Source organism: Halomonas sp. ATBC28, from assembly GCF_005937175.1.
In the GTDB taxonomy this organism is placed as follows: domain Bacteria; phylum Pseudomonadota; class Gammaproteobacteria; order Pseudomonadales; family Halomonadaceae; genus Vreelandella; species Vreelandella titanicae.
The window spans coordinates 56,100-235,357 of record NZ_VCQL01000009.1 but is presented as its reverse complement, the minus strand read 5'-3'; the positions used below and the strand labels follow the sequence as shown (position 1 = coordinate 235,357).

Below are 179,258 nucleotides of genomic sequence, written 5' to 3'. Positions count from 1 at the left end.
GAGTCTTTCTCTTCTTGTTCTGGTACTCGGCTTCGGAGAAGGTGATTTGATCCATGGCAGCACTGAATCCTATGCAGTTGACGATAGCCGTATTATCACTGATGGCAGTGACTTTTTCAGAGCTTCCTTAGCTTTTGTGAAAAAATCGTTAATCAATTCTATGTAATCCCAGCTTAAATCTTTCATTTCCTTAATCATTGTTTTTTTCTTTTCAATATCAGCATTTCTGTCTGAAATAAAAACTGACATATATGTTAACAACCCAGCTATTGCTGCTGCGCTTAATATTGTAAAAACTTCAGCATCCACTTCAATAAAAAAAGCTAGACTCAAACCAATCCAGAAAAACAAAATAATATTAAGAACCAAGCCGCTCATATCAACAACCCTCTATTAAATAACTGGAAAAGTCCCGCCAATTCCAACTTTTAAAAATAAAAAACTGAAACACTTATTCATAATGCTTTTGTTAACCGTAAACCCCCAAATCCTCCTTATCCAATTCTTCTATCAAACCAAGTTCAAATTTTATCTTCCTTGCTTCCAGCCTTTCTCTTTCCGCTCTAGCTCCATAATACTGTTTCTTAGATCTTGCAACCCTCACACTCTCATCCACAAGCTTTTTTGTAATTAAGCACATAAACACAGCAGCACCATATAAAAATAACAAGCGACACCAAGAGTAAAATATCAATAAAAACCGCGTAATAAATTGCCTGTTGTAGTCCTGCGTCAAGATCTCTTAATGCACTAACAAACATTCTGTCGAAGCTCTCCACTACTTATTCCTCTTACGTCTTTTCTTTTTCCATTTTTTTAATAGCTTACTCTCAATCCAGATATAAAAAATGGCCATCCCACCAAACAGGATCGCCATTTTTAAAATCTGATGAAATGCTTCTCTCGCTTCATCCACAACATTTAGTCCCCTTACTGCCCTTATCCACAATGCCTGCCCCCTGGAGACCATCTATCCACAACCCGTTGCGCTAGTTGGTACCCGTCCCTGTTTTCTTCAAATTCGCGGCACGCTCTATCCCGGGGCTTCTAAATGATTCGCTCACGAAGCCTGCCGGGTTAAGTCATGAAAGTGTACGCCCGTGGCTTTGATGACCGCAGTCATAGTGCGCAAGGTAGGGTTCCCCTTAGGCGATAACGCGCGATACAGGCTTTCCCTTGATAGCTTGGCCCGTTCAGCAACGACTGCCATACCACCCTGGGCCTCCACCACATGGCGAAGCGCCATAAGAAAAGCTGTTTCTCCGCCTTCCTCATCCAACTCATCAAAAGCGGTGCGTAGATAATCGACAGCCATATCAGGATCTTCACGAAGCATGGTAATCACAGCATCATCATGGCTTTTCATTTCTTCAACCTCTTACGGTAGTCCACTAAAAATGCCTTCGCCTGTTCAATATCAGCCTGCTGGCGTTTTTTAGTACCTCCGGTTAATAGAAGAACTAACCGTCTTCCCACTTTAGCGTAATAGACGCGATAGCCTGGGCCATAGTCGATACGAAGCTCCATCACACCGTCGCCGACGCTTTTAGTATCGCCCGCATTACCGGCTACAAGCCGGTTAAGGCGCGTTAATACGCGCATAGCAGCTTGCCGGTCTTTCGCCTTGGTAGCATCTAACCAAGCTTGGAAGGGATCATGACCATCCGCGGTCAAGTAATGCGAGAGTGACGTCATAAAAACAATGTAGCCTAAAAGCTACAACTTTGCAGACGCCAACTACTATATTTGTGCTGGTGCGACCAAAACGCGACCAAAGAATATAAATGGAGGAATGACAGGCACAAAAAAAGGCGCCTAAGCGCCTGATTTTAAAGATGGTGCCGGTAGCCAGACTCGAACTGGCACACCCGTAAAGGCGGCGGATTTTGAATCCGCTGCGTCTACCAATTCCGCCATACCGGCAATGGATGCGCATTATACGTAATTAACGAGGTAGGTCAATCACATTGACTGACTTTATGCAGCCAAAGCGCTATCCTATGCCGCCTGTTTGATCAATGTTAAGAGTTATACGCCATGCAGCGCGCGGATTTTCATTACGAACTACCCGACGAATTAATTGCTCGCTACCCTTCTGAACAGCGTAGCGACTGCCGTTTGCTGTGCGTGGATGGCCAGAGCGGCGCGCTGGAACACCGCCGCTTTCCCGATTTGCTTGAGCTTCTGGAGCCCGGCGACCTGTTGGTGTTTAACGACACCCGGGTGATTCCGGCGCGCCTGCACGGCCATAAGGCCAGCGGCGGCAAAGTGGAGATGTTACTGGAGCGCCCGCTGGATGCTCACCGTGGCTTGGCGCATATTCGTTCGAGTAAGTCGCCGAAGCCCGGCACCGAGCTGATTTTCGAGGGCGATATTCACGCCATCGTAGAAGGCCGCCGTGATGCCCTGTTCGAGCTGCGCTTTTTGGGCGATACGCCGATGATTGCGCTGCTCGAAAAGCACGGCCATATGCCGCTGCCACCGTATATTACCCGCGAAGACGAACTCAGCGACCGTGAGCGTTACCAAACCGTCTATGCCCGGCGTGATGGTGCAGTAGCGGCGCCGACCGCCGGGCTGCATTTTGATCAGCCACTGCTGGACGCCCTTGCAGATAAAGGCATTAACCGTGCCTTTGTGACGCTGCATGTGGGCGCGGGCACTTTTCAGCCGGTGCGCGTCGACAACATCCTTGAACACCATATGCACAGCGAGTGGATTGAGGTCACGGAAGCTACCTGCCAGCAAGTGCGCGAGACCCTGGCAGCAGGCAAGCGGGTGGTGGCAGTGGGCACCACCAGCGTGCGCTGCCTGGAAAGCGCCTGCATGAAAAGTAGCGACGGACAGATCGCGCCTTATAGTGGCGATACCGACATTTTCATCTACCCCGGTTACCAGTGGCGCTGCGTGGATGCTTTAATTACCAATTTCCACCTACCGGAATCGACGCTGCTAATGCTGGTGTCCTCCTTCGTGGGCTATGACACCATCATGCACGCCTATCAACGGGCAGTGGCCGAGCGCTATGCGTTTTTTAGCTATGGCGACGCCATGCTGTTGACCCGCTAGGTATTGCTGCTGATTGTTGACCCGCTTGCCCTGCACCCGTCGCGCCAAACGAACGAGATTAACGAGTTACTTTATATGCGAAACGAATGCTTTATGCGCTTTGAGCGCCTGGCCGACGATGGCCGTGCGCGCCGTGGCCGCCTCCACTTCCCCCGTGGCACAGTGGAGACCCCGGCGTTTATGCCAGTAGGCACCTACGGCACGGTGAAAGGCATGACGCCGGATTCCGTCAAAGAGATCGGCGCCGAAATCATCCTCGGCAACACCTTTCACCTGTGGCTGCGCCCTGGCACCGAGGTGATTGAAGCTCACGGCGACCTGCATGACTTCGCCCAGTGGGACAAACCGATTCTGACCGACTCCGGCGGTTTTCAGGTCTTCTCCCTCGGTGAGACGCGCAAGATCACCGAGCAGGGCGTGCACTTCCGCTCGCCTGTGGATGGCAGCAAAGTCTTTATGGGCCCGGAAGAGTCCATGGCGGTTCAGCGTTCGCTGGGCTCCGATGTGGTGATGATCTTTGACGAGTGCACGCCCTACCCGGCCACGTTTGACGAAGCCGAGAAATCCATGGAGCTGTCGCTGCGCTGGGCCAAACGCTCGCGTGATGCCCACGGCGACTCCCCTTCCGCGCTGTTTGGTATTATTCAAGGCGGCATGCACCCTGAGCTGCGCGAACGCTCACTCAAAGGGCTGCTGGAAATCGGCTTTGATGGTTTGGCGATTGGCGGGCTTTCCGTCGGCGAACCGAAAGAAGAGATGATCAAGGTGCTCGACTACCTGCCCACCTGGATGCCCGATGAGATGCCTCGCTACCTAATGGGCGTCGGCAAACCCGAAGACCTGGTGGAAGGCGTGCGCCGGGGTGTGGATATGTTCGATTGCGTAATGCCCACCCGCAACGCGCGTAACGGCCACCTGTTCACCTCGGAAGGCACGGTCAAAATTCGTAACGCCAAGCACCGTTTTGATACCCGCCCGCTCGATGAAGAGTGCGATTGCCATACTTGCCAGAATTTCTCACGGGGCTACTTGCACCATTTGGATCGCTGCAATGAAATGCTCGGCTCGATGCTCAACACCATCCACAACTTACGTTACTACCAGCGTGTGATGGCCGATTTGCGCGCGGCAATTGAAGCGGGTACATTGACGACCTTTGTGGAAGGCTTCTATGCACGGCGTGGCTTGCCAGTGCCTCCGCTAAGCCAGCCCTGACGAATTAATCGCCACGCGCCTTGGCGCGTGGTTTAAACTGTTTGGCTATGTTTTAAAAACTATGCTTTAAAAACCATGTTTTCAAAACCAAGCTTTCAAAAACCAAGCATCTAAAAACCTAAGCTTTTCTAACTCAGGAGTTCTCTGCAATGCTGGATTTCTTCATCTCACCAGCCCATGCCCAAGAAGCCGCTGCTGGCGGTGGTATTGCGCAAATCGTCATGCTGGTCGGTTTCGTGCTGATTTTCTACTTCCTGTTGTGGCGCCCGCAAGCCAAGCGCGCCAAGCAGCACAAGCAGCTGGTCACCAACTTGGACAAAGGCGATGAGATCGTTATTGGCGGCGGTTTGGTAGGTCGGATCACTAAGGTGAGCGACGAATTCCTGACCATCGAGATCTCTGAAGGCACCGAAGTTAACGTGCAGAAGAACGCCGTTGCCGCCGTACTGCCTAAAGGCACCATCAAGTCCATCTAAACCTTGTAATACCCCTGCCGAGCCAGTGCCAGCCACCCCGGCAGGGGTGACATGGTATGAATGATGGTGAACTTTGCTGTGCGCGGCGTGTCCGTGCACAGCATTCCGTTTGTAATTGAAGGCAGGGCTTGCATGCTCAACCGTTACCCCCTGTGGAAGTATCTGCTGATACTGGTCGTCCTGGTGGTTGGCCTTATCTACTCGCTTCCCAATCTATTCCCCGAAGATCCCGCCATCCAAATTAGCAGCGCCCAAGGCGACTCGCTGGATGCGCGTCAGATAGACCGTGTTGAAACCGCGCTCAGCGAACACGATATTGAGATCAAAGCCCTCGAAGAAGAGAACGGGCAGTGGCTTATTCGTTTACGCCACGATGACGATCAACTGCCTGCTCGCGACATTGCCGCTGACCTTTTAGGCGATGATGCGACGGTAGCGCTAAACCTCGCCGAAGCAACGCCAGAATGGCTACAGGCATTCTCTGCTTCCCCCATGACGCTGGGCCTTGATTTGCGTGGTGGCGTGCACTTCCTGCTCGAAGTGGATATGGAAGCCGCGCTTACCCAGCGCCTGGAAGTCAACGCCAGCGCCATGCGTGAGCTGCTACGCGACGAGCGGATTCGCTATCGTAATACCGATATCGAGGAGCGCACGCTGTCGATCGATTTTGCCAGCGCCGAAGACCGCGATACAGCCCGCAGCCTGATCAGCCGTGACTTTCCTGAGTTTGAATACAGCAGTGAAGGCGATGGCCGCGCTTCAACGCTGGTAATGACGCTTAGCGATCAATCGGTAAACGAAATTCAGGATTACGCGATCAACCAGAACTTGACCACCCTACGCAACCGGGTCAACGAACTGGGTGTCGCGGAGCCCATGGTGCAGCGCCAAGGCCCCAACCAGATCGTGGTGGAGCTGCCGGGCATCCAGGACACCGTGGCGGCCAAGCGTATTGTCGGCGCAACGGCGAACCTGGAGTTCCGCCTGGAAGCGCGCAACGATACGCCGGATAACGAAACGGAAACCCTCACCTTCCGAAATGAGCCTTCGCGCTCTGCCGAGCTAATGCGCGACGTGATCATTACCGGCGATAGCGTCTCCAGTGCCAGCAACAGCTTTGATGAGAATGGTCGCCCGCAGGTCAATATTGATCTGGACGGCACCGGCGGCACGCTAATGAACCGCGCCACACGCACCAATATCGGCCGCAATATGGCGGTGCTGTTCATCGAGCATAAGAGTGAAGACACCGTGGTGGTCGACCCGGAAACGGGCGAAGAGACCATTGAGCGGGAGCCTTACGTTGAGCGCGGCCTGATCAGTTTGGCCACTATTCAAAGTGCGCTTGGCAACAGCTTCCGGATCACCGGTTTGGATTCGCCGACAGAAGCCGCTGAGCTGGCGTTGCTGCTGCGTTCGGGCTCCCTTGCGGCTCCCATCTACTTCGTCCAAGAACGCACCATTGGGCCAAGCCTGGGCGCTGAAAACATTGAGCGGGGCCTGCTCTCGGTACAGATTGGCTTGCTGCTGGTCGTGCTGTTTATGCTGGTGCGCTATAAGGTGTTTGGCGTGTTTGCCAATATCGCCCTGGCGCTGAACTTAACACTGCTGGTCGCGGTGATGTCGATGCTGGGCGCCACGCTGACGCTGCCAGGTATTGCCGGTATCGTACTGACACTGGGCATGGCGGTAGATGCCAACGTGCTGATTTTCGAGCGAATACGTGAAGAGCTGCGTAACGGCATGTCAGTTCAGCAAGCGATCCAAGCCGGCTATGAGCGCGCCTTCACCTCCATCGTCGACGCTAACATCACCACGCTGCTGGTGGCCGTTATCCTGTTCTCGATTGGCTCCGGCCCGGTGAAAGGGTTCGCCGTCACGCTCTCTATCGGCATTTTGACGTCGCTGTTCACCGCTCTGATGGTGACTCGCGCCATGGTCAACTTGGCCTATGGCAGCAAACCCGTCAAAAAGCTGTGGATTTAAAGAGCATGGATTTGAAAAGCATGAATTTAAACCACGTGCTTAGCCCAGAACTGAAGAGGTGGTAATGAAACCCCTATCACACCTGCGAATCGACTTTATGGGACGGCGCAACATCGCGTTTGCCGTCTCCGCTGTGTTACTGATCGTGTCGATTGGCGCCATCCTGTTCCAGCAGCTCAACCTAGGGCTGGACTTTACTGGCGGTACGCTGATTGAGGTGCGCTACGGCGCTGCGCCCTCCCTGGACGCTATTCGTGTGCTGCTCGAAGAGAGCGGCTTTCAAGATGTCTCGGTGCAAACCTTTGGGGCATCAACCGAAGTCTTGATTCGTCTCCAGCAGGCGTTTGACGCTGATGTAGGCGGCGAGGTAGTAAACCTGCTACGCGCGAGTGGTAATAGCGTTGACCTTGTTCGCTCTGAGTTTGTTGGTTCCCAGGTAGGTGACCAACTGCGTGACCAGAGTGGATTGGGTCTGCTGGTAGCGCTCGGCGTGGTCATGCTCTATGTGGCCTTCCGCTTTCAGTACAAGTTTGCGATTGGCGCACTGCTGGCACTGCTGCACGATGTGATTATCGTAGTGGGCGTGTTCGCTCTGTTTCAGCTCGATTTCGACCTTACCGTATTGGCAGCCATCCTGGCAGTTATCGGCTACTCGTTGAACGATACCATCGTGGTTTATGATCGCGTCCGCGAAGCCATCCGCACTTCGCGTATCGACGATATGCCGCAGATCTTCAACGAAGCGATTAACGCCACGCTCTCGCGCACCTTGGCAACCTCGGGCACCACCATTCTGGTACTGCTCGCTCTGCTGCTATTGGGCGGGGATATGATTGAGAATTTCGCCATTGCGCTGCTGGTCGGCATCGTTGTGGGTACGTTCTCGTCTATCTATATTGCTGCGGCGCTACTGCTACCACTGAAGCTGTCGCGAGAAGATTTGATTCCCACCAAGAAAGAGTTCGACGAAGAAGAGGAAGAGCTGCCTTAACGGCGCATCTCTATACTCCTCTTATTTAGCCTACAAAAAAGCCCCTGCTGGGAATCCAGCAGGGGCTTTTTTTGTCTTTAAAAACGGTCGTCTTTAAAGCTTTTATCTTTAAAAGCTTAGCATTGCTACTTAAAAGTGCGGCGTGAGCTGCTTGATCAGCGCTTTATAGAGACGCGGCCCGGCTGCCATTAGCTGCCCTTCCACTTTCACCGTGGGCTGGCCGTCCGGCGTACCCATCAAGGCGCCCGCCTCTTTCAGGAACAGCGTGCCTACCAGCATATCCTGCTCTTCCAGGCCGAGCACAAAAGCGCTATCCACTCGCCCAGTGGCCAACTCGCACAAATCCAGCAGCCCACAGCCGGTGGCCAGCAGGTTTTCTACCTGTGGGGCAAGCTGCTGTGAAACGGTTAAATAAGCAGGTAAATTGCGCGGGCGAAGCCAAACTTCCGGCAGGCTCATGGCCATACGCGTGCCGCTAATAGCGGTAGGCTTGCTAACGCGCATGCGCTTGTCGTTGTGCTGGGCGCCGCGGCCGCGGCTGGCGATATATTCATCGTCGGCGAACGGACAGATAATCACCGCGTGTTCGGGACGACCTTTGATAAGACACACCACTGAGAGTGCAAAGCCCTTGCCGGCAACGGCTAAATTAGAGTAGCCGTGCATCGGTTCAATTTTCCAGACGATATCCGCGCCTTCGCCTTCACCCGCGCGGTGCGGGGAAAAGCGGCCGGTAACACCGTGCTGGGGATAACCGCGCTCCAACTGCTGAACAATCGTCGCTTCGGCCTTGCGCGCCGTCTCGTCGAGTAGGCGGTCAAGGTTAAATTCATCGTGCGCGTTTTCAATACGTTCGCGTACGCGTAGGAAGTGCTCAACAGCGCCGCGTGCAGCACGCAGCGTAAATTGGACCATCGGATTCATGATCGGGCCTTGTGACAGTGATGTTAAAGAACGTGATGCTAATCATAGAGCATAAGTAGGCGCAGGTGCCGCCTTTGGCGCGCAATTCTAGCAGACCACTCTCGGGCATACCACCGACTCATGCTAGACTGCGCGCTTTACGCGATAATAATCACCCTCTTTATTCACCGAGCCTTATCATGCTTGAGCGCATTCGCATTGTTCTTATCGGCACCAGCCATCCCGGCAATATCGGCGGCGTGGCACGCGCCATGCACAATATGGGCCTGGCAGATTTAGCCCTCGTTGCCCCCCGCTGTGAAGTGATTACCCAGGACAGCATTTCCCGTGCCTCCGGCGCTGACCACCTCCTTCATCAAGCCAGTGTGCATGCCTCACTGGAAGAGGCGGTAGCTGATTGCACTCTGGCCGTGGGCGCCAGTGCGCGCTCACGCACTCTGCCCTGGCCGATGCTCTCACCGCGGGAGTTAGCTGACCGGCTGCCCGCCGAGTGCCAGGCTGCTGAGTCCCGCGTGGCGCTGGTATTCGGGCGCGAGGACAGCGGCCTTACCAATGCTGAATTACAGCGCTGCCACGCACATGTGCATATTCCTACCAATGCCGACTTTAGCTCACTCAATTTGGCCGCAGCGGTTCAGGTGCTTGCCTATGAGTGTCGCATGGCGTGGCTAAGCCAATCAGATGGCCAAGCGGATGCACCTCCAACTGTGCCAAATGATGACGATGATCTGGCCACCCACGCCGAGCTAGAGCGCTACTTTGAGCACTTAGAGCGCACGCTGATTGGTATTGACTTCCACGACCCTGATCAGCCACGACAGCTAATGGCGAGACTGCGCCGCTTGTACCTGCGCGCTCGCCCAGAACGCATGGAAATGAATATTTTGCGTGGAATTCTGTCGGCTACCGAAAAGGCTGCGAACACCAAGCCACCCAAGCCGTAATTTATTAGGCTGGAAACGCTAAGCTTGAAGTTGATGCTGCGTGCCCCAACTTCGCTATTCTGCTAACGTGATTTCTCTATTGATATTCCAAGAACCGGCGATATTTCAAAAATCCGTTCTAATAGTTCAATAGCTAGACGCCGCCTTATATAACGCCAAGGAACACCTCATGTTTCAACGTCTACGTGAAGACATCAACAGCGTATTTGACCGCGACCCGGCCGCACGTAACTTTCTTGAGGTGCTGACCAACTATCCTGGCCTGCACGCCCTCCTGCTGCATCGCTGCGGCCACTGGCTGTGGAAAAAAAACCTCAAGTGGCTAGCGCGGACGCTATCGACGTTTTCACGCTGGCTCACCGGCATTGAAATTCACCCTGGCGCCACGATTGGTCGGCGGTTTTTTATTGATCACGGCATGGGTGTGGTGATTGGCGAAACGGCGCTGGTGGGCGATAACGTAACGCTCTATCAAGGTGTCACCCTGGGCGGCACCAGCTGGAACAAAGGCAAGCGCCATCCCACCTTGGGGGATGGCGTGATTGTCGGTGCGGGCGCCAAAATACTGGGGCCCTTTACGGTCGGCGCTGGAGCGAAAATTGGCTCTAATGCCGTGGTCACCAAAGAAGTACCGCCGGGCGCCACGGTGGTAGGTATTCCCGGTAAAATCGTTAAACGCGCCGACCCCGATGTGGAAGAAGCACTGGATGTCGACCCCGCCCGACGCGAAGCCATCTGCCAAAAATTTGGCTTTGACGCCTACGGCGTCAGCCAGGACATGCCCGACCCCGTAGCCCGTTCGATGCAGGCAATGCTCGACCATATGCACGCCGTGGATGAGCGCATTGAGCGCATGTGCTCTACCCTGCGTAAGCTAGATGACAACTACCGTGACGGCCAGTTACCGGCGCTGCGCGATGAAGATTTTGCCGATATTCTGGACGAGAACGATACCGGCTGCACCGGCGTTGGCAAGCACTCGGCCACTCCACCATCAGCCGAGCAAGAAACGCTGCCGCCGCGTAATGGTTGACCAAAGCACTCAGGTTTTCCCATAATGGCAGCACATTTGCCGTTAGTGCGCTGAGCTTTCAGCGTCGAGGGGCTTGCCATGCGCTTGACCACTAAAGGCCGTTACGCCGTTACCGCCATGCTCGATTTAGCCTTGCATGCCCACAACGGCCCGACCAGCCTAAGCGATATCTCCCAGCGTCAAGAGATATCGCTCTCCTATTTAGAGCAGCTTTTTGCTCGCCTGCGCCGTGCAGGCTTGGTCAACAGCGTGCGCGGCCCAGGCGGCGGCTATCTGCTTTCGCAGCCTGCGGACGCGATTAGCGTTTCAAAGGTGATTGACGCAGTAAATGAAAGCGTTGATGCCACCCGTTGCCAGGGGCTCTCTGACTGCCAACAGGGTGACACCTGCTTGACCCACCATTTGTGGTGCGAGCTCTCCGTGCAGATACGCCATTTTCTTGACGATATGACCCTGGCACAACTGATGCTGCGTCCTGATGTCATACGTATTGCGTCGCGACAGAAACAGCGTGCCGAGGCAGGCATTCTCGCCTCTTCACCCTGACCCCACGACACAAACCCGATTACCTTGATCGATCAACCGCTGGAACGTAACGATGACCACACCCACGCTGCCCATTTACCTGGATTACGCCGCCACCGCGCCGGCGGATGCTCGCGTGGTTGAGGTTATGCAACGCTACCTGACGGTTGACCAGCTATTTGCCAACCCGGCTTCGCGCAGCCATATGCTGGGCTGGCAGGCAGAGCAGGTGATTGAGCAGGCGCGCCGCCAGGTGGCCGATGCCATTGGCGCCGACCCGAGAGAGATCGTCTGGACCAGCGGCGCCACCGAAGCTGACAACCTAGCGCTGATTGGTTTTATGCGCGCCAACCGCGAGCGTGGCCTACACTTGGTGACCTCGACGATTGAGCATAAAGCCATCGTTGACACTGCCCATGCGCTGGAGAAAGAGGGCTTTGAGATTACCTGGCTAACGCCGGGCCAGGATGGCCGTATTGACCCCGAACAGCTGCGCGCAGCGATGCGCGATGACACCGCGCTGGTTTCATTAATGGCGGTTAACAACGAACTGGGCAGTATCAACGATATCTCGGCTCTAGCGGCCGTTGCCCATGAGTTTGGCGCGGCGTTTCATACGGATGCTGCCCAGGCGGTGGGGCGTATTCCCTTAGACGTAGTGGCTCAGCAGATCGACCTGATGTCGCTGTCCGGCCATAAAACTTACGGCCCTAAAGGCGTCGGGGCGCTTTATGTGAAGCGCCACCCGGACATCCGCGTTGAGGCGCTGATACATGGCGGCGGTCATGAGCGCGGTATGCGCTCTGGCACCCTGCCGACACACCAAATTGCTGGCATGGGTGAAGCCTTTGCACTGATGCAGCAGCAGTACGACGAAGACAACGTCCATATTATGGGCTTGCAGCAGCGCTTTCTGCGTGGCCTGGAGGGGCTTGACGGTGTGTTCTCGAACACGCCGCTGAATGACACTGAAAAGCGAGCAGTACCCAACATTCTCAATCTGGCATTCGAAGGTGTCGACGGCGAGTCACTGCTGATGGCGTTGCGCGATGTAGCGGTCTCCACCGGATCGGCGTGCAACTCGGCCAGCGTCGACCCGTCCTATGTGCTGCTCGGCATCGGCACACCACGCTCGCTGGCGCTCTCATCGCTGCGTTTTAGCTTCGGGCGCTTTACCACCGAAGCCGACATTGATCATGCGCTAACGCTCATACGCCATGCGGTGAGCGGTTTACGTACACCGCCCCGTCAAGCGGCTGACTAGCTGACTATTTTTAAGGAGGACGCCTCATGGCAACACTCAATATTACCCCGGCTGCCGCACAACAGATTCGTCACGTGCTCGACGAGCGCGGCCAAGGCCTCGGCCTGCGCGTCTCGGTCAAGCCAAGCGGTTGCTCTGGCTATAGCTACGTGCTCGATTTTGCCGACACCGTCAGTGACGAAGAAGTCCATTTTGAAGCCCACGGTGCCAGCGTCTATGTCGCTCCCGATGCGGTAGAGATGCTTAACGGTAGCGAAGTGGATTACGTCAGCGAAGGGCTGAACCGCTTTTTCCGCTTCAACAACCCTAACGTCAAAGATGAGTGTGGCTGCGGTGAGAGCTTTACCGTCTAAGCATTGCTTGGTCAGCTTCATCGCCGGTATTCATACCCCGGCTTAAGCGCTATAATCACGCCCCTGGATACACAAGCGCAGGCAGCCGGGTTACGCCCGCATGCTTTTTTGACACATTAGCGTTTAAAAACGCTAGCTGCCGAAGCGCTATTAACTGAATCATTTTCTGGGCCGCCCTGGCCTTCTAGGGCGGCACTTTTTGCTTAAGCCTTTTTAAGGAGACCATTTACATGGCTACTGAACGCACTCTTTCTATTATCAAGCCTGATGCCGTTGCCAAGAATGCTATCGGTGACATCATTGCTCGCTTCGAAAAAGCGGGTCTAAAAGTCGTCGCAGCCAAAATGGTTCATCTCTCTGAAGAGAAGGCTGGCGGCTTCTACGCAGAACACAAAGAGCGTCCGTTCTTTAAAGACCTGGTTGGCTTCATGACCTCTGGGCCGGTGGTTGTACAAGTGCTTGAAGGTGAAGGCGCCATCGCTAAAAACCGTGACCTGATGGGTGCGACCAACCCGAAAGAAGCGGCACCCGGCACTATTCGCGCCGATTTTGCGGAAACAATTGACGCCAATGCTGTCCATGGTTCTGATTCTCCGGAAAGCGCTGAGCGCGAAATTAGCTACTTCTTTGGCAACGACGAAATCTGCCCGCGCTAAGCCTTTAAGGTAGCGCCGCCGAATCAACTTTCGTTGCCGGCCATTTTGCGGGGGCTAGTCCCCCGCCCCTTTCTATAACGCTGACCGCCATGACCACCACTGTAGCCCAACACACGCCCGCCCCACATACTGACGCCGCCAGCAAGCCTGCTGCAAAAGCGACGCCTGAGCGTCAAAACCTGCTTGGCATGTCCCGCGAGCAGATGGAAGCCTTCTTTTTGTCGATCGGCGAAAAGAAGTTCCGTGCCGCGCAGCTAATGAAGTGGATTCACCAGGAAGGCAGCGATGACTTTGCTGCCATGACGAACCTTTCCAAAGCACTGCGTGAAAAACTGGCCCGGCTGGCAGAAATTCGTGGCCCAGGGGTAATTTATGAGGGTACTTCCAGCGACGGCACCCGTAAGTGGGTGCTGGAAGTGGAAGACGGCAGTTATGTAGAAACGGTACTGATCCCGGCGGAGAACGGTAAGCGCCGCACGCTATGCGTTTCCTCCCAGGTCGGCTGCTCGCTGGACTGCAGCTTCTGCTCCACCGGCAAGCAGGGGTTTCAGCGCAACTTAACCGCTGCTGAAATTATCGGCCAGGTATGGGTCGCTCAGCGCAGCGTTGGCCCGCGGCGTGATACGGCGAACCGTCCGGTGACCAACGTAGTGATGATGGGCATGGGCGAACCGTTGCTCAACTTCGATAACGTTGTGCCTGCCATGAAGCTGATGCTCGACGACAACGGCTATGGCCTGTCCAAGCGCCGCGTGACGCTGTCGACCTCTGGCGTGGTGCCGATGATCGACAAACTTGGCGATGAAATGGACGTTAGCTTGGCGATTTCGCTGCATGCGTCTACGGACGAGTTGCGCAATGAGCTGGTGCCCATCAACCGTAAGTACAATATTCGCACGTTGCTGGATGCTTGCCACCGCTACCTTTCCAAATGCCCGGACAATCGTCAGGTCACCATTGAGTACACGCTGATCAAGGACGTCAACGATCAGCAGGAACACGCCGAGCAGCTTGCTGCATTGCTTAAAGAGCTGCCGTGTAAGATCAACCTGATCCCGTTTAACCCGTTCCCAAACTCTGGGTACGAAAAACCGTCGCGTAATCAGGTTATGCGCTTCCAGCAGTGGTTGTATGATTTAGGCTACAACGCCACGGTTAGAACAACCCGAGGTGAAGATATTGATGCTGCCTGTGGCCAGCTCGTTGGTCGCGTGAAAGACCGCACCAAACGCAGCGCGCGCTATATCCAGTCAGTACAGCTCGACGCGGACTAGGGGGGTGGAGTGTCGAAAACCGGGCTTATCTTGACTTCCGCTTGGCACGGCGCTTTGATGGTCACGGTTTTTATTTAGATTAGCACTGCTGTTTGTATGTATTGCCTTACTCGCAGTTGGACGTTCACCACAAGAGGATTTACATGATCGCTCACCGCAGGCGCCAACACCCATCGCGGGTGCCCATGCTCACCGTGCTTATCGGTAGCTTGTGGCTAGCCGGCTGTGCCTCGTCCAACAACCTTTCACCACAAGCTACCCCCGCGGCGGCAGAAGCCTATACCCAGCTTGGCGTCGCCTATTTAGAGCGCGATAATCTTCCCCGCGCTCTCAACGCACTGGATCGGGCACTTGAAATTGCCCCACACCATGCAGAAGCGCTGCAAGCACTGGCACTGGTTTATCAACGCCAGGGCGAAAGTGCACTTGCCAACGACTATTTTCAACAGGCGGTGAATGCCGAGCCTGACTTCACCCGCGCCCGCAACAACTATGCGGCGTTCTTGTTCAGTCAGGGCCAGTTAAACGCCGCCTGTGAGCAGTTAGAAACCGCATCACAGGATGCCCAGTACGCCAACCGTGCCCAGCTATTTACTAATTTAGGGCAGTGTTATCTGGCGCTGGAAGAATTTGATAAGGCGCGCGCTCGATTGGAGCGCGCGCAAAGTATTGATCCGCGTAATTCACGCGGCTATTTAATGTTAGCTGAACTCGAATATTCGCAGGGCAATTACTCTCAGGCCTGGGCACCGCTGCAAACCTATTTACAGCTCGCCGAGCCCAACCAAGCAGCGCTAAGAATGGCGGTTGATATCGCTCATTCACGCGGCGAGCATAGCGTCGCCGCCGAATACCAGCGCCTGCTTGGCAACGACTGACTGATTGACGCCCTGATCACCGCTTATTTAATGAAGGATGCTCAGCCATGAGCGATACACAGTCACAAGAAAACGTCATTGATAGTCCTAACACTAGCGCCTCTCCTGGCGAACTTCTTGCTCGCCAGCGCGAGCAGCTTGGTATTCCGCTCGCCGATGCGGCCCGGGCGCTCAACCTGCGCCCCGCCGTGGTGGGAGGGCTTGAGCAGGATGACTACCAAGAGATCCCTGTCGCCGCTTATCGACGCGGCTACCTGCGCTCTTACGCTAAATACCTGGGCATGGATGACCGGCTGGTGCTTGAAGCTTATCAAGCCCGCAGCGGCGGTAGCGACACCGAACGCCAAGTTACCCCGGTCTCCACGGCGAGGCCACCCTCCCGTATTGGCGCCTGGCTGTTCAAGTTGGTGACTTTGCTGGTAATTGTGGGTCTTATCGCGGTGACCGTGATGTGGTGGCAAAGCCGGGGTGGCAATGAGCCGCCGGGCTTTGGCTCAACCTCCCCGGAAGAGACCGCTACCGCCCCGGCAGAGCCGACCAGTGAACCCGCTGAAACAGCAGAGAGTACGGATTCAAGCTTCACCAGTGGCGATGAAAGCGCGACGCTGCCCAGTAATGCCACCAACGTCACGCCTTCACCGACGGCTGCGCAAGAACAAGCGCCCAGCGATCAAGCTGATGTTGACGCAGTGACTGGCCTCGACGAATCCGCACTGGATAGCACCACCGATACGGCCAGCACCGCCGACGATAGCAATGAGCCTAGCAGGCCTGAGCAAAGCAGTATTGAAGAGAGCGATACTGATAGCGAACAAAACGCTGCCGCCGAGCAAACCGCCAATGCCAACGTCCTCGAACTGACGTTTAACGAGCAGTCGTGGACGGAAATTTTTGATGCCACCAACCAGCGCGTCTTCGTGGGCCTACAAACGCCCGGCACCTCGACAACCGTCGAGGGTGAGCCTCCGTTTCGCTTAACCGTAGGTAATGCCACCGGCGTTGAGCTGCGCTACCAAGGCGAGGAAGTTGATCTTCCCGCCCGCGCAGGCGCCAACAATGTTGCCCGATTCACCTTGGGAGAGTGACCCGTCTTATGCACGCCCCTTCTCCGATAAAACGCCGCCATTCCCGCCAGATTCAGGTTGGAAACGTCGCGGTGGGCGGTGATGCCCCCATTGCCGTTCAAAGCATGACCAATACCAACACGTTGGATGTCGCCGCGACCGTGGCCCAGATCCAGCAGTTGGAAAAAGCCGGTGCGGATATCGTACGCGTTTCAGTACCTGATATGGACGCCGCCGAAACCTTTGGTCAGATCAAAAAACTCGTCAATGTACCGCTCGTTGCCGATATCCATTTTGATTACAAAATTGCCCTACGCGTCGCCGAACTCGGCGTCGACTGCCTGCGCATCAACCCAGGTAACATCGGCCGTGAAGACCGCGTACGCGCGGTGGTTAGCGCGGCCCGCGATCATGGCATTCCGATCCGGATTGGCGTCAACGCAGGGTCGTTGGAAAAAGATCTGCAGAAGAAATATGGCGAACCCACGCCAGCAGCGCTGGTGGAGTCTGCCATGCGCCATATTGACTACCTGGATCGCCTGGACTTCCCCGACTTCAAAGTCAGCGTCAAAGCCTCGGATGTATTTATGGCCGTGGCCGCCTATCGCGACCTTGCCGCACGCATCGAGCAGCCGCTGCACTTAGGGATTACCGAAGCGGGAGGTCTGCGCTCGGGCACGGTCAAGTCATCGATTGGTCTGGGTATGCTACTGATGGACGGAATCGGCGACACGATCCGCGTCTCGCTGGCAGCAGACCCGGTGGAAGAGATCAAGGTCGGCTTTGATATGCTCCGCAGCCTCAAGCTGCGCTCGAAAGGCATCAACTTTATTGCCTGCCCCAGCTGTTCGCGCCAGAACTTCGACGTCATTGACACCATGAACCAGCTCGAAGAGCGGCTGGAAGACGTAATGACACCGCTCAACGTCTCGGTGATCGGCTGCGTGGTCAATGGCCCCGGCGAAGCCAAAGAGACCGATATCGGCCTGACCGGCGGTAGTCCCGCTAACCTGGTGTATATCGACGGCAAGCCCGCCAGCAAGCTGCGCAACGACCACTTGGTAGATGATCTCGAGCAGCTGATTCGCGAAAAAGTGCGCGAAAAACAGCAGCAGCAAGACGATATGATTGCCCGCAGCGTTTAGCTGGGGCTGGCTGCCAGCCTGGGTGCGCCACGCCTGATGGCAGAATAAGGAGTTTTCTTTGAGCAAGTCCGCCGTTAAAAAAATTCAAGCCATTCGTGGTATGAACGACCTACTGCCCAGCGATAGCCCACGCTGGCAATTTTTTGAAGCCAAAGTACGCCAGCTAATGCTGCGTTACGGTTTTAATGAAATCCGCACGCCTATCGTTGAGCAAACCGCGCTGTTTGCACGCTCTATCGGTGAAGTTACCGATATCGTCGAAAAAGAGATGTACACCTTCGATGATCGCAACAGCGAGAGTTTGACCCTGCGTCCCGAAGGCACTGCCAGCTGCGTGCGCGCGGCCATGGAGCACGGCCTGCTGTATAACCAAACTCAGCGGTTGTGGTACCAGGGGCCGATGTTTCGCTATGAGCGCCCGCAAAAAGGCCGTTACCGCCAATTCCACCAGATCGGCGTCGAGACCTTCGGTTTTGATGGCCCGGATATCGACGCCGAGGTGATCTTGCTTTCAGCGCGCCTGTGGCAGGAACTCGGCTTGATGGAGCACGTTACCCTGGAGCTAAACTCGCTAGGTTCATCAGAGGCGCGGGCAGCCTACCGAGATACGCTGGTGGCCTACTTTGAGCAGCACCTAGACGCTCTCGATGAAGACTCCAAACGCCGCTTGACCAGCAACCCGCTGCGTATTCTCGACTCCAAAAATCCGGCCATGGCGGAGATGCTCGACGGCGCGCCGCAGTTGATGGATCACCTGGATGCCGAATCCCAGGAACACTTTGAGCAGCTCACGAAGATGCTTGAAGCAGCAGGCATTGACTATGTGATCAACCCACGCTTAGTGCGCGGGCTCGACTACTACTGCCGCACCGTGTTCGAGTGGACCACGACTGCGCTGGGCAGCCAGGGCACCGTGTGTGCAGGCGGACGCTACGACGGCCTAGTCGAACAGCTGGGCGGCAAGCCTACCCCAGCGGTAGGCTTTGCCATGGGCATTGAGCGGCTGATTCTGCTACTCGACACCCTGGAACTGATTCCTGAGAACGCCCTTGGCGGCTGCGATGTCTATTTGCTGCCCATGGATGATACCGCCACCACGGCAGCGATCACCCTGGCCGAGCAACTGCGTGGCGAGCTGCCTGAACTGCGTCTACAGCTTCATTGCGGCGGCGGCAGCTTTAAAAGCCGAATCAAAAAAGCCGACAAGAGCGCTGCTACGATAGCCATACTGATCGGTGAAGATGAAATCGCGACGCAGTCGGCAACGGTCAAGTTTCTGCGCGATGACCGCGAACAGCAAAGCGTTCCTCAAGCCGCATTAGGCCGCACGCTGGGCGAGCTTTTAACGGCTAACGCATAAGCCCTGCAGGCTGCCTGCTTGCATGCGACGGTCTAAACATACGACTTTAGAAGAAAGGAGCCCGCCCGTGGTGGAGCTGAGAAGCGAAGAAGAACAGCTAGACGCCGTCAAGCGCTGGTGGAAAGAGAACGGCATGTCGTTGATTGCAGGCGCTGTCCTGGCGGCGGCCGGGGTGTTCGGCTGGAATGCCTGGCAGAACTATCAGCAAGGCCAGGCTGAAGCGGCCTCCATGCGCTATCAGCAGTTAGTCAATATGACCGCTGGCAACGAGCTTGACGAGGAGCAACTAGCAAGCGCGCGGGAAATGGTTAGCGAACTGACCGACGAGCATGGCGATACGCTCTACGCCGAACTCGCCCTGCTGCTCGACGCCCGCTTGGCTGTTCAGCAAGGCGACTTGGAAGCAGCACGCACCGCACTGGAAAGCGCAGCCGATTCCTCGCGCCGCTATGTGCAAAGCTTGGCGTGGCTACGTTTAGCCCGTATCGAGCTTGCCGACGGTAACCCTAAACAGGCGCATGCGCTGTTAGACGAGCCGATTAGTGATGCGCTAGCGGCCCAAAAAGCTAACGTGCGCGGCGATGCGTTCGCCGCCCAAGGCGACACCGAGGCGGCCCGCGATGCCTGGGAAACCGCTCTAGAAGTGTCTCAAACCAAAGACCAGCCGCTTTACGGCGTGCAGTTCAAGCTTGACGATCTCGGCGCTGAGGAGGCGACACAATGACTTTTGGTATCCCAACGAAACAGCTAGTACGCGCAAGCTTAGGCGCGCTGTCGCTGGCACTGCTGGTCGGTTGCGCGAGTAAAGGCGAGCCTGCCTATACCCCCAAAGAGCTGCGTAGTTTCGACGAGACCTCCTCGCTGGAAACTCAGTGGCGGCGCAACGTGGGCGATGGCCTGGGCCATGCCCGTTACCCCATCGCGCCTTCCCGTGAAGGCGACACCGTGTTTGCGGCCGATGTCGAAGGCGTGGTGATGGCGATGGATGCCAACAGCGGCGACGTCGAGTGGGAAATCGACCTTGATACCCCTATTTCCAGCGCGCTAACGGCAATTGCCGGTCAGGTTTATCTGGCCACCGGTAACGGCGAAGTGATCACGCTGGATCAACGTGACGGCAGCGAAGAATGGCGCTCGCGGGTATCCAGCGAAGTGCTTGCCGCGCCCCAGGCCAACCAGCAACTGCTGGTCGTGCAAAGTGTCGATGGCCGTGTGACTGCCTTGGATCGCGCCACTGGTGAAGAGCGCTGGGTATACACCAGTTCGCAGCCGTCACTCACCCTGCGCGGTACCGGTACACCGATGGTCATTGATCCAGTCAGCTTTGTTGGCCTGGCCAATGGCCGCCTGGCCACGCTGGATAACCGCAGCGGCCAGCCGCTATGGGAAATGCAGATTGCCACCCCCCAAGGGCGTAGTGAAGTGGAACGCCTGGTCGATCTTTCCGGCCAGCCGATCATCAGCCCCGATGGCCGCCTGTTCGTGACCAGCTATAACGGCCGCGTGGTGGCGCTGGAAGCAACTCAAGGCGACGTACTTTGGGAAGCGGATCTCTCCAGTCGCCATACCCCGATTCTGGTCGGCGACTTCCTGTTTGTGGTCACCGATGACAGCCAAGTCGTCGCCCTCGACGCTAACAACGGCCGCGAAATTTGGCGCAACGACGATTTAGAAGATCGTTGGTTGACCGCCCCCGCCTTCGCCGATGGCCGTTTAGTGTTCGGCGATTTTGAAGGTTATGTTCACCTGATCGACGCTCGCGAAGGCGATATCGTGGGTCGCACTCGCGTGCACAGCTCGGGCATCAGCGTACGCCCGGTCACTGAAGGCAGCACCATTCATGTTCAGGCCAACAATGGTCGCCTGGAAACCCTGGAAGTCACTCCATGACACCCGTCATTGCTTTAGTCGGTCGCCCCAATGTGGGTAAATCGACGCTGTTTAACCGCCTAACGCGCTCGCGTGATGCCCTGGTGGCCGACTTTCCCGGCCTCACCCGCGACCGTAAGTACGGCAATGGCATGCTGGGCGATAAGGTCTATACGGTTATCGACACTGGCGGTATCAGCGGTGACGAAGAAGGTATCGACGCCGCCATGGCGGAGCAGTCACTCGCCGCCATTGATGAAGCCGATATCGTGCTGTTTATGGTCGACGCTCGCGCCGGCCTTATCGCCGCTGACCAAGCGATTGCCAACCACCTGCGGGTTAACCAGAAAAAAACCTGGCTGGTGGTGAATAAAACCGATGGGTTAGAAGAGCATTCGGCAATGGGCGACTTTTGGTCGCTCGGCCTAGGCGACCCCTGGCCAATTGCTGCCGCCCACGGGCGCAACGTTTCCACCCTGATAGATGTGGTGCTCGAACCGTTTCCGGAGCGCGATGCCAGCATTCCTGCCGACACCGGCAGTAAAGGCGTTCGCATCGGCGTGATTGGCCGCCCGAACGTGGGCAAATCGACTCTGGTCAATCGCCTGCTGGGCGAAGATCGGGTCGTCGTGTTTGATGAGGCGGGCACTACCCGCGATGCTATCGAGATTCCTTTTGAGCGCCGCGGCAAGCCCTATGTGCTGATTGATACCGCGGGTATTCGGCGGCGCAAGAACGTGCGCGAAATCGCCGAGAAATTCTCCATCATCAAGACGCTGGATGCGATCAAAGAGTCCCATGTGGTGATCATGGTACTGGATGGCTCCAGCGGTCTGGTGGAGCAGGATTTGCACCTGCTCGACTACGTGTTGACCACCGGTCGTGCCCTGGTGCTTGCAGTCAACAAGTGGGACGGCCTGGAGACCGAAGCCAAGGACAAAATGCGCACTGAAGTGAAGCGCCGCCTGGGCTTTGCGGATTATGCCGAGCTGCACTTCATCTCTGCTCTACACGGCACGGCAGTGGGGGATCTCTACCCCTCGATTGATCGCGCCTTTGACGCCGCTAACGCCCACTGGTCGACCAACCGCCTCACTACCCTGCTACAGGACGCGGTAAGCCAAAACCCACCGCCGATGGTACACGGTCGACGCATTAAACTGCGGATGGCTCACCAGGGTGGCAGCAACCCGCCGATTATCGTCGTCCACGGCAACCAAACCGAGGCGTTGCCAGAAGCCTATCGTCGCTATTTGACCAACACCTTCCGCAAGGTGCTCAAGGTACGCGGCACGCCAATTCGCTTTGAGTTCCGCTCGGGCAGTAACCCGTTCGATGACATGGCGGGCGCCAGCGACAAAGAGAAAGCTAAAAAGCGCGAGCTTAATCGCACCAAAGAGGCGCGTAAAAGCCGTCGTTAAACGCCTTATTAGCTGCCTTTTGAATTCGCCCGCTTGTATCATCAAGCGGGCGTTTTGGTTCTAGCCTTAAATAGGCGCTTGAACACGTAAATTCTGTTGACAGAAAATAGCTTCAGCCCTCAAATAGCCGCGCTTATTAGCCCGAAGCTAACAAGCTTGCATCAGCACTTTACACTTAGCGTCGTTACCCCACTGCTTACGTCCTACTTAAGGGGACTCTTATCTTATGCTTTATATTGCTCGCTACTGGCGCTGGCTGACCTTGTTTGGCGTTGCCAGCCTACTCACGGGTTGTCTCGCCCTCCCCCAAACCGGTTTGTTTGCGTTTCGTTTGGCGGTGACCTCTCTGGGGGTTGAGGATGTTCGCATTGGCCCTTACAGCATTAATGCGGGGCTAGACACCAGCGATTTAACCAGCCTGATTGCGTCTAGCCTTGGTGCCGGTAGCCTGCCCGTTCAGGCCACCATTGCCATGGGGCTGGGCTTACCTGCGGGCATGCCACCGGTGGAGATGTCAGGCTTTCGCTGGGCGCTGGATATGCCGGGCGTTGATCCTGTGGAAGGTAACTATGAACAGGACGTCACGCTGACCTCTGGCGATGATGCTAATTTACGCCTACCGGTTGCCTTTGATGTACTCGCCACCGACACCCAACGCCTGGCCCCCATGCTGGAGCTTGCCAGCCAGTTGGCGTCTCAAGGCGAGCTACCGCCTGGCAGTCAACTGGCCATCACGCCTGGGGATCTACGCGGGTTGGGTATGAAACTACCGTCAGGATTATTAACGCCGACAATTCGTTTAAACGTAGGTGCCGATGGGCAGCTAGTACCCCAGCGCTAAGGGTTTATGTCTAGGAGCTTGCAGCCAATCGTCTGCGGCCTAGCCTTGGTTCAGAGGGGACTCAATTCAGCACCCATGCTCAACCACTAGGTGGGTTATGATGGGGGATTGATTTACTGCTATCAGCGGTTATCTTGTGTGCAAGAAACTCTTTCGTCTATAAGGAAACCGACTCATGCGCTGGCTTCGCCCTCTCGCTGTTACCGCACTATGTGCGTCTATCGCCGCTTGTACCACCTCGCCCACCGGACGCTCGCAACTGCTGTTGCTCTCTGATAGCGAATTGAATGAGATGGGGCGCCAAGCGTTCACTCAATATCAGCAGGAGCTGCCCACGGCGGGCCAGGCCAGCCACCGCTATGTGCAGTGTATTGCCGATGCCATCGTGGCGGAACTCCCCGCCGAACAGCGGCAGCTAGACTGGCAAATTCGCGTATTTGAGTCCGAACAGCCCAACGCGTTCGCGCTTCCCGGCGGCTATATGGGCGTGAATACCGGCATGCTGGATATTGCCACGACCCAGGATCAGCTTGCTTCCGTTATCGGTCACGAAATTGGTCACGTACTGGCCAACCATGCCAATGAGCGCGCCTCCACCGAGAGCGCCACCTCATTAGGCCTGTCGGTGATTTCCAGCACCTCTGGCATGCAGTCTGCCGGTGGCCAGCAACTCATGGGCGTGCTCGGCATGGGCGCACAGTACGGCATCGTACTTCCCTTCTCCCGGGCCCATGAGAGTGAGGCCGATGTGATTGGTTTGGATCTCATGGCTCAAGCCGGTTTCAATCCCCGTGAGAGCGTGACCCTTTGGGAAAATATGCAGGCGGCCACAGGTGGCGGTGCGCCCCCCGAGTGGATGTCGACTCACCCTGGCCAAGGCCAGCGTATTCAAGGGCTGCAGGGTAATATGGATCAAGCACTTGCCTTGTACGAGCAGGCTCGCAGCAATGGTCGTACACCCAACTGCCCGCGTCCTTAACGGCTCTTGAGGTTTAAATGATTAAGCTGGGATTACTGCTACTGGTACTGCCGCTGTTTGTGCTGATGGGCGTGTATTTCTGGGAGCTAAACGACGTACGCGCGTGCCAGCTTGATGGCGGCCATTGGGACTATATCGAGAGTGCCTGTAGAGACACCCCGCAACCGTTTGTCTCCTGGCTGGAGCGTTCGCCGCTGTTAGTCAATGGCGGCATGCTGCTCTCGGTGGTGGGGCTGGTGATGTGCACGGTGGGCTTGTACGTCAAACGCACTAAGTGAAACGTTATTAGTGGCATCAATAAAGGCAGGGGCGGATACAGTATCCGCCCCCGCTTTTTTAGCAGCGTTAGTTGGATGCGGCTATGAATAGTTAAGTGATTGGCGCAGCATTTCTCGCACAGGCGCGGTTTCAGGGCGCACATTACGCCACAGAAAAAACGACTCGGCGGCCTGCTCGACCAGCATGCCTAAGCCGTCAAGCAACTTCGCGCCGTGCGGGCCTGCCCACTGTAAAAATACCGTCGGCTCGGCCCCGTACATCATGTCGTAGGCCCAGGCATTGGTATTGAACAACGTATCAGGCAACGGCGGTAAATCGCCTGATAGGCTGGCACTGGTGCCGTTAATCACCACATCAAAAGTGCCATTAACGGTATCAAAACCACCGCCGTGGATAGGCCCTAGATCAGCAAAATCGCTGGCCAGCTGCTCGGCCTTGGCGGCGGTGCGGTTGACCACGACGATTTCACTGGGCTGCTCGGCAAGCAGGGGCTCCAGAATGCCGCGCACGGCGCCGCCTGCGCCTACCACCAAAATGCGCTTTTCTGCTAACGCCACACGGTGATAGGCCAAATCGCGCACTAGGCCAATGCCATCGGTAGTATCGCCGTAGGTACGGCCATTACCACCCAGAATCAGAGTATTCACCGCCCCTGCACGACGGGCGCGGTGGCTCAAGGTGTCGCACAGCGCAAAAGCATCGCCCTTGAACGGCACGGTAACGTTGGCGCCACGCCCGCCCGCGTCGATAAACGCCCGCCACGCACCTGCAAAACCATCCACCGGTGCTTCTTCAGCGGTGTACTCAAGGGCCTGCTGGGCTTGATGGGCAAACTCAGCGTGGATCTGCGGGGATTTGGAGTGTTTGACCGGGTTGCCAAACACGCAGTAGCGATCGGTCATGAGAGCTCTCCGCTTTTTCCTTGACCTGCATCCTCAGCGAATTCACCGAGCCAGTCGCGGGGGTATAAGAAATCCTGCAAACGCGCTTCGGGACTGCCGGGCTCTGGCTCAAAGGCGTACTCCCAGCGCGCCATTGGCGGCATTGACATCAAAATTGACTCCGTGCGCCCGCCGCTCTGCAAGCCAAATAGCGTGCCGCGATCCCACACCAGGTTGAACTCCACGTAGCGGCCACGGCGGTAAAGCTGGAAGTCGCGCTCCCGCTCGCCCCAGGCGTCATTTTTACGGCGCTCAACGATGGGCAAATAAGCCGCTAAGAAACTGTCGCCCACCGCGCGCTGAACGGCAAAACAATCGGCAAACTCACCTTCGTTCAGGTCATCGAAAAACAGCCCACCGACGCCGCGGGTTTCATCGCGGTGCTTAAGGTAAAAGTACTCGTCGCACCAGGCCTTATAGCGCGCATAAACATCATCGCCAAAGGGGTCGCAGGCGGCTTTTGCCACCCGGTGCCAGTGCACCACGTCTTCCATCACGGGATAAAACGGCGTTAAGTCAAAACCGCCGCCAAACCACCACACCGGCGGCTCGCCGGCTTTCTCGGCAATAAAGAAGCGCACGTTGCCATGGCTGGTAGGCACATGGGGGTTTTCCGGGTGCAGCACCCAGGAAACGCCCACCGCGTGGAAGCTGCGACCAGCCAGTTCAGGGCGCGCGGCGGTGGCCGAAGGCGGCAGCTGGGTGCCATAGACATGGGAGAAGTTGACGCCGCCTTTTTCAAATACGCCGCCATGGGTCATCACCCGTGATCGACCACCACCGCCCTCGGCACGCTCCCAGCTATCTTCTTGGAACTGGGCAGCGCCATCGGCTTTTGCCAATCCAGCGCAGAGCCGATCCTGCAGATCAAGAAGGTAGCGTTTAACGTCATCAAGGTGCTCGTGGGCCACGGTAACTCCTGGGGGCATTGGTGAGTCGTAATGGGTGAGTCGTAATGGGTGAGTGGTGAATAGTTGGAGAGCCGGTTTAAGAACGCATGATTTTACCGGTGGCTAGGTCTCTAATAGTGCTGGGTTTGGCATTGCCACCCAGCTCGCCTTGCACTATATAGGCCACTTCATCAGCAAAGATGTCAGTAATCTCGGCGGCGCTCATCGCGGGCGGTTCCCCCGAACGGTTGGCCGAGGTTGATACCAACGGACCACCGAAAGCTTCGCACAGGGCTTTCATCACCGGGTGGTCGGTCACCCGCAGCGCTACGCGCTCGTGGGCGCCACGCACTAGCCCATGGCTGCGGCCATAATCAGGCACTAGCCAGGTATTGGGCCCCGGCCAGCTTGCCGCAAGAGGAGCATGCATCGCGAGGGGAAGCTGGCTCAACCAGGGGTGGAACTGGCCAATATTGGCAGCAACAAGGATGACGCCCTTGGCAGGGTCGCGCTCTTTCATGCGCATTAGATGGGCTAAGGCTGCGTCGTTTTCGGGGTCACAGCTGAGCCCCCAAACCGCTTCAGTGGGACAGGCAATCACTCCCCCACTACGCAGCGCGCTAATCGCAGGGGCTAGATCGGTCGCCAAACTCATGCTCTCTCCTCACGGCTAACAGGCCTTTAATGACTTTATCCTATCATGGCCGCGGCAACCGCACCCAGCCTCCCGCCTGCTGTGCAACCCAGCCTTCTAACTCCAGCATCAGTAGGCGCTGCTGGCAGTCGCTGACCGTCACGCCAGTGGCGTGCACCAAGAGATCAATAGGCGTCGGCGTGGCCGATAATGACGCTAATAAGGAATCGGGCAAGCTATTGTCAGACAAGCTATCAGGTAGCGGTTCTGGCTCAGATGGCTGTTCTTCCGTCTCAGGCGGGATAAACGCCTCCGCCCAGTGGCCAAGATCAGCGATGATATCGTCGACACTACAGGCCAGGTGTGCACTGCCCTGACGCAGTAGTGTCAAGCAGCCACGGGCCTGTACATTGTGTAGCGAACCGGGCAGCACAAACAGTTCGCGATTTTGCTCTAGAGTAAGCCGTGCACTGACCAGCGAGCCGCTTTTTTCGGTGGCTTCGACCACTAGGGTACCGAGCGAGAGGCCGGTAACGATTCGGTTGCGCCGCGGGAAAAATGCCGGGCGGGCCAGCGTACCTGGTGGATGTTCCGACACCACCAGGCCACCGGGTAGAGAACTAAGCTGCTCGTGAAGATCACGGTGGGAGGCAGGATAGATCACATCCACACCGCAGCCGAGTACAGCAATCGTGCGCCCGCCGGCATTTAGGGCCGCTCGCTGGGCCACGCCGTCAACGCCCAAGGCCATACCGCTGACCACGCACCAGCCGCGGCGGGCTAGATCGCGTGCGAAGGTTTGGGCGTTATGGGTGCCTTCGCCGGTGGGGCGACGAGTGCCTACCATGGCAAGTTTGGGGCCCTCCAGGGCGCTAAGATCACCCTGGGCCCAGAGCACCACAGGCGGGTCGGGCAATTCATTTAACAGCGCAGGCCAAGCGGGGTGATCTCGATGCAGCACATGGCGACTTGGGCCGCTTCGCTGCCACGCCAGGGTTTCATCAACCACATTTTGCAACGGGCTGCGCGTGGGATGTTCAAGCCACAGGCGCAACTCGCTGGCAGCACGGCTCGGCAGTGCTGCCAGCCAGCCTTCCGGCCACTGCGGCTGACGGGCTAATAATTGCGCGATACGCAGCGCCCCCATACCCGGCAACGCATTGACCACCAGCCACGCCTGGGCGTCCATACTTCCTCCTTTTAAACGTCTTTGTGTGCCGCCTGTTAGTTCGTCGCTGACCCAACCCCATCGCCCACTTCCAGTATCCGGGACGCCTGCATCACCAAGGCATAGCTGACGCGACCATAGGGCTTGAAGACCATCACACTGCCCGCCTCTGTGCTGGGCAGTTGCACCAGCTCCTGGGTACGTGGGTCGTTGATCAGTTCACCCTGCTGATTGACTCGCAGCACATGCCCCGCCTGCAAACCATCCAGGGTGCCAAGATCCAGCGCAACGATCTGAAAACGGCCAATAAAACGCACGCCACCTGGCACGGCAATAACATGACCCTCAACCGCATTGGGCGGCGCGCGGGGCATAAACTCACGGCTCAGCTCGCGCTCCTCCAAGGGCAACACAATATCGTTAACCCGCACTTCCTGATGGGAACTAACGACTTCAAGCTGCGCAATATCGCCTTCACTGCTGACGTGGCGAGCGATGCCAACGTTGATCAGCTCTAAGCCCAGCGGCGTGCCATCCATTGCCAGGTAGGGCTCCGACTGCCGATAGATACCCACCTGACCATGGTGTGGCACAACGCCACGCACGTATAACCTATCTCCCGCACCACTGATCAAGCGGCGATCATCTCCCGCCACTACGTAAGCCAGTTCCTGCAACGCCTCGGTATCATCGACGACGCGGTGTTCGCGCAGAAAGGCTCGTGCTTCCTCCAAGGCGATGGGCTCGATCGCTTCACGATGGGGCAAGGTACGCACCTGAGGCGAGAGTGTAATCACTGTCTGATCACGCTCCCAAGCGGTGGCATCAATACTCACCAGCACCACTGCGCTCAGCAGCAAACCACTCAAAGCCCTCCGGTAGGCGTGTTGTTTTGCCGCCATCCAGTTCTCCCAAGAAAATGCATCACTCTTAGTTCCATGTCGAAGCGCTGCATAAGCGCAGTCATTCTGTTGCTGCTGAAACCCAGTGCGTATCGGGCGCCCATGCCCAGAAACGTTGACAGCATGATATAGTGACCCATCATAAAGTACCTAGGTTAGAAGACGCTCGTCACTACCTAGCTTGACTTAATTTAGACTCAGCATAACGGTGATTGTAACGCCATGGCCAAACTTCCTATTCTTGAATTCCCCGATGAGCGCCTGCGCACCAAGGCCGCTCCGGTGGAAACCGTCGACGATGAGGTACGCCAGCTCGTCGACGATATGCTGGAGACCATGTATGACGCCCGTGGTATCGGTCTAGCCGCGACCCAGATCGATGTCCATCGCCGTATTGTCGTCATGGATGTCAGCGACGATAACTCCCAGCCGCTGGTGCTCATCAACCCGCGCTATACACCCATTGGCGACGAGAAAGAGCCACTATCGGAAGGCTGCCTGTCGATTCCCGAGCACTACGCCGAAGTGCCGCGCTATCTTAAGGTGCAGCTCAACGCGCTGGATCGTAATGGCGAGGCCTATGAGTTAGAGGCAGAGGGTCTGCTGGCACACTGTATTCAGCACGAGTACGACCACCTTGAGGGTGTGCTGTTTGTTGACTACTTGTCGCCGCTAAAGCGCGACCGTATCCGCAAAAAAATGCAGAAACGCCACAAGCAGATGCAGGACGCCTAACACTTCTCTCATTCACGCCAGGTAGCCCTCTTTATATGTCACGATTGCGCGTTGTTTTTGCTGGCACACCTGAATTCGCCGCCTCTAGCCTTGCCGCGCTGCTGGAAAGCCAGCACGAGGTGGTGGCGGTGTATACCCAACCCGATCGCCCCGCTGGCCGCGGCCGTAAGCTAACGCCCAGCCCGGTCAAACAGCTGGCTCTGGAACACAGCCTGCCTGTCTATCAGCCTCAGACGTTAAAGCAACCCGAGGCTCAAGCCGAGCTGGCCGCGCTCAATGCCGACATTATGGTCGTTGTGGCCTATGGACTGCTGCTTCCTCAGGCCGTGTTGGACATACCGCGTCTCGGCTGCGTTAACGTTCACGCTTCGCTGCTGCCCCGCTGGCGCGGCGCTGCCCCCATACAGCGGGCGATCGAGGCGGGTGATAGCGTATCGGGTGTAACTATCATGCAGATGGATGCTGGCCTGGATACCGGGGCGATGCTCACGGAAGTGCGCACGCCCATTACGAACCGCACCACCGGCGGCGATTTGCACGACCGTCTCGCGATTCAAGGCGCCAATGCGTTGATCAACACGCTGGATGCCCTGGCCACCGGCACCGCGCATGCCACGCCTCAGCCCGAGGAAGGCGTCACCTATGCCGCCAAGCTGAGCAAAGCGGAAGCCGAGCTCGACTTTGCCCAGCCCGCCCAGCAGTTAGCCAGCAAAATTCGCGCTTTTAACCCCTGGCCGGTGGCTTGGTGCGCATTAGGCGATGATCGCCTGCGGCTGCTAATGGCGAACGTAGAAGAGGGCGATCAGCCAGCCTGCGAGCCCGGCATGCTACTAGACCACGGCGACGATCATCTGCGGATTGCCTGTGGGGAAAACGGCAGCGAGGTACTTTGTGTGACCAGCGCACAGCTGCCCGGCGGTAAAGCCATGGACGTGCGTGACTTACTCAATGCCCGCCACGCGCGCCTTGCTACCGGTACTCGTCTTGGTAAACCAGCGGCTCAGGCCAGCGAAGGAGAAACACCATGAGCCAAAAGCGCTCCCCCCAAGGCGGCAGTGGTCAGGAAGTCCGCGCCGCGGCGGCTCGCGCGCTGGCCCCGGTGCTCAGCGACCAAGGCTCACTGGCGGGGCTGGATGAGCACAGCGTGGTGGCTCGCGACCGCGGGCTGCTCAAAGAGCTCTGCTTTGGCACCTGCCGCCGCTTACCGCGTCTGGAAGCCTTAGCGGGCACATTACTTAAGCAACCGTTTAAAAAGCGCGACAGCGATGTTCAGGCGCTGCTGCTGCTGGGTATTTACCAGTTGTTGTACATGCGCATTCCAGCCCACGCGGCAGTAGGTGAAACCGCGGGCGCTGCGCGCTTGCTGAATAAGGAGTGGGCCACCCGCGTGTTAAATGGCTGTTTGCGGCGATTGCAGCGCGAATCCGAGGCGCTCCAGGCCCAAGTAGACCGGGATGAGAGCGTCGCGTTAGAACATCCACCCTGGCTACTTAACGCCTTGCGTCAGGCATGGCCAGAGCAGTGGCGGGCGATTGTCGAAGCCAACAACCAGTCAGGCCCGATGACGTTGAGAGTGAATCAGCACCACAACGATCGTGAAGCCTACTTGTCGCAGTTGACCGAGCAGGGGTTGAGTGGTCACCTGTGCCCCCACGCCCCAGACGCCATCACGCTGGAAACACCCTGCGATGTCACGGCGCTGCCTGGCTTCGAAGCGGGACATATTAGCGTTCAGGACGAGGCCGCCCAACTCTCGGCAGTACTGCTGGGGCCCGTGCTTGCGCCACGGCCAGGTGCACATGTTCTGGATGCTTGCTGCGCCCCCGGCGGCAAAACGGCCCATTTGCTCGAACTGTTCGACATCAATCTTACCGCTATCGATAGCGATAATCAGCGCCTGGCACGGGTGGAAGATACCCTTACCCGACTAGGCGTAGAGGCCGTTCTCCAACACGCCGATGCGACCGAGCGCGACTGGTGGAGCGGCACGCCGTTTGATGCCATCCTGCTCGACGCCCCTTGCTCTGGCACCGGTGTTATCCGCCGTCACCCGGATATCAAGAAGCTGCGGCGCAAAGACGATATCCGGCCGCTGGCCAAGCTTCAACGTCAGCTGTTAGACAACCTTTGGCCGATGCTGCGCGAAGGTGGCACCCTGCTCTACGCCACCTGCTCGGTGCTTCCGGAAGAGAACAGTGAGCAGATTGAGGCATTTCTCGCCCGCACCCCTGACGCCCATGTCACCACGCCTAACGATGTTGCCTGGGGCATTTCCAGCGGCGCGGGTCGCCAGCTGTTTCCAGCCCAGAACAGTCACGATGGCTTTTTTTATGCCAGACTAGAGAAGCGCACTGCCTAGGCGCTCACTGATGTCGGGGGCAGTGATTTCATGACAAGGAAGGAGGTACTATGAGTCATCATACTTACAAGCACGTGGAATTGACCGGCTCTTCCGAGAAGGGCATTGAGGAAGCGGTTCAGAATGCACTGGCCAAGGCGTCAGAAACGATTAAGCACATGCGCTGGCTGGAAGTAGTCGATACCCGTGGCCATATTGAAGATGGCCAAGTGGCCCACTGGCAGGTAACGGTTAAAGTCGGCTTTACGCTAGAGTAATCCCCACCTGCTTTTCGGCGGCGGCTGGTTTACACTGGCCGCCGTCTTTATTGCAGCGCATGATAGACGTACCTGAACGACCATTTACGTCTTCAACGTCAGGACTGAGTCCTAAGACCGTCTCCTGGTCTTAACGATATTGCGCTGGCGCTTTTAATGGAACCGATGCTCAGCAATGAAAATCATCATTCTCGGCGCCGGCCAGGTCGGCGGCACACTGGCAGAACACCTCGCCCGCGAGGAGAACGACATCACTGTCGTTGACACTGACGCCAAAAAACTTCGTGAGCTGCATACCAAACTCGATATCCGCACCGTTACCGGGGCGGGCTCCTACCCCATTGTGCTACGTCAGGCAGGCTGCGAAGACGCTGATATGTTGATCGCTGTGACCAACAGCGATGAGATCAATATGATCGCCTGCCAGGTCGCCCACACGCTATTTCGCACCCCGACCAAGATTGCCCGTGTACGCGCCACCGCCTACTTGACCCGTAAAGGGCTCTTCGCCCACGAAGCGATTCCCATTGATGTACTCATCAGCCCAGAGCAGGTGGTGACCGACCATGTACGCCGCCTGATCGAACACCCAGGCGCCTTGCAGGTCTTGGAGTTTGCCGGTGGCCTGGTACAGCTGGTGGCGGTGAAAGCGTTCTACGGTGGCCCGCTGGTGGGCCAGGATTTGGCCTTTCTGCGCCGCCATATGCCCAACGTGGATACCCGGGTGGCGGCGATTTACCGCCGTAACCGCCCAATCATTCCCCGTGGCGATACGGTCATCGAGGCTGACGACGAGGTGTTCTTCCTCGCCGCCCGCCGGGATATTCGCGCAGTGATGAGCGAGCTGCGCCGGGTCGAGCGGGACTTCCGTCGGGTCGTGATCGCCGGGGGTGGCAATATCGGCGAGCGGCTGGCGGAGCATTTGGAGCATAGCCACCAGGTCAAGATCATCGAGCACAGCCTGGAGCGCTGCACCACCCTCTCCGAGCGACTGGATCGCACCGTGGTGCTCCACGGCAGTGCCACCAGCAAGCGCTTGCTGGAAGAGGAGAATATCGAAGAGTGCGATATCTTCTGCGCGCTGACCAACGACGACGAAGTCAATATCATGTCGTCGCTACTCGCCAAGCGTTTGGGGGCGAAGAAGGTGCTGACGCTGATCAACAACGCCGCTTACGTGGATTTGGTGCAGGGGGGCGAGATCGATATCGCTATTTCTCCCCAGCAGGCGACCATCGGCAGCTTGCTCACCCACGTGCGTCGGGGTGATATCGTCAACGTTCACTCGCTGCGCCGGGGCGCCGCCGAGGCCATTGAAGCCATCGCCCACGGCGATAAGCAGTCCTCCAAGGTGGTCGGGCGTACCATCCGCGAGATCGACCTGCCCGAGGGCACCACCATCGGTGCGATTGTGCGCGGCAAGGAAGTCATTATCGCCCACGGCGACGTGATGGTTGAGAGCGGTGACCACGTGATTCTATTTGTGATCGACAAGCGCCGCATTCGCGATGTGGAGCGCCTGTTCCAAGTCGGCTTAACGTTCTTTTGATAACCCTCGAACCACGGCCACTGGCTGCTAATAACAGGAGCATGCGACAACCATGAGTCTGCGGGTTATTTTGCGCATTTTGGGGCTGCTGCTGATGCTCTTCAGCCTTACCATGCTCCCCCCAACGCTGATTTCACTCTGGTTTCGTGACGGCGTGTGGAGTGCCTTTATTAGCGGTATTGCGATTTCGGTGGTGACGGGATTACTGCTTTACCTTCCCAATCGACGCTCGCAAAAAGAGCTGCGTATCCGCGACGGCTTTATTATCGCCGCGATGTTCTGGACGGTGCTGGCGCTGTTCGGCTCACTGCCGCTGATGCTATTCGGCGAAGGTTCTCTCGGCGTCACCGATGCGGTATTTGAGTCGTTCTCCGGTTTAACCACTACCGGCGCCACGGTGATTACCGGCATCGATTTTCTACCCGAGTCGATTCTCTACTATCGCCAGCAGCTCCAGTGGCTGGGCGGCATGGGGATCGTCGTTTTGGCCGTCGCCATTTTGCCCACCCTCGGCGTGGGCGGTATGGCGCTGTATCGCACCGAGATTCCTGGGCCGCTGAAAGACTCCAAGCTCACACCACGCATCACCGAAACCGCCAAGGCGCTATGGTATATCTACGCCACGCTCACCCTGGCCTGCATGATCGCCTATATGTTAGCGGGCATGAGCTGGTTCGATGCCTTGAGCCATAGCTTTTCCACCGTCGCCATTGGTGGCTTCTCCACTCACGACGCCAGCATCGGCTATTTCGATAGCGCTACCATCGAGATGATATGCGTGGGTTTTATGTTGATTTCGGCGTTCAGCTTTAGCCTACACTTTATCGCTTGGCGTGAAAAAAGCCTGATGCACTACTTTCACGACCCCGAAGCGCGCTTTTTGATGCTATTTCTACTCGCCCTGTCCGTGGTCACCGTGCTCTCTCTGTGGTTAACCGACACCTACGACACCGCGCGCGGTCTGAGACACGGGGTTTTCCAAGTCGTGTCGGTGGCCACCACAGCAGGCTTCAGCGTTGCCGACTTTTCCATGTGGCCCGGCGCCCTGCCCTTTTTACTGTTTGTGGCAGCCTTTGTTGGCGGCTGCTCCGGCTCTACCGGTGGCGGCATGAAGGTGATAAGGATCATTCTGATCCTCAAGCAGGGCATGCGTGAAATCATGCGATTGATCCACCCCAATGCGGTGATTGCGGTCAAAGTAGGTAAAGTCAGTGTCCCCGACAGCATTGCTCAAGCGGTATGGGGGTTCTTTTCAGTCTACGTGATGCTGTTCTTTTTAATGCTAGTGGGCGTCATGGCAACCGGGGTTGATCAGGTCACAGCCTGGTCGACGGTGGGCTCGGCCCTCAATAATCTCGGCCCTGCACTGGGTGAATCCCACACTCACTATGGCGACATGCCTAGCTTGGCGAAATGGATACTGGTCATGGCTATGCTGCTCGGTCGCCTGGAAATTTTTACGGTACTGGTGCTGTTTACCCCCGCTTTCTGGCGGCGTTAAGCGCTTCACGCCTGCCCCCCCCTTATTGATCGATTTGAGAGCTGTTAATGAACCACGAAGATACATCTCACGACGAAACGCCCAACGCAGAAGCGGAGTCGCTGGCTGAAACACCGACTTCGCTGCCAGCCACCAGCGGGCCGTTAAAAACAATCACTGTCGGTGAAACCCGCTACACGCTGCTGGGCACGGCCCATGTGTCGGCGGAAAGTGCCGACGACGTGCATGCGCTATTGGCAAGCGGCGCCTTTGATGCAGTGGCCATTGAGTTATGTGACGCCCGCCACCACAGCATGTCCAACCCGGATGCCATGGGCGAGCAGGATCTATTCCAAGTCTTTAAACAAGGTAAAGCGGGCATGGTGGCCGCAAGCCTGGCGCTGGGCGCCTTTCAGCAACGGATTGCCGATCAATCCGGCATTCAGCCGGGGGCCGAAATGCGTGCGGCAGTTGAGGAAGCTAACCGACTGAAACTGCCGCTGTTGCTGGTTGACCGCGATGTCGGCGTAACGCTGAAACGCATTTACAGCAATGTGCCCTGGTGGCAGCGCTTCTCGCTGTTTTCAGGCCTGCTTGGCAGCGTGTTATCGCGTCAGGATGTCTCCAAAGAGGACATCGAAAAGCTCAAAGAGGGCGATATGCTGGAGGCCACCTTCAGCGAGTTTGCCGCCGAATCCGAAGCGCTCTATACACCGTTGATTCGCGAGCGCGACCGCTATATGGCGTTACGCTTAGCCGAAGACGCGCCGCCGGGGCGCTACCAGCACGTGTTAGTAGTACTCGGCGCAGGCCACCTCAAAGGTACTGGCGAACATCTGGAAACACCGCTGCCAGCCGAGCCAAAGGTAGAGCGCGAAACACTGGAAGCCACCCCGCCACCGTCCAAGCTTTGGAAAGCGCTGCCGTGGCTGATTACCGCGTTGGTGCTTACCGGCTTTGCGATTGGTTTTTCACGTAACACCGACCTTGGCTGGCAACTGGTGCTTGAGTGGTTCTTGATTAACGGTATTCTCTCTGGCGGTGCGACGATTATCGCCATGGCGCACCCGGTGACCGTGATTGCCACCTTCTTTGCCGCGCCGCTCACCTCGCTGAACCCCACCATCGGCGCTGGATTTGTGGCCGCTGGGGTTGAGCTCTTTATGCGCAAACCCAAAGTGCGCGATTTTTCATCGCTACGCCACGATGTCACGCAGTTGAAAGGCTGGTGGAAAAACCGTGTCTCGCGCACCCTGCTGGTGTTTATTCTCGCCACGCTAGGCTCCGCGGTGGGCACCTGGGTGGCCGGATTCAGAATCGCCGGTGCTCTGTTTGGCGGCTAGGCGCCGCATCGCTGCAGTAGGCGGGTCGATTTTGTGATGCAATCGGCTCGCCGCATAACTATCGTTAAATACCTCAAAGTAGTCATCCAGCACGTCCGCAGCAACTGTATCCCCACCCTGGCGCAGCAGCTCGATAGCCACTTCCGCAGTACAAAGGTGCGATTTTGACGCCGGTTTGCGCAGCCGGTAGCGCGTCTCACGCTCGGTTCTCAATGGCAGCACGGGCAAAGCATCCAGATAAGCGCTTTTACGGAACATGCGCCGCGCCTGACGCCAGGTGCCATCCAAAATGATAAACACCGGAATGCGCGCCTGGGCTTTCGCCGCATGCACCGCGTCTATGCCAACCACCCGATCCGCATAGTCGGGCTGATCATCGGGAAAGATCACAAAGGGCGCGTAAAGAGGATCTTTCAACAACGCGGCCAGCTGTGCATCCGGCGCCGTGCGGTACCAGGTAAACACTTGGGTCGTCGTGATCACATCACCAATCAAACGCCCGGTGTTGGTTGGCTTGTAATGCTCCAAGGGGTGGGTCAATAACCACACCTGAGCATGGCTCTCCGCCTTCACCTGATAGGGGCACAGGCAATTCAGTACGGGGAGCTGACAGTTATCGCAGCGGGTGACAAAACTGCCCCGCGCCTTGAACTCGCGCCGCGGCGGACGCGGATGTTCAGCGGCTGAATCATGATTCACAGAGCTCTCGTCAACAGAGCTATCAACATCAGACATCCACGCTCCAGAATGTGAAAAAGGGCGCAGAGTATAAATGAGCGCATCATCTTTTGACGAATGTTTCCACCACCACCGTAAACCTAAAAAATCTTCAACGTTGACACCCAAAGCGCAACGCCGCTAAAGTCTCGTCAACTATTAAAGGTAAAAAGGTTTACACCATGACCGTGCATCACGAACAGCTTCTTCATGCGCAGCGCCACGACTGGACGCTGGATGAGATCAACGCGCTTTTCGCGCTGCCGTTCAATGACCTGCTGTTTCAAGCCCAGCAGGTTCACCGTGCCCACTTCGATGCTAACGCGGTGCAGGTCTCTACCCTGCTGTCGATCAAGACCGGCGCCTGCCCCGAAGACTGCAAATACTGTCCCCAATCCGGCCACTACAACACTCAGCTGGAAAAAGAGAAGCTGCTGGAAATTGAAAAGGTCGTCGAACAAGCCAAGGCAGCGAAAGAGGCAGGTGCCAGCCGTTTTTGCATGGGCGCCGCCTGGCGAAGCCCGCGGGATAAAGATCTACTGCTGGTCGAAGAGATGGTTCGTCAGGTGAAAGCCGTGGGCCTTGAAACCTGCATGACGCTGGGGATGGTCGACGGCGAACAGGCCAGTCGATTGGCCACGGCAGGGCTCGATTACTACAACCACAACCTGGATACCTCGCCGGAGTTCTACGGCGAGATCATTACCACCCGCACCTACAGCGACCGGCTGGAAACGCTCTCCAACGTGCGCGATGCGGGCATGAAGGTCTGCTCTGGCGGGATTCTCGGCATGGGTGAAGATGCCAAAGACCGTAGCGCCCTGTTGCAACAGCTGGCCAAGCTCTCACCGCACCCTGAATCCGTGCCGATCAATATGCTGGTGAAAGTGCCCGGCACGCCGCTGGAAAATGTTGAAGATTTAGACCCCATCGAGTTCATACGCGCCATTGCGGTCGCCCGCATTATGATGCCGCAAAGCCATGTGCGGCTCTCCGCTGGCCGCGAGCAGATGAACGAATCGACCCAGGCGCTGGCGTTCTTGGCAGGCGCCAACTCGATCTTCTATGGCGACAAACTGCTGACCACTGGTAACCCCCAAGTGGATCGTGACCGTGCGCTGTTTACCAAGCTGGGCCTGCACCCTGAGAAGCGCGAGACCTGCGAAAGCGAAGATACTCAAGCGGCTCGCCTTGCCCAACAGGCACAGCAGCAGGTGCACGCCGAAAGGGTTGCCGAGCTGGCGGTAGACGCCAGTGTCTGAAGCGTGGCAACAGCGTCTGGCCGACGCCCGCGCTCATCGTCAACAGACGGAGCGCTGGCGAACTCGTCAGGTAGCCAAAAACAATACCCTCGACTTTGCAGGTAACGACTACCTGGGCCTCACCCTAGACCCTCGCGTGTGTGAAGCCCAGGCGGAAGGCGCGCGCCGGTTTGGCGCGGGTGCAGGTGCTTCGCACTTGGTCAGCGGTCATCTAGAGATTCACGACGCTCTGGAAGAAGCGCTAGCACGCTGGACAGGCCGCGAACGTGCGCTGCTGTTTTCTACCGGTTATATGGCCAATCTCGGCGTGCTGCAAGCGCTGGCAGATCGCCATACCGCTATTTTCCAGGATCGCCTCAACCACGCATCACTAATTGATGGCGCCGCGTTAAGCGGTGCCCGCTCGCGGCGCTTTCATCACCGCGATGCCATTGATCTGGAAAGCCTGCTGGTGCGCAGTGAGTGCGCGCACAAGCTCGTGGTCAGCGATGGTGTTTTCAGTATGGATGGCGATATCGCCGACATCGCCACGCTGGTCGAAGTCAGTCAGAAGCACAGCGCCTGGCTGATGATCGATGATGCCCACGGCGTAGGCGTGCTAGGCGACAATGCCAGCGGCTGCGTGGGCAACACCTGGAGTAGTAAGGACGTGCCGATTTTGGTCGGCACGTTAGGAAAAGCATTAGGCACCGCCGGGGCATTTGTTGCTGGCAATACCGAGTTAATCGATCACCTGATTCAGTTTTCACGCAGCTATGTCTATACCACCGCCCAGCCGCCGGCCATCGCCGCCGCGACGTTAAAAGCGCTGGAGATCGTTCAGGGAGAACCGGAACGCCGCGCCCAGCTAAACGCCAATATCGCTTACTTTCGCAATGAGGCGCTGCACCTGGGGCTACCTCTCAGCGATTCGGCCACCCCCATTCAGCCGCTGATCCTGGGCGATGAAGCGCGCACCCTAGGCTGGGCAGTACAGCTCCAGCAAAAGGGGATCCAAGTGGGGGCGATTAGACCGCCAACGGTGCCCAAGGGTGAAGCCCGTCTGCGGGTGACGTTAAGCGCTCGCCATCAGCACGACGATATTGACCAGCTATTAGCCGCGCTCCACCACTGCCAGCATCAAGAGGCGTTATGCAGCCCCTGCGCTTAATCCTGCTCTCCGGCTGGGGAATCGACCAGCGTATTTGGCAGCCGCTTGAGGCGTACTGGCCCACTCACCTATCTTCCCAGGCGGTGGAGTGGCCCGGCTACGGCGATGCACCCCCGCTGAGGGCGAACGCTACGCTGGAAGAGTTGGCAGACGCTATGGTCGAGCCGTTAACCAGCAATGCAGTCTGGGTCGGCTGGTCATTGGGCGGACTACTTGCTACGGCACTACTGGCGTATCTTCCCCCACCTCGGGGCCTGATTCTGCTCGGTGCGGGGGAGACGTTCTGTGTCAAAGGCGAGGTCAGCGCCAAAGGTGGCGTCACTAGCGCCAAGCTGAGTGCCTTCCAACGCGCCTTTCAGCGCGACCCCACCGCGACCTGGCAACACTTTTTGCGCTGGCAGACCCAAGGTGAGCCCGGCCCCCGGCAAGTTCACCGGCAACTGCGTGATTTATTGGGCGATACACCGCCTGCCGACAGCCCCACCTTGGCTACCGGCCTACACTGGCTGGCAACCATTGATAATCGCCCACGCCTAGCGGCGCCCCCTTGCCCAGTGGTACGTCTCATCGGCGACCATGATCCATTCATCAGCCCCGCCCAGCGCCGCCTAAGCAAGCCCCTAAGCGATGTCGGCCACTGCCCGATGCTCTCGCAGCCCCAGGCACTCGCAGCAACGATTGGCCATCATGCCAGACAGATGACTGACGTCAGTACGGCGGTTTTATGAACGATCTAACGCTGAAGGCTGAGGTTAACTGGCAGGCACGGGTCGCCCACGCTTTCTCCCGGGCCGCTCCCCGCTACGATGCGCTAGCCACAGCACAACGCCACATAGGCGAGAAGCTTTGGGGTTCGTTACCTCCACACGCTTTTAACGTGTTGGATATGGGGTGTGGTACCGGCTACTGGACACAGCGGTTGGCTGAACGTTACCCGAATGCTCGTACAACGGGGTTAGATTTAGCCCCCGGCATGCTGGAACAGGCCCGCCAGCGCCACGGTGAAAGCATTCATTGGCAACCGGGAGACGCCGCGGCACTGCCGTTTGGTAAGCATGCATTTGATCTGGTGTTTTCCAACTTGGCGGTGCAGTGGTGCCCCGACATTGGCGCGGTGATGGAGCAGCTTTACCGGGTCCTCACGCCCGGGGGATTGGCGCATATTACGACGCTGCTGCCAGGAACGTTAAAAGAAGTTGGCCATGCCTGGCAGAGACCCGAAGCGCTGCTGCAAACGTCTGATCGCGCCAGCGTCGAGAGAGCCATCGGCGAAAGCGGCTTAACCATCACCCGGCAGACGGCCAGCGTTGAGCGCTTCTATTACCCTGACTTGAAGGCGGTAATGGCGTCCATCAAAGGTGTCGGCGCCCAGATTGCCCGGCCACAAGCCAGCCTTAGTCGAAATGACATCGCCGCCGCACAAGCGCGCTTTGAACAACTCCGCCAACCGGAAGGCCTACCCGTGAGTTACCACTGCTTAACGCTGCAATTGGAAAAATCGCTATGAACGTCTGGTTTGTGACTGGCACCGATACCGATGCGGGTAAAACATTGGTGACCAGCGGATTGCTATATACCGCCCGCCAACAGCAGTTGAGCACGCTGGGCTTAAAACCTATCGCCTCAGGCAGCCAAGCGACGCCTGAAGGCCTGCAAAATAGTGATGCTCTCGCCCTTCAGCATCAAAGCGTGCCGCCGGTCGACTACGCCACGGTGAATCCCATCGCCTTTGCCCCCGCCATTGCGCCTCTCCTCGCTGCGTTAGAGGCGGGTCAGCCGCTTGAGATTAGCACCATCGTTAGCTTGCTGCGCGAAACGCTTAGCCAAACACCCAGAGACATCACTCTGATTGAAGGCGCCGGCGGCTGGCGCGTACCGTTAAACGAACAGGAAGATTTTGCCGACCTGGCGATGGCGCTTGAGCTACCGGTGATTCTGGTGGTTGGCCTAAAGCTGGGCTGCTTGAATCATGCCCGCTTAACCGCAGAAGCCATTCGCGCCGACGGCTTGGTATTAGCCGGCTGGGCAGGCAGCGTGGTAGACCCCACTTTTGCGGCTGACACAGCCCGCTTTGAGGCCAATATTGCCCATCTAAACGCCAAGCTGGCGGCTCCCTGTTTAGGCATTATTCCCCATCTAGATGCCCCCAGTGCCGCGACTGCCGCCCCCTACCTATCCCTGGAGCCGTTATGAACACGCCGGTTTGGCATCCTTATGCACACCTAAAAACCCAGACACCCGCCCCCAAGGTAGTCGGCGGCGACGGCGTTCACTTTGTGCTTGAGAGCGGCGAACACCTGCTGGACGCCACCTGCTCCTGGTGGTGCATGATCCACGGTTACGGCCACCCGCGCTTGGTGGCGGCCATTCGCGAACAGGCAGGCGAGCTGTGCCACGTGATGCTTGGCGGCTTGACGCATGAGCCCGCCGATCAATTAGCTCGTGAACTGGTGCGCATTACCCCCGCCGGGCTGAATCATGTGTTCTATTCGGACAGCGGCTCGGTGGGTATGGAAGTGGCGATGAAAATGGCCCTCCAGTACCAAGTGCTTACCGGCCACCCCCGAAAACAAAAGATGCTCTCGTTGATGAAGGCGTACCACGGTGACACCACCGGATGCATGGCGGTGTGCGACCCAGAAGAAGGCATGCATAGCCTGTTCGCCAGTCTGCTCCCCCAGCACCATTTCGCCCCGGCGCCCACGGCCCCTTTTGATGCCACCGCTGAACAGGTCGAGCACGACCTTAGCGCCCTGCGCAGTGTACTTGAGCGCCACCATGAAGAGATCGCTGCACTGCTGATGGAGCCCCTGTTACAAGCGGCAGGCGGGCTCAACATGACCTCGCCAGACTATGTTACTGGCGCCAGGGAACTGTGCGATGAGTTTGGGGTGCTGTTGATTTTTGACGAAGTCGCCACCGGCTTTGGCCGCACCGGCAAACTGTTTGCCGCCGACCATTCGGGCATCACTCCGGATATCATGGTGCTCTCCAAAGGTTTGACCGGCGGCTATTTGGGTCACGCCGCTACGCTCGCCACAGATCGTGTCCATGACGCCTTTGTCGGCGACAGCCCTTATCACGCCTTTATGCACGGGCCTACCTTTATGGGCAACCCGTTGGCCTGCCGCGTGGCATTAGAGAGTCTGCGCGTCTTCGAGGAAGAGAATTACCTGAACAAGATTGCCAAGCTCAGCCAGCAGTTGCAACGTGAGCTACTTGAAGACCAAGCGCTGAATGCACATCCGGCCGTGGCTGACGTTCGAGTCCTTGGCGCCACCGCCGTAATCGAAGCGCACTCCGCCGAGGCGCTGAAAGGCGTAGGTGACTTCGCCCAGGAGCGAGGCGTGTGGCTGCGCCCCATTGGCCGCTGGCTGTATACCATGCCCGCCTACATCACCTCGGAAGCGGAAATTACCCAGATTACCGAGGTGATGAAAACGTGGTTTTTGGATCAAAAATAAGCGGCTCAAGACAATAACAAATTACCCTGCTGCTTCCAGCGATTCACTAGCGCCGGAACGCCCTCACCGGCGGTAGTGTTAATTGCCAACACCCCTGGCGGGCTGAGCCTATCCGCTTCCGGGTCGACCAATGCGCAGGGGGTATCGTAGTCGATGTAGGATAATAGCGATGCCGCAGGCATAACCGCCAGCGAGGTGCCCACGACCAGTAAAAAATCAGCCTGGCTAACAAGCTCACAGGCATCTTGAAACAGCGGCACCGACTCGCCAAACCAGACCACGTCGGGCCGAAGTTGGCTGCCCTTGTCGCACACGTTGCCCAGTTCGATGCCACCTTTCGGCAGCGGGTAGCGCATACGCCCATCAATTGACGAACGTGCTTTTAAAATCTCGCCGTGTAGATGTAATACATGGCGAGAGCCTGCACGCTCATGAAGGTCATCAATATTTTGGGTAATGATACTGACGCTAAAGCCACCTTGCTCCAGGGCAGCCAGTGCTTTATGGGCGGCGTTGGGCTTGGCACGACGGATCTGCTCACGGCGCTGATTATAGAAATCCAATACCTGCTGCGGATTCCGCTGCCACGCTTGGGGGGTGGCCACCTCCTCGACCGGATGATTCTCCCACAGACCATCACTAGCGCGGAAGGTTTTAATCCCGCTCTCGGCGCTGATCCCCGAGCCGGTAAATACCACCAAATGCGGGCTTGCTGCCATGCTTACCTCGTCGTTTATGTTCCACCGTACCTTAAATAGAGGCCTAATATACTAGCTGGCCGATACTGCCCGCAAAACGCTGCTTATTGCGGTAAGGGTAAACGTCGATGACACTGCCATCGATGATGGCCTGCTGCAGTTCCAGCCAGTATTCCGGATCAAATAGCTCGGGGTGCTGCGCCATGAACATATCGCGCAGCGCCTTATTAGCGAACATGAAAGGGCCAAACTCCTCTGGAAAAATATCGTTAGGGCCGATGGACAACGTATCGCCCCCTTGGAAGTCATTACCCTGGGACTTGGGTATATGCCGAAAACGACACTCGGTGAGGTAGCAGACCTCATCGTAGTCGTAGAAGATCACCCTTCCATGGCGTGTAACGCCAAAATTTTTCAGCAGCATGTCACCGGGAAAGATATTCGCCGCGGCCATTTGCTTAATGGCATTACCGTAATCCTTAAGCACCATCTCCTTCTCTGGGTCACTACACTGTTCCAGGTAGATGTTCAGCGGCGTCATCATGCGCTCGGTATAGCAGTGTTTGATAATCACCTTATCGTCTTTCAACACAACGGTTGAAGGAGCCACTTCCAATAAATGCTCCAGACACTCCGGCGCAAAATGATCCTGGCGGACAATAAAATTGGAGAACTCTTGAGTATCGGCCATGCGCCCTACCCGGTCGTGGCGCTTTACTAGCCGATACTTTTCGCGCACTACGGCGTGGGTTACGTCTTTGGCCGGATCGAATTTATCTTTAATGATTTTAAAGACGGTGCGAAAGCTAGGCATTACAAAAACCGCCATCACCATGCCGCGCACGCCTGGGGCGATAATAAACTGATCCTCGCGCTTCGCCACCTGACGATTCAGCGCCCGAAAAAACTCGGTTTTACCATGTTTGAAAAAGCCGATGGCAGCGTAGAGCTCGCCTTCCGGTTTGTGCGGCATCAGCTGCTGCAGGTAATCGACAAACTCCCTGGGTACCGCTACCTCAACCTGGAAATAGGCGCGGGTGAAGGAGAAAATAATCGACACCTCGTCGGTTTCGATCAGTACCGTATCCAGGTGTAGGCAAGGGTCGCCCCCCTGCTGCTCACCAAACCCTTCGCCATGGAGTACCGGCAGCACCAGAGGCACCTGCTCGCCGCCGCCCAGGATTCGCCCCACCAAATAGGCGCCTTTATTGCGATAAAAGACGCTATTCAGCAACTCGATTTCAGCATCACCGGCGTTCAAAATCGCCGTGGGTAAGTGCTGCTGTAAGAAGGTGGCGCCGAGATGAGTATCCTGATCTATTTCTGCAAAGCGATTTTCGAAGGGGGCATCGATAAGCGCCCATTTGAGGGCAGCCTGCCAGTCGCCATTAACCTGTTTGCGACGGCATAGGTCAATTCCCGAGCGGTGGGCGGCATCCTCCCGGGAGCTATACACAAACATCCAGTCGTTGCGGATATGGCGATGATGGAAAATAGCGCAGAACAGCGAGTTAAAGAAGGTTTCAGCGAGCTCATAATCGAGTCGGTGACTGATCAACTCAGCATAGTGGTTGCGCGCCTCGCGCCAGCACTCGCAGTGAGAAACCACTTCAGGGTCAAAGGTACGCTTTAAACGCCCCAGAGTGTCATCAATCTTTTCCTTATAAAGGTTGATACGCTCGGCGGATGCCTGCTGCGTTTCGCGCCACGCCGCGTCACGGAAACGGCGGCTGGCATCGGCAGTGATCTCTTTAAAACGCTCGCGATACTCATCGAAGCCATGCAAAATCGTCGTCGCTAAGCGGTACGCAGGTGAGTGCTTCACGGGCTGGGCTCCTGTTGATTTCCGCTAGCGTTGCCTAACGGTAAACTACATACGAGACGACCTTGGTTGGGTAGCCCATTTTTAGCGCACCAACGCAATACGTTTGAGCCGTAAGCAAAAAGGCCCCGCGGTGCGGTCAGCAATTAAAAAGCCGAGTTGGTGAATCTCGCTTGGCGTTACTGCTGGAGCGTCACTCAGTAGCGTTCCCCGCCGCACCGCTTCAAAAGCATCCCATGAGAAGTGCAGCGTCTCCCAGGCATCTTGAGAAGGCGTAAACTTCACTCGGTACGCTGAGGCATTGCCAAGGGAGGTGCTTTTCAGGCGCAACTGATAGGTACGCCCATCGCCGCGCACGGTCAGCGCTATTCCCTGGGCATCCGCCAGGGTTGGTTCAAAACCGTTGGGTTCCCGGCGAACGGAGGCAAAGCCACCGCCGTTTTCAAGTGACACCTCGCCATGAAAATATCCTTCGCCATCAGTAACGCGAAAAGCGCTCCTTGAAACGCCTCCCATTACGCCATCATCAACGGCATACCAGCGTTGCTGCTCACTGGGACGATCAAATGTCAACGTCATGATGACTCCTTATCATTAGCCAAAAAAGCCTCTTTGCCGCAGGGCAAAGAGGCTTATTCAGACTAGGCGATTAACCTCGCAAATTACAGCTTCGCTGTCGTGACCGCTGGGTCTACATCACTACCTTCCAGATCTTCAGGTGACGCGACCACCAGCGCAAACTCCTCATCGGCGGTTTTCGCTACGAGGTGATGCTTGCTGTAGAGGAAGAAGTAGGCTGCGCCAACAATGAACAGCACGATGGTGTAGTTAAAGGCGCGTGGGTCGAAGGCGTATACCCCGGTGAGCGCAACCAGGGAGAGCACCAGTGCAATCCCTGAGGTGACGACACCGCCAGGGGTTTTATACGGGCGCGGCAGGTCGGGTTGTTTTACCCGCAGTAGAATATGGCTGAGTGCCATGAGCGCATAAGAGATCGTCGCACCGACCACGGCCATGCCCAGCATCAGATCGCCTTCACCGCTCAGCGACACCAGAAAGCCAAACACGCCGGGCACGATCAGGGCAAGATAAGGCACTTTACGGCCACTGGTCAGCGACAGTGCCTTGGGGAGATACCCCGCCCGTGAGAGCGCAAACACCAACCGGCTGTAGCCATAAATAATCGAAAAGAAGGAAGCAATCAGCCCCGCCAGACCCAGCACGTTCACCACGGTTGCTAGGGTCGGATTACCCGCTGCATTCAACGCATCCACCAGCGGTACGCCGCTTTGACCGATCATCTCGGCACCCGCCGCACCGGCTAGTAGCACCACGACTAACAGCGCGGTGAAGAGCAGGAACAGCATCGCGCCGATAATGCCTTTGGGCATGTCCCGGGCAGGATCTTTAGCCTCTTCGGCCGCGAGCGGTACGCCCTCTACCGCTAGGAACAGCCACATACCAAAGGGTAGTGCCGCCCAAACGCCGTACCAACCAAAAGGCATAAAGGTGCTCGCACCTGCCGCATCGGTGGGGGCAATATCAAACAGGTTGGCGGCATCAAAATCTCCGATCAGTGCGACGGCGGTGGCCAGGATGGCAAACACTGCCAAGCCACTGATGACCATCATGACTTTTAGCGCTTCCCCCACACCCGCCAGGTGAATGCCGATAAACAATGCGTAGAAAATGAGGTAGATCAGCGGGCCATTGATACCCAGCAACGACTCTACGGCGGCACCAATGAAGATCACAATGGCCGCCGGTGCCAGGGCATACTCAATCAATACGGCCAGCCCAGTTAGATAGCCGCCAGCAGGCCCCATTGCCTGACGGGCAAAGCTGTAGCCGCCCCCAGCCGCGGGTATCGCCGCCGACATTTCGGCAAGTGACAGCACCAGTGCCAGATACATTAACGCCATCAGGCACGCGGCTATTGCAAAGCCACCCCAGCCAGCTTCAGCAATACCAAAGTTCCACCCGGCGAAATCACCGGAAATTACGTAGGAAACCCCAAGGCCCGCCAGCAACATCCAGCCAGCGGTGCCTTTGCGCAGTTGGCGTTTTGCCAGATACGCCTGATCTATCGTTGGTTGTGTCATCGTTTTGCCCTTTAAGTGTGGAACGAAATCGTCGTCAGCGGCGTGCTGTGGTTTACCAACGTTGTTCCGTTTTGTTGTGTGATCGTTGTTATAGGGTGTCGCTTGTTAGGTGACGTTAATCTGCCACCAGGAAGTTACGCGTCGAACCTGATGCGGAGTCTCCTTCTAGCACATCGTCTTCACTGCGGTCTTTCAACTTAACGCCCGACAATTTGCGCTGGCGGGCCTCTTTTAACAGCAGAAAGAAGCGTCTGGCGGCCTCCTCCACTTGCAAACCTGCCGGACGCACATTGGAAATGCAGTTGCGCCGGTCGTCCCTTAATCCAGGTTCGGGCGCCCAGGTCATGTAAAGCCCCAGGCTATCCGGCGAGCTTAGCCCCGGTCGTTCGCCGATCATGACGAGCACGGCGTCGGCATTGAGCAGGGCGCCAATTTCGTCGCCAATCGCTACCCGCCCCTGCTCCACAATGGTCAGCGGCGCTAGCTGCCAGTCGGCAGCATCGCCGCTCAGCATCTGATAAAGCGCGCCAAGAAACGGAGCACTGTTTTGCTGTACAGCCAACGCCGAAAGCCCATCGACCACAACAATCGCAAGGTCATAACGCTGCTGAGACGCGGCGGTTTTCTGGAGGTGCTCACGGGCTTCGTCGTTAAGGCGACGGCCATAGTCGGGCCGCTGCAGGTACGTGGCACGATCCTGGGCATGGCTGTGCAAGCGTAGCGGTGTCTCAGTCAAACTCAGGGTTTGGGACAGCTCGGTAGAAAGCGCTTCCACATCCAGCGGACAGTGAACCGCATCCTGTGCTTGGGCGTGAGCCAACTGAAATGCCAGCAACTTGCTGGTCGGCAGGCTGACCCCAGCGCGCCCCAGGCCAATTCGCGCGTCGGTAAAGGCATTCAGCCGCTCCCAGGGGTTCTCCACCACGATGGGGGATGATGGATCATGTGCCATGGCGCGGCTCCTTGGGGAGGTGGTACAGACTTTTGGCAAAGGCGGCCGGAAGCTGGTCATTGAGCCGGTGGGTGCTGACATCCTGGAAAATCTTCATCTCTTCGAGCCAGCGCTCGAACTCCGGCGCAGCCTTCAGCCCCAGTACCCGCCATGCATAGAGCGCATCGTGAAAGGAAGTAGTCTGGTAATTGAGCATGATGTCGTCGGAGCCGGGGATACCCATGATGAAATTGCAGCCCGCCACGCCGAGTAGCGTGAGCAGGTTATCCATATCATTCTGATCGGCTTCGGCATGATTGGTGTAGCAGACATCGCAGCCCATGGGCACGCCCAACAGCTTGCCGCAGAAGTGGTCTTCAAGGCCTGCACGGGTGATCTCCTTGCCGTCGAACAGGTACTCCGGACCGATAAAACCCACCACAGTGTTCACTAACAAAGGCTTGAACTTGCGTGCGACGGCGTAGGCGCGAGCTTCGCAGGTTTGCTGGTCGAGCCCGTGGTGAGCGTCGGCAGAGAGCGAGCTGCCCTGGCCGGTTTCGAAATACATGACGTTGCGCCCCACCGTACCGCGATTGAGCGACTGTGCCGCTGCTTCAGCTTCGGCGAGAGTACTCAAGTCAAAGCCAAAGCTGCGGTTGGTGGCCTCAGTGCCGCCGATCGACTGGAAGACCAGATCCACCGGGGCGCCCTGCTCGATCGCTTCCAGCGTATTCGTTACATGGGTAAGCACACAGGACTGGGTGGGGATTTGATACTTCTGGATCACTTCATCCATCAAGCGCATCAGCTTGACGCTCTGAGCGACGTTATCCGTCGCGGGGTTGATGCCAATCACCGCGTCGCCGCTGCCATAGAGCAGGCCATCCAGAATGCTGGCCGCAATACCGGTCACATCATCGGTGGGGTGATTTGGCTGGAGCCGCGTTGAAAGCCGCCCCGGCAGACCAATCGTATTACGAAAGGCGGTGGTGACCCGACACTTTTTGGCCACCAGAATCAAATCCTGATTGCGCATCAGCTTGCTGACGGCAGCGGCCATTTCGGGGGTAATCCCCGCTTTTACTTCTGCTAACACCTCACTGGTAGCGTGGTCGGAGAGCAGCCAGTTACGAAAATCGCCGACGGTGAGGTGACGGAGGGGAGCGAAAGCGTCGGCGTCATGGTCATCGATAATCAGCCGAGTGATTTCATCCTCTTCGTAGGGGATCAAGACCTCGTTCAAAAAGGTGGTGAGCGGGAGTTCAGCCAATACCATCTGAGCGACCACGCGCTCTTCAGCGCTCTCCGCCATTACTCCGGCCAAACGGTCGCCGGAACGGGGCGGTGTGGCTTTAGCCATTAGCTCTGCCAGGCTTGCAAAGCGATAGCTGCGGCTCCCCACCGTCGTGTGATAGGTCTGCGTCATGGGGCCTTCCTTTTTTATATTTCAATTTCTACGTATATTTCAGACACAGCGTCACGGCATGCGCGTTGAGGTATAAAACTTGCTTGTTTCTACCATAGCGCTATCACTAGAAAGGGAGTATCGAGTTTTGGCAAACCCTTCAATATTTAATAAATTCAAATAAATACAAAAAGTTAAGGCGTTAACCAGGCAGTATTGGGCGCGTATTACGTCTCGAGGAGATACCCATGACCACGCTCGACAGCGCATTTGCACCAAAAAGATGCGTCCAGGAAGCGTTTGATGCTGATGAGCACGCGCAAAACCTGACGCGTTGGCAACAGGAGTACGACCAGCTCAGTCCTGGCAGTTTCTATGGTCGCCTGGATGAAGTGGCATTAGAGACGATGCAGGTGTTTAAGGAGTACACCGGGCAAGCGCTACGCCAGGACTGTCGGGTATGGCCAAATTCGCTGTGGATTGGGATTCCCACTACTCGTCAAGGCACGCGTATCAATGGTCAAACGCTTAGCGCGGGCGAGGTGATGTGCCGCCCCGGCGGGCGGGATTTTGAACTGGTTACCCCACAGGCCTTCGATATATATGGGCTGGTGATCCAGTTGCCCGCATTGACCGCGGCGGCTAAACGGCAGGGGGTGCGCCTGGATAAACGCTGGCAAGTAAAGCCGCGTCGGCAAGCGGCTGGCGAAACGCTCAATGCGGTGTCATTTCTTATTGAACGTCTCCTCACCAGCCAGACCTTGGCGATCGCTAGCCATATTCATCAAGACATTCTGCTGATGGCGTTACTCGAACTGCTGCAGGGCGAGCAGCCTGGAGCAGAGCTGCCACCCAGTTACACTCATCGTAAGGAAGTGGTAGACCGGGTTAAACGCTATGTTGATGAGCACTTGGATGGCCCGGTGACGATGGAGGAGCTTTGTCAGCTCACTCACGTTAGCCGCCGCACCCTGCAGTACAGCTTTACCACCATCCTGGGCATCAGCCCGCTGCAGTTTTTACGCCTGACCCGGCTGAACCGCGTGCGCCGGGCGCTGCGGACGGCATCTCCGCAACAATCGGTCACGGAAATAGCCACCTACTGGGGTTTTTGGCACTTGGGACAGTTCGCCCACGACTACAAGCAGCAGTTCGGAGAGAGCCCATCGCAAACGCTCAGTGCGAAAACGTTATGAGCGAGTCAGTGAATAGCGGCAAATACAAGCCAGCCTCTCAGCCGGCCTGATTAAATGCGAGAGTAGCTAAAAAAGAGCGTCTGCCTAGTTAAAGGTTGGGAGGTGCTTGGATTCACGGCCTGGCAGACCACAGTCAAACCAACTGTGATGTGCCTTGCTGTCTTCCCAAATGTGGTAGTGCAGTTGCGACATCATCACCGGGTCATCTAGAAAATCCAAACGCTCCAGCTTACTCATTGCCGCAGGCCCCATCCTGACTCCGCGTGCAACCCGCTCGGCCCGACGTTGGCGTATTGGCTCGGCATCGGTATGCCGTGATGTGCCTAAAGCAGTAGCCAACGCATTCGGCACAGGATCTACCACCATTTGGGCAAAAGACGGCGCCGCCATTCCTGTATTCATGCGGGAAAGCAACCTCACCATGCGCCGCAGCACACGGGGCGGCTGTGTTTCTTCGGGGATCCGGAAAAGCCGCTTTTGAAAGCAGAACCACCCTAACGAGACACGGCTCGACAGTGCCGATACCGGGATAGACAGCATCAAAGCGACGACGATGGGCGAGAGCCACCACAGAAATGTAGGCTCCATAACGTAAACACCCGCTGCCCACACAACCCCTATTAGGGTTTGACTCCAATGTGCGCGGAACGCATCCCCCCACGTCGTGTCGCTATTTTCACGTGATGGTGAGCGCCATTGAACCGCCCACCCCATCAATGACGTCAGTACAAAGCGGGTGTGAAACAGCATCCTTACCGGCGCTAATAGCATCGAGAATAGCGACTCGAGAATCATACTTTCCAATACCTTAAGAGGCCCGCCAAATTGACGACTCCCCTGTATCCACACCAGCAATACGCTGAGTAGCTTAGGCAAGAACAGCAGTAACGCCGTCACACCAAACAACCCCACCGCTAAGGTTGGATTCCATTGTGGCCAAACAGGAAACAACATTCCCGGCTCAGGAAAGTAGTCGGGCGTGCTAAAGGTATGCACTGCTAAAAGCGCGGTCGAAAGCACTAAAAAAAGACACCATAGCGGCGCGGAAAGATAAGACATTAAACCGGTCAGGAAAACGGCACGGTGGACGGGGTGGATGCCTTGCGAGAAAAACAGCCGGAAGTTCATCAAATTTCCGTGGCACCAGCGTCTGTCGCGATTGAGTTCATCGAGCAGGTTAGGTGGCATTTCTTCAAAGCTGCCTTCCAATTTGTAGGCAATCCATACCCCCCAACCGGCTCGCCGCATCAGCGCCGCCTCAACAAAATCATGGGATAGTATCTCCCCAGACATCGAGCCTTTACCGGGCAGTGGCGCCAGGATGCAGTGCTGCATAAACGGGGCGAGGCGAATGATCGCGTTATGGCCCCAGTAATGCGACTCACCCAATTGCCAAAAATGGAGCCCGGCAGTAAACAGCGGTCCATACACTCGTGTCGCAAACTGTTGCATCCGAGCGTACAGATTGAGGCGCCCCGAAGCGCGTGGCGCTGTTTGGATAATGCCGACCCTGGAGTGCACCTCCATCATTTGCACCAGTCGCGTCAGGCATTTGCCGCTCATGACACTATCGGCGTCCAACACCACCATATAACGATAGAGCACCCCCCAGCGGCGGCAAAAATCGTCGAGATTACCGCTCTTGCGTTTGACTCGACGCTGTCGGCGGCGATAGAAAACCTGACCGAAAGCATCCAGATCACGACACAACACCAGCCAGGCATAGGTTTCTTGAATGGCAATATCGGGATCGGACGTATCGCTCAGAATAAAGATGTCGAAATGCCGGTCATTACCCGTACTGCGCAGGGATTCCAGGGTGGCGCGCACCCCGGCAAAGACCCTGGCAACATCCTCGTTACAGATTGGCACCAATAGTGCTGTGCGTGCCTCATCATCAATCGGCTCGTCGCCCACCTCGCTGTCAATGGCGTAGCGGTCATGGCTTCGTAATAGCTGGAAAAATCCCATCAAGGCAGTCCAAAACCCGGCGGATACCCAGGCGAATAGCAACACAAATAACGACAGGATAGCTATCTCAAGCCACTGCAGGCCCTGGCCAGGGAGGACAGTACGCATCTGATTGGCAGCGATGATACTTTGACCGAAAATCAGCACTAGCAAAACCCAGCGTCGCCTAGTGGCGACCCACTTCCAGGACGCGGAGGGTGACTCTCTTCTGCGCCGACGAAAATCACCATTTGCCCAGCGCTTGAAGCGGCGACCAATATTCACGAAAGGATTGGTCGACCACTGCTGGGGCGCCAACGGCGTTCGCTTCATCGGTGGCGCAGTTTGCAGGCGGGTAATACCGGAGGTGTCCGTAGACAGCACGTCTGGCGGCGCTAGCGGCGGCTCTGCATAGGCAAGCGCCAGGCGCCGACCTACTGACAGCGCTGCAGGATCACTATTGTCACCTCTCTGCCAATTACCATCCCCATCACTATCCTCGCTCAACGCAGCGTGTAGCGACGCCATGTCGTGCTTATCAAGATCACCGACCAGAAACTTGTAGCGCTCCTTACGATTCTGGGTCTCCAACGCCAAGCGCTCTAAATAAATATCCGTTGGCGTTGCCTGCGATGAAGACATCATTTCAGCCATTAGCAGGCAGCCTGTAGTACCAGGTTTCGGACATTTGCTTGCCATCGAGCATTAGCTTGGCCCTGATATCCAAGGGCTGGCTGCCATTATTCCGCTTCACATTGACAAATACACGCCAACCGTTGGTCGCTGGGTTATGAACAACGCGGCTAGTCGCCAATTCTCCATTATCGCCCACGCTTGCCTCAACGGTCATATTTGCATCGCTGCCGATACCGGAAAGCGAGGGCCCGATAAAATCGAGGACAAAAGCGAGTGTCCCGTCGGGCTCGCGCACTAGGTTATCGCGCATCACCTCTCCCCGTGAGCGACGTGTTTCTTCAACCCAGGCAAGCTGAGGATCAAGGTGGCGGCTTTCATTGGTTGTGAACGTAATACGGTAATCGAATGCCAGCGGTGTTCCCGGCTCATGGGGTTCATCAGACAGCCACATCGAGACGATATTATCGTTGGTCTCGTTGTCAGTCGGAATCTGAATCAGCTCAACGCTACCCGCCCCCCATTCGTTTTGTGGCTCGACCCAGGCGCTTGGGCGCAGATCATAACGTGCAGCAATATCCTGATAATCGCTAAAATTGTGGCCACGCTGCATCAAGCCATAACCGCGTAACTGAGGTGTTGCATGCCTATTCATCATCAATCTGGCCGGATTGGCTAGCGGGCGCCACAGCCAGCCATTCTGCGCATCATTGATCAAAAGGCCATTAGAATCATGGATTGCCGGGATATAGTGTTGTGTCGAAGAGGGCTGCTCTGGGCCGTAAAGATACATGCTGGTGAGTGGAGCTATCCCTAGTTTCTCGACAGCCCGACGCAAATATAACCGCGACTGTACGTCGACTATAGTGTCTTCTCCGGGACGCAGCACGAAGCGGTATGCACCGGTCACGCTAGGTGAGTCAAGCAGTGCGAAAATAGTCAAGTACTGGCTTTCCGGGCCAGGTTCGACGATCCATATTTCCTTGAAGCGAGGGAACTCCTCGCCCGAAGGTAGCCCTGTATCAACGGCAAGTCCTCGCCCGGAAAGCCCATAAACCTGCCCTTCGCCAATAGCGCGAAAATAGCTAGCCCCCAGAAAGACCATCACCTCATCTTTGCGATCACCTTCATTGAGTGCATGGTTGATCCTGACCCCGGCAATACCAATGCCACCGCTATTCTTCACTTCGTCGGAGATGCCTAAATCACCGTAGGTAAAATCATCCGGATTATAGGCAAAGCCATGTACCCCCCCCTCCTGATCAACGCTGTTTAATTGGATGGCACTGTCATAATGCATACCCTCATGGATAAAGCTCAGGGTGAACGGTGCGCCTTTACCGCTCCACACATCGCGATCTCGCTTGAACTGTATTTGCGAATACTCCATATAGCTGAGTTCGCGCAGCTCATCAGGCAAAGATGTTTCCGGGGCTCGGTAGCCCTGCTGGGCTAGTTCCTCTGCTTTTCTAGCGACATCATCGAAGCCAAATGCAAAAGCCTCAAGAGGGATGCTTCCAACCAGCAGGCCACCCAGAACGGCGACTGAAAAAAAACCTTTGCAGCTTGAAAATTTACTTAACCGGGTCGATCCACTCATTTAGCGTCATGCTCCTGTACAATCCTTTGACTAAATTCAAATTCGCTTACTTGCCGAATCGACATACGAAAGAGTCCATTCGATCAGCTAAATGCGTCCTTTTGATTTTCTCACCATCCTAAAGCGCACCTCGAGCGTATGTGAAGATGAGGTTACGTTTTAGGTATAGCATGAGTCTAGACTACTTGGCACCCCGACTAACCGGGCTTTTTGAAAGGGTTGAGGCTAAAATTAGAATGGGCTCGATTCGTTGAACCGGGAGAACAGGCGCTACCTTAAGCTTATTGTCTATTATAGATAGCAGTTTGGTGGGCGCCCTTCAAAAACGCTCAATGCAAAAACGACCTACTCACCTAGCGCAGCCAGCGTTGGGCAAACTCTTTAGCTGCCAATGGCCGATCAAAGTAGTAGCCTTGGCCCTGGGCACAGCCCATTGCAAGCAATGCGTTAATCTGGTTTTGGTTCTCAATCCCTTCCGCAATGGTTTCAAGGCCCAGCGTGTTTGCCATGGCAATGATCGTTGCCACAATGACACGGTCGTTGTCGCTGGTGAGCATATCGCGGACGAAGGAGATATCGATTTTAATTTTATCGGCGGCGAAGCGCTTTAGGTAGGCAAGCGACGAATACCCGGTGCCAAAGTCATCAATGGAAAGCCCTAACCCTTTGCTCTTTAACACTTCGGTCATAGCAATCGCTTTTTCAGGATTCTCCATGATACCGCTTTCGGTAATTTCCAGGCTAAGTTGTGACGCCTCAACGCCAAAGTCGACACAGCAACCGAGCAGGCCAGTCACCAAATCATCCTCTTCAAACTGCTGGGCGGCAATATTAATCGCTAACTGGCCAGGCATAGAGCGCCCCTGCTCTCGCCATGCGGCAAGTTGCCTGCAGGCTTCCTCTATCACCCAACTGCCGAGCGCGACAATCATGCCGCGCTCCTCGGCAATAGGAATAAATTTACCCGGTGAAACGTCACCCAGTTCCTCATCGTGCCACCGACACAGCGCCTCAGCGCCAATTAACTGGCCGGTGTGCAAATCTACCTGGGGCTGAAAGTGCAGGCTCAGCTGTTTTTCGGCAATGGCGGACGCCAGGCGTTTGGCGATATGCAACTGTTCAGCCACAACGCGCCCCATCCAGGGTTCAAATACACATACGGGAAGCTTTTGCCGCTTGGCTTGATGCATGGCAATGTCGGCGTGTTTCAACAGCTCTAATGGCATTGCCGCATGCTGAGGATATAGCGCCAGACCGATTCCCACAGAAAGCTCAAAGGAGTGTTGCTCAACAATAAACGGTTGCGCGATGCTGTCGCACAATTGCTGAGCTGTGGCTAACGCGCTGCTTGCCTCAACACCAGGGCAAACCACCACAAACTCATCACCAGCTAAGCGTGCTAAATACTGTCCCTCCGTCAACGAAGCTGCAAAGCGCTCGGCCACGGCCTTTAGGACTAAATCGCCCAGGTCATGCCCAGCGGTATCATTGATCTCTTTGAAATGATTAAGATCCAGTAGCAATAGCGCCAATTCAGTGGTCTGCGTATCGGCGACCACTCGCTCTAAGTGGCGCATAAAGGCAGCACGGTTGGGCAATTGAGTCCCCGAATCAGAAAAAGCCAATTGGCGAATGCGTACTTCGTCTTGTTGGCGTTCAAGCTCTGAAGCGGCCCGCGCAGCAAATATCTGCAAGACATTGCGCACAACATCCACATCGTCCAGCGGCTTCTTAAACATGACGCCAATAAGCCCCATCGGCTGACCATGGCTATCATCCAGCCGCCGCCCAACATAGCCGTTTACCCACGAAAGCGCCCCGTTGGTTTCAGCAGGCAGCCTAATGGCGGCGCCCTCGTGAACGATACACTCTTGCTCCACCATTACCTTATGGCAAGGAACGCCGGGAAGATAATAAGCAAAATTATCCTGGCACTGACCATTTACATACAGCGTTAAGGTATGCGCGATATCGGAATCCTGCTCGTCCAGTAGCGCTATAAACCCCACTTCAGCGGATAACGCTTCGGCCATATGGGCGGTTAGCCGGCGCAGAAACGCTTCGCCATTCTCAGCTGAGACCGCAGTTGCCAAGCTAACAACGGCGTGTTGAAAGCGTTGCTGCTCATTAATGGTGTTGATCAGGGCGGTGTTGTGTCGACCAATGCGCTGCAACGCCTGCTGTTTATATAACAGACGTTCGCGCGTTTGGCTTTCTGCTAACTGACGCGCCAACTCTGCGCCAGCCAACGCCGCAGAGATACGTAACACTTCATCGGCATAAGAAGGAAGCTCCAGGACGGATGAGTGCATTAGCGCAATAGCCCCCAAAAAGCCGCCACCAGGCGCTGCGATGGAGATACCCAAATACCCCTAACGCTCAGGGAGTCCAGCCGCTGATCATCCGGGAACTGCTGACGAGCAGAAGCAGGCACAAACAACCGTGAGTGTTCCGCGACCTGTTGGCATGGCGTGCTTTGTAGTGAATACGGAGCTGTCTCAATGAACTCACCCTGAGACCACGCTGCCAATGTGCTCACAGTGCCCTGGCGGCTATCGACATATTCAACAACGGCATGATCAACGCCAAGGATACCCGTCAGGGATCGCACAAGGTGTTGAAAAAAGCCCTCTTCACTGACGCAGGTCAACTTATCCGCCAACTGTCGAAAAATCTCTGGTGCAGAAGTAGGGAGCATGTTATTAAGCGCCTTCGGATTTACACATCAAGCTTCTCTCCCGCTCTTGCTGAACAGTATTTAAAAAAAACGCACCGATCCGCCGCATAAACGCCATTCGGTAACCGATCAACGACTAAAGTTTATAAACGCCTAAAGCTTACAAAAGAAAAACCACCCAACATTCAACACCTCACAATCTTCTTTCATAAGATTTTAAACAACCTTCAAACAACCAAAGCAACTTGAACATTAACACTGAAAGCATATTGATAACTTACACTACTAAAGCTGCCCTCAGTTATATGCTTTATAGCTTCGGGCATTTCCACCTATCACACCTATGCTTTTTATTTTTTTTTGGCTACCCAATTAAATCATTACCCCTTAATTACACATTTCACGGCGTAACCAAACGAAACAAAAAGTAACTACAGGCATCCAAATCAACCTTAGAAGATGATATTCAACCTAAACAGTCCTTCATGTCAATAGGTCGTTCCTCAACCATCTAGGTCTAATGGAGGACATTGTGAATAAAACAGAACAGAAACGGCTTGCAGGCAGTATCGGCCGGGCAATTGCCAAACAGCGGGTTCGCAGTCAATTGACCCAAGAGGAAGTTGCTGAGCGCCTAGGTGTTGGTAACGAAGCCGTTTCGCGCATCGAGCGCGGGCGGGTGATCCCCAACATTGTGCGCTTAATAGAGCTTGCTGAAATTTTCAACTGCGAGGCAGCTGAGTTATTTGGGCAAGCCAGTTTTCATATCGATGATCAGTCAAGCAGAATGAAACAGCTTTTAGAGCCTTTAAATCAAAATGATCGACAGCTAGTTATCGATATTGTTGAAAGCTTAACTACACGCCTACAAAAAGGGTAATCAAACACAATGACAAAATCTTATCTCTACAACTTTAAGACCAATCAAAAATTACTACAAAAAATCAACCAAAGGATCACTATAATGTTTGCTATTTCATAAACCCCACACAATAAATTTGATAAGGTGATAATATTAGCCATATAAAATAAATCATCCAACATGAGCACGCTTTATTGGTTGAATGATTGCTTTCATGCTATAGGTAGTCTGATGTAAATAGTCGACACCCGGCATTCAGCAATCGCAGCGTTGAGCTGCAAAGGGGCGTTATGTTCAACACCACCGCGTGGAATCGCCTTCGCTACACCGTTTACGCACCTTTCTACGATGCGGTCGCCGCCCGTGCGTTTCGTAGGCCACGGCGTATTGCGCTTGGACAAGTAGATTGGGAGCCTGGTATGCGGGTGCTGCTGGTAGGGGCTGGCACAGGGTTAGACCTGCCTTTTCTGCCTCATGACATCGAATTGCACGCCACCGATATCGCTCCGGCCATGGTGAAGCGCACGGCAAAAAGAGCCGAGGAGCTTCGCCACGATGTGGAATGTAGTGTGATGGATGCCGAGGCGCTCAACTACCCCGATGAGCACTTTGAGGCCGTCATCATGCATCTGATTATTGCGGTAATGCCTGATCCACAGCGAGGGCTTGCCGAAGCGTACCGCGTGTTAAAACCCGGTGGGCAGCTGTGCGTAATGGATAAGTTCCAGCCAGACGGTCAATCTGTGGGCGCGGGCCGACGTCTTCTGAATGGAGTCACATCGGCACTTGCCACCGACATTACACGCCAAGCACAGCCACTGCTCAGCGAAGCTGGGTTTCAGATTCACCACGACGAACCGGTGCTAATGAATGGTCTGTTCCGTGCACTCCTGGCCGTCAAGCCCGCTCCGTCTAGCCGCTAAGCGTGTGACTTTTTACCGCTACGCACAGGCTAGCGATTGCTAATCAAACTATCTAAGCTGTCTGGCTAATTTACCGATACCACTCGGATTCAAGCCAATGACAGTCCACTCCTCTAACCGCACCGGCAAGCTGCTTTTTGCCCTGCTTAGCCGCTTACACCTATATATTGGCCTCTTCGTCGGCCCTTTTATTCTTATCGCGGCACTGTCTGGTATCGCTTACTTGCTTAGCCCACCACTTGAAGAGTGGCTCTACCATGACACCCTGTATGGCGCTACTCAGGGCGAGCCTCATTCACTTGCCGAACAGATCACTACGGCCCAGCAATACCTGGGCGAACCAACCCTGCCCAGCGCGGTGCGCCCTGCACCGGCGTTAGGCGACACCACCCGACTCATGTTTAGCGAGCCAGGGCTGGGGCCTTCTGAACATCGGGCGCTGTTTGTCGACCCCATTACCCTGAAAGTCACCGGTGATACGACGGTTTATGGTACCAGCGGTATTTTACCGCTGCGCACCGCGATCGATCATTTTCACCGCCAGCTGTTAATGGGCGAGATGGGGCGTCTCTATAGTGAGCTGGCTGCCTCATGGCTTTGGCTTGCCGCGCTGGGTGGCATAACGCTGTGGATTCGCCAACGCCGCACACTGAAAGCACTGTCAGGCGCCCACACCACACGCCAGCGCCACGCAACACTTGGCGTAGTGCTTTCCTTCGGGCTGCTGTTCTTTTCGGCAACGGGGCTCACTTGGTCACAGTGGGCAGGGAGCAATATTGCGGAACTTCGTCATGCCTGGGGCTGGGGCACGCCAAGTGCCTCAACGGCACTGATCGATACCGATAGCCAGGTAGCCGATGAACATGCTGAGCATCACGGCCATATGGCAATGGTGGCCACGTCTATCACGTTAGAGGACTTTGACCAGGCGCTGAGCGCTGCTCGTAAGGCGGGGCTTAGCGCAGCGCGCATCCAACTAACGCCTCCGAGCAGTTCCCAGGAGGCATGGCGGGTAGCGGAAATTGATCGCCAGTGGCCTACGCAGGTAGACCAGGTGGCACTGCATCCGCAAAGCATGGCTGTGACCGATCAAACCGACTTTACCACCTTCCCACTAGCCGCCAAGCTCACCCGCTGGGGGATTGATCTGCATATGGGCGTACTGTTTGGTATCGCGAATCAAATAGTGCTGGCGTTGATCGCCGCGGGGCTTGTGACGCTGATGGTATGGGGTTACGTAATGGCGTGGCGGCGGCTACGCACGGCGAGTGGTCAGCGCTTCCCAACGGTGACTGAACCCTGGCTAATGCTTCCGCTTACGACCCAACTCGGCGTGCTGTTCGTCGCTATCACGCTTGGCGTAGCTCTGCCCGTACTGGGTGTAAGCCTGGCGATTTTCATCGTGATTGATGCGCTGCGCTGGTCTATTAAAAAGCGCTACACTGCCCGCAGACTTAATACCCACCAATAACATACCTTGAGGTGAACGATGCCAAAAGCCCCCGTTAAGCGCTTTCGCCGCTTACCCGATGACGAACAGTCACGCGTTATAGAAATGGCCTGGGAAGACCGCACGCCGTTTGAAGCGATCGAAACGCTGTTTGGGCTTGCCGAGCCCGATGTGATTGAGGTGATGCGCCACCAGCTTAAACCCGCCTCGTTTCGTTTATGGCGCACACGTGTCACCGGCCGCGCCACCAAACACCAAGCTCTGCGCTCGCCGGATGTTCTACGTGGATATTGCCCAACGCAATATAAGCGCTGAAATCCACTAGGCTTTGTACGAAAACTGACTCGACCTCCTCTGAAACAAATCTTCCTCTAAGCATCTAAATTGTTATATTATCACATAACATAAACCCATTTAGAGGTGCCCTAGCAATGACCGCATTTTCTCCCCTGCCCGTGACGGTGCTCTCGGGCTTTCTAGGTGCCGGTAAAACCACCGTGCTTAATCATATTCTCGCCAACCGTGAAGGCCGCCGCGTCGCGGTCATTGTGAACGATATGAGCGAGGTAAATATCGACGGTGCACTGGTGCGCGGTGGCCCTGGTGAGTCGACGCTGGATGGTAATGTTGCTCTGAACCGCTCTGAAGAGCGTTTAGTAGAGATGAGCAATGGCTGCATCTGCTGCACCCTGCGCGAAGACCTGCTGGAAGAAGTCAGCCAGTTGGCCCGGGAAGGCAAGTTCGATTACCTGGTCATTGAGTCCACCGGGATTTCCGAACCGCTGCCCGTGGCGGAAACCTTCACTTTTGCAGATGAAAGCGGCCAGAGCCTCTCCCACGTCGCCCGGCTGGATACGCTGGTCACCGTCGTTGATGGCGCCAACTTTCTTGAACAGTACCGCGAAGCGCAAAGCCTCACCGAAGCGGGCGAAAGCTTAGGCGAGGATGACGAGCGCAATGTCGCTGACTTGCTGGTCGATCAAATCGAGTTTTGCAATGTGCTGCTGATCAGCAAAACTGACCTGATCAATGAGAAAGAGTTGGAGGCGCTGAAGGCTATCCTGCACTCGCTGAACCCCGACGCGGAACTGGTGCCGATCACTCAAGGCGGCGTGCCGCTCGATAAAGTACTGGATACCGGCAAGTTCAATTTCGAGCGTGCCCAGTTGGCACCGGGCTTGCTAAAAGAGATGCGCGGCGAGCATGTGCCAGAGACCGAAGAGTACGGTATTGGCAGCTTTGCCTATCACGCCCGCCGCCCCTTCCATCCACAGAAATTTCATGACCTGCTCAACCAGGAGTGGTTTGGTAAGGGCCTGCTGCGCTCGAAAGGCTTCTTCTGGCTCGCCACTCGCCCCCAATCCGCCGGTCAATGGAGCCAGGCAGGCGGCATCGCCCACCACGGCCCAGCCGGGATATTCTGGAAGGCGATTCCCGAAGAGCGTTGGCCAACGGATCCCGAAACGCGTCAGTTTATTATGGAAAAGTGGCAGGAGCCGTTTGGCGATATGCGCCAGGAGCTGGTCTTTATCGGTCAGAACCTGGAACAAGATAAAATGCGTGAAGCGCTGGATGGCTGCCTGATAAGCGAAGCGGAACTACTGCAAGGCATGAACGCGTGGAAGAAACTGCCCGATCCATTCCCGTCCTGGGAATAAGTAAGAGCTAATAACGCTTAAACGCAAAGAGAGGCCGCAGCCTCTCTCTTTTTTACTACCTGCACTTTTCTTGCTAAAAGCTCTATTGCAGCATACTGGGCAACCAAGTCGCGAGGCCCGGAAACACTATCAGCACTGCGACCAGCAGCATCGAACAAAGAATGTAGGGAATCGCTGCCGAGTATATTTCTCTCATGGTAGTACCTGCCGGTGCGACCCCTTTCATGACAAACAACAAAAGACCCAAGGGCGGCGTTGAGAAGCTAATTTCAAGCGCCAGTAGAACAACGATACCGAACCACACCAAATCAAACCCAAGCGCCTGGGCGAGCGGGAAAAAGATCGGCACGGTCAGCATCATGATAGAGATCTGCTCCATAAAGGTGCCCAGCACCAGTAGCACCGCAAACATCGCCAGGAGCATCAGAATCGGCGACAGATCGAAACTGGTCGCCCAGCCGATCAAGCCACCCGAAGCGCCTGAGAAACCAAGCAACTGACTGAAGGTAGCCGAGCCAAACACGATCAGGTAGGCCATCAGCGTGACTTTTAATGCCCCGGTGACCGAAAGTTTAAACGCCTCCCAGGTCATGCAGCGGAAAATAAACGCCAGGATAATCACACCTAGCGCGCCAAAGGCTGCAGCCTCTGACGGCGTGGCAAACCCAATCAGCATTAATGTGACGATAATCACCATCACGCTGAGCATGGGTAGAATATCGGTCACGATCAGTTTGAGCTTCGCGCTCAGCGGCACCGGCTCAAGCTCATAATTCGGGGCGGCCTGAGGATCCAGCTTGGTCTGAATAAAAATGGTCGCGATATAGAACCCCGCCAGCGTTAGCCCCGGCAAGATACCGGCAATAAGCAGCGCGCCAATATCCACTTTTGCCAAGGTTGCTAACAACACTGCCAGCGCAGAAGGCGGAATAATAATCGCCAGGCCGCCAGTGCCCAGAATCGGGCCAATCGCCATTTTCTTTTTATAGCCCCGCCGCTCCATTTCTGGCACCAGTAGCGAACCCATTAATGCCGTAGAGCCCATGGAGGAGCCACTGAGAGTGGAGAAAGCCGTCCCACCCACCACTGTTACGTAAGATAAACGCCCCGGCACCTTGCCCATTAGCTGGTCAATAGCGTTGAACATTTTCATGCCTAGACCAGTGCGGAAAAACAGCTCGCCCATCAACAGAAACAGCGGAATGGGCACCAAATTAAAACTGGATAGTGCGCCGAAACCGTTGTTGAGCATCTGCAAGATGCCGGTTTGGCCGCCCATAAAGTGCCAGGCACCAATCACATTGGCGGCCAAAAAGGCCAGGGCAATGGGGGTGCCAATCGCCATAAAGATCAAAATCAACGAGAGCAGGAAAGCGAGTGCAAAGTACCATTCCATTATTCTTTAATCCCCGCTTCGCCGCTGTGAAGAATTTCATGGCCCACCACAAAGCGGCCAAATTCGATCGCCATCAGGGTAAAGCTGATGGGGAAAACAATGGTCAGTATCCATTTCGGCACAAAGAAAGCCCGCACGTCATAGTCAGTGCGCTCGATATTAAGCAGCACCAGATCAAGCCCCTTCCACGCCAGCACGCCGCACACCACGACACAGAGCAGCGCTACCCCTCGGCTGAGGATATTTAGCGCTGCTGGCGGCAACACCGAGGTCAGTAGTTCAATATGCACATGCCCTTTTTGGCGCACCAGCCAGGGAGCCCCGAGTAGAGTGAGGTAGAACATGGCGTACTCGGTGGAGAGAAAAAACCATGCAGAGGGCTGAAGACCTAAGTTACGAATCACCACCGAAAGCACCACGGCCACCATCAGCCAAACCAGCATGATGGCGGCCAGCAGGGCCATGCCGTTGAGCAGCAGCAGATAGCCGCGTTGTGCGTAGCGCATAAAAAACCCTAGAAAATAAGCCACACAAATAGGGCGCTCGACCGCTCGGCGCCCCTACGTTTCTATAGATCGTTGAATTTTTCGATCAGCGTATCGTAGTGCTCAAGCCCCATGGGGTGGCGCTCCATCTGGCCACGCATACGTTCCCAGGTGGCATCCCGGGCAGCGTCTGAGAATCGCTGTGCTGCTTCGCCTTCCAGGGTGATGACCTGCATGCCATCGGCCTCAAGCTGAGCCTGTTGCTCGTTGGCTAATTCAGCCAGTTGTTCGGCGCTGTCGCGCTCATGCTCAATGGCGACTTCCTGAAGAATTTGCTGCGACTCTTCGCTGAGCTGGTTCCACTTATCCAGGTTAACGATCACCCCCATATCGGTGGAGAAGAAGGCAGGGTCAACCCGATAGTTAAGAAAACGATCCCAATTTAGGTCTTTCAGGCCAATTTGAGTCCAGCCAGTCGCGTTCACTACACCCCGCTCCAGGGCCGCGTAAACATCGGTGGTCGGCAGGCTGATTGGCTGAGCGCCCAGGTAGTCCTGGAAGAAGGCGTCATACACCGGATTACTGCGTAGGCGTAGGCCCGAAACGTTTAGGTTACCTTCGCCATCGACGGTGGGCTCATCAATGGTGTAGAAGTTGTAGCTGACCCCGCTGTCGAACCAGCCCAGATAGTAGGTGCCCATCTTCTCCTGATGAATTTCATTAAGCAGGTCGATGCCGCCATTTTCGCGTGCGTAGATAGCGTTAGTGTTCGAGGCGACCATGGCATCGCGCTCTGGTACGGTACCTGCGTAGAAGCTCGCAGCGGTGTAGGCCATATCGACCACGCCGTTGCGAACTGCGTCGGGCTGCTCGGAAAGGCCAATCACTTCAGGGCCGCCGCGTACGTTAATTTGCACCACACCTTCACCGCGTTCGTTCACCTTATCGACGAACTCTAAAAAGCTCTGGGTATAGATCAACGAGGGGGGAAATGCATGCACTGCGTTAATTTGATCAACGGCCAGCACTTGAGTGGAAGCCAGGGCAGTTAGCACGCCCAGGGTAAGGGTTACTTTTTTCATTAGTTTGTCTCCTGCACAAGATAATTTGCGTTATAGCGTTTTTGTTTCTAAACCGTTTTTATAAGCTGCTGTTTATTAACCCTTCTTATCAACGTCTGTTGCAAACGTGCGTGCTGTTGTTAGCAATATACTTCCAGGCCGTTTCTACCCCTTGCTGATAAGGGTACTCTCTGGCGGCTGAGCCGCTGTCCAAGGGAACTGTGCCGTGTACTGTGCTGAGAAATCAGTAATGGTGTCAGCATGCTGGCGGGTCATATCAATATCATCCCAACCGTTAAGCAGCTTGGTGCGCCAAACCGGGCTAATTGAAAAGCTGACTTCTACTTCGGCGACACGGACGACCTGCTTGTCTAAGTCAACGTGTATCGCCGCCGGTGCATCGCCAAGCGCTGATAACAAACGCTCGGCTTCATCCTCTTCCACCACCGCAGGCAGTAAGCCATTATTGACGGCGTTAGACGCAAAAATATCGCCAAAGCTTGGCGCCACCACGCAGCGAAAGCCGTAATCGACCAGTGCATAGACTGCCGCTTCCCGCGATGACCCCGCGCCAAAGTTGCGGCGACTAACCATCACTTCAGCCTCGGCAGCATTAGGGCGATGAAGAATAAACTCTTCGTCCGGTGTGCCCTGCTCGTCGTGGCGAACGTCGTAAAGTAGAAACTGACCGTAGCCGACGCTGCGTGGCTCTTTCATAAAGCGCGCGGGAATCAACTGATCGGTATCCACGTTAGCCGCGGCAAGGGCAACGCCAAGGGTGTCTAGTACGGTAATAGGTTGCATTAGTGCGCTCCTGAAGCCTGAACGGATGAATCAGCGCCTGCTGTTAACGTACGCACATCGGTTAGCCGCCCACTCACCGCCGCAGCGGCGACCATAGCGGGTGACATCAGGTGAGTACGTGCGCCGGGCCCCTGGCGGCCCTTGAAGTTGCGATTGGTGGTCGAAGCGCAGCGCTCGCCGCTGGCCACTAAATCACCGTTCATGCCTACGCACATGGAGCAGCCGGAGTGTCGCCACTCAAGCCCTGCGTCGATAAAGATACGGTCTAACCCTTCAGCTTCGGCCTGGATTTTCACCAGCGTTGAGCCAGGCGAGACCATACCGGGCACACGACTTTTTTGCCCTGCCAGCACGGCGGCAGCGGCCCGTAAATCTTCAATACGCGCGTTGGTACAAGAGCCGATAAAGACTCGATCAATGTTGATATCGGTGAGTTTTTGGCCCGCCGTTAAGCCCATATAGGCCAAGCTCTCCCGAGCCTGGCGCGCTTTCGCGGGATCACTCAATTGCTCAGGATCGGGCACAGCGCGATCAATCGGCAGCGCTTCTTCGGGTGAGACGCCCCACGTCACCGTCGGCGCGATTTCGTCCGCATGCAGCGTCACTTCAAGATCAAAACGGGCGCCTGGGTCGCTGTAGAGCGTGGCCCAATAGGTGCAGGCTTGCTCGAAGGCTCGCCCTTTCGGACTCCAGGGGCGGTCACGCAAATAGTCGAAGGTGATTTGGTCTGGGGCAATCATGCCGCAGCGACCGCCGCCCTCAATGGAGAGATTACACAGCGTAAGCCGCGCTTCCATGGAGAGCGAGCGGATCGCCTCACCAGCGTACTCAATGGCGTAGCCGCGAGCACCGTCGGCACCCAGGCGCGCAATCCAGGTCAGCGCAATATCTTTAGCGGTGATGCCCTCGGCGAGTTGACCCTCGACGGTAATCCGCATCACCTTGGGTTTGCTTTGCCACAGGGTTTGGGTGGCCAGTACGTGGGCCACTTCCGAGGCACCAATGCCAAAGGCAATGCTGCCAAAGGCGCCGTGGGTGGCGGTGTGGCTATCGCCGCAGACCATCACCATGCCGGGCTGGGTAAGCCCCTGTTCAGGCCCAAGCACATGCACAATGCCCTGGCGCGGGTCGTCTAAACCAAACAGCGTCACCCCGTGCTGCTGAGTATTGTGGGAGAGCTGCTCAATCATTGAGCGCACTTTGGGGTCGGCAACACCTGCCAGGTCGCGGGTCAGCGTTGGTACGTAGTGGTCAGCAATACCAAAGGTTAAATCGGGCCGGGCAACGGGCAACTGGCGTTCAGCCAGCTTATTGAACGCATGGAAGGAGCCTTCATGGACAAAGTGGCGGTCAATCCACAGCAGGCTCTGACCGCTTTCACTACGGTGAACCTCGTGGGCGCGCCAAACTTTGTCAAACAGCGTTGTTGGGGTACTCATGGTCGTCGCTCGTTGCCTCGGCCTTCGTTAGACTTATCGTTCTCACCCAATACAACTAGCGCAATTTCACAACACAGGTCAAATGTATTTTTTGTAATTTTAAATCTGTATTAAATCTAATACATTAAAAAACAGCCCAATCACTCTACTCAGCCTTCCCGCTGGTCGGCATTCCGCCCACCTTGGGCTCCCAGTAGCGGGAGTTATCGTCACCGTTACGCTCCAGGTCAATTTGAAAACGATAACGATCAGGACGATAGAGCGCATCCAAGTGCTCGACGCCTCGGCCCTGCTCGTCGTACACCACACGGGTCAGTGAAATCAGCGGCGAGCCAACGGCAACATCCAGCGCTTCCGCGACCTCGTGACTGGCCAGAGTGGCGGAAATCGATTGGGAAGCGTGATCAACTTTCACGCCGCTACGCTCCAGCAGTACAAACAGCGGCGTATTGGCTAAATCCATCTCGTTGTAGTGTAGGGCAATCGCTTCCGGCACATGGGTTACCAAATGGGAAAATGGCTTGTCGTCGACCATGCGGACACGAACCGAACGCTGCACCTTACCACTCGGCCCCATGCCTAACCGCTCGCGAATCATTTCCGGTGGCAGCACATAAGCAAACTCCAGCAGCCGCACCTGAGAAGCCTGGCTCATCTTGACCATATTGGGCATTAGGTTAGACACGCTGGCAGTCATCACCGTGGCGTCCAGCGGCTGCTCCAGCACCACCGTACCCACGCCTGCTTTACGCTCTACCATGCCTGTCGCTTGTAGCGCTTCCATGGCACGCCGAACGGTCACCCGCGACACCCCATGCTGCTCCGCCAGTTTATTTTCGCCGGGCAATTTACTGCCCGCAGGCAGCCGCCCGCTCAAGATTGCGTCTTTCAACAGCAGGTAGATGCGATGTGATTTAGTGCCGCCCACCGCGGAGGATTGTGCCTCACTCATCCACACCTCTCCTCAAAATGTTGTTCAAAAAATTCATGTCAGGCTTGACGCAGGGATAATAATAGACATAAAAATGTATTATATATAATACATATTGAAAGCTAATCAATAACACAGCTGCTGCCCTTTGAGAGCCATTATTACAGAACCAGTGCTCTTAAGTATCACTAACTGGGTGGCCTCATATTCGCCGCTGACGCTTACTTAAAACAGATGAGATCGCTATGACACGCCCACACCGCTCTTCAAACCAGGCTTCACAGCACGTTTCACAACAGTCCGCCCAGCTTAGACAGCAACTGAAAGATAGCTCCATTGTGGTCGCCCCCGGTGTGTTTGATGCGTTAGGCGCATCCCTAGCTGAGCAAGCGGGCTTCGATACGGTCTACCTTTCCGGCGCCAGTCTGGCTTACACCCAACTGGGGCGGCCGGATATTGGCCTGCTCAGCATTACTGAAATTTGCACCGCCATGTCGCATATTCGCGAGCGCACCAATTTATCCGTGGTCGTGGATTGCGACACCGGCTTTGGTAACGCCATGAACGTGATGCGCAGCGTTAGACTGCTGGAGCGCGCTGGCGCTAACGCCATTCAGCTTGAGGATCAAACCTACCCCAAGCGCTGCGGTCACTTGCGCGGTAAAACCCTGGTCTCCAAAAGCGAAATGGTCGGTAAGTTGCATGCCGCACTGGACGCCCGTGAAAATGACAACACACTTATTATTGGCCGAACCGATGCGCTGGGCGTGGAAGGCACCGACAGCGCCATTGAGCGCGCCCAAGCCTATTATGAAGCTGGCGTGGATATGCTGTTTATCGAAGGTATCCGTAGTGACGAAGATATCAGCAAAATCATGACCCAGTTCAAAGGCAAGGTGCCCATCATGGCCAATATGGTCGAGGGGGGTGACACGCCGCTGCAGAACGCTCAGGCGCTTGAAGACCTAGGCTTCTCGCTGGTGATTTTCCCCGGCGCACTGGTGCGGGCGATTACCCACATGGCCAGCCGTTTCTTTGCCACGCTTAAGCAGGATGGCACCACCGATGCCTTCCGCGACCAAATGCTCGATTTCAAACAGCTTAACGACTATTTAGGCACCCAGGCGATGCTGGAGCTCGGCGAGCAGTACGACAATCGCTAGTGCCTCTCATCAAACCGTGCCCAATATTTATAAGTGCGAATAAATAACTATTCAGGAGACGACGATGCAGACCACCGACAAAACGGCGAGAGAGATTTTTAACGACGTCATGGCCAACCCTCAGCGGGTACCCTTTGGCTTTGGCAACAAAGCGGTGCTGGTGAATGTCGACCCACAAAAGGCCTATACCCGCACCGATCTCTTCAAAACCGCCTATGAAACAGACCCCAAGCAGTTGGAGTACACCAACCAACTGGCCCGCGGTTTTCGGGAGAAAGGCTGGCCGGTGGTTTGGACCCACGTGGCGTTTCTAGACTCCGCCGAAGACGCCGGGGTTTGGGGTACTCGTACCGATACGCCTGATTCGTTGCAAAACATTAAGTATGGCTCTGAACGCGCTGAATTCGACGAGCGCTGCGAGATAGACCGCAGCCGTGATGTGATCTACACCAAGCGTATGCCCTCGGCATTTTTTGAAACGCCGCTGCAGTCGCTGCTGGTGTGGCATCAGATCGATACGGTGATCATCACAGGCGGCTCTACTTCCGGCTGCATTCGCGCCACCGCCGTGGAGAGCCTGTCCCGGGGCTACCGCACCATCGTGCCCATGGAGTGCGTCGCGGATAAACACGAAAGCTATCACTACGCCAACCTGACCGACCTGCATCTCAAGTATGCCGACGTTCTGCCGGTTGCCAATGTACTCGAATGGCTAAATGGCAACACCTAAGGACTACCAAGTTTCAAAGGAGCCGGTTATGAAAGAGTCACTAGGCGTTTACGACTACTGGGCCTACGACCAACGCCCTAAAATCGAGTGGCCAGGAGGCGCCAAGGTGGCCTTCTGGGTCGCACCCAATATCGAGTATTACGAACTCGACCCACCGCTGAACCCCCAGCGTAACCCTTGGCCGCATCCGCACCCTTCGGTACCCGGCTACAGCATTCGCGATTACGGCAACCGGGTTGGCCACCAGCGCCAGATGACCCTGCTGGATAAGTACGGCATTCGTGGCTCGGTGTCACTTTCGGTCGCACTGTGCGAGCACCACCCCGAGATTATCCAGATGTGCAAAGAGCGCGACTGGGAGTTTTTCAGCCACGGCATTTACAACACCCGCTACACCTATGGGTTGAGCGAAGCCCAGGAGCGGGCAATGATCCGTGACAGCATGGAGACCATTTACCGCCATACTGGCCAGGCTTGTGCAGGTTATCTGGCGCCCGCGCTTTCCCATTCAGAGCGCACCCTGGATCTATTTGCCGAAGTGGGCGAAGAGTTATTCGGTGACAAAGGAGGGATTTACACCTGTGATCTCTTCCACGATGACCAGCCGACGCCGGTCAGCGTTCGCTCCGGCAAACGTTTTATCTCCATGCCTTACTCGCTGGAGATGAACGACACCATCGTCTACGCGGTGAATAAAGTAGAGCCGCGCCAGTACGCCACCATGCTCAAGCGCCACTTTGACCGCCTCTATGCCGAGGGCGCGGAGTCCGGCACAGTGATGTGCATTCCCACTCATAACTATCAGGTGAGCTGCCCGCATCGTATTAAGGCGTTCGAAGAGGCGCTGGAGTACATCACCGGCCACCCGGATGTGTGGGTCGCTACCGGGCGCGAGATTGCTGATTACTACTTGGCCAACTATTACGATGCCGCTCTCGACAGTATTGCGGCCCAGGCCGCCACCGCAGGCAAACAGGGGTAACGCTATGGCGCTTAACAACGACTATCTCGACTACCCCCACCGCAATCACGGCTACGATCACAAGCGCTATGAATGGTCGATGCTGAGCGAGCGTGCCCCGATCACCTGGCCTGAAGGCAAAACCCTGGCGGTGTGGGTCAATATTTCGCTGCAGTTTTACCCGTTAAACCAGCGCGGCAAGCCGTTTAAAGTACCTAACGGCATGACAATGCCCTACCCGGACTTGCGCCACTTCTCACTGCGGGATTACGGCAACCGCGTGGGGATATATCGGGTGCTCAAAGCGCTGGCAGCGCACAACATCACACCCACCTTTGCGATCAACGCGCAGCTGGCGGAGCAGACCCCCTATCTGGTGCAGCGCCTAAAAGAGCACGGCGGTGAATTTATCGCCCACGGCTGGAATATGGATCACCTGCACTACGGCGGCCAACCGATTGAAGAAGAGGCCGAGCTGGTCAAACGCTCCGTGGAGACCCTGCGACGCGTGACCGGCCAACCCGTTCGCGGCTGGCTAAGCCCCGCCAAGCACCAGAGCTTCAACACTCCCGACCTGCTGGCAGAAAACGGCATCGAATACTGTGCCGACTGGGTCAACGACGATATGCCCTACGCTTTTCATAGCCAATCAGGCCCCTTGATGATGATGCCACTGGCCACCGAGATCGAGGACCAGTTTGTGATCGGCCAGAACCTGCACTCGGAGGATTCCTGGGTGACTCAGGTGAAAGACGCTTTCGACTTCCTGTTGGCAGAGTCCCGCGAGCAGGGCGGGCGGCTGTTTGCGCTGAACCTGCACCCCTGGTTGGTGGGCCAGCCCCACCGCATTGCCTGCCTGGAAGAGGTGCTGGCCCATATCAGCGGGCACCCAAAAGTATGGCAGGCCCCGGCGGGCGAGATTCTTGATGCGTTTCATCGTGCAGCGGAGCAGGCGTAATGGCGATACTTCCCTATAACAACGACAGCTTTGATGCCCATCTGCCGTTACTGATTATTGGCGCTGGGGCCTGTGGCTTGGTCGCCGCACTGGCTGCCCAAGAGGCGGGTGTGGAGCTGGCGGTGCTGGAGCGCGACGCGCTACCCCGCGGCAGCACGGCGATGTCGTCGGGTTTTATTCCTGCTGCTAATACGCGCTTTCAGCATGAGCTTGGCGTCACGGATTCCGCCGAAGTCATGGCAGAGGATATCCAGAAGAAGAATGGCTTTGAGGCAGACCCAGCCATTGTCGAACTACTCGCTACTCAATCAGGCCACACCATCGAGTGGCTGGCGGGTGAGCACGGCGTGCCCTTTGAGCTGGTGGAGGGCTTTCTCTACCCCGGCCACCGCCACCTGCGCATGCATGCTACGCCACGGCGAACCGGTGAAGAGCTAATGGGGGCGCTGCTCAATGCCGCCGAAGCGGCAGGCATTGATATTTTGGCCCAGGCGCGAGTAGTGGATTTGCACGTTGATGACACTCAGCGAGTGCGGGGCGTAACCATTGAGCGCCCGGATGGCAGTCGCGAAAGCATTGGCTGCGACGCGCTGATTCTGGCCTGCAACGGCTACGGCGGTAATGTTGAACTGGTAGAGCGCTATCTGCCCACGCTCAAACACGCGCTCTACTACGGCCATGAGGGAAACCAGGGCGATGCACTGCTGTGGGGGCAGGCCATGGGCGCCAGTACAAAAGATCTGGGTGCATGCCAGGGCCATGGTTCGCTCGCCACCCCTCACCAAACGCTGATTAGTTGGGCACTGATGATGCAAGGGGGCATTCAAGTCAATCTTAAGGGCGAGCGCTTTTCTAACGAGCACGGCGGCTATTCAGAACAAGCCGCCAAGGTCTTGGCACAGCCAGAGCAAGTGGCTTGGAATCTGTATGACGCCCGCATTCATGAGTCCGCTCAAGCCTTCGAGGATTACCGTAATGCCCAGGAGAGCGGCGCGGTAAGAAGCTTTGCCAGCCTTGAAGAGATGGCCGCTGGCTTGAGCCTGCCACTAGCCACACTGCAGACTACTTTCATGGAGATGCAGCAGCATGCAGAGCAGCAAATGGCGGATGCGTTTGGCCGCCGTTTTGAAGCGGCGAACCTGCTCAAGCCACCCTACTACGCTATTCGTGTCACCGGAGCGCTGTTTCATACCCAGGGTGGTTTAGAAGTGAATCGCACCGCGCGCGTGCTCAATATCCAAGGTCAGGCGCTGCCCAACCTGTTCGCCGCAGGCGGTGCTGCTCGCGGCGTTTCAGGCTCCAACGACAGCGGCTACCTTTCTGGCAATGGACTGCTGAGCGCCGTTGTACTGGGGGCTGTAGCGGGCAGAAGTGCCGCTGATTTTTTGCACCTCAAGCTAGGTTCCGCTGTGCTGCCTTAGCGCTTTGACCTGTTGCTCTGCACAGGTCTAAGCACCAAGTGCTGTTTCAGCCCACTGGCGCACCTCAGGATAAGCGCGCTGCTCGAAAATCGCGAAACCGTTAAGGCTTCGGGCTTTGAGCGGGGTGAAAATCGGCATGGTTAAACCGCACAAAAAGTGTGCCACCCGTTGGGCACTTGGCGGCTGGCCGAACTGCTCGATGTGGCGCTGAATCAGCGGCGTGGCATAGCACTGAAAATCAGCAGCGGTTAGTTCAGGCTGTGGAGCTGCATCCGGTAGTTTTACCGGATGGCCGTAACACACCGAGCAGTGGCCACAGTGGCCCTCCTCACTCTGAAGGGGGGCATTAAACGTACTATCGCCAAAGTGCTCTGCCAGCCGCCGCGTTAGGCAGCTCTCCGACTCAAATAGCGCCAGCATCGATTGCAGCCGCGCAATTTCGATGCGCTCACGATGCAAGCACTCGTCATATAGTTGGCTCACCAGCGTCTCAATGGCAAAACCGGGCTGACACACCTCGTAAACGTCAGTCATCCGCTTGCCTTCCAGAGTTAGCCAGCCCTTATCTTGAAAGTACTCAAGGGCAGTGATCACTCGAGCGCGGGAGGCGTCGATCTGCTGAGCTAGCCCCGCTTGGTGTAGGCGATCAAAATCCACCGTCCCCCAGGTGCGAGCGATAGGAATATTATCGACCAGCAAACGCACAAAGGCCGCCCGTTCACCTTGAAAGCGGCCCACCAGAAGTTCTGGTTCGATGTGATAGCGCAACCGATACTCGGCGAGAAACGCAAAGCGCGGGGCAATAATGCCGTGCATCTCCAGCCGTACCAGCAGCGTCTTTAGCGGCAGCGGGCGGATATTGGTATCCCGGGAAAGCGTATTCAGCAGCACCTCCCACTGGCGATCTGCCGATTGGCCTGCCGCAGCGATCTCTTCCAGCAGGCGGTAGATGCCCGCGTATTCGGGTGTATCGCCGTAAACGAAGTTTTCCAGCACCCGCAAGCCATCCCGCCCGGCCATGGTCAGGCAGGTAGAAGGCAGGCCATCACGCCCTGCTCGACCAATCTCCTGGCTGTAGTTCTCGATGGATTTGGGCAGGTCATAGTGCACCACGTTGCGAATATCTCCCTTATCGATGCCCATCCCAAAGGCGATGGTGGCCACGATGCAGGGCGATTCACCACCCATAAACTGGCGCTGAATTTCATCCCGCCGCTGGGAATCTAACCCAGCATGGTACGCCTGGGCGACGATGCCCTGGGCCGTCAGCGCGTTCGCCACACGTTCAGCGGTTTGTTGCAGGGTGACGTAAATAATCGTTGGCGCTTCGCTGCCCGACTGCATCTGGGGTTTAAGCCACTCAATCAACTGCTGCTGACGATCCTCCATAGCGGGTGCCACCAGCAGTTCGAGATTAGGGCGGTAAAAGCCGGTGGTGATGACGTTCTCTGGCGCGATAGCAAACTTCTCGCCCATATCGGCAATCACCGTGGGTGTCGCAGTGGCGGTAAGCAGCAGCACCTGGGGAATGGCAAAATCGCGCTGGTAATCCGGCAGCTTCAAATAATCAGGGCGGAAGTTATGCCCCCACTCGGAGAGGCAGTGGGCTTCATCGACTACCAGCAGCGATATCTGAACCTGGCGCAGAAAGTGGCGAAAGCGCTCGTTCTTAAGCCGCTCCACCGAGATCATCAGGATTTTCAGCTCACCGCTTTTAGCGCGCTCCATGACATCGCGCGTCGTTTCGCGGTCTTGAGTGGAATCAATGCTAGCGGCAGCCACGCCATGGCGGGTTAGAAAAGAGTGCTGATCCTGCATCAGCGCCAGCAGCGGTGACACCACCAGGGTGAGATGCGGCAGATGCAGCGCCGGGAGCTGGTAGCAAAGCGACTTTCCCGCACCGGTGGCGAAAATCGCCGCCGTGGAGTGGCCATCCAACACCCTGGACACCACCGCCTGCTGGCCGCCACGAAAGTCGTCAAAACCGAATACGTCTTTCAGCGTTTGCTGGGGTGATATAGGGGGCATGAATACTCCTTGATAGCGGACTTCCGACTTAAAACGCTTTCTCCAGCGCAAAGCGCGGCTGGGTGAGACCTTCTTTAGTCACCGTTTCAACAAACATGTCGCGCGGGCGCACCCAGAGGCCGTATTCACCGTAGAGGGCACGGTAGACGACCAGGGGCTCTTCGCTTTCGCTGTGCTGAGCAGTGCCAAGTACTTCGTAGAGGCTGCCTTTGTAGTGGCGGTAAATACCGGGAACGGGCGCGGTCATTCGGTTTCCTCTTGAGTGGCGTTTGCGGCAGTTGGCTGGTTGGCTTTTTTGGCCAAGCGTTCCAGCACTTTTGAGGCGGCGACGAAGCCAAAGGTGCCGGTCAGAAATGTGGCGGCGCCAAAGCCAGAGGCGCAGTCCAAGCGCGTGGCGTCACCACTGCCGGGCTTTTGCAGGCAGACTTCACCGTCGGCGCCGGGATAGATCAACTGCTCGTCGGAGTAGACGCACTCCACCGAGAAGCGCCGCTTGGGGTTGCGGGAGAAGCCGTAGTCCCGACGCAGCCGGGAGCGCACCTTGGATAACAGCGGGTCGTGCTCGGTGCGCGTCAAATCAGCGACTTGAATACGCGTCGGGTCGGTCTGCCCGCCCGCCGCGCCGGTAACGGTAATGGGTATTTTGCGCCGCTTGCACCAGGCGATTAGCGCGGCTTTGGCAATCACGCTGTCGATGGCATCCACCACGTGGTCAGCGTCATCAGGAATCCGCTCGGCCAGGTTGGTGGGTGTGACGAAGGCGGTGTCGACCACAATCTCGATTTCTGGAGCAATCAAGCGGCAGCGTTCGGCAAGCACTTCCACCTTGGGCTGACCAATGGTGCCATCCAGGGCGTGGAGCTGGCGGTTGACGTTGGAGACGCAGACGTCGTCCAGATCAATCAACGTCAGCTTGCCAATGCCCGAGCGTGCAAGTGCCTCCACCGTCCAACTGCCTACCCCGCCGACGCCCACCACCACCACGTGGGCATGACGAAACGTCGCGGCTGCATGCTGGCCATAAAGACGGCGAATGCCGCCAAAGCGAAACTCATAGTCACTTGATGAGTCGGCAGTGGCAGCCGATGACGGGTTCAATGACACAGTGGAGGACATAGCAGACTCACTTATAGCGCTTGGAGGGCTGAAGGCGTTTTCTGGGGCGGGGTACGCACGCTGTCCATCGGCAAATGCCCTGCCCAACCAAGCTGATTAAACAGCGCAATCATGGTCTCATCCAAAGCGCAGCTCAACTGCACGCGCTTGTCTAACAGCGGATGGTCAAAGGCCAAATAGGTGGCCGCCAGCAGTAAGCGCGGCGCCCCCATCTGCTCGGCAAAAAAACGGTTGTGGACACTTTTACCGTGCTTGGCATCGCCAATAATCGGATAGCCCCGCCGGGAGAGGTGGCGGCGAATCTGGTGACGCCGACCGGTTAGCGGCCGCGCCTCCACCAGTGAGTAACGCGCCACCGGGTAGCGGTCGACCTGCACCGGCAGCTCGACGCTATCCAGGCGGCGAATATCGGTCATCGCGGGCATAGCGGGCATTTCCGCCTTAGGCCGCGTACCGTCTTCTTCCCTCAGTGGGTAATCCAATCGCTCATTCTCCGGCGCTTTACCGCGCACCACCGCCAAGTAGCGCTTTTCCACCTGGCGCTCGCTAAACGCATCGCTGAGCAGGCCAGCCACTGCCGACGAGAGAGCAAATACCATTACCCCAGAGGTCGGCCGATCCAGCCGGTGAACGGGGTAAACCCGCTTGCCAAGCTGGTCGCGTAAGCGTTGAAGCAGAAATTCGGTTTCACCACGCGCCAACGCCGAGCGATGCACCAAAAGCCCTGACGGCTTATGCACCGCGACGAGATACTCATCCTGATAGAGGATGTTGAGTGGCGTCATAACGCTCCCCGGTTAAAGCTAACAATCTAAACAGGGCGCCATTGTCGCGGCTGGGAAGCTGGATGTCATCAGTGGTTGGCGGTATTAGATGAGCCATTGGAGAAAACGGGCGATCAATATAACTTCGACACCCCCAGTTGCACCTGATTGCGATCATAACTATACAAGTCGATGTTGCTGCGCCGGGATGAGCGAATCAAAGTAAGTTCGGGTGAAAAACCGTTAAATATCCAGCGGCGATTGGTCAGCCGCAACCTGGTGCGCCATAGATCGTCGCGTCGCTCTACACCAAAGGCCGGTGTCACGTCATCATAGCGAGCGTGGAGATACTCCGGCTGAACCAGTGCCGTTAGGCCACCGAACAACTCCCGGTAGTATCCTACGCCACCTCGGTAAACAGTATTGCTGAGCATATCGAGTTCGGTCGATTCCCTGGACACCCCTAGCAGCCCGATGACGCCGCTTGAGGGTGTCAGCGCGAATTGCCCACTGCCCAGCCAACTGGTACGGGTGCCGTCTAGACTACTAGTTTCATCGTGACGCACCCACTGGTGCTCTAGAGACGTATTCAAGCGTGTGCGAGAAGATGGGTAGTAGGTCAATTCCTGGCGAACGCCCGCACCGTGGTTGTAGGGCTCGTTACCATACCAGCGGTGGAAACCGGTCAGCAGCGTGCTAAGTTCAAGATCGCCGAGCTGAAATTTAGGCCCGATATGCACATTGGCAAGCGTGTCGTCAAAGTCGCCACCGCGATAGTCGGTGCGATACAGATTACCGCCAAGCCGCAAGCGAGTATTGTCGGCAATATGCGGTGTCCATTCTGCACTCGTGTTCAGCAGCAAACCAATGCCCGTCTGGCGCTTGGCATTTTCGGAGAGCTCAAACGGCAGGCCGAAGATGCTGATTTCCTCGATACTCGGGGCGGCATTGATATTGGTATCCGGTGCCATGGCCACGGAGACATCCCAGGTGAATGTTTGGCGCTGGCGAATAGCGCCTAAGTAGCGGTCAATATTTATATTGACCTCGGCTGGTAGATTCCCGCTACGTGCGAAACGGAACTGACGCCCCGCATCGCGGTAATCGCCACTCTCGAAAAGCGCGCGACCAAGCTCAAGGCGAACACGCACCGCCTGGGGGTCGCGAATCAGAATCTCGCGAAAATAGTTACTGGCGTTCTCGAAGTTTTGCTCAGCCATGGCCAGCATGCCAAGCAGAAAGGCGATATCGTTGTTGTTGGCAAAGCGCTCGCGCGCTTCGAGCAAAATGGCCTTGGCCTGCGCATTTTCGCCCTGCCCCATAAGGCGTGTGGCCGCCACGGCAGCGGCTGGGATTTCGCGATTGGTGTCGTTATTGCGTCCGGTAGAATCGGCAGAAGAGGAACCAATAAAGCACCAGCAAACCATAACGGTGGTCATAAAGCGGCAAATAGACATAACTAAGTCCTTATTCGGATGAGGAACAGACCAATGCGCCGTTATCTAACTATAAAAAAGCCCCATCCGAACGGATGGGGCGGTATGGCTAGCGTTTCTGCTTAGTTTTTCTTAACGCCAAAGGATCCGTATGCAGCGCTTCCGTTAGGGTCTTTCACTGACCAAACGCCAGCTGCTTCGGCGGCCTCTGGACCGTAAAAACGGCCACGCAGCTCACCTTCCGAATCAGTGCTCAAACTCGCTGCATTGCCGGGTGACGATATCACTTCGGTTATGCCCGCAAAACGGTTGCCGCTATCATCAAGCCCCCCGGCGAGATTGATATCATTCCAGGGCAGGTCAGCAGTGTCAGTATCACGCTCTATAGCATTCATATTGGTCAAACTGCCGTTCAAAGTTTTATCTGCGAAGTTCACACTCAGATTCGCCTGACCAACCAAATCTCGGGCCAAACCATTATCGATAATAACAGTACCACTCGTTGCCCCGCTGTACTCGGCCGAACCTGTCGTGGGCATATCCATAGAGTGAGTGTCATACCCACTAGCAAAGAAACTACCGTCAGAGTCACCACCGCTGTTACGAATCAACCATTCGCCGAAAACCGCGTAGTTTAGTGAGCCATCAAGGAACTGCTGCGAATTATCCTCCATAGATCGCAGCTTAACGTCATTATCTTCACCGTTAAAAAAGTCATAAGGTAGGTCACCTTCAGTAAAATCTCTATCTTCGATGCCGGCGATTGGCGCGTTCAAACGGACTCTTGACCGACCATCTGAATCATTAGGCAGGACTTCGATCATTGCTGCGTGATCCAGCACAGGCTGCTGGTTGATAGCGATACCACTGCTAGAAGGGGTTGCGTTTATGCTAACGCTGTCTAGGTGGAACTCTTCCCCAACAGGTATAGCTTCAACGGGATTGATGGTCTTGTAGGTGAAGTCCTGACCACCATCACCTTGGCCTGCATCCCCGCCATCCGAGCCACCGCCGTCTGTACCGCCACCATCAGAGCCCGAACCACCACCATCAGTCCCGCCGCCACCGCCGCCTGTGCCCTCGCCCGGATTTAAGGGTTGGCTAGAGCTGTCGTTGCTGGAGCAACCGGTCATGGCAACAATGGCCAGGGCCAGTAGAGAAAGTTTTAGCACCGAGCCGTTCTTATCAATACGTTGCATATTGGTGTCCCCTTATGATTGCTATTTTGCTTTTAGACTCGTCGCAATGACTTAAGAAGCCTCTTACTTCAGCCATTGCTTAATTTGAAAACCATTACCTTAGAATCTTCTTACGGAGTGTAATCATTTCACGTCGAGCCTAGGCAAACTGAAGTAAAGCACGCCTCATCTATTTAAAAATCACTCATATGGGTGAAGAATTTAAAAAATGATTAATGATTAACCTCTATTACTTAGATGGGGGATATACGCATTTATCAGGGCTCCAATTGAGGCCTGGGATAAGCTTTTAAAGTGAGGTATATTTTGTCTTAATAGCTTATACCGACACTCACTACATAGGGGCTGAGGTCGTGTACAACAAAGAAAAGACCACATCTACACTTCTGCATGCGCTATATGACAACGTCACTTGTCCCGACGGCTGGGTTCCTTTTCTGCAACAGATTGCCGTTCACTTTGACTCTCCTTCGGCAACACTGCGTATCACTGATCGCGAAAACCCCGTCGTCCACCAATCCTTTGCCACAGGCCTAGACCAAGGCCTTGATTATGATCATGAGGCTGTCATTTTTGACCCTTTCCGCGCATCGTTAGCTAACGGCCCTTTAGGTAAAGTACATACCAGTAGCGAGATTATTTCTGACCGGGCGTTTGAGTATTGCGATCACTATCAATTATTTTTTCGCCCTAATGGCAATTTTTATGCCATGGGCACCCAATTTGAACGCGATGAATCGTCTGCTATGCATATTGGCATACACCGACCGCGTAGCCGGGGTATGTTTACCCAGCAGGAGAAGGCACAGCTAGAAGATTTGAGCGGGCATTTTCGCCGTGTGGTTCAGTTAACGCGGCTTACCAACCAAGTCCAGGTCGCATTAACACAAGCGCACAATGCCTTTAATGCTCTTTCCTTTGGGGTCTGGATGTTCGACTCAGAGCTTCGCTGTCAATGGCACAATCGAGCTGCTGAAGATGCGCTTACCGCCCACTGTTTTGGGCTACGGCAGCGTAATGGCCAATTAACCATTGATGAGAGCACAGCCGGTGCGGCACTTATGCAAGCATCACGTAAGTTAAAAAAAGGAGAAAGCCAATGCGAGAGTGTGCAGCTAAGTGCCTCTGGTGCTTCACTGATACTTTTTGGTAGCCGCATGGCAGCTCTTCCTTCCTCCTGGAAGGTGGGCCACAACGCCAACATTATCGTCTTTTTACTTGACCCTCATATGGCTGTCCCTCTGGATCATGCACGCCTAAAAAACCTCTACTCACTGACGGCAGCAGAAGCGCGTCTGGTCGATTTATTAGTTCGAGGTCTTGACGTCACTGAGGCTAGTGCTTGCCTGCATGTAACGACACACACTACTCGCTCGCAATTAAAATCAATCATGCAAAAAACTGAAGTCACCCGTCAGCCTGACTTAATGAGAAAATTACTGCTTAGCGGTGGATTAGTTAATTATGAGTAGTCATGAGATGAAAGTTCACCGCATTCCCAGGGAGAGTGGTCGTTTTTTGAGTTTCATGGAGACAGGCCCCTCAGATGCACCGGTTTGGTTTTACTTTCACGGCATTCCTGGTTCCCAAAAAGAAGTATTAATGGCAACTACCAGCAATAGAACTGGAAGCGTACGGCTAATTGCCATAGACCGCCCAGGATATGGTGACTCCACTCAATGGCAGAGCTACAGTTTTAGCGACCACGCAGACGATGTGCAGGCAGTGGCAGAGTATCTTCAAATTAATGCATTTTCTCTATTAGGTTTTTCTGGAGGTGGCGTGTTTGCCATGGCCACCGCCCAGGCCCTCAAAGGCAGGATTCAAAGAGTAATTCTTGTGGGAACGCCTTGTGTACCAATGCTTGACTCACCTTTTAAGCACGCGGGAAGGTTGACTGCCCAGGTATGGCATGCAGCACTGACCGCTCCCAAGGATTTAGCCTCCCAATTGGCAACCTTAACAGTCAACAGCAACCTACTGACTGACGCTTTAATGGACTCCCTAAGCGACATGGAACAACAATCCCTACAAATCTCGCGAGTCTATACAGCATTTCAAGACAACCTGGCAGCAGCTACACAACAAGGCGACATGATAGCGGCTGAAAGTATTGTTAGAGACACACAGTTGATGGTAAAGGATTGGCCATTCAATCTCGAGAACATGGCGATCTCAGTAGAGATATTTCACGGTGAGCAAGATAACTTAGTGCATCTTGAACACGGCCAAGCCCTCGCGTCATCCATTCCTGGATCTACTCTAACGACTCTATCTAAATCAGGGCATTACGACACATTGATTAAAGCCTGTGGGCTAAGAATTCAATATTAGGGAAGCCGTCCCCTTTAATCGCGCAGGCTTCGGCAGTAGCGATGAGAGCTAAGATGTGACGGTTATTAAGCGGCGGTTATCAGTGGTCTCGCTTGAGTTGTTTCAATCGACAGTTGACCCTGGCGGGTGAGGCAAAAGCGGCAGTTGCCCAGGCGGTATATGCTCTTTTAGAAATGCTAAAAATGCCTGCGTCGCCGTCGGTAATGTGCGCTTGGCAAGAGTCTGGACTTCAATAAAGCGCAAATCCATGCCTTGGTCACGAATAGGAATGGCGACCACACGCTGTTGATGGATGCGATAACGAACGGATATTTCGCCAGCAAGCGCTACCCCTCCGCCAAGCATGGCAAAATTGATTAAAGCCTCGGTGTAATCGCTGCTAAAAATTGATTCAAACGCCAGGTTTTGACGGCTACAGCAGATATCAAACAGCTGGCGCAGGGTCGTGTCTGGCGAGGGTAACGCCAGCGGATAGTGCTGAAGCTGCGCCAGCGAAATATGTTTTTTAACGGCAAGCTCATGGTGCGGAGAAACCAGCGCCATAATCGGCGCGGGCTGCCTAAGGGCAACGGTAATATCTGCTTCGGGTTTGAGGCTAAAGGTAATGCCGATATCCGCATCGCCTTCCCTCACATGCCGGGTCGCCTGGGCGGGTGGCCCCACCATTAGGTGGAAATGAATACCGCTGTAACGCTTGCGAAAAGCCGCAATTGCCGCGGGTAAAAAATCGACCGCAAACCCTTCTGAACTGGCGAGACGCACCTTGCCCCGCTGCAACCCCCGCAGCGCCAGGATTTCACTGCCAATACGGTCTGCCTCAAGCTGCATATGGCGGGCATGCATCGCCAGCAACTCTCCTGCCGCGCTGGGCACCATACCGCGCGCACGACGCTCAAACAGCAGCGTATCCAGCTCGCTTTCCAGCCGGGCAATCTGACGGCTAATGGCGGAGGGCGCCACATTTAGCTTCCCTGAGGCTTCACTAATAGAGCCACAGCGAACCACCTCGAGAAAGTAACGTAACGCCGTTTCTTGTAACACGCGTGGATTCATAGTGGCTCCCCCTCACCATAAACATTGCCAAAACGGCAATGATAAGTTCTAAACATTGCACTTGTGGCACTCCTAAGCAATAGATTAGTTTTAATTCAAGGCGGCGGCTCATCTAAAAAACAACAAGCCTCGCCAGTACGCCAAACGCTCATAACCTTCCCTTATTAAAAAACGAGGTATGGCATGCAAACATCGAGAACTCTTTATTGCGTTACGTCACTTGCTTTACTCAGCATCGCGACACCCGCATTAGCTGGCAAGGCCAACGATACGCTGGTCTATGCCTCTGACAGCGAACCTGAAAACGTTAGCCCCTACCATAACAACCTGCGTGAAGGGGTTATTCTCGCCCATTTGGCCTGGGACACGCTGATTTACCGCAACCCGCAAACCAACGAGTACGAGCCGCGCTTGGCCACCGAATGGGAATGGGCCGATGATAAAACCCTGGATCTTGTGCTGCGCGAAGGCGTGACCTTTCACAACGGCGAAGCCTTCAACGCTGACGATGTGGCATTCACTTTCAACTATGCAGTGTCCCCCGAATCCCGCGTGGTGACACGCCAAAATGTTGATTGGATTGAAAGCGTTGAGAAACTGGATGACTATCAGGTGCGCATCCACCTCAAAGAGCCTTTCCCCGCAGCCCTTGAGTACCTTTCCGGCCCAATGCCAATTTACCCCGATGAGTATTTTCAGGAAGTGGGTATTGAAGGCTTCAGTCGTGAACCCGTAGGTACCGGCCCTTACCGGATTACCAACGTCCGCCCCGGGGATGGCGTTAGCCTAACTCGCTTTGATGACTACTTTGCCGACAGTCCCATTGGTCAGCCGGAGATCGCCAATATCGAGTTCAAGGCCATTGCCGATGCGGACTCACGTATGGCGCAATTAATGTCAGGGCAAGTCGATTGGATCTGGCGTGTACCTGCTGATCAAGCTGAGTCGTTAAGCGGTATGCCTCAGCTTAGCGTGCTTGGCGGCGAAACCATGCGGGTGGGTTATATCGGGCTGGATGCCGCAACACGGGAAGATTCACCGCTAAATGACCTTCGCGTACGCCAAGCCATCAATCATGCGATGAACAGAGAAGGCCTGGCTAACGATTTGGTGCGTGGCGGCAGCCAGCCTCTGTATGCCCCCTGCTTTCCCACCCAGTTCGGCTGTGAAACGCAGAACGTCATCGAGTATGAGTACGACCCTGACAAAGCCCGCGAACTACTCGCCGAGGCCGGTTACGCCGATGGCTTCGACATTGACCTTCACGCCTACCGTGAACGTGACTACGCCGAAGCGATGATTGGCGACCTGCGTGCAGTGGGCATCAATGCCAACCTGCGCTTTATGACCTCCCCCGCGTTGCTGGAGCTTCAGCGCAACGGTCAAACCGATATGTCGTTCAAAGCCTGGGGCTCCTTCTCTATTAACGATGTCTCGGCGTTCGTCAGCGTCTACTTCACAGGCGGCATTGACGATCTCTGGCAGGACACTCAGGTGCAGGAGTGGTTACAAGTCGCCGATACCTCGGTAGATCCTGATGTACGCTTAGAGCACTACCAAAAAGCGTTCGCCCGCATTTCCGAGCAAGCGTACTGGGCACCGTTGTTTTCCTACTCCACCTACTACGCCCACACCGCTGATCTCGACTTCACTGCCTACCCTGATGAACTCCCCCGCTTCTACGAGGCGAGCTGGAAATAACGTTACCGATGGCATCTGATCGAGTTAACGGCAGCCGTGGAAATCACCACGGCTAGCCTTCCACAGCGAGGGAGTGATGCTTTATGTGGGCATTTGTTTTCAAGCGCACGCTAATAGCGCTTAGCGTCGCTCTGACTATTTCGGTTCTCTGCTTTAGTCTGCTGCAGCTCTCGGGTGACTTGGCGCTCTCCATTGGTGGCCCCGAGGCCACCGCCGAGCAGGTAGAACAAATCCGCGTTGATTACGGCCTGGACCGCCCGGTGATTCAGCAATTTACCACTTGGCTGTGGGGAGCCGTGCAGCTCGACTTTGGGCGTTCATATTACTACCAAAGCGAGGTAATGGATCTAGTCGTTGAGCGACTACCGGTGACGATGACCCTAGGAATATTGGCCTTGGCGATTGCGCTGGGCGTGTCTATTCCCCTCGGTGTGGTCGCCGCGCTCAAACGTGGCAGCTGGATAGACCGTATGGCCATGGCGATTGCGGTCACCGGCCAGGCAATGCCCAACTTCTGGTTTGGCTTAACGCTGATCATCGTGTTTGCCGTCAAGCTGCAGTGGTTTCCAGCCGCAGGTAGCGATAGCTGGCAAGGCTTTGTGCTACCGGCCGTTGCACTGGGCTATTACGCCACCCCCGCCATGATGCGCCTGACCCGCAGCGGCATGCTGGAAGTACTGGAGGCAGACTACATTCGCACCGCCCGGGCCAAGGGTCTGCGCACCGGCACGGTGATCTTCAAACACGCCTTGCGCAATGCGGTGATCCCGGTGGTCGCTCTGGCCGCCGTGGAGCTCGGGTTTATGCTCGGCGGGTCAGTGGTTATCGAAACCGTGTTTTCACTACGCGGGCTGGGGCAGTTGGCGTGGAACGCTATTTCACGCAATGACTATCCGGTCGTTCAGGCCATCGTACTGATCATTGCGCTGTTCTATATCGTGTTGACGCTGCTGGCCGACATTCTCAACGCAGCCCTCGACCCACGCCTGCGCGCGCGCTAACGGAGAACACCATGACAGACTCTCTTACCCCATCGGCTACCGCGCTACAAAGCCAATTAACTCCTGCTTGGCAGACGCGTCTATGGCGCAGCACGCTCAATAATCGCAGCTTGGCCATCGGCCTCTTAATCATTGCCTCGTTGGGGATTGTGGCGCTTCTAGCACCGTGGCTGGCTCCCCATGATCCCTACTTACAGGACACCGCTAATCGCATGGTGTCGCCTTTTTGGCACGACACCGGTAGCTGGACGCACCCCTTAGGTACCGACCGCCTTGGCCGCGACTACCTGAGCCGCCTTATCTTTGGCGCGCGAATTTCGCTGTTTATTGGGTTGGTGGTCGCGCTGATTTCCGGCCTGATTGGTACCACTCTGGGGGTCTTGGCGGGCTACTTTGGTGGTCGCGTTGATGCGGTGGTGAGTTACCTGCTGACCACCCGCCTGGCCATGCCCGTGGTGTTAGTGGCGCTGGCCATGGCCTCGCTGATCGGCGGATCAATGCTAACCGTTACGCTACTGCTAGGCCTGCTGCTATGGGATCGTTTCGCGGTCGTCGCCCGCTCGGCCACCCAGCAACTGCGCGATGCCGAGTATGTGCAAGCCGCCCAGGCGTTGGGCTGCCCTCTGCCCTACATTCTGCTACGCGAAGTGCTTCCTAACATTGCAGGCGCGTTGATTGTCGTCGCCACCCTTGAGGTCGCCAACGCCATTTTGCTCGAAGCAACGCTGTCATTTCTAGGCATGGGTGTGCAGCCACCCTCGCCCTCCTGGGGGCTAATGATCGCCGAAGGCAAAACCTATATGTTCTTTCAGCCCTGGGTGATTACGATCCCCGGCGGTGCGCTGTTTATGCTAGTGCTGGCGATTAACTTGCTGGGTGATGGACTGCGCGATCTCAGCGCACCGGGAGGCCGCAATGAGTAATCTATCAACCGCTGAGCATTCCGCGGCAACAAGCTCGCCTCTACTGACGGTTAAACAGCTGCGCGTCGACTTGCCCGTGGCAAAGGGCACCCTTCACGCGGTACGGGGTATCGACTTTCACGTTGAGCGTGGAGAAATGCTCTGTCTTGTAGGTGAGTCAGGCTGTGGTAAATCCATGACCTCACTGGCATTAATGGGCCTGCTACCGGGCAAGGCGCAGATAAACGCCGATTGCCTCAACTTTGACGGTGTCAATCTGCTCACGGTTTCTGAGCGCGAACGCAGCAATTTACGTGGCGCACGCATGGCGATGATTTTTCAGGAACCCATGACCGCCCTCAACCCCGCCTATACCTTGGGCAATCAGCTCTGCGAAGCCCTGCTTCGTCATCAGCGGGTGTCACGTAAAGCGGCCCATGACCGCGCCCTCTATTTGCTTAAACGAGTCGGCATTAGCGCTGCAGAAGAGCGCATGCGCCAATATCCCCACCAGCTTTCAGGCGGGTTGCGCCAGCGGGTGATGATCGCCATGGCACTAATGTGTGAGCCCGATTTGATCATCGCCGATGAACCCACCACTGCATTAGATGTGACGATTCAGGCGCAAATCCTGCACCTGCTACGCGACTTACAGCAGGAGTTTGGCACGGCGATCATTTTCATCACCCACGACTTGGGTGTCGTTGCGCGTATCGCCGACCGGGTCGCCGTGATGTATGCCGGCGAAGTGATTGAAACCGCCTCTGCACAGGCGCTCTTTAAAGCCCCCAGCCATCCCTATACCCAAGGTTTGTTGCGCTGCATACCGACGCCCGGCAAGACACTGCCAGGCAGTCGTTTGCAGGCGATCCCAGGCGTAGTGCCCAGCTTGGTAGGCAAAATCGAGGGCTGCGCCTTTTGCAATCGCTGCGATCAAGCGGATGAGCGGTGCCGAACCACGCCCCCCTTACAGGCTGTGGCAGGCGAGCACTTTTCACGCTGCCACTTTGCCCATCAGCTAGCCAGCCCAGCGCCACTAAACGATCAGGAGGTAACGTCATGACAAGCACCACCTCTCCTGCAGACAGTATGGATCCTCTTGCCCTTGAACTCTGCGCGCTGTCTAAAACGTTCAAACTGGGCGGTGGCATGCTACATAAGCCTCAAACCTTAAAAGCAGTCAATGAGGTATCGCTACGCGTTCCGCGCGGCCAGGTGATGGGGCTGGTGGGCGAATCAGGCTGTGGCAAGAGCACCTTGGCCAAGATGCTGCTGGGGCTGACACCCCCTAGTTCGGGCGATGTGCTGATCAATGGCAAAGCGATTGTTAACGCTAACCAAAAGGCACTGGCCCGGCATATACAGCCGATCTTCCAAGACCCTTATTCGTCGCTTAACCCACGCCAGCGGATTGCTCAGATCGTTGGTCTACCGCTACGTATTCACGCGCTAGGCACGCCCCGTGAACAGGCAGCGAAGGTCGATCAGATGCTTGACCTGGTCGGCCTACCCAAACGCGCCGCCCAGCAATACCCCGGGCAAATGTCAGGGGGGCAGCGCCAGCGGGTGGCAATTGCCAGAGCGCTGATTATGCGCCCTGATCTGGTGATTTGTGACGAACCCACTTCCGCGCTGGATGTATCGATCCAGGCGCAGATCCTCAATCTACTGCTCGACCTTAAAGATGAGTTTGGCCTTACCTACCTGTTTATTAGCCACGACCTCGCCGTGGTCGAACATCTCGCGGACCGGCTCGCGGTCATGTATCTAGGCCAGATTGTCGAAGAGGGTACCCGTGAGCAAATCTTCACCTCACCACGCCACCCATATACCCAAGCGCTACTCGCTTCCGCGTTGACCCCGGAGCCAGGTCTAGGCGTGCCCGACATAGGCCTGGGGGCAGGCCAGCCCGACCCCACTCAGCCACCTTCAGGCTGCGCCTTCCACCCTCGATGTCCGATGGCTCAGCCAGAGTGTGCCCAGCAAGCGCCCGCACTGAGCGCTATTGCTCAGAGTACTGCTCAAGGCAACCAGTCGAGTGTCGCCTGTCACTTTGCCTAAATACGGTTAACTAATACCTAACGTTAAAAAGGAATGCTTATGTCGCGCCAACACGCCTTAGACAATGCTAAAGCCTATTTTGATAGTGGCGAGTTTTATAATCAGCTTTCGCCGCGTATTGCCATCCGCAGCGAAAGCCAGGAACCCCATCGGCTGGAAGAGCTTCAACGCTACCTTACTGAACAGATTATTCCCGATATTGAGCAGCTCGGTTTTAGCTGGGACATTGTTGATAACCCGACTGAAGGGTTTGGGCCGTTTCTGCTTGCTGAACGCCTTGAGCCAGAAGCCTCGTTCAGCGTATTAACTTACGGTCATGGCGATGTCATCCGCGGCTATGACGACCAATGGGCTGAAGGTCTTTCGCCCTGGAAAATCACCCAGCAAGGGGATCGCTGGTACGGGCGTGGCACGGCGGATAACAAAGGCCAGCACACCATCAATTTAGCCGCGCTGGGCTGCGTGCTGAAAGCAAGCAATGGGCGCCTGGGCTATAACGTTAAGCTGGTGCTGGAAATGGGCGAGGAGACGGGCTCCCCTGGCTTAAAAGAGATCTGCCACCGCTACCGTGACCGCCTCGCCGCCGATGTGTTTATTGGCTCAGATGGGCCGCGTTTGAATGCCGACGCTCCCACGCTGTTTTTAGGTTCACGGGGTTCCTTCAATTTCGACCTTAAACTCCAGGCCCGTGAAGGCGCTCACCACTCGGGCAACTGGGGTGGCGTATTAAAAAACCCTGCGGTGCGTCTGGCCAATGCACTCGCCACACTGGTGGATGCCAACGGCGTTATTCAAATCCAAGGCCTACGGCCTGACCCAATACCCGAAGCCGTGCGTAAAGCGCTCGCCGCATTGGAAGTCGGCGTCGGCGACAATGCCCCCACTATCGACACTGACTGGGGTGAGCCAGGACTATCGCCCGCTGAACGACTGTTTGGCTGGAACACCTTAGAAGTGCTCGCCATGAAGGCGGGCAACCCGGATGCCCCGGCCAATGCTATTCCGCCAACGGCCTATGCCCACTGCCAACTGCGTTATGTGGTGGGCAGCGACCAGGACAATTTTCTCGTCCATTTACGCCATCACCTGGATCAACACGGCTATCACGATATTGAGGTAAGCGCTGCGCGCATGTCGCAAATGGCGGCGACACGACTCGATCCTGAAGACCCCTGGGTGGGCTGGGCGTTGGCCTCTATGCAACGCTCCACCCATAAAACGCCGACGCTGCTACCCAACTTAGGCGGCTCGTTACCCAACGATGTGTTTGCCGAAACCCTGGGCTTACCCACGCTATGGGTTCCACACTCCTACCCCTCCTGCTCCCAGCACGCGCCTGACGAACACCTATTGGGGAGCATCGCTTCAGAGGCACTGATCTTAATGGCGGGGCTATTCTGGGATTTGAGTGACCAAGGATCAGACATCATGAGAGAGAAAGCCTTATGCAAGACGAACTAACCCAACAGGTTTGCGCGTGGCTGGAAGGCCAGCAGCAGGCGATGCAAGATTGCCTTGAGGCGCTGGTCAATATCGATTCCAACAGCTACGACAAAGCAGGCACGGATGCGGTTGCCGATCAGATTACTCAATGGCTTGAACAAGATGGCATCACCATCATACGCCACCAGCGCCCTGAGTCAGGCGATATTTTAGAAGCACAACTGGGAGGAACTGGCCAAGGCCATGTGCTCTTAATGGGCCATCGCGATACGGTTTTTCCTACCGGCACCGTGGCTAGCCGAGGTTATACCCAGCAAGACAACGTCGGCTTTGGCCCTGGCGTTGCCGATATGAAAAGCGGCCTGGTCATGAACTGCTTTGTACTGCGCGCATTAAGCCGCCTGCCCAACTGCCCATTGCCCGTTCGCGCCCTGTTTACCGCTGATGAGGAGATTGGCTCGCCAGATGGGCGGGCGTTCATCGAAGCCACCGCCCAGGGGGCACGTGCCGTCTTGAACGTCGAGCCAGGGCGGGTCAGCGGCAATGTGGTCACTGGTCGCAAAGGAGGTGCTGGTTTTTTGATCAACGTCACCGGCAAAGCCGCCCACTCCGGCGTGAGCCATGCCGATGGCGCCAGCGCCATCGAAACACTCGCCCGCAAGATCATCAAGCTGCATGCGTTGACCGATTACGAGGCAGGTATCACCACCAATGTGGGCACCATCACCGGTGGTGTATCACGCAATACCGTCGCGCCTTTCGCGTCGGCACAGTTGGACACTCGTTTTGTTACCACCGCCCAGCGTGATCAGCTGTATAAAGCCATTGAGGCGATTATCGCGGAATCCGACGTTCCCGACACTCTTGCGACCATAGAACAAACCTCTGAATTTTATCCTCTCGAAGCACGTATGAGCAGCGCGCTGTTTGAGCTTTATCAGGTTCAGGCTAAGGCGATCGGGTTTGCTGTTGACGGCGAATTCACTGGCGGCTGTTCTGATGCGGGCTGGACGGCCAGCCTGGGCATTCCCACTCTGTGCGGTCTTGGCCCTGTCGGCGCAAAAATGCACACTGACGAAGAGTACTGTTTGCTGGACACACTGGTGCCGCGCACTCAGGCACTCGCTTCTACGTTATTGAATTTGCACGATGTATCCTTTGCTTCGGCACGTTAAATTGGCAATGTAACTGCTAGCCAACTACCTTGAGTAAGCAACGCTGCTACAGCGTTTCCATGGATTCGGAAGGAGATCAACATGCGCTATTCAACTATACGTTTCTCAACACCGCTTACCGCTATTGCCGCCTCGCTGCTGCTCGCCACCTCAGCGGCACAAGCCAATGAAACGCTTGATGTCGAGATGCATAAAGTCAGCACCGAGGGTAATGAAGAGTCAATCGGTACCGTATCCCTTGAACATACGGATCACGGCTTACTGCTGACACCTTCATTGACGGGCCTTGAGCCTGGGGTCTACGGTTTTCATGTTCACCAGAACGCCAGCTGTGATCCCGCCGAGAATGACAGTGGCGAGATGACTGCAGCACTGTCGGCTGGCGGACACTATGACCCTGAAGAAACCGGCACTCACCAAGGCCCCTATGGAGAAGGTCATTTAGGCGATCTACCGGTGCTAACCGTTAATGAAGATGGCGAAGCCAATCTCCCCGTCTTGGCGCCGCGCTTGAGCATGGAAGATATGCCTGGCCGCAGCTTGATGATTCACGAAGGCGGCGACACCTACAAAGATGAACCCCACCTGGGCGGCGGCGGCACCCGAATGGCTTGCGGCGTCGTAGAGTCTTAAGCTTTACCGTTGTTGTTAATCGACAAAATGGGCAGCCTCTCGGCTGTCCTTTTTTTTGCTTACGGCCCACTAAAGTCTAGCTGTGATTTTATAGTGGTTATCTGTACATTCAGCTCTGCTAAAGAAGTGCCTGCTTGCATGCTCTCCGACATGCTCGCCCATCCCCCTCACTGCTCTAGGTACCTTAGATGATCACCTTTATCGTATCGATCCTGCTGCTGATAGCGGGCTACTTTACCTATGGGAAATTCGTTGAGCGTGTGTTTGTAACTGACCGCAAGCGTCAGACGCCCGCTTTCAGCATGCGCGACAACATCGACTATGTGCCGATGAACACTACGCGCAATTCACTCATTCAGTTATTAAACATTGCCGGTGTCGGCCCTATTTTTGGCCCGATTCTCGGCGCGCTGTATGGGCCAGTGGCGTTTGTGTGGATTGTGATTGGCTGTATCTTTGCCGGTGCTGTTCACGATTACCTGACCGGCATGATCTCGATCCGCAACCACGGCGCTCACCTGCCGCAACTGGCCGGCAAGTTCCTGGGTAAAGCGATGAAGCATGTGGTCAATGGTTTCGCGATTCTGCTGCTGCTTTTAGTCGGTACGGTATTCGTCACCTCGCCTGCGGCGCTGCTGGCCAATATGACCTCGCTGTCGTTAACGCTGATCATCGTCGCTATCTTTATTTATTACTTGATCGCCACCCTGCTGCCGATTGATAAGGTCATTGGCCGTATCTACCCCTATTTTGGCGCCCTGCTGCTGTTCAGCGCGGCGGGTATCGGTATCGGCTTGATCATCACGGGCGCTCCGATCCCTGAGCTCTCGTTTCAGAACATGCACCCTGACGCCGCACCGATTTTCCCGCTGCTGTTTTTAACCATCTCCTGCGGCGCGCTTTCAGGTTTTCACGCCACCCAAACGCCGATTATTTCGCGCACCACCCAAAACGAAACCAATGGTCGCAAAATTTTCTACGGCATGATGATCACCGAAGGCATTATCGCAATGATATGGGCGGCCGCCGCCATGAGCCTGTTCTATGGCGACCAGTCGCTTTCCGATGTGCTGGCAGCCGGTGGCCCTGCTGCGGTGGTAAGCGAAGTTTCTACCACCATGCTCGGCGCTATAGGCGGCACCCTGGCCGTGCTCGGCGTTATTGTGCTGCCGATCACCTCGGGCGATACCGCCTTTCGCAGCGCACGGATGATCATCGCCGACTACATCAAGATCGATCAAAAGCCGATTATGAAGCGCGTCATGGTCGCTCTACCGCTGTTTGTGGTGTCTTACGCGCTAACCCATATGGACTTCACACTGCTATGGCGCTACTTCTCCTGGGCGAACCAGACCACCGCCGTGATCGCGCTGTGGGTAGGCACCATGTACTTGGTGCTGTCGCGTAAGCCTCACTGGATCACCTCGATCCCAGCCACCTTCATGACCATGGCCACGTTTACCTACTTAGCCTACGCGCCGATCGGTTTTGGTCTACCGCTGCAGCTAAGCTATGTGGTCGCGGCGCTAGGTACGCTCCTTTGCATCGCGCTGTTTATGAAGCGTGTCCGTCGTCTAAGCCGGGCAACTTTTGCCGTTGATGAGCCGGCGGTACCGAGCCAGTTTGTGGACAGCGGTGAGGCGATTGCCGCTAAATAGTTAGGCGCTCCATAACGTTACCGCCACACTTTCTTCACAGGACGCTCTTCACAAGACACTCTCCACACAAGAGTCACGCCACAAAAAAGGGCACACATCAGCCACATAACCGTGTTTGATGCGTGCCCTCGCTTTTTCTCCTATCTCTTTTATCCTACCTTTTCTCCCCTACTCCTCATGTTTATCGCTTCCATGCTGCTGCGGTATAGACGAATACAGGCAGGGACTACTCTAGCGGTATCGACCAGAAGTAGGTCTCGCCGGAACTATCGTCCACACCGTCGTTGTCGCTGACCAGCCAGGCGTTGCCATTATCGTTGATCGCCATTCCTTCAATCTTGTCCACCACAAAGCCGTTGTAGCTGGCCAGGTCGGGAATCAGGTCGCGCACTAGCTGTTTCTCGACCACCGGCAGCTCACCGCCCAGCGGGGCGGGTTCCAGGCCGTCCAGGGCAACGCGGGTCACTTGCTTAACCTTCGCCTCGGCGCCGATCTGGTTGTCGCGCTCGATCAAATAAAGCCAATCGCCATGGGCGGTGATTTCGGAGAGGCCAATCCAACCCTGTTCCACGTTATCCAGCGGGTAATGAACAGCGGCCCACTCGCCACTGTCGATATCAAAACGCAGCAGCTTGACCATGCCCTCGGGGTCATCCTGCCAAGGGCGCTGCACCGCCAGCCACAGTTGATCATCAATGCGCGTGACGCCTTCTAATCCCCACTTCAATGCCTGTTGAGCGAGCGCCTCGGGCAGTGCAATTCCTTGGATAATCTCGCCGTCGGAACCCACATGATAAAGGGTGTTGGCAAGGCCTTTGTCGTTACCTTCGGAAGCGACCCAGAAGCCACCTTCACCATCGGTGGTAATGCCTTCCATATCCAGCCCTAGCGCAGGCTCACCGTTGCGGGTCACGTCCAGTGCTGCCGTAATCCGCGCCGGGGAGGCTGAGGGGTCGATGGTAAAGATGCGCGGCTGGGCGCTGTAGAAGCTGTCGTTGACCGCGTAGAGCATGTCATCAGCGGCGACCAAACCGGAAAGTGCGCCCCAGCCGATCAGTTCATCAGCGCCCGCCGAGGTCAGGGTGGGATAGACCGCTGGCGCATCCTGGTATTGATAAATCATGACATGGGCGCGGGGGCCGCCGTCTTCGCCCAGATCTCCTTCATTGGCGGTGGCTAACAGGCCACGGCTGGGAATCGCCACGGCGCCTTCGGGAGACAGGCCCGAGGGCAGTAGCTGGGTGAGCTGCGGTTCGGCCAGGTTGCTAACGTCATAAACGCCCACCAGCGAGCCGCGCTCGGAAAGCAGGAAGACATAGGGCGTACCTTCGAACACCGCAAACTCCATCCCCTCCGGCTCGCTGCCTTTGGCATCCGAACGCTTATCGGGGTAGTGACCCGCTTCAATCACCGCGCGCTCGAATGAAGTACCTGACTCGTATACCACCTCGCCACGCTTGTTGAAGATCGTCCAGCCGCGCGCGCCGCCATCCATATCGCCTTCGTTGGCAATAGCGAAGTGGTCGTTGTCGATCCACTGCAGCGCATCCGGCTCGCGCAGACGCTCGGCTTGCTGCTCGTTGAAGATCAGTGCACCGTCATCGCTGGCGTCAATGCCGTCCAGGTCGACAGTCCCGGCGCTGAAATCCGCCACCACCTTACCGGCGTAGTCGAGCACCACCAGGTGGTTGTTCTCCTGCACGGTCACGACGGTCTCACCCAGGGTGTTGATATCGACAAACTCCGGCTCGGGATCCTCGGGGGCGATCTCGGCGAGCCCGGTTACGTCGGCGTAGAGCAGGCTGTCACAGTTAACCAGCCCTTCCGCATTGATCTTCACCAGTGCCACGGAACCGCCGGGCATCTGCGGTACACGTCCATCGCCCGCCTCTTCGTCGCGTTCGTTCTCAATGGCGACAGCGACAAAGCGCCCATCGGGGGCCGCAGCGGAAGCTACACTATCGGGCTGTCCGTCCAGCGGGCAGGAGGCGAGTATCTCGCCACTGGCTAAATCGACCGTGCGCAGCTCCCCGGAAGGTTCGCTGTAGGAAACCGATGTATTCACTCCGACATAGGCCATATTGCCGAGCACCGATACGGCCGTAGGCTCGCCGTCCATAACGATATTACCCAGCGGTTGCGGATTAGCCGGGTCGCTGATATCGATGCGCCCAATCACGCCCAGCGGGCTATCGGTATACACCAGCGTCATGCCATCACCGGAAGCAGCAATGATTTCAGGCGCGGTCTCGCGTGTACGATCCTCGCCCTCGGCCATGTTATCGGGAACCGCGAAACTGGCGATGCGGTTGAAATGTTGATCTGCCGCGCCTGCCGCTTGCGTGGCGGCCAGCACAGCAGCCAGCGCCAACAGGGTTGGTCTGCGTTTGAGTATCATGATGGAGTTAATCCCTTGCCTAAGCTTAAGAAACGACTGATTAAGTTATTAAACTTGCTATGTCCGATTAACCATCCAACATCATAACGATGTCAGGCTTATGACACTCACTGGCTAAGTTAGCGCCGTTGGCTATCGGCACACCTCAGCGCGAAATCCAAGTTGCCGCAAAAATGTTAGATGGGTAAGTAGTGAAGGAACGCATAGGGGAAAAGGGAAGCAGGAAAATCGATAGGTTAAAGGAGACCTTAGAACGAAAGCAGCCAGTCAGTTAGCCCTGACTGGCTGCTTTTTAGCTAGTTTTGGTTGCTAGCTTACTTCTATACATACGCGACATACGCGCGATAGCGTTTTACTCGTCGCCTGCCATCTGCATTTGGCGTTGCATGTAATTCTGAATACCCACCTTGTCGATCAAACCAAGTTCCGTTTCGATGTGATCGATATGGTCTTCTTCGTCGGCGAGCAGATCGCGGAGCATGTCGCGGGTAACGTAATCTTTAACGCTTTCACAATAGGTGATGGCTTCGATGTAGTCGTTGCGGCCATCGTGCTCAATTTTTAGATCGCTTTCGAGCATTTCTTTGACGTTTTCGCCAATGTGCAGCTTGCCCAGGTCTTGCAGGTTGGGAATACCTTCCAGGAATAGGATACGCTCGATGATCTTGTCAGCGTGCTGCATCTCTTCGATGGACTCATCGTATTCCCACTTGGCGAGTGCTTTTAGGCCCCAGTCTTTGTACATCTTGGCGTGCAAAAAGTACTGATTGATCGCAACCAGTTCGTTGCCGAGCGCCTTATTGAGATGCTCAATAACTTTCGTATCACCTTTCATGACGTCACCTTTTCTACTGTAATGCTGATGTTTAATCTAGTTTAGACAATACGATCAAGCAGTTACGTTTGGAGAAGAGTATAGGCGCAAATAGCTATACCCCCAGCGTTTCTGAGAGTATAGATAAGATGATTAAAAGTTCAAGCAAATCAGTTATTTGCTAAAGATAACCCTAACAATAGTGATTCGCGTCACACGGCGTAGGCAAGGCCCATATCGGCTTCTTGACGTGCTTCCTGAACGGCATCGCGGGTAATTGATTTAGCGTAGCACGCGCACTTACCGCACTGCGTTGCGCAGCCGGTTGCCTCGCGTACTTCTCGCCAGCTGCGCGCTCCGTCGCTAACGTGCTGGCGAATCTGATGATCGGTTACTCCCTTGCACACGCAAACGTACATGGCGACACCTCATAAAAATCATGAGATGAATGTAAATGATTCGCATACATCTTATCAAGTAGAAATGACTGCTTTTTGCTATCCATTCGTCTTAATAAGCAAGAGCAGCAAAATAACGTACTGGCGTAAAAGCACTTTTTGCCCCATACCAGCTGAAATTATTTTTTCGGCAAAACCACCGTTTGCGTGTTGGAAGCAATATCCGGCCAGCTACGCCGCTGTTTATCGAACAGCACCCATAAGTAGCCCAAACCAAACGCCAGCAGCGAGAGCCACGCCACCGCGCAGCGGATGAGGCATTGCTTCAAGTTCAGTGAATCCCCGTCTACCGTTTGCACCCGTAATCGCCATGCCTGCATACCCAAGGTCATACCACCGCGCGACCAGGAGAAAACAAAAAACAGCGTGACAAAAAACACCAGCAAGAGCTGCAAACTCAAAACATCGCTGGCCGTAGTGCCAATCTCTTCGGGCTGTTGACCCAGCACATAGCGGAAAAACAGCATATGCACGACGGTCACCGCAATCCAAATCGCGGTGACCAAAAAGCCGTCATACAGCATGGCGCCCAGTCGTCGGCCAAGACCGGCTGGCCATACGCTGTCCAACTGAGTAAAGCGTCGTGTTTGCATAGTTCTCTTCGTGGTTGCTGGCTGTTTCTGGACGATACGAGGCTGTGATGGCTACTATTGCGGCATTAACCATTGCGACGTAGAAAGTAGATCCCGACCCCAGCGCAGGCCAGAGTCGGCACCAGTACGGCCCAGACGGGTGAAAAGCCAAATATCGTCGAGGCGGGCGCCAGTAGATCCTGAACGTACTTAAAGCTCAGCCCAGTGACAACGCCATAAAACACCCGAGTACCAGCGGCCACGGTGCGCAGCGGGCCAAATACAAAGGAGGCGGCAATCAGCACCAGCGACCCCATGGTGAGCGGCATCAGCATCTTCTGCCAAAAATACAGCAGTGCCTGATCATTCTGCAGGTTCTGCTCTTCAAGGAACTGGGCATAGGCCCAAAGCTCGCTGGGCGCCTGACTCTCAATATCGCGCAGCAGCCTCTCTAGCTGGGTGGGGGTGAAAGAGGTGTCCCAACCCATGCTTGCCATCTGCTCAGACTCGGTGTGATCGTCAAAAATACGCGTGGTAGCGACGTTTTCCAAACGCCAGGCATCGTTTTCCCAGTGTGCGCGCTGAGCGTAAGTGGCTTCGACCAGTTGGCGGTCATCAAAGCGATAGCGGGTTAAATCGAGCACGACGTTATCCGCGCGAATTGCCCCAAAACGGTAGACGCTGTCACCCTCTATCTGCCAGCCGCTGCGACTGGTCAACACAGCGCCTTCACCCTGGAGTTTTTCCAGCCGCCACGCCTCGGCATACTGCTCGGTGCGTGGGCTAACGTATTCGGCAACTAACAGCACCACGACCACGACCACCAGCACGGGTTTCATCACCCCCCATACAATGCGCGCCAGAGAACGCCCAGCGGCGCGCATAACGGTAAGCTCATTGCTGGAAGCCATGCTGCCTAAGCCAATCAGCGCGCCAATTAATACGGCTACCGGGGCGTACTGATAGAATCGCCAAGGCGTGCGCATTAGCAGGTAAAGCAGCGCATCGAAGGCGGTATAGCCCGCCTGCACATCGCCTAAATCATCGATATAAGCGATGGTAATATCCAACCCCAGCAGCACGAACTGAACGACGATAATGGCCGCCAGCACGTTGCGGGCGATATAACGATCAAGACGGTCAAGCACCATTATCGCATCCCCTTGCGTTGCGAGCGCCATAGCAATAATAGGCCCAGCCCTAAAAACAGCCCATGGACTGGCCACACGCCCAGCGTGGTGGACCAAGTGCCACTGCCAATCGCATCGACAACCGCGAGCAGCAGACTAAGATAGGCGACGTATAAAAATACCGCGGGCAGCAGTTTGCCAAAGCGCCCCTGGCGGGGATTAACCCGGGAAAGCGGCTGCGCCATCAAGGCCAGCACAAACACCATAAGCGGGAGCCCTGCCCGCCACTGCCACTGGGCTTGGGCACGGGGGCTTGGATTACTCCATAGCGCAGGCGTAGTGGCGTACTCCAGTGAATCCAGTTCCTGCCGGTCGCGATTCAGCCCTAGTCGCAATGTATAACGCTCAAACGTTAGCCGCTCGGCGCTCTTATCGCCCGGCGTCACCCCGTAGCGCTCACCGTCATCCAACACCAGAAAACGGCTACCCGTTTCGAGGCGGGTTTCCTGATAGCCCGATGCCGCCCGGGTAACGTAGTCGTGAGTACCTTCGTCGCCTTGTTGGTTCTGCTCGTGCACCAGCACATCCTGCATTTCCGTTCCGTCGCTTGAGAAGCTGCCGATGTAAGCGGTACGGCCACCGCCGAACTCTTGAAAGCGCCCCGGCGCCAACACGGAAACATCCAGGCGACTGCGCTGTTCTTCCAGCGCGGTCTCGGTTTGCAGCGCCCCAAAAGGCGTTAGCCACAGGCTGCAGACACCGACCAGTACCGCCACCACGCTGGCAGGCAGCAACGTCACCTTCAATAGCCGCGTGGGGCTCATCCCACAGGCGACCATTACAGTGATTTCGCTGTTCATATAGAGCTGCCCGTAGGCGAGCAGGATGCCTAGAAAAAACGACAGCGGTAGAATCAGTTCCATAAAGCCAGGCAGGTGAAACATCATCAGACTGCCTAGCATGGTGACGGGAATATCGCCCTCCGCCGCGTCCGAAAAATAGCGGATAAAGCGGCTGCCCATAATCACCAGCAGTAGAATGCCAGCGACTGCCGACATGGTGAGTAATACTTCGCGAGTTAGATACCGAAATAAAATCAACGCGCTCTCCGGCTAGTCGTGCAGGATGCCATGCAATAAGCGTATGGCTTGGGTACACTAATCAAACTATTTTCAGTCCCTTTTCAAAATCAAAAGCAACGGGGCATTATCCCGAATCCCTCGATGCTTGTCTTGTTGGAGACGTCATGGAATTTTCCGTTCAGACCGCGAACCCAGCCAAAGCTGAAACACCCTGCCTTTTGGTGCCGGTTTATAAAGGTGGCGACTTCCTGCCCACCGTTGCCAAACTGGACGACGCCAGCGAGCGCCTGATTGGCCAATTGCTCGAACGCGGCGACTTTGACGCAGCACTGGGCAACGTGCAACTAGTACCCTTTGCGCCAGGCCTGGGGGCCGAACGCATTTTGCTGGTGGGCTTGGGAGAGCGCGAAAAATGCCAGGAAGCGGCCTTCATCAAGGCGCTGGATGCGGCCATGACCGCGCTAGTGAAACTGCCTATTGACGAAGCCAGCGTAGTATTTGGCGATGTTCCGTTGACTGACCGCGATGCGGCCTGGAAAGCGCGCAAGGTAATGGAATCTGCGGAGCGGGCTATCTATCGCTTTGATCAGTTCAAATCCTCGCCCGCGCCAGCCCCCAGCCTCGCCAAGCTAACGTTAATTATCACCGATGCTGACGCTGTCCCGCAGGTTAAGCAGGGTGCGTTAGTGGGCAACGCTATTGGCCAAGGCATCAACTACACCCGCACGCTGGGCAACCTGCCCGGTAACGTCTGTACGCCCAGCTATTTAGCCGAGCAGGCAGAGCAGTTGGGTCGCGACTCACAAGGCGCGCTCAAGGTCGAGATTCTCGATGAAGAAGCGCTGGAAGCTCTGGGCGCAGGCTCGCTACTATCCGTAGGCCGCGGCAGCAAAGAGCCGACACGCTTGATCGTTATGAAGTACCAGGGCGCCGAAGAAAGCGAAGAAGCGCCCCATGTATTGGTAGGCAAAGGCATTACTTTTGATACCGGCGGCATTTCGCTCAAGCCCGGCGAAAGCATGGACGAAATGAAGTTCGATATGTGCGGCGCCGCCAGCGTGTTCGGCACCGTCAAAGCGGTATTGGCGATTAAACCCAAGCTCAACCTGGTATTTATTGTTGCCGCCGCGGAAAACATGCCAGATGGCAATGCCACCAAGCCCGGCGACATCATCAAAACCCTCAAAGGTTTGACCGTCGAAGTGCTTAACACCGACGCGGAAGGCCGCCTGGTGCTGTGCGATGCACTCACCTACGCCGAGCGCTTTACCCCGGCCAGTGTAGTGGATATCGCCACTCTCACCGGCGCCGTGATTATTGGCCTGGGCCACCACGCCACCGGCCTGCTCTCCAACGACGATGACTTGGCACTGGATCTGCTGGATGCGGGCGAAGCCGCCTGGGATCGCGCCTGGCACTTGCCGCTGTGGGATGAGTATCAAGAGCAGCTTGAGTCCAACTTTGCCGACCTTGCCAATATTGGTGGCCGCCCGGCAGGCACGATTACCGCTGCGTGCTTCTTGTCACGCTTTGCCGATCACTTCCCCTGGGCGCACCTGGATATCGCCGGCACCGCATGGCACTCCGGCAAGCAAAAAGGCGCCACCGGCCGCCCCGTTGGGCTGTTAACCCAGTACCTGCTTGACCGTGAAGCAGACGCCCAAGTAGAAAATAGCGACGTCTAACAACACAATTGGGCAATCAACGGTTGCCTTTATTTGACGCAACCGTTACACCTAAACCCATTAGCGTGTGCCTTATCTCAAGGCACACGCTACGACCACTTTAACGCTTATATTACGACGCCTATATTTGCCCTTCAGGGCTTGGATCAAGTAGAGAGAACATGCCGTGCCCACTAACTTTGAGATTCTGCCATCCAACCAGCCGATAGCCGATGAGATCCGTGACAACATTCTCAAAAACCCCGGCTTTGGCAAACACTTTACCGATCACATGGCCCATGTGCGCTGGACGGTTGACGCCGACTGGCACGGCCACCAAGTGCGCCCTTACGGCCCGCTAACGCTGGATCCCGCCGCCTCTGTGCTGCATTACGGCCAGGAAATTTTTGAGGGCATCAAGGCCTATCGCCATGCCGACGGCTCTATCTGGACGTTCCGCCCTGAGAAAAACGCCGAGCGCTTCCGCCGCAGTGCCCGCCGGTTAGCGCTGCCGGAACTTTCCGATGAAGACTTTATTGGCTCGCTAAAAGCGCTATTAGCGCAAGACCATGTCTGGGTACCGACACCCGCCAGCGCATCTGACGAGTGCAGCCTCTACCTGCGTCCGTTTATGATCGCCTCGGAAGCCTTCTTGGGCGTACGCCCCGCCCATGAGGTGGACTACTACGTGATCGCCTCCCCCGCGGCGGCGTACTTTAAAGGCGGCATTGCCCCGGTATCAATCTGGCTCTCGTCTAACTACAAGCGCGCAGCCCCCGGCGGTACTGGCTTTGCCAAGTGTGGCGGTAACTACGCTGCTTCATTGGCTGCGCAGAAAGAGGCCGAAGCCCACCAGTGTGGTCAGGTCGCGTTCCTCGATGCCGCTGAAAACAAGTGGGTGGAAGAACTCGGCGGCATGAACCTGTTCTTCGTCTTCAAAGATGGCCGCTTGGTGACCCCGCGCCTGACCGACACGATTTTGGAAGGCGTGACCCGCAACTCGGTACTAACCCTGGCGAAAGATGAAGGCCTAACGCCGGAAGAGCGCCCGATTAGCATTGACGAATGGCGCGAAGGCGCGGCGTCTGGCGAGATCACCGAGATCTTTGCCTGCGGTACCGCCGCGGTTATCACCCCAGTAGGTGAACTGGTCAGCGAAAACGAGCGTATCAAGCTAGCTGCCGGTGGCAATAATGAGATTGCCATGCGCATTCGTACCAAGCTGCTCGACCTGCAGTATGGCCGCAGCGAAGATAAGTACGGCTGGCTAACCCAGCTGGTTTAAGCGGTTTTAAAACCAGCGCTTATCCTTTCAGCACCGCCGCATTCTTGCGGCGGTGCTGTTTGCAATCGACGTATCTGAAATCGTTTTACCTGGAACCGCTATGGCGCGCATTGATTTCTACATTCTGCCCGATACTACCTTGGAGGCGCGCTTGCAGTTCGCCTGCAAACTGGCCGAGACCATCTGGCGCAAAGGCTACCGCCTGCATCTCCACTGTGAAGACAAAGCCCTCGCCGAGCAGGCCGATAACGCGCTATGGAATTTCCGCCCGGACGCCTATTTACCCCATGCTCTAGAAGATAGCGAGATGGCTGCCAGCGTGCCGATTACGCTAGGTTGGCAGCAGTTGCCGGTGCCCACGGAAGAAACCGCGCTGCTTAATCTACACCCGGAAATACCCGAAGGCGTAGAGCGCTACGCGCGAATTGCCGAGATTATTAATCAGCACCAACAGGTGCTGGTCGCCAAACGCGCCTGCTGGCAGCGCTATAAAGAGATGGGCCATGAGGTCGTGCCGCATAAATTGGGGTAGGCACAATGCATCCAGCGCGAAGAGGCTTGACCAGACGCTGAAATTGACGCCTTTCTCCATCGCGAGCTGAAGCGAAGTAAGCCATGACGATAAGTGAACTTCTTGATATGGTCGCACGCGGCGAAGACAGCCGCCACCAGTTCAAACGCGATGCCACCAACGCGGATGGCCTTGCCGCTGAGATGGCCGCCTTTGCCAACAGTGGCGGCGGGTGGTTGTTGCTGGGCGTCAATGATGACGGCTCAATTGCAGGGCTGGATGGCGCGGCGGTACGGCGGTTGAACCAGCTACTTGGCAACGCTGCCTCCCAGCATGTACGTCCTCCCGTGCATCCGCTGACCGAGAATGTGCAGACAGATCAGGGCATTGTAATAGTGATGGAGGTGCCCGATGGGCTGGCCAAACCGTATCTTGATAATCAAGGCCGCATTTGGGTCAAGCAGGGGTCGGACAAACGGCATGTGACCTCCCGCGAAGAACTGCAGCGCATGTTCCAGCGTTCTGGGCTGGTTTACGCTGATGTAGTACCAGTAGCGGGTACTTCGGTGGAGGATATCGATGACAAGGCGTTTACTGGCTACTTCAATCGCCGCTATGGTGAGAGCAGCGAGTTCTCCGGTCTGACACGGGAGCAGTTGCTGCAGAACTTGGGCCTGGGCGATGGGCAGGAGTTGAATCTGGCGGGGCTGATGCTGTTTGGTCGCAATCCTCAGCGCTGGCGTCCGGCCTTTGAAGTGAAGGCAGTGGCCTTCCCCGGCACCGCGCTGCACGATACTCGCTACCTGGATAGCGAAGATATCAAGGGCACCCTACTGGAGCAGTTCCGTGGCGCTTTTGCCTTTATCAAGCGCAATTTGCACCATGTGCAGCACGGGCGTAGTTTCAACACCCTGGGCGAGTTGGAGATTCCCGAAACGGCGCTGGAAGAGTTGTTGGTCAATGCCTTGATTCACCGAGACTACTTCACCAGCGCTTCCGTCCGCTTGATGGTCTTTGCCGATCGTGTGGAGATTGTCAGCCCTGGCCACCTGCCGGATAGCCTGAGCGCTGAGGACATTCGCCGGGGTAAGACCATCCGCCGTAATCCTACGCTCACCGAACATGCCAGCCATATCTTACCCTATCGCGGTATGGGCAGTGGCATTCCACGAGCGCTTGAGGCATGGCCAAAGATTGACTTGCTTAATGACCCTTCAGGCAATCAATTCAGTGCAATCGCTTGGCGGCCAGAGGCGGAGTGGACGGATGATACCCCACCAGTCACCGGGGAAGTCACCGGGGAAGTCACCGGGGAAGTCACCGGGGAAGTCACACGACTACTCGCGGTCTTGCAAGGCGAAATGAAGCGCTCAGATATACAAGCAGCGCTTGGGTTGAAGCATGAAGACCACTTTCGGGAATCCTATCTGCGTCCGGCATTAAAGGTCGGCGCTATTGAAATGACAATTCCAGACAAGCCACGCAGCAGCCGTCAGAAGTACCGTCTGACAGCAGCCGGGCAGAAATGGGTAGCCACTCAAGGAAGACAACATTGATATGGGCAAACCAACCTGAAAAGAGGGAAGACTGGTCAAGGTCAATGCCCTGAGAATTGATTGATTCGATCCGTCAAGGTGCCAGCGAAGGCGAGCTCCCCTCGGCAGCGTGAGTTCTGCTCTGAGCGTGCCGTCTGGAGCGGTGGCCGCTAACCAACTTCAGCAACGCATCCAGTCAATGCTGTTCGAACATACCAACATCTCGAAGAAGCCCGAGAAAATCATCAGCCACAAACACGTGACCCCGCACTTGGCGGGGTCATCAACGGAAGTCGGCAATCGCTGTCAGTGCGTCCCAGGCGTCTTTGCCTTAGCCCCCCTGTTGCTGCATCTGCTCCTGCATCTGTTGTTGCATTTGCTGCTGCTGTTGAGCCACGGCCTCATCCAGTTGATCGCGCTGCTCCTGAGTGAAAACGCCTTCGATCTGAGACTGTATGATAATGCTATCCGCGGTCATCTCGGCCGTTAGGTCACCAAGACGCTCTGCATCTGCCCGAATGGCGGCTTCGTCATAATCAGTCTGAACGTGCTCACTGAGTTGCTGTTGCAACTGCTGGGCTTCCTGCTCATTGGCACCAACGTCGTCTTGCATCTGGGTCAAAAGGTTGCTGAGTTCTTCCTTCTGCCCATCATTCAGATCGACCATTTCGTCAAGTTGATCAACTTGGTCATCGACACTGGGAGTGCTACCAGCCATTTGCTGGGCCATGGCGGGAACACTGAATGCCAGTGCTGCAACGGCTGGAAGGAAAAGCTTGGCTACGTGCATAAAAACTCCAATTGCGAACAAATTTGTACTTCCTGCCCGACGAATCCTGACGGGTCTTGTGATCCGACACTGCTGTTTTTAAAAAATTCGTCGTAACGGTAAATTGTTGATTACCATTAGCGGGCTCTGGCCGCGCCCTTTGCCCTCATGGAGACGTAAACGTGTTCACGCGCTACCCGCTTGTTACGATTGTCATCGCCCAGCTGTTCGGCACCTCGCTATGGTTTAGCGTTAATGGCGTTGGCTTGGCGCTTCAGGAGGCCGTCGGCCTCAGCGAAAGCGATTTGGGTCTGCTCACCATCGCCGTTCAGGCAGGGTTTATTACCGGCACGCTGCTGATCGCAACCACTGGTCTTGCCGACCGAATTCGTGCCAGCCACCTGTTTGCGATTTCTGCCGTTCTCGGCGCACTGATCAACGCCGCCTTTATCGGCGCGGCTGAGAGCGTGACGCTCGCCGCTGTTGCGCGCTTTGCGACCGGGCTTTCCCTGGCGGGGATTTATCCGCTAGGCATGAAGCTGGTGGTGAGCTGGACACCCAGCCACGCCGGCGCCGCGCTGGGTTGGCTGGTGGGCATGCTGACCCTGGGCATTGCCTCGCCGCACCTGCTGCGCGGTTTAACGCTGCATTTACCCTGGCAGTGGCCGCTGCTGCTGGCGTCACTGCTGGCGCTGGCCGCTGCGCTAATGATTTTCAAGCTGGGCGTTGGCCCCCACCTGCCAGCCACCGCCAAAAGCGGCCGCCCCTGGGCAGGCCTGGCCGCTTTCAAACAGCCCCGCTTTCGTGCCGCCGCACTGGGTTATTTCGGCCACTGCTGGGAGCTTTACGCCCTTTGGGCGCTGGTGCCGTTTCTGGTCGCCCGGGAGCTGGAGCGCTTGGGTGCTGCAAACAGCGCTCAACCGTGGCTAAGTTTTGCGGTGATCGCGTTGGGCTTACCGGGCTGCGTGCTGGCAGGCAAATGGAGCCGACAGATTGGCAGTGCCCGAGTGGCCTGCGTGGCATTGGCTACCTCCGGTGCGCTCTGTTTGGTTTATCCCCTGTTGGGCAGCGCCTCGCCCTGGCTGCTGCTGGTGCTTCTCGGCGTATGGGGCGTTAGCGTTATTGCCGACTCCGCGCAGTTCTCTGCGCTGGCCAGCGCCACGGCTCCACCCGAGCGGCTAGGAGCAGCGCTGGCGATGATGAATGCGATCGGCTTTGGGCTGACCATTCCTTCCATTGCACTGGTCACAGCGCTGTGGTCGAGCCAGTCGCTGGCTGTCATTTGGTGGCTATTGCCGGGCCCCATCCTCGGGCTAATCGCCATGCGCGGATTTTCTGCCCATAAACAGCTCTCATAAACACATCACATACGTACTGTGCACCCACAATAGAGCGTGAGTAGCCCCTGACGACCACTGCCCTTACGCGGTATACTCACGCCCATTAAATTATGCATTTATGCATTTGCGCATTTATGCGTTTATACATTTTTGCACATTTCTCGCCAGCCGTGAGCCAACTCTCCATGGAAAAGACCTACCAACCCGAACAGATCGAAACCCGCTGGTACGAGCGCTGGGAAGCCGACAACCGTTTCGCCCCCTCCGGCCAGGGCACGCCTTTTTCGATCATGATTCCACCGCCCAATGTGACCGGCAGCCTGCACATGGGCCACGCGTTCCAGGACACCATTATGGATACCCTGACGCGCTGGAAACGGATGCAGGGCAATAACACCCTGTGGCAGGTAGGCACCGACCACGCCGGTATCGCGACGCAGATGCTGGTGGAGCGCAAGATTGCGGCTGAAGAGGGCAAGACCCGACACGACCTTGGTCGCGATGCGTTTATCGACAAAGTGTGGGAGTGGAAACACGAGTCCGGCGGCCATATTACCCGCCAGCTGCGCCGCATGGGCGCTAGCGTCGACTGGTCTCGCGAACGCTTCACCATGGACGACGGCTTCTACAAGGCGGTACAAGAAGTGTTTGTGCGCCTGCACGAAGAGAAGTTGATCTATCGTGGCAAGCGCCTGGTCAACTGGGATCCGACACTGCACACCGCCATTTCTGACCTGGAAGTGGAGAACAAAGAGCAGCAGGGCAGCTTCTGGCATTTCCGCTACCCGCTGGCGGACGGCGTCAAAACCAACGATGGCAAGGATTACCTCATAGTCGCCACCACCCGCCCGGAGACCCTGCTGGGCGATACCGGTGTGGCGGTGAATCCAGACGATGAGCGCTACGCCTCTCTGGTCGGCAAGTTCATTGAGCTACCGCTGGTCGGTCGCCGTATTCCGGTGGTTGCTGACGAGCACGCCGATATGGAGAAAGGTTCGGGCTGCGTCAAGATCACCCCCGCCCACGACTTCAACGACTACGAAGTCGGCAAGCGCCAGAACCACCTGCTGATAAACGTCTTCTCCAAAGACGCGGCGATCCTTGAACAGGCCGAGATCTTCGACCTGAAAGGACAGCCCCAGCCCGATGTAGACGCCACTCTGCCTGCCAAGTACGCAGGTCTCGACCGCTTTGAAGCGCGCAAGCAGATCGTTGCCGACATGGACGCCCTGGGCCTGCTAGAGCAAGTCGAAGCCGTTAACAACACCCTGCCTTATGGTGACCGTTCGGGCGATGTCATTGAGCCGCTGCTCACCGACCAGTGGTTTGTAGCCGTGGAGTCCCTCGCCAAGCCCGCCATCGAAGCGGTGGAAAATGGCGATATCCAGTTCGTGCCCAAGAACTACGAGAACATGTACTTCGCCTGGATGCGCGACCTGCAGGATTGGTGTATCTCCCGCCAGCTGTGGTGGGGCCACCGCATCCCGGCCTGGTACGACGAGGAAGGCAATGTCTACGTTGCTCGTAGCGAAGCCGAAGCTCGCGAGAAGCATGAGCTCGGCCCCGACGTAACCTTGACGCAAGATGAAGACGTACTCGATACCTGGTTCAGCTCGGGCCTGTGGACGTTCGGCACCCTCGGCTGGCCGGAACAAACCCCGGAGCTGGAGACCTTCCACCCTTCCAGCGTTCTAGTGACCGGCTTTGACATCATATTCTTCTGGGTTGCCCGGATGATCATGATGACCCTGAAGTTCACCAAGCAGGTACCGTTTAAGACGGTTTACGTACACGGTTTGGTGCGCGACGGCCAAGGGCAGAAGATGTCCAAATCCAAGGGCAACGTACTCGACCCCATCGACCTGATCGACGGCATCACGCTGGATGAACTGCTCGAAAAGCGCACCGGCAATATGATGCAGCCGAAACAGGCCAAGGCGATTGCCAAAGCGACCAAGGACGAGTTCAAAGACGGTATTGAAGCCCACGGCACCGATGCGCTGCGCTTTACGTTCCTCTCCCAAGCCACCACCGGGCGTGATATCAAGTTTGATATGAGCCGCCTGGACGGCTACCGCAACTTCTGCAACAAGCTGTGGAACGCCTCGCGCTACGTGCTGATGAACGCCGAAGGCGAAGATTGCGGCACTGGTGGTGAAGAGGTTGAGCTTTCACTGGCCGACCGCTGGATTATCTCGCAGCTGCAGAAAACCGAAGCCCAGGTCACCAAGGCGATGGACGAGTACCGTTTCGACCACGCCTCCCAGGCGCTGTATGAGTTCGTCTGGAACGAGTACTGCGACTGGTACCTGGAGCTTTCCAAGCCTGTTTTGTGGGATGAAAATGCCACGGCAGAAGCCAAGCGCGGTACCCGCCGCACGCTGGTACGCGTACTCGAAGCGATTCTGCGCCTTGCTCACCCGATGATGCCTTATATTACCGAAGAGATCTGGCAGCGCGTGTCGCCGCTGGCAGGTGTGTATATGGGTGACGATGCGTCGATCATGCTGCAAGCCTGGCCAGAAGCCGACGAAAGCAAAATCGACGACCAGGCCAGCCTGGATATCGAGTGGTTGAAAGGCGTCATCATCGCCGTGCGTAACATCCGCGCCGAAATGAACATCGCCCCCGGCAAACCGCTTGACGTGCTGCTCACCAAAGGCAAGCCCGAAGACGCCGAGCGCCTGGAGAGCAACCGTCGCTTCCTTTCCAAACTCGCCAAGCTGGAAAGCGTTACCTGGCTTGAAAACCCAGACGATGCCCCGCTCTCAGCCACGCAATTGGTGGGCGATATGGAAGTGCTGGTACCGATGGCGGATCTGATCGACAAAGACGCCGAAATCGCCCGCTTAAGCAAAGAGATTGAGAAGCAGGACAAGCTGATCGGCGGCATCGAGAAGAAGCTTAGCAACGACGGCTTTATCGCCAAAGCCCCGGTAGCGGTGGTGGATAAAGAGCGCGGCAAGCTGGCCGAATTCCAAGCCACCAAGCAGTTGCTGGAAGAACAGCGCGCTAAAATCTCAGCGCTGTAAGTCCTCCCCCGGCGCCAGGCAGCTCTGACGGCATGGCGCCGGCGCGCCGCTTGCCCGCTGATCGGATAGCGCCTATAACGGGTAAATGGACTCCCCCAGCACAGACAGCGTTTCGCCCCGACACCCCCTGGCAGTCTTGCGTTTCCTTGGCTTGGTACTCTTGGGCAGTGTCGTCGGCGGAGTGGCGGCTCTTGTAGCCGTTGGCTTCGTCAATGCGGTGGTATGGCTCAACGACCTGCTGTTGATCTCCCCCCGAGGCCAGATGATGGCTGCAGACACCTCTCTGGTGATACTGGCTACCCTGCTGGTGCCAACCCTTGGGGGGCTGCTCGTTAGTCAACTGCACCGCGGCCTGCCTGGGGGCCGCTCCCATACCCCTGCCGACGCCATCGCTGCCGTCCAGACCCGCCGAGGTCGCCTACCCGCCAAGGCTGGTGCTCTCTCAGCGTTAAGCGGTTTGGTGTCGTTAGGCGCAGGCGCCTCGGTGGGTCAGTACGGCCCCCTGGTACATCTCGGCGCGACTCTCGGCTCCCTAATCACACGCTTGCTGCGCCTGGGGCGCTCAGAGGACAATATCACTATCGCTTGCGGGGTAGCGGCAGCCATCGCTGCGGCCTTTAATGCACCACTGGCGGGCATTGTCTTCGCCCACGAAGTCGTGCTACGCCACTATGCCCTGCGCGCCTTCGCGCCAGTGGCTGCCGCCGCCATCGTCGGCTATGTGCTGGCCACTCAGTTGCTTGCTCAGGGGACGCTGTTCCATATCACTGAGCCTGGCGTGCCTCAACCTTGGGAATTCGCCCTTTTCCTAGCCTTGGGTGGCCTAGGCGCCTTGGTGGCTGGAGGCTATATGCATGCCATTCTTGCCATGGGCCAGCTGGCCAAGCGGCTACCGCTGCCCACCAGCCTTCATCCCGCACTAGCCGGGGCTTTGCTCGGCCTAACGGCTCTTTGGGTACCCGATATTCTCGGCATGGGCCAAGAAACCCTGCGCTTCGCCACCTTGCCCGGGGCCTATAGCGGCGGCGAGCTGCTGATGGTACTGCTACTAAAGCTGGCCGCGACCGCTTTGTGCCTGGGGCTGGGTTTCGCTGGTGGTGTCTTCAGCCCAGCGCTGGTGATCGGCACCCTCTTCGGTGCCCTAGCCGGCACCCTGGTAGCGGAGCTGGGCGGTGGCCAGGAGACGTTTATCTTCTATGCGGTGTGCGGCATGGTCGCGGTCACCGCACCGGTTCTCGGCGCGCCTCTTACCACCCTGCTGATCGTCTTCGAACTTACCGGCAGTTATGCGTTGACCACCGCCGCCCTGGCCAGCGTCACGCTAGCCAATCCTCTGGCCGCCCAACTGTTCGGCCGCTCGCTATTCGATATTCAATTAGCCCGCCGTGGTTTGGATCTCTCCGCTGGCCGCAGCCGCGCCGTGCTCCAGGAGGCGCGGTTGACCGAGTTGATTAGTCATGATGCCGTCACCCTGGCCCCCGCGACCCCACTGAAAGCGGCCATCTCGCGCCTTAGTCAAGCGGGCCATGGCGAAGCTTATCTGGTGGACGGCCGAGGGCGCTACCAAGGCTGCGTGACCCTGGCGAGCCTGGAGACCTTCCGCGAAGGCAGCGAGGCCACAACCCTGGCCGACTGTCCCGAAACGCCCCGCCCAGTGCTAGAGCCGCACGCCTCGCTTTGGGAGGCAATGCAGCAGCTACAAAAGGTCACCGGCGAGGCCATCGCCGTCGTGGATGACGAACGGCGCTTCTTGGGGGTGGCCTATGAGTCGAGCATTGCTCGAGCCTTCTTGCATCACAGCGACGCCCTACGACGGGAGGAACACGGTGCTGGCTAGACGATTGATCCCAGGACTTCTGGCCGGGCTGCTCGTCCTGGCAACCCCCATCAGGGCGAAAGTGCCCGACACTGCCGACTCTCTGACAGTATTGAGCTGGGGCGGTGCCTACGAGCACGCCCAGCGCAGTGCCCTCTTCACACCCTTCACCGAGGCCCATGATGTACCGGTGGCAGTGGACAGCTATAACGGCGGCCTGACGGAACTGCGCCAGGCCGTGGCGGAGAACGATGTCCCCTGGGACGTACTCGATATGACCCGCAGCGAGGCCATGGCAGCCTGCGAAGAAGGGCTGCTGGAGCCGCTACCCCCCGAACTGGCGGCCCCCGCGCCGGACGGTACCCCGGCACCCCAGGATTTCTTCTCTGGTGCCCTAGGGCACTGTTTTATCAGCCATTCAATTTTTGCCACTGTCGTGGCCTATCGCCGTGATGCGTTCCCCGGAGAGCGCCCCACTCGCATCGCCGATCTCTTCGATCAACAGCGCTTCCCTGGCCCTCGGGCCTTGCAACGCACGCCGGCGGCTAATCTGGAGTGGGCGCTGCTCTCCTACCGGGTCCCCCGGGAAGAACTCTACCGCCTGCTCAGTACCCGCCGTGGCCTGGACCTGGCCTTCGCCCGGCTGCAAGGCATCGACAAACTCCACTGGTGGGAGGCCGGTGAAACCCCGGTGCGCCTGCTGGAGGAGGGCCAGGTGGTCATGGCTTCCGGCTACAATGGCCGCTTCTTCGCCGCCATGGTGGAGCGCGACCTGCCCATCGAGATCCTCTGGGACGGCCAGCTCCAGGAACATGAGACCTGGGCGATCCCCCGCGGTGCCCCGAACCCCGAGGCGGCCCAAACATTTATCCGCTTCGCCACCACCAGCGAGCGCCAAGTGGAGTTGGCCCGGCATATCCCCTATGGCCCAACGCGACGCTCTGCTGCTATGCAGGTTACCACCCACCGCGACAGTGGCCTGGACATGCGCCTGCATATTCCCACCCACCCCATCAACGCCCAGGGTGCGGTGACCAAGGACGAGACTTGGTATGCCCGTACCCAGGAACGCATTGAGGCCCTCTTTCGCGAGACCCTATTTCGTGAAGCCCTGACGACACAAGAATGAATGCGCAGTGCGGTTTCAAAAAATGGGCGGTTACAGTTAACGTGGCAATGCTGATAACCGTACTACGACATTGGGAACGAGGTGATCGCACTCCCCATGGCCCAGCGCTGGCATTACTGCATAGCGTTGCCAAGAAACCAAAGGCTGTACTGAGAGCATTGGGCTAACAGAAATGCTCTTTTAAATTAAATTCGATATTTTTGAATTTGAAGCTGTCATCTACTATTTCGGTTCACTCAGACTGAGTGTTATTGCGTATTACCCAACCGTTTAACCATTGGCTGCACCATAAGCGCGGAACCAACCCTCAGCGCTTCAAGCGGCCCCGTTGGAAGATATCCAGACGAGGTATAAAAACCAACTGCAGCTTCGTTGCTTGTTGTTACTGCGAGCTTTATACACTCACACCCTTTATTTACAGCCCAGGTACTAATTTCACCTAGAAGCGACTTGGCGATCCCCTTCCCTCGCAGCGCAGGTGAAACCCACATTTGGTAGATATGCGCCATTTTCGTATCGGGCTCATGTATTACCCCCCAGGCTAGGCCAACCGCTTGGCCCTCCAACTCAGCAATTAAGGGCAGAGCGTCCAGGCCTCGCCATTTCAGATCCAAGCGTGTCTGCCATTCAGTGTCTGAGAGCGTTACTTCCTGCTCGTAAGTTGAGCCAAAAGAGTTAGGCGCATCCTCAAGAGAGTTCAACCGCGCCAACTTATAAAGCTGCCAATCTTGCGGGGTTAATACTCTGCTCTTTACGTCACTCATGATCGAGATCTTCCTGCATGATGATGAGGGCCCCTGAGGTGCTAAATATCTTGTGCGTAACGCGCAAGCATCTCTTCCTGTGACTCGGGGGAGCCGCTACGACCTATTTGCTCGTGAATCATCTGCCCCATCGTCGGCAATACGGAACGCTCGCGACGGCTCTCATCTGCCCATAGTTTGGAGCGCATAAAGGCTTTAGCGCAGTGAAGGTAAGCCTCCTCAACCGTCACCTCAATAACCACTTTTGGTGCTCGCTTCTCTGATGCAAAAAGCTGCAGCTTTTCTTCATCCACCGAGACATGCGCCGCGCCATTTATGCGTAGCGTCTCATCGATCCCTGGGATTAAAAACAGCAATCCAGCCTGACCGCTCTCGACAATATTTTTAAGTGAATCCAATCGGTTATTACCTGGAGAATCTGGAATTACCAAAGTAAGGTCATCAACCACCTTGATAAAACCTGGCTCTCCTCCACGTGGCGACGCATCAAAGCCCGACGCGTTTCCAGTGGCGATGACCACAAAGGGAGAAAGCTCGATAAATCGCTGACAGTGCCGGTCAAGTCGCGATAGCTGCTTCTTCAGCGCTCTCTCCTTTGGCTCAGGATATAGCTGGTATAGCTCTTCGGTGGTGCGAATCATAATTCCCCCGATACAAAAACTGCCGTCTCAATAATAATGAACCAGGCACCCGCTATTGCTCGCGCGTAAATGGCGATGGCTGTTAACGGTAAGCAATCCCGACAACGCCAGCTCTAATCCCACAAAATCTACTTAACCACAACGCTAGCAGAAAATACTCCGAAGATAATTAACTTATTAGTTATGACTCATAATATCTATGCAGCGCTAGCGCATGACATATTGGTCCCCTTACCACTCACTTTAACCACATTTTCTTACGAAACGTGTAAGGTTGGTACAAGAACGGCCACTAAGTGGCATCGCTGATTCAGCAACGACACGGACTGCTCTATGCCGACACCAACCGAAGCGCGTTTACAGGCTCTGGCAAGCGAATTAAAGCGGGCCGGGATTGCATACCATGAGCTTACGCCGATGGCGGATACCGGGCTGGCCCATGATCATGTGTGGATCCATCGCAGCGTGGGCGATGACTGGGTGGCGCGACTGCCGAAGCAGAGTCAGATGAATCTGCCGCCTGAAGAGAACCTTGCCTATCAGACTGCCTGCTACCAGCGCTCTAGTCCTGGCGGACACACGCCAGCACTTTACGGCACTCTGCCGCCGAGCGAGGCACTGCCCCGGGGTGGGTTACTGGTTGAGGCTATCCGTGGCCGCTTGGCCAAGTTGCCGGAAGACCTGCCTGCCATCGCGGATGCTCTAGCCAGCTTGCATAGCCAACCGCTGCCCAGTGTCGCAGAGCAGGCACCACTGCTTGCCCCCGAAGACCCATGGCAAGCGATGATAGATGAAGTGCGTCAGCAGGCTAACTGGTTGAGCGACGCGCAACTTTCGAGCAAGGTCACCCAGCGCATTAAGCAGGAGCTGGACTTACTGCCACCTCACTTAAGCGATGCCGCGCCGACACTGATTAGCTTTGACACCCACCCTGGCAACTTCTTAATCCACGACGATGGCCGCGCGGTGTTGGTGGATTTAGAGAAGTGCCGCTACGGCCTGCCGGGTATCGACCTCGCCCACACCAGCCTCTACACCTCGACCACCTGGGACGTAAGCAGCCAAGCGGTGCTATCGCTAAGTGACGTGATTAGCTTTTATCGCCGCTGGCAAGCCACCATGGGTGAAACGCCGGACATCGACACCCTCATTGCCTGTCGCCGCGCTACCTGGCTCTGGTCGTTAACCTGGTGTGCCAAGTGGCGCGCCCAGCACTTAAACGCCGTAGATGCCCAGCAGCGCGGGGAAGACTGGTCCGCTGAACTCACGGATCCCGCCGTGATCGACCACGTGCGCGACCGCGTTGAGCACTACTTATCGTTAAACATTATTGATCACGTGCACAGCGAGCTACAGTGTTTGCAGGTTTCCCTATAACATCTAATTTTACTAATATTTCTTAGCTGTGCTTACGCTTCTAACAAAAGGGATATTCGATGCCTACTCGCCACCCTCTTCGCCTCGCTATTGTCACCACGATGCTTGCCTTCACGGTTCCGGCATCAGCCAACCCCGACCCTAGTGATTGGCAAAGTGTCGTGGCACAGGCCGAAGGCCAAACCGTTTACTGGAATGCCTGGGGCGGTGATACGCGCACCAATCGCTACATCGACTGGGTGGCGGAGCAAATGCAGGCACAGTACGGCGTCGATGTGGAACACGTAAAGCTGGACGATACCGGCAGCGCGGTAGCTCGGGTACTGGCAGAAAAGCAGGCGGGCAACCACACCGAGGGCAGTATCGACCTGATTTGGATCAACGGCGAGAACTTCGCTGCGATGCGCGAAAGCGACCTGCTGTTTGGCCCCTTCGCTGAGTCGCTGCCCCATTTTGCGCTCACCAATGCCGCCGATAACCCTGAGGTGGTGACCGACTTCACGTTACCTACAGAAGGCTATGAATCGCCCTGGGGTAAAGCGCAGATCACCTTTTTTTACGATAGCGCTCAAACCGAGACACCACCCCAGAATATGCAGGCACTACTCGCCTGGGCCAAAGCCAATCCCGGCCAGTTCAGCTATCCGCGTATTCCCGACTTCACCGGCAGCACCTTTTTAAAGCAGGCGCTGATCGAGCTCACCGATCAGGAGGAGGCGCTTTACCAGCCAGTTTCAGAAAGCGACTTTGAGGCTGTCACCAAACCTCTGTGGGCCTATTTAGATGCGCTGCACCCGCACCTGTGGCGCAGTGGTCGTACCTTTCCCGACTCCGGCCCCAACCTGCGCACGTTGATGAGCGACGGCGAGCTAAGTTTGGCTTTTTCGTTCTACCCCACCGATGCCGCCGTGGCAGTCATGGAGTATGAGCTGCCCGAAAGCGTGCGCAGCTACGTGCTGGAAGGCGGCACTTTGGGTAACGTTCACTTTGTGGCGATCCCCTATAACTCGCCGCATAAAGCCGGGGCCATGGTGCTCGCCAATTTCCTGCTTTCACCGGAAGCTCAGGCGCAAAAGCAGTCGCTAGCGATGTGGGGAGACCGCAGCGTACTGGATATCGATCAGCTAGACGCCGAGAATCAGGCGCTGTTCGAGCAGGGTGATCGCCATCCTTCCGAGCTACCGGCGGACGCGCTGTCCAACACCCTACCCGAACCACACCCCAGTTGGATGACCGCCCTGCAAAATGCCTGGCTTGAGCGTTACGGCGTTAACTAACGATGCTGCGACTGGCCCCAGCACTCATCATTGCCCTGCTAGTACTCCCCGTTGGGGCGGGTCTGATGATGGTGCTGCTGCCTGCGTTTGGCTACTTACCAACGCTAGGCGGCCATGGCGCTAGTTTAGCCCCCTGGCAAATGCTGTTCGACCAGCCGGGGCTAGGACGTTCAGTGATGGTTAGCTTTGCCAGCGGGTTAGTCAGCACAGCCGTAGCGCTGGTAATTGTGGTGCTGTTTTTGGCCGCCAGTCGGGGCACTTGGTTAGATCGCGGCATACGACGGTTGGTATCACCGCTGCTCGCCATCCCTCACGCCGCTATCGCCTTTGGGTTTGCCTTTTTGATTGCCCCTTCGGGTTTGGTGGCGCGGCTGATATCGCCGTCGCTAACAGGATGGGAGCGCCCCCTGGACATGCTGATCATCAACGATCCCTGGGGATTCTCCCTAATGGCGGGGTTGGTACTAAAAGAAGTACCGTTTTTGCTGCTGATGAGCCTGGCGGCACTGCCGCAGTTAGCGCCGGAGAAGCGCTTGATGCTGGCAAGATCGCTAGGTTACTCGCCTACCATCGGCTGGTTAAAAACGGTGCTTCCCTCGCTCTACCCACTGATTCGCCTGCCGGTTTATGCAGTGATCGCCTATGCCACTTCGGTCGTCGATATGGCACTGATTCTTGGCCCGAAGCTGCCCCCCACGCTGAGCGTATCTATCTTGGGTTGGTTCAACGACCCGGATATCAGCCAGCGTTTTATGGCCTCGGCGGCGGCGGTACTGCAACTGGGCGTCACTGTCGCTGCACTGCTGTGTTGGTGGTTGTTAGAACAGCTGATCCGCAGCCTGACGCGGTACTGGCTGATCAATGGCAGCCGCCAGCGTGGCGAAATCATCCTGCGCCTCGTTGGCCGCTCGGCATTACTGTTTTCGAGTATCACAGCGCTGGCAGCCTTGGTTGGGTTGGGGCTATTTTCACTGGCCGGTTTTTGGCGCTTTCCAGAAGTGTTGCCACAGATGCTAACGCTGGATCACTGGCAACGCAGCGGCCCTATGCTGGCTACACCGCTCATTAATACGGCATTGATTGGACTTGTTTCTACCGCCTTGGCTACGGCGCTAGTGCTAGCAACGCTGGAAAATGAACACCGTCAGCACATTCAACCCAAGCGCGCGTTATGGTTACTCTATTTACCCCTATTAGTGCCGCAAATTGCGTTTCTATTTGGGCTAATCGTGGCCGCTGAAAGCCTGGGCATTCGCCCTCAACTTGGCTTGGTTATCGCTGGTCACCTGCTGTTTGTACTGCCCTATGTGTACCTCTCCTTGGCTGAGACCTATCGCCGCTTGGATCCGCGTTGGCTCAAAGTAGCGCGTTCACTGGGGGTGTCACGCAGTGCCGCTTTTTGGCGGGTTCGCCTGCCGCTGTTGCTCGCGCCGCTGTTAACAGCGTTTGCCGTAGGCTTGGCAGTGAGTATTGGCCAATACTTACCCACCCAGTTACTCGGTGCGGGCCGCGTGACCACCGTGACGACCGAGGCAGTCGCGCTTGCCTCTGGCAGTAATCGACGTTTAATCGGCGTCTGGGCATTAGTGCAGGCTGGGTTACCGTTGATTGGCTTTATGCTTGCGCTAGGGCTGCCCCGTTTATTGGGTACCCACCGCCGTGATTTAGCTACTTAAGAGGGACAATGTGACAGCTTCTTTTTGCGCGCCGCTACGCCTTGAGCAAGTTAGCATCGCCCTGGCAGGCCGTGAGTTACTGGCAGTGGATGCCACGATTAGCTCCGGTGAAGTACTCACGGTAATGGGGCCTTCGGGGTCGGGAAAATCCACTTTATTGGCGTATATTGCAGGCTTCCTTGATCGCGAATTCACCGCCAGCGGCGGCGTATGGCTGGGCGAGCGCAATTTGCTCAGCCTTCCCGCCGAACAGCGCAACATCGGGCTTCTGTTTCAGGATCCGCTGCTATTTCCGCACTTAAGCGTGGGCGGCAACTTGCGCTTCGGACTGCCTCGCCATCTAAAAGACAAGCGCCAGCAGGTTACTCAGGCACTTGAACAGGTTGGGCTAGCAGGCTTTGAGTCCCGCGACCCCGCCACCCTTTCCGGCGGCCAGCAATCACGCGTGGCGTTGATGCGCCTGCTGCTCTCCAAGCCGCGAGCGGTGCTGCTGGACGAGCCGTTTTCCAAGCTGGATACGGCGCTGCGCCAGGAGATGCGCACACAGGTGTTTAGCCAATTGCACACAGCAGGCCTACCTGCGCTCCTGGTCACCCACGACCACGAGGACGCCAATGCAGCAGGAGGGCCGGTTATTGAGCTCGGCTGACCAACCACCTCGGCTGAGCATCGTGATACCGGTGCTTAACGAGGCCACGGGAATTGAGGCGTCACTGACACCGCTACAAGCGCTGCGCGACCAGCGCATTGCGATACCCGTTGAGATCATTGTCGTGGATGGCGGGAGCAGTGATGCCAGCGCTCACATTGCCAAACCACTAGCAGATCGAGTGCTCAGCAGCCCAGCCGGACGAGCATTGCAAATGAACCTGGGCGCTCAGCATGCCACTGCGCCCGCACTGCTGTTCCTGCACGCGGATACTCACTTGCCCAAGAACGCCGTTGAGCAGATAACCCAAGCGCTTAACGGCCACGCCTGGGGGCGCTTTGATATTGAGCTTGCAGGCCGCAGCGGCTGGCTGCCCGTGGTGAGCTGGATGATGAACCAACGCTCACGGCTCACCGGCATCGCCACCGGCGACCAGGGCATGTTTATGCGTGCGAGCACTTTCAAAGCAGCCGGTGGTTTTCCCGAACAGCCACTGATGGAAGACATTGAACTGTCTAAACGACTCAAACGGGTGTCTCGGCCCGCCTGTTTGCAGGCGAAAGTGGTAAGCTCGGGCAGGCGCTGGGATGAGGTCGGCGCTTGGAAAACGATCCGCCTGATGTGGCGGCTGCGCTACCGCTACTGGCGCGGCGTTAGCGCAACCCAACTCGCCAAGGAGTATCGCGATGCCCGCTGAAACGCCCCACCTGCACCTGCTAGCCAAAGCGCCGCTGGCGGGGCAAGCTAAAACGCGCCTGTCGCCCCTACTCGGTTTGGAAGGTGCGGCCAACGCCCACGCGGAGCTGGTACGCCACTGCGTCGCAAATGCCTGCAAAGCGCTGCCTGCCGCCAATGTCACACTATGGACAGCGCTTGATCACGCCCACCCGCTGTTTATCGAGCTTCGCGAGGCATTTGGTGTGACGCTAAGCGCCCAGCCAGAGGGTGACTTAGGCGCAAGGGTTCGCCATGCCCTGAACAGTACTCCAGGGCCCGCTATGCTAATGGGCAGTGATTGCCCAAGCATCACCAGCGCGCTAATCACCACCTGCGCACAGCAGCTAGCCAGCTTTGAGGTGGTGATGTTGCCCGCCGAAGATGGCGGCTACGGCTTTGTGGGTACCCGGCAAGACTACCCTGCGTTGTTTGAAGATATCCCCTGGGGTACCCAAAGCGTGCTGACCACCACGCAGCAGCGTATTGAAGCATTAGGCCTCCAGGTCGCCTACCCCGCGACTATTTGGGACGTGGATCGCCCTGAAGACTGGCAGCGCTGGAAGGAGCTAGAGAATCTCTAATTAGCCGTTTCAGTGTAAGGAAACGGGCACTCTCCTCACTCAGTGACAACCGATACTTCCCTTATTAGCGCTGGAGTTTTTATTGTGACCCGACAACGTTTGATTATTGCAGCGCTACTGATCACAGCCATTGGCGTGTTTTTCATTAGCGGTGCCCATCAATGGTTCACCCTGGAAACCATCAAAGCATACCAAAGCGACTTCCAAACGGCATTTACTCAAAATCCTTGGCAGGTAGCGGGGATCTTTTTTGCTGTTTATGTGGTGATAACGGCGCTCTCACTGCCGGGCGCCACGCTGATGACCTTACTTGGCGGTGCGCTATTTGGGCTCGGCTGGGGGCTACTGATTGTCTCCTTCGCTAGCACCATGGGGGCCACGCTGGCCTTTCTACTTTCACGGTTTCTTTTCCGTGGCCCTATCGAAAAGCGCTTTCCACGCCAGTTTGCCTCGGTGAATCGCGGCGTGGAGCGCGATGGCGCTCTTTATCTATTTACCCTGCGTTTAGTGCCGGTATTTCCGTTCTTTATGATCAACCTGGTCATGGGTCTAACGCGCATAAAAACCGTCACTTTTTATTGGGTAAGCCAGCTCGCGATGCTGCCCGGCACCGCCATCTATGTGAATGCGGGTGGGCAGTTGGGCGAGCTAGAGAGCCTTGGGGGTATTCTTTCACCGACGCTTATCGCCTCGTTTTTACTGCTGGCCATCTTCCCCTGGATAGCTCGACGCATTGTACAGCTGGTTCAGAAGCGCAAAGCTTATAAAGGTTTTACCCGGCCAGCGGGCTTTGACTACGACATTGTGGTGATCGGCGGCGGCTCAGCCGGGCTGGTTACCAGCTATATCGCCAGCGCCGTGAACGCCAAAGTGGCGTTGGTGGAAAAACACAAGATGGGCGGCGATTGCCTGAATACCGGCTGCGTTCCGTCTAAAGCGTTAATTCGTGCCGCCCGCGCCGCCCATGAGGTTCGCACCGCACACCGGTTCGGAGTGACTGCCAGCGAGCCGCAGGTCGACTTTGCCAAGGTGATGGGCCATGTGCATCAGTCGATTAGCGATATCGAACCCCACGACAGTATAGAGCGCTATAACGGCTTGGGCGTTGAGGTGTACCAAGAGCACGCCAGGCTGATCTCGCCCTGGGAAATACAGGTCGGCGATAAAATCCTCACCGCCCGGCATATCGTGCTGGCCACCGGCGCACGTCCCCGGGTGCCGTCGCTACCGGGTATTAAGAGCGCCCCCGTTTTAACTTCCGAGAACCTCTGGTCGCTTACTGAATTGCCCAAGCGTTTAGTGGTGCTGGGCGGCGGTGCCATTGGTTGTGAGCTAAGTCAGAGCTTCGCTCGCCTGGGTAGCCAGGTCACCCTGGTGGAAGGCGTTTCCCAACTGCTGGGCCGTGAAGATCCAGAGGTCGGTGAGCTAATCGAAAGCACCCTGGCGGGCGAAGGCGTGTCGGTGATGACCGATGCCAGGGCGTTGGAAGTTCTCAACGGAGAGACAGGCTATCAGCTAGTGGTGGAGCATGACGGCGACCGCAAAATACTACCGTTGGACTACCTGCTGGTGAGTGCCGGTCGCCAGGCCAATGTGGAAGGCTTAGGGCTCGAAGCGCTAGGCATCACGACCACCCAAGCGGGCCCCCTTGAACTTAACGAGCGTCTGCAAACCCGCCTACCCAATATCTGGGCCTGCGGTGATTTGGCAGGGCCTTATCAGCTTACCCACGCTGCTGCTCACCAGGCGTGGCATGCGGCCGTCAATGCGCTGTTCGGCGAGCTGAAAAGCTTTGCGGTGGATTACCGCTATATGCCCGCCGTCACCTATGTACAGCCGGAAGTGGCAAGGGTGGGATTAAACGAAAAAGAGGCTAACGCACAGAGCATTGCCTTTGAAGTTACCCGCTACGCCATGGGCGAAAGCGACCGCGCCATCGCCGAAGGTGCCACTCAAGGCTTTATCAAAGTGCTTACCGTGCCTGGCAGAGACAAGATTCTCGGTGCAACCATCGTGGCGGAAAACGCCGGTGAATGGCTGGGTGAATTTACCCTCGCCATGAAGCACGGTCTGGGCCTCAACAAACTACTGGGTACCATCCACCCCTACCCCACGCTGGGCGAGGCGGCAAAGGCCACTGCCGGGGTGTGGAAAAACGCCCACAAGCCCGAACGAGTGCTGGCACTATTGAAGCACTACTTCAATTGGCGACGCGGTGACAGTTCAGCTAAGAAAATTGACACCTAGCACATCGAATTGAAAGATAATTAGAAAAAATAAGTCGACCTAATCGTTACGCCCGTTAGCAGGCGGGTGCACTTTAGCGAATGTTTCAATAATTTCGCGCACTACTTTACGCTGGGCAGCGGGAAGCTCCCGGTAGAGTGCCAGCAATTGGCGCTCTTCACTGGTGGATGAAACGTCCCAACTTGCGGAAGGTTCGCTGACCGTATAAGCGGTGCTAACGCCGTAGCGCAAGTGGTGCGGGTCTACTAACAGCCAGCGAGCCAAAACCTGGAGCTTATCCTGACTGGGGATCGAATCACCACGCAGCCAGCGCCTAACGGCCTGAAACGTGATCGGCTTTCCCCAATAGCGCAGATTAAATTCCCGCTCAAGCACTGACGGCCGCGCTTCGTAACCCGCTGCTTCCAGTGCCGCTTTTAGACGCTCGGCGAACATGATTTTTTCATTCATGCCGCCAATGTGAAGCGATTGTTCAATAACAGTTGAATAACGGTTCACCTTTTGATTGAATCATTAATTCAATTTCGAGTTTTCGCTTAGCAGTATTAGGCGAGTTGCTATGCTAAGCGCTGAAATGCGGCGCTTGAGGAGTCATTCAGAATGAGTGGCACACTATCTCCATCGGTGCAAAATCTCGACGACCTGTGTCATAAGCTGGCGCTACTATGCCGCTCGGCAACCCCTCTCGAGCTTTTTGAACTGCTGACCAAAACGCTGCATGCGCTTACCCAGGGTCAACCAGTGGCACTTTATCGCCGCTTAAGCACAGGAAACCTTCGTTTGGCGTACTACTATCCGTTGGAAAGTACCCTCGCCTCTCACCACGCGCTGCTCGCTATTCATTGTTACGACGATCTAGCCGCCTCAGAGCTGCAACTGTATGAACTAAAGGGCGAGCATGAAGTGTGGGGGTATATTGGGCATCCACCTGCGGTTCACGCTGGGCCTGGCAAGTGGATCCAGCTACTCGTCGATCTTGCATCCCAACGCTTACGCTTGTTAAAAGCAGAGCGTATGGTCACTCGCCAATCAGGTTTAAAGTCTCGCCGCAGATTGCTGTCCAGAGATATTAAAAAACTGACTTCCATTGATGATATTTTGCAGCATCATGGCGCTAGCTGGTGCGATATTTTTCAGGCCGAAGGCATTGCGCTGGCTTATCAGGGCGATCTTCACTGCTTTGCCGAGTGTCCCTCGAAGCACCAGTTATTTCATCATTTACAGCAGTTGAATCAACACAATCCCCATGACGAAATCACCGAGCTGAATGGCAGCTGCCAAGGAGGTTTAGCGGCCCCGCTAAGCGTCGCCAATGCTTCCTTGGGTTGGTTACTACTATTTCGCCAACAGCCGCTACTCCCCGCTCTGGTTGCTGATACGATGCTTCAAGACGTCTTGAGTTATTGGATGCCGCAGGAAGCCTCCATGATGATTGAGCTGGCCGACGATTTAGCCGTGGCCATAACGGCCCAGGAGGTCGTTCATCTCAACCGCCAGTTAACCAAAACCAATCAACGCCTTGAGGGCTTGGCCCACACCGACCCCTTAACAAAATGCTGGAACCGCTACTATACAGAGCTGGTGATTGAGGATTTGATCAATTCGTCAGTCAGTTTTGCCATGTTGATGTTTGATATTGATGATTTTAAAAATATTAACGATACCTATGGGCATGCAACCGGCGATGATATCTTGCGTAATATGGCTCAGTTAGTGCAGGAAACGTTGAGACATGAGGATCACTTTGGGCGTTGGGGAGGTGAAGAGTTCGTCATTATATCCAAGGGGCTTGACCAAGACGCTAGTCTAAAGCTGGCTAACCGGCTCTGCCGCAACGTGGAGCAACACATCTTCGACATCGCTGGCCAATTAACAATCAGTATCGGCCTGACCCTCGCCCAGCCCGGCGACCGGCCTCGCCAGCTATTTGAGCGGGCGGATCAAGGCATGTATCTGGCTAAATTGGCGGGTAAAAACCAAGTCTTTGTCTGTTAATCCCCAACAGCACCTTGCTTCTTCTATAGGCGATGTCCATGCAGCAATTATTACTCATGGGTGCGGGCCATGCCCACGCCTTTGTACTCGAAGCCTTTGCCAAACAGCCTGAACCAAGCATCGCGATTACCGTGGTGAGTGATAGTCCTTTAGCAGCTTACTCCGGCAGCGTACCCGCATGGCTAGCGGGGGAGTGTACGCTGCGCAAGACACAGATCGACGTGGAAGCATTGTGCCAAAGAGCCAATGCTCGGCTAATTCTTTCCCCAGCGAACACGATCAACACCCAGGAGCGTTACGTAGTGCTGGCAAATGGCGAGCGCGTTAACTTTGACGTGGCCTCCGTCAACATCGGTTCGACCCTGACGTCTCCTCAGCAGCATGGGGAGAACCTCCCCAAGCTACTCGCCATGCGCCCATTGAGTAGTCTGCACCAGCGCTGGCAGGCACTGGAAAATGACATTAGCCACTTACCCAGCGGCGGTGCCCAACGGGTGGTGGGCGTTGGCGGTGGCGCTGCGGGCTGTGAAACACTAATGAGCGTGCTGGCCCAGTTGCGCAAACAGCGTCCGGATATTGATTGGCAGGGGCATTTGCTCAGCGCCTCTAACGCACTCTTGCCCGATGCCGGGCGCGTGCCACGCTGGCTAATGCGACGCGCGCTGTCACAGGCAGGGATTACCGTTCACGTTGAACAACGCGGCGAAATGCTGATTGAAGGCGGAGTAACCACCCAGAACGGTAAACGCATCGATGCGGACATCGTCCTGTGGGCAACGGGGGCTGTCGGCCACCCTTGGCTGGCGGGGACTGATCTGCCGTTGGATCAACACGGCTTTATCCGCGTTGACCATTCACTGAAGGTTAGCGACCAGCCGAATATGTTTGCCGCTGGCGACTGTGCAGCGTTTACCCCAGCGCTGCCTAACGCAGGGGTTTATGCGGTGCGCATGGGGCCACACTTAGCGGATAACCTTCGCCGTGCCTGCTACGGCGAACCGTTGCTCCCCTGGCAGCCACCCAAACGGGTGTTGGCACTCATTGGCACTGGCGACGGCCGCGCGATTGCCAGCCGCGGTGGCTTTGGAGTTTCCGGCAAGTGGGTATGGCAATGGAAAAAGCGGATTGATGCGCGCTTTATCGCCCGCTTCAATCCGCCTTTTAAAGGCTAACTGGCTGAATCAGTTGCCTTCGCGCCAGCCGCCTAGCACCCGGCTATCCGGGCCAAAGAAGACCAATCGATCATGGTCAATCAAATACCGATAGGCGGTCTCCAGCATATCCGTGACCCGCTTGGCATCGCCCATTTGCGGGCACGCCATGCGGGTGGTGGCTAACGGGCTAAACTCAATGCGCTGGTTCTCACCGAGTGTTGCTTCGCCAGTAAAGCGATTACAGCCGTCGTAACCGCTAACTTTGCCCTCTTTTGAAATCTCGAAAAATGGCGTTTCCGGCATAGAGAGCCGCTCATCAGTCCCCACCAACAGTAGGTTCCAACGCTGCTCAACAATAGCGCCCTCAAGCGAGGCATCGTTGGCGCCCCGTTGTGGTGTAGAACTTGGCCCCGGCGAACTGCTACAAGCACTTAACAGTAGCGCAGCGGAAGCCAACAGTGGTAATAAGCGCCAACCTTTCATGGTGATCGTTCCTTTTGTCATTGTTACCAGCTACCGGCGTTTTCCATAGAAGCCCATGGCTCTTGTGGTGCCAGGGCATCGCCTTTTTGCAGCAGCTCCACAGAGATTCCGTCCGGTGATTTAACAAACGCCATATGGCCATCACGAGGTGGGCGGTTAATCGTCACGCCGTTGTCCTGAAGGTGTTGGCAGAGCGCATAAATGTCATCCACCCGATAGGCTAGGTGGCCGAAATTACGCCCACCGGTGTACTCTTCGGGATCCCAGTTATACGTCAGCTCAAGCTCCGGAGCCGTCAGCCGCTCTGAGCGTGGCTCATCTTCTGGTGCGGCCAGAAACACTAGCGTGAAGCGTCCTTTCTCGTTCTCTTTTCGGCGAACTTCTTTAAGACCCAGCAGATCGCAGTAAAAATGCAGCGAAGCATTCAGGTCACTGACACGCACCATGGTATGTAGATATTGCATATCGACTCCTGTTAAAAACGGCCTTGGTCATACTTTACAAAAACGTGACAACAGAAATAAATCGCTGCAACGCTGTATAATTAAATTATAACGTTTATCTTAGCTGGGTTTACCCGTCGGAGAAACCTGTGGATTCAGTCACTCAAGCCGCGCTTGGCGCAGCCATTGGCGGGGCCGTACTGGGCCGCCGCCTTGGCCGCAAGGCCATCCTTATCGGTGCCGTACTCGGCACCCTGCCCGATTTTGATGTAGCGCTGGATTATGGCGACGCCGTCGCCAATGTCACCGAGCATCGCGGTTTTAGCCATTCGCTTTTTGTACTAACAGGGTTAGCCACCCTGTTGGCGCTGCTATGCACACGATTTGCTCCTGCAAAAGATATTAGCCTACCCCGCTGGTGGTGCTTTTTTGCTCTTATTCTGATTACCCATCCTTTGCTTGATGCACTAACTACTTACGGCACCCAGTTGCTTTGGCCTCTTGATCTCGCTCCCACCGCGTGGCCGATTATTTTTATTATCGATCCGCTCTATACACTGCCGCTGCTATTTACCTTGGGCGTTGCCTTGGTCTCTCAGCGGGTACGTAAAGCCTGCACATGGGGACTGGTCATCACAAGTGTTTACCTAATGATGGCAGCAGGGGCGAAATTAGTGGTAGAGCAACGTCTTGCCCCTGCCCTGGCAGAACAGGGTCTTGAAGAGGCTCCGCTACTGATACAGCCAACGCCGTTTAACATTGTGCTATGGCGCGCCACGGTGATCGACGGGGATCGCTACCATGAAAGCCTGATTAGTGTGTTTGACGGCGACCGTCAACCGCGTTTCGAACCATTAATTCGTAACGCTGGGCTAGAGACGTTCGCCCTGGCCAGCCAACAGGGAGAGCGTTTAATGTGGTTTGCGGGTTCTTTTTTACGCTATGAAACGCGGCTGCTAGAAGGAAAAGAGACGCTGATCGCCACCGATATTCGGCTCGGCTTCCCAGGCTTCCATCCGTTTAGCTTTACCCTGGCAACGTTAGAGGAAGAACACTGGGTACCGCTTGCGGTAAGCGAACAGTTGGAGAGTACCCGCGGTATTCAGATGCAAACGCTATCGCGCCTCGCCGCTCGTGCCGCAGGTAACACCTCGGCCCTGTGCGCCAGCGATTTCGAGGCGCATGAGTGGCGGGCCGAGCGTGTGGTTTATCGCTGCTGAGCTAGCGCTTCATCAAGGACGTCTAGGGAGCAATACCTTGGCCACAGCCGCTATACTGCTCCCCACCATAGGTCAGCGTAACGCGCGCGGGAAAAGGCTTGCCGCTCATATTATCGAAACAGGCCCCAGCATCGATACGCACGCGGAAAAAGGGCTCCACGTCAGCGTTTTCAATCACGACTCGACCAGCTTCATTGTCCATCACACTAACCATATAAGGTAGCTGGAGACGCTCTTCCCCGTAGTTCGTTTCCATCGTCAGTGTCGGCGTGTCATTTGCTAACGCAACCGTCCAGCCCGGTTCGTTACCCTGACCAAAGAACATCACGCCGGGCTTTTCAGCTCGGGTTAAGGCGTCACGCTGCTCGGCCAACGAGCACTGCAGCTGCCCTCGTGGCGTTTCCACTAGCGCCTCGTCACCCCGGTTCCAGAAGCTGATCTCACCATCTTGGTAACGGGCGCCGCTGGCCACGACGGCTTGGGGCAACCGCCATGCGCCGTGCAGCGACCATAGGCGCAAATCGTTGGCGTTGGTGGCAGCCACTAAGTGCTGCTGAGCGGGTTCGCAGTGCCACGCATCAAAACGCTGGGCAGAGCCGGGAAAAAGCGCCGAGGGCAGAAAGGGTGCCCGGTTATCCAGCGTTGCTTGGTTAGCGGCTTTAGTTTCTGTGGAGGGCGTGGCTGCACACCCCCCGAGTACCACCATCATACCGACTGCGGCGATGGCCCCACCCCATGCTTTTAACGTATTCATATGTCATGCTCCCTATATAACTAATTCTATTGCTTGCTGAACTTCTTACCCGCGTTTGAACGCCTGCAGATCGTGCGTATCGATACTTTCCACCTGCGGGGGCAACCCCAGCTCTTCGCGCTTGATTTTAACCTGCATTTTTTCCGCTAGCCGTTCGGCGTCGTCATCGGTGGTGCGCCCATTGAGCTCCGCCAACTGCGCCATGCCCTGGTGATAGAAAGTGAGCAGATCCAGCGCCGTGCGGTTGCTCTCTTCCACCGCTTTGCGCAGTTGCGAAAGATAGCCACTGACTTGCGACAAATGATGTTTGAGTTGCCAGACATAGCGCACCTCCGTCATCCATGGGCGCTCACGCAACACGGCAAATAGCGCGCTGGTGGCCAATAGCCCAAGTAGCACGCCTAGGGCATTGAGCCATAGGCTGCTGCCAAAGGTGGAGGTAAGGAGCATTGAGAACAGGAGGCCAAAAATAATCAGTTGCCCCGCCATGGCAAAGCTGATCATGCGGGCTTTGCGGCGGTAGGTCTCGGGGTCGTGATGTTCTAGGGTAAATACCATGGCCAGCCTCATTATCGCTGCAAATGTCCTATGATACGGGGCTGGCCAGGGCAAACAAGTAATAGCGTTTTACAAATGCAATTACGCCAAACGCTCTGCAGCCGTTTTAAGTAAGTGTTCGGTCGTTTCCCAGCCCACGCAGGCGTCGGTGACCGATACGCCGTAGCGCATGGCGCCAGGCTTGAGCGGCTGCTTGCCTTCGAACAGGTGACTTTCCAGCATCAGCGCGACCAGGTTGGCTTCGCCTGCCTGACGCTGCGCCAATACATCCAGCATCACTTCACTCTGGCGGCGATGGTCTTTACGCGCATTGGCATGGCTGCAATCCACCATTAGCCGTGGGTTTTGCCCGGCATTACGCAGCGCGGTGGTTGCCGCGCGTACATGTTGCGCCTGATAGTTCGGCTCGCCGTGCCCGCCACGCAGCACCACGTGGGTGTGCGGGTTGCCTGCAGTTTGCTGGACGATCGGGTAGCCTTGCGGGTCTACCGCGAAACGCTGGTGCGGGTGGGCCGCCGCACTCATGGCATCGATAGCCACTTGTACATCACCACTGGTGGCATTTTTGAACCCCACCGCCGCTGACAAATCACTGGCCAGCTCACGGTGCAGTTGCGATTCGGTGGTGCGTGCGCCAATCGCTACCCAACTTAGTAAATCGTCTACGTAGGGCGCCAGCATCGGTTGTAAAAGCTCGGTAGCCACCGGCAAGCCGCGAGTGGCTACGGCATGCATCAGTTCACGAGAGAGCGCCAAACCACGTGGCATATCACCACTGCCATCCAAACCTGGGTCGTAGGCCAGCCCTTTCCAGCCCACTGTGGTGCGCGGCTTTTCAACGTAGACGCGCATGACCGGCAAAATACGTTCGCTGATCTCTTCGCTTAATGCAGCCAGGCGGTCGGCGTATTCCAGCGCTGCATCTGGATCGTGAACGGAGCAAGGGCCAACGACAACGAGCAGGCGGTCATCGTGACCACTCAAAATTTGCTGTACGGCGTGTCGCTGGCGGGCAATTTGCTCACTTAGCGGGGCGCTTAACGAGATACGTTGTCTGAGTTCGGCGGGGGTAGGCAGCCGCTTTGCACTGGGCTCAGGCGCTGAAGGCGTTAGCCGGGAAGTAGCATGGGCAGTGGATACAACGGTTTTATTAATAACAGGGCTGACAGGCGCATTCATGATTAATTCTCCGCAATCGTGTGACATCGTATGGTTGTGTGACCACCCAAGTGAACACGGTCGGAGGTGGCAGCTAGCACCGACCGCGCGTCGCTAAATCGCCAGCTATAGCCATAACCCACAAAGCTGGTAGCGAAAGCGTTAGTCAGTGCGCGATAAATCATGATGCTGCTCCTTGATGAAATAATGGTGAATAACTATTGCCGAAACTCACTAGGCCCCAAAACGCCAGAAGCCCCGGCGGGGTTACCGACCGGGGCTTCTGTGCTTGCGGCAGGCAACCGAGTGGTGTGCCTGGTGGCGCGACGTTAGGCGTCGGCCAGGGGCACACCGTAGCTAAACCAATACCCATAAAACACAAAACCACCAACCAATTCTGGTTGTGGGTTCACTGTATGTGGTGTGGTTAGTCGTTGCATGCCCATATTCCGCTAGATTCTGTTAGTTACGCTGGCAATAACTAGCCCCTGTAAATCGTTTGACAGGGCTGCCGCCATGGCGTTGTCGTTTTATCCTGCCTGCAAGCGCTGCAAATGGCAACACTCAACCACCAAAAGCTTGTACCCAACCAATAGTAGCGGGCAGCGCGCTCATACTTACCAGCACCACTAAGCCTAGAAAGATGGACAGGAAACCAGAATCGTCTTTAAAGTTTTCGTCGTGATGGGCCATGTTAGCCTCCTTTTTTACCAACGCTATATCAGGGGGAACGTTACAACGCTGTGATCATATTAAGTAGAACGAGGGGCGTAGGCAAACACATCCGAAAACACCCGCTCAAGCTTTATGCCTTTTGTGTCGAGCACATCCAGGCAGGCATACACCATATTGGGCGAACCCGAGATATAAACATCGTGGGTTTCTGGCGTGATATCTGCGGTTTTCAACACCTGATCAATACGACCCAGGTGATGGGCAATCCGCTCGCCCGCTGCTAACGGCTCTTCCAAGGGCGATTCGGTTACCGCATGAAAGCAGACATTGGCGTGGGTTTGCGCCCAATGGCTGGCCAGTTGCTCTAAATAGAGGTCGCGGTGTTCGCGGGCGGCCCACCACAGCGAAATTTCTCGTTCGGGCTGTTCATGCAGTACCGCTTCGACAATGGCTTTCATCTGGGAGAAACCGGTTCCTGCTGCAATCAGCAGCAGCGGTCTTTCGCTCTCACGATCAAGCACGCACTCACCGCCGGGCAAACGCAGCGTGAGCTGATTGGCTACCTGCAGCAGTTCCCGCAGCCGCGCTGAGTTATCCCGCTCCGGCCAGTGTTGAATATGCAGCTCGATAACACCATCGCTGCGATCGGCACTGGCGATCGAAAACGGCACCCAGGTGGTGTCATCCAGCTTAAGCTCTAAATATTGCCCCGGCGCATGCTGCATGGCTTCGGCGCGCCCAGTTAGCGTCACGCCAAACACATCGGGGCTTAAGTTCTCAACCTCGGTGACTTGGCAAGTCAACGTCCTTGCACTCATGAAAGCCTCTTTTTACAAATTTGGTCAGCGATACATCGCATTCAGCGGCGAGAGGGCGGCAATTCAAGACCAATCCCCAGCGCTTCCCAGCGTTCATCCACGCGCGCTTTAACGGCATCGTCCATCACAATCGGGGTGCCCCATTCACGGTCAGTTTCTCCTGGCCACTTATTGGTGGCATCAAGCCCCATTTTCGAGCCAAGACCTGAGACCGGCGAAGCGAAATCGAGATAATCAATGGGGGTATTTTCGACCATTACAGTATCCCGCGCGGGATCCATCCGGGTGGTGATCGCCCAGATAACATCTTCCCAATTGCGTGCGTCCACGTCGTCATCCAGCACAATCACAAACTTGGTGTACATAAACTGACGCAGAAAGCTCCATACCCCCATCATCACGCGCTTGGCGTGGCCGGGGTACTGCTTCTTCATGGTGACCACTGCCATACGGTAAGAGCAGCCTTCCGGTGGCAGGTAGAAGTCGACGATTTCGGGAAACTGCTTACACAGAATGGGCACAAAGACTTCATTCAGCGCCACACCGAGAATCGCCGGCTCATCCGGCGGACGTCCCGTATAGGTCGAGTGATAGATCGCATCACGGCGCATGGTCATCCGCGTGATGGTAAACACCGGGAAGTGGTCGACCTCATTGTAGTAACCGGTGTGGTCACCAAAGGGGCCTTCCGCCGCCATATCATCGGGATAGATAAAGCCTTCGAGGATAATCTCGCTGGACGCGGGCACATCAAGATCCGCATGACCGCACTTCACCAGCTCGGTACGCGAACCGCGCAGTAGGCCCGCAAAGGCGTATTCTGAAAGCGAATCCGGCACGGGGGTGACGGCGCCCAAAATCGTCGCCGGGTCAGCGCCAAGCGCCACCGCAACCGGGAAAGGCTCGCCTGGGTGGGCTTTCTGGAACTCCAGAAAATCCAGCGCGCCGCCACGATGGGAGAGCCAGCGCATGATCAGGCGGTTCTTGCCAATCTTCTGCTGACGGTAAATCCCTAGGTTCTGGCGCTTCTTGTGCGGCCCTTTAGTAATCACCAGTGGCCAGGTGACCAGTGGCCCCGCATCGCCAGGCCAGCAGTGCTGAATCGGCAGCAGGCCGAGATCGACTTCGTCGTCTTCATAGACCACTTCCTGTACCGGCGCATGCTTGACGTTTTTCGGCCCCATGCTGAGTACTTGCTTGAAGATCGGCAGCTTGTCCCAGGCGTCTTTCAAGCCTTTCGGCGGATCAGGCTCTTTGAGAAACGCCAACAGCTTACCCACTTCTCTGAGCGCTTCTACCGATTCTTGGCCCATGCCTAGCGCAACCCGTTTAGGGGTGCCAAACAGGTTGCCCAACAGCGGCATGTCGTGGCCTTTGACGTTTTCAAACAGCAACGCCGGGCCACCGGCACGCAGCGTGCGGTCGCAAATTTCGGTGATTTCCAGGTAAGGATCGACTTCGACATGAATACGCTTGAGTTCACCCTGGGCTTCAAGCGCCGCGATGAACTCACGCAAGTCTTTGTACTTCAAGGCACGCTCCCTGGCTGGCGAATGCGCCGCGTTAGCGGCGCTCTTTTTTACACCACAAGCTAGCGGCGCTTCATCGCTTCAAAGAACTCAAGATTGGTCTTGGTATCTTTCAGACGGTCAATCAGGAATTCAGTGGCGGCGGTGTCTTCCATCGGATTGAGCAGCTTGCGCAAAATCCACATGCGCTGCATTTCATCCTCAGAAGCCAGCAGGTCTTCACGACGGGTGCCACTCCGACGGATATTGATCGCCGGGAATACACGACGCTCAGCCAGCTTGCGATCCAGGTGGGCTTCCATGTTACCGGTACCCTTGAACTCTTCGAAGATGACTTCGTCCATTTTGGAGCCAGTATCGACCAGCGCCGTGGCGATAATCGTCAGGCTGCCACCCTCTTCGATATTACGCGCCGCACCAAAGAAGCGTTTTGGCTTCTCAAGGGCGTGGGCATCGACACCACCGGTGAGCACTTTGCCAGAGCTGGGCACCACGGTGTTGTAAGCACGCGCCAAGCGAGTAATCGAGTCGAGCAGAATGACCACGTCTTTCTTGTGCTCAACCAAACGCTTGGCTTTCTCGATAACCATTTCAGCGACTTGCACGTGACGCGCTGGCGGCTCATCAAAGGTTGACGCCACGACTTCGCCACGCACGGTGCGCGACATTTCGGTGACTTCCTCAGGGCGCTCATCGATCAGCAGTACGATCAGATGACACTCTGGGTTGTTGCGCGTGATGGAGGTCGCGATGTTTTGCAACATCAGCGTTTTACCCGCCTTGGGCGGCGATACCAGCAAACCACGTTGGCCTTTACCGATCGGCGCGGTTAGATCGATGATCCGCGCGGTAAGGTCTTCCGTGGAGCCGTTACCGATCTCCATACGCATGCGATCGTCTGGGAACAGCGGCGTTAAGTTCTCAAACAGGATCTTGTGCTTGGCATTTTCCGGACGGTCAAAGTTGATTTGACTGACCTTCAGCAGGGCGAAGTAGCGTTCACCCTCCTTCGGCGGACGGATTTTGCCGGAAATGGAGTCACCCTTGCGCAGATTGAAACGGCGGATCTGCGAAGGCGATATGTAGATATCGTCGGGACCGGCGAGATAGGAGCTGTCAGCGCTACGCAGGAAGCCGAAGCCATCCTGAAGAATTTCCAGCACACCGTCGCCATAGATATCCTCGCCACTTTTGGCGTGTTTCTTGAGGATGGCGAAAATGATGTCCTGCTTGCGCGAACGGGCCAAGTTATCAATACCCATTTCACGGGCGATATCGAGGAGCTCGGGAACGGTTTTTTGCTTGAGTTCAGTGAGATTCATCGGTGTGTTAGAAAGTTGCTCATGGAAGCTGGGCGCCAGGCGCCGGGAATAAGACAGGAGGCGTGAAAGTGACGCCGTGTGATGCGTTCAGACCCCGGTAAAGGCACGCGCTCGAAGATGAAAGGAACGGCGTTGGACTTAACTAACAACGCTGCTGCTTGTTGTTATTAAGACTCAACTCGAGGGTGCTAACACTTGTTTAATCTGGCTACCCCAGGAAAGTGGTTGAACCAGTGGGCTATCTGACGACTTGGAATTCTGGCTGACGCTAACGGGATAAACAGTGAATAACGTCTGGGGCGACCAAGGTGCCGTACTTGCACGACGCATGCAAGATGATTTATCTAAACAGCGACTCATCTCAGCTGCGCAGTACTTGTGGACACGCTAACTAACCAGGTCAGATCAGGCCAGTAGCTCGATGGTAGTCAAGCGCCGCGACAAACGCAAGCCTTTAGGTGTCTAGCAATTGACAATAGATAAAGGTCGCCGCAACCTTGGCACAGCCAACACGAAGGAAAGCTCATGCCCAAGGACATTTCGCTCCCCATTGCCACCGCTCCCGCTGAGGTAGACAGCGGTGCGCCGCAGCGCTTCGCCGCTATAGACCTGGGTTCCAACAGCTTTCATCTACTGGTGGCCAATTACCAGCATGAACGCCTCCAGGTGGTGGCCCGATTGGGCGAAAAGGTGCAGCTCGCCGCGGGTTTAGACGATGATGGCCTGCTCAGCGAAGAGTCAATGCAGCGCGCACTAGACTGCCTGGGCCGCTTCGCGCCGTTTTTAAGCGATATCACCAACGCCAATTTGCGCATTGTCGGCACTAATGCGCTACGCGATGCCGATAATAGCCAAACATTTATCGAACGCGCCGAAGCACAATTAGGCCACGCCATCGAAATTATCGCCGGCCGCGAAGAGGCTCGGCTGATTTATTTAGGCGCCGCCCACGCGCTGGCCGAAAATGGCCGCCGATTAATCGTCGATATTGGCGGCGGCTCGACCGAATTCATTATTGGTGAAGCTTTTGAGCCCAAAGCGCTGGAGAGCCTGCGCATGGGCTGCGTGACATTTTCCCGACGCTTCTTCTCCGACGGCGAGTTGAACGAAAAACGTATGCGCCGCGCCGAGCTCGCCGCTCTTTCAGAGCTCGCCAACATTCAGCGCCCCTATCAACGCCTGGGCTGGGACGACCCAGTCGGCTCCAGCGGCACGATCAAGGCCGCCGCCAGCGTGTTGCATGCCTATGGCGATACGCCCCACGAGGGTGTTATCACTCGCGCCGGTTTAAAGAAGCTGCGCGAACGGCTGCTGAAGTGCAAGCAACTGGATAAAGTCGCGCTGGAGGGCCTCAAGGCTGACCGTGCCAAAGTTTTCCCGGCGGGGATTGCCATTCTTGGGGCGATTTTTGAAGCCTTTGATTTAACCCAAATGCGTTTTGCCGATGGGGCGCTGCGTGAAGGCGTGCTCTACGATATGGCCGGGCGCAATACCGCCGAAGACTCGCGCTCGAAAAGCCTGGAGTCGCTACAGCGCACTTACGATGTTGATACCCGCCAAGGGCTTAACGTCGCCGACACTGCCGAGCGGCTGTTTCAGCAGGTACGCCATGCGTGGTCGCTAAACCTTGACCAAGGGCGCTATTTGCAGTGGGCTAGCCACGTGCATGAAATCGGCCTGGCGATCTCTCACAGCCAGTTTCATCGCCACGGCGCCTACCTGCTGGAGCATTCGGATCTCGCGGGTTTTTCACGCCCTGAACAGCGCCAACTGGCGTTTTTAGTGCGCGCGCACCGGCGTAAATTTCCGCTCAAGGAGTGGCAGGCCCTGCCGGAAGCGCAACAGGAGACGACCCAGAAGCTCGCCCGACTGCTGCGTTTAGCCGTTTTGCTCAACCATTCCCGCCCGGAAACCGCGCCCTCGCTACCGGAAATAAGCGCTGACAGCGATAGCTTGACGATCACGCTGCCTGCCAGCGATGAACCCACCCTGCTGAGTACCGACCTGGAACAGGAGCAGGCGTTTATGGAAGCCGCCGGTTTTAAGCTGATCGTTAAGCAGGCGAAGTCAGACGTGTAAAGCAAACGCCCTCTGCCTGCCATAACAGCTGAGCAGGGGGACAAACCACCCCGATACACGCCTCACCCTGCATGATAACCACCAGCCGCTGGCGCTCCCAGGGCGGCATATCCGCCTCTTGTAGCAACCGCTTTAGGTCGCGCCGCCCTCGTTTAGGCAGTTGAATAACCTCCCCACCTTGTCGCCAGGTCGCTCTCAGCGGTTGAGACGGCTCTTGTAATGAGGCCACCTGCCACCCTAGCGGCCCGATAGGCGTTTCCAGTGGCGTTTGACCATCCCAGCTAACCTCCCACGACGATAACGCTTCAAAAGGCACCATCAGATAGAGCCGCTGGCGCCATAGGCGCGCCTGAGCACCCGGCCACTCAACGCACACCGCGGCACCCGCCTTGGCATTCAATTGATCCAGCAGGCTCTCTAAACGCTTCTGGGGCGGTGTTGGCAAGCCTTGCTGTTGGCAAAGAGTACGCACCAGCAGCCGCTGGCGGGGACGGGAGCGCTGACTAAGTGCGCTCGCATCTATCTGCCCTTCTCCGGTGACGAGCTCGTTTAGCTCGGCTGCTAAATACTCGCTAAGCACCGCATCTGCGTCACCGGCGTTGGTTGCGCTATTGGCTAAAGCAGCGACGGCTGTGGGCCAGCGCTCGCGCAATGCTGGCAATATTCGATGGCGCAGGCGGTTGCGATCAAAGCGAATATCTTGATTGGTGGGATCTTCGCACCAGCGCAACTCAAGCAGCCCAGCCGCAGCTTCAAGTTCAGCTCGGTGCACGGAGAGCCAGGGACGCACCAAGGTGGTACTTTGGGCCTCCCGGCGATAGGGCATACCGGCCAGGCCGCGTAGCCCGCTGCCGCGCAGAGCGGCGAGCAGAAAGGTTTCCGCCTGATCATCCTGGTGCTGGGCCAGCCAGAGCGTATCGCCAGTGGGAATGGTGGCCAAAAAAGCCTCATAGCGGGCGTTGCGAGCGGCGCCTTCGATGCCTTCACCTTGTGCATCTACCGTCACATTGACCACGGTCAGCGGCACGTTCAAACGCACACACATATCCCGGCAGTGCGCCTCGAACGTCTGCGCTGCTGCCTGTAGGCCGTGGTTAATGTGGATAGCCCGCAAATGGCGGTCTGCTTGTTCGCAGGCCCGTGCGGCTAACGCGAGCAGCAGGCAGGAGTCCAAACCACCTGAGAGTGCCACCCAAATAGAGCGCCCCGGCGGGGTTTCCGCCAGGGCGTCGTTGAGCAAGCGTTGCAGCGTATTAAGCGGCTGGGGCGCCATAGCTCATTAAACGCTTGTAGCGACGCTCCAGCAGCGCGTCAGTGTCCATTGACTGCAGACGCCCCAAGCTCGCGGTAAGCGCCTCTTTGACCCGCTCAGCAGTGGTTAGCGGGTGACGGTGGGAACCACCGAGCGGCTCTTTGATCAGCGAATCGACGAAACCCAGCTCTTTCAGTCGCTCGGCGGTAATGCCCATAGCCTGAGCGGCGTCAGAGGCTTTTTCAGCGCTTTTCCATAAGATCGATGCGCAGCCTTCCGGTGAGATCACCGAGTAGGTCGAATACTGCAGCATTTGCAGTTCGTCGCAGACGCCAATTGCCAGCGCGCCACCGGAGCCGCCCTCGCCCACCACGGTGGAGATAATCGGTGTTTTCAGCCGCGACATAACGGCCAGGTTATAGGCGATGGCCTCTGACTGACCGCGCTCTTCGGCGTCGATACCGGGATAGGCGCCGGGGGTATCGATAAAGGTCAGGATCGGCATTTTAAAGCGCTCGGCCATCTCCATCAGACGGCACGCTTTGCGGTAGCCTTCTGGGCGCGGCATACCGAAGTTGCGGCGCACTTTCTCTTTTACATCGCGGCCTTTTTGATGGCCAATCACCATCACTGGTGCATCATTCAACCGCGCAATGCCACCTACCAGCGCGGCATCATCGGCGAAGTTGCGATCACCGTGCAGCTCGTCAAAGTCGGTGAAGATGTGTTCGAGGTAGTCCAACGTGTAGGGACGCTGAGGGTGCCGTGATAGCTGGGAAACCTGCCAGGGAGTCAAATCCTTGAAGATCGATTCCGTCAGCTTGCGGCTCTTCTCTTCCAGCCGAGCGATCTCGTCGGAAAGGTTGACTTGGCTATCGGAGCTGACTAGACGCAGCTCCTCAATTTTTGCCTGAAGTTCGGCAATCGGCTGTTCAAAATCGAGATAATTAGGATTCATCGGCTCTGCCTGTAAGCTGCCTGTCAAAAACAAGCCTGATCAAAATAAGTATTATCGCACCCTGACCCTGCCACGCAAGGTGGGCTCACTTATGCACAGAGTGCAATCTCACGAGGGCAGGTCTCCGCGAGGGCGCTGTGAACCCATCCTTGGGCGCTACTTTCGCCATCTGACCGCCATGGATGGCGGAAATGCCGGAATTGTCAGGAACATTTTCCGGCCCTGGCCGAAAGACCCTCGCTTCAACCTGCCCTCTTCCGATAGTTTAGTGACGTATCGTCAGCTATCGATAGCGTAGCTGTACGCCTGTCTGACCCTGGACATCCTGCAGCGCCAGCAGTAAGTCGTCGCTCGGTGCGACTTTCCACTCATCGGCAAGTTCCAGCCAAGCCACTGCCGCTGGGTGGCGGTACTGCAGGCGCACCGGCAACCCCTCTTGATCGCGATACGGCGTCAGGCTGTCGCGCAGGGTTTCAATTAAGCGGCCATTGATCTGCCCCGCGTCCAATGCCAGTTCCACGGCTTGGCCGTAGCGAATGCGCGCCGTCACCATTGGTGTAACGTCTTTACCGCGTAGGCGCAGGCCACCAGAGTATTCGTCGCTGGAGACTTCGCCCTCAACGATGAGTACCTGATCAGCCTCAATCTGACCGCGTAGTTGCTCGAATAGCTCCCCAAACAGCGAAGCTTCAATACGCCCGGTGCGGTCATCCAGGGTGATAAACGCCATGGTATCACCACGCTTTGACTTCATGGTGCGCACGCCGACCACTAGCCCAGCAACGCGCTGGGGGTCGCGAGAAGGTTTTAAATCGCTGATCCGCGTGGAGACAAAACGTTTTAGCTCCCGCTCGTACTCGTCGATCGGGTGCCCTGTCAGGTAAAGCCCCAGGGTATCTTTCTCCCCTGAGAGCCGTTCGCGATCGGTCCACTCACGGGCGTTGATGTATTCGGCGTAAACGTTGCTGTCACCGTCACTTTCATCGGCCGCGGCGAACGCATCACCAAACATATCCAGCATGCCCAGATTCTGATTGGCGTGGTTTTGGGCAGCGGCTTTTAGCGCGTCCTCCATCGCTGCGAACAGCACCGCACGATTGGGGCCTAGGGTATCCAGCGCGCCGGAGCGAATCAGCGCCTCCAGGGTGCGCTTATTCATCCGCTTGGGATCAATGCGGCGGCAGAAATCGAAGATATCTTTAAAGGGGCCATCTGCCTCGCGGGCTTCGACAATGGCGCCAATGGGCCCTTCGCCCACGCCGCGAATTGCGCCTAGCCCATAGACCACACGCGCATCGGTATCGACGGTGAACTTGTAACCACCGACGTTGACGTTCGGCGGCGTTACGGTGAGCTTGAGGTTCCGACACTCCTCAATCAGCGGCACCACTTTATCCAGGTTGTCCATTTCCGTGGACATAACGGCGGCCATAAAGGGCCCCGGATAGTGGGCTTTCAGCCACGCAGTTTGGTAAGACACCAGCGCGTAGGCAGCCGAGTGAGACTTGTTAAAGCCGTAACCGGCGAATTTCTCTACCAGGTCAAAGATGTTACCGGCCAGGTCTTTATCGATACCGTTGGCGGCACACCCCTCCATAAAGCCGTCACGCTGCTTGGCCATCTCTTCGGGCTTTTTCTTACCCATGGCACGGCGCAGCATATCGGCCTGGCCGAGGCTGTAGCCTGCCATTACCTGAGCGATCTGCATGACCTGCTCTTGGTAGAGGATGATGCCGTAGGTGGGCGCCAAGACAGGTTTCAACAGCTCGTGCTGGTAATCCGGGTGTGGATAAGAGACTTCGGCCCGGCCGTGCTTACGGTTGATAAAGTCGTCGACCATGCCCGACTGCAGTGGGCCGGGGCGGAACAGTGCCACCAGGGCGATCATATCGTCCAGGGAGTCAGGCAGCAGGCGCTTGATCAGCTCCTTCATGCCGCGGGATTCGAGCTGGAAGACCGCCGTGGTTTCAGCGCGCTTGAGCATCTCGAAGGTTGGCGCGTCGTCCAGCGGGATGCTGTCGATGTTGAGCGGATCCTGGCCGTTAACGCTGCGCACCTTGTCGACCATCTCTAGTGCCCAGTCGATAATCGTCAGCGTCCGCAGGCCCAGGAAGTCGAACTTGACCAGCCCCGCCTCTTCAATATCGTTTTTATCGAACTGTACCACCAAGCCGGAGCCATCTTCATCGCAGAGCAGCGGTGAGAAATCGGTCAGTTTGGTGGGGGCGATGACCACGCCACCGGCGTGCTTGCCGGTGCCCCGGGTGGTGCCCTCAAGCTTGAGCGCCATTTCCCAGATCTCTTCGGCCTCTTCATCGTTGCCGATAAACTCTTTGAGCGCGGGTTCCTGCTCAATCGCCTTGGCCAGGGTCATGCCTACTTCAAAGGGAATCAGCTTGGAGAGCTTATCCCCCAGCGAGTACGGACGGCCTTGGGCACGGGCGACGTCGCGCACCACGGCCTTCGCCGCCATGGTGCCAAAAGTAACAATCTGGGAGACCGCATTGCGCCCGTAGCGCTCGGCTACGTACTCGATCACCTTGTCGCGTTTTTCCATGCAGAAGTCGACGTCAAAGTCGGGCATGGAGACACGTTCGGGGTTAAGAAAGCGCTCGAACAGCAGGTCGTAGCCAATCGGGTCTAAGTCAGTGATCTTTTGCGCGTAGGCCACTAGCGAACCAGCACCGGAACCACGCCCCGGGCCTACCGGTACGCGGTTGTCCTTGGCCCACTGGATGAAGTCCATCACGATCAGGAAGTAGCCAGGGAACCCCATCTGGATAATAACGTTGAGCTCGAACTCCAGCCGGTCGCGGTAGCGCTGGTCGATCGCCTGGTACTCTTCGCTGTCGCGGGGGTAGCGTTCAGCGGGAAACAAAAAATCCAACCGCTCGGTTAAACCGTCATGGGATACTTTGCGGAAGAACTCATCCTGGGTCATCCCTTCGGGAATGCCGAACTCGGGCAGGAAAATCTCGCCCAGGCGCACATCCACGCTGCAGCGCTCGGCGATCATCACGCTGTTTTCCAGCGCTTCGGGGATATCGGCAAACAGCGCCGCCATCTCGTCGGGGCTTTTTAAGTACTGCTCTTCAGTGTAGCGGCGTTCGCGGCGTGGGTCGTCCAGCGCTTTACCTTCACCGATGGCGACGCGGGTCTCGTGGGCCCAATAATCTTCGCGCTCAAGAAAGCGCACGTCATTGGTCGCCACCACTGGCGTGCCTGTTTCAATGGCCAGCTTGACGCTGGCGTGAACGCAGGCCTCTTCCAGCGGGCGCCCGGTGCGAATCAACTCTAGATAAAAGCGCTCGGGAAAGGCCGCCTGCCACTCTTCGAGCAGCACCCGCGCATCCTGTTCGTGATCAGATAGCAGGTGGCGGCCAATCTCACCCTCCCGCGCGCCGGAAAGCGCAATCAAGCCTTCGCTCTGCTCCAGCACCCACTGTTTATCGAGAATGGCGCGCCCCTGCCGTTGACCATGCGTCCAACCTTTCGAGATCAACTCGGTCAGGTTGCGATAGCCAATATCGTTCATCGCCAGCAGCGTTAGCCGGTAAGGGTGGGACTCGTCATGGGGATTATGGAGCCATAAGTCGCTGCCAATAATCGGCTTCAACCCCGCCCCCTGGGCGGCTTTGTAGAACTTCACCAGGCCGAACAGGTTGGTTTCATCGGTCAAGGCCAGCGCTGGCATCGCCCGTTCAGCCGTGGTGCTAACCAGCGACTTTAGCTTCACTAAGCCATCGACCAGGGAATATTCACTGTGCAAACGTAAATGAACGAACGGAACCGTCATGAGACTCTCAGCAAAACGCTAGGTGAAGAAAAATACGTTAAAGCAGCGCCAACTGACGCTGCACAGGCGCGAAGCTACGACGATGTTCGGCCAGTGGCCCGTGAGCTGCAAGCGCCGTCAGGTGCTCTTTGGTCGGGTAGCCTTTATGGCGCGCAAAACCATACTCAGGATAGCACTCATCCAAGGCGACCATCTGCGCATCGCGAGCGACCTTGGCCAAAATCGACGCCGCGGCAATCGCACAGTGGCGTGAATCGCCCTTTACCACGGCCTGGCCAGGCAACAGATGGCCAGGTAATTTGTTGCCATCCACGAGTAGATATTCCGCCGCCGGTGCCAGCGCATCAATGGCTCGACGCATGGCCAAGTGGGTGGCGTGGTAAATATTCAGCGCATCCACTTCTGCTGCGCTGGCTTCTGCCACGGCAAAGGCCAGCGCCCGCTCGCGAATTTGTGTATCCAGTGCTTCACGCCTGCGCGCCGTCAACTTTTTAGAGTCGGTAAGACCGTCAATCGGCTGAGCGGGGTCGAGAATCACCGCCGCGGCCACCACGCTGCCGATCAGCGGCCCTCGGCCTACTTCATCGACCCCCGCCAGCCGCTCGCCGCTGTAGGCAATTTCCAGCGTTGGAAAATCCTTGTGCTCGATCAACCAGTGCTCAATGGCCATCAACACTCTCCAGCGGCTGACCCGCGGCCAACAGGTTAATCGCCTCGGCGGCGCGACGGCTGGCGTTACGCTGGAGCGTAGCGTGCATCTCGGCAAAGCGTGTTTCCAAGGCATGTCGACTTGCCTCGTCGGCCAACATAGCGCTGAGCTGCTCGGCAATCGCCTCTGGAGAGGCGGCGTCTTGAATCAGCTCGGGCACCAGCGTCTCCTGGGCAATCAAATTGGGCAGAGATACCCACTGGGTTTTCACCATTCGCTTAGCCAGCCAGTGGGTGGCTGGGGCCATTTTGTAGGCCACTAGCATGGTGCGGTGACACAGCATGGCTTCCAGCGCGGCGGTACCCGAGGCCAGCAGCACCACATCGCTCGCCACCATGGCTTCGCGGGCCTGACCATCCAAAAGCGCAGTACGCTCCACCAACAGCGGGTAACTAGCCAGCAGTGCGCTGATTTCCCGGCGGCGATCAGCGGTGGCTGCAGGAATCACCACTTGCAGCGTGGGGTGGCGCTGGCAGAGCTGTTCGGCAGCGTTAAGAAAGGTGTCACCCAAAAAGCGAATTTCATTGGCCCGGGAGCCGGGCAGCAGCGCTAACACCTGGCTATCCGGCGCCAGCTTCAGCGCCTGACGGGTGGCAATACGGTCATTTTCCAGCGGCATTTCGTCGGCCAGAGGGTGACCCACAAAGGCAACGGGAACACGGTGTTTGCGATAGAAGGCGGCTTCAAAAGGCAGCAGTGTCAGCATGCCGTCCACCGATTTAGCGATGCCTTTTACCCGCCCCTGGCGCCACGCCCATACGGAAGGGCTTACGTAATGGGCAGTAGTAATACCCGCTTCGCGGAGCTGGCGTTCCAGGCCTAAATTGAAGTCAGGCGCATCGATGCCGAGCATAATATCCGGCTGCCAGGCCAGCGCTTCGGCTTTCAGCGTACGCCGCACGCGGATCAGTTCGGGGAGGTGCTTAAGCACCTCAACCAACCCCATCACCGCGAGGGTCTCTAAAGGGAAGCGGCTCTCCATGCCCTCTGCCTGCATGCGCGGCCCGCCGATGCCACGAAACTCGACGCCGGGGTGGCGCGCTTTAAGTTCACGCATCAGCCCAGCGCCAAGGATATCGCCGGAGAGTTCCCCAGCCACGAGATAGACACGTTGCAGGGTCATAAAATGATTAGCATGGGTTAACGGGTGATGCCGCGGGTAGAACGCTCAATGGAGGCGGCGAAATGCTCGATTTCGGGCAAATCAAAGCGGCTACGCATTTCGACAAGCGCCTGCTCTGTAGTCAGTCCCTGGCGATAGACCATTTTATAGGCGGTGGTTAAGGCGCTAATTGCTTCGCGGCTAAAGCCGCGGCGCTTTAAGCCCACCAGGTTGAGGCCACGCGCTTCGGCAGGGTTGCCATTAATCATGATATAGGCGGGTGTGTCCTTGGTGATAATCGAGCCACCACCGGCCATGGCGTGATCGCCAAAGTGACAGAACTGATGTACTGCCGCCAACCCACCCAGAATAGCATGATCACCGACGGTGACATGGCCCGCCAAGGTAACCTGATTGGCTAAAATGCAGTCGTTACCAATCACGCAGTCATGGCCGACATGCACGTAGGCCATAAACAGGTTGCGCGAACCAATGGTGGTTTCGCTGCGATCCTGAACGGTGCCTCGATGAATCGTGGCGCCTTCACGGACCACATTATCGTCGCCCATCACTAACCGCGTGGGTTCGCCTGCGTATTTTTTGTCCTGACAGTCTTCACCTACCGAGGCAAACTGAAAGATACGCGTACGTTCGCCTAGCGAGGTGGGGCCTTTAACCACCACATGAGGGCCTATCACGGAGCCCGCGCCGATCGTGACGTCGGGGCCAATGATGCTAAAGGGGCCAACCTCAACGTCGTCGGCAAGGCGCGCCGCCGGGTCGACCAGTGCAGTCGGATGTATCAAGCCACCTTCCTCTCGGCACAAATAATTTCTGCTTCGCAGGCCAGCTCACCGTCAACCGTGGCACGGCATGCAAATTTCCAGATACCCCGTTTACCTCTAATCACGTCGGCCTCTAAGGTGAGCTTGTCGCCCGGCATTACCGGGCGTTTAAAGCGCACTTTATCGCTGCCCACGAGATAGTACACATAACCATCGGCAGGCAGTTTATTGACCGTTTTAAAACCGAGAATGCCGCATACCTGGGCCAGGGCTTCAATCACCAGTACGCCGGGCATAATCGGGTGATGCGGAAAGTGGCCGTTAAAAAATGGCTCATTAATGCTGACATTTTTGTACGCAACGATGGATTCGCCGGTGGTTAATTGCGTTACTCGATCCACCAGCAAAAAGGGGTAACGGTGGGGCAAGTACTCGCGAATTTCATTGATATCCATAACCATCGTAGCGACCTCTAAAATAACAAAAACCTGCAGCTCCTGAAGAGTGTCAGGCAAATACCAGCACGTGCACTGGTTAAAAGGCTGTGGATTATACCCCGCTGTTATCTAGTCTCAAACCAGCAGCGGGTAAAAGTCATGCAGCCGTTACTATTCACGTTGCTTTTTTTCCAATCGAGCCAGGCGCTTAGCGATGTCATCAAGCTGTTTAAAACGCACCGCGTTTTTACGCCACTGGGCATTAGCCATGGCGCCAGTACCGGATGAGTAGACCCCCGGTTCATGGATTGAGTTCGTGACAAGGCTCATACCTGTCACCTGAACGCCGTCGCAAATGGTTAGGTGACCGGATAAACCGACCCCACCACCCAGCATGCAGTGCTTACCGACCTTGGTCGAACCAGCAATGCCCACACAGCCTGCTAAGGCGCTGTGGTCACCGATAATGACGTTATGGGCGATTTGTACCTGACTATCAATTTTGACGTCATCACCAATCACCGTATCTCCCAAAGCGCCACGATCGATGCTGGAGCAACTGCCTACTTCAACGTCGTCGCCAAGCACTACGCCCCCCAATTGGGCGATTTTATGCCAGCCAGCGCCATCGTGGGCAAACCCGAAGCCGTCGCCGCCAATCACACAGCCGCTTTGCAAGATGCCCCGTTTACCGATAACCACGCCATGGCAGAGGGTGACATTGGCGTGCAGACGCGTTGCTTCGCCGATAATTGTATCGGCTCCCACCACGCTGCCCGCCCCAATGACCACACGGTCGCCCAGCACCACGCCTGATTCAATCACTGCATGAGCTTGAATGCAGACATCGGCGCCTAGCTGAGCATCTTCCGCCACGACGGCGGTGGGGTGAATACCGACGATATCGCGGGCAGGCAGTGGGTCAAACAACTGCGATAGCTTGGCATAGCCCAAGTAAGGGTTATCGATTTCCAGACGCGCTACCGGGCAGTGCTTGCCATGCTCAGGGTGCAGCAATACCGCGGCCGCCTTGGTCGTCGCCAAATCTTTCAGGTAGGCACGATTGGCCAGAAAAGCCACTTGATCCGGCTGCGCTTCTTTTAGCGTCGCCAAGCCGCGTATCGGCTGCTGGGCATTACCGCTGACGGCAATGCCCAATTGGCGCGCAATGTCTGCGAGGGTAAAGTGATGAGAAGCGTGCGTCATGGGAGCCCAGGGAAGCGTTGGTGTGGCCTGACCACACCAATTAGCGTTTAAATTTAGTTCAAGGTATCAAAAATCTGGGTGACTTCATCGGTCACATTGGGCAGATCCACACCTGAGTGCAGTACGCCCTGGGGTTCAACCAGCACATCAATACCATGGCGTTCCAGCACTTCTGCTACCGCTTGTTCCAGCTTAGGCTCGGCGCCTTCTAAAAACTGCTGCTCGGAACGCTGCTGTGCCTGCATTACTTCCTGGCGAAGCTGTTCAAAACGGCTGCCTTTCTGCTGAAGCTCGCTAATCAGCGACTCCCGCTGGGACTGAGCCATCGTTTCGCCTTCGTTCTGCAAACGCTGCTGAAGCTGCTGCAACTCATTACCCAGGTTTTGCGCTTCACGCTGCTGATTGCCAATTTGCCCTTCCAGAGTACTCATTGACGCCTGTGCGGACTGGGTATTCATCAATGCTGCTCGCCAATCCAACACTGCTACTTCTGCAGCGTGAGCGGGCAAAATCATCGCGCCCAACAGGCATACCACCGCTGTCAGTTTACGCATCATGTTATCTCCTTAGGTCACGCTAGCGCGCGCCACCATGGCACGCGGTCTAGCAAAATTAGAACGTTTGCCCTTTAGAACGTTTGTCCTAATGAGAACTGGAAGAACTGAGTGTCGTCACCGCTCTTATCGTTCAATGGCTCAGCAATGCTAAAGGTCAGCGGGCCTACCGGTGTCAGCCAAGAGAGGCCAATACCGGCGCTGTAGCGCAAATCGCCTAGATCAACGCCGGAGTTACACTGCTGACGCCCTGCGTCTTCTGCAAGCACATCGTAGCAAGAGGTCAGGAAGGTATTACCGCCATCCAAAAATAGCGATGTTTGCAGCGCGCGCTGATCTTCAACAAAGGGCAGCGGGAAAATGATCTCGGCGCTACCTTCTACTGAAACGTTACCGCCCAGCGTGCGGTCACGGCCGCCTTCGGTTGCTGGCGTGGTGCGCTGCCCAAGCGTATTCGACGTGAAGCCACGCACCGAGCCAAGACCACCCGCGTAGAAGTTTTCATAGAAGGGGAAGGGATCGTTGCCGCCCAGCGTATCGGCATAGCCGACATTGCCGGTAAATTTGAACGCCCAGGACTCGTCATCGTTAATCGGGAAGAGCTGTTGAGCACGGGCGCGCAGCTTGTAGTACTCCGAATCACTGCCCGGCACGCCGGTTTCCAGCGACAGTCGCTGATAGTTACCATCGGTCGGCATAATACCGCGGTTGAGGTTGTTGCGTGTCCAACTAGCGGTCAGCTTCAGGCTTTGCGCATCTTCGCCCTGATCTTCCACATAGCGACGAATTTCTGAGGCCGTGTCGAAGTAGGTTTTCACCGTTAGGTCTTCAACGCTGGCACCGAAGTTAAGACGCGACAGTTCGCTTACGGGGTAACCAAAGTTGATACCGGCACCATAGGCATCCGTCGAGAACGTCGAAATATCCGAATCGGCGTAATCTGTTTCGCGGTAAAAAACATTGTAGCCGCGAGAAATGCCATCCAACGTCCAGTAGGGATCAGTGAAGCCAAAGTTCACACTGGTAAAGGTGTCGCTGCGCTGAGCCCCTACATTGACCCGGTTACCCGTACCCAAGAAGTTATTTTGTGACAAGCCGACACCGTAAATAACCCCGGCACTCTGGGAGAAACCAACGCTGGCAGAGACCGACCCCGAGGGCTGCTCTTCGACATTATAAGTAACGTCGAGTAAATCCGGCTCACCAGGTACAGGCTGGGTATCCACTTCTACTTGGCTAAAAAAGCCCAGGCGTTCAAGGCGCTGACGCGATTGTGTAATGGCTTCGGTGGAAGCGGGTGCGCCCTCCAACTGAATCATTTCACGCCGCAGTACTTCATCCTGAGTAGTCGTATTACCGTAGAACTCGATACGACGCACGTAGGCGCGTTCACCGGGATTGACAGCAATCACCAGATCGACCGTTTCACCGTCCCCTGCCATTTCAGGCACGCCTTGAATATCAGCAAAGGCGAAGCCTTCGGCACCCAAACGCTGGCGCAGGGCTTCGGTGGAGGCATTCACATCGCCGCGGGAGAAAATCTCTCCCTCTTTAACGGTGAGTAACTGGCGAGCTTCGTTTTCGCTGATCTGTAGATCACCCGCGAAACGAATATCACCTACCCGGTACTGGGCGCCTTCATCGACGTTTAGTGTAATAAAGATTTCGGATTTTTCCGGACCAATCGACACCTGAGTCGAGGTGACATCGAAGTTGACGTAGCCACGATCTAGGTAGAACGAGCGCAGCCGCTCAATATCACCGGAAAGCGCTTCACGGGAGTACTCGTCGCTAGAGAACCAGCCGAAAAAGCGTCCTGGCCGATCATTTAACTCAAACACGCCACGCAGCGTTTCATCATCAAAGGCTTCGTTACCAACGATATTGATTTGGCGAATCTTGGCCACTTCGCCTTCGTTGATATTGATATTGACCTGTACCCGGCCCTCATCAACCTCTTCCACTTCGGTATCGATGCTGGCGCTGTAGCGACCTTGAGACTGGTAGACGCCTTCCAGCTCGCGCTGTATCTCTTCCAGCGTAGAGAGCTCCAGTACCTGACCTTCCGAGAGCCCCGATTCACGCAAACCATTGCGCAAGTCCTCTTCGGAGATCTGATCGTTGCCGCTGATCTGTAGCCGCGCAATAGTCGGACGCTCGACGACCTGAATAACCAGTACATCGCCTTCGCGTGCCAGGGAGACATCGTCAAATAGCCCTGTGGCAAATAAGTCACGGGCAGCAGCAGCTAATTGCTCTTCGCTGACGCGCTCATTGGCACTCACCGGAAATGCATTGAAGACCGAGGCGGCGGATACCCGCTGCAGTCCTTCCACTCGAATGTCTGAAACATCAAAGGATTGTGCTTGGGCGCCGCTGGCGCCTGCCAGCAAGAGTGCCGCCATTCCAAGGGTCTTGATTTTCATGCAGTCAATTCGCTCGCGTTGGTCTGCCTATCATTCCAGAAAGGCACCATATACATTTGTGCAGGCAGATGACAAGGCATCCTGCGCGCTACACGCGTCATTACCACAGGCGCATCAGATCAAAATAGAGGGCCATCAACATCAGGGTGCCGACCATGGCAAGCCCAATGCGCAGTCCTACGGCTTGGGTTCTTTCGGATACTGGCCGTCCACGCACGACCTCCATAAAATAATAGAGCAAGTGGCCACCATCGAGCACCGGGATAGGTAGTAAGTTTAGTACCCCAAGGCTGATAGAAAGATACGCTAGAAAGCCAATAAACGCTTCCATCCCTGCACGGGCCGAATCACCAGAGATCTGTGCAATGGTGATTGGCCCGGACAAATTGGAAGGCGAGATAAGCCCGACAAACATTTTGCGTATGGCATCTAAGGTTAAGAGCGTCATCTCTCCAGTGCGCGAAACAGCCTGGCCTACCGCTTCGATAGGGCCGTAACGGATTTCACGCTGAAACGCTGCTGGCCACTCGACCTGCTCGGCGCCTGCACCGATATAACCAATTTCAACCCCAGTGTCCAAGCGGTTACGCCCGGGGGTTAAATCAACACTCGACTGCTCGCCATTACGTTCATAGGTGAGCTGCAGCGTTTCACCTGGATTACCTCGCACCATATTAACGAAGTGCATCCAATCATCCACTGGTTCGCCATTAATCGCCACCATCCTATCGCCCGCCTCAAGGCCTGCTTGCTCGGCGGCCTCTCCGCTCACTACTTGGCCTAAAACGGCCGGAAATTCCGGCTGCCAAGGAGTAATACCCAGCGATTGCAGCGGCTGTGGCGGATCTTGGCGAACCAAATAATCAGTCACCGATAAGCCAAAACGTTGAGGGTCGCTCGCGCCTTCGGGGCGGGCGTCTATATCCAGCTCACCGCTGAAACCAATAATCGATACCAGTTTGAGGTTAACATCTTCCCAAGAGCGCATCTCATCGCCCTGAATGGCGACAATTTCATCGCCATTGGCAAGTCCGGCTTCGGCGGCGGGCGAGTCAGGCGCAACGCTACCTACCATTGGCGACACCACCGTGGTACCCGCCACGAACAGTGCCCAGTAAGCCACAATCGCTAACAAGAAGTTGGCGATTGGCCCTGCCGCCACAATCGCAATGCGCTGCCACACGGTTTTGCGGTTAAATGCCTGATCAAGCTGCTCTTCCGGAACCGGCGCCTCACGCTCATCGAGCATTTTGACATAGCCACCCAGCGGAATGGCGGCTATCGCGAACTCGGTGCCGTGGCGGTCAACCCGCGACCATAGCGGCTTACCAAAGCCTACAGAAAACCGTAGCACTTTGACCCCACAGCGCCTCGCCACCCAAAAATGGCCAAACTCGTGGAAGGTCACTAACAGGCCCAACACCACAATGACCGCTAAAATATTCTGTATAAGGCCCACACTGAACTCCTTAATGCCCCGCTCTAACGACCAGCCCAGCGAATGCTTAAGCGTATCATTTTGTTACCAGTTCCAGCGCCTGCTGTCGCGCCCACTGATCCGTTGCTAATACGCTATCAAGGCTATCAACACGGCCTTGATAGGGGCGCGACAAGACGTCGGCGACCAGTTGCCCAATGGCTGTAAAGCCGATTCGACGCTGTAGGAATGCTTCAACTGCAACCTCATTGGCAGCGTTGAGCACAACGGGTGCCATGCCACCTTGCCGCATCGCTTCACGGGCAAGCCCTAAACAGGGGAAGCGAGTTTCATCGGGGGCTTCAAAATCAAGCCGCGCCACCTGAAAAAGATCCAGTGTCTCAACCCCGGCATCAATGCGCTCCGGCCACGCTAGCCCGTAGGCGATGGGGATGCGCATATCAGGATTACCCAACTGTGCAATCACCGAACCATCTTGATACGCCGCCATGGAGTGAATCACGCTTTGAGGGTGCACCACCACCTGGATTTGTTCGGGCGTGGCATCAAACAGCCAGCAGGCTTCAATAAGCTCTAGCCCTTTATTCATCAGTGTGGCGCTATCCACCGATATTTTACGTCCCATTGACCAGTTCGGGTGAGCGCAGGCCTGTTCGGGAGTGACATTATTGATTTCCGCCTGGCTCCAGGTACGAAACGGCCCGCCAGAGGCCGTTAGCAGCAGTTGACGAACGCCGTGCTTGGCAAGTCCGCCGCGGTGCTCCGCAGGTAGACACTGGTAAATGGCATTATGTTCGGAATCAATCGGTAGTAATGTTGCGCCAGAGCGGGAAACGGCCTCCATAAACAGCGCGCCGCTCATCACCAGCGCCTCCTTATTGGCCAGTAACACGCGCTTGCCTGCTTCCGCAGCGGCTAGGGCAGGCAGTAAGCCCGCCGAGCCGACAATGGCCGCCATTACGCAGTCGACGCTGGCGTCCCGGGCAACATCGCACAGCGCCTCTGGGCCTGCGCTCACGTCAGTTGACTGCCCAGCCCGCTTAAGCTCTTGGCGCAGCCAAGCGGCATCGGCCTCATTATCCAACACGGCGACCGCAGGGCGATGCGCCAAGCACTGCGCTAGCAGAGCCTCTTTTGAGGTGTGCGCGGTCAGGGCATGCACGCAATAGCGGTCTGGGTGGCGACTAATCACATCCAGCGTGCTAGTGCCCACAGAGCCTGTCGAGCCAAGCACGGTCACACGTTGCCTATTAGCGAGTTGGCTCATAGCGGCGGCACCCGAGCAAACACCTCAACCAGTACTTCCACATAGAACAGTGCAAACAGCGGTATCGCCGCGGTGAGGCTATCAATGCGATCCAGCACACCGCCATGGCCGGGCAGCAACTGGCTCGAATCTTTGATATTACGATGGCGCTTGAGCATGCTTTCCAGTAGATCCCCTAGCACAGAGGCCAAAGTGACCACGGCGGTGATGAGTATCAGGGTAATTCCACCCACCAGGCCCAGCGGCAACCACAGCGCAAAGAGAATAGCCAGAATAGTGGTCGCCGCTAAGCCGCCGTATACGCCCTCCCATGATTTGCCAGGGCTCACGTGGGGAGCCAATTTGCGCTTGCCCCAGTGTCGCCCCACAAAGTAGGCGCCGATATCCGCGCACCAAACCAGCAGCAGCACAAACAGCAGCCAAGCCATACCGATGTCACGCAGAACGTTAAAGCCCACCCAGCAGGGCAATAGCACCCACAGGCCCATCGCCAGGCGCCGCACGGTGGACTGCCACTGCTCACCCGCCGCAGGGTAGCGGGTTACCCAGTAGAGATTCACCAGCCAACCGGCAGCAGAGAACCAAAGCGGCCATATTGAGGTGGCGGCTCCGGCCAGCCACATGACCAGCATCAACACCGCCATCACGGCCACTAGCTGAGCACGCTGTGCCGTACGGGTAACGCCCGCCAGATTGGCCCACTCCCAAGTGGCGAGTAGCACCATCAACGCCGTAAATAGCGCAAAAGCGCCGCCGTCTAAACCAAACAGGCCAGCCAGCACCAGGGGTGCTAGCCAGGCTGCGGTGATAATCCGCTGTTTAAGCACCCTGCGCCTCTATTTGTTCGTCCGTCATGCCAAAGCGACGACGGCGCTGGCAGAAGTCGTTTAATGCTGCATCAAACGCATCCGCACCGAAATCGGGCCATAGCAGCGGGGAAAAGTGCAGCTCAGCATAGGCCAACTGCCAAAGCATAAAGTTGGATAGCCGCTGCTCACCACTGGTACGTATACACAGATCCACCGGCGGCACGTCATCAGTCCCCATTGCAGTGTCGAAGCACGCTTCATCGATTTGCTCAGGCGATAACTCCCCAGCCGCCACCTGCTCGGCTAAGGTGCGCGCCGCCCGTGCGATATCCCACTGCCCCCCATAGTTGGCGGCAATCACCAGATGCATCCCTGTATTGTCCGCGGTTAACGCTTCAGCACGCTGAATATGCTTTTGGATGGCGTGGGAAAAACCCCGCTGTTCGCCAATGATCGAGAGGCGCACATTACGCTCATTGAGCTTTTTGACTTCACGCTTAAGCGCCATCAAAAACAGCTCCATCAAGGCGTTGACCTCTGCGGCCGGACGCTTCCAGTTTTCGCTGGAGAAAGCAAACAGGCTGAGGGTTTGCACCTCGCGCTCGGCGGCTCGCTGAATCACCGCACGAACGGTTTCCACCCCAGCCCGGTGCCCACGCACCCCCGAAAGCCCGCGCGCGCGCGCCCAGCGGTTATTGCCATCCATAATGATGGCAACGTGAGACGGCGGGGCCTCCCCGGCCAGAGAAGACGCGCTGGCGTCGTCCGGCTGTTTTTCAGGAAGCTGCGGTGACGTCATGGATTCTCGCACCAAAGGTCAGTCATAAAAAAACCAGCCAGAGTGTGGCAAAACGGGCAGCCAAAGCTGCCCGCGGCTGAATAAAGCACAGGTTTATACCTGCATGAGATCCTGCTCTTTTGCAGTCAGCGCTTTATCGATCTCAGCAATATACTTGTCGGTCAGCTTTTGAATCGCATCTTCGCCTTCACGCTGATCGTCTTCGGTAATCTCTTTATCTTTTAACAACGACTTGAAATCACCGTTAGCATCACGACGTACGTTACGCACGGCAACGCGAGCGTTTTCAGCTTCGCTACGCGCCTGCTTGATATAACCTTTGCGGGTCTCTTCGGTGAGCATCGGCATTGGCACACGGATCACGTTGCCTGCACTGGCCGGGTTCAAGCCAAGATCAGAGGTCATGATGGCCTTTTCGATCTTCTGCACCATGCCCTGCTCCCACGGCGCAATCGTCAGCGTGCGAGCGTCCTCAACGTTGACCGATGCCACTTGGCTAAGCGGTACCTGGCTGCCGTAATAGTCCACGGTAACGGCGTCTAAAATGCTCGGGTGAGCACGACCGGTACGAATTTTATTGAAGTTGCTATGCAGCGCCTCAACGCTTTTTTGCATGCGCGAATCGGCATCTTTCTTAATATCGTTGATCACGTCATTACCCTCTGTATATCAGCGTGCCTTCCTTGCCCCCTACGACCATATTCAGTAGGGCGCCAGGCTTATTCATATCAAATACCCGCACCGGCATATTATGGTCACGTACCAGGCAGATAGCGGTCAAATCCATAACGCCCAATTTTTGATCCAGGGCGTCGTCGTAAGAGAGCTGGTCGTACTTCACCGCATCCGGATGTTTTACCGGGTCTTTATTGTAGACGCCATCGACTTTGGTCGCCTTGATCACTACGTCGGCGTCCACCTCAATGCCGCGCAAACAAGCTGCAGAATCGGTGGTGAAGAAGGGGTTGCCTGTGCCTGCAGAGAACAGCACTACGTCCCCGGAGGTTAAGTAGCGAATGGCCGTGCGACGGTCGTAGTGCTCTACAACGCCGCTCATTGGGATAGCCGACATCACGCGCGAGCGGATATTGGAGCGCTCTAGCGCATCACGCATTGCCAGCGCATTCATTACGGTCGCCAGCATGCCCATATGGTCACCGGTGACGCGATCCATGCCAGCCTCATTGAGCGCCGCACCGCGAAACAAGTTACCACCGCCAATCACGATGCCTACCTGTACCCCAATACCGACGAGCTGGCCGATCTCCAACGCCATCCGGTCAAGCACTTTAGGGTCAATACCAAAATCGTGTTCACCCATCAGCGCTTCGCCAGAAAGCTTGAGCAAAATACGTTTGTATTTTGACTTCGAACCCTCAGCCTTGCTGGGTGCTACATGGGGGGTAGGTTCTTGAACATCACGCGACATGGCATCTCTCCTGAGGCAGACCTGTAAACAGGCAGGCGGGGCAGCCCCGCTGTATAAACCCGTTATCAGGGTCGGCTAACTAACACCGGTTATACAGGGGCCGGATACGCGAAGGCGTGCGCTCACGCGCACGCCATCTTTTTTCTGAAACCTCTGACCTCAGCGACGGCCAGCCTGTTCCATAACTTCTTTAGCGAAGTCGACTTCTTCTTTCTCGATACCTTCACCAACTTCAAAGCGTGTGAAGCTTACCACTTCGCCGCCTGCGGCTTTCACGTACTCAGCCACAGTCTGGTTCGGGTCTTTAACAAACGGCTGCTCGGTCAGGCTGTTTTCTGCCAAGTACTTTTTCAAGCGGCCCTGAACCATTTTCTCTGCGATCTGCTCCGGCTTACCGGCCATATCCGGCTGCGCCAGAATAATCGCTTTTTCCTGATCCAACTGCTCTTGGGGCATATCGGCAGGATGCGCAACCGCAGGGTTGATCGCCGCCACGTGCATTGCAACGTCTTTCGCGACTTGCGAATTGCCGCCTGTTAGCACGGTCAGAACGCCAATGCGGCCACCGTGGACGTACTCGCCTACCAGACCACCGTCAACAGCGTTCACTACGATGGCACGACGCACACCGATATTCTCACCGATTTTCTGAACCAACTGCTCGCGGGCAGTTTCCAGTTCGCCAGCCATAACGGCGGCAACATCTTCGCTTTTCGCGGTGAAGAAAGCACCGGCGATTTTGTCAGCAAACGCGATGAAGTTGTCATCACGAGCAACAAAGTCGGTCTCGGAGTTGATTTCAACCATTACGCCGTAGCTGCCGTCTTCCGCTACACGCGTAACCACTACACCTTCTGCGGCGATACGATCGGCTTTCTTCGCTGCTTTTAGGCCGGAGCTTTTGCGCAGGTTTTCAATCGCAACTTCGATATCACCGTCGGCTTCGGTGAGTGCTTTTTTACACTCCATCATGCCGAGACCGGTACGTTCGCGAAGTTCCTTGACCTGAGAGGCGCTGATAGCTGCCATGAGAATTCACCTCTGAAATGGTTCTATGAGAGTTAGACGCAACACAGAGTATAGGCATGATAAATGACCATCATGTATCACGCTGCCCTATGTCTCTCTGTATTGCGGGGCCGGTATTGAGTGCCGGCAAATTCGTCCGCTCAGACAGTTCATCTGTAGCGGGAAAAAGGGGGCAAAGCCCCCTTTATCTTGATGCGGCACACCTGCTCACCGCACCCACTGCTGCGATTACTCGGCGGCAGTGTTGTCTTCAGCTGCAGCGGCCTCTTCGGTCACTTCAACAAACTCTTGAGCGTTGGCTTCTTTGGCACGGCCACACGCATCCGCAATCGCTTTTACGTAGATCTGGATAGCGCGGATAGAGTCATCGTTGCCGGGAATTACGTAGTCAACGCCATCAGGGTTGGAGTTAGTATCCACCACGCCGATAACCGGGATGCCCAGCTTGTTGGCTTCGTTGATCGCGATGCGCTCGTGGTCAACGTCGATCACGAACAGTGCGTCCGGTAGGCCACCCATGTTCTTGATACCGCCGATAGAACGCTCAAGCTTGTCCTGCTCGCGAGTCGCCATCAAGACTTCTTTCTTGGTCAGCTTCTCGAACGTGCCGTCTTCGCGCATGGTTTCAAGATCACGCAGACGCTTAATGGACTGACGGATGGTCTTGAAGTTAGTCAACATGCCGCCCAACCAGCGATGGTTGACGAAAGGCTGACCAGCACGGTTAGCTTCTTCTTTAATTACCTTGCTAGCGCTGCGCTTGGTGCCAACAAACAAAATTTTGTTGTTGGATGCCGCCATCTTCTCGACCACATCGATCGCTTCGTTCAGCGCCGGAAGGGTGTGCTCAAGGTTGATGATGTGAATCTTGTTGCGCGCGCCGAAGATAAATTTGCTCATCTTCGGGTTCCAGTACTTGGTCTGGTGGCCGAAGTGAGCACCTGCTTTAAGCAGGTCACGCATATTAACGTGAGACATGGTAGAACTCCTAAAACTCGGGTTAGGCCTCCACGCACCCCATGGATCCGACCGTTGACCACGTTAGACGCTGCCAGCGGCACCCGGGACCATGTGCCGGTGCATGTGTGTTTTTAAGGCTTGATAGTAAGCATTGCGCCCGTAAGTCGAGCACGCTGCGGATTCATCGCCCTGCCCTACTGCGTACTTCCCAGCCAAGAAGCTCGGAATCACGATTGCAGGAAAGCGCGCGGCTTTATACCATAGATCATTGCCAAGATGAAGTCGCACCCCGTTTGACGGTCTTAAATTGCGCCATTCAATTTTCCATTCTGCATTCATATCGAGCATTCATGAACGTTCCTATCAAGACGCCTTCTGAAATCGAACACATGCGCGAAGCCGGGCGCCAAGCGGCTAGCGTGATTGAAATGATCACCCCCCATATCCAGGCAGGCATTAGCACGGGGGAAATTGACCGTCTCTGCCATGAGTATATTGTTAACGAGCTGGGCTCGACCCCTGCACCGCTGAACTACCATGGTTTTCCCAAGGCGACCTGCACGTCGATCAACCATGTGGTGTGCCACGGCATCCCCGACGACGCCAAGAAGCTCAAAAATGGCGATATCATGAACCTGGATATCACCGTTAAGACCACCGACGGCTATCACGGCGACTCCAGCGTGATGTTCGTAGTGGGAGAGACGATTCAGGGCGAACGGCTGTGTCGCATTACTCAGGAGTGCCTGTATAAAAGCATCGAGCTGGTGAAGCCAGGCGTGCGTCTCTCAGAGCTTGCCCGCGTGATTCAAAAACATGCCGAAAGCAACGGCTACTCCGTCGTGCGCGACTTCTGCGGCCACGGCATCGGCGCCGAATTCCACGAAGAGCCGCAGTTTTTACACTACGACGGCTACGCACCGGATGCCGACATTAAGCTCGCCGCAGGCATGTGCTTTACCATCGAGCCGATGATTAACGTCGGCGGGTATAAAACCAAGGTGCTACGCGATGGCTGGACCGCCGTTACCAAAGATCGCAGCCTTTCAGCGCAGTGGGAACATACGCTGCTGGTGACCGAGGGCGGTGTAGAAGTACTGACCGCGCGTGGCGATGAAGACTTCAGTTTTCTACCCAACTGATGCTACTACACCACCACCGGTTTGAGCCGGACACCACGCTTTACGACCTGGATCTTTTCCGCACTGAGCTTGCCGGATCTCGCTCGCCAGTTGCTCCCTTCAAGGCCGCGCTGCGCGAGCTACAAGCGCGCCTGGACGACCAGTTTCGCGCCGGTGCAGACATTCGCGACCTTGTGCGCGGCCGCGCCTGGTACCTGGATCAGCTGCTGGCGATTGCCTGGGCGCAGCACGAGTGGCCCGATGATGGAATTGCGCTGGTGGCGGTAGGCGGTTATGGCCGTGGTGAGCTACACCCCCACTCGGATATCGATCTGCTGCTGCTATTGGAGCAGGACGATGACACCGCCTATCGTGAACCGCTGACCGCCTTTATCACCTTCTTGTGGGATATTGGCCTGGAAATTGGTCATAGCGTTCGCTCGCTTAGCGACTGCGAGCGGGAAGCCGAAGCGGATGTCACGGTGATTACCAACCTGCTCGAGTCTCGCCTGATTGCGGGGCCAGAAAGCCTGCGCGAAGCGATGCGCGAACGCCTCAGCGCCGAGCATATTTGGCCCGCCGATCGCTTTTTTGAAGCCAAGTGGCAGGAGCAGATTTCGCGCCACTACCGCTACAACAACTCCGAGTACCACTTAGAACCGAACCTCAAAAGCTCCCCCGGCGGGCTGCGCGACATCCAGATGATCGGCTGGGTGGCCAAGCGCCACTTCGGTACCGAACAGTACACCGATATCGTCGCCAACGGCTTTATGAACGACGCCGAACTGCGCATTTTAAGCCAGGGGCAGGCGTTCTTGTGGCAGGTGCGCTATGCCCTGCATATGCTTACCGACCGCGCCGAAGACCGCCTGCTGTTTGACCACCAGCGCACCATCGCCGAAATGTTTGGCTTTCGCGATACGCCGGAACGTCTGGCGGTTGAGCAGTTCATGAAGCGCTATTACCGGCACGTCACCGCGCTGGCGGGACTCAACGATATGCTGCTGCAGCACTTTGACGAGGTCATCCTGCGCGGCAAAGAAGCGCTGGAAACCGTCAAACTCAACGAGCGCTTCGAGACCAAAGGCGGCTATATCCAGGTTCGCTCGCGGACACTTTTCCGTGAACGCCCCGCGGCGATGCTGGAGCTATTCCTACTGATGGCCAAGCACCCCGAAATCGAAGGAGTGCGTGCCGATACCATCCGACTAATTCGCGATCATCGCCACCAGATTGACGACCACTACCGGGAAGACCCGCGCCACCAGCGGCTCTTTATGGCTATTCTGCGCGCCCCCGGCAATGTGCCCCGCCAGTTGCGGCGCATGAACCGCTACGGGATTCTGGGCAAATACCTGCCCGAATTTGGCCGCGCCATAGGGCTGATGCAGCACGACCTTTTCCACATTTACACGGTCGATGCCCACACCCTGCTGCTGCTCAAATTTCTGCACAATTTTCGCAAACCGGAAGCGAAGGGTGACTTTCCAGTGGCGGTGGCATTGATGCAGCAGTTGCCCAAGCTCGACCTGTTGTGGATCGCCGGGCTGTTTCACGACATTGGCAAGGGCCGCGGCGGCGACCACTCGGAAATCGGCGCCCGGGACGTTGAGCATTTTTGTCAGCGCCACCACGTCTCGCCCCACGACACGAACCTGGTCAGTTGGCTGGTTGAGCACCATCTATTGATGTCGATGACGGCGCAAAAGCGCGATATCAGCGACCCCGATGTGATTCGTGATTTTGCCTTGATCGTGCGTAACGAAACGCGCCTGGACTACCTTTACGTGCTCACCGTGGCCGACATCAATGCCACCAACCCCACACTGTGGAACGGCTGGCGGGCGTCGCTGCTACGCCAGCTGTACGCCGAAACCAAGCGTGCCCTGCGCCGCGGCCTGAATAATCCGCCCGACCGCGACGACTGGGTGCGGGAAACGCGCACCGAAGCACGCTCTTTGCTGCAAACCATCGGCGTTAATCGTGAGCAAATCGATCATCTTTGGGAATCGCTAGGGGAAGACTACTTCCTGCAGTACGCCCCCAGCGAAATCGTTTGGCAGACCCAGGGCATTCTCAATCACAACCAGTCGCCGCTGCCGCTGGTGCTGATCAGCGCGCCTACTGCGGACATGTCCGAAGGCGGCACCAAAGTGTTTATCCACACCCGTTCGGTGGACGACCTTTTCGCTGCCACCGCCGCTGCCATGGAGCAGTTGGGCCTGTCGATTCACGATGCGCGCATTGCGACCTCCCACAACGATTGGACGCTCAACACCTTTATCGTGCTCGACAGCCATGGTCAGCCTATACGTGACCCAGGCCACATCGAAGAGATGCGCCGACACCTGGTGGAAGAGCTTGATGACCCTGATGACTACCCGGATATCGTCACCCGCCACACGCCGCGCCAGCTCAAGCATTTCAAGGTACCCACGGAGGTGCTGATTGAGCAGGATCCGGCCAATGAGCGCACGCTGCTGGAGCTAACGGCTCCCGACCGCCCCGGCCTGCTGGCCCGGGTGGGACGGATTTTTATGGAGCAGGATATCTCGCTTTCGGCGGCAAAAATCGCCACCCTGGGCGAGCGGGTAGAGGACGTCTTTTTCATCACCACCAAGGCAGGCGAACCGCTGACTGACCCCGAGCGCCAGCAGCAGCTGCGCGAACGTCTGATTGAAGTGTTGGGCGTTTAAAAGATAATTCACCGAACCCCGAGGCTGATGCAGAGATTGTAGTGCCAAGCCTGGAGGCGAGGGTAGGTTTCCGCGAGGGCGCTGTGAACCCCTCCATGGGCGCTACTTTCGCCATCCATGGCGAAAGACCCTCGCTCCAACCTACCCTCGCTCCCGTCTATCGAGTGTCTGTAAAAGTATTCATTGCAAAATCACACCCTCGTTAGGTTTGAGCCTGCACCGGGCCTTGCCTATAATTGACGGTTTACGCCGCCAGCCATCAACGGACACATCATGAACGCCGACCTCGACGCCCTGCATCCTTACCCGTTTGAAAAGCTGGCCGCGCTGAAGGCCGCATTAACGCCCCCAGCTGACTTGGCGCATATTCCGCTGACCATTGGCGAACCCCAGCACGCGCCCTTTCCTGCGGCGCTTGAAGCGCTGGTGGCGCACCAGCTGGAAATGGCCCGTTATCCCGCGACCAATGGCCTGCCAGCGCTCCGCCAAACCATCGCCAACTGGGCAAGCCAACGCTTTCAACTGCGCGAACTCGACAGCGAACGGCACGTGGTGCCCGTTAACGGCACTCGGGAAGCCATTTTTGCCTTTGTGCAGGCGGCGCTGGATCGCACCCGCCCGGCGAAAGTCGCGGTGCCCAATCCGTTTTATCAAATCTACGAAGGTGCGACGCTGCTGGCAGGCGGCGAGCCGCTCTATTTAGACTGTACCGTTGAGAATAATTTTCGGCCCGACGTTAGCGCCGTGCCTGCCGCTACGTGGCGCGATGTGCAAATCGTCTTTATCTGCTCGCCGGGCAACCCCACCGGCGCGGTCACGCCCCTTGATGAATTTAAGCAGCTGATTGCCCTCGCCGACAAACACGACTTTATTATCGCCTCGGACGAGTGCTACTCGGAACTCTACCTCGACGAAACAGCTCCACCACCGGGGCTGCTGCAAGCCTGTGCCGAGCTGGGTCGTGATGACTACCGGCGCTGCGTGGTGTTTCACTCGCTCTCCAAGCGCTCCAACTTGCCGGGCCTGCGCTCGGGCTTTGTCGCGGGGGATGCGACACTGCTCACTCCGTTTAAGCGCTACCGCACTTACCATGGCTGTGCCATGTCGCTGCCGTTGCAGCACGCCTCTATCGCCGCCTGGCAGGACGAGCAGCACGTACGCGCCAACCGCGACGCCTACCGCGAAAAATTTAGCGCGGTCACCCAGGTGCTTGCCCCAGTCATGGATTTTCCCGCGCCACAAGCTAGCTTTTACCTATGGCCTGCGGTGCCCGGTGGCGACGATATCGCCTTCACGCAGAGGCTGTTTGCCGAACAGCACGTTAGCGTACTGCCCGGCAGCCTAATGGGACGCAGGGGTGAAAATGGCGTTAACCCCGGCGCAGGGCGTTTGCGCCTAGCGCTGGTGGCTGAGCTAGCGCCCACCCTTGAAGCCGCCCAACGAATTCGCCATCTCATCGAGCGCGGTTAACTTATTCCACATTCTCTGGTTCAACATTCTCAGGAGGTCGTATGCTGACGCTGTATATCATCGATAACTGCGATACCTGCCGCAAAGCGCGTAAAGCGTTGGATGAGAAAGCGCTGCTGTATAAAACCCACGATCTGCGCAAAGATGGTCTATCTGCTGCGCTACTAGAACACATTTTACATCGCGTGCCGCTTGTGGAAGTCATTAACAAACGTAGCAAAACCTGGCGCGAACTTTCCGATGAGGAAAAAGATTACGACGCCAACTCGGCCCGCCAGCTACTGATGAAATACCCCACACTGCTGAAGCGGCCGCTGCTCGAAGTAGACGACTCCACTATCTTAGTCGGCTACCGCGAGGGCGATTACGACAAGCTCGGCTAAGTACTCAAGTGGCTAAGTGCTTCAGCAACTAGATACTTGAGAAACTAAGCACGTAAGCAACTAGGCACCTTGGCTTTGCCTGCTTTTCTTCACTATTTATCACTACAGGACACCTTCTTATGCTGAGCTTTGCGCTTGGAATCGGCACCCAAAACACCCAGGGCGACTGGCTGGAAATCTACTACCCGGCGCCGCTGCTCAACCCACCCGCCAGCCTGGTGGAAGCCGCCAAACAAGCTCTGGACGCCCCCCAAGGCAACGCCGCCATCAGCTTTTTGCCCGAAGACTGCACACGCCTGGCTAAAGCGTTAGAAGCCGCGGGGCACTCCGCCCAGGCAGAGCTTGCCGAAGCGCTCTCTGCCAGCCAGCGCCCCCTGGTCGCGATGTTCCTAGAGAGCGACGAAGCGCCACAAACCGCGCCAGAGGTGTATTTAAAGCTGCATCTGCTGTCCCACCGCTTGGTCAAACCTCACGGTCTTGATCTCACCGGCATGTTTGGCCTGCTGCGCAATATTGCCTGGACCAACGAAGGCGCCATCGACATTGAAGAGCTGCCTACGCGCCGCTTGAAGGCACGTATGGCGGGCCGCGCGCTGTCCGTCGACTGTGTCGATAAATTCCCCAAAATGACTGACTACGTAGTGCCTACCGGTATCCGCATTGCCGACACCGCCCGCGTACGTCTGGGCGCTTACCTAGGCGAAGGCACTACCGTCATGCACGAAGGCTTTGTCAACTTCAATGCGGGCGCCGAAGGCCCCGGCATGATCGAAGGCCGCATCTCAGCCGGCGTGATGGTCGGCAAAGGATCCGACTTGGGCGGCGGCTGCTCCACCATGGGCACTCTCTCCGGCGGTGGCAATATCGTCATTAAGGTCGGAGAAGGCTGCTTGATCGGCGCCAACGCGGGCATCGGCATTCCCCTGGGTGACCGCTGCACGGTAGAAGCAGGGCTGTATATCACCGCTGGCTCCAAAGTGACCTTACTGGATGATCAGGGCCAGGAAGTGAACACCGTTGCCGCCCGCGAGCTGGCCGGGCAAGACGATCAGCTATGGCGCCGCAACTCCCAGAATGGCCGCATTGAGTGCTTGACCAATAAAAGTGCTATCGCCCTGAACGAGGCGCTGCATGCCCACAACTGAACCTGAAGGACTGTCGCCGACGCTCACGCTCGCCTTTGAGCTGCTCAGCCGGGCCTCGGTAACGCCGGACGACGAGGGCTGCCAGGAACTCATGATCGAGCGCTTAGCAGCGCTCGGTTTTCATATTGAGCGGCTACCGTTTGGCGACGTAAAGAATTTCTGGGCGGTTCGCGGCCATCACGGCCCGGTGGTGGCCTTTGCCGGCCACACCGACGTGGTGCCCAGCGGCCCCTATACCAACTGGCAGTACCCACCGTTTGAGCCCTGCATTGATGATGAGGGCATGCTGTGCGGACGTGGCGCGGCGGATATGAAAGGCAGCTTAGCCTCAATGCTGACCGCCGTTGAGCGCTTTGTGGCCAACCACCCGAATCACGATGGCCGTATTGCTTTTCTGATCACCTCCGATGAAGAAGGCCCGGCAGTCGACGGCACCCGCGCGGTGGTCGAGCACCTGCGCGAGCGTAATGAACGGCTCGACTACTGCATTGTCGGCGAACCATCCTCGACCACGCGCCTGGGCGATGTGATCAAAAACGGTCGTCGCGGCTCACTGGGCGCCACGCTGCACATTAAAGGCGTGCAGGGTCACGTGGCCTATCCGCATTTAGCGCGCAATCCCATCCACCAGGCCATGCCAGCGCTGGATGCGCTGGTCAACGAGCACTGGGACGCGGGCAACGACTTTTTTCCCGCCACCAGCTTTCAGATTTCCAATCTGCGCGCAGGCACCGGGGCGACCAACGTGATCCCTGGCGACGTGGAAGTGGTGTTTAACTTTCGCTTCTCCACCGAGGTGACCTCTGATGAGCTCAAAGCGCGCACGGAAACCATTCTCGACCAGCATGGATTGGAATATCAGATAGACTGGACGCTCAACGGCGAGCCGTTTTTAACCGCGGAAGGCGCGCTGGTTGACGCCGCCATTAAAGGCGTTGAAGCGGTGACCGACGAGCGCCCGGCGCTCTCTACCAGCGGCGGCACCTCGGATGGCCGCTTTATCGCCACCCTTGGCGCTCAAGTGGTCGAGCTAGGCCCGCTCAACGACACCATCCACAAGGTCAATGAGCGCGTTCGCGCCAGCGATCTGGACGACTTAAGCCGGATTTACGAAGCGACGCTGCAAGCGCTACTCTCCTCCGGTGAGGTAAACCTATGATGGAGCGTTACCCCGATATAGAGATTTACCTAGCCAGCGTGTCGCTTGATGCGCTCAATGAGTGGTTGAAAAGCGCACTAATCGCGCCACCGCTGAGCCCCGCAGGCAAAGGTAAATGGCAAACCCGCGGCCAATACCAGGGTGACTGCGTGCCGGTATTGCTGGTAGACAAAGCCGCTGATGGCTTTGCCAGCCTATGGTTTGATAGCAACCACACGCCGTGGATGACCGACCAGGAGTGTGCCCAGCAGGCCGCGGAAGCGTTGCAAACCGAAATACGTTGCTCACTGGGTGGCTGGCACCCCGGTGATGACCCTGACCGCTTCTGGCAAGTGTTGCCCGGTGGCAAAGAAGGGGCAATAGAGTGGCCCGATTCAGGGCGTTAATCGAGCGCTTTAAACGTAAACGACCCCGCCGAAGCGGGGTCGTTACTATCCAACGATCAATTTAACTAGCCGTTGGGCTCACTCAATAATACTGACATCGTCGGCCTGCAAACCACGCTCATTTTTAATCACGTGATAACGCACGATTTGGCCTTCTGCCAACATACGCGGGCCACGACCACGAATGGCACGGAAGTGTACAAACACATCTTCGCCATTATCGCGGGTAATAAAACCGTAGCCTTTGTTGGTATTGAACCACTTTACTTCACCCTCTTCGCGGCCATCGTTAGGATCGATGATGTCTTCCTCCTCATCATCGTCCAACGGTGCAGCCGCTTGGGGTTGGCGCGTTGCTGGCTTGGGACGAACCACAGCATCGGACGCCACCACGATCGAGGGCGCAAAAGCGGCAGACGCTAATGTGCCAATACACAGAACAATAAAACTACCTATCGCAACGGCAATATAGACACCGCTAACTCCACTGATTGCCAACTCGGCCATCCACAGCTCGGCGAGGGCACTATCGGTTAAATGAACAATCCCCGCCAGCAAAAGTGGCGTGGGGGCGGCAAGTAATACACTGATTAAGAAACAGCGAAACACAACTTTTGGGTTCATAGAAAAAAAAAGCTCTCTTGTTGTATGGGTAACAGACGAAGGACAATACCCGCACTATCAGGCCCATTCCCAATAGCACCGGCATACTACTACATAAGGCTGCAATGTTATCATGACACACGAATTATCGCCTGTTGACCTAGCTCAACGTCTTGAATCTTTAGAGAGTCGCATAGCCCATCAAGAGCATTGGCTGGATACCCTGGATCAAGCGGTGGTACAACAGGAGCGCCGCCTGGAGAAACTGGAGCAGCTCAGCGGCCTAATGCGCGAACGCCTGCGTGAGCAGCACCAGGCACTCCAGGCAAGCGAACCCCAGGGCGGTCAGCGCCCCGAGGATGAACTTCCGCCCCACTACTGAACTAACGCCAGCCCCGGATGCGACTAATTAATTAGCCGCCGACAGCTAGCTTTCAACAGTTTAGCTGCCAACAACGCTCGCAGGGTCGATACTTTCCAGCCCAAAGGCATCCGCTACGGCCTGGTAGGTGACTTGCCCCGCGTGCACGTTAAGGCCCGGGAGAAAGTGTGGGTCGTCATGCAGCGCCTGCTGCCAGCCCTTATCTGCCAGGGCGAGTACAAAGGGCAGCGTGGCGTTGGTCAGCCCCTGGGTGGACGTACGTGCTACCGCGCCGGGCATATTGGCCACACAGTAGTGCACCACCCCATCGACGATATAGGTCGGTTCGGCATGGGTGGTGGGCTTGCTGGTTTCAAAACAGCCGCCCTGATCGATGGCAACATCGACCAGTACACTGCCAGGCTTCATATCAGACAGCATACTGCGAGTGATTAGTTTTGGCGCAGCGGCGCCGGGCACCAGCACCGCGCCAATGATCATGTCAGACTCACGGGTGGCCGTTTCCAGCGCGTCTGCGGTGGAGTAAACGGTTTTAATGCGCCCCTGGTAACGGTCATCCAGCACTTCAAGCCGCGCTAACGACTTATCCAGAATGGTAACTTCCGCGCCTAACCCTAACGCCATGCGCGCAGCGTTTTCGCCTACCACGCCACCCCCAATCACGTTTACCTTACCTGGCGCCACACCCGGCACACCGGGCAGCAGCACGCCCGCACCGCCCTGGGCCTTCTCCAGGCTATGGGCTCCCGCTTGCACCGCCATTCGTCCCGCTACGGTGCTCATAGGCGCCAGCAGCGGCAGGCCACCGCGGGTATCGGTAATGGTTTCATAGGCGATACAGGTGGCTCCGCTCTCCATCAGCCCACGGGTAAGGGACTCTTCAGCGGCCAGGTGCAGATAGGTGAACAGCGTATGCTGTGGGGTGAGTCGCGCCACTTCGTCCGGCTGCGGCTCTTTCACCTTGAGGATCAGCTCAGCGTTGCGCCACAAAGTGTCCACATCCGCTTCTATTTGTGCGCCGGCGGCTTGAAAATCAGCATCGCTAAAGCCTGCACCTTCTCCGGCACCGGCCTGAATGCTCACCTGATGGCCGCGCCCGGCTAATTCCCGTGCGCCGGTAGGGGTTAAGGCCACGCGATACTCGTGATTTTTGATCTCTTTGGGGACAGCAATTTTCATTGGATTTTTCCTGTGCTTTTAAAGGTCAGTCATGTTGTTAAGCAAATTACAGCACAGCTAACGTTGACCACCACCCCAGAAACAAAAAACAAAAAAAACGCCGGTCAAGGCGTTTTTTAGGAGAAAAATCTAGCGATTGCCAGTTCTACACGAAAAAATCCACTTCGTTCTACGTCACTCCACAATAACTGCGCCGCCGTAGATACGCCGATACTCCTCGGGCAGGCGCTTGGGCCGCCCTGTTGAAAGCGCCACGCAGGCAAAGCGTGTACGGGCGTAAAGCAACGTTTTAGCGTCTTTGACTCGCACCAGCTGAAAACGGCGGGTCAAACTAAAGCGCTCGTCACAATCGACAATCCAGGTAGCCAGCTGTAGCTCATCACCTGCAAAGGCAGGTGCCAGGTAATCCAGCTCGTGGCGGTGAACCACCATGGCCCGATCAAGCTCTCGGTAACGCTCAAGAGAGAGGCCGAGCGCGACCGAGTGAGCCCAGCTAATCTGCTCAACCCAGCGCAGGTATTCACTGTTGTTGACGTGCTGATAAGCATCGATCGCCTCATCGGCCACGCGGATATCGATCACAAAAGGATCGGGCAGCGCCCACTCCATCGGCTAACTCCTGTGTACCTTTACTCCCCTACACGCTGACTTCTCTGAACTCTAGCTACCTGAACTAGTCGCGGAACACACGCACACCCAGCGCCTTCAGGTAAGACGTTTCAGGGATAGCCGGATGCACCGGGTGATCAGGCCCTTGGTGGCCTTGGAAAATCACCTGCCCGTGACGATCCTGGTGGCGAACCGCACCACGCACTACGTCCATTAGCCGCTCGGGCGCCAGGTGCATGGAGCAGGACGCAGACAACAGTAGACCATCGCGACCCAGCAGGCGCATGGCCTCGCGGTTCAAGCGGGCGTAGGCACGCTCACCGTTGGGAATGTCCTTGCGCTTTTTGATAAACGCTGGCGGGTCAAGAATGACCACGTCAAACTCCTCGCCCTCTGCCTTCAACGCTGCTAACGCTTCAAATGCATCTCCCTCACTAACCGCTACCTTCTCCTGCACGCCATTCAGCTCGGCGTTGCGCGCCACTTGAGCCAGCGCCGGGCCTGAAGAGTCCAGGCACATCACCTCTTTCGCGCCATGAACAGCCGCCTGCACGCCCCAACCGCCTACGTAGCTGAATACGTCCAGCACGCGCTTACCTTCCACATTGCGATTGATCCACTCGCGATTAACCCGGTGATCAAAGAACCAGCCGGTCTTCTGACCGTTCAGCACCGGCACCACAAAGCGAGCGCCGTTCTCTTCGAGCACCACTTCGTCAGGCAGCGTGCCTTTGATGACGTCAACGTGGGCCTCAAGACCTTCCTGACGACGGCCGCCAGTATCGTTACGGAAGACGATCACCTCCGGTTTGACGACTTTTTCCAGCGCATCGACAATCTCATCCGCCAGCGCCTGCATACCCGCGGTATTGAGCTGCACGACGAGGACATCACCAAAACGATCGATCACCAAACCTGGCAACAGGTCGCCTTCGCCGTGGATCAAGCGGTAGAACGGCTGCGCATAAAGGCGCTGACGCAGTGCCAACGCTTGATTAAAGCGGTGTACAAACAGCGAACGATCCAAGCGCATCTCGGGGTCACGAGACATTATCCGGGCAGCAATTAACGAATGAGGGTTTACATACGCGACGGCCATTACTTTGCCATTGGAGGCTTCTACCAGTGCGGTTTCGCCTGCCGCAAAGTTTTTCAGCGGCGTCTCTTTGATATCCACCTCATTGGAGTAGATCCAAAGATGGCCCGCTTTAAGACGGCGGTCGGCATTTTTATTCAGGCGCAGGCGTTGGGTCACAGCAATCTCCAAAAATTTTGTCTTTAAAACCTTGCCTTAAAAACCTGTGTCTTAAAACCTGGGCTTAAAAACGGAGGCAAGGCAAAAGATGAGGCAAAGCAATACTTAAATAAAACAGTAGCACTGATAGGTAGCCATTAGCGCTGGCAGCCGGGGCAGAACACACTAGCACGCTGGCCAAGCGTAATGCGCCGAAGCTCAGCGCCACAGCGCAAACAGGGCTGGCCGTGGCGGCCATAAACATTAAGGCGTTGGGCAAAGTAGCCGGGCTCACCCTGGCCACTGACAAAGTCCCGCAGCGTGGTGCCACCTTGGGTAATTGCCGCCGCCAGCACTTCTTTCACGGCCAGGGCCAAGGCGTCATAGCGAGCACGGGAAACTCTTCCCGCCGCACGGCGGGGATCAATGCCGGCCATAAAGAGCGCCTCTGCCGCGTAGATATTCCCGGCACCAACAACCACCTGGTTATCCATCAGAAACGGTTTTACTGCCACGCGCTTGTTACGCGAGAGCGTGTAGAGCCATTTGCCGTTAAACGCATCAGACAGCGGCTCAGGGCCCAAGTGAGCAAGCCGTTTATCCTGCGCTGCGTCTGCGGCCTGCCAATCCACAAAGCCAAACCGACGGGGATCGTGATAGCGCAGCACATAGCCGCTGGCAGTCACCACGTCCACGTGGTCATGCTTTTTAGGCAAATCCCCCACCCGGGCAATCCGCAGACTGCCCGACATACCCAAGTGCCAGAGCAGCGTCGCGCTAGCGTCACCTTCAAGCGCGCCGCCAGCCTGGATAGGAATCTGCAGGTATTTTGCCCGCCGCATCAACCCCCCAATGCGCGCACCTACCAACCGCTCGGCCAGATCATCGGGCACAGGCACACGCAGCCGCGGCTGACGCACCAGCACTTCGGTGACTTCCTGGCCTTCAATATAGGGAGCAATCCCGCGTCGGGTGGTTTCAACTTCAGGAAGTTCGGGCATATTTAGACATCGTACCTGCCTGTAGTGACAGCCTAATGAAGGTGGTTTAGCGAAGCATGCGACACACGAAAGACATGCATGCAAAAACCCGGCTTGAGGCCGGGTTTTTGAACAGGCGCTCGCCTGCAGTGGAAGCCGATCAACATCGCAAAAGCGATTACTTGATCTTCGCTTCCTTGTAGATCACGTGCTTACGGATGACCGGGTCGAATTTCTTGAATTCAAATTTATCCGGAGTGTTCCGCTTGTTCTTATCAGTGGTGTAGAAGTGGCCTGTACCGGCACTGGACACCAACTTGATTTTATCGCGCATGGTTTAACTCTCCCAAAATGCTTGGCCCAAAATACCTGGCCCAAAGGGCTTTGTATAATAAAGCTGGCTTAGATAGCGTCGCCACGCTTACGAATAGCAACCAAAACTGTGTCGATACCTTTCTTGTCGATGATGCGCATTCCTTTAGTGGAAACGCGCAGCTTGACGAAGCGGTTCTCAGACTCAACCCAAAAACGATGGGTGTGCAGGTTCGGCAAGAAACGACGACGCGTCTTACGCTGGGAGTGTGAAACGTTATTTCCAGTTACCGGACGCTTGCCGGTAACCTGACATACTTTGGACATTAGAGCCTCCAACTGCTTGGCCAGGATATAATAACCTGAGTGTTCAAAACTGTCGGGCAAACCGGAGCAGGGAAGGTGTCGACGCCGTTAACCGCCAAGCTTTATCCAAATCCGTTATTCAACCCAAGTTTAAAGGTGGCACTTTATACCAGAGCACCCGACTTACAGCAAGCAAAACCCACAAAAAAGGCTGGAAAAGCACTTTTTTGCTCATTTTACTTAATCAAAACGGCATAGAACAGTGCATTCTTATACTGCTTATAGCCAGCCGCGCTCGGCAAAAGAGATCACTTCTCCATCCCCCACCACGAAATGATCCAGCACGCGCACGTCAAAAAGTACCAGCGCCTCTTTGAGGCGTTCCGTGATACGTCGATCAGCATCGCTTGGCTCTGCCACACCAGAAGGGTGGTTATGCGCCAGGATAACGGCGCCAGCGCTCAGCTCTAATGCGCGCTTGGCAACTTCGCGGGGATAAACGGATGCGCTGTCTAGGGTACCGCGAAACAGCGATTCATAGCGAATAATTCGGTGCTGAGTATCCAAAAAAAGCACCGCAAACTCCTCATGCCTTAAATGGCGTAGCTGCGAACTCAGGTAGTGGCGCACCAAGGCAGGTGATGTCAGCGCATTGCCCCGCGCCAACTGGCTGGCTAAATGGCGCCGCGACAGCTCAAGCGTCGCCTGGAGCTGAGCGTACTTGGCGCTACCTAACCCACGGGCAGCACAGAAGCTTTCCTGATCGGCCTCTAGCAGTTGGCGCAAACCACCGAAGCTGCTGAGTAAATCCCGCGCTAAATCGACCGCCGAACGACCCTGTACGCCAACACGCAAAAAAATTGCCAGCAACTCGGCATCTGAGAGCGCCTGGGCGCCAGTATTTAATAGCTTTTCCCGGGGCCGCTCACCTTCCGGCCAGTGATTAATTCCCATCGCACCTCACCCGCGCTGCCCATCTTTGTCGATCGAAGCCAGCCTCAACACGCATAGCTTTACAGCCATAAGCCTCATTAAACCTAGCTTAACCTTGTTTGTGCTCAATATGCCAAATTGTTGGTGCCAATGGTATGGTAAGCCTCCTTACGAACGCGGATATGGATCACTGACCATGGCCTCTGCTGTTAACTCGACAAGCGCGTCGACGCTCGCCGGCAAACGCGTACTGCTCGGCGTTAGTGCGGGTATCGCTGCCTACAAAAGCGCGTTGCTTGTGCGCCTGCTCAAGCAGGTGGGCTGCGAGGTGCGCGTGGTGATGACCGACGGGGCCCAGGCCTTTATTACCCCGCTCACGCTGCAGGCGCTCTCCGGCGAGCCTGTGCGCACCTCTTTACTCGACCCCGAAGCCGAGGCGGGCATGGGCCATATTGAGCTGGCCCGCTGGGCGGATATAGTGCTGATCGCTCCGGCGACTGCCGACCTTATCGCTCGTTTGGTGCACGGTATGGCCGACGACCTGCTCACTACGCTCTGCCTGGCCTCAGAAGCGCCCAAACTGATTGCCCCGGCGATGAACCAGGCTATGTGGCGCCACCCCGCCACCCAGCGTAACGTAGCGCAGCTTGAGCATGACGGTTGGCAGCTCATAGGCCCCGCCGCCGGTGACCAGGCCTGTGGCGATGTGGGGCCAGGCCGCATGAGCGAGCCTGAAGAGATTTTTAGCGCGGTTACGGCGCTGTTTGCTGCCCCTATCACCACAGCGCCTCACTCACATGCACCCCATATTGTGATCACCGCTGGCCCTACCCGTGAGCCACTGGATCCCGTGCGCTACATCTCCAATCACAGCTCGGGGAAAATGGGCTTTTCCCTGGCCGCAGCCGCGGTAGCTGAAGGGGCCAAGGTGACGCTGATCAGTGGGCCGGTTGACCTACCCACTCCCCAGGGCGTGACGCGAATTGACGTTGAGTCAGCCGAGCAGATGCACGCTGAAGCTCAGCGGCTAGCGCCTCAAGCGGCGCTGTTTATCGGCTGCGCGGCTGTCGCCGACTATCGCGCGGCAGCCCCTGCCGAGCATAAGCTCAAAAAGCAGGATGATAGCGACACACTCACCCTGACCCTGGTTAAAAATCCCGATATCATCGCCGGCGTCTCGGCACTGCCCGCCAAACAGCGCCCGCTGGTAATCGGCTTTGCCGCCGAAACCCAGGAGGTTGAGCGCTACGCACGGGATAAATTACAGCGCAAAGGGCTGGATATGATCGTCGCCAACGACGTCTCCCAGGCTGGCCTGGGCTTTGGCAGCGACCAGAACGCCGCCTGGATACTCTGGCGCACTCCTCAAGGCGTCGAGAGCCGCTCAGAAGCTACACAGCCGAAGACACAGCTGGCCACCACCATCATCCGTCAAGCGCTCGCCCTACTACCCACAACAGCCGCTACGAAAACATCTGGAGAATCCCCATGAGTGCCCGCCCCCGCCTGCAGTGCAAAATATTAGATGAGCGTTTGCACGACTATCTCCCTGCCTACGCGACAGCTGGCTCGGCGGGAATGGATCTGCGCGCCCTGCTGGATGAGCCGTTAATATTAGCGCCCGGCGATTGTCAGCTCGTACGCACCGGCATTGCCATCTATATTGAAGATCCGGGTTTGGCAGGCATGATCCTGCCGCGCTCCGGTTTGGGGCATAAACATGGCATCGTGCTAGGCAATTTAGTGGGTTTAATCGACTCAGATTACCAGGGCGAACTAATGATTTCGGTCTGGAACCGTGGTCAGAGCTCGTTTACGCTAACCCCCTTCGATCGGCTGGCACAGTACGTGCTTGTGCCTGTGGTACAGGCCGAACTCTCCTTGGTGGACGCGTTTGAAGACTCCTCAAGGGGCGGCGGCGGGTTTGGCAGTACGGGCAGTCAGTAACGAGTGGTCGCGCCTGTTTAGGAACCCTTTTAAGGAAACGTCTATTTAGCTGGGAAGCCCTATGAACGCACAGTCTGTACCCGCTTCGATTTTTCGCGCCTACGATATTCGCGGTATCGTTGACGACACGCTCACTGAAGAGACGGTAGAAATGATCGGGCGTGCTGTCGGCTCTGAGGCCGCCGCGCGGGGCGAATCCAGCGTGGTAGTCGCCCGCGACGGTCGCCTTTCAGGCGCTCGGCTGCAAGCAGCGCTGATGCGTGGCCTGAACGCCGCAGGGCGCGATGTGATCGATATCGGCATGGTGCCCACCCCGGTGCTCTACTTCGCCACTCACATACTGGAAGGCACCCACTCAGGCGTAATGGTCACCGGTAGCCACAATCCGCCTGACTATAACGGCTTTAAAATTGTGCTGAGCGGCGAAACGCTCTCTGGTGATGCGATTACAGCCCTGTTTGAACGTATCCAGTCCGGCAACCTAGACAGTAGCTTAGACAATGCTCAAGGCAGTATCACCCAGCAGGATGTTCGTGAACGCTATTTAACGCGCATTCTAGGCGACGTTAAGATCAACCGACCGATAAAAGCCGTGGTCGACTGCGGCAACGGCGTTGCCGGGGAACTCGGTCCGCAGCTGCTGGCACGGTTAGGTATTGAGACCATCCCGCTGTTTGCGGAAATTGACGGCCATTTCCCCAATCACCACCCTGATCCGGGCAAGCCGGAAAATGTCCAGGATCTGATCCGCAAAGTGCACGAAACCGGGGCCGACATTGGCCTTGCTTTCGATGGTGATGGCGACCGTCTGGGCGTTGTCACACCCACTGGCAAGCTGATTTATCCCGACCACCTGCTGATGGTGTTTGCCACCGATATGCTCGCGCGCCAACCTGGGGCCAAGGTTATTTTCGATATTAAGTGCACCGGCAACCTGGTCAAAGTGATCAGCGAGGCCGGCGGCGAACCGGAAATGTGGCGTACCGGGCACTCGATGATCAAGGCGCGTATGCAGCAAACCGGCGCTCAGCTTGGTGGCGAGATGAGTGGGCATATTTTTTTCCAAGAGCGCTGGTATGGTTTTGACGATGGCCTCTACGCCGCCGCTCGGCTGGTAGAGATTCTCGCCAATCAAGCCGACGACGCCGATACTTTTTTTGCCAACTTCCCTCAAGACGTTGCCACACCGGAAATTAATATAGCGGTTACCGACGATAACAAATTTTCTCTGGTGGATAAGCTTGCTCGCGAGGGCGACTTCGGCGAAGGTATAAAAACAACTTTGGACGGCATTCGCGTTGACTACCAGGATGGCTGGGGGCTGTGCCGCCCCTCGAACACCACGCCTGCACTGGTCATGCGCTTTGAAGGGAAAGACGAGGCCGCGCTAGCACGCATCAAAGCAGTTTTTAACGACGCGCTTCGGCGCGTCGCGCCAGACATTGAGCTACCCCAGTAGACAGATAGCTCTTCAAATAGTTAGGCGCTGAAGGGATCGCGACCACCTAGAAAGCGCGACCCTCACCACTCAATCAGCATAAACGTTAGCAGCATAATAAACGTTCGCAAGGGACAACCTCATGAGTTCAGCCAGTCGCGATCCCCAGGTCGTTGTGGAGGTGCTTTCCGAAGCCCTCCCGTATATTCAGCAGTTCTCCGGCAAAACCGTGGTGGTCAAATATGGCGGTAACGCCATGACCGAAAGCACCCTGATCGACTCCTTTGCCCGCGATATCGTATTAATGAAGGAAGTCGGCATCAACCCGGTGGTGGTGCATGGCGGCGGGCCGCAGATCGGAGACCTGCTCAAAAAGCTCAACATTGAATCTCGCTTCGTCAACGGCATGCGCGTTACCGACTCGCAAACCATGGACGTGGTCGAGATGGTACTGGGCGGCTTGGTCAACAAAAGCATCGTCAACCTGATCAATCAAAGCGGCGGTAAAGCGATTGGCTTGACCGGTAAAGATGGCTCACAAATTCGTGCCCGCCAGCTCAAAGTTGAGCACCAAAGTCCCGAAATGACGGCGCCCGAGATCATCGATATTGGCCATGTGGGCGAAGTGGAGTCGATCTCAACCGAGCTTATCGAGATGCTGGCAGCGCGTGATTTTATTCCGGTGATTGCACCGATTGGCGTCGACGCCGCAGGCCACAGCTACAATATCAACGCTGACCTGGTAGCGGGAAAGATCGCCGAAGCGCTCAATGCAGAAAAGCTGATGCTACTCACCAATGTCGCCGGGTTAATGAACACCGAAGGTGAAGTGCTCACCGGTTTAAGCACCGCTCAGGTGGATGACCTGATCGCCGATGGCACGATTTATGGCGGCATGCTGCCCAAAATCCGCTGCGCGCTGGATGCAGTGAAGGGCGGCGTGAACAGCTCGCACATTATTGATGGCCGTGTCCCCCACGCGGTGTTACTGGAAATTTTCACCAACGCTGGGGTAGGCACTCAAATCAAGGACGCGAGCTAACCGCGACGGAGGTCACATTATGAGCGAAGATCAAAAACCTCGCCGCCGCGAGCAGATTCTCCAAGCCCTGGCACTGATGCTTGAGGAAGATAGCGGCAAGCGCATTACCACAGCCGCCCTCGCCCGCCAGGTAGGCGTTTCAGAAGCGGCGCTCTACCGCCACTTCCC

General features: G+C 56.5%; 170 protein-coding genes and 1 tRNA gene (1 of these 171 only partly in view). 90 read left to right on the top strand and 81 right to left on the bottom strand.

Annotated elements, in window-relative coordinates; genetic code table 11:
• Positions 1-69: 69 nt before the first annotated feature.
• The 5 genes from E0L35_RS12750 to E0L35_RS12730 all read right to left on the bottom strand — a co-directional run bounded on the left by E0L35_RS12750 (position 70) and on the right by E0L35_RS12730 (position 1,923).
• On the bottom strand, positions 70-378 hold the full coding sequence (locus tag E0L35_RS12750) for a hypothetical protein (protein WP_138800470.1): 309 nt from the start codon (positions 376-378) through the stop codon (positions 70-72).
• A gap of 91 nt (positions 379-469) precedes the next feature.
• On the bottom strand, positions 470-736 hold the full coding sequence (locus tag E0L35_RS26470) for a hypothetical protein (protein ID WP_138800469.1): 267 nt from the start codon (positions 734-736) through the stop codon (positions 470-472).
• Positions 737-1,060: 324 nt separating this feature from the next.
• Positions 1,061-1,366 (bottom strand): addiction module antidote protein, encoded by a 306-nt coding sequence (locus tag E0L35_RS12740; protein WP_088700574.1) that lies wholly within the window; start codon positions 1,364-1,366, stop codon positions 1,061-1,063.
• Positions 1,363-1,695: a type II toxin-antitoxin system RelE/ParE family toxin gene (locus tag E0L35_RS12735; RefSeq protein WP_088700573.1), complete on the bottom strand. Its 333-nt coding sequence runs from the start codon at positions 1,693-1,695 to the stop codon at positions 1,363-1,365. Before E0L35_RS12735 ends, E0L35_RS12740 begins: the two co-directional genes overlap by 4 nt.
• Positions 1,696-1,836: 141 nt before the next feature.
• Positions 1,837-1,923, bottom strand: a tRNA-Leu gene (locus E0L35_RS12730).
• A 114-nt stretch (positions 1,924-2,037) separates the two neighbouring features.
• On the opposite strand from E0L35_RS12730, the gene queA reads away from it, so the two are divergent.
• The 5 genes from queA (at position 2,038) to secF (ending at position 7,737) form a co-directional block, all read left to right on the top strand.
• On the top strand, positions 2,038-3,069 hold the full coding sequence (gene queA, locus E0L35_RS12725) for a tRNA preQ1(34) S-adenosylmethionine ribosyltransferase-isomerase QueA (protein ID WP_009286722.1): 1,032 nt from the start codon (positions 2,038-2,040) through the stop codon (positions 3,067-3,069).
• Positions 3,070-3,144: 75 nt separating this feature from the next.
• Entirely contained in the window at positions 3,145-4,284 is a 1,140-nt protein-coding gene (gene tgt / locus E0L35_RS12720; protein ID WP_035539075.1) for a tRNA guanosine(34) transglycosylase Tgt, read from the top strand.
• Positions 4,285-4,433: 149 nt separating this feature from the next.
• Positions 4,434-4,760, top strand: coding sequence for a preprotein translocase subunit YajC (gene yajC, locus E0L35_RS12715; protein ID WP_007111584.1), 327 nt, complete (start codon positions 4,434-4,436; stop codon positions 4,758-4,760).
• A 132-nt stretch (positions 4,761-4,892) separates the two neighbouring features.
• Positions 4,893-6,746: a protein translocase subunit SecD gene (gene secD, locus E0L35_RS12710; RefSeq protein ID WP_027957422.1), complete on the top strand. Its 1,854-nt coding sequence runs from the start codon at positions 4,893-4,895 to the stop codon at positions 6,744-6,746.
• A 64-nt stretch (positions 6,747-6,810) separates the two neighbouring features.
• Positions 6,811-7,737, top strand: a complete 927-nt coding sequence (gene secF / locus E0L35_RS12705) for a protein translocase subunit SecF (RefSeq protein WP_022520069.1) — start codon at positions 6,811-6,813, stop codon at positions 7,735-7,737.
• 129 nt (positions 7,738-7,866) lie between these two features.
• On the opposite strand, the gene E0L35_RS12700 is transcribed toward secF, so the two are convergent.
• Positions 7,867-8,661 (bottom strand): inositol monophosphatase family protein, encoded by a 795-nt coding sequence (locus E0L35_RS12700; protein WP_138800468.1) that lies wholly within the window; start codon positions 8,659-8,661, stop codon positions 7,867-7,869.
• Positions 8,662-8,840: 179 nt separating this feature from the next.
• Between E0L35_RS12700 and E0L35_RS12695 the strand changes: the two genes are divergently transcribed.
• The 17 genes from E0L35_RS12695 (at position 8,841) to E0L35_RS12615 (ending at position 24,545) form a co-directional block, all read left to right on the top strand.
• The gene (locus E0L35_RS12695) at positions 8,841-9,605 is read left to right on the top strand and encodes an RNA methyltransferase (protein ID WP_022520072.1); all 765 of its coding nucleotides are present in this window, start codon (positions 8,841-8,843) and stop codon (positions 9,603-9,605) included.
• Positions 9,606-9,774: 169 nt separating this feature from the next.
• Positions 9,775-10,638, top strand: a complete 864-nt coding sequence (gene cysE, locus E0L35_RS12690) for a serine O-acetyltransferase (protein ID WP_138800467.1) — start codon at positions 9,775-9,777, stop codon at positions 10,636-10,638.
• A 78-nt stretch (positions 10,639-10,716) separates the two neighbouring features.
• Positions 10,717-11,184 carry a Fe-S cluster assembly transcriptional regulator IscR gene (iscR, locus tag E0L35_RS12685; protein WP_022520074.1) on the top strand — a complete coding sequence of 156 codons (468 nt, stop codon included), beginning with the start codon at positions 10,717-10,719 and terminating at the stop codon, positions 11,182-11,184.
• Positions 11,185-11,236: 52 nt separating this feature from the next.
• Complete coding sequence (locus E0L35_RS12680; protein WP_022520075.1) at positions 11,237-12,427, top strand: aminotransferase class V-fold PLP-dependent enzyme; 1,191 nt, start codon at positions 11,237-11,239, stop codon at positions 12,425-12,427.
• A gap of 26 nt (positions 12,428-12,453) precedes the next feature.
• Positions 12,454-12,780, top strand: a complete 327-nt coding sequence (locus tag E0L35_RS12675; protein WP_022520076.1) for an iron-sulfur cluster assembly accessory protein — start codon at positions 12,454-12,456, stop codon at positions 12,778-12,780.
• A gap of 230 nt (positions 12,781-13,010) precedes the next feature.
• The gene (ndk, locus tag E0L35_RS12670; RefSeq protein WP_022520077.1) at positions 13,011-13,436 is read left to right on the top strand and encodes a nucleoside-diphosphate kinase; all 426 of its coding nucleotides are present in this window, start codon (positions 13,011-13,013) and stop codon (positions 13,434-13,436) included.
• 89 nt (positions 13,437-13,525) lie between these two features.
• Positions 13,526-14,710 carry a 23S rRNA (adenine(2503)-C(2))-methyltransferase RlmN gene (gene rlmN / locus E0L35_RS12665; RefSeq protein ID WP_138800466.1) on the top strand — a complete coding sequence of 395 codons (1,185 nt, stop codon included), beginning with the start codon at positions 13,526-13,528 and terminating at the stop codon, positions 14,708-14,710.
• A gap of 143 nt (positions 14,711-14,853) precedes the next feature.
• A complete protein-coding gene (gene pilW, locus E0L35_RS12660) occupies positions 14,854-15,588 on the top strand; it encodes a type IV pilus biogenesis/stability protein PilW (protein WP_022520078.1) in 735 nt (244 codons plus the stop codon).
• Between the two features lie 47 nt (positions 15,589-15,635).
• Positions 15,636-16,673 carry a RodZ domain-containing protein gene (locus E0L35_RS12655; RefSeq protein ID WP_022520079.1) on the top strand — a complete coding sequence of 346 codons (1,038 nt, stop codon included), beginning with the start codon at positions 15,636-15,638 and terminating at the stop codon, positions 16,671-16,673.
• An 8-nt stretch (positions 16,674-16,681) separates the two neighbouring features.
• A complete protein-coding gene (ispG, locus tag E0L35_RS12650; RefSeq protein WP_039860545.1) occupies positions 16,682-17,797 on the top strand; it encodes a flavodoxin-dependent (E)-4-hydroxy-3-methylbut-2-enyl-diphosphate synthase in 1,116 nt (371 codons plus the stop codon).
• A gap of 58 nt (positions 17,798-17,855) precedes the next feature.
• Entirely contained in the window at positions 17,856-19,157 is a 1,302-nt protein-coding gene (gene hisS / locus E0L35_RS12645; protein ID WP_022520080.1) for a histidine--tRNA ligase, read from the top strand.
• A gap of 67 nt (positions 19,158-19,224) precedes the next feature.
• Positions 19,225-19,881, top strand: a complete 657-nt coding sequence (locus E0L35_RS12640) for a tetratricopeptide repeat protein (protein ID WP_027957429.1) — start codon at positions 19,225-19,227, stop codon at positions 19,879-19,881.
• Entirely contained in the window at positions 19,878-21,047 is a 1,170-nt protein-coding gene (bamB, locus tag E0L35_RS12635) for an outer membrane protein assembly factor BamB (protein ID WP_022520082.1), read from the top strand. The genes E0L35_RS12640 and bamB overlap by 4 nt, the downstream gene beginning before the upstream one ends.
• Positions 21,044-22,447, top strand: coding sequence for a ribosome biogenesis GTPase Der (der, locus tag E0L35_RS12630; RefSeq protein ID WP_022520083.1), 1,404 nt, complete (start codon positions 21,044-21,046; stop codon positions 22,445-22,447). Before bamB ends, der begins: the two co-directional genes overlap by 4 nt.
• 226 nt (positions 22,448-22,673) lie before the next feature.
• On the top strand, positions 22,674-23,288 hold the full coding sequence (locus tag E0L35_RS12625; protein WP_009288402.1) for a hypothetical protein: 615 nt from the start codon (positions 22,674-22,676) through the stop codon (positions 23,286-23,288).
• 175 nt (positions 23,289-23,463) lie between these two features.
• Positions 23,464-24,267, top strand: a complete 804-nt coding sequence (locus tag E0L35_RS12620; protein WP_009288401.1) for a M48 family metallopeptidase — start codon at positions 23,464-23,466, stop codon at positions 24,265-24,267.
• A gap of 17 nt (positions 24,268-24,284) precedes the next feature.
• Positions 24,285-24,545 (top strand): hypothetical protein, encoded by a 261-nt coding sequence (locus E0L35_RS12615; RefSeq protein WP_039860539.1) that lies wholly within the window; start codon positions 24,285-24,287, stop codon positions 24,543-24,545.
• 81 nt (positions 24,546-24,626) lie between these two features.
• Here E0L35_RS12615 and aroE read toward each other — a convergent pair whose 3' ends face one another.
• From aroE to E0L35_RS12590, 5 genes are all read right to left on the bottom strand, one after another.
• Positions 24,627-25,448, bottom strand: coding sequence for a shikimate dehydrogenase (gene aroE / locus E0L35_RS12610; protein WP_138800465.1), 822 nt, complete (start codon positions 25,446-25,448; stop codon positions 24,627-24,629).
• Positions 25,445-26,398 carry an oxygen-dependent coproporphyrinogen oxidase gene (gene hemF / locus E0L35_RS12605; RefSeq protein WP_138800464.1) on the bottom strand — a complete coding sequence of 318 codons (954 nt, stop codon included), beginning with the start codon at positions 26,396-26,398 and terminating at the stop codon, positions 25,445-25,447. Before hemF ends, aroE begins: the two co-directional genes overlap by 4 nt.
• Before the next feature lie 76 nt (positions 26,399-26,474).
• Positions 26,475-27,032, bottom strand: a complete 558-nt coding sequence (locus E0L35_RS12600) for an L-threonylcarbamoyladenylate synthase (RefSeq protein ID WP_022520093.1) — start codon at positions 27,030-27,032, stop codon at positions 26,475-26,477.
• Between the two features lie 43 nt (positions 27,033-27,075).
• Positions 27,076-28,200, bottom strand: a complete 1,125-nt coding sequence (gene dprA, locus E0L35_RS12595; RefSeq protein ID WP_089690633.1) for a DNA-processing protein DprA — start codon at positions 28,198-28,200, stop codon at positions 27,076-27,078.
• Between the two features lie 35 nt (positions 28,201-28,235).
• Positions 28,236-29,081: a peptidoglycan-binding protein gene (locus E0L35_RS12590; protein WP_138800463.1), complete on the bottom strand. Its 846-nt coding sequence runs from the start codon at positions 29,079-29,081 to the stop codon at positions 28,236-28,238.
• A gap of 222 nt (positions 29,082-29,303) precedes the next feature.
• On the opposite strand from E0L35_RS12590, the gene def reads away from it, so the two are divergent.
• The 7 genes from def (at position 29,304) to E0L35_RS12555 (ending at position 36,804) form a co-directional block, all read left to right on the top strand.
• Positions 29,304-29,816, top strand: coding sequence for a peptide deformylase (gene def / locus E0L35_RS12585; protein ID WP_022520096.1), 513 nt, complete (start codon positions 29,304-29,306; stop codon positions 29,814-29,816).
• A gap of 35 nt (positions 29,817-29,851) precedes the next feature.
• A complete protein-coding gene (gene fmt, locus E0L35_RS12580) occupies positions 29,852-30,844 on the top strand; it encodes a methionyl-tRNA formyltransferase (RefSeq protein WP_009288389.1) in 993 nt (330 codons plus the stop codon).
• Positions 30,841-32,175 carry a 16S rRNA (cytosine(967)-C(5))-methyltransferase RsmB gene (gene rsmB, locus E0L35_RS12575; RefSeq protein ID WP_009288388.1) on the top strand — a complete coding sequence of 445 codons (1,335 nt, stop codon included), beginning with the start codon at positions 30,841-30,843 and terminating at the stop codon, positions 32,173-32,175. The genes fmt and rsmB overlap by 4 nt, the downstream gene beginning before the upstream one ends.
• A gap of 50 nt (positions 32,176-32,225) precedes the next feature.
• A complete protein-coding gene (locus E0L35_RS12570) occupies positions 32,226-32,432 on the top strand; it encodes a dodecin (RefSeq protein WP_008959783.1) in 207 nt (68 codons plus the stop codon).
• Positions 32,433-32,607: 175 nt separating this feature from the next.
• Positions 32,608-33,981 carry a Trk system potassium transporter TrkA gene (gene trkA, locus E0L35_RS12565; RefSeq protein WP_039860535.1) on the top strand — a complete coding sequence of 458 codons (1,374 nt, stop codon included), beginning with the start codon at positions 32,608-32,610 and terminating at the stop codon, positions 33,979-33,981.
• Between the two features lie 52 nt (positions 33,982-34,033).
• The gene (locus E0L35_RS12560; RefSeq protein WP_009288387.1) at positions 34,034-35,482 is read left to right on the top strand and encodes a TrkH family potassium uptake protein; all 1,449 of its coding nucleotides are present in this window, start codon (positions 34,034-34,036) and stop codon (positions 35,480-35,482) included.
• A gap of 47 nt (positions 35,483-35,529) precedes the next feature.
• Positions 35,530-36,804 (top strand): TraB/GumN family protein, encoded by a 1,275-nt coding sequence (locus E0L35_RS12555; RefSeq protein WP_138800462.1) that lies wholly within the window; start codon positions 35,530-35,532, stop codon positions 36,802-36,804.
• Here the strand turns inward: E0L35_RS12555 and E0L35_RS12550 are convergent.
• Complete coding sequence (locus tag E0L35_RS12550; RefSeq protein WP_138800461.1) at positions 36,739-37,539, bottom strand: tRNA-uridine aminocarboxypropyltransferase; 801 nt, start codon at positions 37,537-37,539, stop codon at positions 36,739-36,741. The two genes, E0L35_RS12555 and E0L35_RS12550, sit on opposite strands and share 66 nt — an antisense overlap.
• A 164-nt stretch (positions 37,540-37,703) precedes the next feature.
• On the opposite strand from E0L35_RS12550, the gene bioB reads away from it, so the two are divergent.
• The 6 genes from bioB to bioA are packed head-to-tail and all read left to right on the top strand — an operon-like array spanning position 37,704 to position 43,397.
• A complete protein-coding gene (gene bioB / locus E0L35_RS12545) occupies positions 37,704-38,783 on the top strand; it encodes a biotin synthase BioB (protein WP_022520102.1) in 1,080 nt (359 codons plus the stop codon).
• Positions 38,776-39,933 carry an 8-amino-7-oxononanoate synthase gene (gene bioF / locus E0L35_RS12540; RefSeq protein ID WP_138800460.1) on the top strand — a complete coding sequence of 386 codons (1,158 nt, stop codon included), beginning with the start codon at positions 38,776-38,778 and terminating at the stop codon, positions 39,931-39,933. Before bioB ends, bioF begins: the two co-directional genes overlap by 8 nt.
• A complete protein-coding gene (locus tag E0L35_RS12535) occupies positions 39,915-40,661 on the top strand; it encodes an alpha/beta fold hydrolase (RefSeq protein ID WP_138800459.1) in 747 nt (248 codons plus the stop codon). Before bioF ends, E0L35_RS12535 begins: the two co-directional genes overlap by 19 nt.
• Entirely contained in the window at positions 40,658-41,440 is a 783-nt protein-coding gene (locus E0L35_RS12530; protein ID WP_138800458.1) for a methyltransferase domain-containing protein, read from the top strand. Before E0L35_RS12535 ends, E0L35_RS12530 begins: the two co-directional genes overlap by 4 nt.
• Entirely contained in the window at positions 41,437-42,126 is a 690-nt protein-coding gene (gene bioD / locus E0L35_RS12525) for a dethiobiotin synthase (RefSeq protein ID WP_138800457.1), read from the top strand. Before E0L35_RS12530 ends, bioD begins: the two co-directional genes overlap by 4 nt.
• Entirely contained in the window at positions 42,123-43,397 is a 1,275-nt protein-coding gene (bioA, locus tag E0L35_RS12520; protein ID WP_138800456.1) for an adenosylmethionine--8-amino-7-oxononanoate transaminase, read from the top strand. The genes bioD and bioA overlap by 4 nt, the downstream gene beginning before the upstream one ends.
• Before the next feature lie 5 nt (positions 43,398-43,402).
• Here the strand turns inward: bioA and E0L35_RS12515 are convergent, their stop codons facing one another.
• The 6 genes from E0L35_RS12515 to E0L35_RS12490 all read right to left on the bottom strand — a co-directional run bounded on the left by E0L35_RS12515 (position 43,403) and on the right by E0L35_RS12490 (position 50,376).
• The gene (locus E0L35_RS12515; protein ID WP_138800455.1) at positions 43,403-44,116 is read right to left on the bottom strand and encodes an NAD-dependent deacylase; all 714 of its coding nucleotides are present in this window, start codon (positions 44,114-44,116) and stop codon (positions 43,403-43,405) included.
• 43 nt (positions 44,117-44,159) lie between these two features.
• The gene (gene aceK, locus E0L35_RS12510) at positions 44,160-45,920 is read right to left on the bottom strand and encodes a bifunctional isocitrate dehydrogenase kinase/phosphatase (protein ID WP_138800454.1); all 1,761 of its coding nucleotides are present in this window, start codon (positions 45,918-45,920) and stop codon (positions 44,160-44,162) included.
• A gap of 81 nt (positions 45,921-46,001) precedes the next feature.
• Complete coding sequence (locus E0L35_RS12505) at positions 46,002-46,496, bottom strand: CIA30 family protein (RefSeq protein WP_138800453.1); 495 nt, start codon at positions 46,494-46,496, stop codon at positions 46,002-46,004.
• A gap of 83 nt (positions 46,497-46,579) precedes the next feature.
• Positions 46,580-48,019: an ethanolamine permease gene (gene eat / locus E0L35_RS12500; RefSeq protein WP_138800452.1), complete on the bottom strand. Its 1,440-nt coding sequence runs from the start codon at positions 48,017-48,019 to the stop codon at positions 46,580-46,582.
• A 115-nt stretch (positions 48,020-48,134) separates the two neighbouring features.
• Positions 48,135-48,971: an ethanolamine ammonia-lyase subunit EutC gene (gene eutC / locus E0L35_RS12495; protein ID WP_138800451.1), complete on the bottom strand. Its 837-nt coding sequence runs from the start codon at positions 48,969-48,971 to the stop codon at positions 48,135-48,137.
• Positions 48,961-50,376, bottom strand: coding sequence for an ethanolamine ammonia-lyase subunit EutB (locus E0L35_RS12490; protein ID WP_138800450.1), 1,416 nt, complete (start codon positions 50,374-50,376; stop codon positions 48,961-48,963). Before E0L35_RS12490 ends, eutC begins: the two co-directional genes overlap by 11 nt.
• Before the next feature lie 227 nt (positions 50,377-50,603).
• Between E0L35_RS12490 and E0L35_RS12485 the strand changes: the two genes are divergently transcribed.
• A complete protein-coding gene (locus E0L35_RS12485; RefSeq protein WP_138800449.1) occupies positions 50,604-51,551 on the top strand; it encodes a helix-turn-helix domain-containing protein in 948 nt (315 codons plus the stop codon).
• Positions 51,552-51,635: 84 nt separating this feature from the next.
• Here the strand turns inward: E0L35_RS12485 and mdoH are convergent, their stop codons facing one another.
• The 4 genes from mdoH to E0L35_RS26655 form a co-directional block, all read right to left on the bottom strand.
• Positions 51,636-54,155 (bottom strand): glucans biosynthesis glucosyltransferase MdoH, encoded by a 2,520-nt coding sequence (mdoH, locus tag E0L35_RS12480; protein WP_138800448.1) that lies wholly within the window; start codon positions 54,153-54,155, stop codon positions 51,636-51,638.
• Positions 54,148-55,734, bottom strand: coding sequence for a glucan biosynthesis protein G (locus E0L35_RS12475; RefSeq protein WP_138800447.1), 1,587 nt, complete (start codon positions 55,732-55,734; stop codon positions 54,148-54,150). The genes mdoH and E0L35_RS12475 overlap by 8 nt, the downstream gene beginning before the upstream one ends.
• A gap of 353 nt (positions 55,735-56,087) precedes the next feature.
• Positions 56,088-58,046, bottom strand: coding sequence for a bifunctional diguanylate cyclase/phosphodiesterase (locus tag E0L35_RS12470; RefSeq protein WP_249362137.1), 1,959 nt, complete (start codon positions 58,044-58,046; stop codon positions 56,088-56,090).
• Positions 58,046-58,432, bottom strand: coding sequence for a hypothetical protein (locus tag E0L35_RS26655; RefSeq protein WP_249362136.1), 387 nt, complete (start codon positions 58,430-58,432; stop codon positions 58,046-58,048). The genes E0L35_RS12470 and E0L35_RS26655 overlap by 1 nt, the downstream gene beginning before the upstream one ends.
• 499 nt (positions 58,433-58,931) lie before the next feature.
• Here E0L35_RS26655 and E0L35_RS12465 point away from each other — a divergent pair, with 499 nt between their 5' ends.
• From E0L35_RS12465 to zigA, 5 genes are all read left to right on the top strand, one after another.
• Positions 58,932-59,291: a helix-turn-helix transcriptional regulator gene (locus E0L35_RS12465; protein ID WP_081742548.1), complete on the top strand. Its 360-nt coding sequence runs from the start codon at positions 58,932-58,934 to the stop codon at positions 59,289-59,291.
• Between the two features lie 272 nt (positions 59,292-59,563).
• The gene (locus E0L35_RS12460) at positions 59,564-60,196 is read left to right on the top strand and encodes a methyltransferase domain-containing protein (RefSeq protein ID WP_009288375.1); all 633 of its coding nucleotides are present in this window, start codon (positions 59,564-59,566) and stop codon (positions 60,194-60,196) included.
• Between the two features lie 97 nt (positions 60,197-60,293).
• Complete coding sequence (locus E0L35_RS12455; RefSeq protein ID WP_138800446.1) at positions 60,294-61,667, top strand: PepSY-associated TM helix domain-containing protein; 1,374 nt, start codon at positions 60,294-60,296, stop codon at positions 61,665-61,667.
• Positions 61,668-61,685: 18 nt separating this feature from the next.
• Positions 61,686-61,961 carry a TIGR03643 family protein gene (locus tag E0L35_RS12450; RefSeq protein ID WP_138800445.1) on the top strand — a complete coding sequence of 92 codons (276 nt, stop codon included), beginning with the start codon at positions 61,686-61,688 and terminating at the stop codon, positions 61,959-61,961.
• Between the two features lie 116 nt (positions 61,962-62,077).
• Positions 62,078-63,304, top strand: a complete 1,227-nt coding sequence (zigA, locus tag E0L35_RS12445) for a zinc metallochaperone GTPase ZigA (RefSeq protein WP_138800444.1) — start codon at positions 62,078-62,080, stop codon at positions 63,302-63,304.
• An 82-nt stretch (positions 63,305-63,386) separates the two neighbouring features.
• Here zigA and E0L35_RS12440 read toward each other — a convergent pair whose 3' ends face one another.
• From E0L35_RS12440 to E0L35_RS12415, 6 genes are all read right to left on the bottom strand, one after another.
• A complete protein-coding gene (locus tag E0L35_RS12440; protein ID WP_138800443.1) occupies positions 63,387-64,700 on the bottom strand; it encodes a TRAP transporter large permease in 1,314 nt (437 codons plus the stop codon).
• Positions 64,700-65,206: a TRAP transporter small permease gene (locus E0L35_RS12435; RefSeq protein WP_138800442.1), complete on the bottom strand. Its 507-nt coding sequence runs from the start codon at positions 65,204-65,206 to the stop codon at positions 64,700-64,702. The genes E0L35_RS12440 and E0L35_RS12435 overlap by 1 nt, the downstream gene beginning before the upstream one ends.
• 62 nt (positions 65,207-65,268) lie before the next feature.
• The gene (dctP, locus tag E0L35_RS12430; protein WP_022520121.1) at positions 65,269-66,267 is read right to left on the bottom strand and encodes a TRAP transporter substrate-binding protein DctP; all 999 of its coding nucleotides are present in this window, start codon (positions 66,265-66,267) and stop codon (positions 65,269-65,271) included.
• 144 nt (positions 66,268-66,411) lie between these two features.
• Positions 66,412-67,050 carry a 3-isopropylmalate dehydratase small subunit gene (leuD, locus tag E0L35_RS12425; RefSeq protein ID WP_138800441.1) on the bottom strand — a complete coding sequence of 213 codons (639 nt, stop codon included), beginning with the start codon at positions 67,048-67,050 and terminating at the stop codon, positions 66,412-66,414.
• Positions 67,050-68,489, bottom strand: coding sequence for a 3-isopropylmalate dehydratase large subunit (leuC, locus tag E0L35_RS12420; RefSeq protein WP_138800440.1), 1,440 nt, complete (start codon positions 68,487-68,489; stop codon positions 67,050-67,052). Before leuC ends, leuD begins: the two co-directional genes overlap by 1 nt.
• 145 nt (positions 68,490-68,634) lie before the next feature.
• The gene (locus E0L35_RS12415; protein WP_138800439.1) at positions 68,635-69,441 is read right to left on the bottom strand and encodes a GntR family transcriptional regulator; all 807 of its coding nucleotides are present in this window, start codon (positions 69,439-69,441) and stop codon (positions 68,635-68,637) included.
• Between the two features lie 224 nt (positions 69,442-69,665).
• Between E0L35_RS12415 and E0L35_RS12410 the strand changes: the two genes are divergently transcribed.
• The 5 genes from E0L35_RS12410 (at position 69,666) to E0L35_RS12390 (ending at position 74,653) form a co-directional block, all read left to right on the top strand.
• The gene (locus tag E0L35_RS12410; RefSeq protein ID WP_138800438.1) at positions 69,666-70,583 is read left to right on the top strand and encodes an oxaloacetate decarboxylase; all 918 of its coding nucleotides are present in this window, start codon (positions 69,666-69,668) and stop codon (positions 70,581-70,583) included.
• A gap of 64 nt (positions 70,584-70,647) precedes the next feature.
• Complete coding sequence (locus E0L35_RS12405; protein ID WP_022520127.1) at positions 70,648-71,313, top strand: isochorismatase family protein; 666 nt, start codon at positions 70,648-70,650, stop codon at positions 71,311-71,313.
• Between the two features lie 28 nt (positions 71,314-71,341).
• Positions 71,342-72,295 carry a polysaccharide deacetylase family protein gene (locus tag E0L35_RS12400; protein ID WP_138800437.1) on the top strand — a complete coding sequence of 318 codons (954 nt, stop codon included), beginning with the start codon at positions 71,342-71,344 and terminating at the stop codon, positions 72,293-72,295.
• A gap of 4 nt (positions 72,296-72,299) precedes the next feature.
• Positions 72,300-73,232 carry a polysaccharide deacetylase family protein gene (locus tag E0L35_RS12395; protein ID WP_138800436.1) on the top strand — a complete coding sequence of 311 codons (933 nt, stop codon included), beginning with the start codon at positions 72,300-72,302 and terminating at the stop codon, positions 73,230-73,232.
• Complete coding sequence (locus tag E0L35_RS12390; protein ID WP_138800435.1) at positions 73,232-74,653, top strand: FAD-dependent oxidoreductase; 1,422 nt, start codon at positions 73,232-73,234, stop codon at positions 74,651-74,653. The genes E0L35_RS12395 and E0L35_RS12390 overlap by 1 nt, the downstream gene beginning before the upstream one ends.
• Before the next feature lie 27 nt (positions 74,654-74,680).
• On the opposite strand, the gene E0L35_RS12385 is transcribed toward E0L35_RS12390, so the two are convergent.
• From E0L35_RS12385 to E0L35_RS12360, 6 genes are all read right to left on the bottom strand, one after another.
• Entirely contained in the window at positions 74,681-76,681 is a 2,001-nt protein-coding gene (locus E0L35_RS12385; protein ID WP_138800434.1) for a RecQ family ATP-dependent DNA helicase, read from the bottom strand.
• 28 nt (positions 76,682-76,709) lie between these two features.
• On the bottom strand, positions 76,710-76,928 hold the full coding sequence (locus E0L35_RS12380; RefSeq protein ID WP_138800433.1) for a DUF1653 domain-containing protein: 219 nt from the start codon (positions 76,926-76,928) through the stop codon (positions 76,710-76,712).
• Positions 76,925-77,797: a tRNA cyclic N6-threonylcarbamoyladenosine(37) synthase TcdA gene (gene tcdA / locus E0L35_RS12375; protein WP_138800432.1), complete on the bottom strand. Its 873-nt coding sequence runs from the start codon at positions 77,795-77,797 to the stop codon at positions 76,925-76,927. Before tcdA ends, E0L35_RS12380 begins: the two co-directional genes overlap by 4 nt.
• 11 nt (positions 77,798-77,808) lie before the next feature.
• Positions 77,809-78,582 carry a pseudouridine synthase gene (locus E0L35_RS12370; protein ID WP_138800431.1) on the bottom strand — a complete coding sequence of 258 codons (774 nt, stop codon included), beginning with the start codon at positions 78,580-78,582 and terminating at the stop codon, positions 77,809-77,811.
• Between the two features lie 113 nt (positions 78,583-78,695).
• Positions 78,696-80,018 carry a porin family protein gene (locus E0L35_RS12365; RefSeq protein ID WP_138800430.1) on the bottom strand — a complete coding sequence of 441 codons (1,323 nt, stop codon included), beginning with the start codon at positions 80,016-80,018 and terminating at the stop codon, positions 78,696-78,698.
• Positions 80,019-80,119: 101 nt separating this feature from the next.
• Positions 80,120-81,196, bottom strand: a complete 1,077-nt coding sequence (locus E0L35_RS12360; RefSeq protein ID WP_138800429.1) for a transferrin-binding protein-like solute binding protein — start codon at positions 81,194-81,196, stop codon at positions 80,120-80,122.
• A 353-nt stretch (positions 81,197-81,549) separates the two neighbouring features.
• Between E0L35_RS12360 and E0L35_RS12355 the strand changes: the two genes are divergently transcribed.
• Positions 81,550-82,668 carry a hypothetical protein gene (locus E0L35_RS12355; RefSeq protein WP_138800428.1) on the top strand — a complete coding sequence of 373 codons (1,119 nt, stop codon included), beginning with the start codon at positions 81,550-81,552 and terminating at the stop codon, positions 82,666-82,668.
• Complete coding sequence (locus tag E0L35_RS12350; RefSeq protein ID WP_138800427.1) at positions 82,661-83,530, top strand: alpha/beta hydrolase; 870 nt, start codon at positions 82,661-82,663, stop codon at positions 83,528-83,530. Before E0L35_RS12355 ends, E0L35_RS12350 begins: the two co-directional genes overlap by 8 nt.
• Positions 83,531-83,632: 102 nt before the next feature.
• On the opposite strand, the gene E0L35_RS12345 is transcribed toward E0L35_RS12350, so the two are convergent.
• A complete protein-coding gene (locus tag E0L35_RS12345; protein WP_138800426.1) occupies positions 83,633-84,583 on the bottom strand; it encodes a LysR family transcriptional regulator in 951 nt (316 codons plus the stop codon).
• Between the two features lie 183 nt (positions 84,584-84,766).
• Here E0L35_RS12345 and E0L35_RS12340 point away from each other — a divergent pair, with 183 nt between their 5' ends.
• From E0L35_RS12340 to E0L35_RS12300, 9 genes are all read left to right on the top strand, one after another.
• A complete protein-coding gene (locus tag E0L35_RS12340; protein ID WP_138800425.1) occupies positions 84,767-86,284 on the top strand; it encodes an ABC transporter substrate-binding protein in 1,518 nt (505 codons plus the stop codon).
• Positions 86,285-86,367: 83 nt separating this feature from the next.
• Positions 86,368-87,285, top strand: a complete 918-nt coding sequence (locus tag E0L35_RS12335) for an ABC transporter permease (protein ID WP_009288365.1) — start codon at positions 86,368-86,370, stop codon at positions 87,283-87,285.
• Positions 87,286-87,296: 11 nt separating this feature from the next.
• The gene (locus tag E0L35_RS12330) at positions 87,297-88,208 is read left to right on the top strand and encodes an ABC transporter permease (RefSeq protein WP_138800424.1); all 912 of its coding nucleotides are present in this window, start codon (positions 87,297-87,299) and stop codon (positions 88,206-88,208) included.
• On the top strand, positions 88,201-89,250 hold the full coding sequence (locus tag E0L35_RS12325) for an ABC transporter ATP-binding protein (RefSeq protein ID WP_138800423.1): 1,050 nt from the start codon (positions 88,201-88,203) through the stop codon (positions 89,248-89,250). The genes E0L35_RS12330 and E0L35_RS12325 overlap by 8 nt, the downstream gene beginning before the upstream one ends.
• Entirely contained in the window at positions 89,247-90,248 is a 1,002-nt protein-coding gene (locus tag E0L35_RS12320) for an oligopeptide/dipeptide ABC transporter ATP-binding protein (RefSeq protein ID WP_138800422.1), read from the top strand. Before E0L35_RS12325 ends, E0L35_RS12320 begins: the two co-directional genes overlap by 4 nt.
• Positions 90,249-90,287: 39 nt before the next feature.
• Complete coding sequence (locus E0L35_RS12315; RefSeq protein ID WP_138800421.1) at positions 90,288-91,709, top strand: M20 family metallopeptidase; 1,422 nt, start codon at positions 90,288-90,290, stop codon at positions 91,707-91,709.
• Positions 91,694-92,866 (top strand): M20 family metallopeptidase, encoded by a 1,173-nt coding sequence (locus E0L35_RS12310; protein ID WP_022520146.1) that lies wholly within the window; start codon positions 91,694-91,696, stop codon positions 92,864-92,866. The genes E0L35_RS12315 and E0L35_RS12310 overlap by 16 nt, the downstream gene beginning before the upstream one ends.
• 81 nt (positions 92,867-92,947) lie before the next feature.
• Positions 92,948-93,499, top strand: coding sequence for a superoxide dismutase family protein (gene sodC, locus E0L35_RS12305; RefSeq protein ID WP_041157540.1), 552 nt, complete (start codon positions 92,948-92,950; stop codon positions 93,497-93,499).
• Positions 93,500-93,687: 188 nt separating this feature from the next.
• A complete protein-coding gene (locus tag E0L35_RS12300) occupies positions 93,688-95,157 on the top strand; it encodes a carbon starvation CstA family protein (protein ID WP_009288516.1) in 1,470 nt (489 codons plus the stop codon).
• A gap of 226 nt (positions 95,158-95,383) precedes the next feature.
• On the opposite strand, the gene E0L35_RS12295 is transcribed toward E0L35_RS12300, so the two are convergent.
• The 6 genes from E0L35_RS12295 to lptF all read right to left on the bottom strand — a co-directional run bounded on the left by E0L35_RS12295 (position 95,384) and on the right by lptF (position 101,629).
• Positions 95,384-97,555 (bottom strand): esterase-like activity of phytase family protein, encoded by a 2,172-nt coding sequence (locus E0L35_RS12295; RefSeq protein WP_138800420.1) that lies wholly within the window; start codon positions 97,553-97,555, stop codon positions 95,384-95,386.
• A 352-nt stretch (positions 97,556-97,907) separates the two neighbouring features.
• Complete coding sequence (gene bfr, locus E0L35_RS12290) at positions 97,908-98,390, bottom strand: bacterioferritin (protein WP_009288515.1); 483 nt, start codon at positions 98,388-98,390, stop codon at positions 97,908-97,910.
• Between the two features lie 191 nt (positions 98,391-98,581).
• Positions 98,582-98,788, bottom strand: a complete 207-nt coding sequence (locus E0L35_RS12285; RefSeq protein ID WP_008959830.1) for a (2Fe-2S)-binding protein — start codon at positions 98,786-98,788, stop codon at positions 98,582-98,584.
• Positions 98,789-98,946: 158 nt separating this feature from the next.
• Positions 98,947-99,420 (bottom strand): RDD family protein, encoded by a 474-nt coding sequence (locus E0L35_RS12280; protein ID WP_138800419.1) that lies wholly within the window; start codon positions 99,418-99,420, stop codon positions 98,947-98,949.
• A gap of 65 nt (positions 99,421-99,485) precedes the next feature.
• On the bottom strand, positions 99,486-100,550 hold the full coding sequence (gene lptG / locus E0L35_RS12275) for an LPS export ABC transporter permease LptG (RefSeq protein ID WP_053856902.1): 1,065 nt from the start codon (positions 100,548-100,550) through the stop codon (positions 99,486-99,488).
• Positions 100,550-101,629, bottom strand: a complete 1,080-nt coding sequence (gene lptF, locus E0L35_RS12270) for an LPS export ABC transporter permease LptF (protein ID WP_027957799.1) — start codon at positions 101,627-101,629, stop codon at positions 100,550-100,552. The genes lptG and lptF overlap by 1 nt, the downstream gene beginning before the upstream one ends.
• Positions 101,630-101,775: 146 nt before the next feature.
• Here lptF and E0L35_RS12265 point away from each other — a divergent pair, with 146 nt between their 5' ends.
• The 4 genes from E0L35_RS12265 to E0L35_RS12250 all read left to right on the top strand — a co-directional run bounded on the left by E0L35_RS12265 (position 101,776) and on the right by E0L35_RS12250 (position 106,627).
• The gene (locus E0L35_RS12265; RefSeq protein ID WP_138800418.1) at positions 101,776-103,296 is read left to right on the top strand and encodes a leucyl aminopeptidase; all 1,521 of its coding nucleotides are present in this window, start codon (positions 101,776-101,778) and stop codon (positions 103,294-103,296) included.
• Between the two features lie 166 nt (positions 103,297-103,462).
• Positions 103,463-104,560 carry a branched-chain amino acid aminotransferase gene (locus tag E0L35_RS12260; protein WP_138800417.1) on the top strand — a complete coding sequence of 366 codons (1,098 nt, stop codon included), beginning with the start codon at positions 103,463-103,465 and terminating at the stop codon, positions 104,558-104,560.
• 100 nt (positions 104,561-104,660) lie between these two features.
• Complete coding sequence (locus E0L35_RS12255) at positions 104,661-105,092, top strand: DNA polymerase III subunit chi (RefSeq protein WP_022520155.1); 432 nt, start codon at positions 104,661-104,663, stop codon at positions 105,090-105,092.
• A gap of 83 nt (positions 105,093-105,175) precedes the next feature.
• Positions 105,176-106,627 (top strand): Fic family protein, encoded by a 1,452-nt coding sequence (locus E0L35_RS12250; protein WP_138800416.1) that lies wholly within the window; start codon positions 105,176-105,178, stop codon positions 106,625-106,627.
• 310 nt (positions 106,628-106,937) lie between these two features.
• Here E0L35_RS12250 and E0L35_RS12245 read toward each other — a convergent pair whose 3' ends face one another.
• The gene (locus tag E0L35_RS12245; protein WP_022520157.1) at positions 106,938-107,396 is read right to left on the bottom strand and encodes a Spy/CpxP family protein refolding chaperone; all 459 of its coding nucleotides are present in this window, start codon (positions 107,394-107,396) and stop codon (positions 106,938-106,940) included.
• 161 nt (positions 107,397-107,557) lie between these two features.
• Here E0L35_RS12245 and E0L35_RS12240 point away from each other — a divergent pair, with 161 nt between their 5' ends.
• The 4 genes from E0L35_RS12240 to E0L35_RS12225 all read left to right on the top strand — a co-directional run bounded on the left by E0L35_RS12240 (position 107,558) and on the right by E0L35_RS12225 (position 114,692).
• Positions 107,558-108,733, top strand: coding sequence for an MFS transporter (locus E0L35_RS12240; protein ID WP_138800415.1), 1,176 nt, complete (start codon positions 107,558-107,560; stop codon positions 108,731-108,733).
• A 167-nt stretch (positions 108,734-108,900) separates the two neighbouring features.
• Entirely contained in the window at positions 108,901-111,747 is a 2,847-nt protein-coding gene (locus tag E0L35_RS12235; RefSeq protein ID WP_138800414.1) for a valine--tRNA ligase, read from the top strand.
• A gap of 85 nt (positions 111,748-111,832) precedes the next feature.
• Positions 111,833-113,584: a chloride channel protein gene (locus E0L35_RS12230; protein ID WP_138800413.1), complete on the top strand. Its 1,752-nt coding sequence runs from the start codon at positions 111,833-111,835 to the stop codon at positions 113,582-113,584.
• Positions 113,574-114,692 (top strand): extracellular solute-binding protein, encoded by a 1,119-nt coding sequence (locus tag E0L35_RS12225; RefSeq protein WP_249362135.1) that lies wholly within the window; start codon positions 113,574-113,576, stop codon positions 114,690-114,692. Before E0L35_RS12230 ends, E0L35_RS12225 begins: the two co-directional genes overlap by 11 nt.
• Before the next feature lie 248 nt (positions 114,693-114,940).
• Here E0L35_RS12225 and E0L35_RS12215 read toward each other — a convergent pair whose 3' ends face one another.
• A complete protein-coding gene (locus E0L35_RS12215; protein ID WP_138800411.1) occupies positions 114,941-115,456 on the bottom strand; it encodes a GNAT family N-acetyltransferase in 516 nt (171 codons plus the stop codon).
• 41 nt (positions 115,457-115,497) lie between these two features.
• On the bottom strand, positions 115,498-116,097 hold the full coding sequence (locus E0L35_RS12210; RefSeq protein ID WP_138800410.1) for a pyridoxamine 5'-phosphate oxidase family protein: 600 nt from the start codon (positions 116,095-116,097) through the stop codon (positions 115,498-115,500).
• A gap of 333 nt (positions 116,098-116,430) precedes the next feature.
• Between E0L35_RS12210 and E0L35_RS12205 the strand changes: the two genes are divergently transcribed.
• From E0L35_RS12205 to E0L35_RS12175, 7 genes are all read left to right on the top strand, one after another.
• Positions 116,431-117,474 (top strand): aminoglycoside phosphotransferase family protein, encoded by a 1,044-nt coding sequence (locus E0L35_RS12205; RefSeq protein WP_009288508.1) that lies wholly within the window; start codon positions 116,431-116,433, stop codon positions 117,472-117,474.
• Between the two features lie 59 nt (positions 117,475-117,533).
• Positions 117,534-118,751, top strand: coding sequence for an ABC transporter substrate-binding protein (locus E0L35_RS12200; protein ID WP_027957787.1), 1,218 nt, complete (start codon positions 117,534-117,536; stop codon positions 118,749-118,751).
• A gap of 2 nt (positions 118,752-118,753) precedes the next feature.
• Positions 118,754-120,427, top strand: coding sequence for an ABC transporter permease subunit (locus E0L35_RS12195; protein WP_022520165.1), 1,674 nt, complete (start codon positions 118,754-118,756; stop codon positions 120,425-120,427).
• 10 nt (positions 120,428-120,437) lie between these two features.
• The gene (locus E0L35_RS12190) at positions 120,438-121,076 is read left to right on the top strand and encodes an ATP-binding cassette domain-containing protein (protein ID WP_138800409.1); all 639 of its coding nucleotides are present in this window, start codon (positions 120,438-120,440) and stop codon (positions 121,074-121,076) included.
• On the top strand, positions 121,042-121,773 hold the full coding sequence (locus tag E0L35_RS12185) for a TIGR04283 family arsenosugar biosynthesis glycosyltransferase (protein ID WP_022520167.1): 732 nt from the start codon (positions 121,042-121,044) through the stop codon (positions 121,771-121,773). The genes E0L35_RS12190 and E0L35_RS12185 overlap by 35 nt, the downstream gene beginning before the upstream one ends.
• Positions 121,763-122,374 carry a TIGR04282 family arsenosugar biosynthesis glycosyltransferase gene (locus tag E0L35_RS12180; protein WP_022520168.1) on the top strand — a complete coding sequence of 204 codons (612 nt, stop codon included), beginning with the start codon at positions 121,763-121,765 and terminating at the stop codon, positions 122,372-122,374. Before E0L35_RS12185 ends, E0L35_RS12180 begins: the two co-directional genes overlap by 11 nt.
• An 84-nt stretch (positions 122,375-122,458) precedes the next feature.
• Positions 122,459-124,621, top strand: coding sequence for a bifunctional TVP38/TMEM64 family protein/FAD-dependent oxidoreductase (locus tag E0L35_RS12175; protein ID WP_022520169.1), 2,163 nt, complete (start codon positions 122,459-122,461; stop codon positions 124,619-124,621).
• Positions 124,622-124,660: 39 nt separating this feature from the next.
• Here E0L35_RS12175 and E0L35_RS12170 read toward each other — a convergent pair whose 3' ends face one another.
• On the bottom strand, positions 124,661-125,056 hold the full coding sequence (locus E0L35_RS12170) for a transcriptional regulator (RefSeq protein WP_278370519.1): 396 nt from the start codon (positions 125,054-125,056) through the stop codon (positions 124,661-124,663).
• A gap of 165 nt (positions 125,057-125,221) precedes the next feature.
• Here E0L35_RS12170 and E0L35_RS12165 point away from each other — a divergent pair, with 165 nt between their 5' ends.
• Both E0L35_RS12165 and E0L35_RS12160 read left to right on the top strand, forming a co-directional pair.
• A complete protein-coding gene (locus E0L35_RS12165) occupies positions 125,222-126,616 on the top strand; it encodes a GGDEF domain-containing protein (RefSeq protein ID WP_138800408.1) in 1,395 nt (464 codons plus the stop codon).
• 32 nt (positions 126,617-126,648) lie between these two features.
• The gene (locus E0L35_RS12160) at positions 126,649-127,788 is read left to right on the top strand and encodes an FAD-dependent oxidoreductase (RefSeq protein WP_138800407.1); all 1,140 of its coding nucleotides are present in this window, start codon (positions 126,649-126,651) and stop codon (positions 127,786-127,788) included.
• Between the two features lie 9 nt (positions 127,789-127,797).
• On the opposite strand, the gene E0L35_RS12155 is transcribed toward E0L35_RS12160, so the two are convergent.
• Positions 127,798-128,253, bottom strand: a complete 456-nt coding sequence (locus E0L35_RS12155) for an META domain-containing protein (RefSeq protein ID WP_022520173.1) — start codon at positions 128,251-128,253, stop codon at positions 127,798-127,800.
• A gap of 23 nt (positions 128,254-128,276) precedes the next feature.
• Positions 128,277-128,717, bottom strand: coding sequence for a lactoylglutathione lyase (gene gloA / locus E0L35_RS12150; protein ID WP_138800406.1), 441 nt, complete (start codon positions 128,715-128,717; stop codon positions 128,277-128,279).
• 128 nt (positions 128,718-128,845) lie between these two features.
• Between gloA and E0L35_RS12145 the strand changes: the two genes are divergently transcribed.
• Positions 128,846-129,916 carry a metal-dependent hydrolase gene (locus tag E0L35_RS12145; RefSeq protein ID WP_138800405.1) on the top strand — a complete coding sequence of 357 codons (1,071 nt, stop codon included), beginning with the start codon at positions 128,846-128,848 and terminating at the stop codon, positions 129,914-129,916.
• 22 nt (positions 129,917-129,938) lie between these two features.
• Here the strand turns inward: E0L35_RS12145 and E0L35_RS12140 are convergent, their stop codons facing one another.
• The 3 genes from E0L35_RS12140 to E0L35_RS12130 form a co-directional block, all read right to left on the bottom strand.
• The gene (locus tag E0L35_RS12140) at positions 129,939-130,670 is read right to left on the bottom strand and encodes an MliC family protein (protein WP_009288499.1); all 732 of its coding nucleotides are present in this window, start codon (positions 130,668-130,670) and stop codon (positions 129,939-129,941) included.
• A 45-nt stretch (positions 130,671-130,715) separates the two neighbouring features.
• Positions 130,716-131,228, bottom strand: coding sequence for a DUF3087 family protein (locus tag E0L35_RS12135; protein WP_022520177.1), 513 nt, complete (start codon positions 131,226-131,228; stop codon positions 130,716-130,718).
• 81 nt (positions 131,229-131,309) lie between these two features.
• The gene (locus E0L35_RS12130) at positions 131,310-132,407 is read right to left on the bottom strand and encodes a 3-deoxy-7-phosphoheptulonate synthase (protein ID WP_138800404.1); all 1,098 of its coding nucleotides are present in this window, start codon (positions 132,405-132,407) and stop codon (positions 131,310-131,312) included.
• Between the two features lie 162 nt (positions 132,408-132,569).
• Here E0L35_RS12130 and E0L35_RS26275 point away from each other — a divergent pair, with 162 nt between their 5' ends.
• Positions 132,570-132,719, top strand: coding sequence for a hypothetical protein (locus tag E0L35_RS26275; RefSeq protein WP_159175997.1), 150 nt, complete (start codon positions 132,570-132,572; stop codon positions 132,717-132,719).
• Between the two features lie 231 nt (positions 132,720-132,950).
• Here E0L35_RS26275 and E0L35_RS26865 read toward each other — a convergent pair whose 3' ends face one another.
• The 4 genes from E0L35_RS26865 to rho are packed head-to-tail and all read right to left on the bottom strand — an operon-like array spanning position 132,951 to position 136,730.
• Entirely contained in the window at positions 132,951-133,079 is a 129-nt protein-coding gene (locus tag E0L35_RS26865; RefSeq protein WP_022520180.1) for a hypothetical protein, read from the bottom strand.
• A 59-nt stretch (positions 133,080-133,138) separates the two neighbouring features.
• On the bottom strand, positions 133,139-133,879 hold the full coding sequence (locus tag E0L35_RS12125) for an FAD-binding oxidoreductase (RefSeq protein WP_138800403.1): 741 nt from the start codon (positions 133,877-133,879) through the stop codon (positions 133,139-133,141).
• A gap of 41 nt (positions 133,880-133,920) precedes the next feature.
• Complete coding sequence (gene ubiD / locus E0L35_RS12120; RefSeq protein WP_009288495.1) at positions 133,921-135,411, bottom strand: 4-hydroxy-3-polyprenylbenzoate decarboxylase; 1,491 nt, start codon at positions 135,409-135,411, stop codon at positions 133,921-133,923.
• Positions 135,412-135,470: 59 nt separating this feature from the next.
• Positions 135,471-136,730, bottom strand: a complete 1,260-nt coding sequence (rho, locus tag E0L35_RS12115) for a transcription termination factor Rho (protein ID WP_007111700.1) — start codon at positions 136,728-136,730, stop codon at positions 135,471-135,473.
• 525 nt (positions 136,731-137,255) lie between these two features.
• Here rho and ppx point away from each other — a divergent pair.
• The gene (gene ppx, locus E0L35_RS12110) at positions 137,256-138,809 is read left to right on the top strand and encodes an exopolyphosphatase (protein ID WP_022520182.1); all 1,554 of its coding nucleotides are present in this window, start codon (positions 137,256-137,258) and stop codon (positions 138,807-138,809) included.
• Here the strand turns inward: ppx and tilS are convergent.
• From tilS to E0L35_RS12015, 19 genes are all read right to left on the bottom strand, one after another.
• Positions 138,784-140,082 carry a tRNA lysidine(34) synthetase TilS gene (gene tilS / locus E0L35_RS12105; protein ID WP_138800402.1) on the bottom strand — a complete coding sequence of 433 codons (1,299 nt, stop codon included), beginning with the start codon at positions 140,080-140,082 and terminating at the stop codon, positions 138,784-138,786. The two genes, ppx and tilS, sit on opposite strands and share 26 nt — an antisense overlap.
• The gene (gene accA / locus E0L35_RS12100; RefSeq protein ID WP_022520184.1) at positions 140,063-141,019 is read right to left on the bottom strand and encodes an acetyl-CoA carboxylase carboxyl transferase subunit alpha; all 957 of its coding nucleotides are present in this window, start codon (positions 141,017-141,019) and stop codon (positions 140,063-140,065) included. The genes tilS and accA overlap by 20 nt, the downstream gene beginning before the upstream one ends.
• Positions 141,020-141,302: 283 nt before the next feature.
• A complete protein-coding gene (gene dnaE, locus E0L35_RS12095; protein WP_138800401.1) occupies positions 141,303-144,815 on the bottom strand; it encodes a DNA polymerase III subunit alpha in 3,513 nt (1,170 codons plus the stop codon).
• Positions 144,816-144,852: 37 nt separating this feature from the next.
• Entirely contained in the window at positions 144,853-145,485 is a 633-nt protein-coding gene (rnhB, locus tag E0L35_RS12090) for a ribonuclease HII (RefSeq protein WP_027957771.1), read from the bottom strand.
• On the bottom strand, positions 145,475-146,647 hold the full coding sequence (gene lpxB, locus E0L35_RS12085) for a lipid-A-disaccharide synthase (RefSeq protein WP_039860640.1): 1,173 nt from the start codon (positions 146,645-146,647) through the stop codon (positions 145,475-145,477). The genes rnhB and lpxB overlap by 11 nt, the downstream gene beginning before the upstream one ends.
• A 17-nt stretch (positions 146,648-146,664) precedes the next feature.
• A complete protein-coding gene (gene lpxA, locus E0L35_RS12080; RefSeq protein WP_138800400.1) occupies positions 146,665-147,432 on the bottom strand; it encodes an acyl-ACP--UDP-N-acetylglucosamine O-acyltransferase in 768 nt (255 codons plus the stop codon).
• Complete coding sequence (fabZ, locus tag E0L35_RS12075) at positions 147,429-147,872, bottom strand: 3-hydroxyacyl-ACP dehydratase FabZ (protein WP_022520189.1); 444 nt, start codon at positions 147,870-147,872, stop codon at positions 147,429-147,431. Before fabZ ends, lpxA begins: the two co-directional genes overlap by 4 nt.
• 147 nt (positions 147,873-148,019) lie before the next feature.
• Positions 148,020-149,054, bottom strand: coding sequence for a UDP-3-O-(3-hydroxymyristoyl)glucosamine N-acyltransferase (lpxD, locus tag E0L35_RS12070; RefSeq protein ID WP_009288490.1), 1,035 nt, complete (start codon positions 149,052-149,054; stop codon positions 148,020-148,022).
• Between the two features lie 53 nt (positions 149,055-149,107).
• A complete protein-coding gene (locus E0L35_RS12065) occupies positions 149,108-149,608 on the bottom strand; it encodes an OmpH family outer membrane protein (protein ID WP_027957768.1) in 501 nt (166 codons plus the stop codon).
• A 74-nt stretch (positions 149,609-149,682) separates the two neighbouring features.
• Positions 149,683-152,013: an outer membrane protein assembly factor BamA gene (gene bamA, locus E0L35_RS12060; RefSeq protein WP_027957767.1), complete on the bottom strand. Its 2,331-nt coding sequence runs from the start codon at positions 152,011-152,013 to the stop codon at positions 149,683-149,685.
• 121 nt (positions 152,014-152,134) lie between these two features.
• Positions 152,135-153,493 (bottom strand): RIP metalloprotease RseP, encoded by a 1,359-nt coding sequence (gene rseP, locus E0L35_RS12055; protein WP_022520191.1) that lies wholly within the window; start codon positions 153,491-153,493, stop codon positions 152,135-152,137.
• 55 nt (positions 153,494-153,548) lie between these two features.
• Positions 153,549-154,739, bottom strand: a complete 1,191-nt coding sequence (gene ispC, locus E0L35_RS12050) for a 1-deoxy-D-xylulose-5-phosphate reductoisomerase (protein ID WP_022520192.1) — start codon at positions 154,737-154,739, stop codon at positions 153,549-153,551.
• Positions 154,736-155,566, bottom strand: a complete 831-nt coding sequence (locus E0L35_RS12045) for a phosphatidate cytidylyltransferase (RefSeq protein ID WP_009288631.1) — start codon at positions 155,564-155,566, stop codon at positions 154,736-154,738. Before E0L35_RS12045 ends, ispC begins: the two co-directional genes overlap by 4 nt.
• Complete coding sequence (uppS, locus tag E0L35_RS12040; RefSeq protein WP_022520193.1) at positions 155,559-156,347, bottom strand: polyprenyl diphosphate synthase; 789 nt, start codon at positions 156,345-156,347, stop codon at positions 155,559-155,561. The genes E0L35_RS12045 and uppS overlap by 8 nt, the downstream gene beginning before the upstream one ends.
• A gap of 93 nt (positions 156,348-156,440) precedes the next feature.
• Positions 156,441-156,998 (bottom strand): ribosome recycling factor, encoded by a 558-nt coding sequence (frr, locus tag E0L35_RS12035; RefSeq protein WP_009288629.1) that lies wholly within the window; start codon positions 156,996-156,998, stop codon positions 156,441-156,443.
• A gap of 4 nt (positions 156,999-157,002) precedes the next feature.
• Entirely contained in the window at positions 157,003-157,776 is a 774-nt protein-coding gene (gene pyrH, locus E0L35_RS12030) for a UMP kinase (RefSeq protein WP_007111718.1), read from the bottom strand.
• Between the two features lie 159 nt (positions 157,777-157,935).
• The gene (gene tsf / locus E0L35_RS12025) at positions 157,936-158,805 is read right to left on the bottom strand and encodes a translation elongation factor Ts (RefSeq protein WP_009288628.1); all 870 of its coding nucleotides are present in this window, start codon (positions 158,803-158,805) and stop codon (positions 157,936-157,938) included.
• Between the two features lie 228 nt (positions 158,806-159,033).
• A complete protein-coding gene (rpsB, locus tag E0L35_RS12020) occupies positions 159,034-159,783 on the bottom strand; it encodes a 30S ribosomal protein S2 (protein WP_009288627.1) in 750 nt (249 codons plus the stop codon).
• Positions 159,784-159,846: 63 nt separating this feature from the next.
• Positions 159,847-160,113, bottom strand: coding sequence for a hypothetical protein (locus E0L35_RS12015; RefSeq protein WP_138800399.1), 267 nt, complete (start codon positions 160,111-160,113; stop codon positions 159,847-159,849).
• Between the two features lie 2 nt (positions 160,114-160,115).
• On the opposite strand from E0L35_RS12015, the gene map reads away from it, so the two are divergent.
• From map to E0L35_RS11980, 7 genes are all read left to right on the top strand, one after another.
• Positions 160,116-160,907 carry a type I methionyl aminopeptidase gene (map, locus tag E0L35_RS12010; protein WP_138800398.1) on the top strand — a complete coding sequence of 264 codons (792 nt, stop codon included), beginning with the start codon at positions 160,116-160,118 and terminating at the stop codon, positions 160,905-160,907.
• Positions 160,907-163,582 carry a [protein-PII] uridylyltransferase gene (locus tag E0L35_RS12005; RefSeq protein ID WP_022520195.1) on the top strand — a complete coding sequence of 892 codons (2,676 nt, stop codon included), beginning with the start codon at positions 160,907-160,909 and terminating at the stop codon, positions 163,580-163,582. Before map ends, E0L35_RS12005 begins: the two co-directional genes overlap by 1 nt.
• A gap of 273 nt (positions 163,583-163,855) precedes the next feature.
• Positions 163,856-165,052, top strand: coding sequence for a succinyldiaminopimelate transaminase (gene dapC / locus E0L35_RS12000; RefSeq protein WP_138800397.1), 1,197 nt, complete (start codon positions 163,856-163,858; stop codon positions 165,050-165,052).
• Between the two features lie 41 nt (positions 165,053-165,093).
• On the top strand, positions 165,094-165,435 hold the full coding sequence (locus E0L35_RS11995; protein WP_022520197.1) for a Spx/MgsR family RNA polymerase-binding regulatory protein: 342 nt from the start codon (positions 165,094-165,096) through the stop codon (positions 165,433-165,435).
• Positions 165,436-165,554: 119 nt separating this feature from the next.
• On the top strand, positions 165,555-166,580 hold the full coding sequence (dapD, locus tag E0L35_RS11990) for a 2,3,4,5-tetrahydropyridine-2,6-dicarboxylate N-succinyltransferase (protein ID WP_009288624.1): 1,026 nt from the start codon (positions 165,555-165,557) through the stop codon (positions 166,578-166,580).
• Positions 166,567-167,739 carry a succinyl-diaminopimelate desuccinylase gene (gene dapE / locus E0L35_RS11985; protein WP_138800396.1) on the top strand — a complete coding sequence of 391 codons (1,173 nt, stop codon included), beginning with the start codon at positions 166,567-166,569 and terminating at the stop codon, positions 167,737-167,739. The genes dapD and dapE overlap by 14 nt, the downstream gene beginning before the upstream one ends.
• The gene (locus E0L35_RS11980; RefSeq protein WP_009288622.1) at positions 167,736-168,125 is read left to right on the top strand and encodes a hypothetical protein; all 390 of its coding nucleotides are present in this window, start codon (positions 167,736-167,738) and stop codon (positions 168,123-168,125) included. Before dapE ends, E0L35_RS11980 begins: the two co-directional genes overlap by 4 nt.
• 78 nt (positions 168,126-168,203) lie before the next feature.
• Here the strand turns inward: E0L35_RS11980 and E0L35_RS26860 are convergent, their stop codons facing one another.
• Positions 168,204-168,749, bottom strand: coding sequence for a cold shock domain-containing protein (locus E0L35_RS26860; protein ID WP_022520199.1), 546 nt, complete (start codon positions 168,747-168,749; stop codon positions 168,204-168,206).
• A 112-nt stretch (positions 168,750-168,861) separates the two neighbouring features.
• Here E0L35_RS26860 and E0L35_RS11970 point away from each other — a divergent pair, with 112 nt between their 5' ends.
• The gene (locus E0L35_RS11970) at positions 168,862-169,110 is read left to right on the top strand and encodes a SlyX family protein (protein ID WP_022520200.1); all 249 of its coding nucleotides are present in this window, start codon (positions 168,862-168,864) and stop codon (positions 169,108-169,110) included.
• A 60-nt stretch (positions 169,111-169,170) separates the two neighbouring features.
• Here E0L35_RS11970 and ald read toward each other — a convergent pair whose 3' ends face one another.
• The 7 genes from ald to radC all read right to left on the bottom strand — a co-directional run bounded on the left by ald (position 169,171) and on the right by radC (position 174,684).
• The gene (ald, locus tag E0L35_RS11965) at positions 169,171-170,289 is read right to left on the bottom strand and encodes an alanine dehydrogenase (RefSeq protein WP_138800395.1); all 1,119 of its coding nucleotides are present in this window, start codon (positions 170,287-170,289) and stop codon (positions 169,171-169,173) included.
• Positions 170,290-170,463: 174 nt separating this feature from the next.
• Complete coding sequence (locus E0L35_RS11960) at positions 170,464-170,898, bottom strand: thioesterase family protein (RefSeq protein ID WP_009288620.1); 435 nt, start codon at positions 170,896-170,898, stop codon at positions 170,464-170,466.
• Between the two features lie 64 nt (positions 170,899-170,962).
• Positions 170,963-172,153, bottom strand: coding sequence for a class I SAM-dependent rRNA methyltransferase (locus tag E0L35_RS11955; protein ID WP_138800394.1), 1,191 nt, complete (start codon positions 172,151-172,153; stop codon positions 170,963-170,965).
• A 137-nt stretch (positions 172,154-172,290) separates the two neighbouring features.
• A complete protein-coding gene (gene mutM / locus E0L35_RS11950; RefSeq protein ID WP_138800393.1) occupies positions 172,291-173,133 on the bottom strand; it encodes a bifunctional DNA-formamidopyrimidine glycosylase/DNA-(apurinic or apyrimidinic site) lyase in 843 nt (280 codons plus the stop codon).
• A 157-nt stretch (positions 173,134-173,290) separates the two neighbouring features.
• On the bottom strand, positions 173,291-173,446 hold the full coding sequence (gene rpmG / locus E0L35_RS11945) for a 50S ribosomal protein L33 (RefSeq protein WP_022520204.1): 156 nt from the start codon (positions 173,444-173,446) through the stop codon (positions 173,291-173,293).
• A 68-nt stretch (positions 173,447-173,514) separates the two neighbouring features.
• The gene (gene rpmB / locus E0L35_RS11940) at positions 173,515-173,751 is read right to left on the bottom strand and encodes a 50S ribosomal protein L28 (protein ID WP_022520205.1); all 237 of its coding nucleotides are present in this window, start codon (positions 173,749-173,751) and stop codon (positions 173,515-173,517) included.
• 258 nt (positions 173,752-174,009) lie between these two features.
• A complete protein-coding gene (gene radC, locus E0L35_RS11935) occupies positions 174,010-174,684 on the bottom strand; it encodes a DNA repair protein RadC (protein WP_138800392.1) in 675 nt (224 codons plus the stop codon).
• Positions 174,685-174,859: 175 nt separating this feature from the next.
• Here radC and coaBC point away from each other — a divergent pair, with 175 nt between their 5' ends.
• From coaBC to slmA, 5 genes are all read left to right on the top strand, one after another.
• Positions 174,860-176,155 carry a bifunctional phosphopantothenoylcysteine decarboxylase/phosphopantothenate--cysteine ligase CoaBC gene (coaBC, locus tag E0L35_RS11930; protein ID WP_138800391.1) on the top strand — a complete coding sequence of 432 codons (1,296 nt, stop codon included), beginning with the start codon at positions 174,860-174,862 and terminating at the stop codon, positions 176,153-176,155.
• Entirely contained in the window at positions 176,152-176,610 is a 459-nt protein-coding gene (dut, locus tag E0L35_RS11925) for a dUTP diphosphatase (protein ID WP_138800390.1), read from the top strand. The genes coaBC and dut overlap by 4 nt, the downstream gene beginning before the upstream one ends.
• 61 nt (positions 176,611-176,671) lie before the next feature.
• Entirely contained in the window at positions 176,672-178,069 is a 1,398-nt protein-coding gene (locus tag E0L35_RS11920; RefSeq protein WP_138800389.1) for a phosphomannomutase/phosphoglucomutase, read from the top strand.
• Positions 178,070-178,190: 121 nt separating this feature from the next.
• Positions 178,191-179,090, top strand: coding sequence for an acetylglutamate kinase (argB, locus tag E0L35_RS11915; RefSeq protein WP_007111740.1), 900 nt, complete (start codon positions 178,191-178,193; stop codon positions 179,088-179,090).
• Positions 179,091-179,109: 19 nt separating this feature from the next.
• Positions 179,110-179,258, top strand: partial view of a nucleoid occlusion factor SlmA gene (gene slmA, locus E0L35_RS11910; protein WP_022520209.1) — the beginning only. Its footprint extends 460 nt past the window's final position; only the first 149 of its 609 coding nucleotides appear in the window; the start codon lies at positions 179,110-179,112; its stop codon lies off the right edge, out of view.

What these genes read in the sequence shown, in the direction of transcription:
- E0L35_RS12750 (WP_138800470.1), bottom strand. Translation starts at nt 378, where the DNA reads ATGAGCGGCTTGGTTCTTAATATTATTTTGTTTTTCTGGATTGGTTTG.
- E0L35_RS12740 (WP_088700574.1), bottom strand. Translation starts at nt 1,366, where the DNA reads ATGAAAAGCCATGATGATGCTGTGATTACCATGCTTCGTGAAGATCCT.
- E0L35_RS12735 (WP_088700573.1), bottom strand. Translation starts at nt 1,695, where the DNA reads ATGACGTCACTCTCGCATTACTTGACCGCGGATGGTCATGATCCCTTC.
- queA (WP_009286722.1), top strand. Translation starts at nt 2,038, where the DNA reads ATGCAGCGCGCGGATTTTCATTACGAACTACCCGACGAATTAATTGCT.
- tgt (WP_035539075.1), top strand. Translation starts at nt 3,145, where the DNA reads ATGCGAAACGAATGCTTTATGCGCTTTGAGCGCCTGGCCGACGATGGC.
- yajC (WP_007111584.1), top strand. Translation starts at nt 4,434, where the DNA reads ATGCTGGATTTCTTCATCTCACCAGCCCATGCCCAAGAAGCCGCTGCT.
- secD (WP_027957422.1), top strand. Translation starts at nt 4,893, where the DNA reads ATGCTCAACCGTTACCCCCTGTGGAAGTATCTGCTGATACTGGTCGTC.
- secF (WP_022520069.1), top strand. Translation starts at nt 6,811, where the DNA reads ATGAAACCCCTATCACACCTGCGAATCGACTTTATGGGACGGCGCAAC.
- E0L35_RS12700 (WP_138800468.1), bottom strand. Translation starts at nt 8,661, where the DNA reads ATGAATCCGATGGTCCAATTTACGCTGCGTGCTGCACGCGGCGCTGTT.
- E0L35_RS12695 (WP_022520072.1), top strand. Translation starts at nt 8,841, where the DNA reads ATGCTTGAGCGCATTCGCATTGTTCTTATCGGCACCAGCCATCCCGGC.
- cysE (WP_138800467.1), top strand. Translation starts at nt 9,775, where the DNA reads ATGTTTCAACGTCTACGTGAAGACATCAACAGCGTATTTGACCGCGAC.
- iscR (WP_022520074.1), top strand. Translation starts at nt 10,717, where the DNA reads ATGCGCTTGACCACTAAAGGCCGTTACGCCGTTACCGCCATGCTCGAT.
- E0L35_RS12680 (WP_022520075.1), top strand. Translation starts at nt 11,237, where the DNA reads ATGACCACACCCACGCTGCCCATTTACCTGGATTACGCCGCCACCGCG.
- E0L35_RS12675 (WP_022520076.1), top strand. Translation starts at nt 12,454, where the DNA reads ATGGCAACACTCAATATTACCCCGGCTGCCGCACAACAGATTCGTCAC.
- ndk (WP_022520077.1), top strand. Translation starts at nt 13,011, where the DNA reads ATGGCTACTGAACGCACTCTTTCTATTATCAAGCCTGATGCCGTTGCC.
- rlmN (WP_138800466.1), top strand. Translation starts at nt 13,526, where the DNA reads ATGACCACCACTGTAGCCCAACACACGCCCGCCCCACATACTGACGCC.
- pilW (WP_022520078.1), top strand. Translation starts at nt 14,854, where the DNA reads ATGATCGCTCACCGCAGGCGCCAACACCCATCGCGGGTGCCCATGCTC.
- E0L35_RS12655 (WP_022520079.1), top strand. Translation starts at nt 15,636, where the DNA reads ATGAGCGATACACAGTCACAAGAAAACGTCATTGATAGTCCTAACACT.
- ispG (WP_039860545.1), top strand. Translation starts at nt 16,682, where the DNA reads ATGCACGCCCCTTCTCCGATAAAACGCCGCCATTCCCGCCAGATTCAG.
- bamB (WP_022520082.1), top strand. Translation starts at nt 19,878, where the DNA reads ATGACTTTTGGTATCCCAACGAAACAGCTAGTACGCGCAAGCTTAGGC.
- der (WP_022520083.1), top strand. Translation starts at nt 21,044, where the DNA reads ATGACACCCGTCATTGCTTTAGTCGGTCGCCCCAATGTGGGTAAATCG.
- E0L35_RS12625 (WP_009288402.1), top strand. Translation starts at nt 22,674, where the DNA reads ATGCTTTATATTGCTCGCTACTGGCGCTGGCTGACCTTGTTTGGCGTT.
- E0L35_RS12620 (WP_009288401.1), top strand. Translation starts at nt 23,464, where the DNA reads ATGCGCTGGCTTCGCCCTCTCGCTGTTACCGCACTATGTGCGTCTATC.
- E0L35_RS12615 (WP_039860539.1), top strand. Translation starts at nt 24,285, where the DNA reads ATGATTAAGCTGGGATTACTGCTACTGGTACTGCCGCTGTTTGTGCTG.
- aroE (WP_138800465.1), bottom strand. Translation starts at nt 25,448, where the DNA reads ATGACCGATCGCTACTGCGTGTTTGGCAACCCGGTCAAACACTCCAAA.
- E0L35_RS12600 (WP_022520093.1), bottom strand. Translation starts at nt 27,032, where the DNA reads ATGAGTTTGGCGACCGATCTAGCCCCTGCGATTAGCGCGCTGCGTAGT.
- dprA (WP_089690633.1), bottom strand. Translation starts at nt 28,200, where the DNA reads ATGGACGCCCAGGCGTGGCTGGTGGTCAATGCGTTGCCGGGTATGGGG.
- E0L35_RS12590 (WP_138800463.1), bottom strand. Translation starts at nt 29,081, where the DNA reads ATGGCGGCAAAACAACACGCCTACCGGAGGGCTTTGAGTGGTTTGCTG.
- def (WP_022520096.1), top strand. Translation starts at nt 29,304, where the DNA reads ATGGCCAAACTTCCTATTCTTGAATTCCCCGATGAGCGCCTGCGCACC.
- fmt (WP_009288389.1), top strand. Translation starts at nt 29,852, where the DNA reads ATGTCACGATTGCGCGTTGTTTTTGCTGGCACACCTGAATTCGCCGCC.
- rsmB (WP_009288388.1), top strand. Translation starts at nt 30,841, where the DNA reads ATGAGCCAAAAGCGCTCCCCCCAAGGCGGCAGTGGTCAGGAAGTCCGC.
- E0L35_RS12570 (WP_008959783.1), top strand. Translation starts at nt 32,226, where the DNA reads ATGAGTCATCATACTTACAAGCACGTGGAATTGACCGGCTCTTCCGAG.
- trkA (WP_039860535.1), top strand. Translation starts at nt 32,608, where the DNA reads ATGAAAATCATCATTCTCGGCGCCGGCCAGGTCGGCGGCACACTGGCA.
- E0L35_RS12560 (WP_009288387.1), top strand. Translation starts at nt 34,034, where the DNA reads ATGAGTCTGCGGGTTATTTTGCGCATTTTGGGGCTGCTGCTGATGCTC.
- E0L35_RS12555 (WP_138800462.1), top strand. Translation starts at nt 35,530, where the DNA reads ATGAACCACGAAGATACATCTCACGACGAAACGCCCAACGCAGAAGCG.
- E0L35_RS12550 (WP_138800461.1), bottom strand. Translation starts at nt 37,539, where the DNA reads ATGTCTGATGTTGATAGCTCTGTTGACGAGAGCTCTGTGAATCATGAT.
- bioB (WP_022520102.1), top strand. Translation starts at nt 37,704, where the DNA reads ATGACCGTGCATCACGAACAGCTTCTTCATGCGCAGCGCCACGACTGG.
- E0L35_RS12535 (WP_138800459.1), top strand. Translation starts at nt 39,915, where the DNA reads ATGCAGCCCCTGCGCTTAATCCTGCTCTCCGGCTGGGGAATCGACCAG.
- E0L35_RS12530 (WP_138800458.1), top strand. Translation starts at nt 40,658, where the DNA reads ATGAACGATCTAACGCTGAAGGCTGAGGTTAACTGGCAGGCACGGGTC.
- bioD (WP_138800457.1), top strand. Translation starts at nt 41,437, where the DNA reads ATGAACGTCTGGTTTGTGACTGGCACCGATACCGATGCGGGTAAAACA.
- bioA (WP_138800456.1), top strand. Translation starts at nt 42,123, where the DNA reads ATGAACACGCCGGTTTGGCATCCTTATGCACACCTAAAAACCCAGACA.
- E0L35_RS12515 (WP_138800455.1), bottom strand. Translation starts at nt 44,116, where the DNA reads ATGGCAGCAAGCCCGCATTTGGTGGTATTTACCGGCTCGGGGATCAGC.
- E0L35_RS12505 (WP_138800453.1), bottom strand. Translation starts at nt 46,496, where the DNA reads ATGACGTTGACATTTGATCGTCCCAGTGAGCAGCAACGCTGGTATGCC.
- eat (WP_138800452.1), bottom strand. Translation starts at nt 48,019, where the DNA reads ATGACACAACCAACGATAGATCAGGCGTATCTGGCAAAACGCCAACTG.
- eutC (WP_138800451.1), bottom strand. Translation starts at nt 48,971, where the DNA reads ATGGCACATGATCCATCATCCCCCATCGTGGTGGAGAACCCCTGGGAG.
- E0L35_RS12490 (WP_138800450.1), bottom strand. Translation starts at nt 50,376, where the DNA reads ATGACGCAGACCTATCACACGACGGTGGGGAGCCGCAGCTATCGCTTT.
- E0L35_RS12485 (WP_138800449.1), top strand. Translation starts at nt 50,604, where the DNA reads ATGACCACGCTCGACAGCGCATTTGCACCAAAAAGATGCGTCCAGGAA.
- mdoH (WP_138800448.1), bottom strand. Translation starts at nt 54,155, where the DNA reads ATGGCTGAAATGATGTCTTCATCGCAGGCAACGCCAACGGATATTTAT.
- E0L35_RS12475 (WP_138800447.1), bottom strand. Translation starts at nt 55,734, where the DNA reads ATGAGTGGATCGACCCGGTTAAGTAAATTTTCAAGCTGCAAAGGTTTT.
- E0L35_RS12470 (WP_249362137.1), bottom strand. Translation starts at nt 58,046, where the DNA reads ATGCACTCATCCGTCCTGGAGCTTCCTTCTTATGCCGATGAAGTGTTA.
- E0L35_RS26655 (WP_249362136.1), bottom strand. Translation starts at nt 58,432, where the DNA reads ATGCTCCCTACTTCTGCACCAGAGATTTTTCGACAGTTGGCGGATAAG.
- E0L35_RS12465 (WP_081742548.1), top strand. Translation starts at nt 58,932, where the DNA reads ATGGAGGACATTGTGAATAAAACAGAACAGAAACGGCTTGCAGGCAGT.
- E0L35_RS12460 (WP_009288375.1), top strand. Translation starts at nt 59,564, where the DNA reads ATGTTCAACACCACCGCGTGGAATCGCCTTCGCTACACCGTTTACGCA.
- E0L35_RS12455 (WP_138800446.1), top strand. Translation starts at nt 60,294, where the DNA reads ATGACAGTCCACTCCTCTAACCGCACCGGCAAGCTGCTTTTTGCCCTG.
- E0L35_RS12450 (WP_138800445.1), top strand. Translation starts at nt 61,686, where the DNA reads ATGCCAAAAGCCCCCGTTAAGCGCTTTCGCCGCTTACCCGATGACGAA.
- zigA (WP_138800444.1), top strand. Translation starts at nt 62,078, where the DNA reads ATGACCGCATTTTCTCCCCTGCCCGTGACGGTGCTCTCGGGCTTTCTA.
- E0L35_RS12440 (WP_138800443.1), bottom strand. Translation starts at nt 64,700, where the DNA reads ATGGAATGGTACTTTGCACTCGCTTTCCTGCTCTCGTTGATTTTGATC.
- E0L35_RS12435 (WP_138800442.1), bottom strand. Translation starts at nt 65,206, where the DNA reads ATGCGCTACGCACAACGCGGCTATCTGCTGCTGCTCAACGGCATGGCC.
- dctP (WP_022520121.1), bottom strand. Translation starts at nt 66,267, where the DNA reads ATGAAAAAAGTAACCCTTACCCTGGGCGTGCTAACTGCCCTGGCTTCC.
- leuD (WP_138800441.1), bottom strand. Translation starts at nt 67,050, where the DNA reads ATGCAACCTATTACCGTACTAGACACCCTTGGCGTTGCCCTTGCCGCG.
- leuC (WP_138800440.1), bottom strand. Translation starts at nt 68,489, where the DNA reads ATGAGTACCCCAACAACGCTGTTTGACAAAGTTTGGCGCGCCCACGAG.
- E0L35_RS12415 (WP_138800439.1), bottom strand. Translation starts at nt 69,441, where the DNA reads ATGAGTGAGGCACAATCCTCCGCGGTGGGCGGCACTAAATCACATCGC.
- E0L35_RS12410 (WP_138800438.1), top strand. Translation starts at nt 69,666, where the DNA reads ATGACACGCCCACACCGCTCTTCAAACCAGGCTTCACAGCACGTTTCA.
- E0L35_RS12405 (WP_022520127.1), top strand. Translation starts at nt 70,648, where the DNA reads ATGCAGACCACCGACAAAACGGCGAGAGAGATTTTTAACGACGTCATG.
- E0L35_RS12400 (WP_138800437.1), top strand. Translation starts at nt 71,342, where the DNA reads ATGAAAGAGTCACTAGGCGTTTACGACTACTGGGCCTACGACCAACGC.
- E0L35_RS12395 (WP_138800436.1), top strand. Translation starts at nt 72,300, where the DNA reads ATGGCGCTTAACAACGACTATCTCGACTACCCCCACCGCAATCACGGC.
- E0L35_RS12390 (WP_138800435.1), top strand. Translation starts at nt 73,232, where the DNA reads ATGGCGATACTTCCCTATAACAACGACAGCTTTGATGCCCATCTGCCG.
- E0L35_RS12385 (WP_138800434.1), bottom strand. Translation starts at nt 76,681, where the DNA reads ATGCCCCCTATATCACCCCAGCAAACGCTGAAAGACGTATTCGGTTTT.
- E0L35_RS12380 (WP_138800433.1), bottom strand. Translation starts at nt 76,928, where the DNA reads ATGACCGCGCCCGTTCCCGGTATTTACCGCCACTACAAAGGCAGCCTC.
- tcdA (WP_138800432.1), bottom strand. Translation starts at nt 77,797, where the DNA reads ATGTCCTCCACTGTGTCATTGAACCCGTCATCGGCTGCCACTGCCGAC.
- E0L35_RS12370 (WP_138800431.1), bottom strand. Translation starts at nt 78,582, where the DNA reads ATGACGCCACTCAACATCCTCTATCAGGATGAGTATCTCGTCGCGGTG.
- E0L35_RS12365 (WP_138800430.1), bottom strand. Translation starts at nt 80,018, where the DNA reads ATGTCTATTTGCCGCTTTATGACCACCGTTATGGTTTGCTGGTGCTTT.
- E0L35_RS12360 (WP_138800429.1), bottom strand. Translation starts at nt 81,196, where the DNA reads ATGCAACGTATTGATAAGAACGGCTCGGTGCTAAAACTTTCTCTACTG.
- E0L35_RS12350 (WP_138800427.1), top strand. Translation starts at nt 82,661, where the DNA reads ATGAGTAGTCATGAGATGAAAGTTCACCGCATTCCCAGGGAGAGTGGT.
- E0L35_RS12345 (WP_138800426.1), bottom strand. Translation starts at nt 84,583, where the DNA reads ATGAATCCACGCGTGTTACAAGAAACGGCGTTACGTTACTTTCTCGAG.
- E0L35_RS12340 (WP_138800425.1), top strand. Translation starts at nt 84,767, where the DNA reads ATGCAAACATCGAGAACTCTTTATTGCGTTACGTCACTTGCTTTACTC.
- E0L35_RS12335 (WP_009288365.1), top strand. Translation starts at nt 86,368, where the DNA reads ATGTGGGCATTTGTTTTCAAGCGCACGCTAATAGCGCTTAGCGTCGCT.
- E0L35_RS12330 (WP_138800424.1), top strand. Translation starts at nt 87,297, where the DNA reads ATGACAGACTCTCTTACCCCATCGGCTACCGCGCTACAAAGCCAATTA.
- E0L35_RS12325 (WP_138800423.1), top strand. Translation starts at nt 88,201, where the DNA reads ATGAGTAATCTATCAACCGCTGAGCATTCCGCGGCAACAAGCTCGCCT.
- E0L35_RS12320 (WP_138800422.1), top strand. Translation starts at nt 89,247, where the DNA reads ATGACAAGCACCACCTCTCCTGCAGACAGTATGGATCCTCTTGCCCTT.
- E0L35_RS12315 (WP_138800421.1), top strand. Translation starts at nt 90,288, where the DNA reads ATGTCGCGCCAACACGCCTTAGACAATGCTAAAGCCTATTTTGATAGT.
- E0L35_RS12310 (WP_022520146.1), top strand. Translation starts at nt 91,694, where the DNA reads ATGCAAGACGAACTAACCCAACAGGTTTGCGCGTGGCTGGAAGGCCAG.
- sodC (WP_041157540.1), top strand. Translation starts at nt 92,948, where the DNA reads ATGCGCTATTCAACTATACGTTTCTCAACACCGCTTACCGCTATTGCC.
- E0L35_RS12300 (WP_009288516.1), top strand. Translation starts at nt 93,688, where the DNA reads ATGATCACCTTTATCGTATCGATCCTGCTGCTGATAGCGGGCTACTTT.
- E0L35_RS12295 (WP_138800420.1), bottom strand. Translation starts at nt 97,555, where the DNA reads ATGATACTCAAACGCAGACCAACCCTGTTGGCGCTGGCTGCTGTGCTG.
- bfr (WP_009288515.1), bottom strand. Translation starts at nt 98,390, where the DNA reads ATGAAAGGTGATACGAAAGTTATTGAGCATCTCAATAAGGCGCTCGGC.
- E0L35_RS12285 (WP_008959830.1), bottom strand. Translation starts at nt 98,788, where the DNA reads ATGTACGTTTGCGTGTGCAAGGGAGTAACCGATCATCAGATTCGCCAG.
- E0L35_RS12280 (WP_138800419.1), bottom strand. Translation starts at nt 99,420, where the DNA reads ATGCAAACACGACGCTTTACTCAGTTGGACAGCGTATGGCCAGCCGGT.
- lptG (WP_053856902.1), bottom strand. Translation starts at nt 100,550, where the DNA reads ATGGTGCTTGACCGTCTTGATCGTTATATCGCCCGCAACGTGCTGGCG.
- E0L35_RS12265 (WP_138800418.1), top strand. Translation starts at nt 101,776, where the DNA reads ATGGAATTTTCCGTTCAGACCGCGAACCCAGCCAAAGCTGAAACACCC.
- E0L35_RS12255 (WP_022520155.1), top strand. Translation starts at nt 104,661, where the DNA reads ATGGCGCGCATTGATTTCTACATTCTGCCCGATACTACCTTGGAGGCG.
- E0L35_RS12250 (WP_138800416.1), top strand. Translation starts at nt 105,176, where the DNA reads ATGACGATAAGTGAACTTCTTGATATGGTCGCACGCGGCGAAGACAGC.
- E0L35_RS12245 (WP_022520157.1), bottom strand. Translation starts at nt 107,396, where the DNA reads ATGCACGTAGCCAAGCTTTTCCTTCCAGCCGTTGCAGCACTGGCATTC.
- E0L35_RS12235 (WP_138800414.1), top strand. Translation starts at nt 108,901, where the DNA reads ATGGAAAAGACCTACCAACCCGAACAGATCGAAACCCGCTGGTACGAG.
- E0L35_RS12230 (WP_138800413.1), top strand. Translation starts at nt 111,833, where the DNA reads ATGGACTCCCCCAGCACAGACAGCGTTTCGCCCCGACACCCCCTGGCA.
- E0L35_RS12215 (WP_138800411.1), bottom strand. Translation starts at nt 115,456, where the DNA reads ATGAGTGACGTAAAGAGCAGAGTATTAACCCCGCAAGATTGGCAGCTT.
- E0L35_RS12210 (WP_138800410.1), bottom strand. Translation starts at nt 116,097, where the DNA reads ATGATTCGCACCACCGAAGAGCTATACCAGCTATATCCTGAGCCAAAG.
- E0L35_RS12205 (WP_009288508.1), top strand. Translation starts at nt 116,431, where the DNA reads ATGCCGACACCAACCGAAGCGCGTTTACAGGCTCTGGCAAGCGAATTA.
- E0L35_RS12200 (WP_027957787.1), top strand. Translation starts at nt 117,534, where the DNA reads ATGCCTACTCGCCACCCTCTTCGCCTCGCTATTGTCACCACGATGCTT.
- E0L35_RS12195 (WP_022520165.1), top strand. Translation starts at nt 118,754, where the DNA reads ATGCTGCGACTGGCCCCAGCACTCATCATTGCCCTGCTAGTACTCCCC.
- E0L35_RS12185 (WP_022520167.1), top strand. Translation starts at nt 121,042, where the DNA reads ATGCAGCAGGAGGGCCGGTTATTGAGCTCGGCTGACCAACCACCTCGG.
- E0L35_RS12180 (WP_022520168.1), top strand. Translation starts at nt 121,763, where the DNA reads ATGCCCGCTGAAACGCCCCACCTGCACCTGCTAGCCAAAGCGCCGCTG.
- E0L35_RS12170 (WP_278370519.1), bottom strand. Translation starts at nt 125,056, where the DNA reads ATGTTCGCCGAGCGTCTAAAAGCGGCACTGGAAGCAGCGGGTTACGAA.
- E0L35_RS12165 (WP_138800408.1), top strand. Translation starts at nt 125,222, where the DNA reads ATGAGTGGCACACTATCTCCATCGGTGCAAAATCTCGACGACCTGTGT.
- E0L35_RS12160 (WP_138800407.1), top strand. Translation starts at nt 126,649, where the DNA reads ATGTCCATGCAGCAATTATTACTCATGGGTGCGGGCCATGCCCACGCC.
- E0L35_RS12155 (WP_022520173.1), bottom strand. Translation starts at nt 128,253, where the DNA reads ATGAAAGGTTGGCGCTTATTACCACTGTTGGCTTCCGCTGCGCTACTG.
- gloA (WP_138800406.1), bottom strand. Translation starts at nt 128,717, where the DNA reads ATGCAATATCTACATACCATGGTGCGTGTCAGTGACCTGAATGCTTCG.
- E0L35_RS12140 (WP_009288499.1), bottom strand. Translation starts at nt 130,670, where the DNA reads ATGAATACGTTAAAAGCATGGGGTGGGGCCATCGCCGCAGTCGGTATG.
- E0L35_RS12135 (WP_022520177.1), bottom strand. Translation starts at nt 131,228, where the DNA reads ATGGTATTTACCCTAGAACATCACGACCCCGAGACCTACCGCCGCAAA.
- E0L35_RS12130 (WP_138800404.1), bottom strand. Translation starts at nt 132,407, where the DNA reads ATGAATGCGCCTGTCAGCCCTGTTATTAATAAAACCGTTGTATCCACT.
- E0L35_RS26275 (WP_159175997.1), top strand. Translation starts at nt 132,570, where the DNA reads ATGATGCTGCTCCTTGATGAAATAATGGTGAATAACTATTGCCGAAAC.
- E0L35_RS26865 (WP_022520180.1), bottom strand. Translation starts at nt 133,079, where the DNA reads ATGGCCCATCACGACGAAAACTTTAAAGACGATTCTGGTTTCCTGTCC.
- E0L35_RS12125 (WP_138800403.1), bottom strand. Translation starts at nt 133,879, where the DNA reads ATGAGTGCAAGGACGTTGACTTGCCAAGTCACCGAGGTTGAGAACTTA.
- rho (WP_007111700.1), bottom strand. Translation starts at nt 136,730, where the DNA reads ATGAATCTCACTGAACTCAAGCAAAAAACCGTTCCCGAGCTCCTCGAT.
- ppx (WP_022520182.1), top strand. Translation starts at nt 137,256, where the DNA reads ATGCCCAAGGACATTTCGCTCCCCATTGCCACCGCTCCCGCTGAGGTA.
- tilS (WP_138800402.1), bottom strand. Translation starts at nt 140,082, where the DNA reads ATGGCGCCCCAGCCGCTTAATACGCTGCAACGCTTGCTCAACGACGCC.
- accA (WP_022520184.1), bottom strand. Translation starts at nt 141,019, where the DNA reads ATGAATCCTAATTATCTCGATTTTGAACAGCCGATTGCCGAACTTCAG.
- dnaE (WP_138800401.1), bottom strand. Translation starts at nt 144,815, where the DNA reads ATGACGGTTCCGTTCGTTCATTTACGTTTGCACAGTGAATATTCCCTG.
- rnhB (WP_027957771.1), bottom strand. Translation starts at nt 145,485, where the DNA reads ATGGCCATTGAGCACTGGTTGATCGAGCACAAGGATTTTCCAACGCTG.
- lpxB (WP_039860640.1), bottom strand. Translation starts at nt 146,647, where the DNA reads ATGACCCTGCAACGTGTCTATCTCGTGGCTGGGGAACTCTCCGGCGAT.
- fabZ (WP_022520189.1), bottom strand. Translation starts at nt 147,872, where the DNA reads ATGGTTATGGATATCAATGAAATTCGCGAGTACTTGCCCCACCGTTAC.
- lpxD (WP_009288490.1), bottom strand. Translation starts at nt 149,054, where the DNA reads ATGACGCACGCTTCTCATCACTTTACCCTCGCAGACATTGCGCGCCAA.
- E0L35_RS12065 (WP_027957768.1), bottom strand. Translation starts at nt 149,608, where the DNA reads ATGCGTAAACTGACAGCGGTGGTATGCCTGTTGGGCGCGATGATTTTG.
- bamA (WP_027957767.1), bottom strand. Translation starts at nt 152,013, where the DNA reads ATGGCGGCACTCTTGCTGGCAGGCGCCAGCGGCGCCCAAGCACAATCC.
- ispC (WP_022520192.1), bottom strand. Translation starts at nt 154,739, where the DNA reads ATGAGCCAACTCGCTAATAGGCAACGTGTGACCGTGCTTGGCTCGACA.
- uppS (WP_022520193.1), bottom strand. Translation starts at nt 156,347, where the DNA reads ATGACGTCACCGCAGCTTCCTGAAAAACAGCCGGACGACGCCAGCGCG.
- pyrH (WP_007111718.1), bottom strand. Translation starts at nt 157,776, where the DNA reads ATGTCGCGTGATGTTCAAGAACCTACCCCCCATGTAGCACCCAGCAAG.
- tsf (WP_009288628.1), bottom strand. Translation starts at nt 158,805, where the DNA reads ATGGCAGCTATCAGCGCCTCTCAGGTCAAGGAACTTCGCGAACGTACC.
- rpsB (WP_009288627.1), bottom strand. Translation starts at nt 159,783, where the DNA reads ATGTCTCACGTTAATATGCGTGACCTGCTTAAAGCAGGTGCTCACTTC.
- E0L35_RS12015 (WP_138800399.1), bottom strand. Translation starts at nt 160,113, where the DNA reads ATGCTCGATATGAATGCAGAATGGAAAATTGAATGGCGCAATTTAAGA.
- map (WP_138800398.1), top strand. Translation starts at nt 160,116, where the DNA reads ATGAACGTTCCTATCAAGACGCCTTCTGAAATCGAACACATGCGCGAA.
- E0L35_RS12005 (WP_022520195.1), top strand. Translation starts at nt 160,907, where the DNA reads ATGCTACTACACCACCACCGGTTTGAGCCGGACACCACGCTTTACGAC.
- dapC (WP_138800397.1), top strand. Translation starts at nt 163,856, where the DNA reads ATGAACGCCGACCTCGACGCCCTGCATCCTTACCCGTTTGAAAAGCTG.
- E0L35_RS11995 (WP_022520197.1), top strand. Translation starts at nt 165,094, where the DNA reads ATGCTGACGCTGTATATCATCGATAACTGCGATACCTGCCGCAAAGCG.
- dapD (WP_009288624.1), top strand. Translation starts at nt 165,555, where the DNA reads ATGCTGAGCTTTGCGCTTGGAATCGGCACCCAAAACACCCAGGGCGAC.
- dapE (WP_138800396.1), top strand. Translation starts at nt 166,567, where the DNA reads ATGCCCACAACTGAACCTGAAGGACTGTCGCCGACGCTCACGCTCGCC.
- E0L35_RS11980 (WP_009288622.1), top strand. Translation starts at nt 167,736, where the DNA reads ATGATGGAGCGTTACCCCGATATAGAGATTTACCTAGCCAGCGTGTCG.
- E0L35_RS26860 (WP_022520199.1), bottom strand. Translation starts at nt 168,749, where the DNA reads ATGAACCCAAAAGTTGTGTTTCGCTGTTTCTTAATCAGTGTATTACTT.
- E0L35_RS11970 (WP_022520200.1), top strand. Translation starts at nt 168,862, where the DNA reads ATGACACACGAATTATCGCCTGTTGACCTAGCTCAACGTCTTGAATCT.
- ald (WP_138800395.1), bottom strand. Translation starts at nt 170,289, where the DNA reads ATGAAAATTGCTGTCCCCAAAGAGATCAAAAATCACGAGTATCGCGTG.
- E0L35_RS11960 (WP_009288620.1), bottom strand. Translation starts at nt 170,898, where the DNA reads ATGGAGTGGGCGCTGCCCGATCCTTTTGTGATCGATATCCGCGTGGCC.
- mutM (WP_138800393.1), bottom strand. Translation starts at nt 173,133, where the DNA reads ATGCCCGAACTTCCTGAAGTTGAAACCACCCGACGCGGGATTGCTCCC.
- rpmG (WP_022520204.1), bottom strand. Translation starts at nt 173,446, where the DNA reads ATGCGCGATAAAATCAAGTTGGTGTCCAGTGCCGGTACAGGCCACTTC.
- rpmB (WP_022520205.1), bottom strand. Translation starts at nt 173,751, where the DNA reads ATGTCCAAAGTATGTCAGGTTACCGGCAAGCGTCCGGTAACTGGAAAT.
- radC (WP_138800392.1), bottom strand. Translation starts at nt 174,684, where the DNA reads ATGGGAATTAATCACTGGCCGGAAGGTGAGCGGCCCCGGGAAAAGCTA.
- coaBC (WP_138800391.1), top strand. Translation starts at nt 174,860, where the DNA reads ATGGCCTCTGCTGTTAACTCGACAAGCGCGTCGACGCTCGCCGGCAAA.
- dut (WP_138800390.1), top strand. Translation starts at nt 176,152, where the DNA reads ATGAGTGCCCGCCCCCGCCTGCAGTGCAAAATATTAGATGAGCGTTTG.
- E0L35_RS11920 (WP_138800389.1), top strand. Translation starts at nt 176,672, where the DNA reads ATGAACGCACAGTCTGTACCCGCTTCGATTTTTCGCGCCTACGATATT.
- argB (WP_007111740.1), top strand. Translation starts at nt 178,191, where the DNA reads ATGAGTTCAGCCAGTCGCGATCCCCAGGTCGTTGTGGAGGTGCTTTCC.